The organism is Pseudomonas arabinosi, assembly GCF_047758675.1.
Classification (GTDB): Bacteria; Pseudomonadota; Gammaproteobacteria; order Pseudomonadales; family Pseudomonadaceae; genus Aquipseudomonas; species Aquipseudomonas arabinosi.
Map to the genome: position 1 here is coordinate 2620458 of NZ_CP180480.1, position 226200 is coordinate 2846657.

Genomic DNA, 226200 nt, shown 5'->3' on the forward strand with positions numbered 1-226200 from the left:
GAGGTACGTCGTGATCTTGCACTAATCGCCGAAAAAGACGTCTCAGCCAGTGCTGTACTGGACGTAATCCGTGAAAATGCAGGCGAATGGCTGACAGACCTAAGGCTATTTGACGTGTATCAGGGTAAAGGCATTGATCCTGATAGAAAAAGCCTTGCCGTCGGCTTGACCTGGCAGCATCCATCGCGCACTCTTAATGACGATGAGGTGAATACCACGACGCAAAACATCCTCACCTCGCTCGAACAAAGGTTGAACGCCACGTTAAGGAAGTGACGTATGGGGGCTCTGACGAAAGCTGAGATGGCGGAACGTCTGTATGAAGAGCTGGGCCTGAATAAACGGGAGGCCAAGGAATTGGTCGAACTGTTTTTTGAGGAAATCAGGCACGCTCTTGAAGACAACGAACAAGTCAAATTGTCCGGTTTCGGCAATTTCGACCTTCGGGACAAACGCCAGCGGCCTGGCCGCAATCCGAAAACGGGTGAAGAAATCCCGATCACGGCTCGCCGTGTGGTCACCTTTCGTCCAGGGCAGAAGTTGAAGGCCCGAGTTGAGGCTTATGCTGGAACCAAGTCATAACGACGAGCTACCCGTCATCCCTGGCAAACGCTACTTCACCATTGGTGAAGTCAGCGAGCTGTGTGCGGTAAAACCACACGTGCTGCGCTACTGGGAGCAGGAGTTTCCTCAACTCAACCCCGTCAAACGCCGCGGAAACCGCCGGTATTATCAGCGACAAGACGTGCTGATGATCCGGCAAATCCGCGCGCTTCTTTACGATCAGGGGTTCACCATCGGCGGCGCACGCCTGCGTTTGTCCGGCGATGAAGCCAAAGACGACACCACTCAATACAAGCAAATGATTCGGCAGATGATCGCTGAATTGGAAGATGTTCTGGTTGTGCTCAAGAAATAATTTCCTGCTTTTAAATACTTCCAGTTTTCAAAAGCTTGCGATATATTCTTGAACGTTCTTCGAGAAGAGGAACGGGTTTCACGCCTAGTCGGGGCGTAGCGCAGTCCGGTAGCGCACTAGCATGGGGTGCTAGGGGTCGAGTGTTCGAATCACTCCGTCCCGACCATATTTACTGAAGAAAATCAGGCACTTAAGCCGATCAGATAGATCGGCTTTTTTGTGTCTGCGCAAAACCCGCGCAAAACTAACCGGTGATTTCGCTGATATTCAGGTCCGGAACTGCCTCGGACCAGACGATTTCCTCGTGGTCCCGTTGGTAGTTTTTGGTCATGTCCTCGCTCGCATGGCCAGCAATTTTCTGCCCATCCTTTCCCGACAATGACGGAGACATCTTCGCCCGCACCTTACGGGGTGAGGCCCAATGCCACCTGTGGACGCCTCAAGCTCACAGGTTCATCCTTGCCACCTGTGAAAAGACCGGGACAGTTGAATGAATGGTTTGTGGGCGAAGGCTCTGTTTGCTGGAATGTTTCTTTCGTTAAGCGCGGCCAGCTTTGCTGGTCAGGAAAGCGATCTCTATTCAAACCTTGATGCTGGTAAGGCGCAGACCGTCGTAGCTTATGGTACGAGCTTGACGGCCTCTGGCGCGTGGGTGCAGCAGCTTGGGGATGATCTGAATCAGCGTTACCCAGGACGTGCCACGGTTATAAATAGTGGCAAGGGTTCGATGTGGTCGGGATGGGGTGTTGAAAATCTCGAAAGTCGAGTTATCTCCAAAAGCCCGGATACGGTGTTTATCGAATTCGCGATCAACGACGCTTTCCTTCCCCACAAAACCACCGTCGAACAAGCGCGGAAAAACCTCGAGTTAATGATTGACCGGATCAAGGCTGCCAAGTCATCGACGGAGATCATTTTAATGGTGACGAATCCAGTGATTGGAGGCTCTGCAGTGCAGAGACCGAAGTTAAGGGATTACTTCCAAATGTACCGGGATGTCGCAAAAGCCAGGGGGCTTCGTCTGATCGACAATTATCCAAGGTGGGAGGCGGTCTTGAAATCAAATCCCGACCTGTTTAATCAGTATGTTGCGGACGGATTGCACCCGAATGCTGATGGATATCGCGCAGTGGTAATCCCGTCATTGATTGAAAATTTGAGTGGTGCCTCACCAAATTGACCTGAACATAGATGAAAAACCCGATTCGACGGGTTTTTTTTTCGCCTGGAAACCTGTCGGCTTTTACAGAATGTTCAGCGGGTAACTGATGATCACTCTGTAATTGTCGATGTCCCGTTGCGTGGACACTTCGCTGCGCAGTGAGGCGTGCCGCAGAGCAATGCTCAGATCTTTCAGCGGTCCTTGCTGAACGTTTCGCGAGAGAGCCAGCAGCTTGAAGTTCGATCCTTTGCCTTAAACCCGATATACCCTCATTGCCGGGCGATGAGGGAAAAAGCCCTGAGAGCTCCAGCGTCGGGCTTTTTCACGGTTACCCCTACTTCCCCCACCCCACACAAAACCACTGGATCCGGGTGGAAACTGCACGATATCCATACGGCTTTACACCCCCGCATTTGATGGCTTTCTCGAGCCCAGTGCGCTGGCCGGCCGGAGGGCAGCTTCTTCCCGCTTGAGAACTGACTGGTCTCCATCGCTACTGGGTCATGGGCATTCACCACGGAAACCCTCTATTCAGTTTTTAGTGCTGATACAAATGTAGCCAGCGAAGGATCTTTTTCAGCATTTTGCTTGTGCCTGCCGATGAAAATCCACTCGTCCTCTGTCCAAAGAATTCGTGTTGTTTTAGGTGCTTTGCAGTCAAAAACAACCTGATAGATTTTTGTTTCTCGCTGCTGGACGACGACGCATTGCTCAAGGCAAACCAACAATCGCTGCCCGGGCTCCAGTGTTGGTGCATTGAGCGGGACACACATCTTAATTTCTGTTTTTCGCATGATGACTTTCGTCCTTAAAATTCAGAAACCGTACGCGGTAAATCAAAAGCAAAGGCGATCCGTTGCGGCGAGGACTCATCTCATGTCTTTGAACATGACGTCATATGTGCACTTCAAGGTGTCATCATCACGGAGAAGTAAGTCACTTTGAACCCGTACAGGCAATTACCTCCAAGGGGTGGAACTGATAGCTCATTGCTGATCGTGAGAGTTTTTTGGATTCGGTTTTGTTCTCGATCTGGCCGTCAGAGCCTTTTATCACTTGATGCTTACCCGCTTTCAAAGACAAAGCATTGGGGCGGGGGCGCTCGGGCCGGCGTACCTCAAGGGGTTCGGTGGTTCTGCTCATGACTAGCCTCCGAGGGTTCATATGTGCATAATATTATCATGCAGTGATAATAGGAAGGCAATCTGCTCGACCTTGCCTCAGGCAGGAGCGGCGTCTTTTGCTCAACTGCCGGGAGGCAACATCGCGCATGAGACCAGAAAGATGTGAGCGCTTGGAGAGCTGCATGAAACGTGAGGACGTAAAAATCAAACACGCTGAAGGCATTCAGTTTGACACCCATTTGATTGCCAATCCGGCCAACACTCAGGAGTGGATCGCCTTCTTTAAAAAGGAAGCAGGAAGAAGCTTTTTCCTGGTCAATGACAACGAAGAAATTGAACCCTTCCGACACCTTGATGATTTGATTCATGAGCTTCGTGAAATCGGCATCAAGGTAGCTGAAATTCATTTTTGAATTCTTTTTCCTTGGAGTGCTGCCATGTCTGTCAGGGTCGAACATCTGTCTAGTCAGAGTGAAGATCTATGGTCCGTGTATGTAGGTGCCCGGCGAATTCAGTTCCGCAATGAGCAGGGTGCAAAGGACTACGCGGCAAAGCTCAAAGAGCGTATAGAAGCTCCACATATATACCCGTATGCAGTGCCGGCAACCGGTGACAGAAACTGTAGTAAGTAATTAAATGTGTTGCCCTCGTTTTATTCTAAAGATTGAAACATAACAAAAATAACAAGATTCCCTGCTTGAGGGTGATGCATGAGTCGACGAGTTATAAGTAAAAATCTTTGAGCTTATGTCGAATCTATTCGACAAATGAATGCCCGTTCATTCGGTATCTGGAGTCGAAGGTCCTGGTGCCACGCTCGGTGATGTCGGGCATGGTTTACCACGATGAGCCGCAGGTCCTTCATTATGGAAACCCTGGTGAAGGTCTGAATTTGAAACCGGGAATGATTTTCACTATTGAGCCAATGCTCAATGCTGGAAAGCACGATGTACGAACGCATGGTGATGGCTGAACGGTGATCACCAAGGACCTTTCGCTCTCGGCCCAGTGGGTGTTGCCGCTGACCGAAAACTGACCCAGTAAAGGCTGTTCTGCCGACTGAAAACTGACCCAGGTGTTCAATTGCTTCTGCTCACTTTTCGAGCAGGAGAACACAGGGTGATCAGCATGGAAATGTTGGGAAAAATCCGGCGGATGTACTTCCGCGACAAGCTCTCGCTGCATCAGATAGCCAAGCGTACCGGGCTGTCGAGAAACACCATTCGAAAATGGGTCAGAGCACCCGAAGCCACTCAGCCGGCGTACCAACGGTGCGCAACCTTCAACAAACTCAGTCCATTTCACGAGACGCTTGAGCAGGCGCTCAAGGCCGATTCGTTTCGGGCAAAGCACAACCGCAGAAGTGCCAAAGCACTCTTCGAACAGATCAAGGCCGAGGGGTACGACGGCGGCTACAGCCAGCTCACCGCCTTCATACGCACGTGGCGCGGCCAGCAAGGCAAGTCTTTACGGGCCTTTGTGCCGCTGACCTTTGCACTCGGCGAGGCCTTTCAATTCGACTGGAGCGAAGAAGGTCTGCTGATCGGCGGCCTGTTCCGACGCATCCAGGTCTCCCATATGAAGCTGTGCGCCAGTCGCGCATTTTGGTTGGTTGCGTATCCCAGCCAAGGCCACGAGATGTTGTTCGATGCCCATACCCGCTCTTTTGGCGCGTTAGGTGGGGTGCCGCGTCGTGGCATCTACGACAACATGAAAACGGCTGTCGACAAGGTCAACAAGGGTAAAGGCCGCACGGTCAATGCCCGGTTTGCGGTCATGTGTGCGCACTACCTATTCGATCCGGACTTCTGCAACGTGGCCTCCGGCTGGGAAAAAGGCATCGTTGAAAAGAACGTCCAAGACAGCCGACGGCGCATCTGGCTCGATGCTCAAAACTGCATGTTCCACACCTTCGAGGAATTGAATGCCTGGCTCGGCCAACGCTGCCGTGCGCTCTGGGACGAACTGGTGCACCCGCAGTACAACGGGCTGACAGTGGCGGACGTCCTGGCGCTGGAACGCGCCGAATTGATGCCGATGCCGACTGCCTTTGATGGCTACGTCGAGCGCACCGTACGGGTCTCCAGCACATGCCTGATCAGCGTGGCGCGAAATCGCTACTCGGTGCCGTGTGAGCGGGTCGGTCAGTGGGTCAGCAGCCGTTTGTATCCCACGCGGGTGGTGGTCATCGCCGATGAAACGATGATTGCCAGTCACGAGCGCCTGTTTGATCGAGATCAGGTCAGTTTTGACTGGCAGCATTACATCCCGCTCATCGAACGCAAGCCCGGTGCGCTGCGCAATGGCGCTCCGTTTGCCGATCTGCCGAAGCCGTTGCAACTGCTAAAACGCGGTCTGAGGCGGCACACCAATGGTGATCGAGTCATGACGCAGGTACTGGCGGCTGTTCCCATCGCCGGGCTCGACGCCGTATTGGTGGCTGTGGAGTTGGTACTGGAATCAGGCAGCTTGAGTGCTGACCACATCCTGAATGTCCTGGCTCGACTGACATCGACAGCAGCCCCTCCGTCCGCCGAAACCAGCCTGCAACTCAAGATAGCGCCTGTCGCCAATACGGCACGCTACGACCGGCTCCGTACCACCGATGAGGAGACTCGCAATGCGTGATCTTAAGGCGGAACTCAAAGAACTGCGTCTGCATGGCATGGCCAGCGCCTGGGAAGAACTGGCCTCGCAAGGCGAAGCCTCAACGACCTCGTCGAAATGGCTGCTTGAGCATCTTCTCCAACAAGAACATGCGGATCGAGCGGTGCGCTCAGTGAACCACCAGATGAACATGGCCAAACTCCCCATGCATCGTGATTTGGCCGGTTTCGACTTCAGCGCTTCCAGCGCAGACGCCCGCCTGGTCAGGGATTTGTCCAGCCTGGAATTCACCGATACCGCGCAGAATGTCGTGTTCATCGGCGGGCCTGGTACAGGCAAAACACACCTCGCCACCGCCTTAGCCGTGTCCGGGATCACGACGCATCACAAACGCGTGCGCTTCTACTCCACGGTGGATCTGGTCAATCTGCTGGAGCGCGAAAAGTACGACGGCAAGACGGGCCGCATAGCTCAAGGGCTGTTACGAACAGACCTGGTGATACTCGATGAACTGGGGTATTTGCCCTTCAGTCAGAGCGGTGGTGCCCTGTTATTTCACTTGCTATCCAAGCTATACGAGCACACCAGCGTGGTGATCACCACCAACCTCAGCTTCTCGGAATGGTCGAGTGTATTTGGTGACGCCAAGATGACCACAGCGTTGCTGGATCGGCTGACACACCACTGCCACATCGTCGAAACGGGCAACGAGTCCTACCGCCTGCAACACAGCACTCTGGCCGCGCAGACAAAGATCAAATCACGTGAACGAAAGCGCAAGGACGAAGATGGTATCGAGGACGATGAGCTATTCTGATCAGCACCGAAAATACCCTGCCGCATGCCCACATGCGGTGGGGCTTAATGCCTCTTCCACCGGGACACGACTGCTAAGCTTATCCACAATTGCTGATGCAAAAATCAGCAATCCGCCCTGGGTCAATTTTCAATCGGCAGGGTGGGTCAGTTTTCAATCAGCGCCGACACTGATGGGTAAAGATCTATCCTCTTGGGTATTTTGATTTCGCTTCAATCAAGGAAGGTCGGTAGGCGTGGCGCACGATATAAAACGCCAGCTCTGACTGAGCTGGCGATTACGTCTATCTAGTCGCGCAAGTAGGCCACCAAGGCGTCAGCGAAGGACTCAGTCGTTCCGGTTCCCCCCATATCCGGTGTTACCTGATCGCAGGCGGTTTTCAAAACAACGCGGATAGCGGTACGAATGCGTGTCCCTTTGTCCACCATGCCCAGATAATCAAGCATGTCCGCGGCAGCCAACAACAATGCACAAGGGTTCGCGATGTTCTTGCCAGCGATGTCCGGTGCCGAACCGTGGACCGCTTCGAAGATGGCCGCATCGGCGCCGATGTTAGACCCGGGCGCCAAGCCCAATCCACCCACCAGGCCTGCGCACAAGTCTGAAAGGATGTCACCAAACAGGTTGGTGGTGACAATGACATCGAATTGATGGGGATTCATTACCAACTGCATGCAGGCGTTATCGACGATCATTTCGTGGAATTCGATTTCCGGATAGTCCGCAGCGACCTCGCGCGCAACCTCAAGAAACAAACCGGAGCAAGACTTGATGATATTGGCCTTGTGCACCGCGGTAACTTTCTTGCGGCCTTTGCTACGAGCCAGCTCGAACGCGTATCGCACGATGCGTTCGGAGGCTGTGCGTGTTACGCGAATGCTCGCCAAAGCGACTTCGCCGTCTTCTGAAATACTCTGTCCTTCGGGTAAGTAAGCCCCCTCGGTATTTTCGCGCACTGTGATGATGTCGATATCTTCGAAGCGCGAACGGGTCCCTGGGAAACTGATCGCTGGTCGGACATTGGCGTAGAGATCGAAATGGCGGCGAAGGTGAACGTTGATCGATGAGAACCCGCGGCCAATCGGTGTCGTCAGAGGGCCTTTAAGTGCGATGCCATGTTTGGCGATCGTATCGATAGAGGCGGGTGGCATCAGCTGTCCATGTTGCTGCAACGCCTCCAGGCCGGCCTCAACGAAGTCGTAGCGAAGATTGCAGTCAAGGGCGTCGAGTACGCGTAGCGTCGCTTGCATGATCTCGGGGCCGATGCCGTCGCCCTTGATGATTGCGATTGTTCTGCTCATGGTCTCTTCCTTAACAGAGCTTTGTCACCCTGCTGTATTGATTGGGTCATTGAGACTGGTGTCACGAGTCTGCTGATAGGCATTGACTGACTGACGGCTTTCACCGCGCCAGTGTGCTGTGTTTCATCCTCCGCGCCGTGACTGCGCAGGTTATCGCGGATCAAATGACGGGCGTCCTGAGACGGGTGTCAGATCTCTCGCCGCACAGAACTACTCAAGGATGCTGCTGTTACGGGGCGAGCTACCGGATCAAGCGTGCTGTCACTGCTCCACCGAATATGCGCATAACATTAACATACAATGTTAATGTTATGCGGTGGGCGCGCTCAGCAAAAGCCATCGGCTCACTTTCGCATGACGCGGCGGACAAAAAGCCTGACGTCATCAACGGCAGGCACGATTGCCAGCGTCACCAGTACCATCGCGAGCGGTACCGTTGAGATGTAACCAATGTGCTTGAACCCAAATGCCCCCATCACGCCGCCGAAGAAAAAATTCAGCGCCAGCAGTATCAGTATTTTGAGCCGGGTCCGATTGGCGAGAACTTTTGGGTGTGTCGATGTGCTGGCGGCATTCCAGTAAAAGAGTTTTCCCAACTCAATTCCGATGTCCGTGATGATGCCGGTGATGTGTGTCGTTCGGATTTCGGCTTTTGAAATTTTGGTGATCACCGCGTTTTGTAGCCCCATGATGAAGCACAGGAGCATCACGGTGACTGACACGAACAAACCATCCACTGTGGATAGTTGAGCACCCAGAAAGCCAAAGCAGATAAGCAGAAAGGCCTCGACCAAAAGTGGAACTGCAAACTCACTGTGCATCCGTCTGCGTCGGGAGTAATTGACCATGACCGCAGAGCACGCAGCCCCAACCAGAAAAGACAACAATGCGCCGGCGCCACTAAGCACCAGGTCGTAGGCTCCCAGCACACTGTTGTCTGCCATCGAAGAGACGATGCCCGTCATGTGTGAGGTGTACTGATGCACTGCCAGGAAACCGCCAGCGTTGATTGCTCCCGCGACGAAGGCCAAGGCAAACCCAAGATGTCGGTTTGCGGCGGTGGTACGCCTTCGCCCGGTGAGGCTCCTGACATATTTGATCGGCATTTATTCACCCTTGTCTCAAGGATATGAGGAGCAAAAAAGCCAACCGATTATGCATATCTGATATCACCAGGTTCTCGCGATTTAGACGGGTCTGCTCGTTGAGTGTTGAAGCCGTTGGCTGTTGTTTCTACTGGTCGGTGAACAGGATCGCCTGCTGGAGCAGCAGATGAGGCTTCAGTGATCAGCCAAAAGTGGATGATTTTGCAAATGGCGGACTGCCGATTTTTCAGACGGTGCAGCGGCCGGATAATCCCAAGTGCGACAGCTGCCAACCGTGTAATAGGTTGTGCAGCTGCGACACATCAGCATGATTGACGTCAGCTTAGAGCGGGTAGTGCGCCGGGTAATGCAGCTTCGCAACGCCGGTGTCGATAGCGGCCTTGGCCACTGCGCCGGCTATTGCACCGAGCAGACGAGCATCGAGCGCTTTGGGTAGGATGTAATCGCGCCCAAACTCAAGCTTATCGACGTTGAACGCTTGCAGCACTTCCACAGGCGTCGGCTCTTTGGCCAATTGGCGCAGCGCTTCCACCGCCGCAATTTTCATCGCTTCGTTGATCCGGGTTGCGCGAACATCCAGCGTCCCGCGGAAAATGAACGGAAAGCCCAGAACGTTATTGACCTGGTTTGGGTAATCAGAGCGACCGGTCGCCATGATCAGGTCATCACGTGTGGCCATGGCCAGCTCGTAGCTGATTTCAGGGTCCGGGTTCGAGCAGGCAAACACGATCGGGTTCGGTGCCATCGCTGCCAATGCTTCTGCCGGGAGGAGATTGGCTCCAGACAGGCCGACAAACACGTCTGCACCGGTCATGGCTTCCATCAGCGTACGAGGGCCACCGTCGTTAACGAACTGTGCTTTGTATTGATTGAGGCCTTCCCGAGCGGAGTGGATAACACCGACACGATCGACCATGTATAGGTTGCTTTTTTGAGCGCCGAGACTCAGCAGCAGGCGCATGCAGGCAGTGGCAGCTGCACCGGCGCCGAGGCAAACAATTCTGGCATTCCCCAGGGTTTTGCCCTGAATCTCAAGTGCATTGAGCATGCCGGCGGCAGTGACGATGGCCGTACCGTGTTGGTCGTCATGGAAGACTGGGATGCTGCACTGTTCGATCAGTGCCTCTTCGATTTCAAAGCACTCAGGCGCTTTGATGTCTTCCAGGTTGATGCCGCCAAAGGTGTCGGCAATGCGCACGACGGTCTCGATAAAGGCCTGGGAGCTCTCGGCATTGACTTCGATATCGATCGAATCAATTCCGGCGAAACGCTTGAACAGCAATGCTTTGCCTTCCATGACCGGCTTGCTGGCCAAGGGGCCTAGATTACCGAGGCCCAGAATGGCCGTGCCGTTGGTGATCACGGCCACCAGATTTCCTTTACCGGTGAAGCGGTAAGCATTCTCTGGATTCTTCGCAATTTCGCGTACGGGCTCCGCTACGCCTGGGCTGTAGGCCAGTGCGAGTTGGGCGGCTGTGTCGGCGGGCTTGGTCAGCGCGATGCTGATTTTTCCTGGGGTTGGGAATTCGTGGTAATCCAGTGCAGCCTTCTTGAAGTCGGTAGTCATACGATCACCTGATTAGACATTGATTACAACTGCATGTTAACACTATTATAATGCTAGACAACGAGGTCCTGACCCACAGACCAGGATCAAATTGCCGGCTGAACGCTGCTGATGAAGGGGTTTATCAGCCAGCGGATCTACCCTCTATTGGCCCTGAGACTTCAGGGCGGGCCTGTATCTGTTGGTCAATAGAGATCCTCCTATGCTTGAACCCGTCTTAGGCCACCTCGTGTGGCCATTTTTTTGTGCGCTCGAATATCCCCAGCGTCAAGACGCTGAAGTTATGGGCGTGGCTCAAATGAACGCGGTGATCAAAATAGCGGGGAGCGGAAGGGGAGCAGGCCATGACAAAGGCGCTGAGAGAGGTTCAGCCGGCCATCAAGCAACAGGCAACTGTTCAGGTGTTGTTCTGAGCTTTTTTTTGATGCGGTCCATCTTCAAGGTGTTTGGTGTTCTGTTCCTGTTAGCCAAACGTCGAGCCTGTCCAATGGAAGGAAATGACCTGGGTCTGCATTGATCAGTGGTCTTGACTGTGAGAGGCGTGGTGAGTTCGCGGGAAGGCATGGGGTGCGTCGATTCTTTCTTTGAGTGTGGCGGCATAGTCCTTTGCTCCCTGCTCAGTCCGAAATTGGATGCAGCGGCTACCGAAACAAACAGACCAAAGCGCTTCACTCTGACCGGACAGATACTCAACCTTTACTGACAGGGTCAAACTCTCTAAGTAGAACAATCAGAAATGAACTTCGGCGGACTTGATACCCAGCTCTCGAAGCTCGCGGATCAGTTCATCGAGGTGTCCAAATGACTCGATTTCCTCGTTGTCATTGACCAGGAAATAGCTTCTCCCTGCTTCCTTTTTGAAAAGAATGATCCACTCCTGTGTATTGGCCGGGTTGGCTATCACATGCGTGTCGAAGTGCATGCCTTCACCGTGTTTGGTTTTGACGTCTTCGCGTTTCATTCGGGATCTCCGGGCATATGTTTATGCGCTCTCGACACTGTATCTACAGTGTCGCTGGTGTCGTATGAGGCTAGGCCAATTGCCTTACTATTATCACTATGTGTGAATAGTATGCACATGCCACCAGCGCGAGGCTAGTCATGATTGTCATACGAGAAGCTTGGAAAGCGGGCTTGTAAGGGCGCGAGCATTGGCTTCGAAATATCGTCTCGGGGGGCATCGTCGGCGTCGTGGCGCTACCTTGGCCATGGCATTTGCCATCGCCTCGGGCGTCAAGCCGGAGCAAGGAATCTCCACGGCAATTGTTGGTGGCTTATTGGTTTCGCTTTTCGGCGGGATTCCTCAAGGACTGCCCAAAATTGGCCTTCCTGAAATAACGCTGCTGCAGATCATTTAATTGATTGGTCCTGCGTTCGCGATCGCAACGGTGGCAACAGCCCCATTGCGGGTTTGCGCACGCCGTCACGTTGATCTTCTTCCCGGCACCTCTGGCTTCGGATCCCGCCGTGCGCGTTGGCTGCGGTCTTATTCGTGGTCGCTTACAACATGAGCGAACTGAAGCATCCCAAACGCATGGTCAAACGAGCCCCAAAATCGGACGTTGCGATCCTGCAGTTTATGCGTCGGATGGCTGCACCTGTGGGGTGCAGTTAATGGTCGAAAAAGAGCTGGAGGCAGAGTTGCACATGAATGGGCGTGTACATCTTCCACCTGGTGTTTTGGTTTACACCGTTGAGGGGCCACTCTTCTTTGGCGCAGCAGAAACCTTTGAGCGCGTTTTGGCTCAGACGCACAGCGATCCCGGGACGTTGATTACTCGTCTGAAGCGGGTGCCGTTCATGGATATCACGGGCTTACGTAGAAGGAGCGATGAGCAGGCATTCGTCGTGCCCGCTCATGCGCAGATGAATCACTTACCATTGGCCGCAGTTTTGCTTTTGGTGGCGTAGGACACGCCATGCGTCTCCAGATAGTCCCGAATAAGCTGACGAACGACCTGAGAGGGCGTCAGATCCTGAGACGCGCACAGCTCTTCAAGCGCTTTTTTCTTGATGGGATCAATGAGCACAGTTAATCGTGCAGTCTTATTTTCCATGGAATTGCCAGTACCCTAAAACGGTCGATGTTAATCAAATTGTAATGGTCGGGGATTTATTTGTCACCGATTAGGTTCGTTACAGTTAACTAGATTGACCGTGATGCCATCCCGTGCGGTTCGCCTGAGAACACCGGGATTCCACCAAAGGTGTCGGCAATGTGAGCGACCGTATCGATGAATGCGGCTGATTCGCTGGTGTTGACCTGAATATCTCCCGCATTGATCTTGGCTAGGCGTCTAAACAGATCGCCAAGCAGGGCTGCGCGCGCCCTGGCTATACGCCATTGCCAGGTCACCTACCGTTTCGACCCCCACGCTTGATTCGACAGTAGTTTTTCCAAGTGGATAACCCTCAGACGCTACGCGGCTGTGTTTTTTTTTGCCCTGTATTCATCGCGCGCCTCTGTTGTGCTTTTATTATCATACTATGATAATGTTATTAGACCTTAATGTGTGTCTTTGAGGGCGCTTCATTTCAAGAACTTCTCCCATTTGCAGTACAGGCTGGTTCCGTAGATGAAGGCTTACCACGCTGGCTGGGTGATTTATTACTGTGAGTTGTCAGGCGTTGCAGCCTTCGCAGTGACCGGCACCTTGATGGCAGGGCGAAAATCGTTGGACTGGTTCGGTGTAATCACCATCAGTTTAGTCACCGCTTTAGGCGGCGGTGCCTTGCGTGACGTACTGATGGCACATTATCCGATCGAGTGGGTTTCCAATGAGAATGGCTTTTTGGTAGGGGTTAGTGCTTCGCTAGGAACCATGATTTGGGCGAGGACCTTGAAAACCTTCAACGAGAGGGTGTTGTTGGTAGCCGATGCATTTGGATTGGCTGTATTTACGGTCAGAGGAACAGATATGGCTCTTCAGCAAAACCTCCCTCCCAGCATCGCAGTGATCATGGGTGTAGCTACCGCAGTCGCTGGGGGTGTGATGCGTGATGTGTTGTGTAACGAAATACCGTTGGTGTTTAAACGTGAGGTTTATGCATCCATCAGTATTTTGGGTGCCGTCGCCTACATCACGCTGTTGGATTTGCAGATTTCTCTTGAAGTAGCGTCTGCAATCGCCATTGCGTTCGTTTTTGTCAGCCGTATTGCCGCCATTCGTTGGAAATGGATGCTACCCAAGTTCCATGTAGTCGATTGATCTTGTTGCCTGGCCGACAAAGCTACGCTCTATAAGAAAACATGAGTGATGCTCAGTCATCTCTGCCCCCCCATCCTTGAGGCTGCTCCTGCAGCCTTTTTTTTCCTTCGCCATTAGATGATTACGCGTCAAGGAAAGGGCTAAAAAGCTGCCTGCACGTTTACTCGACATTATCTGGCAGGCCCCCAGATCACCGGCTTCGAATTCGAGTGCGCACGCCGTCATATACAAGCGCCTCGTGCGGTAGGTAGCCTTGCTGACTAACCCCAACACCTGCCAATGGTTGTCTCGTTGACACCTTCCTTCTGGATGGAACCAACAAATGCACTGATGCTTATGGTGGGAGTCTGGAAAATCGCGTCCGTTTTTCTCTCGAAATACTGGAAGCGATGATCTCGGTGTGGGGCCCTGGCCGGGTAGGTATCCGCGTCTCGCCAAGCACCTTCGTGGTGCTGCTGGGAAACTCAAAAGTCCCGCAGAGGATTGGATCCAACCTGGATCAACAGTAAGTGACTGTTTTGAGGCGATTTTTTTTGTTTTTTATCTTCCCAGACGCAGTGAAAGTTGATAAATTTCCGCGCACCTTGGAGAGGCCCTTACAGGGCTTTTAGCGTAAGGACGCAGCATCTTGATGTTGCTCGCAAGCTGCAGAATCAGGAATAGAGTGCTGGGCACTCGTAGCAACAGATACAGGGGCGTCGCCAAGCGGTAAGGCAGCAGGTTTTGATCCTGCCATGCGTTGGTTCGAATCCAGCCGCCCCTGCCATTTTCCTTATACTCATTCGGGTATAACTCAGCCGGCATGCTCGAAAGCGTGCTCGGATGCACCACCGTCAACGTCTGGCCGTTGTCAGAATCCTTCCGTTTTCTTCTCACCTGATTGGTATGGCGCAGAGGTTCTGTGTCGAAGAGCCTGATCGTGAACCGCCCACTCTCGAGCGACCGCGACATCATTCGTCTCGCGAGCGTTTGCAACGCGGAACCCTGTAACTTTCGACTTTGCCATTTCGGGTGAAGCGCCAGTCGTTCGCAGGCCCGGCGACAGAGTTGAGGACAATGCAGTCGAAACGGCGATTCAATGATGATAAATTTTGCGTCGTTAGCAAGGATGTATGGGCGAGAAGGGCGCGCCTGGTCCTGGGCTCGGACGACGGCAACAGCTTCACCGAGCCTCAGCGATGTATTCACGCTAAAAATTGAAAGACAGAGCAATGCCCTGCAGAAGGGTTACCGAATGCCGAAGAAAAAGCCGGAAAGTAAAGTAGCAGCGACGGCTACTGCTAATGAAATTGAGCACGCGATCCAAGCCCTGAACAGAATGGCTGAACGCCTTTGGGGAGATGGTCGAGAGATCGAGGCGAAAGCCCTCCTTGACGCCCTGGATTCTCTAAACAGGGCGCTGGACCGGATCAGGATTGGCGAAAGCCGCAGGGTTGTGACTCTTCATTGAAGACCGCCATGGACTCATTGACAGGCCTGAAGTGGCCAGAATGAGTAAGAGGCATACCCTTTGACTTTATGTGTGCATGCACACCTTTTTGGATATGGACATTCAATGAAAAACACCAGGTTTTTTATCTCCCTTTCATGCGCCGTTGCCGTTTCTCTGCTGAGCGGCTGTGCGGCCTCCGTAAAAAGCGGCGGCACTGAAGCGCTGACGATTGAAGAGTCCGCCAAGACGAACTTGGTGGTGAATATTCAGGGTAACGGCAAGGTCCAGCAGAACGATGACTGGATTCGCCTGAGGCAAGAATGGAATGAAGCCCTGAAAAATGAAGCTGCCCTCGCTGGATACCGCCTCACTGAGTCGCATGTAGCGAACCCCGCAGAGAAAGAGGGTGTGGGCATCAAGATCAACGTTACGAATTTCCGATACCTGACACCCGGTGCGCGCTATGTTGCTGGCGTGATGGTCGGCAACGCTTGGATTAACTCAAGTGCAGATTACTCGGATCTGAAGTCTGGACGCTTGATCGGGACCCGGACATATGACACCTCTTCATCTGCTTGGGAGGGGGTTATGTCAGCTATGACTCAAGAGCAGGTAGAGGCTATTGCGCAGCAAATCATAAGCGACATCAAAAGCGCAAAGACTAAGTAACCAGGCGCGGCGGAGATCTGTGATGTTCCAGCTGTGCAACGGCCGCCGGTTCGCTTTGTTTCACCATGGCGCGCCATTCCTGGACGCTTGATCGCTCGTTCATTACCGAAGGGGTGAAAGTAGCGCGTCACGACTGGCTGTTTACACCCCAGGCCGTGTGAAAACGTTTTAGAAACAGTTCGGCAGTCAGAATCGGCGATCACCGCGTCTCGCGGATGTGGCATTAGCTCGCCGAAGACCGCGCAACGCCCTTCCGGCGGTTGGATTTTTCCTCGAGTTGGATGGCGAAATCCATGGCCTCGCGGTAGTTGAAACGGTAGGCCCAAGTCTTGCCTGTGTATCGCTCGACGACCTGGAAGATGCCGAGCTTCATGGTCACCACCTGGAAGCGAACACCGCGGCGCGACTTCTGTCGATTAGTGCGCCGGAAGAAATCGATGCGTGTTGCGTTGGAGTGGACGAGCAGGGCGCCGAGCTCCTCGATGCGCTGCAGAAAGGATGGATGCATGTCTGATCCTCGAAGTGGGGAGCATGTATTCGTAAGCACTCGTGCCGCTATCTGCTTGTCCATGGATGCTGAGGTAGTGCTGACGGATAACGGTAGTCGTAAAAAAGCCACATCGAAACCTGACTCTTCTTTATGCGACATACGGACTTCTTCGCGAACCCGAGGGGTTTCTCTCAAAACCCTTGCTGGGCCTAGGGCAAGCTATCGAGAAATGCGGCAATCTGCCGGCTACCGCGCAAGTGCACCGTAGAAATTTGCGGGCCTATGGCCAGGCGCACCGCCTCGATACCTGCGCGATAGCCACGATCGAAATTCCACACGAAGTTCAGAAAGGTCAGGAACGTCCGGTCGAGTTTCTCTGTGCAGCCTGCTGCAAGGTCAGGGCGAGGGCGGTTCATTACGCTGCGCATGATCACCCGGGTGAAACAGGTGAGCCGCGGCGTATCGAGCCAGATGATCAGGTCGGTACGGGGCAGGCGAAGGTCGAAGGTTCGCCGCGCATAGTTGCCTTCACAAATCCAGGCATCCGGTGCGACCGCTTCGCGGACCCGTGCGCGGAACTGCTCAGCACCGGGTTCGACCCAACCGGGCTCCCAGAACAGCGTGTCCAGGTGCACCACGGGCAGACTCAGTCGCTTGCCAAGGACGCGGGCGAGGGTGGACTTGCCGCTACCGGCATTGCCCAGAATTACAATCCGTTGCATGGGGACTTCCTGTCGCGAAAAAAGCCGCCGATTGTGCAGGTTTTGGAGGGCCAGTTAAAGGCTGAGGGATGGGTCGACCGCGCCACCCCAGAAGGTGTAAACCTTATTCAGGACGAGACAATTGCTCGCAACCAACCTTTGTGGAAGCGCCTTGGGGCGTGTTTCGGTGGATTTTCTTCACTGGCTGACAATCACGGGACTTGAAGGAAACGATGGCACCGGGAGTGCCTGGGTGGGCGTAGTTCATGTTCGGACTCTCTTGTTGTTTTGGGTTGTGACCGTCCGTGGGACGGCCACTGTCAGTGACACAAACCGTGCAGAATCAGGAACCCTGAGGGGTTTCACCGCGTGCAAGGCGCGCATTGATGTCTTCAATGACGGCCGGTAGATCGACGATGGTGTCGATCAGGTAGTGCGGGCGAGAGCCTTCGAACATCTTGACGATGCGCGCACGTTCCTCGGCCAATTCCTCCAGGGATAGGTCTTTGAACTCTTCATAGGTCAGGCCCAGTGCGTTGCCGGAGCAGGTCAATGCGACCGTCCACATGCCAGCGCTGCGTCCTTCGAGAATGCCGGGCCAGGTGTCGTCGACTTTCACGCAAGCGGCGACGTCACTGATCCCCAAAGCGATCACGTTGGCCAGCGCCTGAGCCGGGTGCGGGCGCCCATTGGGGACTTCATCGGTGGCCACCACGTGGTCGGCGACGTAGCCGTTTTTCCGCGCCAGCTCGACGACTTTCTCCATGACCACCGCCGGATAACCGGAGCAGGAGCCGATTTTCAGACCCTTGTCGCGCAAGGCATCGATCGTATCGAGGGCACCGGGAATCAACGCCGAATGCAGAGCGATCTTTTCGATCTGCAGCGGCATGAAGCGCTCATAAAGTGCCGTGACATCATCATCGGTCGGCAGGCGACCGAAGGCGGCCTGGTAGCGTGCGGCAATCTGTGGCTCGTTGCACAGCGTGCGGATGTGATCCCACTTGCCCATGCCCATCGGTCCACGAGCTTCTGCCAGGGAAACCGCTACGCCAAACTCGGCGAAGGCTTCGACGAAGATTTGAGTCGGTGCGAAAGAACCGAAGTCAACGACGGTGCCTGCCCAGTCCAGAACAACAGCTTGCAGATGAGTGGGTTGTTTGTAGTGCATGACGAATCTCCATTTTTGGGTAGGGGTCGGCCGTCCCTCTCGTCACCAGGAGGTAAGCCTATTGATTGTTGAAACGCGTTACGGAATCAGGTTGTTGGTATTGGACTGGAGTCGAACAACTCCGTGATCATTGGCCGGTTTCTTCGAATACCCAGGCAGCACAGGTGGTAATCGATCGAAAACGGATGATTGACGAAGGTGATCGGCTTGGTGCCCGGCGTTTCGGCGTACTCGACGGCCGAAACGAAACCGATGCCGATGCCCTTGGCGATGGCATGGACAATGGCTTCGCGACTGTTCAACTGCATGACGCAGTTCAGGGCGACGTCCAGGCGCTTGCAGCTCTCTTCCACCAGTTGGCGTGTGCGAGAGCTTTTTTCGCGAAGGACCCACTTCTCGCTGCTGATCTGCTCGACATGCACCTCTTTCTGACTGGCCCAGGGATGGTCGTCGCGGACGACGGCAATAATCGGATAGCGTCGATAAAGCTGAGTATCAAAGCGCTGGTCGAATTCGGAGAGCGCAAGAATCGCCACATCGATGTCGAAGTTGAAGAGACGATCCAGTGTTTCTTTTTCAGGAGAGAACGACGTTTCCAGCTCGATGTCCGGATGCCGCTGCATCAATTCGTAAGTCAGGTTCATCGCAATGGGAGGAGAGACCGCCCCCAAGCGCAGCATGCCTGTCTTGCGTTGCTTGAAACTTTGCAGAAGTTGCACGGCTTCATCCTCTTGGCCGAATAGCCCCTGGGTGATCGCATAGAGCTTGTGTCCCGCAGAACTCATTTCGATAAAACGGCCTCGACGATGAAAGAGTTCCACGGAGAACTTCTTCTCCAGCGCGTTGACCTGTTCACTTACAGTCGGCTGACCAACGCTCAGGTACTCGGCGGCGAGGGTGAAACTGCCGGTCTTCGCCACCGCATGAAAGGAACGTAACCACTTGTGGTACTGGTACATAGAAGATCCTGTTCCTGAGTCGTTGTCTGTCTGCAAGCATCCCTGCTGCGCAATCAGCGTCTGATGAACAACGCGACCGCCGCACTGCACAGGCATGCAGCGGTGACCACGATGAAGATCAATGACGTATTGCCGGTACTGTCGAGCATACTGCCGATCAGCGGTTCCGCCAGGCCGGCGAACAGATAGGACGAGAAGTTCATGACACCGGTTGCCGTGCCAGCTCGCTTTGCGCCGACCAGGTCTGGGCAGAGCGCCCAGAAACTCGACGCTGGGCCGTAAACGAAGAAACCACAGAGGAACAGCGCCACCAGGCCCATTGCGCTATGAGGCGGGAGGCTCCACATCCACAAGCTGGTCGCTGCGCCGAGGAACATGTAGAGCATGATCGCCAGGTAGCGTTTGGAGCCGAACAGCTTGTCCGAAACCCAGCCATTACTGAGGGCGCCGATGGCCATGCCCACCGGCAGGGCAACCGTAATCCATTTCGGATCGATCATGCTGTCGCCGCTTTTCCAGTTGGCACCCAGAAAGTGCACCGGCACCCAGACGATCAAGCCATAGCGAGCAGCGTTCTGGAATCCCAGGGAAACTGCGGCGATGATCAAGCGGAAGTTCTTTAGAACGGCTTTGTAGCGTTGCGCGGACGATTCGACTTCACCGTGTGCCGCTTCGTGGTCTTTGTCATCGGCATTGGCTACGCCGGTATCGGCGAGCGGTTCGAAACCCATGTCCTGCGGACGTTCACGGGCCACCAGATAGAAGATGATGCCGCCAGCCAGCATCAGCAGCACAGGCAACCGAAAGATCCAGCGCCACTCCAGATGCATCACCTCAAGCACAACGATTGAGGTCACGTAAGAAAGGACAGAGGCGCAACCGGCGGCAAACACGTAAAAGCCATACACCTTGCCGCGCTCGCCGGCACTCCACCAATTGGAGATGAGTCGACTCCCGGGCGCCCAGCCCAAGGCCTGGAAATAACCGTTGAGACCCCAAGGCAAGATCAGAGCGGTAAAACCACTGGCAAAGCTGGTTACCCAGTTGGCGGCGCAGGACAATACGGCACCGGCGGTCATGATGCGTCTGCCGCCAAATTTGTCGGCAAGGTTGCCGTTGATGGCCTGGCCGATGGCATAGGCCCAGAGCATGGCGGCCGAAGCCCACCCGAGGTGTTCCTTGGTAAAACCGAACTCGGCCTGGATACCCGGAATGGCGAAACCGAATGTCTGCCGACCGGTGTAGAAAAACAGATAGCAGAACATCGCCGCCAGCAGCATGCGCCACTGGGCTACTCGGAACGATGAGGTGCGCACTGCGAGTCCAGGCATGGTTTGGGCACGATTCATGATCTTTTCCTTATTATTGTTCGGTCCCCCCGAATGGCGTCGGAGGGTGCACTCTTTTATGGGTGCGGCAGGAAATCGTCGCGGCTCGTCACGCCGCTGACAGTGCTTGGTGGGTGTTGGCAGGCGCTAGGCCGCCTGTGAGCCGATGAAGTTTTTGCCTCTGGCGCCCTGCATGGCGAAATTGATCATTTCCTCGGCTTCCGATGGCGTTACACCGTAATCGGCAAACTCCGTCTTCACTCCCAGGCTATGCAGGAACTCGCGCAATTGGTCTTGAGCGCTCTGCAGGTCGTTGCCGAATATTCGCTGAAGGGTTCGGTCGCGCGCTTCGTCGTGGCCCCAGGCGAGGCCCAACACCAGCGGCAGAGTGAAGGAGCAGGCGATACCATGCGGCAGGCCGTAGCGCAGGGTCATTTCGTAAGAGATCGAATGGGCCAGTGCAGTTTTGGTATTGGAGAACGCCAACCCTGCCTTGAGTGCGGCCAATGCCATGCGCGAACGCAGTTCCCTGCTGGATAAGTCATGACGCAGCAGCGGCAGGCATTCCAGGATGTCCTCGATGGCGGAGATGGCGAAGGTGTCCGAGATCGGGTTGGCATTGATGTTCCAGATCGACTCCAGCGCATGAGACAGGGCATCCAGGCCTGTTGAAACAGTGACCCCCGCCGGAACCGTCAACATTAACTGCGGATCGACAATGGCCACTTTCGGCCAGGTGCTGTCCAGGTGCAGAGAGTATTTCTTGTGGCTGGCCGAGTCCCAGATGGTGGCCCAAGGGGTAACTTCACTGCCGGTACCCGCCGTGGTCGGGGCCGCAATCAGTAACTTGCTACGCGCCGGGACGAAGGGTTTACCCGTTGCCAGCAACGCGAGCAATTCATCAAAACGACCCGACTCGGTGCCCACGATCAACGCCTTGGCGGTGTCGATGGCGCTGCCTCCGCCCACAGCGATAACTGTGTGGCATTCGCCGGCCTCCTGCCAAAAACGCTCATACGTGTCGCGCAGTTGAGCCACGTCCGGATTGGGCTGGACATCCTCGATGACGTACACCAATCGATCGCCCAGCAGGTCCTCAATACGATCGACCAATCCCAGCCCGCGAGCTTCGGGAAAAGTGACAAGGGCGACCTTTTGGTTTTCGGTGATAGAGGCAAGCTCGAGAAGGCTGCCCCAGCCGAAACGTGTATCAACTGGATTGTGGAATCGGGCAGTCATGGCGGGTCCTTTGTTTTTGTTGTTGGAGGTGGCCCCATACTCGGGGGACGTCGACTTCAGCTCAAATCGATAATTCGCAGGCTTCTATCGGCTGAACCGATACCGAGGTCAGAGTGAAGGCTTGCTCGTAACCGGCTCGACATCGCCCATTCGGACTAGGCAGCCCTGACGTTTCTGTCGTGTGCCGCTGGCACCAAACTCGAAGGCCAGAGGGGTGTTGCTTCATGCGTGCCCCGCCTAACGAGCAGAAGGCGCCGCGATGGAGTTTGCATTCAGCGACGAACAGGAAATGATCCGCGCATCGGCCGAGGGCTTTCTCGCCGATGTCTCGGATTCTGCCGCCGTGCGAGCGGCGATGGTCAGCGAGCGAGGTTTTGACGAGGCGCTGTGGCAGCGCCTGTGCCGCGAAATGTACTGGCCGGCGATTCATATTCCCGAAGCGTACGGCGGCCTGGGACTGGGCTTTGTCGAACTGTCGATTTTGCTGGAACAGATGGGCCGGCGCTTGCTGTGTTCGCCGTTCTTCGCCACCGCCTGCATGGCCACGCCAGCGCTGTTGCTGGCCGCCAACGAACAACAAAAACAACGCTGGCTGCCGCTGATCGCCGACGGCAGCCTCACCGCGACGCTGGCCTTCAGCAGCGCCAACGGCTGGGCGGCCAAGGATGTTCAGGCCTCGGTGGTGCCCGAGGGCGAGGGATTTGTGCTTGATGGAATCCTCAATCATGTGTTGGACGGGCACAGCGCTGAGCTCTTGATCATCGCCGCACGGGTTCCCGGATCGAGCGGCGAGGCGGGTATCAGCCTGTTCGCCGTGGATGTGGATCGGGCAGGGATCGAGCGTCAAATGTTGCCGACCATGGACCAGACCCGTCGTCAGGCACGGGTTCAACTGAAGGGGTTGTACCTCAGCGCTGACTGCCTGCTCGGTGAGTTCGGCGCGGGCTGGCCGCATCTTGAGCGAGTGCTGCAATTGGCTTGCATCGGCCTGGCTGCCGAACAGACCGGTGGCGCGCAGCAGGTGCTCGACCTGAGCGTTGCCTATATGCAGGAACGCCAGCAGTTCGGTCGAGCTATCGCCAGTTTCCAAGCGCTCAAACACCGCGCCGCCGACATGATGCTGCAGGTCGAGTGCGCACGTTCGGCCAGTTATTACGCGGCTTGCGTGGCCCGGGAAGTCCTCGATCCTGAAGGCGATCCGCAGGTGGCCGCCGAGCTGCCGCTGGCGGCGGCGCTGGCCAAGGCGCAGTGCTCCGAAACCTATTTCCACTGCGCGTCCGAGTCGATCCAGTTGCACGGCGGCGTCGGTTTCACCTGGGAATACGACCCGCACCTCTACTTCAAACGTGCCCGCGCCAGCGAAAGCTTTCTCGGTGCACCTGCCTGGCATCGAGAGCGCATTGCCGTGGCGATTCTTGGGGAGCAGCCATGAAAATCAGTTTCAGTGAGCAGGATGAGCGCTTCCGTCAGGACGTCGCCGACTGGTTGAGCGCTAACCTGTGCGGTGAGTTCGAGCCCCTGCGTTTTCGCGGCGGCCCGGGTGACGAACATATGTTTCCCGAGGAGCGCAAAGCCTGGGAACGCAAACTCGCCGAGGGCGGCTGGACGTGTGTGGGCTGGGCGCCGGAGCACGGTGGGCGTGGTCTGTCGATCAGCCAGCAAGTGATTTTCCACGAAGAGTACGCCCGCGCTGGCGGCCCGGGACGCATGGGGCATATCGGCGAAGGGCTGGCCGGACCGACCATTGCCGCGTTTGGCACTGCCGAGCAGCAACAGCGCTTTCTGCCGGGCATCGTCAACGGCACGTCCTTCTGGTGCCAGGGCTATTCCGAGCCGGGGGCCGGGTCCGACCTGGCCAACGTCAAGACCCGCGCGGTGCTTGATGAAACCAGCGGCACTTGGGTGATCAACGGACAAAAAGTCTGGACCTCCCTGGCCCATGAGTCGGACTGGTGTTTTGTGATCGCACGCACGGAACCGGGCAGCGTTGGCCATCGTGGCTTGTCCTTCTTGCTGGTGCCCATGGCCCAGACGGAGATTACCGTGCGGCCGATCGAGCAGCTCACAGGCACCTCTGAGTTCAACGAAGTGTTCTTCGATGATGCCTGCACCGACGCCGCCAATATCATCGGCGCGCCGGGTGAGGGCTGGAAGATCGCGATGGCGTTGCTCGGTTTCGAGCGGGGGGTATCGACCCTCGGCCAGCAGATGCAATTTCACAATGAACTCAACGAAATCATCGCCATCGCCCGGGCCAATGGCGCGGCGCGTGACCCGATCCTGCGCCAGCGCCTGGCCGAGGCCTGGAGCGGGTTGCGGATCATGCGCTACAACTCGCTGCGCATGCTGTCCGGGGCGCAGGACGGTTCGCTGCGCAAGGAAGCGACCATCTACAAACTGTTCTGGTCCACCTGGCACGCCAGCCTCGGCAAGCTGGCGATGGACGTCCTAGGTGCTGAGGCGGAACTGCTGGAAGCCGGACCTTACCAACTCACCCGTTTGCAATCGCTGTACCTGTTCAGTCGCGCCGACACCCTCTACGGCGGCAGCAACGAGATCCAGCGCAACATCATCGCCGAGCGCGCCTTGGGAATGCCCAAAGAACCGCGCCTGCGCACCTGACCAAGGAGTTTTCCATGTCTGTTCCTCACTATGTTGCGGGTCACGGTTTGCTGCGTGACAAGTCAGTGCTGATCACGGCTGCGGCCGGGGCCGGTATCGGTTTTTCCGCCGCGGTGCGTGCCGCCGAGGAGGGTTGCCGCGCCTTGATGATCAGCGATATCCATGAAGGCCGGCTGGCGGAAGCGGTGTTGAAAATCCGCGAAACGACCGGTCTGCAACAGGTCTTCGGTCAGGTCTGCAATGTCGCTGACGAAGCTCAGGTTCAACAGCTGATTGCCTGCGCCGAGCGTGATCTGCAGGGTGTCGATGTGCTGATCAACAACGCCGGTCTTGGTGGTTCCCGGCTGCTGGTGGACATGACGGATGAGGAGTGGAACCGGGTCCTCGATGTGACGCTCACCGGCACCATGCGCATGACCCGTGCGATGTTGCCGAAGATGATCGAGCGGCGTGCCGGGGTTATCGTCAACAACGCTTCGGTGCTGGGCTGGCGGGCACAGAAAGAGCAGTCGCACTACGCCGCGGCCAAGGCCGGGGTCATGGCATTGACCCGTTGCGCGGCGGTCGAGGCTGCCGACTACGGAATCCGCATCAACGCGGTGAGCCCGAGCATTGCATTGCACGATTTCCTGCGTAAGTCCGCCCCTCAGGCAGTGCTTGATCAACTCGCTGCCAACGAGGCGTTTGGTCGTGCCGCCGAGGTTTGGGAAGTGGCCAACGTGATGATGTTTCTGGCCAGCGACTACAGTTCCTACATGACCGGCGAAGTGTTGTCGGTTTCCAGTCAGAGGGCGTGAACATGCCTCGTATTTTCGACACGCCCCTCGCCTTGCACGATGCCGTGGGAGAGGTGCTGGGCGTCAGCGACTGGCTGGTGCTTGCGCAGGACCGCATCGACCGGTTCGCCGAGGCGACCGGTGATCACCAGTGGATTCACGTCGATCCGCTCAAGGCAGCCAGTGGTCCCTTCGGCGCCTGCATCGCCCATGGCTATCTAAGCTTGGCGTTGGTCAATCTGTTTTTACCGCAAATCGTCGAGGTGCGTGGCATTGCCATGGGGGTCAATTATGGCTGTGAGCGGGTGCGCTTTCCGACGGTGGTGCGTGTTGGCTCGCGGGTGCGCGGCAGTGCGCAATTGATGGCGGTCGAGGAGGTCAAGGGCGGCGTTCAGGCGACCATTCGCGTCAGCGTCGACATCGACGGCGAGGAGCGTCCCGGCTGTGTGGTCGACACCATCAGCCGTTACTACCCCGCGTGAACCCTTTAACAGAACATTCGAGGAATCCAGCATGAAAGAAGCCGTCATCGTTTCGACCGCCCGTACCCCGATCGGCAAAGCCTTTCGCGGTGCATTCAATGACACCGACGCCCCGCAGCTCGGCGGCCATGTGGTGCGCGAAGCCGTGCGTCGCGCCGGCATCGAGCCGGGCGAAGTGGACGATGTGATCATCGGCGCAGCGGCGCAGCAGGGCACGCAGTCTTATAACCTCGGGCGCCTCTGCGCGATTGCCGGCGGCTTGCCGACCTCGGTCGCCGGGATGGCGGTCGAGCGCCAGTGTTCATCAGGGCTGATGAGCATTGCCATGGCCGCCAAAGGCATCATGTGCGACGAAATCGACATTGCCGTGGCCGGTGGCCTGGAGTCGATTTCGCTGGTGCAGAACAAGCACAAGAACCTGTACCGCAACCAGTCAGCCTCGGTGATCGAGCTGGATCCGCACGCTTATATCCCAATGATCGAAACCGGCGAGATCGTCTCCGCACGCTACGGGATTTCCCGCGAGGAACAGGACGAATACAGCTATCAGAGCCAGGTGCGAACCGCGCTGGCCCAGAGCAATGGATTGTTCGACCGTGAACTCGCGCCGCTGACCAGCCGCAAGGCGATCGTCGACAAGGCCAGTGGCGAAACCCGCTACGAAACCGTCACCTTGCTGCGCGACGAGTGCAACCGCATCGACACCACCCGCGAAAGCCTGAGTGCGCTGGAACCGGTGTGGCCGGGCGGTCAATGGAGTGAAAAGGGCCGCTTCATCACGGCCGGCAACGCCTCGCAACTGTCCGATGGGGCTTCGGCCTCGGTGTTGATGAGTGCCAAATTGGCCGAGAAGCGTGGCCTGGAGCCGCTGGGGATTTATCGCGGGATGGCGGTCGCTGGCTGCAACTCCGACGAGATGGGCATCGGCCCGGTCTATGCCATCCCGAAACTGCTCAAGCGCCATGGCCTGACCGTGGATCACATTGGCCTCTGGGAGTTGAACGAGGCGTTTGCCTGTCAGGTGCTGTATTGCCGCGACACCCTGGGCATTCCCGCTGAACACATGAACGTCAACGGCGGTGCGATTTCGGTGGGGCATCCTTTCGGCATGTCCGGTGCGCGGATGGTCGGTCACGCGTTGGTCGAGGGGCAGCGCCGCGGATTGCGTTACGTGGTGGTGAGTATGTGCATCGGCGGCGGCATGGGTGCCGCCGCACTGTTCGAGGTGGTCTGAATGATCAGTGCACAACAGATTCAAGCGACCATGGCGCGTTATGTGGAATTGGTGGACGCCGGTGACATCGACGCGATTGTTGCGCTGTATGGTCAGGGCGCAGTAGTCGAAGACCCCGTCGGCCAACCGCCGATTCGGGGCCTTGTCGCCATCGAACGCTTCTACCGTGAAGGGCTGGGCGCAAGCAAAGTCTCGGCGACCATGACCGGCCCGGTTCGGGCGACGTTGAACGGTTGTGGGGCGATGCCGTTTCGGGTCGACATGGAATGGGCCGGGCAACCGTGTTCGCTACATGTGATCGATGTGATGGAGTTCGATGCGGACGGCAAGATCCGCTCGATGAAAGCCTATTGGAGCGAGGCCAACCTGACCCCCCAAAGCCACGCATGAAATTATTGTAGGCGCCGCCGAGCCTGAAGTTGCGGGGTTGCCCTGCAACATAGAATCTCCCACATTGGTTAGAGGGGCAGCCCAGGTTTTTGCGTACGACCTCAATCCCCTGTGGGAGTTTTTACAGGGCGCGTTCTTGATGTGTGGCGGCGAGCAAGTCGCGGTTCTGCGTCTGCCCGCTTTCGTAGTACGCCTTGAGGTTCTCGGCAATCTCGCGCACGACGTTGTTGAACGCCTTCGCCAGCAACCATTCCACCAGTCGGCCACCGCGCAGGCTGTAGTTCATTTGCGTGGTAATGCGCGTCGCGTCACCCTCGGCCTGCAACGCATAACTGAAGCTGGCTTCGCGGAACGGGAAGGGCGCACCGCCGCTGGCCTTGTGCAAAATCAGCACAAAACCGACACCTTCCTGCCATTGCACCACGCTTTCATCCAGCCACTGACCTCCCTTGCGAAACACCCGGCGACTGGCGCCAACCCCTTCACGTGTGCCGGGATGAAACTGGCAACCGGTCAACCCCGGCACGTAATGCGGGGCGAGGCTCAGGTCGCGCAGTCTGGCCCACGCGGCTTGTGGGGTGAGGTCAATCAGGACGCTATGGCTGGCAATCGCAGGCATATTGGAATTCCTCTTGTTCAATTGGATTGCACAGCGTCGAGAAACGCCGGGCGCTCGCCACCGCCGTGCACGGTGATGTCCGCGCCGCTGACATAACGTGCCAGCGTTGATGCCAGGTACAGACAGGTATCGCCGATGTCTTCCGGCGCCGCCAGGCGTTGCAGCGGGATGGTCGCCGCCACCCGGGCAATGCCCGCCTGATCGCCATAGTGCAAGGCCGCCTGCTCGGTGAGAATCAACCCGGCCGTCACAGCGTTGACCCGCACCTTGGGCGCCCATTCCACGGCCAGCGAACCGGTCAGGCTCAGCAGCCCAGCCTTTGCCGCGCCATAAGCGGCAGTGCCGGGGGAAGGCCGGGTGGCGCTGACGCTGCAAATATTGATGATTGCGCCACCGTCGGCCTGCGCCTGCATCACCTGATTGGCCTGCTGACAGAGATTCAGCGGCGCCAACAGGTTGAGGCGGATGATCGCTTCGCTAAAACGCGGCGAGGCACTGGCTGCGTCGGCATTCGGTGAGCCGCCGGCATTGTTGACCAATACATCGAGGCGACCGAAACGCTCGACGATACTGTCGATCAACCGCCCGGACTGCTCGACATCCCGCAGGTCACAGGGCAGAAACAGCGCCTCGCGCCCAGCGCTGGCAGGCAGGGTGTCCGGTGTTTCGCGACCGCAGATCACCACGTAGGCACCACAGTCGAGAAAGCGCTGACTGATGCCGCGACCGACACCCTTGCCACCGCCGGTGACCAGTACCACTTTGCCGCGAAAGTCCATCGGATCAAGCATGAGGTGCCTCGTTCTGTCGCTCGGGAATGCTGCGATGCTAGGTCCACAGCCTGAGCCGGCCAACGTCCGAAAAGACTAGGGCGGCGTAGTCCTGTCGGACGATGTTGTTTGCCCGGGCGCTCGGAATAATCCGGCGACAACAACAGGCCGGGAGGACACCTTATGGACGCATCAGCGCAAGGGCACTTCGTTACGCTGCCGCAGGGTTTGCAGCTGCACTATTTGGATATCGGCGGGCAGGACATCGGCAGCGGCGAGCCGGTGATTTTCATTCACGGCAGCGGGCCGGGCGCCAGCGGGCACAGCAACTTCAAGCAGAACTACCCGGTGTTTGCCGCGGCAGGCTACCGGATCATCGTCCCGGACCTGCCCGGTTATGGCGCTTCAGATAAGCCAGACACCCTCTACACCCTGGACTTCTTTGTCGCCGCCTTGAGCGATCTGCTCGATGCCCTGGATATCCAGCGATGCGTGCTGGTCGGCAATTCTCTGGGCGGTGCGATTGCGATCAAACTGGCCCTCGACCAGCCGCAGCGAGTCAGCCGTTTGGTGCTGATGGCGCCCGGTGGCCTGATGGAAAAAGAACAGTATTACTTGCAGATGGAAGGCATCCAGAAAATGGGTGCGGCCTTCGCCAAGGGTGAACTGCACGATGCGGGCGGAATGCGTCGGCTGCTGGCGCTGCAACTGTTCGATGAGTCGTTGATCAGCGACGAAACGGTCAATGAGCGAGTCGATGTGGTGCGACAGCAACCGGTCTGCGTGTTGTCGACCATGCAAGTGCCGAACATGACCTCGCGCCTCGGCGAGTTGCAGTGTCCGATCCTCGGTTTCTGGGGCATGAACGACAAATTCTGCCCGGTGTCTGGTGCGCAAACGATGATGCAGCACTGCCAGAACATTCGCTTTGTCCTGCTCAGCGAATGCGGGCATTGGGTGATGGTCGAGCACCGTGAACTGTTCAACCGCGAGTGCCTGGCGTTCTTTGAGGAGGCTCGCTCATGAGTGAACAACTGCGCCATCAATACGGCGAAGAGCTCTATCAGGCGTTGCTGAGCGGCACCACCCTCGCGCCGCTGACCGAGCGCTGGCCATCGATCAGCATCGAAGACGCCTACCATATTTCCCTCTACAGCATCGAACGCCGGGTGGCCGCCGGTGACCGGATTGTCGGCAAGAAAATCGGCGTAACCTCCGCAGCGGTCCAGCAAATGCTCAACGTGCATCAACCGGATTTCGGCTTCATCACCCGGCAGATGTCATTCGCCAATGACGCGCAAATCTCCCTCGCCGCGAACAAGCTGATTCAGCCGCGCGCCGAGGGCGAGATTGCCTTCAAGCTCAAGCACGATCTGATCGGCCCCGGTGTGACCGAAGCCGACGTGCTGGAAGCGACCGAATACGTGATGCCGTGCTTCGAAATTGTCGACTCACGGATTCATGACTGGCGGATCCGCATACAAGACACCGTCGCCGACAACGCCTCCTGCGGTGTGTTTGTGCTGGGCGATGTTCAGGTCGATCCACGGACGCTGGATTTGCCCAACTTGCGCATGCGTGTGTTCAAGAATGGCGAGCCTCTCAGCGAAGGTTTGGGCTCGGCGGTGCAGGGTAATCCGCTGACGGCCGTGGCCTGGCTGGCCAACACTTTGGGTGCTTTCGGTATTCCGTTCAAGGCCGGGGAAATCATTCTTTCCGGCTCTTTGGTGCCGCTGGAACCAGCGCGTGTGGGTGACCGTTTTTCCTTGACCATCGATGGCCTGGGCAGTGCCCGGGTGTCCTTCTGCGCCTGACCTGTGGGGTTTAACCGGATGAGCAAGAAACTCAGAGCGGCCATTATCGGCCCGGGCAATATCGGCACTGACCTGCTGATGAAAATGTACCGATCGGAATGGATCGAGCCGGTGTGGATGGTCGGCGTCGACCCCCAATCCGAGGGTCTTAAACGCGCACGTGAATTGGGCGTGAAAACCACGGCCGAGGGTGTCGACGGGCTGCTGCCCCATGTGCTCGACGATGATATTCGCATCGCCTTCGATGCCACCTCGGCCTACGTACACGCGGAAAACAGCCGTAAGCTCAACGAACTGGGGGTGATCATGATTGATCTCACGCCAGCGGCCATCGGTCCGTTTTGCGTGCCGCCGGTCAATCTCAAGGAGCACGCGGCGACGTTGGCGATGAACGTCAACATGGTGACGTGCGGTGGCCAGGCGACCATTCCGATGGTCGCGGCAGTGTCGCGGGTCCAGCCGGTGAGTTACGGCGAGATCGTCGCCACCGTGTCCTCCGGTTCGGTCGGCCCGGGCACTCGCCAGAACATCGACGAATTCACCCGCACCACGGCCGGTGCGGTGGAGAAGATCGGCGGCGCCCGACGCGGCAAGGCAATCATCGTCATCAACCCGGCCGAGCCACCGTTGATGATGCGCGACACCATCCACTGCCTGACGGATGACGAACCGAATCAGGACGCCATTCGCACCTCGGTGTTGCAGATGGTCAAGGAAGTGCAGCGCTATGTTCCCGGCTACAAGCTGATCAATGGCCCGGTGTTCGATGGGCACAAGGTGTCGATTTTCATCGAGGTCGAAGGCCTCGGCGACTTCCTGCCAAAGTCTGCCGGCAACCTCGACATCATGACCGCTGCTGGGCTGCGTACCGCCGAGATGTTCGCCGAAGAAGCCCACAAGGGCACCCTGCAACTGCCCGTCCGTTGAGTGGAGAATTGCCATGAATTTGCAAGGTAAGAGCGTCCGTCTGCACGACATGAGCCTGCGCGACGGCATGCATGCCAAACAGCATCAAATCAGCCTGGAACAGATGATCTCGGTAGCGACCGGTCTCGATGCGGCCGGCGTGCCGCTGATCGAAATCACCCACGGCGATGGCCTGGGCGGTGCTTCGCTGAACTACGGTTTCCCCGCCCACAGCGACGAGGAATACTTCGCGGCGGTGATCCCGCGTATGAAACAGGCCAAGGTCTCGGCGCTGTTGTTGCCGGGTATCGGCACCCTCGATCATTTGCGAATGGCCCATGAACACGGGGTGTCGACCATTCGTGTGGCCACCCACTGCACCGAGGCGGACGTCTCCGGCCAGCACATCGGCATGTCAGCGAAGATGGGCCTGGATACCGTCGGCTTTCTAATGATGGCGCACATGGTCAGCGCAGAAAAACTGCTGGAGCAGGCGCGGTTGATGGAGAGTTACGGCGCCAACTGCATTTACTGCACTGACTCGGCTGGCTACATGCTGCCTGATGAAGTCACTGAGAAAATCGCTGCATTGCGAGCTGGGCTGAGTGCCGGGACCGAAGTCGGTTTTCACGGTCACCACAACATGGGCATGGCGATTGCCAATTCCCTTGCCGCGATCGAGGCGGGCGCTGCACGTATCGACGGTTCGGTGGCGGGGCTGGGCGCAGGGGCGGGCAATACGCCGCTCGAAGTGTTTGTCGCGGTGCTTGAGCGGATGGGCGTCAACAGTGGCATCGACCTGTACCGGATCATGGACGTTGCCGAAGACCTGGTGGTGCCGATGATGGACCAGCCGATCCGCCTCGACCGCGATGCGCTGACCCTGGGTTACGCCGGGGTCTACAGTTCGTTCCTGTTGTTCGCCAAACGTGCCGAGCAAAAGTACGGCATTGCCGCACGTGAGCTGCTGGTGGAATTGGGTCGGCGCGGCACCGTCGGCGGTCAGGAAGACATGATCGAAGACCTGGCGCTGACCCTTTCACGTTCGCGGGGTGTCTTGCCAACCTGATCTGGCGACAGCACAAAAAAACCACCGGCCTTGCTTGCAGGCCCGGTGGTTTTTTTATGGGAGCAGATTACGCACCAGCGGGGGATAGCAATTGATGGCGCTGGCCGAGCAACTGAAGAACGCGGTGGTCGGGCGGTAGGCTTCATTCTTGAACAGCTGACACAGACTGGCGGTGCTGCTGGCGCAGACGATGATGAACAGGGCACAGGTGGCTTTTCGCATAGCGAGCCTCGACACGGATTTTATTGTTGTAGAGGCAAGGTATTGCGGCTGGCGGAACGTGGCTTCGTCCAAATGGACTAGATGGAAAAAGATCAAAAAATCGTCCGAACGCGGCCCGAGCCTTCGGACGATCTTTTGATCTTGGCGATTTTAGATGCGCCGGGCGAGGGCGCCCATGGCCATGAACAGTGCAGCTATGGCTCGCGCTTCATTGAGTTCGCCGCGGGCCACCAGGTCGGGGATCTGCGCCAGTGGCACGCGCAGGCATTCCAGCGGTTCGGGCTCGTCGCCGACCAGTTGGCAGGGACTCAACTGTTCGGCCAGCACCACCCGGTAGCGATGGCACAGGTGACCCGGGGCCAGGGTCAGTTCGCCCAGTTCGCTGAGGCGTGCAGCGCGCATCCCGACCTCTTCGCAGAGTTCGCGTTGCGCCGCTTGCAGATAGTCTTCATCTGGCTCCGCGCCGCCCTTGGGCAGGCCGAGCACGGTTTTTTCGACACCGACCGCATATTCACGCACCAGTAACACATGCAGCGGATCGGGCATCGCCACCAGCATCACCGAGCGATAGCCGGTGCCGCGCAGACGCTCGTAAACCCGTTGCTGGCCGTTGCTGAATTGCAGGTGTAAAGCTTCGATCTGAAAATAGCCGCTTTCAGCCAGCAATTCAGTCTTGAGGATGGTCGGACAGTTGCGCATGGTCAGGCCCCTGGTTGGGATGAAGCCACTGTGCGCCGTGCCGGGATGGCCGCCATCGTCCGAGCGGACGAGGGCGGAGGTTGAACGCTAACCGAGGGTCGCCACGCTGCGCAGGATTAGCCGCACGAGCATGGTCTGGCGGGTCACGCCGGTCTTGGAGAAGGTTGACCGCAGGTGCGCCCGCGAGGTGTTGCGGCTGATGCCCAGCTCCTCGGAGGCTTCGTCGAGGGTTAAGCCGTTGGCCAACAACATGGCCAGTTGAGTTTCGGCCGGGGTGAAGTCGAACAGCGCGCGGACGATCTCCTGTGGTGCGGTGGATTGTTGTTCCGGGTCGCTGATGAAAATCACTACGGTGGGGCATTGCTTGCCTTCGCTCCAGTCCGACAACGGCACCGAGCGCACGATGATCCCCAGGTCCGCGCGCCCGGACGGTCGTTGCACGCGCAGGGCTTCGACCACCGACGGGTTGCTGCTTTTTTGCGAGAGCAGCGACTGCTTCACCAGGCGCCGAAACTCTTGAGTGTCTCGCGCGGTGCCGACTTGCAGGCCGTCGTTGACCAGTTTGATGCCGTCCTTTTCCTGGATCAGCCGATCGGCGACCTGGTTGGTTTGCAGCACTTTGCCAGCCTCGTCGAGGATGATCGTACCGACCGCCAACTGATTCACCGCGCCGGCATAGAGGTTGCGCTCGGCTTCGATGCGATTGAGCTGCATGTGGATCTTGATCGAGCGTTCCAGGTGCGGAATGAAGTGCGTCAGCAAGGCTTTCTCTTCGTTGCCGAAGGCCTTGTCATCGCGTCCGCGACTGATGCGGATACGGCACTGGGCGCCGTCGCAGGTGTTGATGTCGGCGCCGAGGATGTGGAACACATCTACCGGCTCGAGGAAACTCTTGTAGAACTCCGAGTGCTGCCAATCGTCGTTGGACACGAACTCGGCGAGGGTCACCACTTGGCGGTTGGGCAGGTCGACAAACGGGTCGAGGGTGAAAAAGTGTTTGTTATACGACGCGGTCGCTTCGGTCGACGTACCGGTGGTGTTGACCATCAAGCCATCCACATGCGCGCTGGGCGGACGCAGGATGAAGGTCACGTACTTGCTTTCCAGGTACACGTTGAGCTGGTTGAGAAAGGTCGCCCAGGGAATGGTTTCCAGCGGTCCCTGATAGAGGTTACCGATCAAATCACTGAACGTATCGAGGCTGAGGCTCTGCTGCATAGGGAAAACCGTTTTTATTATTAGCGTTGGCGGTGGCCGAGAATAAGCGCCGATATCGACTCCTTGCAACGCTCGGGCTCAAGGCCTGACGGGCGGCTGCCAGTCAGGCTCAGGAAGCGCAAAAGGCCGCTGTGTTCAGGCCCGCTCGGTGGCGCGCACGATGAACCGTTTCTGCTCCAGCACGTCGGCCGAGAGCGCCGCGACGTCGGTGTAGAACTGCTCGTACCAGCGGCGCAACTGATAGACCGGGCCATCGCCATCACACAGCAACGGGTTGTCGACGCGGGTCTTGCTGTGCCAGATCGTCACGTCTTCGTAGAAGGCTTCCTGGGCCTGTTGCACATAGGCCTTGGCCATCGCCTGATTCTGTTCTTCGCTCAGCCCCGGGATCTTTTTCACCAGCACGCCGTAGCGCAGGGTGAAGCTGTCGAGGTCGATCGGCACATGGCAGTTGAGCAGGATCGAGTGGATCGGCTGGCCGTTCATCGCGCCGGTCATTTCGGTGATCTGGTAGGCCGGGCCGAAGTAGGTGGCCACGGTGCTCAACGCGCTATCGCCGGACAAGCGCTCACTGCGGGCACTCATGATCTGGGTGGCCAGGTGGCCTTCGAAGACGTTGCTGAACGCCTCGACGGGGGCGCCATGCACCGTGCCGAAGTGCGCCATGTCGGCGATGTTGTCGATCAGTTCGCGGCAATTGGTGCCGATTTGTAGTTCGGCGACTTCCCACGCGGCCCACTCGTCACTGAAGCAAGCGTCAATGCGCGGGATGCGTTGCTCAGGGAGCGGCGGGTTGCCTTCCGGGTCATTCCAGACGAACAGCAACTGGTTTTCCTCCATGATCGGCCAGCTCTTGAGCCGGGCCCGGGGCGGAATGCGCTTGGCGTAAGGGATGTCGTCGCAGACACCATCGGCACCCCAGCGCCAGGCGTGGAACGGGCAGCGAATCGAGTTGCCTTCAACGCAACCGGTGCTGAGGTCGGCGCCCATGTGCGGGCAGTAGCCATCCAGAATATGCAGCTCGCCGTCTTCGCCCTGAAAGGCCACCAGCCGGGTGCCGAACACCTCCAGGCGATGGGCCTTGCCATCGCGGTATTGGGCGGCCAGACCCAGACAATGCCAGCCACGGGCGTAGCGGTCTTCCAGCAGTTTGGCTTCGATGCGGTGCAAGGTACTCATCTTATTATTCTCCCAGGGTTCACGGGCTTGGCGCCTGTCACGGATTCTGCCGCCCCTGTAGAAGCGGGCATCGTCTGAATGGACGATGGCCGGTTTACGCCCGCCCGCTCTACTGACGCCATTGGACCCAGTGCAGGAGTTGGCGATGAGCAATGAACAAGGGCCGGTCGCGGTGATTACCGGGGCCGCCAGTGGTATTGGCCGGGGTTTGGCCGAGCATGCGGCAAGGCTGGGGATGCGCCTGGTGCTGGCCGATCTCGATGGGCCGGGGTTGCAAGCACTGTGCGATGAACTACAGACGGGCGGTGCGCAGGCGATTGCTTGCGTCACGGATGTTGGCGATCTGGCGCAAGTCGAGCGCTTGCGCGACATCGCCCTCGATCACTTTGGCGGGGTTGATCTGCTGTTCAACAACGCCGGAGTGATGCAGACCGGCTACAGCTGGGAAATCACTCAGGCGCAATGGCAGCGGATGCTCAACGTCAACCTCAGCGGTGTGATCAATGGCATTCGCAGTTTCGTGCCGCTGTTTTTGCGCCAGGGACGTGCGGCCCATGTGATCAACACGGCGTCCCTCGCGGGCTTGCTCAGCAGCCCGTTGATGGCGCCTTACAACGTCACCAAGCAGGCCGTGGTCGCACTCTCGGAAACCCTGCATTACGAATTGAGCATGCTCGGTGCGCCGGTATCGGTTTCGGTGGTGTGCCCAGGGCCGGTGGCCAGTGAAATCATGGCGTCGAATCAAGTGGTGGACGCGGCCGGTTCGTCATTCAGTCAATTGCTCGATAGCAGCATCCGCCAAGGCATGACGCCGAGCGAACTGGCGGAGCAGGTGTTCGCCGCCATCGCCGAAAAGCGCTTCTGGGTCTTCCCTCACAAAGGTTTCAAACCGGCGCTGGAGCGACGTGTGCAAAGCATCCTGGAAGAAACCAATCCGCAGTTTCAAATGACCGATGTAGGGGGAGATGCCCATGCCGCTCGATAAGCAGATCGCCGCCGTGCTCCAGCAGTTTCGCGACCTGCCGGAACCCGACTTCAGCCAGCTCGATGCCGGGCAATATCGGCAGTTTTGCGACAACCTGCTGCCCGCCATCCCTGGCGACCCGATGATCGAAGTGCGTCACCTGCGGGTCGCCGGCGCGGCGGGCGAGCTGGATGCGCGGCTGTATCGGCCACTGGAGCAGGACAATCTGCCGCTGCTGGTGTTCTTCCACGGAGGCGGTTTTGTCATGGGCAACCTCGACACCCATGACAACCTCTGCCGTTCACTCGCCAGTTTGACGGAGGCAGTGGTGGTGTCGGTCGCCTACCGACTGGCGCCGGAAAACCATTTCCCGGCGGCACCGCTCGATTGTTATGCGGCCACCTGCTGGCTGGTCGAGCACGCGTCTGAACTGGGCGTCGATGGCAGCCGGCTGGGCTTGGCCGGGGACAGCGCCGGGGGCAACCTGGCGCTCGCCGTGAGTCGGCTGGCGGTGCAACGCCGGGGGCCGAAAATCAGTTATCAGTGCCTGTTTTACCCGGTCACCGATGCACGTTGCGACAGTCAGTCTTATGAGGATTTTGCCGAGGGCTATTTCCTCAGCGCTGGAATGATGTACTGGTTTTGGCAGCAGTACCTGCAGGATGCCGATCAGGGGGATGATCCCTTGGCCTCGCCGTTGCGCGCCGACCGGTTGGCGGACCTGCCACCGACCACCCTGATCAGCGCCGAATTTGATCCGCTGCGCGACGAAGGCGAGGCGCTTGCCTTACGCCTGCGAGAAGCCGGCGTGTCGGTGCGCGTGCAGCGCTGCGAGGGCATGATTCACGGGTTTATCAGCATGGCGCCGTTTGTCGAGCGCGCTGCGCAAGCCTTGTCCGATGCCGCGGCTGACCTGCGCAGGGCGCTATCTGGAGCGAACACATAACCTGTAGGAGTGAGCCTGCTCGCGAAAGCGGAGTTACCCGCGGCATAGATGTTGAATGTGCCGGTCTCTTCGCGAGCAGGCTCGCTCCCACAAGGGATTTAGGGTGTTTACAGGCTGTGTGTTTACCGACGATCAACTGTGGGAGCGGGCTTGCTCGCGAAAGCGGAGTTACCCGCGGCATAGATGTTGACTGTGCCGGCCTCTTCGCGAGCAAGCCCGCTCCCACAAGGGATTTAGGGTGTTCACAGGCTGTGTGTTTACCGACGATCAACTGTGGGAGCGGGCTTGCTCGCGAAAGCGGAGTTACCCGCGGCATAGATGTTGAATGTGCCGTCCTCTTCGCGAGCAAGCCCGCTCCCACAAGGGATTTGGGGTGTTCACAGGCTTGTGTTTACCGACGATCAACTGTGGGAGTGAGCCTGCTCGCGATAGCGGAGTTACCCGCGACATAGATGTTGAATGTGCCGTCCTCTTCGCGAGCAGGCTCGTGCCTTAAGGTTTTATTCCCCGCAACATTTCCTTCGCCTGATCCTGCACCGCACCCGGTGCGCTCATGTTGCCGTCGATCACGGTGATCACCGCGTGCCCCTGCCACAACTGATACGCATCGGCCTGTTGTTGGGCGGCTGTCGGTGTCGGCGGGGCGACGAGGTTGACGTGAACCACGCCGTCGGCGCCGCGCTGGGAGGTGAAGTTCACGCGATCCCAATTGCCGATCGGGGCAAAACTCACGCCTTTGACCTCACTGGCCGCCAGCGCCGGGTAATTGATATTCAACCCGCTGACACCCGGCAAACCGAGCACGTTCAATTCGCAGCCGAGGTTGTTTTTTTCGCAGGCCTGTTTGGCTTGAACACCTGCCAGGCTTGCCTGCTCGATAACCTTCACCGCAAACCGGGCGGTGTCGTCCATGGCGCCGAGGGTTTTTCGGTAGCCGGCCTGTTGGTCGCGGATGATCAGGTCCATGTCGATGGCCGTCGACACCGCCACCGCCGGAATGCCTTTGAACATTGCGCGGACCGCTGCGTTCAAGGTGCCGGACATTTGCGTCAGCGGGCCGACGTTTTCGCCAAAATTACTGCCCGACACCACCAGGTCTGGTGGATTGCCTTTGAGCAGCACGTCCAGGCCAACATTGACCGCATCCACCGGGGTGCCGATGGCGGAAGTCTTGCCCATGGGCGGGATGTAGCCCTCGGGTGGGCCGACGCAAAACTTGCCTGGCGTCAACTCGGTCACTGCCAAGGCCTGCCCGGGCACGACCACGCTGGCCGCGCTGATGCCACTGCTGTCGTTCAACGGACCCACGAGGGTCACCTGATGTCCGGCGGCGGTCAGCGCGCGGTACATCGCATCGATGCCGGGTGCCCGGCATCCATCGTCATTGGTCAGCAGGATGTTCAGGGCATTGGCCTGCATCGACAGACCGACGCTGGCCATGGCGATGACGCCAGTGAGCAATTTATTCATGGGGGTTTTCCGTGAAATGAGCGAGTTCAAAAAAGCACAACGCCCCGACCGAGTAAATCGGTCAGGGCGCAGAGGGCTTAGCGGGTGCCGAGTTTGCGCAGGTTGCCAGGGGTGAATTCGTCTTCAGTGAAGGCGGTGGCGTTGAGCTTGGCGGGCTTTTGATCGATCAACATCCGGTCAACCAGATACGAACCGGCGATCAGGTCATGGTAGATCCCGAGGCGAGCGTGGTAGCGCTGCAGCTCGTAGGCGTAGATCGAAGTTTGCATGTTGGTGCGCCAAAGCTCGCCGCGGCTGTCGTAGTTGTCAGCCAGGGTTGCGGCCCAGGAATCCTCGTCCAGGTACAACACACGCTTGGCGTAAACATGCCGGGCACCTTCTTTAAGTGTTGCCTGCAAGACCCAGACACGGTGCTTTTCATAGCGCATGTACTGCGGATCGATGTGGCCGGTGGTGGCGAGAATCTGGTCGGTGCTCACGCTCGGGTCGTCGATTTTGTAGTTGTGGTACGGGATGTAGATTTCTTTCTTGCCGACGATGGTCCAGTTGTAGCGATCCGGCGCACCGTTGAACAAACGGTCTTCGTCATACACCCGAAAACCGCCGGCGCCGCTCGGTGAGTCGTAGCCTACGGTTGGCGCGCGACGTACCCGACGTTGCCCCGGGCTGTACTGCCAGGCCTGGCGAGGGGAGGCGGTCGGGTTGATGAACTCGTGACCGACGACAATCTCGCCTTTCTTGCGCACCGGCTCCAGGGTGGTGATCAGGAAGTTGGTGAGGATGCCGTTGGCGCTCTCCAGGGTTTTATCCGGGCTGGACCAGATCGAGAAGATCTTGTAGTTGACCTCTTCCAGTACCCGTTCCTTGTTGGAATAGACCACCGCCTGCCCGTAGTTGGCCTCTTCGGTATTGGCGCGTCCGGCCAGGGTATGGTTGAACATCAACTCGCTACCGTTCTTTGGAATCGGGAACGGCGAGGCGCCCCAGGCGTTTTGCGTGTCGTTGTTGTCGTTGGCCAGTTCGGCACTGACCGCGTTTTTCTTGACCAGGTCTTCCAGGCGCTGATCGAAACGGAAGTCGCGATGGCTCGGGTACACCGGAATGTTGAAGGTCGTGGGGTAGCGTTTCAGCAGTGCCTTTTGGCCATCGGTGAGGTTGTCGGCGTATTTGTCCATGTTCTGCGCGTTGATCACGAACAACGGTTTTTCTGCCGCGTACGGGTCCGGGTACGGCGTGCCGGGGCCAGCGTATTTGAGCTGTGGCGGCAAGCCGCGCCATTTTCCGGTCCAGGCCGGGATGCTGCCGTCGGCGTTGCCCGCTTTCTCGGCACCCATCGGGGTCAGGTCCTGGCCCAGGCGTGCGGCTTCTTCATTGCTGATTTTGGCCTGAACCAGGCCACTGCCGAGCAGGCTGACGGCCAACGCCGTGCCCAACAATGTGTGGGTAAATCTAGACATGCTGTGCTCCTCCATCAGGGGATTCAGAACCGGTATTTGAAGTTGAGGGCGACGTTGTCGCGGTCGGCCAACGGGGCGTTGTTGGCGTTGCCCAGGTAGGCGTTGTAACGGGCTTCGACGGTGAAGTTGCCCAGATAGCGCCACGAGCTGCCGATGCTCGCGCGGTCGTCGCCCTGGCCTGAGTTGATCGAGCCCACCAGTGCGCTGTCATGCTGGGCGGCGGTGCTGTAGGTGACGGGCACCGACATGTCCCAGCCGCTGAACACGTTGTTGTAATCGAAGTTCGCCTGAACCGTGTAACCGAAGGCGTCGCGGTCATAGACCAGACTGTCGGTGCCCGGCTGCGAGAATCCAGGGGCGAATGTCACAGGTTCCGACTTGTCGTTGCTGAGCACGGTGTTGTAGACCAGCTCACCGGTCAGCGTGGTGTTGTCGGCCCATGATGTCGGGCCGAGCACATAGATCATCGACGTCTGCGCCTGCAGGGTTTTGCCGCGCACCGGGCTTGAGAAACCGTTGTCGACCATCACTGGCTGACCGTCGCGGTAGCTGACTTCACCGGCCCAGCTCACGCTGCCCAGCACCGTGGAGAAACTCGCGCCGTAAAGATCGATGTTGTCGAAGTAGCGCACCCGGTAGTGCCCCAGGTCGGTCTGGAAATCCAGCGACGGGGTCTTGTCGTGGTAGCGCGAGTAGTAGAGGCCGAACTCGGTGTTGTTCAGCGACTCTGCCGCATAGGTCAGGGCCACACCGTATTGGCCGCTGTCACTCGGCTTGTCGTCACCCAGGCGTGTCAGGAAACCGGTGGCGTCGTTGAAGCCACCCTCGTCGATGAAGTCGGTGGTGGAAAAGTAGCTACCCACGCCGAACAGCTCGGTCTTTTCCCATTTGTATTGGTAGTAGGCCTGCAGATCGAGGCTGTCGGTCAGGCTGAACTGTGTGAACAGTTGGCCGACGGGCAGCAGGATTTCCTTGACCTCAACCCCGGGGGTGGTCGACTTGGTCGCATCCACCGGGCTCTGGGCGGCGGAAATGCCGGGGTAGAACAGGCTTTCACCCCAGCTCACCACCTGATTGCCGAGCCGCGCGTTGAAGGTGTGGCCACCGATGTCCCAGGTGCCATACGCGTAGTAATCGAGCATGCGCAGTTCATTGCGATGCTGATCGATGGTGTCCTGGGAGAACCGGTCGGGGCGGTTGCAATGACCGCCGGCGAAGCAGTTCGAGGTGCCTGTGTCGTTGTCGTTGCCCTGATCGTAAACGTTGTCGTAGAAGCCCGTCCCACGCAGGAACACGCCGTAGTCCTCACGCCATTTGATGTTGGCCTCGGTGAGAAAACCGCTGCGGTTGTTGATCAGGCTGCCTTTGTCGAACGCGTTGTTGCCATCGTTGCCGTTGGCATTGGCCGTCAGCTTGTGATCGCGAGAATCGGTCCGCCAGGCCAGGCTGTACGTCAGTGTGGTATCCCAGTCGACGCTCAAATCCTCGTTCGGTTGGAAACTCATGGCGCTGGCTTGACTGCCCAGTCCACCAGCCAGCAAGAGCATGGCCAGCTGTACGCGAGGGTGCAGCGATTGTGGGGCGATTATTGTTTTTATCATGTCGTCCTCATGCCCAGGTCAGACCTGCCCGACCTGCATTTCAGGGGGGTGATTGGTGCTGTGGGCGACTATGGAGTCAGCTTTGGGGCGCAACATCGTCCAAGCGGACTAAGCGATTTGCACGGGGCCGGGGCGCCCATCGCCTTAGTCCCATCGGACGATGACCGTTCAGGGCACGCGGCGAACAATCCCGAGACCGACTGCACCGGGCGAAGATCTGGCGGCGGCGGTTTTTGCCTGATGGGCGCTGAGCAAGGGTGATCGCATGAAAGCTGCCGGGATCAAATGGGATGAGTGCTGCGATGTACTGGTGATTGGCTCCGGAGCGGGGGGAATGACTGCGGCGCTGCGTGCCCACGATCTGGGACTCAATGCGCTATTGATCGAGAAGAGCGCCGAATACGGCGGCACCTCGGCGGTGTCCGGCGGCGGCATCTGGATACCGGACAATCATCGGATCAAAGCCCTGGGCGGCAGTGATTCAGCAGCGGAAGCGATCGCCTATATCCGTGCGGTGACCCATGGCGAGATTGATGACGGGCGTATCGAAGCCTATGTCGAGCACGGCCGCGAGATGGTCGAATACCTCGAACAACAGACCCGCGTGCGCTTCGAGGCACAGCCTCGCTATGCCGATTACTACCCGGAAGTCGAAGGCGGAAAACCGGGCTACCGCTCCATGGACCCGCAACCGTTTGACGCCGCCGAACTGGGTGAGGAATTTCTGCGCATGCGTGCGCCATCCCCCGGAACACTGATGATGGGACGCATGGCGATGACCATGAAAGAGGCGCAGGTTCTGCTGTGCCGTGGCCCTGGCTGGTTGCGACTGACGCTGCGAGTGATGTGGCGTTACTGGCGTGACCGCGAGGGGCGGCGGTTGTCACGCCGCGACCGCTTCCTGACCCTTGGCAATGCCTTGATCGGCGCGTTGCGCTGTTCGTTGCAGGACCGCGGCAAGTCACTTTGGCTGAACTGTGCACTGGAAGAACTGCTGCTCGTTGGTGACCGGGTTGGCGGCGCTCGCGTCTGTCGCAACGGGCAGTTACTCAACGTCAAGGCACGCTACGGCGTGATCATCGCGGCCGGTGGTTTCGAGCGTAATCAGGCGATGCGTACGCAGTATCTGCCACAGCCGACCCAGGCCACCTGGAGTGCCACGCCGCCGCACAATACCGGTGACGGCATTCGTGCCGGTCAGGCAATCGGTGCTCGCACTGCGCTGATGGACCATAGCTGGTGGGCGCCGACCACTCATGTCCAGGGCGAAGAAAAACAACGTGCGCTGTTCGTCGAGCGGACCTTGCCGGGTTGCGTGCTGGTCAACTCTGCCGGCGAGCGTTTCGTCAACGAAGCCGCGCCCTATACCGATATCGTTTACGCGATGTACGCCAACAATCGCGAAGGCGCGGTGAGTGTGCCGTGCTGGATGGTGTTCGACGCCGAATTCCGTCGCAAGTACCCCTGCGGCGCGTTACTTCCAGGCTACGCGCAGCCCGATTGGCAGCTGCCCGAGCATCTTCGCGAGTACTTTTACAAGGCTACGAGTTTGCAGGCGCTGGCAGAAAAAATCGGCGTCGACGGTGCCGGTCTGGCCCGTACGGTGCAGCGTTTCAACGGCATGGCCGTGCAGGGTGTCGACGCAGATTTCCATAAAGGTGAGTCGCTGTTCGATCGCTACTACGGTGATCCGAATGTGCAGCCCAATCCTTGCCTGGCCCCGTTGCTCAAAGGTCCGTTCTACGCCGTGCGCATTGATGCCGGGGATATCGGCACCAAGGGTGGTTTGCTGACCGATGTTCACGCCCGCGTATTGCATGAGGACGGGCAACCCATCAACGGTTTGTATGCCATCGGCAACAGCGCCGCTTCGATGATGGGGCGCACGTACCCGGGCGCCGGTTCGACCATCGGCCCGGCAATGACCTTCGGTTACGTGGCGGCCAATCACATCAAGTGTCAGAGCGAGACCAGCTCGGCGAAAAGCCTGTTCAGGAGCGTCGAATGAATCAGCCATTTAAACAAGTCGCTGTGGTGACGGGCGCCAGTCGCGGGGTCGGTCAGGGCATCGCCCTGGCCCTTGGCGCAGCGGGCATGACGGTGTTTGTCACCGGACGTGCGCCGGAGCACGGTGGATCGAATGTGTATGGGCATGCATTGCGCGGCTCACTCAAGGACACGGCTGCCGCGATTACTGCGGCAGGTGGGCGGGGGATCGCGGTGGTCTGCGATCATGCCGATGATGCGCAGGTTCAGGCACTGTTCGCCCGGGTTGAAAAGGAATGCGGGCACCTGGATTTGCTGGTGAACAATGCCGCGTTCATTCATGACCAGTTGATCGAGCCGGGACCTTTCTGGGAGAAGCCGCTGGACCTGGTACGGATCCTCGACGTTGGTCTGCGTTCGGCTTACATCGCCAGTTACTACGCCGCGCCGTTGTTGCTGCGCAGCGGCCGAGGGCTGATCTGTTTCACCTCGTCATTCGGTGCCGGGTGTTACATGCATGGCCCTGCGTACGGCGCGCAAAAGGCGGGTTGCGACAAACTGGCGGCTGACATGGCTATCGATTTCGAAGGGCGAGGCGTGGTGGCGTTATCGTTATGGCTCGGCCCGCAACTGACCGAACGCACCCGGATAGCCGGCGAGCAACATGGCGAGCAATACAAGGCTTTTCTGGCGGATGCTGAAACCCCGCAATTCAACGGCCGGGTGATTCACGCTCTGCTCAATGACCCGCAGTTGATGACGTTCTCCGGGCAGACATTAATCACCGCCGAAATCGCCGCCGGTTACGGCATCAGCGAAGCCGGCGGCCGTCAGCCACCTTCCCACCGCGCCATGCTCGGCGACCCGCGCCAGCAGCATCCGGCACGGGTGATCTAGCCCACATCCGGCAGGTCAAACACAAAACCCTGTGGGAGCAAGCTCGCTCCCACAGGGGTTGCGTTTAATTGACTGGCTGCAATGCCCACTCACGCAACACATTCTTGGTCACTTTCCCCGCTGCATTCAGCGGCATGTTCTCAAGCACTCGCACCCGGCGCGGCACTTTGTAGTTGGCCATCTGCTCGCGGCACCAGGCGAGGAATCGGGCCTGCTCGATTTCTATTCCCGGAGCCGGCAGCAGGAAGGCCATTGCCACTTCACCAAGACGTTCATCGGGGATGCCGATCACCGCGACCTGGGCCACGCCGGGGTAGGTCAGCAAACAGTGCTCGATCTCCGCCGGGTACACGTTGAAACCTCCCGTGATGAACATGTCCTTGAGGCGGTCGGTGATGCGCAGGTAACCCTGTTCGTCGAGCACGCCGATGTCCCCGGTGTGCAGCCAGCCGTCGGCATCGAGGACTTCCAGGCTGGCCTGCGGATCATTGAAATAACCCTGCATCAGGTTGTAGCCGCGCACCTGAACCTCGCCGGGAACGTTGGCCGGCTGGCTGCGGCCAGTGTTGCCAACGCAGCGGATTTCCACGCCTGGCATGGCCCGGCCGCTGGTGTTGGCGACCAACTCCGGTGAATCACCAGGACGGCAGATCGTCGCAAAACCGCAGACTTCGGTAAGTCCATAAGCGGTGACGATGGTGGCAAACCCCAGTTCGTCACGCATGCGCCGGATCATCTCCACCGGAATCGCCGCGGCACCGGTCACCGCTACCCGCAATGACGTCAGGTCAAATTCGCTGCGTTGCGGATGGGCAAGCAAAGACTGATAGAGGGTCGGCGGGCCGGGCAGCACGGTGATCCGTTCGCGCTCGACGCATTCAAGCACCGCCTGCACATCGAACACCTGCTGCGGCACGATGGTGCAGCCGCGCATCAGCGCCGCCAGCCAACCGGCCTTGTAACCGAAAGAATGGAAGAACGGATTGACGATCAGGTAGCGATCGCCCTCACGCAAACCCACCACCTCGCTCCAGTCGCGTATCACCCGCAGGTTTTGTCTGTGGTTGGTCATCACGCCTTTGGGCTTGCCGGTGGTGCCCGAAGTGAACAGCAGGTCGGACAGCGCTTGCGGGCCAAAACTTTGTTCGCGGGTTCGCAGGGACAATTGCGAAACCTCTGCGCCCAGGTCGAGGAAGTCATCCCAGTTCAGGGTGCCCGACCCACCGCTGCGCAAGGTGACGATCTGGCGCAGCGCCGGCAGATCTTCAGACGCCAGCATGCGCGGGTAATCGGCACCCAGAAATTCACCGATGGCAAACAGCATGCAGGCACCGCTTTCGCGAAGGATGTAACCCGCCTCGCTGCCCTTCATGCGGGTGTTGAGTGGCACCAGTGCTGCGCCGACACTTTGTAGCGCACCGGCAGCCACGATCCATTCCCACATATTTGGCGCCCAGATCGCCACCCGATCGCCGGCTTGAACGTTTAGCGCCAGTAGCGCGCGGGCGGCTTGGCGGCGCAGTTGGTCGAGTTCTCGGTAGCTGATCGAACGCCCGTCATCCTCGATGGCCGGGCGGTCGCCGTAGGCCTGGGCAGCGTTGGCGAACAGTTGGGCGATGGTCAGTGCGTTTGCGACAGGCGGCATGGGGCCTCCTCGGCTAGAGGACAAGTGCGAAAAGGGGAGAGGCCGGGCAGGGTGCCCGGCCGGATAGACGTTACGCGGCGGGCGGCGCGAAGCGGCGACCGGCGGAGAAACCACCGTCCACGGCGATCATCTGACCGCTGACAAAAGACGCTTCGTCTGAAGCCAGGAACAGCGCGACGCTGGCCACTTCTTCCGGTTGCCCGGAGCGATTGAGCATGTGCTGCGAGGCGAAGAAGGCGTGGAAGGCTTCCTGCTCGCGGACCATGTTGGTCATCGGCGTTTCGATCAGGCCGGGGCACAAGCCGTTGACGCGGATATTGGCATAGCCGTAGTCGATGGCCATCGAGCGGGTCAGCTGGTTGATACCACCCTTGGAGACGTTGTAAGCAACGTTGCCGTCGCAGCCTTGCAGACCGAAAATCGAACCGATGTTGATGATCGAACCGCCGCGTTGCGACACCATCGATTCCAGCGCGTATTTGCTGGTGAGCATGCTGCCTGTCAGGTTGATGTCCATCACCCGTTGCCAGTTGGCGGTGGTGGTCTGGGTCACGCTGCCCTGGTCGGCGACGCCGGCCGCGTTGACCAGCACGTCGATGCGCCCGAAGTGGCCGATGACTTCTTGCATGACCTGCTGGACCTGCGCTTCATCTCGCACATCGAGGGTCATGAACAGGCCAGGGAAATCCGCCGGTGCGGTGCCGATGTCCAGCCCGACCACTTGCGCACCTTCAGCGGCGAAGCGGCGCACACAGGCCAGACCGATCCCTGAAGCGCCGCCGGTAACCACCGCGACCTTGTTCTGCAAACGAGCCATAACTGCACCTCTTTTATTGTTGTGGGCTAATGCTGTGGCCGAGTCTAACCGCAGACCCGGCCAAGATGATCGTCCGTTGAGACTATGGCGACAGAGCGTCTCAATTGGGGAATGCTGTGGCTCTCGAACCCCCCTGTAGGAGCTGTCGAGTGCAACGAGGCTGCGATCTTTTGATTTTTCAAAGGCAAGATCAAAAGATCGCAGCCTCGTTGCACTCGACAGCTCCTACAGGGGAACACGTACTCAATCCGGGAATTTCAACCGTACCCGGGCGCCGGTTGGACGGCTCTGGCAAGCCAGTGTCCAGCCTTCGGCCAATTCTTTGGGACTGAGCACATCGTTGCGTGCCAGCTGGATCTCACCTTCCTGAACGACGCACATGCAGGCCCCGCAAAAACCTTCTTCGCAAGAAGAGGGCGCGTCCAGGCCTGCCGCTTTGCAACTTTGCAGCAGGGTGTCGCCGGGGCGGCAGGCAATTTCGTGTTGCTGGCCATCGAGCTCGACAATCAGGGCCTCGCACAGTGATCCGAGGGCCGCCACCCGGGCCAGGGTTTCTTCGGCGAGCAGTACGTCGGGATCCGGAGGCGAGACAAAGCGCTCGACATGGATGCGTTCGGCGGCTTCGCCCAGTCCCAGCAGCGTGCGCTCCACGGTGTCCATGAACGGCCCCGGTCCGCAGATGAAGTAGTCACCGCCAGCCGAACCGCGCAGCAGATGACGCACCTGGGCCTCGGTCAGGAAACCCTGAACCGAGTCGAGGACGTGCACCACGTGCAGTTGATCAGGATGCGCCTTGATCAACTGACGCAGCTCATCCTTGAAAATCACCGAGGCTTCATCGCGGTTGGCGTAGATCAACTTGATCGGCCGCCGGCTGCTGTGCAGCACTGATTTCAGGATCGAAAACACCGGGGTAATGCCCGACCCTCCGCCGAACAGCACCAGCGGTCTATCAACCGATTGCTCCTCGTTCAGGCAGAAATGCCCGGCTGGCGGCAACACCTCCAGCCAGTCACCGACCTTTACCTCGTTCATCCAGTTCGACACCCGGCCGCCCTCGACCCGTTTGACTGTGACCTTGGGCAGCGCATCCGACAGCGGCGAGCTGGCCATGGAGTAACAGCGGGTCAACAGCTTGCCGGCGCAAGGCACGCGAAAACTCAGGAACTGGCCCGGTTTGTACCGAAAGCGCTCACGCAAGGTTGGCGGTATATCCAGCACCAGCGAGCGCGCATCAAAGGTCTCGTCGATCACCGCGCACACTTGCAATGAATAGCTTCCTGTCGCTGATTCGGCCGGTGTCAGGTTCTGCTGTTGCGTGCCCATGTTCACCTCGGCCTCAGAGCCCGCTGATCAATTGGGCGTTGTCGACGCGGATCTCGGCACCATTGACGAAACGTGACTCGTCAGTGGCGAGGAACAGCACCACATTGGCAATGTCCCGGGGCGCGCACATACGATTCATCGGGTCTTGGTCGAGGGCTTCCTGAGGGATCGGCTGGCCGCCGGTCAAGGCCTGGGTCATCGGCGTGTTGACGCCATCCGGGTGCACGCTGTTGCAGCGAATGCGGTAGCCCTGTTGCTTGCAGTGCAAGGCAATCGAGCGAGTCATTGCCGCCACCGCGCCCTTGGACGCCGAGTAGGCACAGAACATCGGCATCGCGCCCAGTGCTGCCACCGACGACATATTGATGATCGAGCCGCCGCCGGTTTCCTTCATGGCCTGGATCGCGTATTTGCAGCCGAGAAAGTACCCGTCGCCATTGATTTTCTGCACCTTCTGCCACAGTTCCAGCGTGGTGTCTTCGATGCTGCCCAAGGCCAGAATCGCAGCGTTGTTCACCAGCACGTCGAGGCGCCCGAAGTGTTCCAGGGTGGTTTTGATCACCTGTTGCCAATCGCTTTCGCTGGCAATGTCATGGCGAATGAACAGCGCATTGCTGCCGATTTCTGCGGCGACCTGACGTCCGGCTTCTTCATTAAGATCGGTCAGCACCACTTTGGCACCTTCGCGGGCCAGCAGCAGGGCGTCTTCGCGACCGATACCGCTGGCGGCGCCGGTGATGATGCAGACTTTGCCTTCTACACGTTGCATTGTTGTTCTCCTGAGCGTGTGGTTTGAAGTGCGACTTGATCGGCCAGATGGGCAGCGGCCCGGCGACCGGAATAGATGCAATCGGCCAGCGACAGGCCGGAGACATAGAGGTTGGAAGCGACACCGACTGCATTGCGGCCGGCGCTGTAAAGACCTCGGATCGGCTGACCGGCGTGGTCCAGCACCTGACCACTGTGCTCGCAGACTTTCAGCCCGCCAAGGGTGATGACCGGGCAGGGAAACAGGCGGCTGGCGAAGGACAGATCGAGGGCGTACCACGGCCCCTGATCCATGTCGGCGAGCATGGCTTGCGACTTGCCGAACGTATCAACGACTTCGCCCCGCGCGGCGCGGCTATAGGTTTCCACACTCTGTCGCAGGGCCTCGACGGGCAATCCGCAACGCTTGGCCAGCTTCGTCAAGCTGTTGCTGCGCCGGGCGTTGAACAGCAAGTTGAGCAGCACCGGCAGGCGCTGGAATTGCCAGACTTTGCCCGGTCCGACCTGACGCAATGCCTCGCGCACCAACGCCCGGTTGAGAATCAGAATGGCGCGGCCGTCCTGCTCTTCGACCATTGCGTGGCCGAGGGTCGCACCGTAGATTTCTTCGTTGGCATAACGCTGCCCCCGAGCATTGACGATCAGCCCTCGGGCCCAGGCCAGCGGTGGATTGATAAAACGCCAAGCGCTGACCTTGTCCATCCGCGCCACGCTGCCACCGGCGCTCTGGCCCAGGGCGATTCCGCTGCCGTTACAGCCAGTGGTCCCCAGCGGCAAACCGGCCAGATACTGCGGCGCATGCTGGCGGACCCAGCCGCGATTGAAGATAAAACCGCCGCTGCTCAGCAACACACCCTGTTCGGCGCGAATCAGCTGGCGTTCGGCACTGGTTTGTTCGATGCGTCGCAAGCGAGCGCGCAAACGGTCGGCCAATGCCGGGGCGTACATGTGGATGGCGCTGGCCCAACGTGAAAGCCGGGCATGTTGACGGGCTGCGTGGCTACCGGGCGGCAGTTGCCAGGCTTCGACCCCCAACACGTGATCGCTGGTGTCGAGCACCAGCCGCCGCACTTCGCACTGGCTGCGCAGGCGCGCACCGTGACGCAAGGCGCTGGCCTTGAGCGGGGCAAACAGGCTGGCGCCGGACATGCCGGGGCCTTTGGTGCGGTGACCGCGAGGTGCCGGTTGGGCAATGGCGGCATAGGCCGGCACGGCTTCGTTGCCGGAGTAATAAAGGTAGTACTGGTCACTTGGGTACGAGGTTTTGTGCGGCGGCACGCTGGATTCGAACGCGACACCCTGACGCTCAAGCCAGGCCAGTTGCTCGGCACTGCCTTCGCAGAAACTACGCAGCGTCTGGCTGCTGACAGCCTCGCCGACTTCCCGGCGCAGGTAGTTGAACATCGCTTCGCTGCTGTCTTCATAGCCCGCCTGGCGCTGATACGGCGTGCCGCCACCGGCATACACCACTCCGCCACTGAGCGCGGTGGCGCCGCCACCTTCAAAGCGGTCCAGCGCCAGCACCGCCAATCCGCGACTGGCCGCTTCGATGGCGGCACAGGCGCCGGCGCAGCCAAAACCGACTACCAGCAAGTCGCAGCGATCATCCCATTGCAGCTGGTCGGCGCTGCTGACTCGTAGCGCCGTCAACCCTTGTATGCCGTCCATATTCACGCCTCAGCCCGCGACAGCGAAGGCGGCTGAGGGTTTTGCGGTGGTGGTGTAGGTGCCGTCGAGGTAGACCAGCGGGGTGATCGCGTCGCTGGTGTGGATTTGCAGGATTCGCCCGATGAAGACGGTGTGGGTGCCGTAGCTGAAGTGGCCGTCTTGCCGGCAGAGGATGGCCGATTGGGCGTCTCCCAGGTAGGGAATGCCGCCGGCACTGGTCAGCCAGTTGCCTCGGTCGAATCGTGCTTCGCCTTTGATTGCGCCGCTGCACAGGTGGGCGAGGTCTTGTTGTTCGACGCCGAGGATGTTGACGCAGAAGTCTGCGCCGGTCGCCAGTGCGGCGTGGGGGGAGGCGGTTTTGTTGATGCAGATGAGTAGCGATGGGGGTTCGGTGCTGAGGGAGTCGACTGCCGTGGCGGCCATGGCGAAGCGCTCGGAGCCGTTACTGGTGCTGATTATGGTGACTGACTTGGCCAGGCGGCGCATGGCCTGGAGCATGTCGGCTTTCAAATTGATGTCGTTCATCGCACTTGCCCTTTCGTTGTGCATGGAGTGCGATGGATTCTTGCTCTGACGCCCCTCTGTAACATCGTCCGAGGGGACTAGGCCTTGGCGGCCTCTGGGCCGACCAGGCTCTTGTTGGTTGAGTACATATCCATTCCTTCGGTGATGGCGGCTGACGGTTTCGCCCTTACGGCGAGTCCCTTTTGTCAAACGCCACAAAAGGAACCAAAAAGTCTCGCCCCGAGCGTCCGGCCCCTCGCTTAGGCTCGGCGTTCCTTCGTTCCGGTATTCATCCGGGGGCATCGCCTCCGGTCGGCTTCGCTTCGACCTCCTCTCGATGTGTTCGACTTCGTCGAACGGCGCTGCGCGCCCCCCCCCCCCGGATGAACACCTCCACTCAGCCTCCCGAAGGGGCGGGTGGATCAAGATCAAAAGCTGCAGGCGAGCTAACGCTCGGCCTGTTGAGTGGTGAGGAGCGAAAGGCGAAAGGCGAACACCGATCCCCTGTGGGAGTGAGCCTGCTCGCGATGGCGGCCTATCTACCAGCCAATCTCTCGCAGCTGTACGCAGTCCCCCTGTAGGAGCTGCCGCAGGCTGCGATCTTTTGATCTTGGCTTTCATCCTTCGCTTTTCTTCAAACGCCGCATGGTCCGTTTGAGGGATGCCCACCGCCCCACGCATTGCTTGAATGCCGCTGTGGAGGCGAGCACCACCGGTGCTGCATCCGCCCCGCTGTACGCGCGCCCCGGCGGATGGGGTGAACAGAGGAGAACAATAAAAATGCTCAACCAAGACCTGATTCGCCAGCGTCTGAGCCAACGTGCCCGCGAGCTGGTGCCGATCCTGCGTGAGCGCGCCCAGAACGCCGCGCAAGCCGGCCAGTTGCCTGAAGAGACCCTGAAGGATTTCCACGACGCCGGGTTCTTTCGCATCCTTCAGCCATCGCGCTGGGAAGGTTATGAACTGGAGCCCAGGGACTTCTTCGAGGTGCAGATGACCCTCGCCGAAGGGTGCATGTCCTCGGCCTGGGTGCTGGGGGTGGTGGCGATCCATAACTGGCAACTGGCGCTGTTCGATGACCGTGCGGCACAGGATGTCTGGGGCGCCGATTCCAGTGTGCTGATCTCTTCTTCCTATATGCCGGTGGGCAAGGTCGAGCGGGTCGAGGGTGGTTTCAAGCTGAGCGGGCGCTGGGGGTTTTCTTCCGGCAGCAAGCATTGCGACTGGGTGTTCCTGGGGGCGTTGGTACCACCGGAGGAGGCGGGCGGGGCGCCGGATTACCGGACGTTCCTGGTGCCGCGCAGCGACTATCAGGTACTCGATAACTGGAATGTCATGGGCCTGGAAGCCACCGGCTCCCACGACATTCTGGTGGAGAACGCCTTTGTTCCGGAGTACCGCACTCATCGGGCGTTCGACGGTTTCATGCAGGACAGTCCGGGTAACGCAGTGAACACCGCGCCGCTGTTCCGCCTGCCATTCGGGCAGATTTTTGTGCGGGCGGTGTCGTCCTCGGCCATTGGTGCCCTGCAAGGCGCGGTGGATCAGTTTGTCGAGCACAACCGCGCGCGGGTCGGGGTCAACGATGGTCGCAAAATGGTCCAGGACCCGGCCGCGCAATCCGCGCTGGCCAACGCCATGGTCTGCGTCGACGAATGCAAAACCGTCCTGCTGCGCAACTTCGCTCTGATGATGCAACGGGCCCAAGGCGCAGAGCCGTTGAGCATGCCCGAGCGGGTGAAGATGCGTTATGACTCGGCGCTGGTGGCCGACAAGTGCGCCAAAGCGGTTGCCGACCTGATGTTCAACAGCGGCGCCTCGACCATCTTCCGCAGCCACACGATCAACCGGGCATTCCGCGACATTCACACTGGCCGCGCCCACGTCGCGAACAACCCGGCCAAGTACGCCTGGAATCTCGGCGGGGTCAGCATGGGCCAGGACAGCAACGACTTTTTTCTCTGACTTTTCGCTTTGAGTCAGCTAGTCCGTTTGCGTGATTCGAGCGCCTCGCCGATGCCCGAGCATGAGGGCAAGGCACAGGTCTCTGGCGCCGACTGCGCATCCAATAAACACAAGGATCAATCATGAAATTTTCACTGATTTACGAAGCCCAGACGGTGGACTCCAGCCGCGAAGGCGACCGCAAGATTTTCGAGGACACCGTCGAGCAGGCTGTGCTGGCCGACAAGCTCGGCTTCGACACCTTCTGGTGCGTGGAACACACGGCGCTGAGCAACTATTCGCACATGTCCGCACCGGAAACCATGCTGGCCTTCGTCGCTGGCAAAACCGAACGCATCGGCATCGGCCACGGCGTGGTCTGCCTGCCACCGGCGATGAACCACCCGGTGAAAGTCGCGGAACGCATCGCCACCCTCGACCTGTTGTCCAAAGGCCGGGTGCATTTTGGCGTCGGCAAGGGTGGCACCCAGCAGGAGGCCGGCACCTTCGGTTACGACCTGGCCACGTTGCAGCCTCAGATCGACGAAATGATGTACCTGATCCCGAAAATGTTCGTGCAGGACGAAATCGAACACAACGGCGATTTCGTGCAGATCCCGAAACGACCGATCCATCCCAAGCCTTATCAAGACCCGCATCCGCCGATGTACCTGGCTTGCACCAATACTGAGTCGCTGAAAAAGGCAGGTGGTCGCGCAATGGGTGCATTGGTGCTGGGCTTCGGTGGCCCGGAAGAAATCGCCAAGAAGGTCGAGGTCTATCACGAAGCCTTTGATAACCGCGATGAGAAGCAGCAGGTGGGCTTCCGCCCCAACCGCCACATCGCCGCGCTGTGCCCGGCCATCGTGCTTGAAGACAACGAAGAGGCGCGCCGCATCGGCATCCGCGGCCAGCGCTACTTCATGGAGTCGTTGGGCTACTGGTACGGCGGTGGCGAGCGCCCGGACCCGGAGAAGTGGAAGGACGACACCTTCGTCGATGGCAACGGCCAGAGCGTGATCAAGTCGCGCTTCGCCTCGGAAGAAGTCAGCGTCGATTTCTCCGACCCGACCATGGCGATGATGAACCCCAACCACGCCTACGGCACCGTCGAGGATTGCATCAGTTACGTGCAGCGCCTGATCGATGCCGGCGCCGACGAAATCCTGTTCATCTGCCAGATGGGCACTGTGCCGCAATGGGCGCAACTGGAGACCCTGCGCAACATTGGCGAGAAAGTGATCCCGCATTTCCGCAAACCCTGAATCCAGCTGCATTCCCCTGTGGGAGCGAGCCTGCTCGCGATAGCGGTCTTCCATTCAACATCAATGTTGACTGGTATGGCCCCATCGCGAGCAGGCTCGCTCCCACAGGTTTTTATGCCTCCGCCAATCATTTCCGCTAGTCCCATTGGACGATGTTCCCCCCACTCAAACCCGCTTGAATAGCCCTGCATAAAGTCTCCCCCGGCAGCCGCCGAGTGCGGCGGGGCCTTAGAAAAAGAACGAGGAGTGCATCCATGGATATCCGTGGTCTGGGTTACGTCACCCTGTTATCCAGCGACCTGGCGCAATGGCGTCAGTACGCAAGCCAGGTGCTGGGCATGATGGTGGTCGGCAGCGATGACGATGAGCGGCTGTACCTGAAAATGGACGAACGCCATTACCGCATTCTGGTGGAGAAAAGCACTGAGAACGGCTTCGGTGCGTGCGGCTGGGAAGTGCCTGGCAAAGCGGCGCTTGAACACGCTGTCAGCGTTCTGGAACAGGCCGATGTACAAGTCACCCGTGGCACTGTGGCCCAGGCCGAGGTTCGTAAGGTCCAGGAACTGGTGCACTTCAGCGACCCGGATGGCAATCGCCACGAACTGTTCTGGGGCCCGTTGCAGGACTTCGCACGCTTCGTCTCGCCGGTCGGCGTCAAGGGTTTCGTCACCAACGAATTGGGCATGGGCCACGTGGTACTGCCGGCACCGAGCTTCGAGCGCTGCCGGGATTTCTACGAGCAAGTGCTCGGTTTCGGTCTGTCCGACCTGATGAAAGTCCGCTTCACCCCGGACCCGGCCGAGCCGCAAAAGCGCATCCATTTCCTGCACTGCAATAACGGTCGGCACCACTCGCTGGCGATCTTCGAGTGCCCAATGCCCCACGGCTGCGTGCACATGATGGTCGAGGTCAACGCACTGGACGAAGTCGGTCGAGCGCTGGACCGGGTGCACGCCAACGGCGTGAAGCTGTCGGCCACCCTGGGCCAGCACACCAACGATCAGATGATCTCGTTCTACATCAAGACGCCGTCCGGGTTTGACCTGGAGTACGGCTGCGATGGCCTGGTGGTCGATTGGGATCGCCACACACCTTTTGAAAGCACCGTGGTCAGCCACTGGGGCCACGACTTCAGTGTCGGTCGCCAATGAGGACGATGACGATGGACAAGCGAATGACCACGGCCGAGATGGTCGGCCAACTGCGTGACGGCATGACCATCGGCATCGGTGGCTGGGGCCCGCGACGCAAACCCATGGCGTTGGTGCGGGAGATTCTGCGCTCCGACCTCAAGGACCTCACCGTCGTCGCTTACGGCGGTGCGGATGTCGGCATGCTCTGCGCGGCCGGCAAAATCAGGAAACTGGTGTTCGCCTTCGTATCCCTGGATTTCATTCCACTGGAACCGTACTTCCGCAAAGCACGGCAGGAGGCGGCGCTGGAGGTGATGGAAATCGACGAAGGCATGCTCCTGCTCGGTCTGCGGGCCGCAGCGATGAATGTGCCGTTTATTCCGACGGCGGTAGGCCTGGGCACCGATGTGCTGCGGCACAACCCGCAGATCAAACTGATCGCCTCGCCCTATGCCGACGGCAAGGACTGGGTCGCTATGCCGGCGCTCAAACTCGATGCGGCGCTGATTCACGTCGACCGTGCCGATGCGCGGGGTGTCTGCCAGATCAGCGGCCCCGATCACTACATGGACGACCTGTTCGTACGTGCCGCGACTCACAGCTACGTGACCTGCGACGAACTGGTGGACAGCGAGTATTTCCACGCCGATGCCGGGCAAGCACATCAAGTGTTCTGGGAACGCAACCTGACCACCGCCGTGGCCCACGTGCCGGGCGGTGCGCATCCGTCTTCCTGCGCGCCGCTGTACGGTTTCGATGTCGCGCATTTCAAGGCTTACAACGCTTCGGCCCAGGCCGTCGATGGCTGGCAGGGCTACGTCCGGGACTACGTCGACTGCACCCACGAACAGTACCTGGACAAGGTCGGCGGTCTGGCTGCAATCCGCCAACTGCCGTTGCCGATTTTTTAAGGGAGCCTTGCGATGAGCACTACCAATTACAGCCTCGCCGAATTGATGATCTGCGCTGCCTCCGAAGCCTGGCGTGAAGATGGTGAGGTTCTGGCCAGCGGCATCGGCGTGATCCCACGCCTCGCCGCGTCACTGGCCATGCTCAGCAGCAATCCGCAGCTGCTGATGACCGACTCCGAAGCCTACATGGTTGCCGAACCGGTGCCGCTGGGCGCGCGAAACGGCTATCAGCCCAAGCGTGACAGCTGGATGGGATTCTCGCGGATTTTCGATAACGTCTGGGGCGGCAAGCGCCATGCGCTGGTCGGCCCGACCCAGATTGACCGCTTCGGCCAGGCCAACATTTCGTGCATTGGTGATTACGCCAAACCCAAGGCGCAAATGCTCGGCGTGCGCGGTTTTCCCGGCAACTCCATCAGCCATGCCAACTCCTTTTGCGTGCCCAGCCACAACCGTCGGGTGTTCGTCGAAGGCGAGGTCGATATGGTCGCCTCGGTCGGCTACAACCCGGCTCGGCTGGCGCGTGGCTGGTCGCTGGACGAGATCGATATCCGCCTGATCATCACCGACCTCTGCGTGCTGGATTTCCAGGGTCCGAATCGGCAAATGCGCATCCGCTCGCTGCACCCCGGCGTGACGGTGGCCGAGGTTCAGGACAACACCGGATTTGCCCTGCATGTGCCGCAAGACTGCCCGGCCACGGCGGCCCCGACCGTCGAGCAATTGCAGCTGATCCAGCGCCTGGACCCGCACAATCTGCGAGCCAGCCAGCTCAAAGACAACCCGCCAGGCCAACGCTGAGCGCCCCCGTTTCGGAGAAAAGTGATGGCTGAACATAACGACAAGAACGAGGCCGACGTGGTGCTTTACGAGGTGCGCGGCGCGGTGGCCCTGGTCACCATGAACCGTCCCGAATACCACAACGCGCAGAACTCGCAGATGACCTACGCGCTGGACGCGGCGTTTCGCCGGGCTTGCGATGACGATGAGGTGAAAGTCATCGTGCTGCGCGGTGCTGGCAAGCATTTCTCCGCCGGACATGACATCGGTACACCAGGTCGTGACGTCGATCAGACCTTCGACCGTGCCAGCCTGTGGTACGACCATGTGAACAAGCCGGGCGGCGAGTTTCTCTACGCCCGGGAGCAGGAAGTCTATCTGGGCATGTGCCGCCGCTGGCGCGAAATGCCCAAGCCGACCATCGCCATGGTCCAGGGGGCGTGCATCGCGGGCGGGCTGATGCTGGCCTGGGTGTGCGACCTGATCGTCGCCAGTGAGGATTCGTACTTCGCGGATCCGGTGGTGCGGATGGGCATTCCCGGGGTCGAGTATTTCGCCCATGTGCATGAGCTCAACCCGCGCATTGCCAAGGAGTTTCTGTTCCTCGGCGAGCGCATGCCGGCGGCGCGCGCCTATCAGATGGGCATGCTCAATCGGGTGGTTGCCCGCGATCTGCTGGAACAGGAAACCCTCGACATTGCCGGACGCATCGCGCAGATGCCGCGCCTCGGTCTGCAACTGAGCAAGCAGGCGGTCAACAATGCCGAAGACCTGATGGGCAAGCGCGCGACCATGGACATGGTCTTCGGCCTGCACCACTTTGCCCATGCGCACAATGAGCTGGTGTCGGGTGACCGACTCGGCGGATATGACGCCAAGGCCATGGCCAGTTCGCAACGCACCTCGGGCGGGGCGTGAGCATGGCGATCTCTTTGAATACCCGTTTGACCGAATTACTTGGCTGTCGCTATCCGATCATCCAGACCGCGATGGGCTGGGTCGCCGACCCGAAACTGGTGGCGGCCACCGGCAATGCTGGCGGCTTCGGCTTTCTCGCCGGGGCGACCATCGAGCCTCCGCGGATGGAGGCAGCTATCCTCGAAACCCGGCGGCTGACCGATCAGCCTTTCGGCGTCAATTTTCATATGTACCAGGCCAACGCCGCAGAGATCGTCGAGCTGGTGCTGCGTCACAACGTCAGGGCGGTCAGCTACAGCCGCTCGCCCGGCAAGCAAATGATCAGCCGTCTGAAGGACGCCGGTGTGGTGTGCATCCCCACGGTTGGCGCCCTGAAGCACGCGCAAAAAGCCGTGGAAATGGGTGCCGATGCGGTCACCGTACAAGGCGGTGAGGGCGGTGGGCATACCGGGTCGGTGCCGACTTCGTTACTGCTCGATCAAGTCGTCAATGCGGTCTCGGTGCCCGTGGTCGCCGCCGGTGGTTTCAAGGATGGTAAAGGCCTGGTCTCGGCCCTGGCCTATGGCGCCGAAGGCATCGCCATGGGCACGCGCTTTCTGATGTGCGCCGACAGTCCGGTGCCGCAGGCGACCCTGTCGCGTTACCTCGCGGTCAAGGACCCGGCGGCGATCATCATCAGTCGCGCCATCGACGGTATGCCGCAACGGATGATTCGCAACGAATTGCTCAACCAGCTTGAAGCCAGTGGTGGTCTCAAACGCTTGTTGCTGGCGGTCCGCAGTGGCCTGGCTTACCGCCGCCACAGTGGCATGAGCCTGACGCAACTGCTCGGCAGTGTTTTGAAAATGCGCGGCAGCGGTGAGCTGACGGCCGCCCAAAGCATCATGGCCGCCAACGCGCCGATGGTGATCCAGAAAGCCATGGTCGACGGGCTACCCGCCGAAGGTGTACTGCCCGCCGGCCAGATCGCCGCGTCCATCGACAGCTTGCCCAGCTGCGCCCAATTGATTGAACAGATCGTCCGCGACGCCGAACTGCGTCTGGGCGAGCTGTGCCGCCGTGTGTCGTGAAGGGGAAAGGCATGAAACCATTTAGCGTCAGTATCGATAACGGCATTGCCGAACTGGTGTTCAACCAGCCACCGGTAAACGCCTTCAATTGCCAGGGCTGGGCCGATATCGCCAGCGAGATCGAAGGCCTCGGTCGCGACGCCAGCGTGCGGGTGATCGTGATTCGGGCCGAAGGGCGCGGCTTCTGTGCCGGGGTCGACATCAAGGAACTGGCCGCCGACGGCAACCTGATCGTGGCGGTGAACAAAGGCAACTACGACAGCTTCAAGGCGATCCACCGCAACCCGAAACCGGTCATCGTCGCCGTACACGGCTTCGTCCTTGGCGGCGGCATCGGCATCTGCGGCGCGGCCGACATTCTGGTGGCCTCCGAGTGCGCCAGTTTCGGCGTGCCCGAGGTCGATCGCGGTGCCATGGGTGGCGGCGCGCATTTGCAGCGGCTGTTCCCCGTGCAGAAGGTCCGTCACATGTACTTCACCGGCGAGATGATCGACGCCGCCGAGGCCTGGCGCCTGGGAGCGGTAGAGCGTGTGGTCAAGCGCGAGGACTTGCGTGAGGCCGCGCTGCAGATCGCCCGCACCATCGCCGCCAAGAGCCCGGCCATGATCAGCCTCGCCAAAGAAGCGCTGAGCGGTATCGAAGACGGCAATCTGGAAGACAAATATCGCTGGGAGCAGGGCTTCACGCTCGAGGCCTATCGCTCACTGGACTCACAGGAAGCACGCGACTCGTTCGTCGAGAAGCGCGATGCCCACTTCAACGGCTGAAGGCACTCTCATGGACCTGACATACACCCCGGCCCAGCAGGCCTTTCGCGCCGAGGCGCGGACCTGGCTGGCGGCCAATGTACCCCGTGAACCGCTGCAATCGTTCGACACCGAGCAAGGCTTTGCCGAGCACCGAGCCTGGGAAAACCGGCTTAACGACGGTCGCTGGGGCATGGTCACCTGGCCGATCGATCTCGGCGGGCGCGGTTGCGACTTGATCGAGTGGTTGATCTTCGAGGAGGAGTACTACCGCTCTGGCGCGCCTGCACGGGTTAACCAGAACGGCATCTTCCTGCTCGGCCCGACGCTGATGGAATATGGCAGCGAGGAACAGAAAGCGCGCTTTTTGCCGCGTATGGCCACTGGCGAAGACATCTGGGCCCAGGCCTGGTCCGAACCAGGCGCCGGCTCCGACATGGCGGCGATCCGCTCGAAGGCCGAACGGGTGGGCGACCATTACGTGATCAACGGCCAGAAAACCTGGTCGACTCGCGCCGTGTGGGCTGACTGGGTATTCGGTATTTTCCGCACCGACCCTCATTCGCAGCGCCATCAGGGCCTGACGTTTATTCTGCTGCCGCTCGACAGTCCGGGGATCACGGTACGGCCGATTCCTCAGCTCAATGGCTTGCCCGGGTTCGCCGAGATTTTCTTCGACGACGTCAAGGTTCCGGTGGAAAACGCGCTGGGTGGCGAGGGCATGGGTTGGCATGTGGCGATGTCCACCGCCGGGTTCGAGCGTGGTTTGTTGCTGCGTTCACCCGCGCGTTTTCAGGAAACCGCTCGGCGACTGGTGCAGCTGTACCAGGCCAATCGCGAGCAGGCTGACCGCGACCCGGCCATTGGCGAGTCGGTGATGCGCGCCTGGCTGGACGCCGAGGCTTACACCCTGAGCACCTACATGACCGCCTCGAAACTGGTGCAGGGCGGCAAGATCGGGCCGGAGTCTTCGACCAACAAAATCTTCTGGTCGGAACTCGATCAGCGCATGCACGACACCGCCATGAGCATTCTCGGCTTGCGTGGCGAGCTGCTGCCCGAAGCGCCTGCTGCGGGCGATGTCGGTCATTGGCTGGAAGGTTTTCTGTTTGCCCAGGCCGGACCGATCTATGCCGGCACCAACGAGATCCAACGCAACATCATTGCCGAACGCATGCTCGGCATGCCGCGTGCCTGAGGAATAGACCATGGACTTTAGTTTCAGCCGCGACCAGTTGCTGTTCCAGGACAACGTCAGAAGTTTTCTGATCAACGAGGTCACTCCAGAGCGCATTCGCGAGTTGTGGCTCAGCGACAGCGGGCGCAGCGATCAGCTCTGGGCGCAATTGGTGGAGTTGGGCCTGACTGCGCTGACCGTTCCCGAAGAGCAAGACGGGATGGGCATGAATGAGCTGGACTTCATTCTGCTCGCTCAGGAATGTGGTTATGCCGGTCTGCCCGAGCCGCTGGTGGACACGATGCTGATCGGCGTGCCGTTGCTCGCCGCCCTTGATGAAAGCCACGCGGTGCTCAAACAGCACTGGCTGGCGCGCGTCGCACAAGGCCGTGCGCGACTGGCGATTGCCGAACCGGGTAATCCGCTGGTCAGCGATGCTCATGTCGCCGATTTGCTGTTGCTGGCTCATGGCGATGAGGTGCATGCGGTCGAACCTGGCGCAGTGCGCCTGACCCGCAATGTGTCGGTCGATCCCAGTCGTCAGCTGTTTCAGGTCGACTGGGTGCCAACGTCCGCCACCTGCGTGGCCGCTGGCGAACAGGGCCGGCGCTTGTGGGCAGCCGCGTTTAATCGTGGCGCGCTGGGCTGTGCTGCGCAAATGCTGGGGCTGGCCAAGCGCATGGTCGACCTCGCGGTGGATTACACCTTTGAACGCAAACAGTTCGGCAAACCGGTGGGTTCGTTTCAGGCGGTCAAGCATTTGATGGCCAACGTCGCGGTGCAGATCGAGTTTGCCAAAGGGCCGCTGTATCGCGCGGCCTACGCAGTGGCCGAGCAGCAACCGGGGCAAGACGTGCTGGTGTCCCACGCCAAACTGGCGACGGCGGAAGCGGCAATGCTCGCCGCGAAAAACACCATTCAGGCTCATGGCGCCATGGGTTACACCTGGGAAGTCGATCTGCATTTGTTCATGAAGCGGGCCTGGGCGCTGGACAAGGTCTGGGGGGGGCGCGGCCATCATAAAGGGCGGATCCGCGCGGCCTTGTTCGACGGCAATCCAGCACTGGGTGCTGGAAAAACTTTCTGACGGCGACTGTGCCTGACGTCAACATTTACCCCGAGGTACACCATGCCTGAAGCCTATATTGTCGACGCCCTGCGTACACCCACCGGGCGGCGCAAAGGTGGTTTGAGCCAGATTCACGCCGCCGATCTGGGCGCCCACGTCTTGCGTGCGCTGGTCGAGCGCAACGACATCCCCGATGACGATTACGACGACGTGATCTTCGGCTGTGTCGACACCATCGGCCCGCAGGCCGGGGACATTGCCCGCACCAGTTGGCTGGCCGCCGGCCTGTCGGAGGCGGTACCCGGCACCACCATCGATCGCCAGTGCGGTTCATCCCAGCAAGCGGTGCACTTTGCTGCGCAAGCGGTGATGAGCGGCACCCAGGATGTGGTCGTCGCCGGCGGCGTGCAAACCATGACCCAGATTCCTATTTCCTCGGCGATGATTGCCGCTGAACCGCTGGGCTTCAGAGATCCGTTCAGCGGCTCCGAAGGTTGGGTCCGGCGCTATGGCGCACAACCGCCGACTCAATTTCGTTCGGCGCAGATGATTGCCGAGAAGTGGGGGTTATCCCGCGAACTACTGGAAGCCTATTCACTGGAGTCCCATCAGCGGGCATTGCGGGCCATCGAGCAAGGGCGGTTCAACCGGGAAATCGTGCCACTGGCCGGAATCGTGCACGACGAAACACCGCGCCAGACCAGCCTGGCGAAAATGGCCGAACTGGACGTGCTGTTTGGCTGCGACCGGGTGACCGCAGCAGTGTCCAGCCAGACCTGCGACGCGGCCAGCGCGATGCTGATCGTTTCTGAAGCGGCACTCAAACGCTATGGATTGACACCGCGCGCGCGTATCCACCACCTCAGCGTGCGCGCCGAAGACCCGATCTGGATGCTCACAGCTCCAATCCCCGCCACCGCTTACGCACTCAAGCGAGCCGGGATGAAGCTGGAAGACATCGATCGGGTGGAGATTAACGAAGCCTTCGCCGCGGTCGCGATGGCCTGGCTCAAAGAGACCGGTTATCCGCACGAGCAGACCAACGTCAACGGCGGGGCGATTGCCCTCGGCCATCCGTTGGGCGCCACCGGCACCCGGTTGATGTGCACGCTGTTGCATGAACTGGAGCGCAGCGGGGGACGCTTCGGCTTGCAGACCATGTGCGAAGGCGGCGGCCAGGCCAACGTGACGATTATCGAACGCTTGTAAGCGATGTATTTGAAGGGAGCAGGAACATGAAAATCTGTGAGAACCGCGTAGTGATCATCACCGGTGCCGGCGGTGGTCTGGGCCGGGCCTATGCGCTGGCCTTCGCCGCCGAGGGCGCTAAAGTGGTGGTCAACGATATCAACCGTGAAGCGGCGCTGGCCGTGGTCGGCGAAATTCTCGGGCAGGGTGGAAGCGCCGTGGCCAACAGCAACGACATCACCCGCTACGACGATGCGGCGTTGATCGTGCGCCAGGCGATCGAAACCTTCGGCGGCCTGGACGTGGTGGTCAACAACGCCGGCATCTGTCGCGACCGCATGTTCGCCAGCCTCACCGAAGCAGACTGGGATGCGGTGGTGGCCGTGCACCTCAAAGGCCACTTCTGTATCGCCAGCCACGCCGCGCGTTACTGGCGCGAGCAGGCCAAGGGTGGTTCGCAGCTGAGTGCGCGGATCATCAACACCAGTTCCGGGGCCGGTTTGCAGGGCTCTATCGGTCAGTCCAACTATGCCGCTGCCAAGGCCGGTATCGCTGCTTTGACTCTGGTGCAGGCGGCCGAACTGGGTCGCTATGGCATAACCGTCAACGCCCTGGCCCCGGCCGCGCGCACCGGAATGACCGAGCAGGTGTTCGCCGACACCATGAGAAAACCCGAAGAGGGCTTCGACTACTTCGCTCCGGAAAACGTTGCGCCGTTGGTGGTCTGGCTCGGCTCGCAAGCGTCCAGTGCGGTGAACGGGCAGATGTTCGAAGTCGAGGGCGGCAAGTTGTCGATTGCCGACGGCTGGCGTAGAGGTCCGGAACTGGACAGGCAAGGGCGTTGGGCGTTGGGCGAGGTGGGGCAGGCGGTAGAGCAATTGATGGCCCGGGCGGTGCCGGCGGCGAAAGTGTACGGCAGCTGATTGGGCCGCCCTCTATATAGAAGGATTCGTTTCGCTCTTCTATATAGAGGAGAAACGGCTGTTTTCCGGCGCTCTGAACGTGATTGATAGAAAAACTCAATTAGGGGTTGACGGCAGATTCTGGAAGTCTATAATTCGCCCCACTTCCGGCGCAGTCGAAACGGAAAACTCCTTGGTAAACAATGAGTTACGCAGTTTTCGGCAGTGAGTTGCTTCAGGTCATCGAAGCGCGAAAGGGGTTGAAAAAGAGGTGTTGACAGCAGCGACTAACGCTGTAGAATTCGCCTCCCGCTAACGAGAGATCGAAAGCGCAAGTGGTTGAAGTTGCAAAGGAAACTTTGAAAGCTTCGAAAATAACCGCTTGACAGTAACAGAGGCTGCTGTAGAATGCGCGCCTCGGTTGAGACGAAAGATCTTAACCAACCGCTCTTTAACAACTGAATCAAGCAATTCGTGTGGGTGCTTGTGGAGTCAGACTGATAGTCAGCAAGATTATCAGCATCACAAGTTACTCCGCGAGAAATCAAAGATGTAACCAACGATTGCTGAGCCAAGTTTAGGGTTTCTTAAAAACCCAAAGATGTTTGAACTGAAGAGTTTGATCATGGCTCAGATTGAACGCTGGCGGCAGGCCTAACACATGCAAGTCGAGCGGCAGCACGGGTACTTGTACCTGGTGGCGAGCGGCGGACGGGTGAGTAATGCCTAGGAATCTGCCTGGTAGTGGGGGATAACGCTCGGAAACGGACGCTAATACCGCATACGTCCTACGGGAGAAAGCAGGGGACCTTCGGGCCTTGCGCTATCAGATGAGCCTAGGTCGGATTAGCTAGTTGGTGAGGTAATGGCTCACCAAGGCGACGATCCGTAACTGGTCTGAGAGGATGATCAGTCACACTGGAACTGAGACACGGTCCAGACTCCTACGGGAGGCAGCAGTGGGGAATATTGGACAATGGGCGAAAGCCTGATCCAGCCATGCCGCGTGTGTGAAGAAGGTCTTCGGATTGTAAAGCACTTTAAGTTGGGAGGAAGGGCATTAACCTAATACGTTGGTGTCTTGACGTTACCGACAGAATAAGCACCGGCTAACTCTGTGCCAGCAGCCGCGGTAATACAGAGGGTGCAAGCGTTAATCGGAATTACTGGGCGTAAAGCGCGCGTAGGTGGTTTGTTAAGTTGGATGTGAAATCCCCGGGCTCAACCTGGGAACTGCATTCAAAACTGACAAGCTAGAGTATGGTAGAGGGTGGTGGAATTTCCTGTGTAGCGGTGAAATGCGTAGATATAGGAAGGAACACCAGTGGCGAAGGCGACCACCTGGACTGATACTGACACTGAGGTGCGAAAGCGTGGGGAGCAAACAGGATTAGATACCCTGGTAGTCCACGCCGTAAACGATGTCAACTAGCCGTTGGGAGCCTTGAGCTCTTAGTGGCGCAGCTAACGCATTAAGTTGACCGCCTGGGGAGTACGGCCGCAAGGTTAAAACTCAAATGAATTGACGGGGGCCCGCACAAGCGGTGGAGCATGTGGTTTAATTCGAAGCAACGCGAAGAACCTTACCAGGCCTTGACATCCAATGAACTTTCCAGAGATGGATTGGTGCCTTCGGGAACATTGAGACAGGTGCTGCATGGCTGTCGTCAGCTCGTGTCGTGAGATGTTGGGTTAAGTCCCGTAACGAGCGCAACCCTTGTCCTTAGTTACCAGCACGTCATGGTGGGCACTCTAAGGAGACTGCCGGTGACAAACCGGAGGAAGGTGGGGATGACGTCAAGTCATCATGGCCCTTACGGCCTGGGCTACACACGTGCTACAATGGTCGGTACAGAGGGTTGCCAAGCCGCGAGGTGGAGCTAATCCCAGAAAACCGATCGTAGTCCGGATCGCAGTCTGCAACTCGACTGCGTGAAGTCGGAATCGCTAGTAATCGCGAATCAGAATGTCGCGGTGAATACGTTCCCGGGCCTTGTACACACCGCCCGTCACACCATGGGAGTGGGTTGCACCAGAAGTAGCTAGTCTAACCTTCGGGAGGACGGTTACCACGGTGTGATTCATGACTGGGGTGAAGTCGTAACAAGGTAGCCGTAGGGGAACCTGCGGCTGGATCACCTCCTTAATCGACGACATCAGCTGCTCCATAAGCTCCCACACGAATTGCTTGATTCATTGAAGAAGACGATAAAGAAGCAGCCCGAAATTGGGTCTGTAGCTCAGTTGGTTAGAGCGCACCCCTGATAAGGGTGAGGTCGGCAGTTCGAATCTGCCCAGACCCACCAATTTTGTGTGGGAACCTGTAGAAATACGGGGCCATAGCTCAGCTGGGAGAGCGCCTGCCTTGCACGCAGGAGGTCAACGGTTCGATCCCGTTTGGCTCCACCACTACTGCTTCTGTTTGTTGAAAGCTTAGAAATGAGCATTCCATCGTGATGATGGTGAATGTTGATTTCTAGTCTTTGGATTAGATCGTTCTTTAAAAATTTGGGTATGTGATAGAAAGATAGACTGGACAACACTTTCACTGGTGTTGGATCAGGCTAAGGTAAAATTTGTGAGTTGCTCTTAATTGAGTATTATCGAATTTTCGGCGAATGTCGTCTTCACAGTATAACCAGATTGCTTGGGGTTATATGGTCAAGTGAAGAAGCGCATACGGTGGATGCCTTGGCAGTCAGAGGCGATGAAAGACGTGGTAGCCTGCGAAAAGCTTCGGGGAGTCGGCAAACAGACTTTGATCCGGAGATGTCTGAATGGGGGAACCCAGCCATCATAAGATGGTTATCTTAAGCTGAATACATAGGCTTAAGAGGCGAACCAGGGGAACTGAAACATCTAAGTACCCTGAGGAAAAGAAATCAACCGAGATTCCCTTAGTAGTGGCGAGCGAACGGGGACTAGCCCTTAAGTGGCTTTGAGATTAGCGGAACGCTCTGGAAAGTGCGGCCATAGTGGGTGATAGCCCTGTACGCGAAAATCTCTTAGTCATGAAATCGAGTAGGACGGAGCACGAGAAACTTTGTCTGAATATGGGGGGACCATCCTCCAAGGCTAAATACTACTGACTGACCGATAGTGAACTAGTACCGTGAGGGAAAGGCGAAAAGAACCCCGGAGAGGGGAGTGAAATAGATCCTGAAACCGTATGCGTACAAGCAGTGGGAGCCCACTTTGTTGGGTGACTGCGTACCTTTTGTATAATGGGTCAGCGACTTATTTTCAGTGGCGAGCTTAACCGAATAGGGGAGGCGTAGCGAAAGCGAGTCTTAATAGGGCGTCTAGTCGCTGGGAATAGACCCGAAACCGGGCGATCTATCCATGGGCAGGTTGAAGGTTGGGTAACACTAACTGGAGGACCGAACCGACTACCGTTGAAAAGTTAGCGGATGACCTGTGGATCGGAGTGAAAGGCTAATCAAGCTCGGAGATAGCTGGTTCTCCTCGAAAGCTATTTAGGTAGCGCCTCATGTATCACTGTAGGGGGTAGAGCACTGTTTCGGCTAGGGGGTCATCCCGACTTACCAAACCGATGCAAACTCCGAATACCTACAAGTGCCGAGCATGGGAGACACACGGCGGGTGCTAACGTCCGTCGTGAAAAGGGAAACAACCCAGACCGTCAGCTAAGGTCCCAAAGTTATGGTTAAGTGGGAAACGATGTGGGAAGGCTTAGACAGCTAGGAGGTTGGCTTAGAAGCAGCCACCCTTTAAAGAAAGCGTAATAGCTCACTAGTCGAGTCGGCCTGCGCGGAAGATGTAACGGGGCTCAAACCATACACCGAAGCTACGGGTATCACTTAGGTGATGCGGTAGAGGAGCGTTCTGTAAGCCTGTGAAGGTGAGTTGAGAAGCTTGCTGGAGGTATCAGAAGTGCGAATGCTGACATGAGTAACGACAATGGGTGTGAAAAACACCCACGCCGAAAGACCAAGGTTTCCTGCGCAACGTTAATCGACGCAGGGTTAGTCGGTCCCTAAGGCGAGGCTGAAAAGCGTAGTCGATGGAAAACAGGTTAATATTCCTGTACTTCTGGTTATTGCGATGGAGGGACGGAGAAGGCTAGGCCAGCTTGGCGTTGGTTGTCCAAGTTTAAGGTGGTAGGCTGGAATCTTAGGTAAATCCGGGATTCTAAGGCCGAGAGCTGATGACGAGTTACCCTTTGGGTGACGAAGTGGTTGATGCCATGCTTCCAAGAAAAGCTTCTAAGCTTCAGGTAACCAGGAACCGTACCCCAAACCGACACAGGTGGTTGGGTAGAGAATACCAAGGCGCTTGAGAGAACTCGGGTGAAGGAACTAGGCAAAATGGCACCGTAACTTCGGGAGAAGGTGCGCCGGTGAGGGTGAAGCATTTACTGCGTAAGCCCATGCCGGTCGAAGATACCAGGCCGCTGCGACTGTTTATTAAAAACACAGCACTCTGCAAACACGAAAGTGGACGTATAGGGTGTGACGCCTGCCCGGTGCCGGAAGGTTAATTGATGGGGTTAGCTAACGCGAAGCTCTTGATCGAAGCCCCGGTAAACGGCGGCCGTAACTATAACGGTCCTAAGGTAGCGAAATTCCTTGTCGGGTAAGTTCCGACCTGCACGAATGGCGTAACGATGGCGGCGCTGTCTCCACCCGAGACTCAGTGAAATTGAAATCGCTGTGAAGATGCAGTGTATCCGCGGCTAGACGGAAAGACCCCGTGAACCTTTACTATAGCTTTGCACTGGACTTTGAATTTGCTTGTGTAGGATAGGTGGGAGGCTTTGAAGCGTGGACGCCAGTTCGCGTGGAGCCAACCTTGAAATACCACCCTGGCAACTTTGAGGTTCTAACTCAGGTCCGTTATCCGGATCGAGGACAGTGTATGGTGGGTAGTTTGACTGGGGCGGTCTCCTCCTAAAGAGTAACGGAGGAGTACGAAGGTGCGCTCAGACCGGTCGGAAATCGGTCGTAGAGTATAAAGGCAAAAGCGCGCTTGACTGCGAGACAGACACGTCGAGCAGGTACGAAAGTAGGTCTTAGTGATCCGGTGGTTCTGTATGGAAGGGCCATCGCTCAACGGATAAAAGGTACTCCGGGGATAACAGGCTGATACCGCCCAAGAGTTCATATCGACGGCGGTGTTTGGCACCTCGATGTCGGCTCATCACATCCTGGGGCTGAAGCCGGTCCCAAGGGTATGGCTGTTCGCCATTTAAAGTGGTACGCGAGCTGGGTTTAGAACGTCGTGAGACAGTTCGGTCCCTATCTGCCGTGGACGTTTGAGATTTGAGAGGGGCTGCTCCTAGTACGAGAGGACCGGAGTGGACGAACCTCTGGTGTTCCGGTTGTCACGCCAGTGGCATTGCCGGGTAGCTATGTTCGGAATAGATAACCGCTGAAAGCATCTAAGCGGGAAACTAGCCTCAAGATGAGATCTCACTGGGACCTTGAGTCCCCTGAAGGGCCGTCGAAGACTACGACGTTGATAGGTTGGGTGTGTAAGCGCTGTGAGGCGTTGAGCTAACCAATACTAATTGCCCGTGAGGCTTGACCATATAACACCCAAGCAATTTGCGTCGAAAGGCCAGATTGCGGTGTGTGAAGACGAAACGAACCGAAAGTTCGAGATACTCACAAAACACCCAACTATCGCATACCCATTCGCTGGAGCGTGAACCGAAAGGTAAACGACCTGGCTACCGAATTTCTTGACGACCATAGAGCATTGGAACCACCTGATCCCATCCCGAACTCAGCAGTGAAACGATGCATCGCCGATGGTAGTGTGGGGTTTCCCCATGTGAGAGTAGGTCATCGTCAAGATTAAATTCCGAAACCCCTATCTGCGTATGCAGGTAGGGGTTTTGTTTTGCCCGCAGGAAAGTGCGAACGGACATTACCGGTACTTGATCACAATCCCTTTGAGTTTCCTACCTTCGATGGTTTTTACGTCGCGGGCCCACAGTGGACCGTTGACATAGGCGCCCACCGGTTGGATATGGTCGTAGACCACCACCACGGCATCGCCGCCGAGCTTGGCGGACTCTTCGCGTAGTTTTTCTTCTACCTGAGTGATGGGAGGAGCAGGCTCGACGCTCGCGTCGATGACCACCTCACCCAATCGGACGTGAGGGCGAAGAGGCTCGGTGCGCAGCACCACGACCTCGCTGGCGAGCGTCGGCGCGGGATGCTCCACGCCCACATAGGCAGTGGTCTGGGCGTCGACGGTGGCGCACCCACTCAGCGCGAGCAGAGTGGCGGTGAGACCTCCAGCCAGCAGTGACAGTTTGAAACGAGTGGACCAAGGCACGTCATGGGCAGGCATAGTGGGGTTCCTCCGAACAATCCGCTGCTGTATGAGGTAGCGTGTTGACGGTAGCAGACAGTCCGGCAGTTTCCAGAAGCCCAACCTTTTCAGGTTGGGCTTTTTCATGCCTTGAGAAAATGAGTTTCACTGATCCTTTTCGCAATTCACCATCCACGACACACCAAACCGATCAACCAACATGCCGAAGCGTGCTGCCCAGAACGTCGCTTCCAGTGGCATTTGAACACTGCCGTCTTCCGACAATGCAGCGAAGACCCGTTCAGCCTCCGCAATGCTGTCGACATTCAGCGAAACCGAACAGCCGCTCATTTCGTCAGTAGGGCGATCAGGTGTTGTGTCCGAGCCCATGATCGCCTGATCGCCCACCAGCAGACGGGTGTGGATGATCAGGTTGTGGTAGTCCGTCGGAAAGTGCTCGCGCGCGGGGCTTTCGCCGAAGGTCATCATGACTTCGATCTGACCTGGCAGGCTTTGGGCGTAGAAGGTGAAGGCGGCTTTGCAATCGCCGTTGAAGATCAGGTAGGGATTGATTTTCATGCTTTGCTCCCGGTAACGAAGAAGCGGAGGGAGGCTGAATTCACCTCCGGCTCCGCAGTGATTGGGCTCCCTTTAGCAAAGCGTTAGATGTCGTGATTGGCAGGAATTGTTTAGATGTTTTTTCTATTGAAGCGGCGTGGCTTATGGCTTCTAGCGCCTAGGTAATGATCCAAGGCCCTCAAGCTACTGCCCGTGGAGCCGCGGGGCGTAGCAAACGTTCGATGGCTCCACTCACCAGACTCTCCAACAGCTCAACGCGCTCTCGCTCATCCAGCGAATGTTGCGCCAACCAGCCGGGTGCGCTGTTGAGTAAGTTTGCGATTGCATGTCCGGCGGCCAGCAAACCCTGTACACTGAAGCGGGATCGGGCCCCGAGCATCAGCAGCAATTTGCGCTCGTATTGCTCGCGCAGCTGCCGAACCCGTTCCTGTTGTTCTTCATTCAGGCAGCCGCTGTCACGCTCTGCCAGACGAAAATGCCAGGGCATCTCCTGATGCAGGTTCAAATGCGCTCGGATAAGGGCATGGAGTTTGTCACGTTTTGCCGGCGCCTTTTGCTCGATCCGCCCCAAGGTTGCCAACAGCTCTTCGTAGAACTCTTCGATCAGGTCGAGCAGCAAGTGCTGTTTGCTGGGGTAATGGTGATACAACGAGCCGGGGGCGAGCCCCAGGCAGGTCGCGAGCTCACGCATGCCGACCTGTCCGAAACCTTTGCAGGCGAACAGCTCCAGCACCTTGTCCCGGTACTCGGCAAAGCGCGAGCAACGCTCAGGCATAGGCATGGAAGCCACGCCCCGTTTTGCGCCCCAGGTAACCGGCGGCGACCATTTCCTTGAGCAGTGGAGCAGGGCGGTACTTGCTGTCGTTGAAGCCGTCGTAGAAGGCTTCGAGGATCGCCAGCACGGTGTCCAGGCCGATCAGGTCCGCCAACGCCAACGGCCCGATCGGCTGATTGCAGCCCAGGCGCATGCCGGCGTCGATATCTTCGGCGCTGGCCAGGCCTTCCTGAAACACCAGGATCGCTTCGTTGATCATCGGCACCAGAATCCGGTTGACCACGAAACCCGGACGGTTGCCGGCGGTGATCGCGGTTTTGCCGAGAGTGGTCGCCATGTCCAGCGCCAGGGCGTGGGTGGCGTCGCTGGTTTGCAAACCGCGAATCACCTCGATCAGGCCCATCACCGGCACCGGGTTGAAGAAGTGCAGACCGATGAAGCGCTCAGGCTGGTTCACGCTGGCCGCGAGTTGGGTGATGGACAGCGAAGACGTGTTGGAGGCAATCACGCAATCGTCGCTGACCTGCGCGGCGATCTGTTGCAGCACGCGCAGTTTCAGCTCGAGGTTTTCGGTCGCGGCTTCGATCACCAGTTGCACGTTCTGCAGGTTGCTGTAGTCGGTGCTGGTGCGGATTTTGTCGAGGGCGGCGAGCTTTTGCTCGTGCGTCAGCGTTTCCTTGGCGATCTGTCGATCGAGGTTTTTACTGACGGTTGCGACGGCCTTTTGCAGGGCGCTCTCGGAGATGTCGAGCAAGGTCACGTTAAAACCGGCCAAGGCGCAGACTTGCGCAATGCCATTGCCCATGGTGCCTGCGCCGATCACGCCGATGTTTTGCAGATTCATGTTGTGTCCTTCCGATCAAATCCCGCGATACCTTGGCCGCCGAAGTGGCCGAAGGCGTACTATTGGCCGCGAGTCTAGAGCCGGCAGGGCGGTTGTCCTATGCCGAAACTGTTCAACGGCACTGGTGTTTTTTGCCATTCGGGTGATGGGGAGAGAAGCGTTCACATGCGGGAAAAGGACTCGGTTTCCGCCTACTTCGTGCAGGCGATGATCCATGGGCTGGGCAACAATCCGCAACGTCAGAGGGCTGCGCTTGAACAGGCTGGCATCGACCCGGCGTTGATGGAGCAGCCTACTGCGCGTGTGCCGGCGAGTGCGTTTGCCGCGTTGTGGCTGATCCAGATCCGCGAGCTCAACGATGAGTTCTTCGGGCTCGACTCCCATGGCATGCCGCCGGGCAGTTTCGCGCTGATCTGCCGGGCATTGATTCAGGAACCTGACCTGCACAAAGCCATGCGCCAGTGCCTGGCCAATTTCGCGCTATTCCTCCAGGACTTTCGCGGCACGCTGACGGTGCGCGGCAAACGTGCGGTGATCAGCCTGCAGAACCACTCGCCAAACAGCGACGTCAGCCGTTTGGGCGAGGAGACGTTTCTGGTGTTGATGATCAGTCTGCTCTGCTGGCTCGGCGGGCGGCGCATCCCTATCGATCGCGCAGATTTTCGCCATGAGCGTGTGTCGCTCAGTGATGACCGTTTGCTCTGGGGACCGAACCTGACCTTTGGCGCCGAGCGCACCGAAATCGAATTCGCCAGCCATTATCTGCGTCTGCCGGTGGTTCAGGATCTGGCCTCACTGAAAGTGTTTTTGCGCACTGCGCCGCAATGGCTGGTGATCCGTTTTCGTAATCAGCATGGCCTGGCATCGCAGGTCCATCAGCGCCTGCGCAACAGTCATTACAGTCAATGGCCGACCTTGCAAGCCTTCGCCCTGGAACAGCACCTGAGCCCCAGCACCTTCCGCCGAAAGCTGGAGCGTGAAGGGTGTTCGTATCAGGAGATCAAGGACGAGGTGCGGCGTGGCGTTGCCTTCGAACAGTTGCGCCAGAGCCGAGCGAGTATCAGCGATATTGCCGAGCAGCTGGGCTTTCAGGAGCCGAGTGCGTTCCATCGGGCGTTCAAGAAGTGGACGGGGGAAAGTCCGGGACGGTATCGGGCGAGGTATCAGGGGGAACTCACGGAGTGAACCCTGTTCTTGATCGTTTCACCTCGTTACTCGACCAGGCGAGACGCGCTTTGCTGCTGGTCTGGGCAACGTCTCGTGGACTGTTTCTGGGATTGGTGCTGGCGACGTTGATCGCCGGTGTGCTTCCAGCGCTGGCGGCCTGGTTAGGCCAGCGTATCGTCGATGCGGTCGTCACCGCCATGCAGTTGCACGCACAACAGGGCAGTGCGCCGTTGTGGCCGGTCGTGCGTTACGTGCTGTTTGAAGCGGGCGTGCTCGCGTTGCTGTCCGGGGCTCAGCGGGCGCTGTCGGTCCAGCAATCGCTGTTGCGGGTGCAGTTGGGGCAGAAGGTCAATACGATGATTCTGGAGAAGGCCCAGACGCTATCGCTGGTGCAATTCGAGAATTCCGAGTTTTACGACAAGCTGGTTCGGGTGCGCCGCGAGGCTTCGACCCGGCCGTTGGCGCTGGTGATGAAGTCGTTGGGGCTGATCCAGAACCTGATCGTGTTGATCAGCTTCGGCGTGTTGCTGGTGCATTTTTCGCCTTGGGCGCTGGTGCTGCTGGTGGTCGGTGCACTACCGGTATTCTTTGCCGAAGCGCATTTTTCCGGTGATGCTTTCAGACTGTTCACTCGCCGCGCGCCGGAGAGTCGACAACAGAATTACATCGAAACGCTCCTCTCTCACGAGGGCTACATCAAAGAGGTCAAACTGTTCGGTTTCGCGCCGCTGTTGTTGAAGCGTTATCGCGAGACGTTCGCGCGGCTCTATGCCGAAGACCGTCGCCTGACATTACGTCGGGATGGCTGGGGATTTGTCCTCGGTCTACTGGGCACCGGAGCGTTTTATCTGGCCTATGCGTGGGTGGTGGTGGATACCGTCCATGGCAATATCAGCCTCGGTCAGATGACCATGTACCTGGTGTTGTTCAAGCAGGGGCAGACGGCGGTGAGCAGTAGCTTGAGCGCCATCAGCGGTCTCTACGAAGATGGCCTTTACCTCTCCAGTCTTTATGAATACCTGGCGGAGCCTGTTGTCGTCGATATCGGCAGCCTTACCGTGGGTGCGGTCCCCGGCGATGGCCTGCGTTTCGAGAACGTCGGTTTCCGTTATCCAGGTGCCAGTCGCGCCGCGCTGGAAGGCATCGATCTTCACCTTGTGCCCGGCCACAGTGTGGCGCTGGTGGGGGAGAACGGTTCGGGCAAGACCACGCTGATCAAATTGCTGACGCGGCTGTACCGTCCTGATCAGGGCCGTATCCTGCTGGACGGAAGCGATCTGCAAGCGTGGGAAGAGGACACGTTGCGGCGGCGCATCGGGGTGATTTTTCAGGACTACATCCGCTACCAATTTACCGTCGGCGAGAACATCGGCGTCGGTGACACGCTGGCATTTAACGATGAACAGCGCTGGCAGGCCGCCGCCGCCGAGGGCATGGCCGCGCCCTTCATCGAGGGGCTGGATCGAGGGTATGCCACGCAATTGGGACGGTGGTTCGCCGGGGGCCAGGAACTGTCCGGCGGGCAATGGCAGAAGATCGCCTTGTCGCGTGCCTACATGCGGCGCGACGCCGATATCCTGATTCTGGATGAGCCGACTTCGGCACTCGACCCGGCTGCGGAAGCCGCGGTATTCGAGCATTTCAGTGAGCACACCGAGGGCCGGATGACGTTGCTGATCTCTCACCGGTTTTCCAGCGTGCGCAATGCCGACCACATCATCGTGCTGGACCAGGGTGCGATCCTTGAGCGGGGCGATCACGACAGTCTGGTGGCCGCGGGCGGGCGCTATGCGCAGTTGTTTGATTTGCAGGCCCGCGGTTACCGATAGCGCTCAAGACTCCCGAGAAACTCGCGTCACTGTCGGGCCGGCCATCTGGGATGGTTTTATTTTCATCAAGCCGTCGAGTGCCTGGCGATACTGGGTACCACCCCTGCTCATGCTGTTGTTGTGCGTACCACCGGGCACCAATAACAGCTGCTTGGGTTCGTTGGCGGCATTGAACAACTGCTGGCTGAATCGCGATGGCATGAGCGGATCGGCCAGGCCATGGACCACCAGCAACGGCATGTTGATGTCGACGATCTTGTTGATGGAATCGAATTTCTGCGACAGCAGCCAGCGCACTGGCAACCATCTCACTGGCAGGTTGCTGTCGGCCACTTGTGCCACGGCATCGCCCAGCGAGGTGAAGGTGGACTCGATCACAAGGCCGCGCACCGGCACCACGCCATGCTCCTTTTTCGCCTGTGCGGCCAAGTCTGCCGCCAGGTCGATTGCCACCGCGCCACCGAGGGAGTGGCCGTAGATCAGGCGCTTGCTGGCGTCCGGTTGCATCTTGGTGAAGCGCTCCCAAGCGGCTCGCGCGTCCTCGTAAACACTGGCTTCCGACGGTAGATCACCCTTGCTCTGGCCAAACCCGCGGTAGTCGATGGCCAGCACCGAATAGCCCATGGCGCGCAATTGCTCGATGCGGAACGCCTGGCCCGTCAGGTTCCAGCGCACGCCGTGCAGATAGAGGATCGACGGCGCATCGCGACGCGCGGCCGGCCACCACCAGGCATGCAGGCTTTGCCCGGCCTTGAAGCTGGCGGGCTTGATGTCGAATTCCTGAACGTCCTGCGGCAGACCACGATACCAACCAGCGTTGCCCGGCTCGATACGAAACAGCAGCTCGCGCTCTGTGTACTTGAGTACGCCGCAACTCACCGGCAAGCCGACGATCAACACGGCCATGCACAGCAGCGGCAGCCAGCGTCGGCCTAAGCGGCTCATCACATTCGAAAACATGCAGGGGTCCGGAGGATGAAAAGGAAAGTTCGGGTTTTAACAGAAGCGTGAGGAAAGGTGGGGGAAAATTCGACAGTCGTATGAATGGCTCAGGTTCGGCGGTGACTGTTCGGGCCTCATCGCGAGCAGGCTCACTCCCACATTGGAATGCGTTCCCCTGTGGGAGCGAGCCTGCTCGCGATGAGGCCATTCCTACCCATACATCTTCAAAGCCGTGCGCAAAGCCACTCGTCTTTGCTTCGGCGCCCACCCAACAAAAAGATTGAATAATCACACAAAATGTTATTTAAATAACAAAACAAGAACGCCTCAAGGTGAGATAGCAATGAGCAAGATCGCAGTCATCGGCAGTAACATGGTGGATTTGATCACCTACATCGATCGCATGCCGGCCCAGGGCGAGACGCTTGAAGCGCCGGGGTTTGCCCTCGGTTGTGGCGGCAAGGGCGCCAATCAGGCGGTTGCTGCCGCCAAACTTGGGGCGGATGTGTTGATGCTCACCAAGGTCGGCGATGACCTGTTTGCCGACAACACCCTGGCCAACTTCCAGCGCTTTGGCATCGACACCCGTTACGTGCAGCGTGTCCCCGGCGTGTCCAGCGGTGTGGCGCCGATCTTCGTTCAGGCCGATTCGCACAACAGCATCCTCATCGTCAAAGGCGCCAACGCACATCTCCTACCGGCGGATATCGACGCGGCCGCGCAGGCGTTGCGCGAGTGCTCGTTGATCGTTCTGCAGCTCGAAATCAACGTCGACACCGTTTACTACGCCATCGAGTTCGGCCGCGCACACAACATTCCAGTGCTGCTCAACCCGGCGCCGGCCTTGTCGGGTCTGAGCCGTGAACACCTGGCGCAACTGGATTTCCTGGTGCCCAACGAGTCCGAGCTGGCGTTGATTACGGGCCAGACCGTGGACTCGCCGGAGTCGGCCCACAAGGCCGCACAGACATTGGTCGCCAGCGGCATCCGCCACGTCATTGTGACCCTCGGCCAGCAAGGCGCGCTGTATGTCGGCGAGGAGGGCGAGTTTCAGATTCCCGGCTTGAGCGTTGCCGCGCGCGACACCACCGGGGCAGGGGATGCCTTCATCGGTTGCTTCATTCATCACTGGAGTCGTGACCGCGATATCCGCGCCGCGATGACCCAAGCCGTGGCGTATTCCGCCTGCTCGGTCACGGGCCTTGGCACCCAGACGTCCTACCCGGACGCCACTGCATTCGCTGAATTCCAGCGCCAACTCGACGCCTGACGTCGAGCTGATTCACCACTCAACACTCACCACGGAGAACAACAATGACAAAGCCTCCGCTCCAACAGACGCCCGATGGTTTCTACCTGAACCGCACGCCCTGGTTCGCCTTCATATTGCTGTGCAGCATCTTTGCGCTGTGGGCGGCGGCCGCGAGCATGAACGACGTGCTCATCGCGCATTTCAAGAAGGCCTTTCTGCTCAGCGATTTCCAGACCGCGTTCGTGCAGTCGGCGTTTTATCTGGGCTATTTCTTCGTGGCGATTCCGGCTGCGCTGGTGGTTCGCCGTTTCAGTTACAAGACCACCATCCTGATCGGCCTGATGCTGTACATGTTCGGTTGCCTGCTGTTCTTCCCGGCAGCGTCGACCGCCAAGTACGGCATGTTCCTGCTAGCGCTGTTCGTGATCGCGGCAGGTCTGTCGTTTCTCGAAACCGCGTGCAACACCTATTCGACGCTGATGGGCCCGCGTGAAACCGGCACCCGTCGCCTGAATATTTCCCAGACGTTCCACCCGTTCGGTGCGATGGCCGGGGTCTATGTCGGCAGCTTCGTGATGTTCAAGGACACCGACGCGACCCATGAGCAACTCACGCAAATGAGCGCCTCGGACGCGGCTGTCCAGCAGTTGCAAATGATCCAGTCCACGTTGCTGCCGTACAAATGGATGATCGCGGTGCTGGTGCTGATGTTCATCCTGATCGCGATCACCCGGTTTCCCGCGTGCAAAGGCAATCAACCGAGCAGCAAGAAAACCGCCAGCCTCGGCCAGAGCCTGTCGCGGCTGTGGCGCAACAAGCGCTTCACCTTTGGTGTGTTGGCGCAGTTTCTGTACGTGGGCGCCCAGGTCGGTGTCTGGAGTTTCACCATCCGTTTGGCGATGCAGTTGGGCGGCATGAACGAGCGCAGCGCGTCGTGGTTTCTGTTGACGACGTTTGCCGCGTACTTTGTCGGCAAGCTGATCGCCAACGTGCTGATGCGCAAACTGCACCCGGCCAAGGTATTGGCGGTGTACGGCGTGCTGTGCATCGCGCTGCTGGCCTACACCATTCTGGTGCCGAACATCACCGCGGTATATGCAGCCGTCGGCGTGAGCGTGTTCCTCGGTCCGTGCTGGCCAACCATCTACGGCCTGACGATTGACGGCTTGGGTGAAGACACCGGTGTCGGCGGTTCGCTGCTGGTGATGAGCATCGTTGGTGGCGGGGTTATTCCGATCTTCCAGGGGCTGCTGTCTGACTACAGCGGCGGCAACATGCAATTGGCCTATAGCGTGCCGCTGCTGTGCTTCATCGTGATCGTGATGTACGCGGTGCGTTGTCTGCGTCATTCCGACAGCGAACGGGCACCGGTGGGTGCGGTGGTCGCGTCATGAATACGCGGATCAATCTTCATCCGTCGCAGTTCGGCGAGGCGCGCAAAACCTTGCTGGAATCCGAGGCGTTCACGGTCAGCGCCTGGGTCTATCCCAGTGGTGTGCTGGCCGTGGAATTGGCCAACGGTCGCGGCAGCCTCGTGGTACTCCCGTATCTAGGCCAGATGATTTGGTCCGCTGTGTTCGATGGTTGCGACCTGACCATGCGCAACTTGTTCAGCCAACCCAAACCCAGCCCGACGGTGATCGGCACCTACGGCTGTTTCATGTTTCACAGTGGCCTGCTGCGCAACGGTTGCCCGAGTCCCGAGGATGATCATCCGTTACACGGCGAGATGCCTTGCGCGGCGATGGATCGCGCCTGGCTGGAGGTCGGTGAGGACAGCGTCGGTCAATACCTGCGATTGGGTGGCGAGTACGAATACGTGCAGGGTTTTGGCGACCGCTATCGGGCCAGCCCGAGCGTGACTTTGCGTGCTGATTCAGGGCTGTTCGACATCGCCATGCAGGTGACCAATCTTGCGGGTAAACCGATGGACCTGATGTACATGGCGCACATGAATTACGCCTATGTCGAAGGCGCTCGTTTCATCGAGCCTTTGGGTTTCGAACGTGTGCGCTTGCGCGCGAGCGTGCCGGCCCACGTGAAACCGACGCCGGTCTGGACTGAATACATGCAGGTGCTGGCGAAAGACCCGGAGCAGTTCACATGCCTGGATCAGCCGCGGCTCTACGATCCCGAGATCGTGTTTTTCTTCGATGGCGTGCGGGCGGATGACAGCGGCCACGCACATTTTCTGCTGAGCCATCCGGACGGTGCGGCGTTCTACACCCGCTACCGTCCCGACCAGTTCGAGCATGCCGCGCGCTGGATTTTGCACAACGCCGATCAACACGTGGCGGCGTTCGTGCTGCCGGCCACGTGCGAGCCGGAAGGCTATCGCGCCGAGTCCGCCAAGGGCCACGTGCGTTCACTGGCAGCGGGGGTGACGGCTGATTTCAGCGTCACCACCGGTTACCTCAGTGCAGCGGAACAACAGGCCCTGATCAGATGATCAACTGCGCGCCGCTGGCGGCAATGGCGTCGCGGTAGGCCTTGGGGATTTTCTTGTCGCTGACCACGAACTGAAAATCCTCAAGGTTGGCGAAGTGCGCGGTGCGCACTGTGTCGAACTTGCTGTGGTCGGCCAGCAGCAGCCGTTGTTGCGCCTGACGCAGGACCTTCTGCTTGACCTCCACTTCATTGAAGTTGAAGCAGGTCACGCCGAAGTCCTGGCTGATGCCGGCAGCGGAAACGAAAGCCCAGGTCAGGCGCACGCTATCGAGAATGCCGGTTTCGCTCTGATTCTCGAACACCTGGTTCTTGCGGTGGAACGTGCCGCCGCACATCACGATGTGGCAGTTGGGCTTTTGCGAGAGTTTGAGCAGCACGTTCAGAGAGTTGCACACCGCCGTGAATTCGAGCTCGTCGGGGATGAAATCGACCACGAAAGGCGTGGTGGTGCCGCAGTCGAAGAACACCGTGTCGCCCGGTTGAATAAACCCGGCGGCGAGTTTGCCGATGCGGCGTTTTTCTTCGACGTGCCGGGTGTCCTGTTCGGCCACGCGGTAATCGCCGGGCTCGCTGCCGTCGTGAATTTTCGTGATGTAGCCACCGAGCAGCCGCAGGTGGTCGGTGTACTTGCTCAGGTCGCGGCGCAGGGTCATCTCGGACACGTCCAGCAACGCCGCCATCTCGCGCAGATGAATGGCGCTCTGGTCTTGCAGGGCTTGTTGAATCAGCTTGAGACGCTCGGCTTTTTTACTGTCCACAGGCATTCCGGGGGTTGATTGTTGGTGTTATTTAAGTAACATTATTTGTTAGATTTGTAACGTTTTTGCGCGAATCACCCTCGATTGTGGCGCAGGGGCATTTGAATATACAAACAGGAGTTTTTGCGATGGCACACCTCGAACCCCAAGCGTTGGCGCAGTACATCGATCATACCTTGCTGGCACCCGATGCTTCCGGCGAGCAAATCGCAACGTTGTGCCGCGAAGCCATAGAACACGGCTTCTATTCGGTGTGCGTGAACTCGGGGCAGGTCCCTCATGCGGCTCAGTGCCTTGCCGGGCAACGCGTCAATATCTGCGCTGTGGTCGGCTTCCCGCTGGGTGCCGGTCTGAGCGAGACCAAAGCCTTCGAAGCCGAGCGGGCGATTGCCGCCGGTGCCGGGGAAGTCGACATGGTGTTGAACATCGGCGGGTTGAAAGACGGCTTGTTCGATCAGGTGCGGGACGACATCGCCCAGGTCAAACAGGCCTGCGGCAGTGTGCCGCTGAAAGTCATTCTGGAAAACTGCCTGCTCACCGACGCCGAAAAAGTGAAGGCCTGCCAGATTTGTCGTGAGCTGAAAGTCGCTTTCGTCAAGACATCGACCGGCTTCAGTCGCAGTGGCGCCACCGTGGAAGATGTCGCCCTGATGCGCCGCACCGTCGGCGCGGTCATGGGGGTCAAGGCTTCCGGTGGCGTGCGCGATTACCCGACCGCACTGGCGATGATCGAGGCCGGCGCCACCCGACTGGGCACCAGCTCGGGCATCGCGATCATCAGCGGCGCGCTGGCGGCGGGTGAGGGATACTGATCAGTCCACACGCAAGACGATTTTGCCAATGTGATCACCCGCTTCCATCCGTGCATGAGCCAGTGCCGCGTCGGTATAGGAATAGACCTTGTCGATCATCGGCAGGCAACGCCCGGCGGCGAGTACGGGCCAGACGTACTCGCGCAACTGTTCGGCGATCGAGGCTTTTTCTTCGCGGGTGCGCGAGCGCATCAGTGAGCCAGTGATCGTCGCGCGTTTGCCCATGATCGCCAGCAGGTCGAGATCTTTGGCGTGGGCGCCACCGAGAAAGCCCAGCATCACCAGCCGACCGTCCATGCCCAACGCCGCGATATTCGGATTCAGGTACGAGCCACCCATGATGTCGAGGATGACATTGACGCCTTTGCCGGCAGTTTTTTCCTGGATGACCTGGACAAAGTCCTGATCGCGATAGTTGATCGCCTCGGCCCCCAACGTGCGGATCGCCGCACACTTCTCCTCACTGCCCGCCGTGGCGAATGCCTTGACGCCAAACTCGCGACACAACATCAGCGCGGTGGTGCCGATGCCACTGGTGCCGCCGTGAATCAGTGCGCGCTGGCCTTTGCTGGCGCCGCCCATGTCGAACAGATTGGCCCACACCGTGAAAAAGGTTTCCGGGACCGCCGCCGCGTGCACCCAATCCATCCCGGCAGGAATCGGCAGCGTCTGGCCGGCCGGTGCCACGCAATACTGCGCGTAGCCGCCGCCGTTGGTCAGCGCACACACCTTATCGCCAACGATAAATTCGCTGACGCCTGCGCCGATGGCCACCACTTCACCGGCCACTTCCAGACCGGGAATCGGGCTCATGCCGGGTTTCATCGGGTACTTGCCGGCGCGTTGAATCACGTCGGGGCGGTTGACCCCGGCGGCGTGTACGCGAATCAGCACTTCGCCTGCACCGGCGGTCGGGATCGGTTCCTGGCGTGGCTTTAAAACCTCGGGGCCGCCGGGTTCGGTGATTTCAATCAGGGTCATGGTTTGGGGCAGAGTCATGTTGGTTTCCTGTTGAGAAAGTCATCTGTAAATGGGATCGCATGAGTGAACGAATGATTCAGTCCAATGCACCGCTCCCACAGTGGATCTGTTCAACAAACGCATCCCCAGTTCCAGTAACAGTGCGACCACTAGGGCGCCGGCTGCAATGACAAACAACAACGCGTGATCGCCGCCGCTGGCGTTGAACAACGCCGAATACCCAAACCCGGCGATGGCCTGAAACGTGGCGAACGAAACAGTCGCGCGGCTCCAGGCAATTTGCTGCTGATGATGCTGTGGGATCAGTTCGTGAACCCGTGCCAGTGCCAGTGGGACGATGCCCGGCGGGAATGAGCCGAGGATCACCGCCAGCAAGGCCAGTACTGCAAAAGAACTCGATATCGACAGCAGGCCGACGGCAATCGCTTGCACCACCAGCACCAGCCGAATGCTTTGTTTCGCGCCCAGTTGATCGGCCAGAAAGCCATAACTCACCGGCCCGATGATCGAGCCAACGCCATACATCACCCAGATCAATGCACCGATGTGCGAGCCGGCACCCAGCCCGCGGGCCACGTAATCCACCAGGAACACCATCGCTGGCACGAGTCCGGCGGCCATGAACGCGTATTGGGCAAACAACAGGTAGACACGCAGGTCGGTCGTTGTCGACGAAGTATTGTCCGGTACCGTGGCGGTCGCGTGGTGCGAGTCTGACGGCCAGCCGAACCAGCTCGCAGCGGTCAGCATCAGGGAAAGAACACCGAGGCCAAACCAGGTTTGCTGCAAGCCAAGACTCAGCAACGGCGGAACAATCGTTCCCGACCCGGCAATGCCCAGACCGATGCCCAGAAAAATCGCACCGCTGGCCAGACCTCTGCGGGATGCTGGCACATGGGGCAGCACCGTTGCAGCCACCAGCACCATGATTGCGCCACCGGCAATGCCCGACAGCAGGCGCCAACCAAAGAACCAGCTCACCGACAATGGAAAACCACAGGCGAAAAACGACAAGGTCACGGCGAACATCATCAAGCGCAGGGCCGTTGTGTTGGACGTGCGCTGGGCCAGAGGTCGGCCGATCAGTGCGCCGATCAGATAGCCGACCAGGTTGGCGGCACCGAGGTAGACCACGTCGCTGGCCGAAAACCAGTGCGCCTGGATCAATGATGGAATCAACGGCGTGTAAGCAAAGCGCGCCAGACCAATGCTGACCAGGCTGGCGCAGAGGCCGGCGAAAATCGGCAGCCAGATCGCGTTGCGCGGGGTGGGCGTGGTGCTGTGCATGATAACGGTCCTGTAAGTTTTGCTGGCCTCCAGCCTATCGTGGTTCATGAATGCAATAATGCAGCGATTTTGAGCTAGAGTGATGCATCTATGCATCAGCTGGAGAGCCTTATGAATTGGGATGACGCGCGGGTGTTTCTGGCGGTGTGCCGAGAGTCGACGCTAAGGGGCGCGGCGCGGGTACTGGGTGTCGATCAGGCCACGGTGGGCCGGCGGATCACGGCCCTGGAAAAGTCCTTGAGTGCCACGCTATTCCTGCGCACCTCCGAGGGTTATGCGTTGACGGCTGTCGGCGAAGCCGCGTTGCGGGCGGTGGAAAAAATGGAGCATTCAGCGCTCGAACTGGAGCGCCGGATTCAAGGCCTCGACGATCGACTGACCGGGCTCGTAAGGGTCAGCACCACGGACTCCCTGGCCATCGACTTCCTGATCCCGGCGATTGCTCGCCTGCATCAACAGCACCCCGACGTGCGCGTGCAACTGGACGCCTCGACGCAGATTCTCAGCCTGTCCAAACGCGAAGCCGATATCGCCGTGCGCAATACCCGGCCGGACAACCCGGACCTGATCGCCCGGCGCATCGCCCGCTGGCCGGTGGGTCTTTTCGCGTCTCAAGCGTATGTTGAAGCCCATGGCGTGCCGGAGCCGGGCTCGGCGTTCGAGGGGCATGATCTGGTGGTGTATCAGCCGTATCTGCAAGGCAACAAAGACATGACGCTGGTCTCGGAACCGCTGGGTCGCGGGCGCATCGTCTCGAGCCTGAGTTCCAGCCTGCTGGTGCGCCGATCCATTGCCGCGGGGATCGGGCTCGGGGAAATTCCGGTGTACATGGGGGAGAGGGACGGGCTGGTCAGGTTGTGGCCGGAGCGCACGCGACCGATGCCGTATGACGTGTGGCTGGTGACCCACGCAGACCTGCGGCATACCGCCAGAGTCCGTGTAGTGATTGATGAGATTGTTGCGGTGTTTTCTGGCACTCGGGACTAAAGCTAAAGATCGCAGCCTCGTTTCACTCGACAGCTCCTACAGGGATTTGCGTACCCCTGTAGGAGCTGTCGAGTGAAACGAGGCTGCGATCTCTTGATCTTTATGGCATTTCCGGCAGTTCTTGAGGCCGCAGGTCAAACACCAGCACTTCAGCATCGACGCCGTTGCTCAACGTCAGCACCTGTTCATCGCGAACCCGTACGCCATCACCTTCCTGCAATGGCACGCCGTTGAGCTCGACGCTGCCACGGGCCACATGTACATAGGCATAGCGGTTTGCGGCCAATTCCAGAGCGGCGCTTTCCTTACCGTCGATGAGTGCGGCATACACCCGTGCATCCTGACGCACCTTCAGCGAACCCTTCGCCCCGTCGGGGGAGATGATCAGTTGCAGACGGCCGCGTTTCTTCTGCGTGCTGAAGTGCTCTTGCTGATAACGCGGTTTGGCGCCGCTGACCTCCGGCACGATCCAGATTTGCAGGAAGTGCACGGGCCGTGTCGCCGAGTGGTTGTACTCACTGTGCGCCACGCCGCTGCCCGCGCTCATCAACTGCACGTCGCCAGGGCGGATGACAGAGCCTGTGCCCAAAGTGTCTTTGTGTTCCAGCGCACCTTCAAGCACGTAGGAGAAAATCTCCATGTCACGGTGAGGGTGCTGGCCAAAGCCTTTGCCGGCTGCCACGCGGTCATCATTGATCACCAGCAGGTCGGAAAAACCCTGCTCTTTGGGGTTGCGATAGTTGGCGAAGGAAAAGGTATGGAACGACTTCAACCAACCGTGATTGGCCGCGCCGCGATCCGAAGCTTTGCGAAGGGTCAGCATGATGAAATCTCCTGTGGGGACGTTGATTCGTCCGAGTGAGGAGAAGGTTAATGGTTAATGGCTGGTGCAATAAGTAGATGAAAATTGAAATACTGTCCTGTTCAGGTTGACAGTTGTGCGCACCCGTTCTCGTATTTTTCTCCGACGCTCACGCGACACTTGGCCATAATGCTTAGCGTTGCCTTACGTTCCTATTTCTTTGCGATCAGTGATTTAAAACCCATGAAAACTGTGGCTATGGTGTTGTTTCCGGACTTTCTGCTGCTCGATATGGCCGGGCCCATGGAAGTGTTTTCCATCGCCAATCGCTACCTGGCAGCGGATGAACATTATGTGTTGTCGACCATTGGCACCGAGTATGGCGCGCTACGTGCGTCCAACGGCGTCAGCGTCCAGGCCGATTTGCACATCGATCAGGCGACGCAACCATTTGACCTGTTGCTGGTGCCGGGTGGGCCGGGGGCCTACAACGAAAAACATCCACCACTGCTGGGCTGGCTCAAAGGTGCGGTCAACCGGGCCGAGCGTTATGGCTCGATCTGCACCGGTGCGTTTGTGCTGGGGCATGCCGGTTTACTGGATGGCTACCGCGTCACCACCCACTGGCACTACACCGAGCGGCTGATCAAGGGCTTTCCCAAGGCCACCGTCGAGACCGATCAGATTTACGTGCTGGATCGCAATCTCATTACATCCGGCGGTGTCACCGCGGGGATCGACCTGGCGTTGTCGGTGGTGGCCGAAGACCATGGCAAGAAAGTCGCCCAGGACGTGGCCAAAGTGCTGCTGGTGGTGATGAAGCGCCAGGGAGGCCAGGCGCAGTTCAGTCCGTTGATGGCCGCCGTCGCGCCCCAGGAAACGCCGATGACCCGAGTGCAAAACTATGTGCTTGAGCATCTTGATGAAGCCTTCGGCATCGAACGCATGGCCAGCCTCGCGAACATGAGTACGCGGCACTTCGCCCGGATGTTTGCCCGGGAAGTGAACATGACACCCATGGAGTTTCTGCAAAGCGCGCGCATTGATTGCGCCAGGAATTTACTGGAAACCAGCGATTTTCCGCTCAAGACCGTGGCCTTCAAAAGTGGGTTCGGCAGCGTGCGGCACATGCGCTTTCTGTTCAGCGAAAAGCTCGGTTTGACCCCGACCCAATACCGCGAACAGTTCAGCTAGAGCGTTCTTGTCCGTTACGCGCACCGTGATGGCCGGAACGCTCCCACTGAGGCAGTTGTACCGTCACTGATGCCTGCCAAGATACCCATGAACTCTTTGTAATGGAGGTGCGGGAACCTGGATGGACTCGCGCAATGGACTTGCAGCACCTTGAGCCGCCCCAGGTTTCAGCACGCGAATGTGCATGAACAGTCTCAGAGATTTAAACAGCGATGCGGTGCTGCGATTCGGCCCCTACGCATTCCACCTGCAACAACGGCTGATCCTTGAAGGTGATCGGCCGTTGCGCATGGGCGGTCGAGCTCTGGATATTCTGCAGGTGCTGGTCGAGCGCGCCGGCACGGTGGTCAGCAAGGACGAATTGATTGCCCGGGTCTGGCCGACTTCCGTGGTCGAGGAAATCAACCTGCGCGTGCACATTGCGGCCCTGCGCCGGGCCCTTGGCGACGGGCAGGACGGTCAGCGCTATATCGTCAATGTTCCCCTGCGCGGTTACAGCTTTATCGCCCCGGTGCAGCACGAACCGGAAGGCGTCCCGGTCTCTATCGAGACGGTTCAGAAAACCCAGCACAATTTGCCTGCGCGACTCACCCCGGTCACGGGGCGGGACTCGATCGTCGGCAGCCTCGTGCGCCAGTTGCCGGTTCGGCGATTCATGACCCTGGTGGGTCCCGCCGGCGTAGGAAAGACCACGGTGGCGTGGCGCGTGGCCGAACTGCTGTTGCAGCACTATGAGGATGGCGTTTGGCTGGTTGATTTTTCGTCGATCAATGACCCCGCGCAGGTGGTCGATCATCTGATTCATACCCTTGAACGGGATGTCGGGACGTCCCTCGACAGGTTGGCGCAACAGCACACGCTGTTGGTACTCGACAGCTACGAACACCTGCAGGAACACGGTCGAGCATGGGTCGAGCAATTGTTGAGGTCGGCGCCGCGGCTGTCGATCCTCGTGACCAGTCGCCAAGCGCTGCAAGCGGCGGGGGAGACGGTCCAGCGTTTACCGCCCCTGGCGGTGCCGCCTGCCTCGGCGTTGCACAGCGTGGCCGAAGCCATGGGCTACTCGGCCGTGCAGTTGTTCGTCAGCCGCGCCCGAGCCCGTCAGCAAGGGTTTGCCCTGCGTGAACAAGACCTCAAAGCCGTGCGCGAAATCTGTCGGCGCCTCGATGGTTTGCCGCTGGCGATTGAACTGGCGGCGGCACAAATTGATGCGCTGGCGCTGGTGGGCTTGCAGGCTCAGCTGGACAACTGTTTTCAGCTGCTGACCCAAGGCCGGCGCACCGCCGTGCCACGCCATCAGACGCTCAAAGCCGCGCTGGACTGGAGTTATGAACGGCTGAGCCCGATGGAGAAAACCGTGTTGCAGCGTCTGGCGGTGTTCAAAATATCCTTCACCCTCGACGCTGCGATTGGCGTGATCAGTTGCAAGGCGCTCGAGCCCGCTCAACTGCCGGCGCTGGTGGCGCGGTTAGTCGCCAAATCGTTGCTCTCGATGGATCAGGTCAACGGCTCAAGCCGTTATCGCTTTCTCAACACCACGCGCACGTATGCTTTGGAAAAGCTCGAACACAGCGGCCACTTGCCTGTATTCAAGAGGCGCTACTCGCATTACATCAGTCGTGCGCGTTGGGTCTCAGGCGTGCAGTTGCCCGTGGAGCTCGTCGAGTAGCCGACGGACTGTACTCAAGTCCGGGGTGGCGAAGCCTTCAGTGAAGCGGCTGTAAATCGGTGCCAGCAACTCATAGGCTTGTTGGTGGCGGCCCTGGCGTTGCCAAAGCTGTGCCAGCGACGTGGCGCTGCGCAATTCCCAGGCCAGGGCGCCCTGATGTTTTGCCACGTTTAACGCCCTCATCAGCACCGCTTCGGCCGCGTCGGTTTTCAGCGGGCAATCGTCTGCCAGCAGCGCATCGGCACCGGCTCGCAGGATTTCTGCCGTGCTCCAGCCGGCGGAGCCGGTGTCGGCCCGTTGCAGCAAGGCGTCATCGACGAATGCGGTGTCCAGCGTGACCATGATTTCCTTGATCAACCCTGCACCCGGTTGCGGTACTGGCGGGGTTTGGGCTCGGTCGATCACCTGTGCATAGTGTTGAGCCCATGTGTAGAACAGCAGCACTGAGTGTTTCTGCGCTTGTTCCAGCAGCAGACGCAACAGTTCGCGGGCGGTCCGGGTGTCGCCGTTGTAGTGGGCGATCGGGCAACCGGCCAGCGCCAGGGTGTAGCAGATGGAGGTGCCGTGGTTGATCTGGATCGCGATGTCCAACGCCTGCCGTGCGGTGCGCCAGGCTTTTTCGGGTTGACCCTGTATCCAGAGAATGCGCGCCAGAATCGTCAGGGCCGCCACGCTCTGGTCGTACTGCACGCCAAAGCCGTGGGTGAAGCGGTTGAGGTGGCCACTTTGGGCCATGCGCTGGATGACCTGTTCGGCGTTTAACAGGGCCAGTTTCTGATTCCCGGCAAAGTGCAGGGCCAGAACGCGTAAACGATGGGTGCTCAGCGACAGCACGGCATCGCCATCCAGCCCCAGCCGGTCGAATAGCTGGCTCTGCTCAAGGGCCATTTGGTAGTTGCCGCAACTGAGGTTGACCGCCATGTGCCCGGACACCGCGCGCAGCTGACCGGCCATGTCGTTGCAGTGTTTGGCCAGGAGTCTGGCGCTGACGAACGCTTCGATGGTTTCGGCGGTGCCGCCCTGGGTGTGGTAGCAGGAACTGCCGAGGGCCAGCTTGAGGGTCATTTTCAGATGAGGGCAGGGCTCCGGCGACGCATCGAGCAGCGCCAGAGCCTTGCGCACGTACACGCCGTGTTCCTTGAGCAGCGACAGTTCCTGCCAGAGCGGCGTGGATGTCGCGGCGAGCCGGATCGCTACCGCGTGTGGGCCTTGAGCGTTCAAGCCCCAGTCGAGGGCCGAGCGAATGTCCTCAAGGCTGCGGGCGTAACGCTCGATCCACCGCCCGGTCGGAATCAGTTCCCAATCGGTCTGGGCCTGATGCATCAAGGCCAGGCAGCGTTCGGCATGGCGCACTCGCGTGCCCGGCAGATCATTGGCCTGGTCGAGTTTTTCCAGGGCATAGCTGCGGGTGATGTCGAGCAAACGGTAGAACACTTCCTCATCGCCCACCTCTACGTTCAGCAGCGACTTGGCCACCAGTTGCGTGATCGAACCAAACACTTCGCAGGGCGAGATGTGCTCGCCGACGATCACCGCCGCCGCCGATTCCAGGGTGAAACCGCCCCTGAACACACTCAGTCGGCGCAGGCAGGTTTGTTCGCAAGGACTCAGCAGTTCGAAGCTCCAGTCCAGTGTGGCGCGCAGGGTCTGATGCCGACCCAGGGCCGACTGACAGCCCTGGGTGAGGAGGCGGAAGCTGCCTTGCAACTGTGCCAGCAACCCGCTCAGCCCCAGGCTGCCGACTTGCGCCGCCGCCAGTTCGATGGCCAGCGGAATACCGTCCAGGCGCCGGCAGATTTCAATCGCCAGCGGTAATTCGTCGTCGGTCAGTTCGAAGCTGTCGTGGCTGGCCATCGCCCGCTCGACAAACAATTGCAGCGCGGAAAAAGTCAGCGCTTGAACGCGATCCAGTACCGCGATGGGCGGGGGGCAGTCCAGCGATTCCAGGCGTTGGACGAACTCGCCCTCGGCCCGCAGGCTCTCGCGACTGGTGGTCAAAATGTGCACCTGCGGCGCGCCGCGCAGGATGCTCTCGCAGAGCACGGCAACGCTGTCGATCAGGTGCTCGCAGTTGTCGATCACCAGCAACATCTGCCGCTCGCGCAAAACCGCCGCGAGGCTGCTCATCGGTTCGGCGTCGTGCAAGGACACGTCGAGCAACGTCGCCAGGTGCGTGGCGATCATCAAAGGATCATTGATCGGCGCCAGGTCCAGGAGACGAATGCCGTCTCGGTAGCGGCCAATCATTTGTTCGGCGACGCGCAGGGCCACGGTGGTCTTGCCGATACCGCCGGGGCCGATGAGGGTGATGAAACGATAGCGCGCCAATTGCGTCACCAGACTGTCGACCAGTGTCTGGCGACCAATCATGCGTGTGCGACGAATGGGCAGGTTGTGGCCGCTCGGCTCCGGCCCTTCGGCCTCGGGATGTTGCTCGACCTGTTCCAGAGAATACGGCGCGACAAAACTGTACCCGCGCTGCGCCACGGTGATGATGTAGCGCTGGCCAGCCTGACCATCGCCGAGGGCTTTACGTAGCGCGGCCATGTGCACGCGCAAATTGATGTCTTCCACCACGCTGTTGGGCCAGACCTCGGCGATCAAGTACTGCTTGCTGACCAGGCTGCCGGCCTGAGCCAGCAGAATCAACAGAATGTCCATAGCGCGACGGCCCAGGCGCAGAGGCTGGTCGGCTTCCATCACCAGGCGTTGGCCGGGGTAGACCCGGTAGGGGCCGAAATGGATGGCGTGTTCGGGGGAAAGGGTCAACGGGACACTCCTGCTTGCATCCGTCTAATACGCAGTTTTCGAGCATATTCCTCAGGTTTTTCCGTCAAAGCAACGAGGGCTCGGGTGACTGTCGGGTGTTCGCTACGACTGCCGGTTTCCCTTGCCCGTTCGCCAGCTCCGTATCTGTTAGGCCCGACGGTGGCCCAGACAGCGTTGGGGCTTTTGGTGCACCCCTGAAAATTAACAACGTTTAACTCGTCCTGCACCTGCTCTCCGTCCAAAACTCTCATTCTTCACGCTTCACCAAAGGTACCGGTCTTAGCGCTACAAAAAGGATGAACACGTCTGGAGGACGCAGGAATGAGCAACGTCGTGGTGGTCTATCACAGTGGCTACGGGCACACGCGGGTCATGGCCGAAGCCGTGGAACGGCACCTGGGCAGTACCTGCCGGCTGATTCCTGTCGAGGACGTGGACCACTATTGGGACCTCTTGCACAGTGCCGATGCAATCATCTTTGGCGCCCCGACCTACATGGGCAGCGCTTCGGCACCCTTCAAGGGATTCATGGAAGCCACGGCGGCGTTCTATCTGGCGCAGCCCTGGCGCGACAAGCTCGCGGCAGGCTTCACCAATTCCGGCTGCCTGTGCGGCGACAAACTGAACACCTTGCTGCAAATGGCCGTGTTCGCCGCGCAGCATTCAATGATCTGGGTCGGCCTCGACCTGTTGCCGGCGCGTTCGAGCACGGGTGTGTTCGATGGGCAACTGAATCGCCTGGGCAGTTCGCTCGGCGCCATGGCCCAGTCAAATGTCGAACAGTCCCCCGAGCTGGCGCCACCCCCGGAAGATCGTTGCACCGCCGCGCACCTGGGCGAGCGAGTGGCGCGGCTGGCCGAACGAATGAGCCACTCACCGATTTGATACACCCCAACACTCGCTAAGGAGATATCACATGAGTACGTTCACGACCCGAGACGGCACCGAGATTTACTACAAGGATTGGGGCAACGGCCAGCCCATTGTTTTCAGCCACGGTTGGCCGCTGAATGCCGACAGTTGGGAATCGCAAATGATCTTCCTCGCCTCCGAAGGCTACCGGGTCATCGCCCACGACCGTCGTGGTCATGGCCGCTCCAGCCAGCCGTGGACTGGCAATGACATGGACACCTACGCGGATGATCTGGCCCAGTTGATCGAGTTACTGGACCTCAAGGATGCCGTGCTCTTTGGCTTCTCCACCGGCGGAGGCGAAGTGGCGCGCTACATCGGCCGCCATGGCACGGCTCGCGTAGCCAAGGCCGGGCTGATCTCCTCGGTGCCGCCGCTGATGCTCAAGACTGAAGCCAACCCCGGGGGGCTGCCGATCGAAGTCTTTGACGGCATTCGCGAGGCATCCCTGGCCGACCGTTCGCAGCTTTACATCGACCTCGCAAGCGGTCCGTTCTTCGGCTTCAACAAACCGGAGGCCAAGTCATCTCAGGGCATGATCGACTGGTTCTGGATGCAAGGCATGACCTCCGGCCACAAGAACGCTTATGACTGCATCAAGGCGTTCTCCGAAACCGACTTCACCGAAGACCTGAAGAAGTTCGACATACCGACGCTGGTGGTGCATGGCGATGCTGACCAGGTGGTGCCGATCGAAGCGGCGGGCATTGCGTCTGCAAAACTGGTGAAAGGGTCGACGTTGAAGATCTACCCCGGCGCTCCCCATGGCTTGACGGATACCCACAAGGATCAGCTCAACGCTGATCTGTTAGCGTTTTTGAAGGACTAAGCGTTAATCCCTGGCCCCCGATCCTATGCCATGGAAGCTCTGTAGCAGCTGTCGAGCCTGGGCGAGGCTGCGTTCGGCTGCGAAGCCGTCGAAAAATCCGAGAACGCAGCCTCGCCCAGGCTCGACAGCTGCTACAAGAAATGTGTTGGCGGGTCTACGGCGCGTTAAGTTGAGACGTGGAGGCAGCACGGTGATTCGCGGGAGGAAGGTGTAAGGCGCGCGCAATCTTGCAACGCCACGCAAACGGAGTGATGCCTTCATTGCGAGTGAAGATGTGGCAGAAATGCGCCTGATCGCAGAAGCCGCATTCGAGGCTGATTTGCGTCAGCGTCAGGTCGGTGTCCTGGATCAATAGTTTGGCGCGGGCGATGCGCTGGTTGCGAATCCAGTCTTGAGGCGAGAGCCCGGTGCTGCACTTGAATGCGCGTGAGAAATGACTGCGTGAGAGGGCGCAGGCCCGTGCCAGTTCAGTGACTTCTACGGTTTCACCGAGGCGCTCGAGGATCAGTTGTTTGGCCAGGCTTTCGCGCCAAGGGGTCAGGCCGCCGGTGTTTTTCTTTCGCGATTCAGTGACGGCTGCGCAGGCAGTGTTTTGCTGAGAATGGGCCATGACAAATGTCCGTGTCGGTGAGCTTCATTTTTGGCAGCAGGGCTCTGGCAGGCGAGTTAAACGTTGTTAATTCCGTTGGTGTGCGGTGGTAACCAACAGCGCTAACTCAGCACATTGCTGCAATTTCTGCGGGTGCGAGCCGTGCAAAATCGACGTCATCTGGCGGCGTTGTGCGTGGCCGCTCTTCTGACTCGACCAAGGTGGTGGCATGAAACATTCTCTGGTTTGCGCACTGGGGCTCGCCGTAGCGCTGGCGTCCGGCATTTCCTCGGCTCAGGCACCGGTGCAAGTTGGCACACAAGTGCCGGGTTACTACCGGTTGGCAGTGGGCGATTACGAGGTCACGGCGTTGTTCGACGGCTACAACGATCTGTCGCCCAAACTGCTCAAGGGCCTGACCCAAAGTCAGATCCGCGCGCTGCTGGCTCGCCGTTCGATTGAAACGCCGGGCGTCCAAACCGCGTTCAACGCCTTTCTGATCAACACTGGCAAGCAGTTGATCCTCGTCGATACCGGCGCCGGCCAGTGCATTGGTGCTACAGCCGGGATGCTGTCAGACAATATGAAAGCCGCCGGTTATGAGCCTGCGCAGGTCGATACGATTTTGTTGACCCACCTGCATCTGGACCATGTCTGCGGACTGGTCGACGGCCAACAGAAACCGATTTTCGCCAACGCCACGGTCTTTGCTGCGAAGGCAGAAGCCGACTACTGGCTTGATCCCCAAGCCCTCGCCAAGGCGCCCGAGGGTGCCAGGCCGTACTTCAAAATCGCCCAGGACTCGACCGCGGCGTATGTGGCCGAAGGGCGTTTCAAGACCTTCGCCGCCGGTCAGTCGCCAGTACCGGGCGTGGTCGACGCGGCGCTGGAACCCGGCCACACGCCGGGCAGCACCACATACCGCTTCACCTCGCAGGGGCAGAGCATTCTGTTCATGGGCGATCTGGTGCATAACCTCGCGGTGCAGTTTGAACATCCGCAGGTGTCGATCGGCTTCGACGTCAACAGCCAGCAGGCAATCAAGAGCCGCGCCAAAGTGTTCAGTGATGCGGCGGCAAGCAAAACCTGGGTAACGGCGGCGCATTTGCCATTCCCCGGCATCGGCCACATCGCGGCGCAGGGCAAGCATTTCCAGTGGGTGCCGGTGGAGTACGGGCCTTACAAACGTGCGGCCAACGTACCGCTGATCGAGTAAAGACCACCGCTTAGTGCCTGGCTGAACACACAAAGGAACCGTGCCTGTGAACCGTAACGATTTACGCCGCGTCGACATGAACCTGCTGGTGATTTTCGAAGCGTTGATGTTCGAAAAGAACCTCACCCGTGTTGCCGAAAAACTGTTCATGGGGCAGCCGGCGGTGAGTGCGGCGCTGGGGCGGTTACGGGATCTGTTCGACGATCCGCTGCTGTTGCGCAATGGCCGCGGGATGGAGCCTACAGCGCGTGCGCTGGCGATTCTCAAGGAACTGCAACCGGCGATGGATGTGATTTCCGGGGCGGTCAGTCGAGCCAAGGAATTCGATCCGACGACCAGTTGCGATGTGTTCCGCATTGGTTTGTCGGACGACGCGGAGTTCGGTTTGTTTCCGCCGTTGTTGCGGCAACTGCAGGAAGAGGCGCCGGGGATCGTCGTGGTGGTGCGTCGCGCCAACTATCTGCTGATGCCGGCATTGCTGGCCTCGGGAGAAATTTCCGTGGGGGTAAGCTACACCACGGATTTACCTGCGAATGCCAAGTGTAAGAAGTTGCGGGACATTCCCTGCAAAGTGCTGCGTGGGGACAAACGACCGGGGACGCTGACGCTGGACGAATACTGCGAACGACCGCATGCCATGGTGTCGTTCTCCGGCGACCTGAGCGGCAACATCGATCTGGATCTGGCCAAGGTCGGCCGCAGTCGTCGCGTGGTATTGGGCGTGCCGCAGTTCAGCGGGTTGCGCGCGTTGCTTGCCGGCACTGAAATGATCGCCACCGTGCCAGATTATGCGGCGTGCGCGCTGGTTGAAGGGTGTGCGTTGCGGGCTGAAGATCCACCGTTTCCCATCGATGCGGCGCAGCTTTCGATGGCCTGGAGCGGGGTGCATGACAACGATCCGGCAGAGCGGTGGTTGCGGTCGCGGATCAGTGAATTCATGTCAAAGCCTTTGCCTGTTTCTGCTTGAACATGGCGACCTGACAGCCAATTTGCAGTCCACTGTCGATCGGCGCACGGTCGCAAAAGAGCACGTACATCCAATTTTTCCACTCCCCACGCCGGCACTATCGAATGACGTTCCGGCGCATCGCTGCCGGTGGTTTTTCATTAGTGCAGGTAGCCCATGAACGCTTCGCGATGGGATGAACGAGCCCAGGATCTCGGACTGTTTTTTTTGCGGGTCAGCGGTGGATTGTTTCTGCTGTGGGTGCATGGTTTACCGAAACTGCTTAACTACAACGCTCAACTGCAAGTCATCGAAGACCCGTTTCACCTGGGCGCGAACGTCACGCTGATGCTGGCGATTTTTGCCGAGGTGCTGTGTCCGCTGCTGATCATCGCCGGGGTGCTGGTGCGTCTGGCGTGTCTGCCGATTTTGGCGGTGCTGCTGATCGCGCTGTTGATTGTGCATCCGCAATGGAGCCTCGATGAAGGGCAGTTCGGCTGGCTGCTGTTGATCCTGTTCACCAGCCTTCTTATCGCCGGGCCGGGCCGGCTGGCGCTCAATGTCCGTTTCTCTGGAGCTTTGCGTTATGCCTGAATCCAATCGTTTCGAGGAAGTCGTGACACTGGTCATCAAGCACAGGGTCAAGGCGGGGTTTGAAGTGCCCTACGAAGCCTGGTTGCGCAACATTGTCAGCATTGCCGGGCAGCAGGAAGGGCATTTGGGCGTCGATGTGATTCGCGGCAAGAGTGCCGGTCTTGACCTGTACACCTGCGTGCTGCGCTTCTGCTCGACCGAATCGATGCAGCGCTGGCTCGATTCGCCGCAACGGCTGGGACTGGTTAACGAAGCCACGCCGATGCTCGCTGACGGCGACCAGACCGAGGTCAATCCGGTCAACGAATTCTGGTTCGCGCCGCAAGCTGACGCCGCTTCGCCGCCACCGCCGCGCTGGAAGCAGGCCATGGTGACGTTGTTGGTGATTTTGCCGCACACCTTGCTGGTGCCGCTGATCTGGGGGCCGCTGCTGCAGCTCAACGCCTTGCTGTCCAATTACGTGGTCGCGACGTTCCTGATCACGCTAACCATCGTCGTGTCGGTGGTGTATCTGTTCATGCCGATGGCGACGCGCTTGTTCGCGCCCTGGCTGTCCTCTTCCACTCAGACCAAGGAAACGCGATGAACGCCGATCTGATTTTATTCAATGGTCAATTTCATACCGTTGACCGTGAAAACCCACGTGCCAGCGCTGTAGCGATCAGCGAGGGTCGCTTTGTCGCCGTCGGCACCGACGCCGACGCCATGGCCCTGCGCGGTTCAGGCACACAGGTCATCGATCTCAAGGGTCGCTGCGTCATTCCCGGTCTCAACGACTCGCACTTGCACCTGATCCGTGGTGGCCTCAACTACAACCTCGAATTGCGCTGGGAAGGCGTCCCTTCACTGGTCGACGCGCTGCGCATGCTCAAGGATCAGGCCGACCGTACGCCGACGCCGCAATGGGTGCGTGTGGTCGGTGGCTGGAACGAATTCCAGTTCGCTGAAAAGCGCATGCCGACCCTCGAAGAACTCAATCAGGCCGCGCCGGATACACCGGTATTTGTCCTGCATTTGTACGACCGCGCCTTGCTCAACCGTGCCGCGTTGCGCGTCGTCGGTTACACCCGCAACACGCCGAACCCGCCGGGTGGCGAGATTGTGCGTGATGCCAACGGTGAACCGACCGGCATGCTGGTCGCCCGGCCCAACGCGATGATTCTCTACTCGACCCTGGCGAAGGGGCCGAAGTTGCCGCTGGAGTATCAGGTCAACTCCACCCGCCAATTCATGCGCGAGCTCAACCGTCTCGGCCTGACCAGCGCCATCGACGCTGGCGGTGGTTTCCAGAATTATCCGGACGATTACCAGGTCATCGAGCAGTTGGCCAAGGACCAGCAACTGACCATTCGTATCGCCTACAACCTGTTCACCCAGAAGCCCAAGGAAGAGCTGACTGACTTCAAGAACTGGACCAGCAGCGTGACCTTGCATCAGGGCGACGACTATCTGCGTCACAACGGCGCCGGGGAAATGCTGGTGTTCTCGGCGGCGGATTTCGAGGACTTCCTCGAGCCGCGTCCGGACCTGCCGCAAACTATGGAAGACGAGCTGGAGCCGGTGGTGCGCCATTTGGTCGAGCAGCGCTGGCCGTTCCGTTTGCACGCCACATACAACGAATCCATCAGCCGCATGCTCGACGTGTTCGAGAAGGTCAATCGCGACATTCCGTTCAACGGTTTGCCGTGGTTTTTCGACCACGCCGAAACCATTACACCGCAGAACATTGAGCGGGTGAGGGTGCTGGGTGGCGGTATCGCGATTCAGGATCGCATGGCATTCCAGGGCGAATACTTCGTTGAGCGTTACGGCGCCAAAGCCGCCGAAGCGACCCCGCCGATCAAACGCATGCTGGCCGAAGGTGTACCGGTCGGCGCCGGCACCGATGCCACGCGCGTGTCCAGCTACAACCCCTGGACTTCGCTGTACTGGATGGTCAGCGGTCGCACGGTCGGTGGCCTCGAATTGCATGCCGAGGGCTTGTCTCGTCAAACCGCACTGGAACTGTTCACCCACGGTAGCGCCTGGTTCTCTTCCGAGCAGGGCAAGAAAGGCATGATCAAGGTCGGCCAATTGGCGGACGTCGCAGCCTTGAGCGCGGATTTTTTCAGCGTCGACGAAGAAGCGATCAAGTGGATCGAGTCGGTGTTGACCGTGGTCGGCGGCAAGGTGGTGTACGCCGCCGGTGACTTCGAAAAACTCGGGCCGGCCAGCGTACCGGTGCTGCCGGACTGGTCGCCGGTGGTGAAAGTGCCGGGGCACTGGCGTCCGACCTCACCGATGCAGGCGCAAGCGCAGGCTCACCATTGCAGCGGGCCGTGCGGCGTGCATTCCCATAGCCATGAAAAGGCGCGGTTGTCGAATGCGCCGGTCAGCGATTTCGCGGGTTTCTGGGGCGCGTTTGGCTGCTCGTGCTTCGCGTTCTGACGATCACAAAAAAAAGCGCCGACCCTGCGCGCCGGCGCCGTATGTAATACCCATCCACCGAGGAGTTTCACATGAGCAACGTTCCGTACAAACGCTTGAACAAAGATGACGCCGTTGTCCTGTTGGTCGACCACCAGACGGGCCTGATCTCGCTGGTTCAGGATTTCTCGCCGAACGAATTCAAGAACAACGTACTGGCCCTGGGCGATGTGGCCAAGTTCTTCAAGCTACCGACCATCCTGACCACCAGCTTCGAAAACGGCCCGAACGGCCCGATGGTTCCCGAGTTGAAAGAGCAATTCCCAGACGCGCCGTATATCCCGCGTCCTGGCCAGATCAACGCCTGGGATAACGAAGATTTCGTCAAAGCCGTTAAAGCCACTGGCCGTAAGCAACTGATCATCGCCGGTGTAGTCACCGACGTTTGCGTGACGTTCCCGACGCTGTCGGCGCTGGCTGAAGGGTTTGAAGTGTTCGTCGTGACCGACGCCTCGGGTACCTTCAACGAAACCGTGCAACAAGCGGCCTGGGCGCGCATGGCGGCGGCCGGTGCTCAACTGGTGAACTGGTTCTCGGTGGCCTGCGAGCTGCAGGGTGACTGGCGCAACGACATGGAAGGCCTGGCGAACCTGCTGTCGCCGCGCATTCCGAACTACCGCAACTTGATGAACAGCTACTCGGTGCTGACGTCGAAGTAAGTTTGCAATCACACAGAAAAATGCCCGCGAATGCGCGGGCATTTTTTTGTCTGGCGAATGAGCTTTTTTGTCGCCGCTGCCGAGCCCTAGCGAGGCTGCTGCTACAAGGGCAAGCCGCTTCGCCACACAACACGTCGAACTCGGCGGTTTGCGCCAGGGCCGCTGGCAAACCTTTGAGCTGTTCGGCGCTGGCTTGCAACGGAGACAGATCAATAAGGTATCTAAGAAGGAAAAAGCGGCTATAAAATGTTTGACTGTCAACCAAGGCGTGACAATGAACCCATTCGAAGATATGCGTATTTTTTGCCAGGTCATGGACTCCGGCAGCTTCACCGCGGCGGCCGATCAATTGGGCCTGTCCAAGCAGTTCGTCAGCCGGCGCTTGATGCAGCTCGAAGAACGTCTGGGTGTGCGTCTGCTCAATCGCTCCACGCGGCGACTGGACGTCACGCCACTGGGGCAGAGTTATTACGAGTCAGCCTTGCGCCTGCTGGGCGAAGTCGAGCAAGTGGAGCAGGGCATCGCCGGCCAGACCACCGAGCCCCGTGGCACTATTCGTATCAGCGCGCCATTGTCGTTTGCGGTGGCGCATTTGGGCTGTTTGCTGCCGGTGTTTTTGCAGCGTTATCGCGATGTCACGGTGGAGGTCGACCTCAGTGATCGGCCGGTGGATTTGCTCAGTGAGGGTTATGACCTGGCGCTGCGCATCGGCATTTTGGAGGACTCGACCCTGATCGCTCGACGCATCGCTTCCATCCAGCGGGTGTACTGTGCCAGCCCGGTTTACTTGGCCGAGCGCGGCACGCCGCTCAAACCCGAAGACTTGCACAGCCATGACTGCCTGCCTTACGGCCATTGGCGTCAAGTGCAATGGCGTTTCGAAGGGCAGGGCAAGCCGTTGATGGTCAATGTCACCGGGCGGATGCGGGTCAACAATGGTGAATTGCTCAGGGACGCGGCGATTGCCGGCATGGGGATTACTTACTTGCCGATCTTCATTGTCGGTTCGGCGTTGAAGGACGGCAGGCTGGTGCCGGTGCTGGATGAGTTTTGTCCGCGGCCGCTGACGTTATCGGCGGTGTATCCGCAACACCGCCAGAGTTCACGGCCGGTGCAGGCGCTGATCGAGTTTTTGCGGGAGCGGCTGCACCAGGCTGAGGGGGGGTTGTAAGGCTCACCACTTCCAATGTGGGAGCGAGCTTGCTCGCGATGGCGGAGTGTCAGACGACATCATGTTGAATGACAGATCGCTATCGCGAGCAGGCTCGCTCCCACAGGGGATTTGCGGAGTTTTGGGGGGTCAGTGGTTGTCAGGACTTTTTGTCATCGCCTGGCTCGCCGCCGACATGCACACCATGATCGTCACCTGGTTGACCGCCGACATGCACGCCGTGGTCATCGCCGATTTCACCGGCCTGATGAACCCCTCGATTGTGGCCGACTTCGCCCGCGTTATGAACGCCGTGATCATCCCCCGGTTCGGCATGAGTGCCGCTACGCCCGGAAGAGGATGAGGCTGAGTTGCCGGAATGGCCAGAGCCATGGTCGCTGCCACTGTGACCGCTGCCGCTATTGCCGCCACTGCCACTGTTGCCGCCACTGCCGCTGCCACCGTGACCGCCGCTACTGCCGCCGTGACCGCCGCCATTGCCGCCGCTACTGCCGCCATTGCCGCCGCTACTGCCGCCACTGCCGCCGTGACCGCCGCCATTGCCGCCGCCACCACTTCCACCACCGCCGCCGCTGCCGCCACCGTGACCACCGCCATTGCCGCCGCCACCACTTCCACCACCACCGCCGCCAGAGCCTCCACCGCCCCCGCCACCAGAACCGCCGCCACCTCCGCCACTCCCGCCATCCTTGGCCTGTGCGCTCGATACACCGGACAGGCTGTCCGGAATCAATACGGTAGACGCCGACAGAACTGCGCCAATCGCTACTGCCAGTAAAAGCTTGTTGATGTGCATGTCGTTCTCCGTCTTGTAATTCGGGTTGGAACGTTGATGAACAATGCAACGTGCTGCTCGATTCAATGGGTGAACACCGCAGCGAGCTGATTAATTCAGTTGCAACGTGGGTGAACGATGAACGGTACAACTCGACCCTGTTCCTGAGGGTCAGTGAATACTCGAGGCCAGCTCGAAAATCGGGATGTACATCAGGATCACGATCACCCCGATCAGCAGGCCGATGAAGGTCATGAGCAGGGGTTCGAACAGCCTCACGAACCATTCGATCCAGCGGCTGATTTCTTCGTCGTAGAAGTCGGCGCTGCGTTCCATCATTTGCCCGAGGTTGCCGGACTGCTCACCGGCACGTAGCAAGCGCAGCGACACGGGTGTCACCAGATGATTGAGTTCCAGGGCGGTCGACAGCGACTGACCCTCGCGCACCCGTTCGCAGGCCTGGTCCAGGCGCGCGCGGGAGGCGACGGTGAGCAGGCCGCGAACCATGCCCATGGCGGTGACGAGGGGAATGCCGCCTTGCAGCAGAATCCCCAGCGAGCGGTAGAAGCGCGCCAGTTCGTACATGAAGATGCGTTGATGGACCGCCGGGAGTTTTTCGATCACGCGGTCCAGGCCCCGACGAAAGGCCGGTTGGCGCTGGAGGAAGGTGAGGGCGACGATGATCGCCAGCAATGTGCCGAAGAATTCGCCCTGATGGGCGTGGAGGAACATCCCGCTGCTCATCAGGATCTGCGACAGCCACGGCAGGTTCGAGCCCAGCCCTTCGAACACCAGGCTGAAGCGCGGGACCACGTAGCCCATCAGAAACAACACCACGCCACCGCCCACCACCAGCAACAGCAGGGGGTAGATCGACGCGCTGACGATTTTTTGCCGGACCTCGTCCATGCGCTGGCGATAGCTGACATAGCGGCCCAGGGCATCGCCCACGGCGCCGGTCTTCTCGCTGGACTGAACCAGCGCAACGTAGAGCGGAGGGAAAACCGCTGACAACTGGGCCAGTGCCTGGGAGAACGATTTGCCTTCATAAAGCAGGCGCACCAGTTCGCTCAAGGTCTTGCGGGCCTGGGGCGCGTTCTCTTTTTCCGCCAGGCTTTCCAGCGCATCGATCAGCGGCAGGCCCGCATTGAGCAACGTGGTCAGTTCCTGGCTGAACAGCACCAGGTTGAAGGTCTCGCGCTGCCTGACGCGCAGCGCACGCCAGTGACGCTCGGCGTACAGGCTGACGACCCGATAGCCCTGGTCTTCGACGATGCGCCGGGCTTCGCTGTGGCCGAGCGCCTCGACGGTCATCGAGACGACGCCGGCCTTGCCAACGGCTTTGAGATGAAAACGCATGGTTGCTACTCCCGTCACTGCCAGCTGGTGACTTCGGCGTTTTCGCCTTCGCCGCCGGGTTGGCCGTCCTTGCCCATGGACAGCAAGTCGTATTCGCCGTTTTCGCCGGGGTAGCGATAGGTGTAGTTACGGCCCCACGGATCCTGCGGCAATTTTTTCTGCAAGTAAGGGCCGGTCCATTTGGTTTCATCGCTGGGTGCGGTGACCAGCGCCTGCAAACCCTGTTCGGTCGACGGGTAATGACCGACCTCCAGACGGTACAGGTCCAGTGCTTTGCCCAAACCTTCTATTTGCGCCTTGGCCACCTTCACTTCGGAGCGGCCCAGTTGGGCGAAATACTTCGGCGCGACGATGCCAGCCAACAGCCCCAGCACCACCAACACCACCAACAGTTCGAGCAGGGTGAACCCGCGTTGAGCACGCGGGGCGGAACGCAAACGCTGATTCATGATGACCTCACACAGTCGGCAGAAGGGTCGCCGTGAAGGCTTATGCAATTGCCATGCACATGCCCGGGCATTCTTCTGCAGCCCCTGAATTACGGGCCTTTGCGCATTCGGCACAGTGCTTGCGTATGACTGGATTACTACCGGCCATTGGGGCATTAGCCCCATTTTTAGGGGCTGGGCAGGAGAGGCATAAAAATGAAAACACTCACCACAGGACTGCTCGGCCTGCTCGTGCTGACCGGCGTCGTACAGGCCGATGTGTTCGTCTCCGTGGACGCCAAGGGCAGCTACGTTCTGTCCAATGTCCACCGTCCCGGTCGCACCTATGAACGGGTGATTCACGAGACTGAAGCCGCCCGGGTCAGCATGGATCAGCAACCGCAGATGATTGCCCGGCAGCCCTATGCCGAGCTGGTGTCGGCAGCGGCCACGGCCAATGAATTACCGGCAGCGCTGTTGCATGCGGTGATCCAGGCCGAGTCCGCGTATGACTCCCGTGCGCGGTCACCCAAGGGCGCGGGCGGGTTGATGCAATTGATGCCTGACACCGCCCGGGAGTTGGGGGTGAAGAATGTCTACGACCCGAAAGCCAACATTCAGGGTGGCGCCAAGTACCTGAAGCACCTGATGACCCTGTTCGATAACGACATCAGCCTCGCCGTGGCGGCCTACAACGCCGGGCCGCAAGCGGTGCTCAGCCGTGGCGGGGTGATCCCGCCGTTCGCCGAAACCCAGCGTTACGTGCCCAGTGTCTTGCGCCAATACCGACGCTTGCAGGGCCTGGCCGTGGATGCGCCGCTGTGATCGGCGACGGTGGGGCATGTTCCCCCAAAAGTGGGGAATGGTGGCCCCGGCCGAAAAGTGGGGAATGGGTGGGGAATATCCCCCGAGTTGTTAAGTCGTTTATCTAACCGATTGAAAAATAACTAAATTATTTATGGCATGCGGATTGCTCAAGGGGATTTGTCGAGACTTATTCCTAATGAGTACCACAGCGAGGCCCGTGATCATGACCGGCATACCCTACGCTCCGTCCCTGTTCAAATTGCTGCTGTTGGTGGCGTCGATGCTGGGCATCGAGCTGGCCGAAGCGGCCGTGCGCTGCGAGCGTAATCTGGTGGCCAACGTCGTCGCGCTGGATCAGCCGCTGATGTTCAACCGCCTCGGTGCGCAGAACGTCAACGGCATGATGTTCGCCCTGCGCCGCGATGTGGTCGATGACCACGAGATGTCCCTGGCCCGGGGCGGGGCGGCGGTGCCGGGCAAGGTTTCGCTGCGGCCCGACAAGCGCCCGCGCCCACTGGTCCTGCGCGTCGCTGCCGGTGACTGCCTGACCATCAACCTGCAGAACCTGCTCGCTTACCAGGCCAACCCCGGCAGCCACGAAGACGGGGAGGAAGGTGAGATTGAGGGCGAAGTCGCCATCGGCAACGTCGACCCATTCAAGGTTGATGAACAGGTCACTGACCGCCACGTCGGCTTCCAGGTCAATGGCATGCAAGCGGTCAACAGCATCGACGACATTGCGTCCTATACCGGGCGCAACGCCAACACCTTGATTGCCCCCGGTGCCACCCGCTCCTATACCTTGTACGCCGAGCGCGAAGGGGCGTTTGCCGCCAGCAGCCGCGGCGCGACCTTCGGCGGTGAAGGGGATGCGGGCAACGTGGCCAACGGACTGTTCGGCCAAGTGGTCGTGGTGCCCAAGGGCGGCCGCACCTATCGCAACACCGTGACCGAAGAAGAGATGCGCCTGGCCAGCGTCGGCCGCACCCCGGCCGGCCAACCGATTGTCGATTACCAGGCGCGCTATCCGCAGCGTGAGCCGTGGATCCGTGAAGGCAAGGCCGGCACGCCGATCATCAACATGGTCGACGGCAATGAAATCATTTCCAGCGAGAGCGACGCGATCGTGATGGGCAGCAACGCCGACGGCAGCTTTCCACCGTCGACTTATCCGCTGGAAGCCATCGGCAAACGCAACCCGGCGATCCCTAATCGTCTGGAACCGTTCCGCGATTTCGCCTCGCAATTCCAGGATGAAACCGCCGCGACCCAGGCGTTCCCCGCTTACTTCTCCGACCCGGTGATGGCCCATGTGCTGGAGCCGACCCGCGACTCGTTCATGATCAACTATGGCTCCGGTGGCATGGGCGCCGAAGTGGTCGCCAACCGTTTGGGCGTCGGGCCGATGCACGATTGCCTGTCCTGCGCCTATGAAGAATTCTTCCTCAGCTCGCACACCGTCGGCGACGTGGCGATGCTGGTGGACGTGCCGGCCAACGCCGGCCTGGAAAACATTCTTCCCGGTGAAACGCCGCGCGCCGATCAGGTCGGGGTCAAGGCGACCATGGCGCTGTACCCGTCCGAGCCGTCCAACGTCAACCACAGCTACATCGGTGACTTCATCAAATTCCGCAACACCCACAACGGCCACGAGCAGCACATTTTCCACCTGCACGGGCACCAGTGGTTGTTCAACCCCAATGACGACAACTCCGACTATGTAGACGCCCAAGGCATTGGTCCGGGCGCCGGTTACACCTACGAAATCGCCAACGGGGGTTCGGGCAACCGCAACCGGGTCGCGGGCGATGCGATCTATCACTGCCACTTCTATCCGCACTTTGCCCAAGGCATGTGGAGCATGTGGCGGGTGCATGACGTATTCGAAGAGGGCACCAAACTCGAGGTGTCCCAGCAGGGCGTCGACGGTTATCACAGCGAACCTTATGCACTGCGCAGCGGTAAACCGGCGGCAGGCGCCCGGGCCTTGCCCGATGGCGAGATCGTCGCCGGTACGCCGATTCCAGCCGTTGTGCCGCTGCCAGGCAAAGCCATGGCACCGATGCCGGGCAAAGTCGCGGTCGTGCCGAAAATCGGCGAAACCCTGGTGGCCGGTGATGATGACGACGATGACGAGGAGGATGACGACGACGAACAACTCAGCGGTAACGGCGGCGGTCAGGCCATCGGTTCCCTGGCCCTGGTGGATCGCAGTGAAGCCAACCGCAATGCCGACGGCAGCCTGAAAAACCCTGGCTATCCATTCTGGATCGGCGGCATGGAAAGTTCGGTCGGCCAACGCCCACCGACCCCACCGCTGGACATGCTCGACGCTGCCAAGGCGCAGGCCTTGAAAACCAGCGGCAAGGCCTTGTGGGCCAACCTTGACCCGGCTCAGTCCGGTGGCTGGGACGGCGGCCTGGGGCGCCATTCTCTGGACGGCTTCTCCGCCGGTGGCCAGGCGAACACCATTACCACGTCTCTGGATTTCTCCAAGGAAGTGACGCGCGCCAAGCCGATTTACATGCCAGAAGAGGGCACTGAAGTCGAACAGGCGGCCATGGCGTTCCACGCCAAAAAAGACCACCCAAGCTTCGCCGTGCTGCCCGGTAATCAAATCGTGGCGCGCAACTTCCGCACCAACGGTGCCTTGCCGATCGCGGGCGCACCGTATTACGAACCGTGCATGGATGATCGGCAAAAACGCCTGACCAGCAGTGCCGGCACTGGCGAGTTCAACAGCGGTGAACGGATTGACGGCATGTCCTTCAGCGGTTCCTCGACGTTCACCGCCGACCGTCCACGGGTTTATAAAGCCGCGAACATCCAGTTCGACGCGGTCTACAACAAGGTCGGTTACCACTTCCCGCAAGCGCGCATTCTCGCGCTGTGGGAAGACGCCTGGCCGGTGATCAACAAGCAGCGTCCGCCAGAGCCTTTGGTGATGCGCATGAACACCTTCGACTGCGTGCAGTACCAGCAAACCAACCTGGTGCCGGCCACCTATGAAATGGACGACTATCAGGTGCGCACGCCGACCGACGTGATCGGCCAGCACATTCACCTGCCCAAATGGGACCTGACGGCCGCCGACGGTTCGGCCAATGGCTGGAACTACGAAGACGGCGTCCTTTCCCCCGGTGCAGTGCAAGAGCGCATCCACGCCATTCGCGAGTTCAATCAGTGCGAAGGCACCGATCCTCGTGACGGCACGCCGGCTTGCCCGAAAGCCAAGGCTCACCCGTTCTTCGGCCAATACGGCCGAGCCGACTGGGTCGGGGCGCGGACGGCGATGCAGCGCTGGTTTGTCGATCCGGTGGTGAACGCCAAAGGCATCGACCGTGGCCTGGGGACCATTTTCACCCACGACCACCTCGGCCCATCGACTCACCAACAGATCGGTCTGTACGCCACCGTATTGGCAGAACCGGCCGGTTCGACCTGGTTCCACGCTGAAACCGGCGAGCCGTTGTACAGCGGCGCGCGGCAGGACGGCGGGCCAACTTCGTGGCAAGCGGTGGTGTCCACCGGTGACCTGGACGGTGACGGCAAGAACGACAGTTTCCGTGAGTTCTTCCTCGAATACAGCGACTTCCAGCACGCCTATGAAGCCGGTGTGTACGTTGGCGCTGGCCCCAATGGTGTGCCCAATCCGCAAGCCTTCCCGGCCACCGCTGACAGCTTCCGCTACGCGATCAACCCGCCGGTGCGCAAAGAAGCCGCGACCCTGCTTGAACAGGTGGTCGAAGCCCGCGGCGGCCTGATGCCCGGTTGTCCAAGCCGGCCATGCCCGCAAGCCATCTCTGTCGATGACCCTGGCATGTTCGTGGTCAATTACCGTAACGAACCGCTGGCCCTGCGGGTGTACGACCCGAACAAGGTCGGACCGGACGGCAAGCGTGGCATGCAGGCCGACGGCCTCGGCGGCGACCTGGCGTACGCCATGCAAAGCCGTACCGACCGCGCCATTCCGGCGATGAACCTGGCGCCTAACCTCGTCACGGCGGCCACCGGTCCAACCGGCGGCACCACGCTGTTCCCGCCACACATCAACCGTGGCGGCGCAGAGCCGGGTGACCCGTTCACCCCGATGCTGCGCACCTACACCGGGGACAACGTGCGGTTGCGGGTGCATGCCGGTGGTCACGAAGAAGAGCACAACGTGACTCTGCATGGCGTGAAGTGGCTGCAAAGCGGTTCCGGTTACGGCAACAGCTCCAACTCCGGCTGGCGCTCGTCGCAAATGATCGGGATCTCCGAGCAGATGGGCTTCAATGCACCGGTATCGATGATCTCCAGCGCGGCGGCAACCACCGGGGATTACCTGTACTCGATGGACGCGTCGATTGAAGGTTACTGGAGCGGGATCTGGGGCGTGATGCGTAACTACACGGCCCAACGCAGCGACCTGTTCGCGCTGCCGAACAACGCGAAACCGGCCGGTATGCGCAACACCGTGGCGTTCGATGGCATCTGCCCACGGATCGGCGCCAACCCCAATGGCATCGGCACCCGGCCGACACCACAACGCAACTATGAAGTGGTCGCGGCGCTGGCCAACGACATCCTGGGTAATCCGCTGAACCTGTCGATGGCCGATCCGGCCGGTATCGGGCAACACGTCGGCGGGGCGTTGAAGCCGTCGGGCGGTACCCTGGTGTACAACTCGCGGGCAGTGAGCATTCCTCAGGTCACGGTGACCGACCCTGTGGAGGGGACCTTCACCATCGGCGGGCAAAGTGGCCCGTTGCATGACCCGACGGCGATCCTTTATGTACGCAAGGGCGACCTCGATCCGATCACCGGCAAGCTCAAACCCGGTGTGCCAGTCGAACCGCTGGTGCTGCGTGCGGCGGCCGGTGATTGCATCAACATCACCCTGGAAAACCGTCTGCCCAGCGTGATGCCGGACCTGACCCAGACAGCCTCGGTAATGGGCATGGTCAAGCGTGACCGCAACCATGGCGAGGGCTCGACCACCTTCAGCAATAACCTGATGCGGCCATCCAGCACGGTGGGCTTGCACGCACAACTGCTGGCGTACGACATCACCAAATCCGACGGGACCAACGTCGGCAACAACCCGATCCAGACCGTGCCGCCGCGTGTCGGCAATGTCGGCGCGTACCCGACGCGGACCTATCAGTACTACGCCGGGCACCTGGAGCGTGAAGGCAAGCCGATCACGCAACTGGGCCGCAGTGTCGACAACATCAACGCCACGGCGGTGGAGTTCGGCGGGTTGAATTTCACCCCGGCGGACGTCATCAAACAGGGACAAAAAGGCCTTGGCGGTGCGATGAGCATCCTGCCGATTGGCGCCACCTGGGTTGACGATGCACGCAAAGTCTCGGCGACGGTCACCGCACCGGGGCAAACCACCTACCGTGATTTTGCGATGGTCTGGCAGAAGGCGTTGAACATGCGCTGGGCCAATGGTCGTCCGGTGGAAGGTATTGCCTCGGAGGCCGGTGTACCGACTGATCCGCAGGACAACTCGAGCATGGCCATCAACTACAAGACCGAGCCGATGTGGTTCCGCTTCGGTCTGCCACCGGATGCGCCGTTCGGCCACGCCGACGGTCATGGTTACGGCGACGTGCCTAATGCGCACATGGCCTTCAGCAATGCGCTGGTGGGGGGCGATCCGCAAACGCCGGTGCTGTATGTGAAACCGGGGCAACCGTTTCGCACACACATCCTGATGCCGACCGGTGGCAGCCGCGGCTCGACCTTCCAGTTGGACGGCCACGTCTGGTCGGTCAACCCGTTCCAGTCGGAGAAGAGCGATACCGGTGGTTATCCGATGAGTACGCCAGGGGTGGGCTCGGTGCGGTTCGGCTACAACCCGATGTCGATGTACATCGGCGCCCACGAAAGCATCTTGCCGGCGGCGCACTTCAGCTTCATGCACCCGAGCGCCGGGGGCAGTAATGCAATACCGGGCGACTACCTGTTCCGTGACTACGGCGCTTACGGCAACACCGCCGGGCTTTGGGGATTACTGCGGGTGACCAACGAACCAGAACCGGCTCCGGCACCGTAGGAACCGGGATGGGGTGGTGGATAGCACCACCCCTGTGGGAGCGAGCCTGCTCGCGATCAAGTCACCTCGGTTTTACGTGGTGAGGCGAATGACGCTATCGCGAGCAGGCTCGCTCCCACAGGGGCAACCTTGCTCCTGCAAGAGATTGGCAGACACAGATCTGAAGGGGAGAAACATTATGAACAGGACCATCAAAATCGTCGGGTGTGCACTGGTTGTGGGGTTGGCGCTGATCTGGCTGGAAGTGTGGCGCACAACGCCCCCGGCCACGCTGAGCGAGGTCGCGCTGCCGGACACCTGGAGCGGCCAGACGCTTGAGCGTGACGGGGTGTCGGTGGCGCTCGAGGTGCGGCCGCTGGCGCAGGACGGCGTGCTGCGCGAGGGCGAGTTCGCCGACGTGCGCTTTCGGGTCACTGACAGCGCGTCGGGCCAGCCACTGTCGGGTGTCGCACCCGGTGCCTGGCTCGATCCGGAAGCCGTCGCCGCCGACCAGGCCCAGGGTCGCGAACACAGCTGCAAATCCCGGGTCGGGGTGTTTCTGAAATCGAGCATCGGCGCGCGGCCGTTGCTCGATCTGAACAGCTACTTCCTGCTGGTGATGAACCGCGATGCCAGCGTCTCGGTGGTCGACCCGTCGGTGTCGGTGGGCGGGATCACCAGCACCATGGCGCGGATCGACATCAAGCAGCCGCCGATGGATTGGGTCACACCCCGTGACAACAAGCGGGTGTTCGTCTCGATGCCAACCGCCGATGAAATTGCGGTGATCGACAGCGAGCAATTCAAGTTGATCGACTCGGTCGCCGCCGGCAGCAATCCGGTTCGGCTGGCCTTGCAACCGGATGAGCGTCTGCTGTGGGTCGGCAACAACGCGAAGTCGGCCGAGGCGTCCGGGGTGACGGTGATCGACACGCACAGCCTCAAGCCCCTCAAGCACCTGGCCACCGGTGCCGGGCATCACGAAATCGCCTTCAGCAAGGACAGTCGTTTTGCCTTCGTCACCAACCGCGATGACGGGACGGTGAGCCTCATCGACATCGCCAGCCTGACCATCAGCAAGCAACTCAAGACCGGCTCGCACCCGTTGTCCGTGGCGTACTCGCCGTTGTCCCAGGCGGTGTATGTCGCCGATGGCAAGGACGGCACGGTGACCGTGGTCGACACCGCCAGCCTCGCGGTACGGCGGGTGATCAAAATGAAACAGGGCCTGGGCCCGATGGGTTTCAGCGCTGACGGTCGTTTCGGCATCGTGCTCAACACCCTGGAGAACCAGGCCTCGGTAATCGACGCGGCCACCGACTCGTTGATCCATGAGCTGGACGTGTCCGCCGAACCTTATCAAGTGGTGTTCACGAAGGCCTACGCCTACATTCGCGGGCTGGCGTCGGCCAAGGTCACGATGATCAATCTGTCGTCCTTGGGTGAAGGTCGCACGCCGATCAGCCAGGGCTTCGAAGCCGGGCCTCAGGCGCCACGGTTGGCCGGTGACCTGCCGCTGGCGTCGAGCCTGGCGGTGTCGCGGGATGACAATGCGGTGTTCGTGGTCAACCCGGTGGACAACACCACCTACTTCTACGCCGAAGGCATGAACGCGCCGATGTCCGGCTACCCCAATCGCGGGCAAGTGGCGCGGGCGGCGATGGTCATCGACCGCAGCCTGCGCGAAGTCGAGCCGGGGTTGTACAGCGCCCGGATCAAGCTGCCCGCCGCCGGACGTTTCGACGTGGCCTTCCTGTTGAACCAGCCGAACATCATCCATTGCTTCACGGCCTTGGTTGAGCCGGATAAAAACCTCGCCCGGCGGCCGGGTGTGCCGAAGGTTGAATTCATGCTCGACACGTCCACGGTCGCCCTCGGCAATCCGTACGTGGTGCGTTTTCGCATCGTTCAGGGCAAGCAGAAAGCGCAGCGCAGCGGGGTCGAGGACGTTCAGGTGCGCTACTTCCGGGCCCCGACGTCCCGGGCCCGGCAAGTCGCCGCGTTGGAAGTGGGCGATGGCGTTTATGAAGCCCCGGTGACCCTCGACCAGAACGGTGCCTGGTACCTGCACGTGCGCGCGGCGTCGCTGGGCGCGAATTTCGACGACAAGACTTTTGCCAGCGTTCGGGTCCTGCCCGGCGATGCCCACTAAAAAGGAGTTTCGACATGAACCGATTCGCTCACCGTGGACTGCTGACGTTCTGCCTGCTGGCCGCCGGTATCGGCCAGGCCCTGGCCCACTCGGCGGATGAACACGCCGGTCACGACATGCCGGCCCAAAGCGCCCGTTCGGAAAGCGCCCAGGTCAAGTTCGCCGACGTGGCGCTGGTGGACCAGAACGGCAAAGCGGTGCGCCTGGAAAAAGACCTGGTGACCGACAAGATTGTGGTCATGAGCTTCATCTATACCAGCTGCACCACGGTGTGCCCGGTGGTGTCGTCGATCATGGGCAAGGTGCAAAAACAGCTGGGTGCCCGGGTCGGCGGCGAAGTGCAGCTGGTGTCGATCAGCATCGACCCGCAGCGCGATGACGCCAAACGCCTGAACGACTACGCCCGCAACTTCCAGAAAGGCCCGGGCTGGAGCTGGCTGACCGGCAGCTCGCAGTCGATCAACGAAACCCTCAAGGGGCTGGGCACCTTCAGCGGGGACTTCAAAAGCCATCAGCCATTGATTCTGGTGGGGGATGGCAACAGCCGCCACTGGACCCGCTATTACGGCTTCACCGACCCGAAGGTGCTGGCCCGTGAAGTGGAGAAACTCAGCGGTCAGCGCAACGCCCACGCCAAGCACACGGCCATCGCGATGGAGCAGCAGCCATGAGAGCCCTCAACTGGATCTCCCTGACGGTTTGCTTTTGCCTGTTCAGTTCGCTGGTGTCCGCCCACGAAGGGCACGAAGAGCCGGCACCCGCGACACCCGCGGCAACGGCGGTTGCCGCCGTTGCCGCACCGCCAGCCAGCGGCACCCGCGATGCGAAAACCTGGTTCACCGACACCCCGTTGCAAGACCAGAACGGCGAGACCCTGCGGTTCTACAGCGACGCGCTGCAGAACCGCGTGGTGCTGCTCAATGTGATTTTCACCAGTTGCAACGATGCCTGCCCGCTGATCACCCGCAAGCTCAAGGAAGTGCGTGAGTTGCTGGGTGACAAGGCGGACGGCATCACGTTTATCTCCCTTACCAGTGATCCGCTGCGGGACACTCCGGCGGTACTCAAGGCTTACACCTTGAAGCAGGGCGTCGATGGCCCCCACTGGCTTTTTCTTACCGGCGACAAGGCACAGATGGACCTTGTATTGGGGCGCATCGGCCAGATCGTGCCGACCCCCGAACAGCATTCAACACAACTGATCGTGGGTGACGTGGCCAACAAACGCTGGAGCAAAATCCGTCCCGATGCCCCGGCCGCCGCCATTGCCCAGCGCTTGCAGTTGCTGACAATGCCCGTGGCCGATCGTTGAGCCCGCACCATGAGAACTTCACTCGCTCTCGGCCTGCTACTGCTCGGCGGCCTGCATTTCGCCGCTGATGCGTTGCCGCTGAGCCCCGGCGAAAGCGCCGGCAAACGGCTGTATCGCGAGGGTGTGTCCGCGAGTGGCGAGCCGATCATGGCGCGGGTCGGGGCGGCGGACATATTGTTGCCCGCCACCAGCCTGCCGTGCGCCAACTGCCATGGCGCCGATGGCCTCGGGCGGCCCGAAGGCGGGGTACGACCGCCGGATCTCAACTGGTCGCGACTGACCAGCACCTACGGCCAGCAGCACATCAATGGTCGTAATTACCCGGCGTATACCGAAGGCACGTTGGCGCGTGTCATTCAGGAAGGACGTGATCCGGGCAACAATCGGCTCGACCCGGCGATGCCGCGCTTCGTCCTGTCGATGAATGATCAGCGCAACCTCACGGCCTACCTCAAACGCGTGGCCGAGGACCGCGACCCCGGCCTGACTCCCGACAGTCTGCACCTGGGCACCTTGTTGCCAAGCCAGGGACCGTTGAGCGAGGAGAGCGCCACGGTGGCGGCGGTGCTCCAGGGCAGCGTGGCGCGAATCAACGAAGCGGGCGGGATTCATGGCCGGCAGTTGCGCCTGACCATCGTCGATCCGGGCCCGGACCGCGCCAGTGCCGAGCAGGCGCTGGACCAATTGATTGAGCAGGAACAGGTGTTCGCCCTGATCGCGCCGCTGGCGCCGGCACTGGACTCGGACCTGGCCGCGCGCCTGGAACGGGCCGACATTCCGCTGATCGGACCGCTGTCATTGCTGGGCACGGCGCAGGCCAGTCGGCAGATTTTCGAACCGCTGCCGGGATTGCGCGAGCAACTGATCGCCCTGGCCGATTACGCCACCGTTAATTTACGGGTGCTCCAGGGGCCGACGCTGATCACTTACCCGGACGAACCCAGTCAACGGTTGGCGGCGCAGAGCCTCGGCCAATACTTGCAGGATCACGCCTGGCAAAAGGTCAGTCTGAAAGCTTACGACTCGGCGCAGGACGAACTGCCACTGGGCTCGCGGTCGGTGTTTTACCTGGGCAGCGGCGGCGGTTTCAGTCGCCTCGCCGAGCGCTTGCAGGCGGCGGGGCAGGTGCCTTATCTGTTCGCTGCGTCGAACCAGGTGGCGGGTGACCTGTTGCAGGTGCCCAGTGATTTTTCCCGGCGGGTGTTTCTGGCTTATCCGTTCGTGCCCAGTGACTGGACGCTGGCCGGACGCCTGGCCCTGACCCAACTGCGCGAACGCCAGGGGCTCGGCGGTCAGCATGCGATGCTGCAAGTCGGCGCGTTCAGTTCGATGTTGCTGCTCAGCGAAGGCATGAAGCAGGCCGGGCGCGACGCCAGCCGCGAGAAACTCATCAGTGCGCTGGAAGGCCTGCATGACTTCGATACCGGGCTGACCCCGCTGATCAGCTTTGGTCCTGGCCGCCGCCTCGGCTTGCGTGGCGCGCATATCGTCACCGTGGACTTGCCCGACCAGCGCTTTTATCTGGTCGCACCCTATAAACCCATTGCCGCTACACCCTGACTGGAGGTCTCGATCATGGCGCTCAAGACTCTGTTGCTCCTGCTCACGCTGTGGGTTCCCGTGGCGTTCTGCAGCAATGGCCCGGCCGCCGCGCGGGTCAATGGCGAGGAGATTTCCGAATTTCGCCTGGAGCGCTATTTCGCCGAATACCTGGAGGATCAGGGGCGGGCGGTGGGCAGCATCCGCAACCCCAAGGCCTACAAACAATTGCGTCAGGCCGCACTGACAGCCTTGATTGACAAAGAATTGCTGTGGCAAGAAGCCGTCAAGCGCGGGGTGGTGGTCAGTGACGCGGTGGTGCAAAGCCAGGTCGATCAGACCCGGCAGGCCATGGGCGGTGCCGACGTGTTCGCCCGGCGCCTGGAAGACGCCGGTTTCGACGAGGCCGCGTATACCGAGTACACCCGCCGTGAGCTCGCGGCCCAGCAAGTGTTTGCCGACCTCACCCAGGTCGCCGGGCCTGACGAAAAACAGGTCCGTGCGTTCTATGAAGAGCATCGCGCCGAGATGAGCCGGCCGGAACACATCCAGGCACGGCACATCTTGATCAAAGTGCCTCAAGGCGCGGAAGCCGCCGCAGTTGAAGCTGCCCGGCTACGCTTAGAGGAGATGCGTGTGAAAATCAGTGCGGGTGAGGATTTTGCCAGCGCGGCCCGGGCCGGTTCCGAAGACGATTCCGCCAGCGAGGGCGGTGATCTGGGCTATTTTCCTCGTGGACGGATGATGCCTGAATTCGAAGCGGCGGCTTTTGCCCTGGCACCGGGGGCTGTCAGTACACCGGTGCGTACACCGCTGGGCTGGCATTTGATCTACCTGCAGAACCACTTGGAGGCGACCGATGTCTCAGAAGTGCAAGGGCTTGAAATGGTCAGGGCTTACCTTGCCCGACAGCAACAGGCTCAGGCTCGTCTACAGGTTCTCGCGCAACTGCGATCAAGCAATCGAATCGAACGGATTGACGATGATTGAGGTTCCCCCCAACAGTGGGGAAAAGCTTCAAGGTACATCCGGGCGCTTCCCCGTTTTTGGGGCATGGAGTTTCTGGACGATATGGTTTTTTCATGAAAATCAAAGACGTGCAACGGTAAAAAAACCGGCGCTCAGCCTGGCATGAAGTGTGCGTTAGCCTCAGTGAAGGCGCGCACTCCCAGGGCTGGAACATCGGACCTGCGGTTTCAAGGAGTCGACCTTGTTAAACAAAGTACTGGTTGTCGAAGACGAACAGCTGCTTGCCGAAAACCTCAAGGATTACCTTCAGGCGCAAGAGCTCGACGTCCGGATTGCACGTGACGGTGTGACGGGTATCGGTGAAGCCGAACAGTTTGCACCCGATGTGATGGTGTTCGATTACCGCTTGCCCGACATGGAAGGCTTTGAGGTGCTCGATGCTGTCCGCCAGAACAGGAAGTGTCATTTTGTGCTGATTACCGGGCACCCAACCGCTGAAGTCTGTGAGCGGGCCCGGCAACTGGGAGTCAGCCATATCCTGTTCAAACCGTTTCCATTGGCGGAATTGGCTCGAGCAGTCTGCGACCTTCTGGGGATGGAGCGCGAACCCAAAGCAGGCATGAGCCATTCGCAAGGTTTTGTCGAACGACGCCAGAGCAGGACCCAGAGTTTCCCGCTGCAGTTGTACGACGGCAGTTGGGTGCTGGCAGAACGTCGACAAAGTCTATCGACCTCCAAGGCACCAGACGACGAACAATTGCTCACCGGGGAGTAGTGGCGCGACAAGACGTTCCGGCTTCCGCCGCAATGGCCTGCCGCGTCGACAGGGCTCAAAGCCCCCGGCGTTGGAGAGCATGCCATGGACCGTCTATTCCTTGCCGTCGAACCGGCGCTGTTGGACTGTGTACCGTCTCGCTTTTCCAGTGAGCAACTGGCCCAGGCACGCTCGCTGGCCGCCAGTTCCGGCGAACGGGTACTGGAAGCCCTCGGGGGATTGTGCGAACTGGCCCCCATGCCCTTCATCCAGTGCCTCGGCGCGACCCTGCATTATCCGGTGCTCGACACCGACAGCCTGTTCAAAGCCACCCCGGTGTTCGACCGGGTCACCCTGGCCCAATGCCTCAAGCGCGAATTCATCCTGCTGCGTCACGACGATGCGGTTATCGGTGTGTTTGCCGACCCCTTCGATACTTCACGCCTGGCCTGGATCGACGACTGCCTGCACGGCGCGCCGCTGTACCTGGTGCATGCCGACGACCTGAAGGCCTACCTGGCACGCCACGAAGAGAGCTTCCACGCGGTGGAATCGCTCAACGCCCAGGCCGACGCCAATGTCGAAATCGATACCCTGCAAAGCCTGTCACTGACCAGCATCAGCGAAGACGCCAGCGTCGTCGTCAAACTGGTCAACTCGACCCTCTACGACGCGCTGAAAATGCACGCCAGCGATATCCATCTGGGCACTACCGGCAGCGGCCTGGTGATCAAGTACCGGATCGATGGCGTGCTGAACAACATCAGCAAAATCCAGGGCAGCGAATTCGCCGAGCAAGTGATTTCCCGGGTCAAGGTCATGGCCGAACTGGACATCGGCGAAAAACGCGTGCCCCAGGACGGCCGCTTCAAGATTGGCATCAGCGGCCGGCAGATCGACTTCCGGGTCTCGATCATGCCGAGCATTTTCGGCGAAGACGCGGTGTTGCGGGTCCTCGACAAACAGGACCTGGCGGACAAGGTCTGCGGCGTTCAGTTGCAAGCCCTGGGCTTCGAGGACGAAACCCTGCGTCATCTGCGTCGGCTGGCGGCCGAACCTTACGGCATGGTGCTGGTGACCGGCCCCACCGGTAGCGGCAAAACCACCACGCTGTACGCGATGATCACCGAGATCAACCACGGCGTTGAAAAGATCATCACCATTGAAGACCCGGTGGAGTACCAACTGCCGGGCGTGCTGCAAATCCCGGTCAACGAAAAGAAAGGCCTGACCTTCGCCCGTGGTTTGCGCTCGATCCTGCGCCATGACCCGGACAAGATCATGGTCGGTGAAATCCGCGACCCAGACACCGCGCAGATCGCCGTGCAATCGGCGCTCACCGGGCACCTGGTGTTCACCACCATTCACGCCAACAACGTGTTCGACGTGATCGGCCGCTTCACCCAGATGGAAATCGACCCTTACAGCCTCGTGTCGGCACTCAATGCGGTGCTGGCCCAGCGTTTGATCCGCCTGGTCTGCGCCAGTTGCAGCGCGCCGGCTTACCCGACCGATGAAGAATTGCGCCTCTCCGGCCTCGATCCGCAACAGGTCGATCACTACCACTTTGTCCACGGCAAGGGCTGCGGCCATTGCCGGGGCACCGGTTACCGCGGGCGGACGGCGATTGCCGAACTGCTGCACCTCGACGACGAGCTGCGGCAAATGATCGTTGAGCGCCAACCCATTTCGAAAATCAAGGCCCTGGCGTGCAGCCGTGGCTTGCGCCTGTTGCGCGAGTCGGCACTGGAGCTGGTTGCAGAGGGGCGGACCACGCTCGAGGAGATCAATCGTGTCACTTTTATCTCGTGATCGTTTTGTCGCCGTGCTCGGCGCCAGTGGTGTCGGTCTGGGCCAGCGCCGCGGCAGTGAAACCCTGTGGCTGGGCAGCGTCGGTTTTATCGACGAAGGCTTCCATGCCTGGGCCGTGGCGTTGGAAACCCTCGACCGCCTGCTGGGCGAACACGCCCGTCCCGGTGCCGAATTGAGTGTGGTGATCTCCGGGCACTTCAGCCGCTTCTGTCTGGTGCCCTGGAGCGAACAGATCAGCAGCCCTGCCGAATTGCTCGGGTTTGCCCAACTGTGTTTCGAAGACCTTTACGGCGTACCGACGCAACCCTGGAGCATGGTGCTGTCGGCTGAGCCAGCGGGTTATGACCGGGTCGCCACCGCGCTGCCGCAGGACTTGTTGACGCATCTGCGCACGCTGGTCACGGGTCGTGGCCTGCGCCTGCGTTCGGTGCAGCCGTACCTGATGGTGGCGTTCAATCACTTCGATAAAAGCTTCGACGCCGGCGACTTTCTGTTCGTCGTCGCCGAACCGGTGCGCAGTGTGTTGCTGCTGGCGCGGGAAGGGCGCTGGGCATCGGTGCGTTCGGTGGGCAGCAGCGACAGCGACGTCGCGCTGACCGCGTTGATCGGTCGTGAAAGCCAATTGCAGGCGTCTACCAGCGAGCGGCCGCTGAACGTTTACCTGCACGCGCCGGCACGCATTGACTCGCACCCTGCCGTACCCGGTGTGCACCTGCGCACCCTCGAAGAACACCGGACATCCGTACGCGATGGCTTGTACGTTATGTCCCGGGCGGTGGCCTGACATGCGCGCCCTGATGCTCGACTTCCAGCCACGCCGTCGCTCGGGCCCTTTGGGCTGGAGCCTGCTGGTCGGTGGCGTGGTGCTGACGCTGACCTGCTTCTTTGTTCAGCAGCATGTCAGTGAACAGGCCGCGCAACAGCAAGGCCACCTGCAAACCACTCAGCGCGTACTCACTGGCGACACCGGCGGCAAGGTCAGCCTGACCCCGGCGGAAACCCGCGAACAGGCGCACAACCTGGCCGAGATGCGCAAGGTGTCCCAGCAATTGCGCCGGCCATGGGAGCGTCTGTTCGCCATGCTCGAAGCCATGCCCCGGGACGACATTGCGTTATTGACCCTGACCCCGGATGCCCGCAAAGGCCAGGTGCGAATCAGCGCCGAAGCGCGGGATCTGGAAGCCATGCTCGACTTCCACCGCAGCCTCGAAGCCAGCGACGAGCTGTCCGATGTGTCGCTGCTCAGCCACGAAATCGTCGCGAACGTACCCGAACACCCGGTGCAATTCAACCTGTCGGCTAGCTGGGAGATTGGCGATGCAAATCCCTAGATTGATCGTCCACGAATACCTGCAAGGCTTGGGCATTCCCGGCCTGGCAGGGCTGGCGATGTTGCTGCTGGCGCTGGTGTACGGCCTGGTGGGCCTGATGCCGGACTGGCAGTCGCTGCAAACGCTCAGCCAGCAGACGCGCGAAGCCGGCGAGTACCTGGCCAAAGTCGAAGACGGCAGTGTTGCCGCGCCGGTGGTGCCGCAACGTCAGCTCGACGATTTCCGCAGCAAGTTGCCGTCCCAGCCGCAGGCCACCGTGGCCATCGACAAGATTTACGCGCTGGCGGCTCAGGAGCACATCACCCTGGCCCGTGGCGAATATTCCCTGGGCATCGACCCCAAGACGCACCTGGCCCGTTATCAGATTCTGCTGCCGGTGCGCGGCAGCTACCCGCAACTGCGGCGCTTCTTGCACGCCTTGCTCGGCCAGTTGCCGGCGGTGGTGGTGGAGGACGTGGAGTTCCAGCGTAAAAAAATCGCCGACACCGACCTGACCGGGCGGATCCGCATGACCCTTTACCTGTCGAGGTCATGATGAATACCAAACGCGCAGTGGGTTGGGTGGCGTTCTTCGGTGTGGCGGCGGCGCTGACCTGGTTGCCTGAATACTTCACGTCGTCGTCCGAGGAGGGCGATGCGTCGGTGGCTGCCGTGGCCACCCCGACCCAAAGCAAAATCCGCGGTGCGCTGCCTGCCGCGTCCGCCGGCAAAACATCGGCAGCGATCAAGGACCTGAGCCCGGCTGGCGACCTGTTCGCCGCCCGTAGCTGGAAGGCTGCGCCGCAGCTCGCCACCGTCAACGAACAACCCGTCAACCTGATCACGGAGGTGCAAGTCCCCACGGCACCACCGATGCCTTTCCAGTTCATTGGCAAGCTGAATGACCGTTCCGACCTGCAAGTGTTTTTGCAGAGCGGCGAAAAAATATACGTCGTGCGCAAGGGGGATGTGATCGACGACACCTGGCGGATCGAAGGGATTTCCGATGTGGAACTCAGCTTTGTCTACCTGCCTCTGCATTTGTCTCAGACTTTGTCTGTGGGGAGCACGCAATGAACAGATCCCGTTTGCTGATGAACCTTTTCCTTTGTGCAGGGCTGGCCGCGTGCAGTTCGGCGCAGGTTGCCAAGCAAGAGGCGACCGACCTGATGGAGTCGGGACAATACGAAGCTGGCCTGGCCCGCATCGAGGAAGGACTGAAGGAAAACCCTCGCGACACCGAGCTGCACCTGGCCCTGAACAGCGGCCGTGCTCGTGCAGTAACGGCGCTGTTGACCCAGGGCGACATGGATCGCGCCCAGCGTGACTTCGCTTCCGCCCGCCAGGCTTACAGCCGGGTGTTGACCATCGAACCGAACAACCGCCGTGCCCAGGACTCGCTGCGTCAGCTCGATCACATGCGCAGCCAGGATGAAAAACTCGAACTGGCCCGTGGGGACCTGCGTCGCGGTGACATCTACGGTGCCGACCGCCAGGTGAAACAGATCCTCGAACTGGACCCGAAGAATGAAGGGGCGCTGGAGCTGCAAAGCGACGTCCGCCTGGTGCAAAGCCGCAACGTGGTTCCGTATCCGCAACTGCGGACCCGTCTCGATCGGCCGGTGACCCTGGAGTTTCGCGAAGCCAACCTGAAAACCATCTTCGAAGTGCTGTCGCAGGTCGCCGGTTTGAATTTCATCTTCGACAAGGACCTGCGCCCGGACATGAAAGCCACCATCTTCGTGCGTGACGTGCGCATCGAAGACGCGGTGGAACTGCTGCTGCAACAGAATCAGCTGCACCAGAAAGTGGTGAACGAAAACACCTTGCTGATCTACCCGGACTCACCACAGAAACTCAAGGATTACCAAGAGCTGGTGATGCGCACCTTCTACCTGACCAGCATCGATGCCAACACCGCGCTGAACATGATCAAAACCATGCTCAAGACCCGCGATGTGTTCGTCGACGAACGCCTCAATACCCTGACCATGCGCGACTCTGAAGACGCTATCCGCATGGCTGAAAAACTCCTGCAATCCCAGGACCAGTCCAATCCTGAAGTGGTGCTGGAAGTGGAGGTGATGGAAGTCGCCACCCAGCGGATTCTCGACCTGGGCCTGCAATGGCCGAACACCTTCGGCGTGGTCAACAGCGACGGCTCGGCCGTGACCCTGCTCGATCAACTCAAAGGCATCAACTCCAGCCGGATCTCCATTTCGCCGTCGCCGCAGGCCAAGATCAACGCTCAGGACAACGACATCAACACCCTGGCCAGCCCGGTGATTCGCGTCAGCAACCGCGAACAGGCGCGCATCCACATTGGTCAGCGTGTACCGATCATCAGCGCCACTTCGGTGCCTTCGACTCAAGGGCCGGTGATCACCGAAAGCGTCACCTACCTCGATGTCGGTCTTAAACTTGAAGTACAGCCGACCGTGCACCTGAACAACGAAGTGGCGATCAAAATAGCCCTGGAAGTGAGTAACGCCACGCCGCTGGAACCGACCCGCCAGGGCACCATTCCGGTTCAGGTCGACACCCGCAACGCCCAGACCACCCTGCGTCTGCATGACGGCGAAACCCAGATCCTCGCCGGCCTGATGCGCAACGACCATGGCGCCACGGGCAACAAAATCCCCGGTCTTGGCGACATTCCAGGTCTTGGCCGCTTGTTCGGCAGCAACAAGGACACCGTCGGCAAGTCGGAGCTGGTGCTGTCGATCACGCCACGAATCGTGCGCAACCTGCCGTACCAGAGCCCGTCGGACATGGAGTTCACCACCGGTACCGAAACCAGCATGCACATCCAGGCTCCGGACCGCGGGATGGACTCGGCGATTCGTACAGAGGCCCTGAGCGCTCCGGTTGCTTCCACCCACGTTGTCGTCGAGAAGCCTTGATCATGAACGCCTCGCAACGCGGTTTTACCCTGATCGAAGTCGTGGTGACGCTGGCCCTGATCGGCCTGCTGGCCGGTATGGTTGCGCCGCTGACCGAGACCGTGGTACGCCGGGGCAAGGAGCAGGAACTGCGCACGGCGCTGTATCAGATTCGCGATGCCATCGACGCCTACAAACGTGCGTTCGACGCCGGCTACATCGAGAAATCCCTGAACAGCAGCGGCTACCCGCCGAACCTGCAAGTGCTGGTGGACGGTGTGCGCGATGTGCGCAGCGCCAAGGGTGCCAAGTTCTTCTTTTTACGGCGCGTGCCCCATGACCCGCTGGCGCCGGTCAAGCGTGATGACGAAGGTGGCTGGGGCGTGCGCTCCTACGACAGTACGGCTCAAAACCCGCGCGAAGGCGAAGACGTTTTTGACGTCTACTCCAAGGCTCGCGGCAAGGGTCTCAACGGAATCGCCTACCGGGAGTGGTGAGATTATGCGACGGGAAAAGGGTTTTACCCTGCTGGAACTGATGGTGGTCATGGCAATCATCGCCACCCTGATGACCATCGCCTTGCCACGCTATTTCACCAGCCTCGAGGTCTCAAAAGAGACCACGCTGCGCCAGAGCCTGTCGGCCATGCGCGAAGCACTGGACCACTATTACGGCGACACCGGGCGTTATCCCGACTCCATCGAACAGTTGGTCGAGCAGCGTTACTTGCGCAACCCGCCGATGGACCCGATTGCCGAACGCAAAGACCTCTGGGTGCTGGTGGCGCCGCCTGATGGCGTGCCGGGCGGGGTCGCCGATATCAAAAGCGGAGCCACAGGGAGGGCGCGTGATGGCAGCCTGTATTCCGAGTGGTAAGCCCTCGAACGAGGCCGGTTTCACTTACCTGGGTGTGCTGTTTCTGATCATGTTGATGGGCCTGGGCCTGGCCAGCGCCGGCGAGTTGTGGTCCACCGCGTCGCGTCGTGATCGTGAACGCCAGTTGCTCTGGGTCGGCACTCAATACGCCCAGGCATTGCGCAGTTACTACCGCAGTTCACCTGGTCTGGCCCAGTACCCGAAAGAACTGGCGGACCTGTTGCAGGACGAGCGTTTTCCGTCGCCCAAGCACCACTTGCGCAACCTCTACCCAGACCCGATTGGTGGCGGCGAATGGACGTTGATGCGCGGGTTCGACGGACGCATCACCGGCCTCAGCAGTCCCTCCACGGACACGCCGCTCAAGCAGGCGGATTTTCCCAGTCAATGGTCGGACTTCACCGGCATGGCGAGCTACAAGGACTGGCAGTTCGTGGCCGAGAAGGCCTTCCTTGATGGCGCGTCCGCACCCAAAGGCCAATCCAAAACGCCTCAGGCGCTGGGGCAGTGATGCCATGAACAGACACTGGCTACCGGCCCTGGTCCTGATGCTGATGACGTCCTTCGTATCGGCTGCCGAAGAAGACGAAATGCTGGGTTTTATCGTCGACGACACGATCTCGCACATCGGCCACGACTTTTACTACTCGTTCAGTGAACGCCTGCGCGCCACCAGTCCGATGGACTTCAACCTGGTGGTGCGTGAACGACCTTCGGCACGCTGGGGCAGCCTGGTGACCGTCGAATATCAGCAACGATTGGTTTATCGGCGCTTCCTGCCGCCGAACACCGTGGAGTTGAAGGACGAGGCCTATGAGGCTGCCGATCTGGTCCGCGTGCAGATCGTCCAGCGCAAGCTGGAAACCTTGTTGCAAGACACCACCGACCTTGAGAGGGACGAACTATGAACACTGGAACTTTCTCGAAACGCACGGGCATGTGGTTATTGGGGCTGGGCAGCTGTGGGCTGGTCCAGGCCACGGAGCTGGTCTATACGCCCGTCAACCCGTCGTTTGGCGGCAACCCGTTGAACGGGACCTGGCTGCTCAACAACGCCCAGGCGCAGAACGATTACGACGACCCTGACTTGAAGAACCGTACCAGCGCGGCCGGCACGTCGGCCCTGGAGCGCTTCACCAGTCAGCTGCAATCACGGTTGTTAGGGCAGTTGATGGACAACATCTCCGCGGGCAATGCCGGGAGCCTGACCACTGACGCTTTTGTTGTGAACGTCATCGACGACTCCGGTGCACTGACTATTGAAGTGACGGACCGAGCGACCGGTGAAGTTTCCGAAATCCAGGTGAACGGCCTGGCCCCTTGACGGGGATTTGGGTCGATGGGGAGTTAAGGACATGAAAAAAATAATAGCGCTGGGGCTGATGTTGGCGGCATTGCAAGGGTGCAGTTTGCGCGAGCCGATGGGGGCCGAGCAGGACACCGAATCACCGACCCTGACACCTCGGGCGTCGACCTATTACGACTTGCTGAACATGCCACGACCCAAGGGGCGGTTGATGGCGGTGGTGTATGGCTTCCGGGATCAGACCGGGCAGTACAAACCGACCCCGGCCAGTTCGTTTTCCACCAGCGTGACCCAGGGCGCGGCGAGCATGTTGATGGATGCATTGCAGGCCAGTGGCTGGTTTGTGGTGCTGGAGCGTGAGGGGCTGCAGAACCTGTTGACCGAGCGCAAGATCATTCGCGCCTCGCAGAAAAAGCCCAATACTCCGGTGAACATCCAGGGTGAGTTGCCACCGTTGCAAGCGGCCAATTTGATGCTTGAGGGCGGGATTATTGCCTATGACACCAACGTGCGTAGCGGTGGGGAAGGGGCGCGGTACTTGGGGATCGATATTTCCCGGGAGTATCGGGTGGATCAGGTGTCGGTGAACCTTCGTGCCGTCGATGTGCGCAGTGGGCAGGTGTTGGCCAATGTGATGACCAGCAAGACGATTTATTCGGTTGGGCGCAGTGCCGGGGTGTTCAAGTTTATCGAGTTCAAGAAGTTGCTGGAGGCTGAGGTCGGGTACACCACGAACGAGCCGGCGCAGTTGTGTGTGTTGTCGGCGATCGAGTCGGCTGTGGGGCACCTTTTGGCGCAGGGGATTGAGCGGCGGTTGTGGCAGGTGGCCGGGGATAATTCTTCGCCTGACAACAATGCGACGCTTGACCGCTATTTGACTCAGAACAAGGTTGTTCCTGAGGGGGAGGAAGAGTGAGCCGAGGCGGCCTGATAGCCGACCAGTTTCCCCCAGATGTACCCAGTCCAACTGTGGGAGCGAGCCTGCTCGCGATGGCGGCCTGATAGCCGACCTATTTCTTTCAGGCGTACATATCCATTCCTGCGGTAACGGCCGCTAATGGTTTCGCTCTTACAGCGAGTCACTTTTTCAAACGACAAAAAGTAACCAAAAGTCTTCGCCCCGAGCGTCCGGCCCCTCGCCTAGGCTCGGCGTTCCTTCGTTCCGGCATTCATCTGGGGGCATCGCCTCCGGTCGGCTTCGCTTCGACCTCCTCTCGATGTGTTCGACTTCGTCGAACGGCGCTGCGCGCCTGCCCCCCAGATGAACACCTCCACTCAGCCTCCCGAAGGGGCGGGTGGATCAAGATCAAGAGCGGCAGGCGAGCTAACGCTCGGCCTGTTGAGTGGTGGAGTCGTGAGTGCGGCTGGGTGCCGTACTCGATTGTAGGAGCAGAGCTAGCAAGCGAAGGCGGTGACTAAAACTACCGAATCACCGTAATTCAACATTGCCTCATTTACTTCACCAATCCGAGGTATTCAGTCCATCCCCAGAGAACAAATAGGCCGAAGACAGAACATGCATTGATTCGATACGGAATTTCTATCCAGCGCCGCAGGTGCAAAGGAAAACGCTGTATGTCTTCCAGTGCAAGGGGATTATCCAGTAAGAGCCTAGAGGGGCGTTTGCGGATTATGGCGGTGATCAAGTTGAGCCGATGCCTGCGACTGTACAAGCCATTCCCCCCCTTGTTGTTAGCCTGAATGAGGTAGCAGTGAGTGAGGTGAGACTCCATTTCGTTGAGTTTGAAAAAGCTTACATAAACCATCACCGCCAGGTTGAGAGCCATCAAAAAGAACAACGCAATCACGATCGCGGCGTAAAGCAATTTTATTTCAATCATGGACAGTAGCTTCATATAAGACTTCAGCCGCTGATTCGACGGCTTTTGAACCTGCGTTTCCACCTGCCGACGCTGCCGCACCGCTTATGACCAAGACGCAAATCACTCCACCGATACCGCGCGTTTTCAACGCCACACCTGCGCAATACTCCATCGTTATCGGTGCTGTGTAGGTCGTTACAATGGCAGCCCCACCAATGTTGCCCGCCAGTTTTGCTCCTTCGATATATTTCACCTTCCGACAGGACTCTTCAGCTCCTGCCCGACAGACTTCATTGATACGCATGCTGGCGGCTGCGGTCGCCAAGCCAATGCCGACATAACCACCGGCTTGCATATATTTGACCGCTCGGGCTACTCCATCAATATTTGTGGCATAGCCGGGAAGCTGCATCGGTGCCCCGGCCTTATCCCAGCGGTGAATTGTTCGTCGCGTGGACAACCCCAGCGCTCGTTTGAGCTTTGGATGATCAGCAATTCCGGTGCCTTTGCGCACCAGCGGTCCCAGCCCGGCATCCAGATTCGCCATGATGCGTTTACGCTTGGCAAAAAAATCCGTGGAGTTCAGGTGACCGTACTGTCGGTATTGCTGCTGATGCAGCTCTTCCAGATTTTTCAGATTGTTTTTAAGACTCTCCAGATGCTGCCCAATCATGAATGACGCCACCCCTAGCGACCCCGCAGACACCTCCAAAAACGGTTCGATGACCTCATGGTGCTCAACCATAAACGAAGCCTCCTCATCACTCAGATCCTTGAGCGCCTCGTTCACCTTCTCGGCAGCGATCATCATCTGCGCCTCTTCACGCCGGCACATGTAGTGCCGTGGATCGCTGAAGATCACCATTTGCCCCGGTTTCACCCTTTCGCCGAGATGGCGATTGAGTGAACGGAATTCTCGTAGTAATGCATCGCTTGGTGAGCCCTCGTGCAGTGAGCGTTCCAGCGACTCCAGGCTCATGGGCTTTTCAACAATGTGAAATCCAGACTCCGCTGGCTTGGGCAAAGTGTAGGCGTGATCTTCGACCAAATGTTGCGCCGGGGCTGGTTCGGGTTTGGTTTTGAAACCGTTCCATGATCCGCCTCCGTTATCCGTATTGACGCGCGGCGTGACTATCGCCCAATCGCCGTTGCTAACGGCGTTGATAAGCTTCTGCTGGTTGGCTGCCTGCATGTAATTTGAGCGGTTGGCACCCACGGCATTCAGCAGGTCGTCGAAGCCTTGCAAGTCGTACGGGTAGTTCAGGGCCTGACGCAGTGCGTCGGTGGCTTGATGGCTGTCGAGTACTTGGCCGCTCTGGCCGGCGAGTTGGTGTTGGGGGATGAGTGTGGTCACGCTTTGTGTCCGGTCCTTGGAAACCGGGCACTTTGGCGATAGGGCTCAATGGTGGATGCCGGGGGATTCGGTTTGGCTTGTAGGGGAAGTCCGAATTTTTCTCGGTGTTTGGGGGCGGGTGGTTTGTCAGTAGGTTATTGGCTGAATGACAGGGCCAATCGCGGGCAAGCCACACTCCCACAGTTGATCGGCGTCGTGTTCAAAACAGTGCGGGCGTACTCGAGAAGGCGGCCTGATAGCCGACCAATTTCCCTCAGATGTATACCGTCCAACTGTGGGAGCGAGCCTGCTCGCGATGGCGGTGTGTCATTCAGCATTGATTTCGGCTGACCCAATGCCATCGCGAGCAGGCTCGCTCCCACAGGGGATATGTGCTGAGTTGAGGGGGGGGTTAAGAGTGTTTAACGTTACTTCCTGAAAGCTACAGATCCTTACGCCGTTGCCTACGACTGCGCCAGAATCCACCGGCTTGTGCGCTTTGTACCTGGTCTTTATCGTTTCCGGGCCGCTGAATTCAGCGGCCGGGTTTAGCGACCCGGACTATTCAAAGTGCATCAGTGCTCCTGACTTTCTTGCAGACTTTTGACGTCTGCAATTACGTTACGGTGGCTGTATGCGGGAGATCTTTGGGTCTGCCGGGTGCCTTTGACCGGTTCGCTAACCTGCATACAGTCGCCACCCTTACTTGTTTAGCGACAGGTCCTGGTGGCGCTATTTTCCAAAGCAGCTTCACCATGTTCAAAGCCACACCCAATCCCCCCGAATCAGAAACCGAAAGCACTACCGCCGACCACCACCTCAAACCGGCCATTCTCAAAAAAACCGCCCCCCACAACCCCAGTAGAATGTTCGCTATCGTCGCGGACATGGACACCGAAAGCCTGTTGGCCCACGCCTGTGAATCGCTGGCTTCGGCGAGTGTCATGGCAACTGATTTCGCGGTGTTTGTGGAGGGGCCACAGCGCAGCATGTTGTTGGGCATCCAGCAGGTCATCATGCTGGCCGATCTGGCGGTAAATCGGGCGTTGGATAACATCGATCCGCAGGGCTAACCACTGAACCATTGTGGCGAGGGAGCTTGTCGGAACGCCGCACCGTCCCGCTCGGCGGCGAAGCCGTCGTAATACCGGCGAATGCGGTGTGTCAGCAGAAATGTGTTTGCCGAGTTTGGGGCCGCTTCGCAGCCCAGCGGGACGGTGCGGCGTTCCGACAAGCTCCCTCGCCACAGTTCGTCGTTCGTCAGATTGACCGTGTCATCGTTCTTCGCGGGCAAGCCATGCTCCTACAGGGATCGTGTTCACAAGCCCAAAAAAACCGCGCCCCTCCAAGGGCCGCGGTTTTTTATGCAGCGCGATTATTGCTGTAGCACGGTTGCCCGGTTGTCGCTGCCCAGCTGCTGCACCGTCGCAGTCTGGGTCATGCCACTCTGAGTGACAGTGGCAATGTTGCCGGTGCCGCCCTGAGTGACGTAGGCCACGTTCATGGTGCCGGACTGGTCGAAGTTGGTGGTGTTGCCGATGCCGGTGCTGCTGCCCTGGGCCAGGTTTGAGGTGCCGCGCTGGTCGGCGATGAGGATGTTGTCGCTGCCGTTCTGGTCGAAGTACAACTCGTTGTAGTTTTCAGCCTGTTTGACCGTGGTTTTGTTGCCGGTACCGGTCTGGCTGGTGGTCATGAGGTGGCCGATGCCGTTCTGGGTGAAGTTGGCGGTGTTGTTGGTGCCGTTCTGGTTGACGGTTGCACGTTGGTTGCTGCCGAACTGGCCACCCTTGTCCGGGCCTTTCCAGTCGCTGGCGTAGACCTTGTTACCGGTACCCACGGAGGTGGCGTTCAGCACATGGCTGTCGCCGTTCTGGTAGGTGAAGTGCACGTTGTTGGTGCCTTGCTGGTACAGCGCCAGGGTCGAGCCGACGGATTCGAACTGGTCGGCATAAATCGCGTTGAGGTCGCCGACTTGCAGCACCTGGGCGACGTTGTTTTCGCCAAAGCTCTGGTCGACCACCGTCTCGTTGGTTTGTCCGTACTGGTTGACGGTGGCCTCGCTGGCGGTTTGCCCGCCTTGCCAGACTTCGGCGCCGTTGAATTCGCCGAACTGGTTGATGGTCACGGTGCCGCCGATGCCATCGCGCTGGTCGCCATAGGCGTAGTTGCCTTCGCCCGTCTGGTTGAGATTGATCTGGCCACCCATGTGAGCGATCTGTTCGGCGGTGGCGTAGTTGGCGGTGCCGTACTGGATGATCACTGCGTTGTTGGCAGTGCCCAGTTGGATCTGTTCGATATTGGCCTCGTTGTTGTCACCAAACTGGAAGGTTTGCCCAGAGGTGCCTTCCTGAGTGTCCTGATAAATGAACGAGAAGTTGCCGCTGCCTTGCTGTTGTTGCAGCGCTTCGTTGCCGCCTACGCCGATCGACTGGCTGGCGTGGCTGGTGTTGGTGCTGCCGACCTGTTGCTGATTGATGGTGCTGCCGTTTTCGAACAGTTGCTCGGCGTAACCGGCGTTGAAGTCGCCGAGTTGATTCTGGGTAATGGTGCCGGTGGCGTTGTCTTGCACCGCTGCGGCGTCGTTGCCCTCGCCGAGTTGTTGTTGGGTGGCGGTACTGAACGGGGCCGCGGTCTGTTTCACGTCGGCGATGTTGGCGGTACCGACCTGGTCCTGGGTGGACACGCTGTCGTCGGCCATCGCCTGGGCACTGACAATGACCAGGATGGCGGCGGTGAGGGGCGTCAGTTTGAACATGATGAAACCTCCAAGTGGTGCAGTGCTTTAGCGGTATTGTTTGACCGAAACGCTCATGCCGTTTCCGGACTGGGTCACGGCGCTTGAAAGCCCCGCACCGGCCTGGTCGATGCTGGCGTCGTTGTTGTTGCCGTTCTGGGAAATCTGCGCGCGGTTGTGGCTGCCGGTCTGGGTGATCGAGGCGGCGTTGCCGGAACCTTGCTGAGTGATCATTGCCATCAAGTCGCTGCCCTGTTGCAGGATGTAGGCTTCCTGATTACTGCCCGACTGGACGATGCGACCGAGCAGCGACTGGCCGTTCTGTTGCAGCAGAGCAACGTTGGCCTGGCCGTTCTGATCGATCAGTGCTTGCTGGCCAATCGGTGGTGGTAACTCGCCGAGGTCGGCTCCGGGGGCCAGGTCGTCGTTCTCCATCAAATCATCGGCGCGCACGCCCGCACTGCTGCAAAGCAGAAGCAGGCAGAGCAGGGCGGCGGTCGAGGTTTTCATGGCTGCGTCCTTTGGGAAGAGGCCGGCCCCACCCACCGAATCGGCGGGTGGGGCGAGGGCTCAGTTGGAGATCACCGACACCGTGCGCACGGTGCCTTGGGACGAGGTGATGGTGGCTGTCGGGTTCGCCGATGGAATCACCGTCGTGGTGTTATTCACCGTCAGCCTCCAGCGACCGGTCGCCGGTACCGTGGTGGTGCCCAGGGTTGCCAGCCCGGTCGGGGTGGAGACCCTGATCGTGATGGTGTTACCGGTGATCACCGATGAAGTCCCTGCAAAGTCCCAGGTGAAGCGGTTGTTGGAGCGAGCCGACACCGTAGCCGTGGTCACCGTGAAGGTTTCCGCAGCAGGCCTTGGCGAGACTTGCACGGTGACCGTGGCCGGTGTCGACAGTGCGCCGAAGCTGTCCCGGGCGATGTAGGTGAAGGTCGTGGTGAAGGCTGTCGTGACCGTGGCTGGTGGGGTGTAAGTGATCACCGTGCCGTTGCTGCTGACCGTGCCACGGCCGGCCGCAGGTTGGGTCAGGCTGTTGACCGCCAAAGGCACGTTGCCTTCCGGATCGGTGTCGTTGGCCAACACGTTGATCGGAACCGCCACGCCCAGGGTTGCGATGCTGTCGGCAACTGCCACCGGTGGCCGGTTCGGCGCCACGGTGATGGTCACGGTCGCAGGGGTAGCCGAAGCCAGGCCTTTGATGTCTTGAGCCTTGTAGGTGAAGGTCGTGGTTAACGGCACAGTGACCACGGCGGGCGGGGTGTAGACCACTGCAGTCGTGCCGCTCAACGCCACGGTGCCTTGGCCGGCGGCCGGTTGGGTCAGCGCGGTGATGCTCAGCGGCGTGTTGCCGTCCGGGTCGCTGTCGTTGGCCAGCAGGTTGAGGGTGACCGGCACGCCGAAGCTGGTGTTGCCGGTGTCAGCCACGGACAGTGGCGCCTGGTTCTCACCGGCATCCGGTGCAGAACCAACCACGACGACAGGTTCGGTGTCACTGCCCCCGGCGGCAGATTTGACCGTCACAGTGGCGGGTGGCTGGGACAGATCGGCGACGGTTATTTTTTGCAAGGTGCCGGTTTTCGACAGGCGTCCGTAACCCTGCGCGACCATGTCGGGCACCGCCACTTCGTCCGTGGACGTGGCCTCGATCAGCAGGCTGTGATTGCTCCAGTTGTAGCGAGCGGTCTGGATTTTCACCAGGTCAACGAGTTTGCTCGAGACCGCCGTAGGGCGGGTGGTGCCGGCCGGGTTGGTGGCGGTGAGCACTACGACCGGAGGTAAGGGGCCGCTGAGCAGATGCTGACCGAAGTACAACCCTGTGCCGTCACCCACCATGTTGGTCAGGCATGGCGTAGGCGGTGGGCCTGGCACAAGGGCGAGGGTTTCGCGGAAGCACAATGTAGAGCTGTTGTCCGCTTTGCCAAAGACTTCGACCCGGGTGCTGGTACCGGTGCCCGAAGTGGTGCGGCGGTAGGTTGCACGGTTGAGGTCGACGTGGGTTTGCGCACGATTGTCGAGGACTTTGCCGGACAGTGTGAACAGGTTGCTTTCGATCGTGCCGGCCGGGCCCTGGATGCGTACAAAGTTGGTGTTGTTGGGGCTGCCGGTGACTTGTTCGGTGAGGTTCGGGTCGCCGACGAAGGTTTCGATTGCGCCGGTGTCCGGGTTCACTTCGGTGTAGGGGCCGTTGACGCTGCGCAGGAATGGCCCGATAGCACCGTTAAGTGCCCCGCTGAAATTTCCCGCCACACCTACGCCGATGTCTCTGGTGATGTTGATTGCGCGACGACCGGGTGTGGTGACAGTGACCGTTTCCACGCCATAAGGGTGAGTAATGGTGTAGGTCCCGGCGACGGGCACGTTTATCCGCATACGAATCCGCGCAAAGCTGATTTGATCGCCATCGAGCGGATTTCCGCCGGCAAAAGCTGCTTCTATCCCGGCCACGTAGGCGTCCATTCCATAGCCCGCGGCGTTGTTGGGAATGGTGGTCTCGGCGAGGAACCAGAAGGCTTCGTCTGGCCAGTTATCCGGGAATACCATCGGCAGGGTGTCGTCGAAAATACCCGGTGCCGGCAGCAGGGTACACATGTAGGCCGGTGGCACGCTGGCCGGCACCCGCGAGCTCGCGGCCCGGGACTGGCACAGTTCCATCGACAGCAGATTGTTGTCCTGATACCACATCGGGAATTTCCCGGTGGCGAAGGTGTATGGGCCGGGGTCGACGGCAGCGAGTTGCGCGAATGCACTGCCGGACAGCGATAGAGTCAGTCCCAGTGCGTTGAGCGCCAGGCGTGGCCAATTGTTCATGATGCCTCCTGATGAGGATCTGGGCATGTGAGCGTTCATTGCACGATGACCACTTCTTCGGTGTCGCTGCCGCCATTGGATGACGTCACTCGAACCTTGGCGGGTGGAATCGGCGAGATGCCGGTGGCCAGGGATTTCACTGCGCCATCGCCACTGAGGGCGCCGATGGCGACACCTGTGCCAGAGGTGGCAGTGAGCACCGGAGGCGAAGTTTCGTCGCTGGTCGAGGCCACGACCGTTATTTGCCCGGTGCTGAGGCTGTATTCGGCACGTGAAATCACCACCAGGTCCGTCAGGGGCATGGGTAAGGTGGTCGGTGTGCTGCTAGCGATGGCCAGGTGGTTGTCGGCGGTCACTTGCAAAGTGCTTGGCAAGCTCGGGTTGGTCGAAGACTGCGCATACCAGTTGCCGGTGGTGTTGGCCTCGGTAAGGTTCAACACCGGGTTGTTGCTGTCCAGAGTCACTTTGGCCGGTGGCGGCGGGGCCAGGACGAACACGTCTTGCTGAGCCACCGGAGCGCTGGCGCCGGGTTTGCGCGAGTAGGTGCTACGCTGGGTGATCATTGGCGTCGGCCGTGCAATTGTCGCCAACTTGCCGGAAATGGCCATTACCGTCGTGCGCAAATCCAGCCCGTTGGGTCCTTCAATACGGATGTAGTTGGTATTGAAAGGGCTGCCGGTGAAGGCTTCCGCCAGGTTCGGGTCGCCGACGAATTGCTCGGCTGAACCGGTGACCGGATTGGTCTCGGTATAGGGGCCATTGACGCTGCGCAGGAACGGCCCGACATCGCCCTTAAGAGCACCGTCGTAAGTTTTCGGCACGCCGATGCCGATGTCCCGGGTCATGTTGATTGCCCGCCGCCCGGGGGTGTCGACGTTGAAGACATCGACGCCGTAGGGGTGGGTAATGACATAGGTGCCCGCGGTCGGTACATCGACACGCATGCGGATGCGGGCGAAGCTGATCTGGTCACCTTCGATTGGGTCGCCACCGCTGAAGGCGGCTTCAACGGCGCTGACATAGGTCAGGTCGATACCTCGGGCTGCGTCGACGATGGTGCCGTCGCCGGTGAACCAGAACGCCTCATCGGGGAAGTTGGTCGGGAAGACGAGCGGTTGCGTGTCGTCGAAGATCCCGGGTGCCGGTAGCAAGTTGCACATGTACGTCGGTGCGCCCGGTGCGCTGGGCACTCGCGAGCTGACAGCCTTGGACAGACAAAGCTCCAGGGTTCGACCATGAGTGTCCTGATACCAGGCGGCGAACGAGCCGTTGGCTGGCACGTAGGGGCCGGGGTCGACGGCAAACAGCGCCGCCTGGGCGACGCCTTGGGCCAGTGCGCTAACGACCAGGGCGGCCGCGGTTTTGGACAGTAAAGGGTGCATGAGTTAAGCCCTCTATATCGAAATGCCTGCCCCATGGAGACGGGTCAGTTGGTAGGGGGTCGGCAACTTCCATACCAACCGGCGAAAACGGTCGGCAGAGGCCCGAGTCACGGGCGTGTCACTCACAAACGGCATCGGAGCGCGGTTTTTGGGCGCGGGCCACTGTCCCCAGGATTGGGGGTAGATGGGGATAAAGAGAAAGTGGGGGACGAGACCCAACGTCGGGCAAACAGCCGTTAGTGGGCTATAACCCTATAGGGGGAATCGTCGGGAACACGTCCATGGACATGCCTACTCAAACACTCCAGGCCGAGGGAGGTGATATTCGCCTGAGCTCGCGCAAGCAGCCGTTCAATCTACTGCGCTGGTTTTCGCTTATCAGCATGGCGGTGATTGGTACGGTGGCGGTGGCGTTGGGGGCTGTGTCCACCCGGTTCGTGATTACCGAAAGCGTGCAACGCGATGCGTTGTTGACGTCCCAGTTCATTCAGGCGATTGCCTTGGTCGAGGTGCGCCACGTATCGATTCCCAACGTGCGGACCATGGGCGAACTGCTCGATCCGCGTAATGACAAAAACTTTTCCGACGTCGACCCGCTGGCCCGCGCCATTGCCCGTGGCGAATTCCTCGACCATATCGAGCACTTGCCGGACGTGATTCTGGCCAACATCTATGCCCCCGACCGCATGGTGATCTGGTCGACCAACCCGGCGTTAATGGGCACCACGATCCACGCCGACGAAGATCTGGAGCAAGCCTTTGCTTCCAGAATTCCTGTGTCGGCCAGTTATCACGATGTGGACAAGAGCCGCTTGGAACAGAAGTTCGTGACGCCTCCGGAATACATCTTCATCGAGAACTACATTCCGTTGTTTGATGCCGACGGCGACAAAGTCACGGCGATGGTCGAGATCTACAAGGAACCCAAGGACCTGATCAGCCGCATGGAGCGCGGCCTGGTGTTGATCTGGCTGGCCACTGCACTGGGCGGCGGGCTGATTTACCTGGGGCTGTACTGGATCGTTCGCCGGGCGGCCATTTTGCTGGCGGCGCAACAAAAACAACTGATCACCAACGAAACTTTTGTGGTCTTGGGCGAGATGTCTTCGGCGGTCGCCCACAGTTTGCGTAATCCGCTGGCAACCATCCGTTCAAGCGCCGAACTGGCGCTGGAATTCGACAGCGGCCCGGCCCGCAAGAACATCAACGACATCATCGGCCAAGTGGATCGCATGTCGAAGTGGGTGCGGGAGCTGCTGCAATCCTTGCGTCCGCTCAACGATGACGCCGAGCCTGTCAATCTGGTGGCGGCGCTGCATGACAGCCTGATGGCCTTCGAGCATCAAATCGCCAACGCCTCTGTCCACGTGGTGTTCGACCCGAAGCTGACGCCGATGGTCCTGAGCCAGCAGGTGCAGTTGACGCAGATCCTCAACAGTTTGCTGGCCAACGCACTGGAGGCCATGGACAAGGGCGGCACGTTAACCATCACATTGGAGCCGACCGATTCCCATCGCCTCAGCATGGTGGTGAGCGACACCGGCAAAGGCATGAACGAAGAACAGCGCAGCATGGCCTTCCGGCCGTTTTTTACCACCAAACAAGGTGGGCTGGGTGTCGGGCTGGTGCTGGTCAAACGGATCATGGAGCGGTTTGGCGGTGCGGTGACCCTGGAAAGCCGTGAAGGCGAGGGCACGAGTGTCCGTCTGTCGTTCAAATTGGTCCCCTGAAAACGGGTGTGAACTTTCCCCGTTAGCGGGTGTCATTCCCCAGTCGCTTCCCCGGTAATGGCGTATTGATGTTGATAAGCCATTGTTTTGATAGGCATCAATGCTTTCGTAAAAAACAGTTACAACTCTGGCGAGGTCCTTGCACAACCCCCATTACCCCCTTCATGACTCATGACTTCGAGGCGGCTGGTGATGGACAGAAAAGCGCGGTATCCCTTCAAATGGTTCGGCCTCCTGACGCCTCTGAGCGTTCTTCTGACAATGACGCTGGGCACAGGGACTCTGCGCGCCAGCCCCATCGACGACGAGCGACAGCCAGAACCTACCGACCCCTCGGCTTACTACGATGAACCGGCTGACAAAGCGGCGGCGTTGAACGCCATTTTGACCATGCCCCCGGCTAACCTGGATTCCTTCGATTTGCCGGCTGGCGTCAAAGGCAGCAAAGCCACCACGCGGGTGGAAAACATCCTGCCGCCGACGATACAAACCAGTTTCAACTACCCCACCAATGGCAAGCCGAGTCCACTGTATAGCGCTCTGCCGTTTACTCAGCAGTTGGTGCTGTTCGAAGAGTTCGGCCCGGAAAAACTCGACCCCACCACACCGGCGGCGCCGTTGGGTTTTCCACCGGCAGCCATCGGCCCGTTGCCACAACAGGACCCCACCAGTGCGGCCCGCAGTGCGCCGCCCAGCGCTGCTCTTGATGCGTTCCTGCGTCAACCGGGGCTGACACCGTTCCCGAGTCTGTACTCCAACGTGGTCGACCGTAACCCGTGGCAGAAGCAGATCGAATTTTTCCTCAACCGCCGTATCGGCTCCTCGGCTGAAGGCCGCCCGCCAGGAAAAGGCTGGTCGCACCAGCGCTGGAACGAGTTTTACCCGCAAATGGCCTACAAGACCGTGCAAACCGGCGCACGGTTGAATTCCGGTTGGCGTGACAGTCGTCAGATGCACCGCTATGCCGTGGGCGAGTTTGGCCCAGGCGGCCTCTATCACAACGTGGCTGGCGTACCGGCGACCGATGGCACCGCCAAGGGCGTCGATGCGCGTTTCCACCCGAAAATGCCGGTGCAGAACCACAACTCGGTCTGGACCTTTGACGGCACCTTGCCGCCAAAATTGCTGATGGTGCGTTACGGGCAACCCACGTTGATGCGTCATTACAACGGCTTGCCGATCGACCCGTCGGCGAACATGGGTTTTGGTCTTCACACCATCACTACCCACGAGCACAACGGTCACGCACCGGCGGAAAGCGACGGTTACGCCAATGCGTTTTTCTTCCCGGGGCAATTTTACGACTATCGCTGGCCGATCCAGTTGGCCGGCTACGACAGCATCAACACCAAGGCAGAAGACCCGCGTGCAGCTTTTCCGTGCGCGCCGGGCGAAACCCTGTGGACCAACGACCTCATCCCCAGCCGCAAGACCTGCAACAACGGCACGATCAAGATCCGCGGCGACTGGCGTGAAACCATGAGCACCCACTGGTTCCACGACCACATGCTCGATTTCACCGCGCAGAACGTCTACAAGGGCAACGCGGCAATGATGAACTATTACAGCGCCCTGGACCGCGGCAATGAATCGGTGAATGACGGCGTCAACCTGCGCCTCCCCAGCGGCAGCGCCTTGCCCTGGGGTAACCGCGACTATGACGTCAACCTGCTGTTTGCCGACAAGGCGTGGGATAAGAACGGTCAACTGTGGTTCAACCCGTTCAATACCGACGGCTTCCTCGGTGATCAGGTGCTGGTCAACTGGCAGTGGAAACCGTCCCTGGATGTGCGCGCCCGCAGCTATCGCTTCCGCATGCTCAATGGCTCAGTGTCGCGCTACTTCAAAATGGCGCTGGTGCGCGAGATCAAGGGCACCAGCGGCGAGTTCCAAGGGCCTGCCGGGTCGGGCGTGTCGTATGCCCGGGTGCCGTTCCACATGATTGCCAACGACGGCAATATCATGGAACACAGCGTGCCGTTCGACGGCACCATGGACCTGGATGCCGACGGTGATAAACAGAACCACAACGCGATCCTGCCAACCCTGGGCATCGCCGAGCGTTTCGACATCATCGTCAACTTCTCGAAAAACGGGATCAAGCCGGGCGATAAGCTGTTCTTCGTCAACCTGCTGGTGCACGAAGACGGCAAGGGCCCGAAGGAACCCGTCTCCCTGGCTGACGTGCTGTCCGAGAAATACCGGGCGATCATCAAGCAAACCAGCAAGGGGCCGAAGTGGGAAGACGGTGATCCGGCGGTAGGCAAGGTATTGCAACTCAACGTCAAGGCGTACACCGGCCAGGACCTGGCCATGGACCCGGCCGCTTATGAACCGGCCAAACCGGGCAAGGCTGAAGGCCTGGTGATGATCCCGCTGAAGATTCACCGCGACAATGCTGCCGACCAGGCGCTGCTGGCCAAAGCCCGTCACCGCACCTACACCTTCGGCCGTTCCGACGGCACCGATGAAGCACCGTGGACGGTCAAGACCGATGGCGGGTTTGGCTTCAGCATGGACCCACGGCGTTTGAACACCGGGCTTCAACTGGCCAGTGGCCCCACCGATGCCGGTGTCGCCGGTTTCGGCACCCTGGAAGTCTGGAACATCAAGGCTGGCGGCACGGGCTGGAGTCACCCGGTACATGTGCACTTCGAGGAGGGGATCATCCTCAGTCGCGGCGGCAAGGCGCCACCGGAATGGGAAAAATGGGCACGCAAGGACGTGTACCGCATCGGCTCCGAAAAGGATGGCCTGGACAACGTCGAGATGGCGATCAACTTCCGCGAATTCGCCGGGACGTACATGGAGCACTGTCACAACACTCAGCATGAGGACAACTCGATGCTGCTGCGCTGGGACATTGAGAAACCCGGGCAATTCCAGCTGATGCCGACACCGCTGCCGAGTTGGGATGGTGTGCGCTACGTGAACTCCGCCGCGCTGCCAACCTTCCGCACTGGCGACGGCCTCGGCCCTAAAGTGGTGGTCAAACCATGAACCGCGAGGGAGCCGACATGAAAATGCATACGCCGCGCTCCCGCGCCCTGGGCATGCACCTGGTGTTGATGCTGGTCACCTGCCTGCTGGCCAGTCGGGTGCTGGTCGCACATGACGCTGCTCCGTCAGCATCACCGACGGAGTCGGCGACACCCTGGGGCGGTGATTACTTCCCCAACACCTTGCTGACCGATCAGGACGGTCGGCAGGTGCGTTTCTTCGATGATTTGATCAAGGACAAAGTGGTGGTGATCAATTTCATCTTCACTTCATGCAGCGACTCTTGCCCGCTGGAAACCGCGCGCCTGCGTCAGGTGCAGAAGTTGCTGGGGGACCGGGTCGGCCAGGACATTTTTTTCTACTCCATCAGCATTGACCCCTTAAGCGATACACCCGATGTGCTCAAGGCCTACGCACAACGCTTCAAGGTCGGGCCGGGCTGGAAGTTTCTCACCGGAGAGTTTGCCGACGTCACTGATCTGCGAAAAAAACTGGGCTTGTTTATCGAAGGCGTCGACAACGGCCGCAACAAGGACCACAACCTGAGCCTGATTGTCGGCAACCAGACCACGGGCCGCTGGATGAAAGCTTCACCTTTCGAAAATCCGTGGATTCTGGCCGATCAGTTGGCCAACACGCTGCACAACTGGAAACAGCCAAGCATTGAAGAAAACTACGCGGATGCGCCCGAGATTCGTCCGCCGAGCAACGGCGAAGAGTTGTTTCGCACCCGTTGCGCGTCGTGTCACAGCCTGGGTCCGATGGACGGGCAGGGCATCGGCATGCGCAGCATCGGCCCGGACCTGATCGGCGTCACTCGCCAGCGTGATCCGGCCTGGCTGAGTCGCTGGATTCGCGAGCCGGACCGCATGCTGGCGGAAAAAGACCCGATCGCGCTGGAGCTGTTTGAGCGTTTCGACAAAATTCCCATGCCCAACCTGCGTCTGGATGAGAACGCGGCGCAGTCCATCATGGGGTTTTTGCAAGAAGAAACCGATCGTCAGCAACCGCTACAGGCGGCGCAAACGCAATAGCGGCTAAATACTATCAGTGGGGCCGTCAGTCTCGATCAATGCCACCTACACTGATCCGAAACGTGGCTGAAAAGGCTTGATGCAAGGCAACCGGGAAGGTCCTATGCAGACACCAGAACAACAAAAAATACCTGCGTCGGCTATGTCGGCAGCAGAAAGCAAAGGCTGGCGAGGACAGTTCAATTTGCTGCGCTGGTTTTCCCTGGGCAGCTTTTTCATCATCGCCGCCGTGGCGCTGGGGTTGGGCTACGTGTCCACACGTTTTGTCGTCGATGAGAGCATCGAGCGTGATTCCATGCTGACTGCGCAGTTCATTCAGGCCATTGGTGATGCAGAAATTCGTCATGCCGGCATCAACCTGCAAAGAACCATGGGCGAAATGCTCGATCCGCGCGATGACAATGCCTATCCCGACGTAGATCCGGCGGCCCGTGCCGCTGCCCGCATCGAGTTTCTCGATCATGTCGAACACCTGCCGGACACACTGTTGGCGGTGGTGTACGCCCTGGATCGCACCGTGGTCTGGTCGACCAATGCGCAAATGATTGGCATGCGCGTCGAAGGTGATGAGGAACTGGACGAGTCTTTCGAAATGAAGGAACCCGTGTCCACCAGCTACCACGAAGTCGATGAGGAACGTCCCGAGCAGCAACTGCTGCGCGAGCCTGAATACCTGTTCATCGAGAACTACATCCCGATGTTCAATGCCGACAAAAGCAAAGTGATCGCCATGGTGGAGATCTACAAGGAACCCGCAGACCTGGTGGAACGCATCCAGCGTGGCTTCAAGTCGATCTGGCTGGCAACCCTGCTCGGCGGCCTGGCCATCTACCTCGGGCTGTTCTGGATTGTGCGGCATGCGGCCATGCTGTTGCAGAGCCAGCAGAAACAACTGATCAGCAACGAGACCTTCGTCGCGCTGGGGGAAATGTCCTCGGCGGTGGCCCACAGCTTGCGCAATCCGTTGGCCAACATTCGTTCCAGCGCCGAACTGGCTCAGGAAATCGCCAGCCAGAATGCGCAGAAGAACATCGGAGACATCATCAGTCAGGTCGACCGCATGTCGCGCTGGGTTCGGGAGTTGCTGGTGTCATTGCGCCCCGTGAACGACGACTACGAAACGGTAGACCTGATGCTGGTCATCGACGACACGTTGAGTGCGTTTGACGCGCTGATTAAACGCTCCGGCATCGACGTGCGTTTCACCCCTCAGAGTTGTCCGCCGGTCGTCAGCCAACAGGTGTTACTCACGCAAATTCTTAATAGCCTGTTTGCCAATGCCCTGGAAGCCATGCCCAAGGGCGGCGTGCTGAGTATCGATATCGAAACGCCGCAGCCCGGGCTTGTGCGTATGACCCTGAGCGATACCGGTAAGGGCATGACCACACAGCAACAGCAAATGGTCTTCAAGCCGTTTTTCACCACAAAACAAGGCGGGTTGGGCGTGGGCCTAGCCCTGGTTAAAAGAATAATGGAGCGTTTTGAAGGCTCGGTCGAACTGACCAGCCGAGAGCAGGAAGGAACCCGCGTTTGTCTCAATTTTAAAGTGGCAACGGGAGGGGTATATGGAGCACAGCATTCTGCTGGTCGAGGATGATGAACTCCTCGCCGAGAATATTCAGACCTACCTGGAGCGCAAGGACTTCGAGGTGACGGTCTGCCACTCGGCTGAGGACGCGCTGGACCAATTGAGCACTTTCGTCCCGGACGTGGTGCTGACCGATAACTCGCTGCCGGGCATGAGCGGTCACGACCTGATCCAGAAGCTGCGCATCAGCGCGCCGGATCTGAAAGTGATCATGATGACCGGCTATGGCAACGTCGAAGACGCCGTGGTGGCGATGAAAGAGGGTGCTTTCCATTACGTCACCAAACCGGTGGCTTTGCCGGAACTCAAGCTGCTGCTGGACAAGGCCCTGGCCACCGACCGAATGGAGCGCACACTGTCGTTCTATCAGGAACGCGAAGCGCAGAAGTCTGGGGTGCAGGCCCTGATCGGCGAATCGGCACCGATGCAGTACCTGAAAAGCACCATTGGCCAGTTACTCGACGCCGAGCGGCGCATGGCCAATGCCGATCTGCCACCGGTGTTGGTGGAAGGCGAGACCGGTACCGGCAAGGAACTGGTGGCCCGTGCGTTGCACTTCGACGGCCCGCGCAGCAAAGGTCCGTTCATTGAATTCAACTGCGCCTCGATTCCTTCCAACTTGGTGGAGTCGGAGCTGTTCGGTCACGAGAAGGGCGCCTTCACCGACGCCAAGGACCGCCGCGTCGGGCTGGTGGAAGCGGCCGATGGCGGGACGCTGTTTCTCGATGAAGTCGGCGAGATGGACTTGTTGCTGCAAGCCAAACTGCTGAAGCTGCTGGAGGACCGGACGATCCGCCGGGTCGGCTCGGTGAAGGAGCGCAAGGTCGATTTGCGGGTGATCAGTGCGACCAACTGCAACCTCGAACAAATGGTCCAGCAGGGCAAGTTCCGCCGCGATCTGTTCTTCCGTTTGCGGATCATCTCGATCAAGGTGCCGCGCCTGTACGCCCGTGGTGCAGACATCCTGCTGCTGGCCCGGCACTTCCTGGCGATCCACGGCAAACGCTATGGCAAACCGAACCTGCATTTCAGCGATCAGGCCGAGGAATTGCTGCTCAGCTACAGCTGGCCGGGCAACGTGCGCGAGTTGCGCAACATGCTTGAGCAAACCGTACTGCTGGCCCAGAGCGACACCATCGCCGCCCATCAATTGAACGTGTGCCTGAGCCTGGTGGATGAGCCGCTGGTGTTTCAGCAAGAGCCGCAACACTACGAACCGCGTCCGGCCTACAACGGCACCGAGTCCATGAACCTGCCGGAAGTGGAGCGCGACATGGTGCGCAAGATGCTCGACAAGACCGACTGGAACGTCACCAAGTCCGCACGGCTGCTTGGCCTGAGCCGCGACATGCTGCGCTACCGGATCGAAAAACTCGGCCTCGCGCGCCCGGAGAAACGTCAGTGGTAGGTCTTATTGCATCAATGGCCCCTGACGGCTGAGGCACGCGAGCAGGCACGTGGGGTCGAGGACTTCTTCGTTCACGTAGACACCGCGTTGCTGATCGTAGGAGCGGATGAACACTCGAACCGTGGCATCCGCTACCGTCGGCAATCTTGAGTCGTAGAACTCATGCTGGCTCGAAATGGGGATGAAGTCCTGAGGCGCTGTCGGGATGTACGAGCCGGGCGGCACCGTGCTCATTGACGGTGGCACGGGGTGAGCGAAGGGTTGGTCGGCCCCGTAATAGTTGAACTCACTGCTGTAATCGGTAGTGGGTGTCAGGCTGTCGTCCGCGTGAGCACCGGTTGTGGTGATCAGGCAGAGGGCGAGCAGTAGCCTCAGATCGGTTGTTTTCATGGCAGCACCTGCGAAATCGGTTTTTCCCGCATTTCCCCAAGGTCATTAACTATAGCTTGCCGTACGAGCGCGCGTTCGCGATGCACGGGTTACAAAATTTGAACAAAGACTCAATGGGGTTTTTCAAAACGCTGATCTAGACTCGTGCCCGGTCAATCAAGACCCCCGTCTGGAGCGCGCAATGGAAATGCCGACAAAAGAAAAAGCCATCGCCAGCAACCGCGATGCCTGGAATGACTCTGCCCGACACCACAAAGACACCCCCGAATGGCGGGAACGTTTGACGGCTGTGGGTGACAGGGATTTTTGCTGCCTGGACGACACCCTCCGAGGTTTGCTGGAACAAGTGGGTGTCGACGGCAAAGACGTGGTGCAACTGGGCTGCAACAACGGCCGCGAAAGTCTTTCGTTGTTTGCGCGGGGTGCCCGCAGCGTCGTAGGCGTCGACCAGTCCGAAGCCTTCCTCGATCAGGCGCGGGAACTGGCGTCACGCTCGCCCCATGCGCCTGAGTTCATCGAGGCAGACATCCATCACCTGCCGACTGAACTTCATGGCCGCTTCGACGTGGCCCTGATCACCATCGGCGTGTTGAACTGGATGCCGGACATCGGCGAATTCTTCCGCCATGTCGCACAAACCCTCAAGCCCGGCGGCAGCCTGGTGGTGTACGAAACCCACCCCTTCCTCGAAATGTTCGACCCCGAGTCCGCCGACCCGTATCGGCCAGACAGCTCGTACTTTCGCAGCGAACCCTTCGTGCAGGACCAGCCGATCGTCTACGAAGGCAAAGTCGACCAGCAGGCGGCTCCGTCCTACTGGTTCGTCCACACCCTGGGCGCCATCTTCACCGGCGCCATCGACGCCGGATTGCAGATCAGCCACTTCAAGGAGTACCCGCATTCCAACCGCGAGGAGCTCTATGATCGGTATGAGCAGCAAACGGCGCAGCTGCCGTTATGTTTTACGTGGGTGGCGGTGAAGACCTAAAGCCGCGTCGCCTGCATCGCGAACAGGCTCGCTCCCACAGGGAATCAGTTTGATCACACATCCAGCGTTCATCCGAGGTCCAATGTGTGCGAGCTTGCTCGCGATGAACGATAACGCGGTGCCGCTGCCGTCCGCTATCCTTGCTCCACGCACATCGAACGGTTTTTCCCATGCTTTCGGTCCAAGGCGTCTTCAAAAGCTACGCCACTCCCCAGGGCCCGCTGCCGGTTCTGCAAGGTGTCGACCTCACCTTGAAACCCGGCAGCAGCCTGGCGTTGATGGGGGAGTCGGGCAGTGGCAAAAGCACCTTGCTGCACCTGATTGCCGGGCTGGACAAGGTCGATCGCGGCAGCATCCGCAGCGGCGAACATCGGCTGGAGCAGATGAGTGAAGGGCAACTGGCGAACTGGCGGCGGACTGAAATCGGCCTGGTGTTTCAGCAATTCAACCTGATCGGCAGTTTGCGCGTCGAGGACAATCTGGCGTTCCAGGCGCGATTGGCGGGGCGCCATGATCCGCGCTGGCAGGCGCATCTGGTGCAACGTCTGGGGTTGGGTGATTTGCTGCGGCGTTATCCGGAACAGCTGTCCGGCGGCCAGCAGCAACGGGTCGCGTTGGGCCGTGCCCTGGCGTCGCAGCCGAAACTGCTGCTGGCCGACGAACCCACCGGCAGCCTCGATGAAGCCACCAGCGATGAGGTCTTGAAGTTGTTGTTGGAGTTGCTCGACGACAGTCCCACCACCTTGTTGATGGTCACCCACAGCCCACGGGTTGCCGCGCGGCTGGCCGAAAAAGTGGTGCTCCACCGTGGCCGTCTGGCTGGCGCGGACGAGCGCTGAAGTGCGGGTCTTTCGCGAGACGCTACGGGCGCTGCTCAGTCATTGGCGGCAGCATCCGGTGCAGTTTTTCAGTGTGCTGACCGGCCTCTGGCTCGCCACCAGCCTGCTGACCGGCGTGCAGGCGCTGAACAGCCAGGCGCGCGAAAGCTATGCCCGGGCCAGTCAGTTGATCGGCGGCGAACCCCAGGCCAGCCTCAGTTCGCCCAGCGGTGCAACCTTCTCCCAGCACGTGTTTGTCGACCTGCGCCGTGCGGGCTGGCCGGTGTCGCCGGTCCTGCAAGGTCGGGTGACGCTCAAGGGCCATGAAGACCAGCGCTTGCAACTGATGGGCATCGAGCCGGTGTCGCTGCCCGCCGGTTCCTCAGTGGCCGGGCAGGCGTTGGCGATTGAGCAGGTCGTCGAGTTCTTCAGCCCGCCGGGCAGTACCTGGATTGCGCCGCAGACGTTGCAGGCATTGGGTTTGCGTGAGGGCGAACGCCCGCTGACTTTGAGTGGTCAGGCATTGCCGCCGCTGCATGCCCAGCCCGATATGGCCCCTGGTGTGTTGTTGGTGGACATCGGCTTCGCCCAGCAGATTCTCGGCCTGCCGGATCAGCTGTCACGCCTGCTGCTGCCGAAGGATTTCACCGCGATCCTGCCTGATCAATTCAAGGGGCAGCTGCAGCTCAAAACCAGCGGCGAAGAGAACAATTTGTCGCGCCTGACCGAAAGCTTTCACCTGAACCTCGATGCGCTGGGTTTTCTGTCATTCGTGGTCGGTCTGTTCATCGTCCACGCCGCGATCGGTCTGGCGCTGGAACAACGCCGAGGCTTGCTCAGAACCCTGCGCGCCTGCGGTGTCAGTGCACGGATGTTGATTGCCTGTCTGGCGATTGAACTGGGCGGCCTGGCGTTGATCGGCGGACTGGTCGGCGTCGCCAGCGGCTACCTGCTGGCCAGCGTGCTGTTGCCGGACGTCGCCGCCAGCCTGCGCGGGTTGTACGGCGCCGAAGTGGCGGGGCAGTTGAGCCTCAGTCCGTGGTGGTGGCTCAGCGGCGTCGGCCTGAGCCTGCTCGGTGCGTTGTTGGCGGGGGGCAACAGTTTGTTGCGGGCCGCGCGCCTGCCTTTGCTGGCCCTGGCCGACCCGCAAGCCTGGCATCAGGCTCACGCGCGCTGGTTGCGGCGTCAGGGTTGGGTTGCCGTGATCGCCGGGGTGATCGCAGTGTTGGCGTTGATCTTTGGCGACAGCCTTAGCAGTGGCTTCGTGCTGATGGCGGCACTGTTGATCGGCGCTGCGCTGGCGTTGCCGGTGGTGCTCAACTGGGTGTTGAACCGGGTGCTGCATCGCAGTCGCTCGGTGCTCGGCCAATGGTTTCTCGCCGACTGCCGCCAGCAACTGCCGGCCCTGAGCCTGGCGTTGATGGCGCTGTTGTTGGCACTGGCGGCGAACATTGGAGCGGGGAGCATGACGGCCGGTTTTCGTCAGACCTTCAGCGATTGGCTCGAACAACGCCTGACCGCCGAACTGTACGTTAATCCGCGAAATCCGGCCCAGGCCAGAGAGCTGCAAACCTGGCTCAAGCAGCAACCCGGACTCACGGCGGTGCTGCCCAGCTGGCAAGTGTCGATCCAGTTGCAAGGCTGGCCGGCGGACGTCTTCGGCGTGATCGATCACCCGACGTATCGCCAGCATTGGCCGCTGCTGGAAGCCTTGGGCGACAACCCTTGGGAACGACTGGCCAAGGACGACGCACTGATGCTCAGCGAACAATTGGCCCGTCGGCTGAAAGTGCGCCTGGGCGATCACCTGACGATTCCCACACCGAACGGTGCCTGGTCACCACGGATCGTCGGCATCTACGCCGATTACGGTAATCCCAAGGGGCACATTCTGGTCAACGTCAACCATCTGCTGCGCGGCTGGCCGCAGCTGACACCCAGCCGTTTCAACCTGCGCATCGACCCGACGTTGATCCCTGATTTCCTGACCGCGCTGCAAACACGCTTCACGCTGGAGGACAGCCGCATCGTTGACCAGGCCCGGCTCAAGGGGTGGTCCACGCAAGTGTTCGAACGCACCTTTGCCGCGACCGCCGCGCTTAACAGCTTGACCCTCTGCGTGGCGGGCGTGGCGCTGTTCATCAGCCTGTTGACGCAAAGCCAGAGCCGCCTCGGGCAACTCGCACCGCTGTGGGCGCTCGGTGTGACTCGCCGGCAATTGATGCTGCTCAATCTCGGGCAAACCTGGTTGCTGGCGGTGATGACCCTGGTGCTGGCATTGCCGTTGGGGATCGCGCTGGCGTGGTGCCTGGACACGGTGATCAACGTCCAGGCCTTCGGCTGGCGCTTGCCGCTGCGGGTGTTTCCGATGCAGCTGTTGCAGTTGATGGGGTTGGCGCTGTTGGCGACTTTGTTGGCGTCGGCGTGGCCGCTGTACTCGCTGTACCGCACGCAACCGGCGGATCTGCTGAGGACGTTTGCTCATGAAGATTAAGGTCGGCATGTTGCTATTGGCGTTATTGAGCGGGTGCGATAACTCGGCGCCTGTTGAGAAAGGCTTCGCGGGGCTGGGTCATCAGGCCGCCGCGTTTACGCCGGTGGTGCCCGGTCGGGTGTTCAGCTTTCCGGCAGATCACGGTCTTCATGATGGTTTTCGCATCGAATGGTGGTACGTCACCGCCAACCTCAAGGACGATCAGGGGCGCGAGTTCGGCGCGCAATGGACGCTGTTTCGCAGCGCCTTGAAAGCGACGCCCGAAGTGGCCGGCTGGGGTAATCAAATCATCTGGCTTGGCCACGCGGCCGTGACATCGGCGACAGTGCATCACGCCGCCGAGCGTTACGCCCGTGGGGGCGTTGGTCAGGCTGGCGTGAGCCTGGCGCCGTTCGACGCGTGGATCGATGATTGGCATTTCAGCAGTCAGGGTTCCGACCCTATGGCGGAGCTTCAACTCAGCGCCCGGGACAAGGGTTTTGGCTATCAACTGCGGCTGACCTCCACACGGCCCTTGGTGCTTCAGGGCGACAAAGGCTTCAGTCAGAAATCCGAACAAGGGCAGGCGTCGTACTACTACAGCCAGCCGTTTTTTCAAGCCCGCGGCACGCTGGAAATCGACGGCAAAACGTTTCAAGTCAGTGGCCCGGCCTGGCTAGACCGGGAATGGAGCAGCCAACCCCTGACCGCCAACCAGACCGGCTGGGACTGGTTTTCCCTGCACCTGGACAGCGGCGAGCAGGTGATGCTCTACCGCATGCGACAGAAGGACGGCGCGCCTTACCTCACCGGCACCTGGATCGACGCTGAGGGCCAGACGCAGCTACTGCACGCCGCCGACATCAGCCTTACACCGCAAGACACCGCCAAGGTCGCCGGGCGTTCGATGCCGGTGCGCTGGTCGATCAAAATCCCCGACAAACACCTCGACATCTCGATCAGCGCCCTCAATCCCAATGCGTGGATGGCTTTGCGTATTCCCTATTGGGAAGGACCGGTGCAATTGAGCGGCAGCCATGGTGGGCAGGGTTATCTGGAAATGACCGGGTATTGAGTCGGAACTCTCGGCAGAGCGATGGCCTCCTAATTCTAGAAGCCCGTTCACAGGAGAACGCCATGAGTGAAGACCTGAAACCGCCTGACCTTGATTCGTGGCAGCGCCTGTTCGAAGACAAGGCCTACTGGCAACAATCCCCCGACGCCCATTACACCGAACTGCTGCGAGTGGCCGACGACTTGCTGGGGCAGGGCGCCATCGACCTGGAACAGTGGCAAGCCTTGAAGGCCAAGGCTGATCAATCCCATAAAGATTCGCCTGCCGTGAACGTCGCCCACGAGGTTGACGATCCCGAGGCTTGAGGCGTTCTCCAAGAAACTGCGAACACTCCCGGATCAGCGTCTATGCTCATCTGCACAGAGGGCGCTGGACGCTGGTTCAGCGCTCTTTGCTGCCTCCAATTCACAGGTTCACAGGGAATGTACCGCTTATGAAACTTCACGCACTGACTAAAGCCATCACTCTCGCTACCTTGCTGTCTGCTGCCAGTCTTAGCGCCATGGCCGCGGACATCCCGCTGTCTGCCGTTGTGGAGGCGGATCAGGTCACCACCAAAGTTGTCTCGGTCGATGCTGCCAACCATCAGGTCGTTCTTGAAGGGCCGGAAGGTCGTCAGGTCCATGTGCAATTGACCGACAAGGCCAAAAACCTCGGCAACTTGAAAGTCGGCGACCAAGTCGATGTCAAGGTTACCAGCGCTGTCGCCGCCTACCTCGACACCGATGTCGACAAAGGCCTGCCTGGCACCGTCGAACGCGCTGGCGAAGTCCGCGCAGCCCCCGGCAGCGACAACCCGGGTGGTGAAGCCTACCGTCAGGTGCGGGTCCAACTGAAAATCACCAACATCGACGTGAAGAAAAACCAGGTCACCTTCGAAAACCCCACCGGCCAGTCCAAGACTGTTGACGTCGTAAGACCCGAAGTTCAAGCGAAATTGAAAGATCTCAAAGTTGGGCAGAGTGTCTTTGTGACCTATACCGACATATTGACAGTGACCAGCAAACACTGAAGTTGAGTATTAGCTCTATATGTTGATTGTTCTTGTACATCTTTTCTGTATAAGAACAATCAGTTTTAATGGTCTAACTGGTGAGTTTTGGTGGGTCCTTAAATAGTATTTAGGCCGACATTTAATCAATGTTGTTTCGATAAATTTCATGTTCATATACGCGGACATATTCGAAACTTTCTATTAAAATACTTCCCGTTCGCCCAGTGTCAGGGCTCTTTACCGGTGCATGGATTGCCAGGCCATTACACTGGGCGAACACCTTATCGACGTGCGATACACACCTGAAGCAATACGTTAAGATTCGCGGCATTTTGCAGAGCAAGGAAGAAAACGGCTGCCGCCGTTCTGACACGGATGAAACCACTCTCCCTCTACCACCCGGCGCTCTACTGGCTTCGAGTGTGGCAAAAAAGACTGTTCCGGCAATTGGCCTGGCGCTTCTCCCGCAAGCAATACGCTGTTTCGCTGAACACCGTATCCCGACTGCCATTCCGCTACCTCAAGCACACCTCCAAACTGATCCGCAAACTCGGCAACTCCGATCTTGCCCTGCAACACAACAAAGTCATCAACCTGAAACTGGCCGTCGCTTCGATGAATGGCGTCGTCATCGGTCCTGGCGAGTATTTTTCATTCTGCCGCCTCGTAGGTCGACCAACCCGAAAACGCGGTTACGTCGAAGGCATGGAGCTGTCATTTGGTGAAGCGCGCAGCGGCATCGGCGGCGGGATCTGCCAACTGAGCAACCTGATTCACTGGATGGCGATTCACTCGCCGTTGGTCGTGGTTGAGCGGTCGAACCACAGCTTCGATCCCTTTCCTGACGAAGGGCGGGTACTGCCATTCGGCTCCGGGGCCGCGATCTTTTACAACTACATTGACCTGGTGCTGCATAACCCGACCGATCGCCATTTTCAGTTGAAGCTGAATGTCGCCGAGCAACAGTTGGAAGGGGAGTTGTTGTGCGATCAGGCGAGAGAGTTTCGGTACCACGTTTATCAACTTGGGCATCGGTTTGTGCGAGACGGTGGGCGAGTGTTTCGGGAGAACGAGATATGGCGGGAGGTGAGGAGCAAGGGGCAGGAGAGTCAGGTGTTGAAGAGTGAGCGGCTTTATAAGAATCGGGTGGTGGTTAAGTATGAGGTTGAGGAACGTTTGCTGACTTGAAATGCATAAAACGGGCGATCATTGGATCGCCCGTTTTTTATTTAGCGCAAAGCCGTGCAGAAGCGCGCCATTGTTATAGAGGCATCGGCTTGAGATCTGCGCAGATCATAAGTATTCGACATGGCTCAAACGATCCAGGCTGTCCCCTAAATAGAATGAAAACGGTCGCCCAAGCGCTTCGCCTTTCTTGGCACATAATGCCTCCATCCCGCTTTGGTCTGTGCGACCAAGTTGGCCCGGATGTATCGTCTGTTGTCCGATAGAGCCAAATTCAAGTGCTATCTGGTCGACCACCATCCACGTTCTGCGATTATCGCGAGTGGTAATAGACGTCGAGGGCAAAACGTTGACCAAGCCGCTACGAATCGCGTTCATCAGCGCTGGATCTTGAAAGCGCCAGTGAGCGCTCACTTTGGCGGGGCGTTCGGTGGTGGTCAGCAGCGTCAGAAGCGCGTTTTCACGGGTCTTCAAATTCGGTTCATAAGCCGTGATTCGTAAGGCAGGGTCGGGTAAAAGATTGGCGGAGAGCTGGCATTTAACCTCGTCCCCAATGCCATATTTGAAAGCGCTCGCCATCTTTTGAAAGCCATCACCCCAAATGCCTGCCAACCTGCTGGTGAGCTCGATGTTCGGTTGTATATCGATAATGAAATCAACGGTTCTGGCCTGCTCCCGCTCAGGTGCGTCACCTTTTTCTTCGGCGAGATCGAGACTTACTTTCCGCGAGCTGGCCTTGCGAGTCTGGATGACTTCATCAAATACCGCGCGTAGTGTGTTGCGTTGATCGTCGCTGAGCGAACTATCGGTCAAACGTAGCAGGATCAATTTGTCTTGATCTTTAACCCGCTCCAGCACCACCACGTTGGGATCAATGCCACGCGCTGAAACGGCGTCGAAAATCAGTTTTTTGTATTTTTCATGGACCAGGGTATCGGTGTATTGAGGCCCGGAAGAAGGGTCTGAGCGCACCGTGTCCGGGAAGTGCAGGGTGGCGAAGTCTTCTTTGCAGCCACTCAGCAACAAGGTCAGTGAGAGCAAGTAAAGTTTGAGGGGATTCATGACTGTTCCGCTAATGGGTGTTAGTTGACGGTGAAATACTCAATGCCCCCCCCCCAAGATCCATGGGAATGCCGCCGGTAGGCAGTGGCAGAGGCGCAAAAAAAAACAGGGCTTGTCCTGTCGGGAAACCACGGGACTTACCGGCGACAGGGCGCCGGAATTTCAAATCGAGTTCATCTGTTGAATGGCTCAAATCTTCATCTCGGATCGCGTTGAGTAATCCAACAGACTTTGGCGTTGGCAACAGCCAAAAAGGGCACGGATCAAGTGAGTCCGCCCCCTTGTTTTTTCAGCTAATTCTCGACATTCAGACTTCCTTTCTCCAACCGGAGAATGTGATTGCGGTCCCTTCTTCCTCGTCATCCTTGATCTCGATTTTGTAGGTGCCACCGCCAGCAACACCTTCAATCAGTGCCTTTTCATCGTTTGCACTTAACTCGGCGCCTTTTGCTTGTTGTTGGTAAAACTTCACGACATCGGAGAACGGCGTATAGGTTTTCAGCATGACCTCGAAATCATGCCGTGGCCGGCCTGCCATTTCGTCGAAGTCACCGTAAATCGGCGCGCCTTTCAGGCCGGGTGTGATGTAAGAGCCATCGACGCCAGCGCCCACCAGATAGGTATTCTTCGGAAGCAATGGCAGCATCGCTTCCGGGAAGTCGGAAGGCAATTGCGAGGCGGTCCAGGAATCTTTTTTTGGGGCCGTGGTGATGTATTCGACCGTGGCAATTTTTTGCGCCCGAGCACGTGTTTCGGGATCTTCACTTTCGGCCCAAATCGCTATCATTGGCGGCAACTGTTTGCTCCAGGCGATGATCGGATCAGCATCGCTCTTCTTCGCACCTTTGGCCTGGAAGACAGTCAGTACGGTTTCGGGGCCCGAGTTGCAGGACAATGTCTCTGTACGTGATTTGACGGTGCAGTGCCCATTGACCAACCCGACGGCGATCAACTGCCCTTTTTCGTCCAACAGCAGTGCGCCACGCTCGTCGCCGTTGTTACCGTCATCCATGGCAGTGAGCATTTTTCGCCCGGCGGGCACTCCTTCCTCAAACGTCGAGAACTCTGAATCCAGGGCATCCAATACTTGCGACACGATCATATAGTCATCATTGGTGTAGCTGCCGGTGGCGTAACCGATGAAGTCAATCAGGGCCGCGCGTATCGCCGGATCTTCATTGAGCTGAGGTGGTCGTGCAGGGGCGGGGTCATTGGTGAGCAGCAACACGGTTGTACCGTCTGCGCGCTTTTCTGATCGAAGTGACAGCGCGGCGGCGTCAAGGGAAAGGGTCAATGCCAAAAGCAGGGCGAATGGTCGTGCGATGGTAATCAAGGGTTCATTCCTTTGGAGGTGTGTATCCAGTTTCTTTAGTGCGGGTGGCAATGCCTGATGCCGGCGCAATTATGAACGCAGCGCCGTCAGCCGTTGAGGCAACTTCAATAGTTATTTTTCGTCCCTCACCACGTAACGGCCGGGAGCGGTCCAGGTGATCACTCTGAACCCACCGCTCAGCAGCCCGATATCTCTGAGGTGTTTAAAAACTTCAGCAGGGCACCACTCACGTCCATGAGCAAAGCAAATTTCCAAGGTTCGCAGTTGGGCAAAAATGTTGGCCTTGATGTCATCATCCGAACTTGAAATTTTGTACTCGTCAACGTTAGTTTCTTGGGAAAAACCAAGGTCGAGCAACGTATTTTTCAACTCCGTATCAAGTAGCTTTAACCGGACGTAACCGCCATCTGCTTGGGTGACATAGGCTTTGACGGAATGATTATTCACGTATAGTTCTCATTTAATATCGACGAACACTAAGCGAGCCAATTTTTGCGCTCAACGTCAGGACAAATACCTCTTCGGACGTGAATCGCGCCGTTTCTATAAAGTCCAGAAACCACTCCACGTCCAATGCCGTGAATATCTCTAGCCACTCAGATTTTTTCGCTTCGTCAGCCGGTACTGTTGTCCCAGCCAGACCATGACCCTTGCCTTCAAAAAGCAAGAAATAAGCATCGTCGTAGCAGTAGCCGATCAACTTTGGCCAATCAGAACTATGGGGCTGCTGCGGTACAAGATCCTTTTCGGCGATCACGTAGTAACTGCGGACTTTGTGGGGCTGCGGGGCAGGGCGGCTGTCAGAAAGCCAGATCAGGCATTGGGTTGCCTTGTCGGCGTCATCCATCCAGGCCGATTCTTTCTTGTCTAACTCAGTCATTGTCCCTGCCGCGTCTGCGCGATAAAACATCAGCCAACCGTCTCGACCTTCGTTGACGATCAAGTAGGTGTGCCCATGACCTTCGACGGTTAGCGACCAACAGCCGAAGTAGGCTCGTTGATCCGAGTAATCAGTGATGGTGAACCCTGCACGTTGAACAGCGTTTTGCAGATCGGGGTAAGGCATGCGGTGGACTCCTGTCCGAGGTGCAAGCGCTGGTTGAAGGACTAACAGAGGGCCGACTCATCAGGTTGTGGCCTCAGACTCTTGAGTCGGTTATGCAAAGTTCACCTTGAAGTAATCCAGCAGGTTTTTGCCTTTGGCAAAGGCCTTCCGGATCTCGGCGCTCTCCTTGAGCAACGCTTCGCTCGGCATAGCGTGTTGCTCGAGGGGGAGAGGTCTTGACCATTCCAGGACTTCTTTAGGGAAGGCGGCTTTGGGGCGGTTATTGATCCATGCTGCGATGTAACAAGGTATCGTCCAGCCACTGAAAAACTGAATTATCAAAAATCCCCAGACATGCCGAAGGAATGAATGATGAGAACGGTATCCTTGTCTACACATATGGAAATACGCGACTGAGCCTGCTTCGAACTCATCCGATTGCCCCATGGGTAACGCTTCAGGTCCTTCCTCCATATAGACACGTATGGCCTCCCACTCAGCTATGGCTTGGTTTAGATTTCCACTTGGAACACTGACCCAAAGCACATCGCCATTTTTGTCGCGAAGTCCGATCATTAGTTTAAACTCGGGGATTACAGCATATTGAGTGATCAGCTTGCTAACTGAAACGCTCGCGATAACCTCTTCCCACGGCACATAACGAGGGGACATTCCCTTCTTGGGAACATAAACAACTTCCCGGCGTTGGCGATTGAAGCGTATGGGGGGTTGATTGCTGGCTTGGCGAATTGCAAAGAAAAAAACGCAAAGGTGAAGAGTTGCAAGTGCTCCCACAAAACCCCAAACCGCAATGCTTGTAAAGAAATCAAGCCAACTACTCCAAAACGGCTCTACATCTCTTCTTATCCAAGACCCAAATCCTGTTGTAAAAAAAAGAAAAATCAATAGGAACATCACCGCCCCAATTCCTGCTCGGGCCATAAACTCAAAACTTCCTCGGGAAATGGCAAAGTCTAAGAAAACTTCATTGGCATAGCGGTGCAGTTGGCGCGCACTGAAAGGCAGCACTCCGGTCGGTACCGGTTTTGGTGATAAATAGACTATCTCAGTGCCCGGTTCTCTCTCGATATCGCCTGCCTTAGGCAACCGATCGTATTTATTCTTCAAGGGACAGGACTCGTCAGGTGGTGGACTCGGGCTTTTGAATTGGTTCTGCAAATTTCACCTTGAAGTAATCCAGCAGGTTTTGTCCTTTGGCAAAGGCCTTCCGGATTTCAGCGCTCTCCTCGAGCAACGCTTCGCTTGGCATAACGTGTTGCTCGACAGGGAGAGGTTTTGACCACTCCAGGACTTCTTTAGGGAAGGCGGCTTTGGGGCGGTTGTTGACCCAGCCAGAGATGTAGCACGGCAAAGTCCATCCGCTGAAAAATTGAATAACCAGAAAGCCCCCGACGTAGCGTAGAAATGAGTGATCCGTGCGGTAGCTACGTCGACACAGGTGGAAAAAGGGAACGCTGCCTTCTTCAAACTCTTCCGTTTCATCAGATGGCAGCGCGAAACTTCCCTCCTCCATGTACACGCGGATCGCCTCCCATTCGGATACGGCCAGACTCAGACTGCCGCTTGGCACCACGGACCACAAAACATCGCCATGGGCACTATCACACAAACCGACCATTAGCTTGTATTCGGGCATCACCGCATATTGAGTAATGAGCCGGCCAGCGGATACACATGCGATTGCCTCCTCCCAAGGAATATAGCGTGGTGCGGCACCTTTTTTAGGTACGAATACAACCTCACGGCGTTGTCGGTTAAAGCGGATAGGAGGGTGAATAGTGGTCTGTCGGACCGCATAACAAAATATACAAATGTAGACGGCGGTAAGAGACCAGATAAATCCTTGGACGAAGGCGTTTGTAAAAAAATCTACCCAGATACTCCAAAAGGGTTGAACGTCTTTTCGCAGCCATGAGCCAAAACCTGACACAAAGAGAAAAAAGAAAGTGATGAATACTACCGAGCCGATACCTGCACGAGCCATGAACTCGAAATTCCCCCGCCCGACAGCAAAATCTAGATAGACGTCGTTGGCTTCGCGGTGTAAATGGCGAGCACTGAAGGGCTGCATGCCTGTAGGGACAGGCTTAGGTGACAGGTAAACAGTCTCTGTCCCAGATTCCGCTTCAAAATCCCCGGCCTGAGGTAGTCGATCGTATTTATTTTCCAAAGACACGACTCATCAGTTGGAGGGCTCGGACTCTTGAGTCGGTTCGGCAAATTTCACCTTAAAGTAATCCAACAGGTTCTGACCTTTGGCGAAGGCCTTCCAGATCTCGGCGCTTTCCTTAAGCAGTTCTTCACTCGGCATAGCATGTTGGTCAGCGGGTAGAGGTTTTGACCAGTCGAGGACCTCTTTAGGGAACCCGGCTTTAGGCCGATTGTTTACCCAGCCAGAGATGCGGCAGGGCAACGTCCAACCGCTGAAAAACTGGATCGTCAAAAAGCCCCAGGCGTAACGTACGAAGGAGTGATCCGCACGGTAGGTGCGACGGCATAGATGGAAAAAATCGACAGTACCTTCCTCAAGCTCATCTGATTGATCTGGTGGTAAGGAAACCATTCCTTCCTCCATGTAGACACGAATTGCCTCCCACTCAGAAACGGCAAGGCTCAAGTTGCTACTGGGGATCACAGACCACAGCACATCACCTGTGTTGGCATCTCTTAAGCCAATCAGTAACTTAAATTCAGGCATTACTGAGTATTGAGTAATGAGCTTTCCAACGGATACGCAAACAATGACATCCTCCCAAGGTACAAAGCGCGGTTTGTCGCCTTTTTTTAGGATAAATACAACTTCGCGACGCTCTCGATTAAAGCGGATGGGTGGGTGAATAGATACTTGGCGAGCTGCCTGAAAGAAGAAATAAATGTATGTTAGAGAGATTGTCCCGATAATCGACCACAGCACGGGGTTGAAGAAAAATTTCAACCAAGCAGAAAGGAAAGGTTCTTCATATCGTCTAATCCAAGAGGCGAAACCTGAAAAAAAGAATAATAATGTCACGATTAGCATTGTCGAGCCGATGCCGGTTCGCGCCATAAACTCAAAATTACCTTGCCCTATAGCAAAATCCAGAAAAGTTTTATTAGCGTTATGATGCAGTTGGCGTGTGCTAATTGGAGGCATGCCCGTAGGTACTGGTTTTGGAGATAAGTACACTATCTCGGAGCCTGACTTTCTCTCAATGTCACCCGCGAGGGGTAACCGATCGTACTTGTTGTCAGGCATTTAGAGTCTCCGCCTTAATTCAGGTCCAATTTAAAGTGGTTCGATCAGTTCTGACACTAAGACGACGCAAAAAGGGGGGCAGATTTATTTTCGTGATTGCGTAGAAAATAAATCTGAGGATCATCTGGCCGGCCTCCCCACCTCATGGAGGTGTCTACGAAACCCGGGGGATTCAGTTTCACAAACTCACACCCGCTTCTTCCCTGTTTGTTCTGCCTGATAAACTTCTGCAAAAATTTCAGTGATTGAGCGCAGTGGTTTTTGCTTTTTTAGTTCTTTCACCCGTTTAGTCAGTCTGACCAAAACATCGCTTGGCTTTGCCCATTGCTCTTCAGGTAGTGGCTCGGACCAATCACGCATGGCTTGCGGCAATGCCTTGCGTCCGACTTTCGCAATGCGGCGAATTTCCCATTCGACGATTCGATTGGGTAACGTCCAGAATGTCATGAGGTGGTAGAGGTACCAGAAAAAGGCATAGACCCACCCAACTTCCTTTTCGCGAATCCGGCGGTGCAGGCGTGCCCGGGCATTGCGGAAAGTGTGCATCCCTTCATGGGGTGGATCATCTGGACCTTGCAGGTCCATGGGGTCCTGAATGCTTTTTAGGTCGTGGACTTCGTATTCCATGTAGGCACGCACGGCCTCCCAATGGGCTATGGCAAGTGGCAGACCGCCACAAACGAATTCAACGCTGACCAACTGTCCCTCGTGATGGAACCCCATGCCCATGCCGTACTGTCGCCGAACACCATACTGGGTTGCGCCTTGCGCCTGAACCACCCAGGCGGAGAGCGATTCCCAAGGCACGAAAACCGGAGTTTCTGCGCCCGTGGGCATGAAGCAGACTTCACGGCGCTGACGGTTGAAGCGGGTCGGGGTGACTTGTGTGTACTTTTTATGATTGTAGAGCCACACGGCGAGGCCGATGCCCAGGCCGCCCAAATACATCCAGATAGCTGGTTCGCGAGTAGCTAAAAAGACGCCTTGCATCGCACCCCGAATGTCAGCCCGACCGTAGCCGAAGCTTGCACCAAAGAGTGCGATGATAATCGGGCCACCTAAGACCATTAAGAGCGCAGCGGTAAAAGGACCACCCAGTGTCATCTGCCATGAAAACACTTGTGGTTTGCCGCCGCCGAAATCCAGATACGTATCGTTGAGATCGCTTACATAAGGGCTGTGTGGGGATGCGTCGGTGGGCAGCGGCAATGGTGCTAAATACGTCGTGTTGCCAGAGGGGAACCGCTCGATGTCTCCTGCGCGGTGCAATTGCCTTGCCGCTGGATCTATTGGGTCGATATCAAGGGTTTTAGACATGCGAAGCAAATTCCATCATCAGGGGTTCTACCTGGAGCAGAGGCGCTTGAGGGGGAGATGGGACTCGATCAACTGAAGGGAAGGCGCCAACTCCCCTTGGATCAAAACGAATATAGTGTGTTCTCTGTTGAGGCTGCCCACTGGAACTGGTGCTTTGAACAGCCACAACGAGCATCAATTCCTCACGAGATTTACCCACAATCCGTTCGTTGGTCTCTGGGTACCCGACGCAGAGAACCACTTGATTGTCTTCCACACGACGTAGTCTGGCCACAACAGGCTCGCTAAGAATCTCCCAACGTTCTGTGGTCTGCGCCCGATCTATGAGAATTGTATTAATTCGGTACGCCCCGATGTTCAACTGGTGACTGGCCTTGCCTGCCAGCGGCGCCAGGAATGCTGCTGTATCAAGCCCGGGTAACAGCAGATGGATATCGCCGATTTTGGCTCGCAGCAGCAGATTTTTCCACCAGGAGTCGTATTCGACACGACCTACCTGCACAGAAGGTGCCTGCATTATCGCTATCAGAGAGCGTTGGTATTTAGCAAGACTCAGAGATTTGCGTTTGCTCGCATCCTGTCCCCACGGCGTACTTTGTAGCCATTGATCATGCGAACTGGTGTTGTAGTAGTTGTAAACATAGTTTCCACCCAGCTCTAACGCCGTAAACAGAGCGCCGGCCAGATTCGCACGGAAAAATACACTTGATAGCCGGGCACCTGATACGGCCCACGCTGCGGTTCTGACAGCCCCTTGCTCGGCCGCAAGTACGGTATAGGTTGCATGGAGCGTACTGCCCAGCCCATATGTATTGCTTGCCAGCAACCCTCCTGAACCAGCCATCGACATAATCGCCCCGGCCTGTGCACCGTCGTTTCCGCTGCGAACGGCTTGTTCCCAGCTACTTTGATAACTTTTGAGGCTGGCACCGGCAGCGTATGCCCCGAATAGATAGGTCATCGATCCCAAACCAATATGCAACTTACCCATCTGAACTTGTAAATGGTCTATTGCATAATTCTGCAGTCCCTTGGCAAGCAGTGAGCTACGAGCTGTCAGTGCTGTATCGAATACACCTTGAGCAGCCGCAAACCCTGCCGCACCAGTAGCCACTAAAGCATTTATAAAAGGTAACCAGGTTTGTTGGTCTTTACTTTTGGCGAATGTCTCTTTCGCCACTTGCCTCAGGTTTAACGCCTGCACAACAAACAACAATAACGCCGCGCCATCCCCCATTAAATTCTGCTTGGGTGCTGCTTTGACACCGTCGCGGAAGTTTTTCATCAAGCCTGATATTTCTTGCTGATTCGCCGCAGGGAATACAACAGTAATGCCCGCGCGTACAGGTGTTGCCCCATACAGCCGGACACTGTTGTCCGGTAAGTCGCCAATAGGGCTGAGCCCACCCGCCAGTCGAGCCTCGGTGCCTGCCAGCTGTTTTCGAGCTATTTCTATGTCAGCCTGGAGTTGCACAGCCTTTGGCGACTTATGGCCCGTAGTACGTTTTATAATGTCGCGTTTGTGGTTTAGCGTCTTCAAATGTTCTTGTTCTTCGAACAAATCCTTGAGCGCGCTTCTAAGAGCTGCCTTCTCGGTGTCCGACGCCACGGTAAAGGTCACGCCCTCGCGCTTCGCCGCATCCAGAATTCGAGTCGGCAAAACCTTGGGCAAACGACGGAACAGTTGATCAAAATCAGGCATGGTCTGCCCCTTGAGCACCTGATCAAAGTCAGCCAGAACTTTGTCCATGCCGCGATTCAGAGCCGGGCTCATGGTCTGCTGGGCAGCGTCGGCTACCGCGCGAGTATCTTCCGGTAGCCGATCGAGGGCCGGCAAGCGGTGCTCCTCGATCTCCTGGAGGGTTTTTAGATACTCGGGCACGTTGTTGAACAACGTAATGCCTGCTGCCTGCGCGAAAGCATACTGAACCCAAACCGCTGTTTGCTCACTGTAAGGCAGCGCATAAAACATGGGACGGCTGAATTGCGGCTCTTTCTCCAGGTACTTGAGAATCACATCGCAGGCTTCATCGCTTCGGCAAATATCCTTCAGGCATGCGTATTCGGTAGCAAAGGACTGGCCAACCTGTTTGGCATTCTGGGGGTCGTAGTACCAGGCACTTTTATGAAAACGTCCGGCGCAAAGCATTGCTGTCCGATCAGCAGTAATTTGGTCGAGCAGTTTGTTCCAGCGCTTGATTGATGTCCGGTGCTCGAACAGAGCGCTGTCCATCGCCTCACGGTCGATCAAATCATTGACGCCGCGTTGGCCCATCTTGGCGCCATTCAGCACATCCCTGATCCGACGATCCTGCTCTTTACCGAGTTTGAGCAGCGCTTCGAAGTGTTTATTGACGAAGTCTTGCGGACACCCCCTGAAGTGTTCACGCGTGTAGTAGCTGCGGTCGGTGTCTTCAATACTTTGAGTCGCTACGATTTGGCCTGCGGCAGATCCACCATACATTGCTATTTGCGATGCGTTATCCAAGGCCTGCTGTTGCAAACTGGCAAGTTCCGATGGAACCGGGCTTCCATTCGGCGGGGTCATCAATCCCCCTTTGTTGAGGTATTCGAGCATGGCTTGACGCGTAGTGCCTTGTGCGGGCTCCTGCATCTTTTCCAGATCGCCGAGCATCAATTTGATGGCGGGATCATCGCTGGCATCCGACAGACCGCCCATATCCTGTTGGGTTAGCTGAGTCAGTGACTCGACATAGCATGCCAGCAGATAGTCACGCTCGTTGGCTCCTTCCTGCGTTCCGCCTTTGGCCCATACGTCGATCCAATCGACTACCTGATCCTGATAATTGGCAAGATCCCGGAGTACGCCGATATGATCTTCCACCACCAAATACAGCACGTCCTGGCGGTACTCCGTTTCTATACAGCCACTCAGCGAGTTCATCGACGATTCACGAAAACGCTCAGGCATTTCCCACAAATAGGGTTTGCGTTCATTCTCAGGGGTGGCATGAACAGTGACAGGGGGAAGCATGTTTCCCTGTATTTCTGTCTCATTTCGTTTGCGCCGTTCAGAGTTTTCCGCATCAACGACGGCCTTCAGCTCAGCATCATCCTTGGCCTTTTGCTCGCTGCGCACACGAGCAGTCGCTACCTCCGCGAGCCAACGTTCGGCCAGAGCAGGTGTTAGCAAGCTTGGCCCTCCCGTTTCACAGTTGGCCTTGCTCAGGTCGACGACCTGCATGAAGTACTTGCGTTCGGATTTGCTCTTGAGCACCTGACGGCATTTCTTTGCGGTCCACTGAACTTCTGAATACGTGACATAGAGGGTACTGCGTGTTGAAAACGTCAACACAGGTTTCTTGATAGGCTGATCCCGGGTGTCGCTTTGCACTTCAGTCCCTTGCCAGAGCATCGCACTGACTAGACCATCGATGATCCGATACTCAGATAGTTCGCCGTTCTGACTGTCGATTACATAGAGCCAGCCATCGCGTAAAAGGCGTATGCCAAGGGGGCGAGTGCCGAGTTTGTATGGGGCAGGAATTTCACTCGACGGATCAAGAGCGGTGCCATTCACCAATCCATAGCGCAAAGGCACCAGTTGGATTTTGCCCTTCATCAGCCAGCAGGTACCCGTTGAACACTTGGCGTCTTCGCGGCTCACGCTGACGTTGTTGGGGTTTTTACCTGAGGTTGTTGGGGTGGTCATCCTGGATTCCTTTGCAGGCTTTCAGCCCTTTCCTTGGCGATACTGGCGACGTATTCAAGTCGTTGTGTGGGTGTCCGCTCTGAGGTTGTTTCAAGCAGAGCGTCGAGATCGGGATGTTCTGCCAATGCCATTATCCCGAGAAAGCCATGAATATTGGCATAAAGCGTAATTTCAAGTTCGCTGCTAAAGCCCCGGTCATATGAGCGCGAAGCGAGCTCGTTCAGGTATTTCCAACGCTCCAGTGCCTTCAGATTCATCTGGAACGCTGGAAAATATTCATTCATATGCTGATCCAAACGCATGACAACTGACCTGAAATTGACTTCATCCAGCAACGTGACTTGTGGTTCCCTCAACCGGTAAGGTTTTGCGTGAGAAGCCATAGGAGCGCTTCCGGGGCGGTGGTGTTGATGCCAGCATCCCAGAGCGGCATCGGCGGTAAGTATCTGCACGCAAGGTCCGAACAATGTGGCGTCTTTCAATTGTTCAGCCTGACCAAGCAGGGTATGCGCTACCGCTGGGTCCGCTACACGAAGTAGCACTTCTAGATCTTGAGGGTGAGTAACGCTGGTCAACCAGCGAAAGTGATCCAGCATGTTTTGCCAAGGCTGATCACTGAACACCAAATAGCCCCATTCCTCATCAGCGTGCGCCAGAAACTGCTGAAAAACCGGATCGCTTGGCCCGTCAAGGCGTATCAGGCACGGAGCTATATCGTTCAAAGCAGACCAGCGCGTTCCCAGATAAAGAGGCTCGAAATCTGGAGCATTCGACCACGTATACAATTGTCGGGGTAACTTTTCGACACTGACTCCATCCAGCAGTAAAGCGACGTTTTTTTCCCACGGCAGGTTCTGGGGCAGTTGGTCGTTCAGAGATAAATCAGGCTTTAGCATTTAATGCCTCCAGCTTGGCCTTCTCGCAGATCGCACAGATTGGCTTCTTCTGCATCAACGCTTGCCGCTGAGCGGGCACCAACAATTGGCCGGCCTTATCCGCATCCGCCTGCTTCAACGGCCCCGGCAACAATGGCGCCGCCCCCGTCCCACTACCCGGCCCGCCGCCGGAGTTCATGTTGATTACCGGCCCGCTCATGGTTACGCCACCGGCGTCGATCTTGATGAAGCTGCCACCACCGATCAGCGTCAGTTCACTGCCGGCTTCGAGCACAACTTTCATGCCGCTGCTCAGGTGGATTTCCTGGCCCGCTTCGATGAATTGCCCGGTACCAACCTTGATGTGCTGGTTGACGCCCACGGTGAGGTGGTCGTTGGCGCGGGTTTCGACTTTGCGGTCGGCGTAGACGGTGTGGTGTTCTTCGGCTTTGAATTCGCTGTAGCTGTTCTTCTCGACGGTGTCGTGGCGTTCGTTGCCGACGCGGATTTTCTGGTCATGCTCGACGTTTTCGTCCCAGTCGCGTTGGGCGTGCAGGAAGATTTGTTCCTGTCCTTTTTTGTCTTCGATGCGCAGTTCGTTGTAACCGCCGCCACCGGGGGAACTCAGGGTTTTGAAGGTGCTGCGGGTTTTGTTCGCCGGCAGGTCGTACGGAACGACGTTTTCCTTGTGGTACAGGCAGCCGCTGATCAGCGGTTGGTCGGGGTCGCCTTCGAGGAAGGTGACGAGCACTTCCATGCCGATGCGCGGGATGGCGATGCCGCCGTAGTGGGCCCCGGCCCAGGCGGAGGAGACGCGCAGCCAGCAGCTGGTCTTGTCGTCGGCCTGGCCTTCGCGGTCCCAGTGGAATTGCACTTTGACGCGGCCGTATTGGTCGCAGTGGATTTCTTCACCTTTTGGCCCGGTGACTACGGCGCTTTGGCTGCCGAGGATGCGCGGCTTTTTCTGGGTTAGCGGCGGGCGGTTCGGCACGTCCCACGGGGTGGCCTGGAAACGGTTGCGGTAGCCCTGGTGGAAATCGTTTTTGAGTTTGGTGGTGTCGCTGGTGACCGACTCTTCCAGCACTTGCGGCTGTTTGCCTTCGTGGAGGATTTCGGTCAGCAGCCACAGATCGTTCCATTTGGCTTTAGGGTGTTGGGTCAGGGCCAGGAAGTGGCCGCTCACCAGTATTGGCTGATCGCTTTTGCCTTCAGCTAGCTGGAAGTCGCTGCGGTGACGTTCCAGAGCGCGTTTGGCCAGGTGCTTGCCGCGTTCGCGGTCGATGAAGCGACCGGGATAGTCGTAGTCTTCGAGGTCGGGCAGAGCGTCGCCGCGGTTTTCGCTTTCGAGGGTGATGCGCGGTTTTTCGAAGTCGTAGTCGCGGCGGGTGGTGCGGCTGGTGCGGGTTTCCAGGCGCAGGTCGAAGCGCTTGATCACCGGGTCGTTGGCGACCATGCCGGAGTCTTGCTGGTAGGCCACGGGCGCGAGTTTCGGGAACACCGTCTGGTCATCGCCGAACACCAGCTTGTGGGCGGTGGCGCTGTGCTGGAAGTGGTAGTGGATACCTTCTTCCTCGCACAGACGCTGGACGAACTGCAGGTCCGATTCATCGTACTGAACGCAGTAGATGCGCTCGGGATAAATCGCCCCGACTTTGAATTCGTAGGCATTGCTTTGGATGCCGTGCTCTTCGAGGACGCTGCCGATGATTTTCGGCACCGTGAGGTTCTGGAAGATGCGTTGGTTGATGCGGTGCGCCAGGTAAGACAGTTGCGGGCGCAGGGTCACCGCGTAGCGGGTCAGGCGTTTGCCGGAATCACCCTGGGCGGCGCGGTAGATCTGGCCATGAATGCCGCTGCCGTCAGGCGAGAGCTGCAAGAAGGCCGGTTTGTGCAGCAGGGTCTCGAGGTCCAGGGACGGCTGTTCACTGACCAGCTCCACCTCAAACACAAAAGGCTGGCTGATGGCTTCCCGACCTTGCAGGGAAAAAACCTGGAAGTCGCTGGAAAGACCTTCGATGGTCAGGGCAAAGTGAGTTTGATTGGCCGGCGCGAACATCCCTTGTTCCTCGTGCAGTGCAGCGGCGCTCGCCGGCACCCGTGCAGGGAGCTTGCGGACGCGAAAATTCTGGAAGGGCGAAAACAACATCGACCAGCAGAGCTGGCCGATGCTTGAGACGGTCGGCCTGAGTTAGGCGACCGGCTGACGCCAGTCATCGGAACCCGAAGTACCGGATACTTCGTGGGTCCAGGTGATTTTGCGGTAGGTGAATTGCACTTCTTCCAGGTGCGTGAAGTGCGAGTTCGACGGATCCTGGCAGTTGTGCATTTTGTTGTTGATGGCGACGATGATCGCGTCTTCCAGTTTGGTGGTGTAGTAGTGCTCTTGGGTACCTTGAGCCGAGGTGCGGTACCACTGGATAACGATTTCGCTCATGCGCTCGCCGGAGGTCAGAGCTGCTTGCAGCAGTGGCGAAGCCTTGTCGTACACCTTGGTGATCACGACTGGCTTGTGGACGCGCTGCCCGGTCGGTTGGCCGGACTGCGGGTCACGCGGGATGATCACGTCGTGGCTGAAAGCCTGAACCATGACCTGGTCTTCGTGACCTTCCTGGTAGGTGTTGCCAACCGAGTCGGCGGTGAATGCGCCGGCAGTGATCAGACCTTGTTTCTCGCCAGTGACGGACATGTACGCTGGTGTAGCCATGGATGTGCTCCTTGCTAAAAGTTAGGGTGCCCGGGAGGCGGTATCGCCCGGTGGGTGGCTGACTGTTATCAAGGTCCGTGCCAGAAACGGTTAAGGCTATATAAATCAGGTGGTTGAGAGGATTTTCAGAGCTCGCGGAGGATGTTCGGCAGAGCTCGCCTGTGAATGTGCGCAAGAAGTTGCGCAGTACTGCGCAACTTCTTGCGCACTTGGCTGGAGCGCCTGACGGGCCGGGCGATCAGCGCCCCGGGAAGGGCTTTCGCAGCGTCGAGTGCGCAACTTCTTGCGCATCAAGGCGGTTGGCCATCATTCGGTGACCCATCGTCTGATTTGCCGAAAACCGGTAGCAGAACCGCTAGGGTGACTGGTGCAACGAATGTTGCAGCCTGGAGGTCAAACTCAGCGCCGAGATGAATGAACATCTGCGAACTCAAGGAGAACGACATGAAAATCCTGATGGTTCTAACGTCACACGATCAATTGGGTGACACGGGCAAGAAAACCGGCTTCTGGCTGGAAGAATTCGCCGCACCGTACTTTGCCTTTAAAGACGCCGGCGCTCAGTTGACCCTGGCCTCACCCAAGGGTGGTCAACCGCCGCTGGACCCAAAAAGCGACGAGCCGGACGCGCAAACCGCGGCCACCGAGCGCTTTCGCAAAGACTCTGCCGCCCAGTCTGCATTGGCGTCTACCGCTCTGCTGAGCAGCGCGAGAGCTGAAGATTACGATGCGGTTTTCTATCCGGGCGGCCATGGCCCGCTGTGGGATCTGGCCGAAGACAAAATTTCGATCGCTCTGATCGAGGCGTTTTACCAGGCGGGCAAACCGGTCGCGGCCGTCTGCCACGCACCGGGTGTGTTGCGTCACGTCAAGGGTGCGGACGGCCAGCCGCTGGTCAAAGGCAAGCGCGTGACGGGGTTTACCAACACTGAGGAAGAGGCTGTGCAACTGACGAAGGTTGTGCCGTTTTTGGTGGAGGACATGCTTAAGGAGAAGGGTGGTGTCTATTCCAAAGGTGCTGACTGGGCGAGTTATGTGCTCACTGATGGTTTGCTGATCACCGGTCAGAATCCGGCATCGTCCGAGGCTGCCGCTGAGGCGTTGTTGGCGAAGCTGAAATAGGATCAAAAGATCGCAGCCTGCCGCAGGCTGCGATCTTTTCAACGTGTCATCGCGTAATAGCGGCGAAACATTCCTCGATCGAGCGCCGCTGCGTCTCGGCATACAACGCCAACTCATCAATCGTCGATCGCCCCAGCGCCTTCTCGAACACCTGCTGGTTCGAATGCACGCCATAGTGGGTTTGCGCCGCATCCCCCAGGTTCGACTGAAAAATCCCCGCAGCGCTAACCGGCAGAAAATCTTCGTACACCAACGGTTCAACCCGCAAATACCCGCCGCTGAGCAGGTTCTCCAGCGACCACGATTTCAGCTCATCGGCCCCCAACCCTTTTTCCGTGACGAAGTAGCGAAAGTACGCCAGTTCCTGTTGGCGCATGCCCTCAACGGTGTCAGGGAATTCTGCAAAGTGCTGCGTCATCAGCGCGTTGTAACGTGCGGCATTGGCCTCATTGGGGAAGTCTTTCAATTCATCACGGGCAGCGTTGAGCAAACGGTCGTAAAGCGCCCGGCCTTTGGGGGTGAGCGCCGCGCCGCGTTGCTCGATCTCGCCGAAACGGGCGCTGTGGCTGCCACGATTCTCGGCTTGATCGGTGAAGGAGACAGGCTCGTCCAGAGCCTTGAAACTGGTCTGGCGCAGGAGGATCGGGCACTGACGGCGGGGCGGGCCTTCGATCACCGCTTTGGGGGTGATGCCGTGCGCAGGCATTTGCGCCTGGACGATGTCGATGTCCAGGGTGCGCGGCGTCAGGTGGTTGATATGCGGACCGGTGAACGCCACCACGTCGGCGATCAGGCGATGCTGGGCACTGAGTTTGCGGTACTGCTCGGCGGTCACGGTGGCGGTGTGGTGCCAGCGGAACGTTTCCAGCGCCTGCTCGACGAAGTCCCGAGCCTCTTGTTCGGTGAGGCCGCCGTGGGTTTCGGCGCGATCGATGAGACTCAGCGCAGCGGGCGTGAAGATCGAACGCTTATCCAGCACCGATTGGGCGAACGCTCGCAGTTCCAGGTCTTCGATCAGTTCCAGGCGCAGCAGGGAGGTGAATACCCGGAACGGGCTGACCTGCAACGCCGCCTCATGCACCGCGCGAAAAGCCGTGGAGTGCACCGGCACACCGGCTGGGGTCAGGTCGTAATAACCCACCGGCTGCATGCCCATCACCGCAAACAGCCGGGCAAGGGTGGCCAGTTCATCGGCGGTGCCGACACGGATCGCGCCATGCCGCTCCAGGTCCAGACGCTGGATTTCACCGGTGCTGTTCAACTGTCGGGCGATCTGGGGATCGCTGTCCAGTACGTGACGGTTGGTCTGTTCCACCAGTTCCATCAGCGCGCCGTACAGCGGCACTTCTTCGCGGTACATGTCGGACATCGCTTTGGAGAAGCGTTGGCGGATCAGGTCAGGGCTGATGAAGTTCGGATGGCTCATGAAAACAATTCCTGATGCGGTGACGTAAAGGATGCGGGAAAAGATCGCAGCCTTGCGCGCCGCCGACAAACGAAGAATCTTACGAACTTCATTCTGCAAAGGACTGCATGTTCAGTGCAGTCGCTGATCCTGAGGGCTTTCCGAACGCAGCGATGCCAAAAATTCCCGATACAGCCGCGCCGTGTTTGTCGGTTGTTCGACCATGGGCATATGGCCGGTGTGGTCCCAGACCTCCACTCGCAGATCGGCGATGCCTTTGCTCCAGATCGCCACGCTGCTGACATCGATCAAGCGGTCCTTGTGTCCCCACAGCAACAGCGCCTGGCACTTGATGTCGGGCAGTTTCGGCTCCATCGGCGGGCTGGCGCGCAAGTCCCTGAAGATTTCTTCCAGCTCCTCGCATTGCTGTTCATAGCGTTGCGCGATGGCGTCCAGCACCACCTTGGGTACCCACGGCGGTTCGGCCATGGTCATGGCGTAGAAGCGCTGGAATTCTTCCCGTGAATGAATCAGGAACGGGTTGTGGCCCTTGGCCAAATGCCGCTCCAGGTCGCTGGCTTCGGGGGCGGTGACACCCGCGGGGTCGATCAGGGCCACCGAAACAATGCGATCCGGGTACGTGGCCGCCAGCCACGCTGCCATGTAGCCGCCCATCGAGTTGCCGATCACATGGACTTTCTCGACGCCGCAGACATCGAGCAACTGGATCATCCGCTTGGCCTGCAACGGAATGTCGTAGCCGCCGCCCGCCTTGAAGCCGGTTTCGCCATGGCCGGCGATGTCGGGGATGATCACCCGATAGTTGCCGACAAAGTGCCGGGCAAAACGCAGCCAGACGTTTTTGTCGGCGCTGTAACCGTGAAGCATCAGCACGCTGCTGGACGCTTCGTACGGCCCGCCTTGCCAGGTCGAAACAGTCATTTCGGCGATCGGCACGACAATTTTGTGCAGTCCATACAGCTTGGCCTCTATCGACATGTTCAAGTCATAGAGCCAATGACCGATGGCCGGGTAACTCAACCAGCTCCAGGCCACGAAAACTGCGATTGCGACAACCAACAAAAGCATCAGGCATCTTCCTTTTACGTGATCAGGACAGAATGTGATCGGCGGGTTTCAGCGCCCTGGTCAACCGGTGATAGGTGAAACTGAAACCCGGAAACATCGCAATCACATGACCGCTCTTGCTTTGATACCAACTGTGGCAACCCCCGGACTTCCATACCGTGCGCTCCATCTCCCGGTGGATCATTTCAGTGTAGGTACGTTCTGCTTCGGGGCGTACTTCGATGCTGCGCAAACCGTGTTCTTTTAACGTGCGGATGCAATCCAGAATGTAGTTCATCTGAGACTCGATGATGAACAGCGCCGAGGTGTGGCCGATGCCCGTGTTGGGGCCGGTGACGATAAACAGGTTGGGGAAGTCCGGCAGGCTGGTGCCGAGATAGGCCCGCGGGTATTGGGCCCAGAAATCTTTGAGTTGTGTGCCGTTTTTGCCGGTGACCGGGTAGGAAATCACCCCGTCGGTGGCGTCGTAACCGGTGGACCAGACGATCAGGTCCAGGTCGATGTGTTGGCCGTCCTGGGTGATGATGCCGGTTTCATCGATGGCGGCGATGCCTTGCTCGCGGCTGTGCAGGCTCACGTTACTGCGACCCAGCGCCGGGTACAGGGTGCTTGAGATGATCACCCGTTTGCAGCCGATGACGTAGTCAGGCGTCAGTTTCTTCCGCAATTGAGGGTCAGGCACTTGCCGTTTGAGGAGGCGCAGGGCGTGTTGCTGGACCAAGCGGATCGCTGGTTTCGAATACTTGAAGGCAATCACCCGGGTTTCAAACTGCCAGTAGATCATCCAGCGCAACAGTTTGTAGGCCGGTTTGAACCCAAGCAACCAACGCTGGAATGGCCCAAATGCACGGTCGGCACGAGGCAATACCCAGTGAGGCGTGCGCTGGAACACATGCAAATGCTCAACGTCCGGGGCAATCGCCGGAATCACCTGGGCGGCGCTGGCGCCGCTGCCAACGATGGCCACGCGTTTTTGCCGGTAATCGTAGGTGTGATCCCAGTTGTTGGTGTGAAAAGTCTTGCCCTGAAACCGCTCCTGGCCCTCGAAGTGCGGAACCACGGGTTGGCTCAGCGGCCCGGTGGCGTTGATCAGGAACTGCGCATGGAACGTACCTTTGCTGGCGGTGTGCACCACCCAGTGTTTGCCGTCGTCGTCCCATTCGATGCGCTCGACATTGGCCTGCAGCTCCACCTTGTCTCGCAGGCCGAAGTGCTCCACCACGTACTGGGTGTAGTGGTGCAGCTCGGCCTGCTCGGCGAACATTTGCGTCCAGCGGTAGGGCGCGAAGGACAGCGAATAGAGCGGCGAGGGCACGTCGACCGCGGCACCGGGGTAGGTGTTTTGGCACCAGGTGCCGCCGAAAAAGTCCCGCCGTTCCAACAGGCGGAAATCGCTGATGCCTGCCTTGAGCAAATTGATCGCGGCGCACTGGCCGCCAAAACCGCTGCCGATGATCAACACTTGAAAGGTCTGCATGGGCCTCCTTTTTTATCGTTATTGATCGAACCGTCCTTTCATGTATAGCCAAACATTGGGCGCCCGCGTCAGGGCTATGCCTTGGTATTCAGACCGCCAGCCGGTGATGGCTATTTGCCGTTGCCCTGATAGACTCTCACCACACTTGAAACCCTTGAGTTTTCAGGTTCCGTTCAGTGGCGCAGAGGCCTCTATGGAAAAAACGGGAGGAAAAGGACTTTCACTGGCCAGGAGGCTCTATACATCGCGAATCCTGGGTTTAGCCTTGGGGCTGTTGCTCGTGAGCGCGGCGATGTATCCACTCAACCCTGCACCGTGGGTCTGGGTGGTGATGCTGCTCAACGCCATCCTCTGGCCGCACCTGGCTTATCAATGGGCGCGCCGCGCGCCAGTGCCTTATCACGCCGAACACCGCAACTTGCTGGTGGACGCCTTTCTTGGCGGGTTTTGGGTCGCCGCCATGCACTTCAATCCGCTGCCTGGCGCGACGACCCTGGCCATGATGGCGATGAACAATGTGGCCATTGGCGGTTTGCGTTTCCTGTTGGCGGGAACCGTGGCGCAGGTTCTCGGGATGGGCGTCGGACTGCTGATTTTCTCCCCCGCGTTCATCCCGCAAACCAGCCAACTGCAGATGTATGCCTGTTTGCCCTTGATGTGTTTGTATCCGCTGGCATTGGGCTGGATCTGCTTCCGCCAAGCCCACACCCTCGGCCGACAGAAGCGTGAATTACTGGCCCTGAGCCGCACCGACAGCCTCACCGGCCTGCTGAACCACGGCGCCTGGAAGGATCAACTGGAAATCGAATTCCAGCGTTGCAAACGTCAGCAGCGGGGCGGGGCGATTGCGCTGATCGACATCGACCATTTCAAATCCATCAACGACACCTACGGCCACGTTGCCGGGGACATCGTGTTGCGCCAGTTGAGCAAAATGCTCAAGCAGAACCTGCGTGCGGCGGATGTTGCCGGGCGCTACGGTGGCGACGAGTTCTGCGTGATCCTCCCGGACCTTCCCCTCACGAGCGCTGCAGCCGCCATGGATGCCCTGCGTGATCGCTTCGCCACTTTGGGTTATGAGCAGAGCCCGGCGCTGACGGTCAGCCTGAGCATCGGCCTGGCCGCCTTCAACCCGGCACACACCGACGCGACCCAGTGGCTCAACGACGCCGACCTGGCGCTCTACGAAGCCAAAGCCACCGGTCGCAACCGCGTCATCTGTTGCGGCGATAGCAGATCGCATCACGAAGTACTTGATTCGGTGTGACCATCACCGCAAATCCACAGTAAATCTTTGGTCTATCAGGTTCGTCTGTGTCGCATCGGGTCTAGAGCCTTGCGCCGTAGTCAGGTAGGGTGTTTTTCACCCCCGACACGAAACAAGGATCGATTCATGACGTTCAATCTCCCTCGTTCCCTGCTGGCCACCAGCCTTGGCCTGACCCTCGCCCTCGGCGTTTTCGCTCCCGCAGTTTCCGCCGAACCGCACAAGCAAGTCCTCGCCGATTCCGAACAGTACAAGGGCGAAGCCTTGAAGTTACTCGAACGTTTGGTGAACATCGACTCCGGTTCCGGCTATGAACCGGGCCTGACGAAAGTCAGCGACATCGCCATCGACGAACTGAAAAAACTCGGCGCGACCATTGAGCTTGTGCCCAATACCCCGGACAAAAGCCGCCATGTGATCGCGACCCTGAAAGGTACCGGCAAGGCAAAAATCCTGCTGATGGCGCACATGGACACCGTGTTCAAGGAAGGCTCGGCCGCCGAGCGTCCGTTCCACATCAAGGACGGCCGCGCCTACGGGCCGGGCGTGATGGATGACAAGGGTGGCATCGTTGCCGGGATCTACGCGCTGAAAGTCCTGAAAAACCTCGACTTCAAGGACTACGCGCAAATCACTTTCCTGCTCGACGCCAGCGAAGAAACCGGCTCGGACATCGCCACCGACCTGATCAAGAAAACCGCCAAGGCCCACGACGTCACCCTCAACCTCGAACCCGGCCGCCCGGCGGATGGCCTGGTGGTGTGGCGCAAAGGCAGCGCCACCGCCGTGGTCGAGGTCAAGGGCAAGGCGGCTCATGCCGGTGTTGCGCCAGAGCTGGGACGCAACGCGGCCATGGAAGCGGCGCACCAGATTTTGCAGCTCGGCAAACTGGGCGACGCGGAGAAGAAAACCACCATCAACTTCACCGTGCTCAAGGCCGGCGACCGCACCAACGTGATTCCGGATCAAGCCACCGCCAAGGCAGACGTGCGGGCGGCGGTGCCGGAAGAGTTTGACCGGATCGAGAAGGACCTCGCGCGGGTTTCGAAAGACAAGCTGATTGCTGACACAGAAGTCACCACCACACTTCAGCGCGGCTTGCCGCCGATGCCGCAAACGCCGGAATCGGATCGGTTGATGGCGATGGCTCAGGGGATTTACGGGGAGATTGGCCGTAAGTTGACCGAAGAGGGAAGTGGTGGGGCGGCGGATGCCAGCCTGTCAGCGGGTGTGGGCACGCCGACGCTGGATGGGTTCGGGATCGTTGGCGGCAATATTCATACGCCAGAGGAGTACGCGGAGGTTGAGAGCGTGGCGCCGCGGATTTATCTGTTGTCGCGGATGATTATGGAGTTGGCCAAGCGCTGATCTCACCGCTGATCCTTCCCGCGCTCCCCAGACGCGCGTTACCCGGGCGGTTCATCTGTTGATGCGTGAAGTCTGCGCGATGCTGGATGTGGTGCGGGTGCGGGTGCGGGTGCGGGCGCGGGCGCGGGCGTTGCAGCGGGAGGTGGAGTTCAAGGCTGTAGTTTAGGGGTGTGGCATCTGACGCTATCGCGAGCAAGCTCGCTCCCACAGGGGATTTGGGTGAACACAAGATTCGTGAACACCGCCAATCCAATGTGGGAGCGAGCTTGCTCGCGATGGCCTCAGGTCGGTTCACACCGTCAAACGCACTGAACGGTTATTCCTTGACGCTCATAAACTCTTCCGCCCAACGGATGTATTCCTCAGGCTGCGTATAGGTGTGGGTCAGCTCGGTAGCGCTCAGGTCCGACGCCTGAGTAAAGATTTGCCGTTGTTCCCGCAGGCTGTCGTACGTGGCCTTGATCGCCGCAAAGTACGCACCATGACCATCGATGGTGACCCGCACGCCCAGTTCGGCCAGGCGTTTGTCGTCGCGCAGCAACGGGTTGCCGTAGGTGACCAGCATCAGCGGCACGCTCAGGTGCTCGGCGATTTGTTCGAGGTGGTCGAAGTCTCGCACGCCCACCATGCAAATCCCGTCCGCACCGGCCTGCTGGTAATGACAGGTACGGCTGATGACTTCCTGCACCGGCAGGATCCCCGCGTTGGTGCGGGCGATGATTGCCATTTCCGAATCGACCCGGGCTTCCAGCGCCGCACGAATCTTGCCGACGCCTTCCGCCACCCCGATCAGGTCGGTGGACTTGCGGCCGAACTGAGCGGGCAGCAGCGTGTCTTCGATGGTCAGGGCGGCGATGCCGGCGCGTTCGAGTTCGACGATGGTGCGCATCACGTTGAGCGCGTTGCCGTAGCCGTGGTCGGCGTCGGCGATCACCGGCAATTGGGCCACGCGGCCAATGCGAGTGGCCTGCTCGGCAAACTCGCTGAGGGTGATCAAGGCAAAGTCGGGGGCGCCCAGTACCTGCAACGATGCGACTGAACCGCCCAGGATCCCCACTTCAAACCCCAGGTCAGCGGCAATGCGGGCCGACATCGGGTCGAAGACCGACGCCGTGTGGTAGCAGGCGTTGGAGGCGAACAGCTCGCGAAAGTTACGGCGTAAATCTTGATGAGAAAGCCTGGACATATGAGTTCCACCACTGCAATGGGAATGGAAGGGCTTGAGCAAAAGTGTCAACGCCGAAGGAACAAAAGGCTATCACGCGAGCAGGGGAAGGATGATGACGAATTTTTGCACTGGGAAGATGGCGCCTTCCCTGTGGCGAGGGAGCTTGCTCCCGCTCGACTACGCAGTAGTCGTAAAATCAACGGACGCGAACTGTCTGAAGAAAAGTGGTATCGGCTTTGGGGGCCGCTACGCAGCCCAGCGGGACGGTGCGGCGTTCCGACAAGCTCCTTCGCCACAGGTGTGGGGAGGTTTCAGAATCCGATCAGGCCGCCACCGCCTGCTGCTGTTGATTGAGCAGCGGCACCGCGCGTACCGAGTTGCCGGGTTGCAGTTGCAAGCGTTTGGCGGTGAGGCGGTCGACGATCAGGCTGTTGCCTACCAGTCTGGCCTGGGCGGCGGTGATGCGGCAGTTTTCCAGGCGACGGTTGTGGATCAGCCACACCGGGGCCTGCTCGTCGGGTGTGCCGATGGCCAGCAGCAGCGGTTGGCTGTCGCGCACGGCTCGAATATTCGAGACCGGGGCTTCAATCACCGGGCCGGCGTCGAAGATGTCGATGTAACCCTTATGGGCAAAGCCTTCGGCGGTGAGGATTTTCAACGCCGGTTCGGTGTTCGGGTGCGCCTTGCCGATTACGGCCTGGGCCTGTTCGGTGAGCAGGCAAGTGTAGAGCGGTTGGCGTGGCATCAGTTCAGCGATGAAGGGCTTGCTGCCCAGGCCCGACAAGTGATCGGCGTGGCTGAAATCCATCTTGAAGAAGTGCCGGCCCAGGCTGTCCCAGAACGGCGAACAGCCCTGTTCGTCGACGCTGCCACGCAGTTCGGCGATGAGTTTGTCGCCGAACAGGTGCGGAAACTCGGCCACAAACAATAAACGTCCCAACGACAGCAATCGACCGTTACTGCCGTGGCGTTGATCGGGTCGCAGAAACAGCGAGCAAATTTCCGATTGGCCGGTCATTTCATTGTTCAGGAACAACGTCGGAATCTGCCGCCGGATACCCAGGTCCGGTGACGAACTGACCGTAAGCCCGACCCGGTAGTTGTACCAGGGCTCGCGCAGGCCCACGGCGCCCACCAGGGCGCTGACACCCACCAACTGCTGATCGTCGTCTTCGAGCACGAAGAGGTAATCGGCATCAGCGCGTTCGACCTGTTCGGCGAAGGTTCGTTGGGCCCAGCGCACCCGGTGGGTCAGGCGTTCCTCGTTGGCCGGCAGGGTGGTGAAGCCGGGGCCGGCCTGGTGCACCAGGTTCAGCAAGGCGGGCAGGTCGGTGACGTGAACCGGGCGGACAATCATGATGCAACTCCTTCTGCACGCCTGCTCGGGCGCTGTCGTTGGGCTCGGGGCCGGGTGATGCTCACAGGGCGATCAGCCGGATCGGGCTGCCTTCGGTCACGTTCAGGGCGGCGCACATCTCGGCGCTCAATCTCACAGGTTGCCCGGCCTGGTAATCCAGATCGGCGACGATGGCGCGATAGTCTTTCAGCGAATCGTTGCTCACCAGATAACTGCCAAGGGCATCGATGGATGCACCCGGTTTCGCCGTGCCGGTCTGGCTCTGGGCGATGGAACGGATGCCGGGAGTGCGCGCATACAACGTCGGACCGCCGTCGAACAGGTCGATGTAGCTGTTGGTTTCGAACCCTTCGCGCTCGAGGATATCGAAGGCCTCCTGCCCATCGGGATGGATGCGGCCGATGCAGTCCTGCGCCTCCTTGGGCAGCATCGGCACGTAGATCGGGTATTGCGGCATCAGTTCGGCGAGGAAGGTTCGACTTTCCAGGCCGCAAAGTCGCTCGGCCTCGGCGTAGGGCAGGTCGAAAAAGTGCTTGCCCAACGCATCCCAGAACGGCGAGTGCCCTTCATCGCTGCTGAAACCGACGATCTCGGTGATGACGGCTTCGGAAAAGCGCCGCGAATGGGCGGCGATGAACAATAGCCGCGCCCGGGACAGCAGTTCAGAGAACCGTGTTCGCACCAACGCTGCATCAATATGAAAACCCCGCAGCAAGGTATGGCCGCTGAGGTCGTGACACAACGACAGCGCGGGTACGCCGTGCTCGATGTTCAGCTCCCGCGAGGCACTGGTGAAGTGCCGGTTGCGCAGACTGTAGAACGGCTCGCTGAAACCGGCGGTGGCAAGGATCTCCGAGCACCCCACCAAACGCTCTCGGGTCAGGTCTTCCAGCACGAAGAAGTAGTTCTCCGGGCCATGACCCTCAACGTCTTTTTCGAATGAAGCGCAAGAGTCGAGAATCTTCTCGCGCAGGCATTCGGTGTCGTCCGGCAAGGACGTGACGCCTACCAGACTGTCGCGCGCCAGTTGCTGCAACTGGGGCAGGTCGGTTAACTCGACTGGGCGTAAGACCAGCATGGATGCACTCCTGTATCAAAGGGTCCGGTGGTTGGCACCGAACCTGACTATCACTGTCGGTTTCCACGCAATACATCGGCGGTCGCCTGAATGTTTGTCAGACGCCACTCTTTTTCTTGTCAGCCGTTGCTTGGGTCGGGCAGTACCGCACGGGTGCCCAGTTTGTTGAGTACAAACAGGTAGACCAGGCCCAGCGCAATCCAGATCAGGCCGAGTTTCTGTGCATCGACGCCCATGTTGTACATGATCGCCGCGACGATGATGAAGCCGATCACCGGGCAGATAAGGTGACGGATCACCTGTCCGGATTTCTGCCGACGCCAGTAGTAGTTGATGACCGTCAGGTGCAGCAACATGAAGCCGCTCAATGCGCCGAAGTTCACCAGTGAGGTGAGGGTGTCCACCGAGTTGATGAACAGGTAGCAGATCACCAGCGACAGCACGGCCACCAGGTAGATGCTCACGTACGGCGTGTTGTGTTTGGGATGAACCTTGGCCAGTACCTTTGGCAGCTTGCCGTCTCGGGCCATGCCGAACAGCAGGCGAGACACTGCCGCTTGGGAGGTGATTGCCACCGCCACACCCCAGGCCAGCGCCGTCGCCACGGCGGTCAGGGTTGCCAGCCAGCTGCCGGCCGCGAGTTCAGCGATTTCATAAAAAGCCGTGTCAGCCGATTTGAAACCCATGCCGGCCGCCAGATCCGTCGCAATCCAGGTCTGCACGACGAAGATCACCCCCATGACCACCAGCGTAATCAGCGCGGCTTTGCCGACGCTGCGGCCCGGGTCACCCTTGATCTCTTCGGCGAGGGTGGAAATCGCATCGAAACCGAGGAACGACAGCACCGCAATCGACACCGCTTGCATCAGCAGGGCGAAGTTGAACGTCTCGGGGTTGTACAACGGCGCTAGGGTCAGTTGACCGTTGCCACCGCCACTGTGCAGGGCGTTCCAGGCGTAAAACAGGAAGATCCCCAGCACCACCAGTTGCGCCAGCAGAAAGACGATGTTCATCCGCGCGGTGAAGGTGATGCCCCGCAAGTTGACGAAGGTCGCGCTGACCAGGAAGGCCAGGATGAAACCGACCTTCGGAATGTCCGGGTACAAATGATTCAGGGCCATGGCCGCGTACACATACAGCAGCGGCGGAATCAGCAGGTAATCGAGGAGCATCAGCCAACCGGCGATAAACCCTACGTGTTGGTTCAGGCCCCGTTGCGCGTAGGAATAAACCGAACCGGCAATCGGAAAGGCCCGAGCCATGCTGCCGTAACTCAGGGCAGTGAAAAGCATCGCCACCATGCCGATGATGTAGGCCAGCGGTACCAGCCCCGGGGCTTCGGCGTTGACGTAGCCATAAACACCAAACGGTGCGATGGGGATCATGAAGATCATCCCGTACACCACCAGGTCGGTCAGCGACAGGCTGCGTTTCAATTCTTGCTTGTAGCCGAATTCTTCTATTTCCATGAAGCCGTTCTCCTTGATTTAAACGCAGCTACACGCTGCAAGTTTGAAGCGATTGTTTTACAACAGAGGCGCCAGGTATCCGGTAAAGCGATTGACATCTTCAGGCGTACGCAGCAGGTCGTTGCGCACCTCGATCAACACCGATTCCAGGCCGCGTGCATCGCCGTGGACCGGCACGGTCATGTCGCCCAGCGGGTTGATTTTGTACGGCTCATTACCGGCAACTTTCAATGGGTGCAGGCTCAAGCCATCGATCAATCGCTGGGCATACTCCCTGGCCTCTCTATACAACACGCCAACTTCAAGCGCGCGGGGCTGGCCGTGATAGACCGGCGTGAAGCTGTGAATCCCCACCACCCGCACCGGCCGCCCTTGAGCGACACGTTGGTCAATCAAGGTGTGCAATCGAGCATGAAACGGCTCGAACAGGGATTGCCGACGGTACTCTCGGGTGGCTTCGTCCAGATCCCGGTTGCCCGGTACCTGATAAATCTCGCTCTGTGCCGGAATGCTGTCCGGGGCTTGGCGCGGTCGGTTGAGGTCGACCAACAGTCGCGAGTAATTGGCCGCCAACAGCGTTGCGCCCAATGCTCGGGACAAACTCTCGGCCAGTGCCAGGGCGCCGATGTCCCAGGCGATGTGCTCGCGGGCCGCCTCGTGACTCAGGCCCAGGTCATTCAACCCGGCCGGAATAAAACGACTGGCGTGTTCGCACACCAGAATCAACGGGTGATCGGAGTCTTCCCGGCTCAGGGTGTACGCGGGCCCGGTGTAAAGACCGAGCTCAGCAGATTCAGTACAGGCGCGCATAGTGTTCACAGCGTTCGGCGGACGACAGCTGTTCCGTCAGTGTCAGTTCCTCGGTTTTAAGGGCGAGGTAGGTGTCCAGCAACGCGCTCGGCAGGGCTTCGATCAGGGCCTCGCTGTTGCGCAGGCAGTCCAGGGCCTGGGCAAGGGACGCGGGCAGGGCGACGATGCCGCGGGTCTGGCGTTGTTCTTCGTTCAGGGAGTCGGGGACTTCATCGGTGATTGCGTTCAAGGCCAGGCGTTGCTCGATGCCCAGCCGACCGGCAATCAGCAGCGCGGCCATGGCCAGGTGCGGCGAGGACGTGGCGTCCATGGCGCGAAATTCCAGGTTGTATTGCGATGCCACCGTTTTGCCGCCCAGGCTTGTCGTCGGGCAGATTCGCAGCGCCGCTTCGCGGTTGCGTTGCCCGAGGCACGCGTAGGACGCGCTCCAGTGATGGGGCTGCAAACGCTCGTAGGACACCGGTGTCGGCGCGGTAATCGCACAGAGCGCCGGCAGGTGATGCAAGATGCCGGCGGCCCAGTGCTGGCCGAGGGTCGACAAACCATTGGTGGTGCCGGCGTCGTACATCACCGGTTGGCCAGCCAGGTCCAGCAGGCTGACGTGCAGGTGCACGCCGTTGCACACCGCATGCTCCGAGGTCTTGGGCGCGAAGCTCAACGCCAGGCCCATTTGCCGGGCGATCTCGCGGGTGATTTCACGAACGTTCACCGCGCGGTCGGCAGCGGCCACACCCAGGGTCGGGCGACAGGTGATTTCGTATTGATGCTTGCCGTACTCGGGCAGGAACATTTCCGGCTCGACGCCACCGGCACGCAGGGCGCTGAGCAGCCAACCGCCAAACTCGGCACCCTGACGCTGTGCTTGCAGCGAAAACGCCAGGTGTTCAGCCTCGCCGGTGTTCAAGTTGAATTCATGCTCGAACGCCGCATTGACCTGCAAGCCCAACTCGGCGCGATAACGCTCTACCTCGTTGCGCAACACCGTACGCGGGCAGGCACCCCACGGGCGGCCATCGGTTTCGCGGATGTCGCTGTGAATAAAATCCAGCGCCGGAGCGTTGGCATCCGGGCCGTTGTTGACCGTCACTCGGCTGGGCAGATCGGGCATCAACCGCAAATCGCCATAAGCGCCCCACGGGTTGGCATCGGCGATGATGTCTTGCGGGGTCAACGCGCTGTTGGCCGGCACCCAGCCACACCCCGTCCTTTGATAGTGCTCGAGTTCGTCCGTGGGAAAGGAGCGCCCGCGTGTCACGCCGATCAGGTCGGTGGTGACGAGGGTGGTCATGGGCAGTGGCAACAGGCGCTCGCTCATGGCTGCATTTCCTGCAAGCGGCCGAGCACAGTCTGGGTGTCGGTGATCCAGCAGTAACCCTTGATTGCATTCAGGCAAGCCTGATGACGCGCGGGCGTGTAAGTCGCGCAGGCATCTTCCACCAGTGTCACCAGATAACCGCGGTCGGCGGCATCACGCACGGCCATGTCCACGCACTGATCGGTGACGATGCCGGCGATGATCAGGTGCCGCGTCCCGAGGTTGCGCAGCACGTAGTCAATGTTGGTGGAGTTGAAGACCCCGGACGAGGTCTTGGGCAGCACGATTTCGTTTTCTGCCGGGGTCAGGTCGTCGATGATCCGCGCTTGCGGGCTGCCCTTGGGCAAGTGCATGTCCGAGAGTTTGTGGTCCAGCGAGCGATCGCGGCCATCGGCGGTGAGGCTTTCGATGATCGTGTGCAACACGTTTTGCCTGGCGCTGCGAAAGGCGCTGAGCAACCGGCGTTGATTGGGCACCACCTGCATGTGGGTGCGGGTCAGGAAGTACTCGGCGTCCGGCCCGTTGAGGTGCGGGTCAAACTGCGGTTCAAGCCAGGCGCGTTGCATGTCCACCAGCAACAGCGCGGTGTGATCGGTGACAAACGGCAAATCCCGAGGCGAGTGGTGGGGGAGCGTGAACATCCTTATTTTTCCTCCAGCAGGTGGGTGTCGAAGTCGGTCCGCAGGGCGTCGATGCCTTCCAGGCGATCGGCCAGATCCGGACTGCGCAGGGTCAGGCAGGCAATCAGCGCCTCGACCTGGGCCAGCGCCGGAACCAGGGAGTCGAAGGCCGACACCGATTCCACAGGCGCACTGATAATCAGGTCGGCCATTTCCCGCAACGGTGAAGCATAGATGTCAGTGAACAACACCACGCGTGCATATCGACTTTTCGCCGCATTGGCCACGCGCAGGGCCTGTGACTGGTAGCGGCGATAGTCGAACACCAGCACCACGTCCTGACGCTGCACGTCGAACAATCGGTCGGGCAGTTGCGCGTTGTCTTCCAGGGCGAAACATCCCGGACGCAGCAAGCGCAGGTGATTGAGTAAATAACTGGCGAGGAAGCTGCTGAAGCGCCCGCCGAAGCAATGCACCTGATGACGGGTGTCGAGCAGCCATTCCACCAGAATCCGCACATCTTCGGGCTGGGTCAGCGCATGGGTGTCCACCAGCGCTCGATGGCTGTGCGCCAGATATTGGCTCCAGGCGTCGCCTTTCTGAAGATGAGCACGAGGTTGCAACAGGGTGCTGGGAGAGCGGAGGCGGTGGTCCATGTCGCTGAGCAGGGCTTCCTGGAAATCGGCATAACCGCTGAAACCCAGTTTTTTGACCAGTCGCACGATGGTGGGATCGCTGACACCGGCATGTTCGGCCAAACGTGACATCGGGCCCAGTCCGTTACGCGGGTACTGGTCCAGCAAGGCACGGATGACTTTGCGTTCCGACGGCGTAAGGTCCAGGCCGGGATCGGTGATCAGGTCTCTGAGAGAAGGCATCCGGGCTCCTGCTGGATGGATATGTCGGTTTCATTTCATAAATTGCTAAAACAGTATTTATGTAGCGGACTCAACATGTCTAGTGAATTTTTCCATGGTTTTTTAAAGCCCCAAAACAGGGCGAAAAGCCCGTGGGCCTTGGGCTACATGGATGTCGACTGAGCTTGTAGGCCATTGCCCATAGTGGTGTCGGATATCGCCGATTTTTTCAGGTGTATCAAGTTTTAGAACCTGTATGGCCGGATCAAACGAAACGCCCTGGATCGCGCTTCTTGCGGCACAATTGGGCCATTATTTTCGGCGTGACGCCGTTTCAGTTTCCATCGACAGAGTGATCCTTCGTGCAGGCGACCCGTTTGACCCTGATGTGCCACGCTCGAACCGTCGCACAAAAATTGTCGTGTTTTCCTACGAATGAGCCCATAGAGATGGATTGGCAATCGGCAAAGGGATCGCGTCGTGCTCAGTTCAAGGGGACGCCACGATTGGTGTGTGGACCTGAACTGCGAACCCGGCAAACCGCCGAGCTGTTCGGCAGCGACGCGGAGATTGTCGAGGCATTGAGGGATTGCGATTTCGGCAACTGGAAAGGCGCGCGGATCGACGATCTGCAAAAATCCGCAGCTCAAGCGCTACAAATCTGGCTCGATGACCCAAGCTCGGCGCCCCACGGCGGCGAGTCGGTGGTGCAACTCGGTGAGCGAGTGGCCGCTTGGCTGAAAACGCTGGAGGCCACACCGGGACACATCGTTGCCATCACCCATCCGTTTGTCATTCGCGCCGCGCTGATGCAGGTGCTGCAAGGCGCCGCGTTCAACCTGATCGACGTTGAACCGCTGTCGGCCATCGAGTTGCGGTTCAACGGCCGCTGGCGCTTACGCTTGCTGGGCACTGACCCCGAGGGAGCACATTGATGAAAAAACTTCTGGTCATCGGCATCGGTGCCGGCAATCCCGACTACATCACGATGCAGGCCGTGAAGGCGCTGAACCTCGTCGACGTGTTTTTCCTCATGGACAAAGGCCAGAGCAAAGACAAACTGATCGACCTGCGCCGCGAGATCTGCGAGCGCTACATCACCGATCGCGACTACCGCTTCGTCGAAGCCCACAGCCCGGAGCGCGAGCGCGGTGAGGTGGACTACAAGGCCAGCGTGGAAGACCTGAACCTGGCCAAGCAGCAGACGTTCGAACGGTTGATCAGTGAGGAAATGACTGACGACCAGTGCGCCGGTTTTCTGGTGTGGGGCGACCCGGCGTTGTACGACAGCACTATTCGGATCTTGCAGGCGATTCTGGCCTCGGGCCGCTGCGTCTTCGAATTTGAAGTGATCCCCGGCATTACCAGTGTCCAGGCGCTGGCGGCGCAGCATAAGGTGCCGCTGAACCGCATTGGCCGCTCGATTGAAATCACCACTGGCCGGCGCTTGGCGGCGGGGCAGGTGAGCGATGCCGACAGCCTGGTGGTGATGCTCGATGCGGAGGATTCCTACCATCGGGTGGCAGATCAGGAGACGGAGATTTACTGGGGGGCCTACCTGGGGACGCCGGATGAAATCCTGATCAGCGGCAAGCTCAAGGATGTGGCGGATGAGATCGAACGGGTGCGCAAGGCGGCCCGGTTGGAGAATGGGTGGATTATGGATACCTATCTGTTGCGTAAGCCTTGAGAAAACGGGTGTCTGGGCTGGCCTCATCGCGAGCAGGCTCGCTCCCACAGTTGACCGAGTAGTTTGGACGGATGCGGTCTAATGTGGGAGCGAGCCTGCTCGCGATGAGGCCCTCAAACACACCTCAAATTACTGCTTTAACCTCCCGCCCAAACCGCTCCCGATACACCGACGGCGGCACCCCGACCACGCTGCGAAACGCCACCCGAAAACTCTCCACCGAGCGATAACCGCAGCGCTGGGCAATCTGGTCGGTGTTCTGGCTCGTACTCTCAAGCAGCTCGCGAGCCCGGCCCAGCCGTTCATGCTGTAACCACGCCTTGGGCGGCATGCCGGTGGCTTCAGTGAAGCGGCGCAGGAAAGTCCGTTCGCTCATGGCCGCCTCACTCGCCAGCTCGCGCACCTCCAGCGGTTCATGCAAACGCTCGCGCGCCCACTGCATGACGCGGGACAAATCGCTACGCGGCGTAGGACTGACCGGTGTCGGAATGAACTGCGCCTGGCCGCCGGTGCGTTGCGGCGACATCACCAGCCGCCGCGCCACCGAGTTGGCCACCTGCGTACCGAAGTCCCGCGCCACCAAGTGCAGACAGGCATCGATACCGGCAGCGCTGCCGGCCGAGGTGATCAGCTGACCTGAATCGACATAGAGCACGTCCGGGTCCACCAGAATGTTCGGAAAACGCTCGGCCAACTCAGCGGTGTAGCGCCAGTGCGTGGTGGCGCCGCGACCGTCGAGCAAACCGGTGGCCGCCAACACGAACACGCCCGAGCAGATCGACAGCAGCCGCGCACCCCGCGCATGGGCCTGGCGCAGGGCCGCGATCAATGCCTCCGGCACCGGGGCGCTGCGATCGCGCCAGCCGGGAATGATGATGGTCCGGGCTTCTTCGAGCAGTTCCATGCCGCCATCGGCCAGTATCTGAATGCCGCCCATGGCACGCATCGGGCCTTGATCCACGGCGGCAATCCGGTGCTCGTACCAAGGGAAGTCGAACTCCGGACGGGCCAGTCCGAAGATCTCCACGGCGATGCCGAATTCGAACGTACAGAGGCCGTCGTAGGCCAGAATCGCGACCAATCCAGGGGTGGGCTGCATTTGGCGGAAAATTCCCGGTGAGTGTCTTGTGCGCCACTGTAGCCGCAAGTGTCGAGCGGATAAAGTCTTCTCACACCCGCCGATACTTTGGAGTACAGCCCATGACCAGCCTGGTCCGCGAGATTCCCGCCGCCCCATCGGCCATCGCCCTGATGCATTTCAGCAACCGTCTGACCTTCGAAACCGACTGTTCCGACGTCCACGGCAGCCAACAGGCCGGCGAGGTGGATTTTGTCCTGGTGGACGTGCGCGGTCCGCTCGCGTTCGAGCGTGGCCATGTGCCGGGAGCGATCAATATTCCGGGGCGACTGCTGAGCGCTGAAGGTCTGGCGGCTTACCCGAAAAACAGCGTGTTCGTGGTGTATTGCGCCGGGCCCCACTGCAACGGCGCCAACAAGGCTGCTGTGAAACTGGCGGCGCTGGGTTACCCGGTCAAGGAAATGATCGGCGGGGTGACCGGGTGGCTGGATGAAGGGTTTGAGTTGAGTGTTGCGGTGCAACGGCCTGCCAGCACCGTGATCGGTTGCGAATGTTGATGTAGTCGAAAAGATCGCAGCCTCGTTTCACTCGACAGCTCCTACAGGCTTACGCGATCCCCTGTAGGAGCTGTCGAGTGAAACGAGGCTGCGATCTGTTGATCTTGCTTCTAAACGGATGCCCACCACCCATCCAGCGTCGCCTGCAACCACTCGAACACGGTTGCATAGGCGGCGCTGTCCTGTTGACCCCGGGGCAGCGGTGACTCGTCGGCAAAGTGTTCATTGAGCGTGGCCACCGATTCAGCCGTCCACTCCGGATGAAACTGCAAACCCACCCGCGTCGGCCCGACGCAATACATCTGCTGCTCGCACTGATCACTGCTGGCCAGCAACTGCGCGTCTGGCGGCAGGTCGATGGCGTCTTCGTGCCATTCCAGCACTTGTAACGTCTGGCCATCGACAAAGGTCAAGGGCGTCCAACCGGTTTCGGTTCGATCCATCCGCCGCACATTCCCGCCCAGACTCAGCGCCAGCAACTGCGCCCCCAGGCAAATCGCAAACACCGCCGCGCCTTGATCCAGACTGCCCGCCAACCACTGGCGTTCGGCTTCCAGCCAGGCGGGTCCGGCGTTGGACTCATAAGGCCCGCCCAATAGAATCACCGGTGCTGCACTGACGGGCGGCAACTGACCAAGGTCGGCGCGAAACACGTTGAGGGTCAGGCCTCGGGACGTAGCCCAGTCGGCAATGGCGCCGGGACCTTCGGCGGGGTGGTGCTGGATGAGGTTCAACGTGGGCATAAGGGCTCTCTTGTAGTTTTTGCTTGTAGGTTTTGTCTGAAAAAAGGGCTTGTCCTACAGTCTTTGCACCGGCTTGGCGCACGCTTCAAGGGACTTGAATCCGCCGGCTACTTTTCTATAACTATTTGTCGCTTAAACACAATTGACCCTCCTTGAGCCGCTCTAGACTGCCGGCCACTTCGGTCTTCACCAACCGAAAGCTGCCAATAAAAGCCTCCGCACACAGGAGTTGTAAATGAAGAAGCTAGTGATGTTCGGTGCCCTGGCACTGTCGATGTTGTCCCTGACGGCTGTGGCCGAAGACGCCAAGCCGATCCGCCTCGGTATCGAAGCCGGTTACCCGCCATTCTCGATGAAAACCCCTGATGGCAAACTCACCGGCTTCGACGTGGACATCGGCGACGCGCTGTGCGAGCAGATGAAAGTGAAGTGCACCTGGGTCGAGCAAGAGTTCGACGGCTTGATCCCGGCCCTGAAGGTCAAGAAAATCGACGCGATTCTGTCGTCCATGACCATCACTGACGATCGCAAAAAGAACGTCGATTTCACCATCAAGTACTACCACACCCCGGCGCGCTTCGTGATGAAGGCAGGCTCCGACATCAAAGACCCGCTGACCGAACTCAAAGGCAAGAAAGTCGGTGTGCTGCGCGCCAGTACCCACGACCGCTTCGCCACCGAAGTGCTGGTGCCGGCCGGTATCAATCTGGTTCGCTACGGCTCGCAGCAGGAAGCCAACCTGGACATCGTCGCCGGTCGTCTCGACGCGATGCTGGCCGACTCGGTCAACCTGGACGACGGTTTCCTGAAAACCGACGCCGGTAAAGGCTTCGCTTTCGTAGGCCCGACCTACGAAGACGCTAAGTACTTCGGCGGCGGCGCCGGTATCGCTGTGCGCAAGGGCGATACCGCCCTGGCAGAGAAATTCAACACCGCCATCACCGAAATCCGCGCCAACGGCAAGTACAAGCAAGTGCAAGACAAGTACTTCGACTTTGACGTTTACGGCCATTAATCACGCCGTTCAAAAAAGTGGCAACCGTTGACGCGGTTGCCACTTTTTTTATGCTCTCTCTATTGTATGGAGGCCTTTGTGGGAGCGAGCTTGCTCGCGATGGCGGCCGGAAGGTCAATAATGATGGCGACTGATCGGGCCCCATCGCGAGCAGGCTCACTCCCACAAAAGAAGACCTCATCGTCCAGTATTCAGGAGTTTCCATGCAACGCATCGACCATTCACTGCCCTGGAGCCACCTGGGCACCGAACGCACCCTCAGCGTGTTTCGTTATGGCGCGGGCACTCGCAAGGTTTACATCCAGGCCAGCCTGCACGCCGATGAACTGCCGGGCATGCGCACGGCGTGGGAACTGAAGAAGCGTCTGGCCGAACTTGAAACCCAGGGCCAGTTGCAGGGCGTGATCGAACTGGTCCCGGTGGCCAATCCCATCGGCCTCGATCAGCACCTGCAAGGCAGCCACATGGGCCGCTTCGAGCTGGGCAGCGGCAAGAACTTCAATCGCTCGTTCGTCGAACTCAGCGCACCGGTGGCCGAGTTGATCGGTGATCGCTTGGGCAGTGATGCGGCTGCCAACATTGCGTTGATTCGCCAGACCATGGGACAGGTACTCGACGGCCTGCCGGCACCGGCCTCGCAGCTTGAAGCCATGCACCGCTTGCTGCTGCGCCACGCTTGTGATGCCGACATCACCCTCGATCTGCATTGTGATTTCGACGCGGCGATTCATCTGTATGCCTTGCCGCAACACTGGCCGCAGTGGCAATCCCTGGCGGCGCGTTTGAAGGCAGGGGTGGCGTTGCTCTGTGAAGATTCCGGCGGCAGCTCATTCGATGAGTCGTGTTCAACGCCGTGGTTGCGTCTGGCCAGGGCTCTCCCTGAGGCCGCGATCCCGCCGGCCAACCTGGCGACGACGCTGGAGCTGGGCAGCATGGGGGATACGCGAGTCGATCAGGCTCAGGCCAATTGCGAGGCGATTCTCGGCTTCCTCGCCGAGCAGGGTTTCATCAAAGGCACCTGGCCCGCGGCACCGAGCGAATGCTGCGAAGGCATGCCGTTCGAAGGCACCCAATACCTGTTCGCGCCGCATCACGGGGTCGTCAGTTTTCTGCGCGATTCGGGTGAATGGGTGGAGAAGGGCGATGCGCTGTTTGAAGTGGTCGATCCGCTGAATGATCGGGTCACGACTGTTTGCGCCGGGACCAGTGGCGTGTTGTTTGCGATTGATCGCGGGCGCTATACGCAGCCGGGCACCTGGCAGGCGAAGGTCGCGGGGCGCGAGCCGATTCGGGTCGGAAAACTCATCAACGACTGAGGTTCTTAGTCGTTTTCGAGGCCGCTTTCGCGAGCAAGCCCGCTCCCACAGTTGACCGCGTACTCCTGTGGGAGCGGGCTTGCTCGCGAAGGCGGCATCAGCAGCACCGAATATGTCCGGGCAGCTTCACAGTGTTAGGCTCTGCCCCGAATCCTGCACTTGTGAAGGAAGGTTTATGTTGAAGTTTCTCGCTCTGCTGACACTCCTGGCGTCCACCGCCGTCCACGCTCAAATCCCGCTGCAAACCGATCTGCCGCTCAAGTACCTGGAGCAGGTCAACCCCGAATCGCGCAATCAGCCCCTGGTGATTTTCCTCCACGGTTACGGCAGTAACGAGGAGGACCTGTTCGACATCAAGGATGAACTGCCTGCGTCATATAACTATCTTTCGGTGCGGGCACCGATGGTGATCGAGGAGGGCCGTTATCAGTGGTTCCGCCAGAAAGGTGATGGCGCCTACGACGGTGAGACGGATGATCTGAAGACCAGCGGCGCGGTATTGCTGGATTTCGTCGCACAGGCTGCGAAGAAATATCACACCGAACCCAACAAGGTATTCCTGGTGGGTTTCAGCCAGGGCGCGATGATGTCCTACGAGGTGGCCCTGCGTCATCCCGAGGCGGTGGGCGGGATCGCGGCGTTGAGCGGGCGGATTCTGCCGGTGCTCAAGTCCGGACTGAAACCGGATGAAAAACGCCAGAAGCTGGCGATTTTCATTGGTCATGGCACCGCGGACACACTCATTCCCTACAATGACGGCACGGACGCCGACAGCCTGTTGCAGAGCCTGTCACTCAAGCCTGAGTTTCATGCCTATCCTGGCGTCGGTCACAGCATCAGTGCTGTCGAAATGCGGGACTTGAGCGCCTGGTTGCAACGTCTCAATCCCTGACGCTTACTTGCCGGAGATGATCTGTTTGACCAGCGTCTCGTGGCCAGCATTGTCGCTGAGGCGGGAAATCACCTGAACGATCGCCATGCGCGTGTTGGACGCGGCCATCACTGTGGTGTCGAGGGTTTTGCCGCCGCCCTGGGTGGCGGTGCTGTCGATCTGCCGCAACCCCAGTCCGGTGCCTTTCTGGGTCAGGCTTTTTTCACTGAGCTTGGTGAAGTCTGGCAGCGCCGTGGCTTGTTGGGTGGCGAAGTCAGACGCCACGGAGTCGAGGAACTGACCGTCGTTGTCTTTGACGTTGAGACCGCCGGGGATGGTGTTTTCAGCCGCGATCACCACGGTTTTAGTCGCCTGATTGGTGTACATGGTGCCCGTTGCCCCGGCGGTGCCGGTGGCCGCGTCGCCGGCAGGCAACGGGTTGGCGACGAAGCCTTTAGGCAGGTTGAACGTGAACTTGCCGCCGAGCATCGAGACTTTCTGTGCGGGCGCGGTATCGCTAGCAGTGGCTTTGGCGGCCTGCGCATTCAGCGCTCCCAGACTGGCAATCGCCGTCAACAACAGGACAACGGCTTTTTTACTCAACAATGACATTCAGAAACTCCAGGGGATGGTCGCGCGTTCGCCGCAATCATCCCATGGAATCCACTTTGTAGCAGCCCTCACCACCCTGTAGCAGCAGCCTCGCGAGCTCGGCAGCTGCTACAACAACGGTGTTACGCCTGATTCTGCGGGAACAGGTTGCGACGGGTTTCTTCGTCGAACTCCGCCTTCAGCACCAGTTTCTCTTTAAGACCATGGGCACGCTGGGCGGCCGGGCGGGCGCTGATTTCATCGAACAGGCGCTTGACGTTCGGGTACGCCGCCAGACCGTTCTCGCCGAGGATGTACGGCGCGTAATTGGCCCAACCCCAGAGCGCCATGTCGGCGATGCTGTAGGTGTCGCCGGCCAGGTACTGATGGTCGGCCAGACGCTGATCGAGCACGCGGTAGTGGCGTTCGACTTCCTTGAGGTAGCGGTTTTTCGCATACGCCAGGTCTTCCGGTGCGTGGTGCAGGAAATGCACCGCCTGGCCGGAAAATGGCGAGAGACCGGTCGCGATGAACATCAGCCAGGACAGTAGCTCGGCTTGCCCGGCCACGGAGGTTGGCAGGAAGCGCTGATGTTTCTGCGCCAGGTGCAGCAGGATCGCTTGGGAGTCGAAGACGATCGCGTCGCCATCGACCAAGGCTGGCACCTTGGCGTTCGGGTTGATCGCCAAAAAGGCTGGCAGGTGTTGCTCGCCCTTGAAGGTGTCGACGCCGATCAATTCGTAGGGCGTTTGCAGTTCTTCGAGCAGCAGGGCGACTTTCATTGGGTTGGGCGAAGGGTGGAAAAAGAACTTCATGGTGCAGGCCTCAGTCAGTTGGTTTGGAACTGAGGCTGATGTTGAAGTAAACCTGTTCGATTGACGTGCGAGCTTGTTGCTTTACTCGTTCGAAACTATCGAACGTGTTATCGGCACTTTGGCGGTTGATCGCGATGTGGCGATGACTGCCCCGGCGATAATCAGCAGCGCGGGGATGATCAGAATCGGGCTGGCATGGCTGCGCCCCACGGTGATCAGCAACAACGTGGAAATCAGCGGCGCCAGGTAGGAAAGCGCACCCAGCGTCGCCAGACTTCCGTGTTTGGTGGCGTGGTCCCAGGCAAAAAATGCCAGACCTACCGGTCCAAGCCCGAGGACGACAATCGCGGTCCATTGGCTGAAGTCAGGCTGTACCGTGGTTTCGAATGCCAGGTGGCAGACCAGTCCGGCCACGGCGACCAAACCGCAGATGCCACCAATGATGCTGCTCGGTACTTCGCTGAACCGGCGGTTGATCACCGAGTAAACCGACCAGATCAGCGCACAGCCAAACGCCGCGAGATAACCGGCGATGGGCAGCGCGGCATCCGCATTCGGGGCACGCTGCTGCATGATGAAGGCAGTGCCCGCCAAGCCCAGCAGCGCGCCGAGTAATTGCCGTTTGTGCAGCTTTTCGCCGGCCGAGAACGCCGACAGTAGCACCAGCAACAGCGGCCAGAGGTAGTTGATCAGGCTGGCTTCGGCCGCCGGGGCGGCTTTGAGTGCGAAAAAGTACAGCGCGTGATAAACGAAAATTCCGACGAACCCGGTCGCCCACACGGTCCAGGGCTGGCGCCAACTGGTGAACCCGGCGAGCCCGCGTCGACCCAGAATCACCAGGCTCGCCGCGAACGCCGCGCCGAAACCCAGCGTCAGCAGTTCAAACGGTGGAATGCCTTCGGTGAGGGTGGTCAGCAACGCCAAGGAGGACCAGAGCACAATCGCAATCACGCCGACGGCCGTCGCGCTGTGGCTGTTTCGGAGCTGAGTCATGTCTGTTCCTTCAGCGCGATGAGCGGGCGACCATCCTGGCCCGATGACATCAAGCAGCTTAGCGTTTGATCGCCGTACGTCCAGCGTCCGGTACCAGGCTCGCAGGCTTGGCCAACAAGCGCTTGGTCACCCCGAGCATACCCACAGACACCGCGACGCCGAGGGCAAACGCGGTCAGACCCATGCTTGGCAAGGTCAGCGCCAACACCAGGCAAAATGCGGCGAACGAATACATCCCGGTCGCGGTGGCCCGCAACAATGCGGCGGTAAAGGCCGGCCCGCGGGTTTGCTGGGAGAACACCGCCATCACGCTGCCCAACACTGGGAACACCGCGAGCAGGCCGCTCCAGCGCTCGCCAACGGTGCTGGCCAACAACGTGACCGCGAGGGTGAGCAGGGCGCCGGCCATCATGCGCAACAGCAATTTGTCGGACTTCGGCGCCGGGCCTGAAACGATTGGCTGAACCGAGGGGAACAGATACGGTGCCGCCAGCAGGGCGGTCGCGGCGGCGATCACCGAGAACACCAGGGACGGCGGAATCAACGACAGCACAACGGCCGCCGTGGCCCAGACCAACAGTGAAACCACCAGCACCCACGGCCACTTCGCGCGTTGTGCAACCTGCGCGTAGGTCACGCAAAAGGCAATCATCGCAAACATCGCCGACAGCGCTGCCGTCGCCGATTGAGCGGCGAACACCTGGCCTTGTTCGATGGCGAGAAAGAACAGAATCGGCCCGACCACCACCGGCAACCCCGACAGCCAACCGGCGACACTGGGTCCCCAGCGTTTACCGGCCAGGGAAATCAGCAAGAGAAATCCTGGGATGACCAGCAGTTTGAGTATCAGCACGCACGCACCTCCGACCTGAGTGAGGCGGCAACGTTAGCATTGCGGGTGAGTGATTGCTCTATAGATGTCGTGATTTTGTATACAAAGAAGAATATTCCAATGCTGACGCAGGTGATCCCACTGCGGTCCACGTAGGAGCTGCCGAAGGCTGCGATCTTTTGATCTTGCACTTCGGTGACGCTGACAATGCTGAAAATCAAAAGATCGCAGCCTGCGGCAGCTCCTACAGGGTTTTGCATGTACAGCCGAATGAGTGAACGTCTAAGCTGCCCACCTCCCATTTGTTTCTGGATGTTTGTGTGAAATTCAGTTTGCCCACAACCGCCACGGCGCCGTTCTGTCCGCCGGAAGTGGCCGGCAGCGTTGCCGTCGATCCCCGCGCCTCGTTCTTCAACCGGATGCTGCGTTTTGCCGGTCCTGGCTTGCTGGTGTCCATCGGCTACATGGACCCGGGCAACTGGGCGACCGCCATCGAAGCTGGCTCGCGGTTTGGTTACAGCTTGTTGTTCGTGGTGCTGCTGGCGAGTCTGGCGGGGATGGTGGTGCAGTGTTTGTGTTCGCGCCTGGGCATCGCCACCGGGCGTGATCTGGCGCAGTTGTCCCGGGAGCGCTACAGCACGCGGACCGCACGGACCCAGTGGGTGTTGGCGGAAATCTCGATCATCGCCACTGACCTGGCCGAAGTGCTCGGCTGCGCCCTGGCGTTCCATTTGCTGCTGGGCTGTTCACTGACCTTCGGCATCGCGCTCACGGCATTCGACACCTTGCTGGTGCTGGCCCTGCAAAACCGTGGCTTCCGTCGACTCGAAGCGATCATGCTGGTGCTGGTGGGCACCATCGGCGTGTGTTTCTTCGTTGAATTGCTGCTGATCAAACCCTACTGGCCGGACGTCGCCCGGGGGTTCACTCCGTCACTGTCCGCCATCGGTGATGCTGCGCCGCTGTACCTGGCCATCGGTATTCTCGGGGCCACGGTGATGCCGCATAACTTGTACCTGCACACCTCCATCGTGCAGACCCGGATGATTGGCAAGGACCTGGCCAGCAAGCAGGACGCGGTGAAACTGGCGCGCATCGACACCATCGGCTCTCTGGCCCTGGCGTTGCTGGTCAACGCGGCCATCCTGATCCTCGCCGCGGCGGCGTTCCACAAGACCGGGCATACCGACGTGGTCGATATCCAGGACGCTTATCACCTGCTCGACCCATTGGTGGGCGGGGCGCTGGCCAGTGTGTTGTTCGGCGTCGCGTTGCTGGCTTCGGGTCAGAGCTCGACCTTCACCGGGACCATCGCCGGGCAAGTGATCATGGAGGGCTTCCTGAACCTGCGGATTCCTTGCTGGCAACGGCGATTGCTCACGCGCGGGCTGGCGCTGATCCCGGCGTTCATTGGCGTCTGGCTGATGGGCGACAATGCGATCGGCAAGCTGCTGGTGTTGAGTCAGGTGGTGTTGAGTCTGCAATTGCCGTTTGCGTTGTATCCGCTGATTCGCATGACCAACGATCACAGGCTCATGGGGCCGTTGGTGAATCGGTGGCCGACGCGGGTGCTGGCGTGGGGGTTGTTTGTGCTGATCAGCGGGGCGAATAGCTGGTTGATCTTACAGTTTTTGGTTTGATGTCAGGGCCTCTTCGCGAGCAAGCCCGCTCCCACATTTGATCGGGGGAGTACACAGGTCTTGTATTCACTGGAGATCAAGTGTGGGAGCGGGCTTGCTCGCGAAGAACGATAACGCGGTCTACCTCTGAAACGCCTCAACGACAAAATCGATGAACACCCGGGTCTTGGCCGGCATCAACGTCCGGCTCGGGTAATACAACGAAATCGATCCCGCGTCGGCGTGCCAGTCGGGCAGCAGGCGCACCAGTTCGCCACGCTGGATATTCGCCAGCACATCCGGCAACACCAGCAGCGTCACGCCCAAGCCGAGTATCGCCGCTTCGCGCATGGCGGCCGGGTCATTGAGCACAATGTTTTCATTCAGATTGGCCGGTGCTTCGTTGCCCGCGCCATCGCGCATCAGCCATTGGCGAATCCGCCCGGTGCGGGTGCCGCGCATCACGATGCCGGTGTGTCCGGACAGGTCCGCCGGACTGTCGGGCAGGCTGCGTCCTGCGAGGTAGGCCGGTGAAGCGACCGCCACCACATCCGCCGCCGCCAACGTTCGCGACACCACTCCCGGCGTCAACTTGAAGCCGCCACCAATGGCCGCGTCATACCCTTCGGCAATCAAATCCACTGGGCGGTTTTCGAAGTGCCATTCCGGGCGAATCAGCGGGTAGCGCGCCAGGAACGCCGGCAGCAGCGGCAAGACATGACCGATGCCAAACGTCGGCGCCAGACTGACTTTGAGCACGCCCGCCGGCTCGCCTTGGTCGCTGCTTACCGTGCTGATCGCTGTCTGCAACGCTTCCAGATTGCCGCCGATACTCGTCAGAAAGCGTTCCCCGGCTTCGGTCAGGGACAGCTTGCGGGTCGAGCGCTGGAACAGCCGCACGCCGATGTTACGTTCGAGCATCGCCACGTTGCGGCTGACAGCCGCAGGGGTCAGCGCGAGCACCCGTGCGGCGGCGGAAAAACTGCCGGTTTCGGCACTGCGGACGAAGGATTCGAGGTTGGCGAGGGTTTCCATGGCAGGCACCTGCTAGTCATGCTTGAAGATCATTCAAGGCATTACCGGCTAATCAAGTGCTAATGGCAAGTGCAGTATTCACTCCAACGACAACCCTCGGAGTGAACAACCATGAGCACCATCGGAATCATCGGCGCCGGCGCAATCGGCGCAGCTTTTGCCAGAGCACTGTCGCGTCAAGGCATTGAAGTGGTTATCGCCAACAGCCGTGGCCCGCAAAGCCTGGCCTCGCTGGTGGAAGAACTCGGGCCGACGGCGCGTGCCGGAACCCGCGAGGAGGCCGCCGCACAAGCCATCGTTTTGGTCGCGGTCAACTGGTCGAAATTGCCGACCGCGCTCGCCGGCCTGCCGGATTTTGGCGGACGGATTGTCATCGACGCCAACAACTCAATCGAGGCGCCGTCGTTCAAGGCGGTGGATTTGCAGGGGCGAATGTCCAGCGAAGTGTTTGCCGAATGGGTGCCCGGTGCGCGGGTGGTGAAGGCGTTCAATCACCTTCAGGCGCGGTTTCTGGAAAGCGATCCGGCGGCGGAGGGCGGGCGGCGGGTGCTGTTTCTCTCGGGCGATGATGCCGATGCAAAAGCTCAAGTGGCGGCGCTGATCGAACAGCTGGGCTTCTTCGGGATTGATCTGGGGGAATTGAGCGTCGGTGCGCGGCTGGTGCAGTTTCCAGGTGGTCCGCTGCCGGTGCTGAATCTGGTGAAATTTGCCTGACGACCAGACAAAAAGAACCCAGTGCGACGTGAGTCGCACCGGGTGTTTTGCCAGGCGGCGAACGGATATTCGTGGGTCCCCGCGCCGCCTGTTGAACGCTGTTTGATCGTTCCCACGCTCTGCGTGGGAATGCAGCCCGTGACGCTCGGCGTCACTTCCAAAGCCGAACGCAGAGCGTCCGTTGAGGCATTCCCACGCAGAGCGTGGGAACGATCCTTGTGGCCGAAAAAGGTTTACGCCCGTTCGATCGCCAGTGCCACGCCTTGACCACCACCGATGCACAGGGTGGCGAGGCCTTTCTTGGCGTCACGCTTGATCATTTCATGCAGCAAGGTCACCAGCACCCGGCAACCCGACGCACCGATCGGGTGGCCCAGGGCGATAGCGCCGCCGTTGACGTTGACCTTGTTCAGGTCCCATTCCAGGTCCTTGGCCACCGCCAGGGATTGCGCAGCGAAGGCTTCGTTGGCTTCGATCAGGTCCAGTTGGTCGATGGACCAGCCGGCCTTGTCCAGGCAACGACGAGTCGCGCTGACCGGGCCGATGCCCATGATCGCCGGGTCGACGCCCGCATTGGCGTAAGCCGCGATTTTCGCCAGCACCGGCAGGCCGAGGGCCTTGGCCTTTTCCGCGCTCATCAGGATTACGGCGGCGGCACCATCGTTCAGGGACGAGGCGTTACCGGCGGTCACCGAACCGTCCTTCTTGAAGGCCGGTTTCAGTTTGCCCAGGGAGTCGGCGGTGGTGCCGGCCCGTGGCTGTTCGTCAACCTGGAAGGCGACCGGATCGCCCTTGCGCTGAGGAATCAGGATCGGCGTGATCTCGTCGGCAAAACGCCCGGCTTCGATGGCGGCCGTGGCTTTCTGTTGCGAGGCCGCGGCGAAGGCGTCTTGTTGCTCGCGAGTCAGGCTGTACTTGTCAGCCAGGTTCTCGGCGGTGATGCCCATGTGGTAATCGTTGAACGCATCCCACAGGCCGTCGCTGATCATGGTGTCGACGATTTGCGCGTTACCCATGCGCAGACCGGTGCGGGCACCGGGCATGACGTAATTGGACAGGCTCATGTTTTCCTGGCCGCCGGCAATGATTACGTCGGCATCGCCGCAGCGAATCGCCTGAGTGGCCAGATGCAGCGCTTTGAGGCCCGAGCCGCAGACCTTGTTCAGGGTCATCGCAGGCACGGTGAAGGGCAGGCCGGCCTTGATGGCGGACTGGCGCGCAGGGTTTTGCCCAGCGCCGGCGGTCAACACCTGGCCCATGATTACTTCATCGACTTCAGCAACGTCCAGTCCGGTTTGCGCCAGCAACTGACGGATCACCGCAGCACCGAGGTCTACCGCGGACACGTTGGCCAGGGCCCCCTGAAAACTGCCGATGGCGGTACGGGTGGCGGCGACAATGACGACTTCTTGCATGGAATGATTCCTCACTGGGCAGCGAACTGCATTTCCGGAACGTGATCCGGCACGATCAGTTTACCGGCGGTCTTGGCGACAATCTCCTCGACGCTGACGCCCGGTGCGCGTTCCTTGAGAATGAACGCCCCGTCCTTGATTTCCAGGTAGGCGAGGTCTGTCAGCACGCGCTTGATGCACCCGGCACCGGTCAGCGGCAGGCTGCATTTGGACAGCAGCTTGGACTCACCGTCCTTGGACGCGTGGGTCATGATGACGATGATGTTGTCTGCGCCGGCCACCAGGTCCATGGCGCCGCCCATGCCCTTGACCAGTTTGCCGGGAATCATCCACGAGGCGATGTTGCCTTGCACGTCCACTTCAAACGCACCGAGTACGGTCAGGTCGACATGACCACCGCGGATCATCGCGAAGGACTCGGCCGAGGAAAAGATCGACGCGCCGATACGTGCGGTCACGGTTTGTTTGCCGGCGTTGATCATGTCGGCATCGATGGTTTCTTCAGTAGGAAACGGACCCATGCCCAGCAGGCCATTTTCCGACTGCAGCATGACTTCCATGCCTTCAGGAATGTAGTTGGCGACCAGGGTCGGAATGCCGATGCCCAGGTTCACGTAGAAGCCGTCCTGCATTTCGCGGGCGACGCGTTGAGCCATTTGTTCGCGGGAAAGTGCCATTGTTGTTATTCCTTCATTCGGTCCGGGGGCAGGGGATCACTTACGCACGGTGTGCTGTTCGATGCGCTTCTCGAACGTGCCGCAAATGACCCGGTCGACGTAGATGCCAGGGGTGTGGATCTGCGCCGGGTCCAGCTCGCCGGGTTCGACGATTTCTTCGACTTCGACCACGGTGATCTTGCCGGCAGTGGCGGCCAGCGGGTTGAAGTTCTGGGCGGTGTGGCGATAGATGACGTTGCCGAAATGGTCGGCTTTCCAGCCTTTGACGATGGCGAAGTCACCGGTGATGGACTCTTCCATCAGGTACTGGCGGCCATGGAATTCGCGGACTTCCTTGCCGTCGGCTACCGGAGTGCCGACGCCGGTGGCGGTGAAGAAAGCGGGGATGCCGGCGCCGCCAGCGCGCATTTTTTCGGCGAGAGTGCCTTGAGGGGTCAGGACGACTTCGATTTCGCCTTTCAGCAGTTGGTCTTCGAACAGTTTGTTCTCGCCGACGTAGGACGCCACCACCTTGCGGATCTGCCGGTCTTCCAGCAGCACGCCGAGGCCGAAACCGTCGACGCCGCAGTTGTTGGACACCACGGTGAGGTCGCGTGTGCCTTTGCGCTTGATCTCGGCGATGAGGTTTTCCGGGATCCCGCACAGACCGAAGCCGCCGGCGATCACGGTCATGCCGTCTTCAAGACCTGCCAGAGCTTCCTCGTAGGAACTCACGCGCTTGTCGAAACCTGCCATATGCACCTCTTTTATTCTTTGTGGGCGGCTGGCTAGCCGTATGGGATAGGAGTGTCTCGCTGAAGAATTCATTTGTTAAGTTGATTTTTAAGGTTGATTGATAGATAAAACTCACCAATCGATCCTGTGGGAGCGAGCTTGCTCGCGATGGCGATTTCAAGGAATCCATCGCGGGCAAGCCGTGCTCCTAATTACTGGAGCAACTCGCACATGACAGTCAAGCAGATCCGCGCATTCCTGGCCGTGGCCCAGAGTTTGAGTTTTGCCGTGGCCTGCGAGCGGTTGCACCTGTCGCAATCGGCCTTGAGCCTGACCATCAAGGCGCTGGAGGAGGGGCTGGGCGGTCGGCTGTTCACCCGCAACACGCGCAATGTCGCGCTGACGGCGGAGGGAGAATCGCTGGTGCCACTGGCACGTCGCCTGATCGCCGACTGGGACAATGCCGAGGATGAGCTGCGCCAACGCTTCACCCTCCAGCGCGGTCGCGTGACGCTGGCGGCGATGCCATCGTTTGCCGGCAACCTGCTGCCGCCGATCCTGAAAACCTTCCGCGCGCGCTATCCCAAGGTCAACGTCACGGTGAATGACGTGATCAACGAACAGGTGCTGGAGATGGTGCGTGACCGGCAGGTTGAGCTGGGGGTGGCGTTTGAACCGACTCAGAGTTCGTCGCTGGCATTCACGCCGTTGTACATGGACCGGTTTGTGGCCGTTGTGCCGAAGGACTCTCCTTTTGCCGAACGAGAAGACATCGATTGGCAGACCTTGCTCAAGGAGCCGTTCATCACTTTGCAGCGTCCGTCGACGGTGCGGGTGATGCTGGAGGAACACTTGCAGGCGCGTGGGATGAAATTGCCGGTGGAGTTTGAAAGTCATCAGTTGGCGACGGTTGGGCGGATGGTGGCGAGCGGGTTGGGGGTGAGTGCAGTGCCGGCGTTGTGTGTCGGGCAGATGCTGGAACTGGGCGCGCGGTGCATTACCTTGCGCGATCCGGTGGTGGAGCGGGCGATCGGGGTGCTGACGAAGCCTGGGGTGGAATTGTCGGCGGCGGCGCAGGCGTTGTTCGATATTCTGAAAGCCGAAAACCTCGGCCAACGCTTATCTTCGCACTGAAACACAGGCCCAATGTGGGAGCGGGCTTGCTCGCGAAAGCGGTTTGTCAGTCAACATTAATGTTGAATGTGCAGGCCTCTTCGCGAGCAAGCCCGCTCCCACAAGGTTGTGGTTTTGTCAGTTTCTACGTCGTCAGGTGCTGGGCCAGTAAGGGCAAAAGCTGCTCGCATGAAGCCTCTATTTTCAAATCAAGGAGGTCATCCGCCCGAGTCTTCCCCAAATTAATCGCAATCAACGGCTTCCCCTGATCCGCTACCGCCCGGCATAACCGAAACGCCGAATACGCCATCAACGAAGACCCCACCACCAGCAACCCCGCAGCCTTTTCGACCGCCGCCATCGCTTTGGCCGCCGTCACCTGCGCCACGTTCTCGCCAAAAAACACCACATCCGGCTTCATCCGTTCACCTGCGCAATGCGGGCAATGCGGTACCTGAAACCGCGCCTCAAACGCTGCATCCAGCAGCGTGTCACCGTCCGGGGCTTGCACGGCATCCACGCCGGCCAGATACGGATTCTGCGCTTCCATCAATTGCTGGATCGAATCCCGTCCGCTGCGGTTTCCGCAGTCCAGGCACAACACCCGGTGCAGGCTGCCGTGAAGTTCGATGACGTCATGGCTGCCGGCCTGGTCGTGCAGGGTGTCGACGTTTTGAGTGATCAGCCCGCTGATCTGCTGCGAACTTTGCAAACTGGCCAAGGCCTCGTGAGCCACGTTCGGCTGAGCCTGGCGCACCCGCGGCCAACCGAGCATCGCCCGTGCCCAATAGCGGCGCCGGGATTCGGGGGCGGAGAGGAATTCCTGATACATCATCGGTTGTCGGCCACGCCGCACGCCCTGGTTATCGCGGTAGTCCGGAATGCCCGACGGGGTGCTGATGCCGGCGCCGGTCAGGACCACAAACGGCTGGTCCGTCATTAGCTGCTGAAGGCGGTCGAGTTGTTCGCGGATGAGGCTGTCGAGCATGTTCAACACTCCGGTGGACCTTTAGGAGCTGCCGCAGGCTGCGATCTTTTGATCTTGATTTGACGATACTCAAATCGCTGAAGATCAAAAGATCGCAGCCTGCGGCAGCTCCTACAGTAAGCAGTCACCCGTCAGCGGTCAGCAATATTTACTTACGCGCCTCCAGAATCAGGTTGAACGGTGTTTCCGTGGCCCGCCGGAACGTCTTGAATCCCGCCTCGGTGAAGACCTTGCGCAGCCGGGCCTCGCCAGCCTGGGCGCCGAGGCCGAGGCCGACTTCCTGGGACAGCGAGTTCGGGGTGCAGATGAAAGTCGAGGCGGCGTAGAACAAGCGGCCAACCGGGTTGACGTTGTCGTCGAGCGAGTCATTGGCGAACGGTTCTACCAGCAGCACCGTGCCGTCCGGTTTCAGTGCGTCATAAGCGTGCCGCGCCGCGCCCACCGGGTCGCCCATGTCGTGCAGGCAGTCGAAATAGCAAACCAGATCATAGTCATCGCCGGGGAAGCTTTTTGCCGTGCCCTGGAAGAACCGCGCACGCCCGGCCACGCCACCTTCTTCAGCGCGCTGGGTGGCGACGGTGACGGAGGGGGCGTGGTAGTCGAAACCGACGAACCGCGAATCCGGAAACGACTGGGCCATGATCACGGTGGATGCGCCGTGGCCGCAGCCGATATCCGCCACTTTGGCGCCAGCCTCCAGTTTGGCGACCACGCCTTCGAGCGCCGGCAGCCATTCAGCGACCAGATGCGCTTTATAACCTGGCCGGAAAAACCGCTCCGTGCCGCTGAACATGCACGGATGGTGATCGCCCCAGGCGAGGGCACCGTCGCCGCGCATGGCGCTGACCAGTTTGTCTTTGTCATGGAAAAACGATGCGACCACCCCGACGCCACCCGCGATATAGACCGGTGAGTCTTCGATCGCCAATGCCATGGCCTGCTCTTCGGGCAGCCGGAACTGGCCGTCGCGGTGTTCCATGTAACCGGAAGCGGCGTGGGCGCTGAGCCATTCGCGTAGCAGGCGGGGGTTGCAGCCGGTTTTGTCAGCGAGGGCTTCAGGGGTGACTGGCTGACTGTCGGCCATGGCCCGGTACAGTCCGAGCTCTTCGCCGAGGATGACGTTGGCGAGCATCGCCGCGCCGCCCATGTCGTTCACCAGTTTGCCCATGAAATCATTGAGTCTGGCCTCGTCCATCACGTGTGCTCCTTCAGCAGGATCACAGTCCAGAGGCCTTGTTTTTCGAGGCGTTCACCTCTGAACGGTGGTCGTGGGAATGGACAGGACGATAAGCACGCCCTGCGTGCACTAAGTTTAGTCCGGGGGCCGTGCACTGCGGCCTGGAGCGACGAAAGTTACATTTTACTGACTGACACCGGCCCCCTGTGGGAGCGAGCCTGCTCGCGATGGCGGTGGGCCAGGCAACATCCTTGTCGACTGAAAAACCGCTATCGCGAGCAGGCTCGCTCCCACAAGGGATTTGTGGCGTGTATTGCACTGTATCTAACCGGCCTCCCGATACAGTGCCCGCTAACTCAGGGGCACTGCCGAACACAGGCGAGATACAAACCTGCGATGAACTGCGTAGGCCATTTGGCACCCTATACACCGTGAAGGGGACAACAATGACTACGCTCCTGCCTGAAACCGACTTGAAACCCACACCCGTCAATCGCCTGCGCGTCGACCAATACACCAGCGGCATCCTCGGCCCAAGCCAGCCGATGCTCGGGCCACTGGCCGACGGCGGCACCCTGATCACCGGCACACCGCCGGGCTGTTGGGGGCCGATGATCACGCCGGCCTTCGAGGGTGGCCACGAAGTGACGCAACCGGTGGCCATCGCCGGTGCGGAAATCGGCGACGCGGTGGCGATCAAGATCAAAAGCATGCGCGTCACCTCGCTGGCCACTTCGTCCGGGGTGATGAAGTTCGTTGAAGGCCGCTACAACGGTGATCCGTTTGTTTCCAAATTCTGCGCCAAGTGCGGCACCGAACACCCGGCCAGCCATGTCGAAGGCATCGGCGAGGACGCGATTCGCTGTAACACCTGTGGCGCCGAGGTCAGCGCGTTTCGCTTCAGCCACGGCTACGTGATCGTGTTCGATGCGCAGAATCAGGTCAGCCTGACCGTCAATCAGGACATCGCCAATCAACTGGCCGGTAACGCAGCCGAGATGTCGGCGCTGCCGGAATTCGCCGCGCAGCATTCGATCCTTTCCCTGGCGCGCGCCGACATTCCCGGTGTGGCGGCGCACATGCGGCCGTTCCTCGGCAACATCGGCACCACGCCGTCCCGTGATTTGCCCGACTCCCACAACTGCGCCGATTTCGGCCAGTACCTGATCGGTGCGCCGCACCGTTTCGGCATGACCCGCGAAGAACTGCACGCGGCCAAGACTGACGGTCACATGGACACCAACTCGATCCGCGAGGGCTGCGTGTTGATCTGCCCGGTCAAGGTGTCAGGCGCCGGTGTGTACATGGGCGACATGCACGCCCAGCAGGGCAACGGCGAGATCGCCGGGCATGCCACCGACTGCTCCGGGGAAACCGAAGTGGTGGTGGAAGTGGTGAAGAACCTGACGCTGGAAGGGCCGATCCTGCTGCAAAACCTCGACGACTTGCCGCCCATGGCCCGGCCGATGAATGCCCAGCAGCGGCAGAAAGTCCGCGAGCTGGGCGAGCGCTGGGGCCAGCACGAGATCGAGCAGAGCGGGCCGATCACCTTTATCGGCAGCGGCGAGAACCTCAACGTCGCGGTGGAGAACGGCTTGAAACGCGCCGCCTCGGTCACCGGTTTGCCATACGACGAAGTGCTCAACCGCGCGACCATCACCGGCTCGATCGACATCAGCCGCTTGCCGGGCACCGTGCGCGTGACGTTCCTGTGCCCGATGACCGTGCTGGATCGCATCGGCATTGGCCATCTGGTGCGCGAGAAGTACGACCTGGCGTAACGCGCAACGGCGGGTCTGTACCGCAGTGTGTACAGACCCGCTGGCGATACAACCGCCGCGATTTTCTGCCGGGACGGAACACAGACCCGATACACCCTTTCGGTTAACTGTGGTTCCGTCCTGACAATCATTGAGATCGACATCATGCAAACTCCCACCCTCTCAGCGAAGGCGACCGTCGGGCTCGGTTTGCGTCGCGGTTTAATGAAAGACCTTCAGGCTGCCCGTGTGGGCGATTTCGATTTTCTGGAAGTCGCGCCGGAGAACTGGATCGGTATCGGCGGCGCTCATGGTCATGCATTACGAGCCCTGGCCGAGCGTTATCCGTTGTCCTGTCATGGCTTGTCCCTGTCATTGGGCGGTCCGGCCCCGCTGGACGTTGGGTTTCTGCAGGAAGTCCGGGTTTTCCTCGATCAATACAAGGTGCCGCTGTACAGCGAACACTTGAGCTACTGCAGCGATGACGGTCACCTTTACGACCTGCTGCCGTTGCCCTTTACCGAAGAAGCGGTGCATCACGTCGCCGCGCGGATTCGCCAGGCCCAGGACATTCTTGGTCGGCGCCTGGCGGTGGAAAACGTCTCCTACTACGCCGCGCCACAGCAAGACATGGACGAGGTGACCTTCACCAACGCAGTGCTGCGCGAAGCCGATTGCGACCTGTTGCTGGACGTCAACAATGTCTACGTCAACTCGATCAATCACGGTTTCGATCCGCAGACCTTTCTGGCTGGCATCGATTCGGGCCGGGTGGTGGCCATGCACGTAGCCGGGCATTTCGATGAGTCCGACATCTTGAAAATCGACACCCACGGCGCTTCGGTCAAACCGGTGGTCTGGTCGTTGCTGGCTGAGGCTTACGCCCGGTTCGGCGCGCAGCCGACGCTGCTGGAACGGGATTTCAACTTTCCGGCATTTTCCGAACTGCTGGCCGAATTGCAGACCATTCGCCGCCTGCAAGCCGAGGGGGTGAACCGTGGATAAACCGAGCCTGTTTCAGCAGCAAAACACCCTGGGCCTTTACCTGCGCGATCCTGATCATTGCGCGCCACCGGCCGGGATGGACGTGACACGGGCGCAGGTTTACCGCGACCTGATTTTCGCGAACCTGTCATCGTTGCTCAGCGGGACCTTTCCGGTGCTGATCAAGATTCTCGGCGATGAACACTGGCGTTCACTGGTACGGATTTTCCTGCGCGACTACCGCGCGCACACGCCGAAATTCGGCGAGATCGCCAAGGAGTTTGTCGAGTTCCTGGCTTCGGAACCGCAAGCGTTGAGCGAAGGGGCGTGGCCGCCGTTCATGGTGGAGCTGGCGCATTACGAGTGGGTCGAGATGGCGTTGCAGCAGTCCGAGGCCGAACCGTTGCCGCTGAGCGATGCCGGGTTGTTGCTGGACCGACCGTTGCAGGTGTCGCCGCTGGCCTGGCCGCTGGCGTATGCCTGGCCGGTGCAGTGGGTGGGGCCGGATTATCAACCGCAGACGACGCCGGCTCAGCCGACATTGTTGCTGGTGCGTCGGGCTGAGGACTGGTGTGTGAAGTTTTCCGAGCTGAGCCCGCTAGCGTGGCGGTTGTTGCAGCGGATTGAGGAATTTCCTCAACTGGATGGTCGTGAGCAGCTGGAAGGGTTGGCGGTGGAGGCGGGGATGGCTGGGTCGCCGGAGTTTATGGACAGTGGCGCGGTGTTGTTGCGGCAGATGCATGAAGAAGGGGTGGTGGGCTTCGCATGATCGTTCCCACGCGGAGCGTGGGAACGATCAACGCCTCGACGTGAGAACGATCAATCGGGGGGAATCAAACTCTGCCGGCAGTCGAGCACTAACCGTGCACCGCCGAGTTCACTCGTACCGACTTCAAGCGTAAACCCATGCAAGCTCACAATCGCCGCAACGATCGACAGCCCCAGCCCAAACCCGCTTTTCTGATTACCACCATCGGCACGATAAAACCGCTGGAACACTGCCTCCCGCTCTGCCTCCGGAATCCCGGACCCCGAGTCGAGCACTTCGATCCGCGTATGTCCCCCTTCATTGATCCCACGCAAAATCACCTCACCACCCGACGGCGTGAACTTGATCGAGTTGCTCAGCAGGTTCGCCACCGCTTCGAATAGCAACGCGCGGTCGCCATTCAGTGGCGGCAAGACGTCAGGCAATTGCAGCTTGAAAACCAGTTCGCCTTCTTCCGCCAGCGGCAGATAAAAGTCATGCAGTTCCTGCAACAACGGCACCGGATCCAGCTGCACAAAACCTGAACGCCGCTGACGATCTTCCAGCTCGGAAATCCGCAGCAGCCCTCGAAAACGCGCCATCAAGGTGTCCGCTTCACCGAGCACTGAGTCCAGTTGCACCGCCAGCGTCGAACCTTCATCAGCCTGTTGCTGAATCCGGTACAGCTGCGCCCGCAGGCGCGTCAGCGGTGTGCGCAGGTCGTGGGCGATGTTGTCGCAAACGCCTTTGACCTCGTTCATCAAGCGTTCGATACGCTCGAGCATGGCGTTGACGATGGCGGCGAGCATGTCCAGCTCATCGCGGCGATTGGACAATGGCAGGCGGCGGGTCAGGTCGCCGGCGACGATGGCCTCGGCGCTGGCCTGGATAGCACGAATCCGCCGCAAGGGGCGGCGGCGCAACAGGTGCCAACCAGCGATACCGGGCAAGATGGTCAGCGTCACCCCCCAGAGCAATGCGTGAAGAATGATCCGGGTCACGGCAAACAACGAGCCGTTATCCCGCACCAGCACGAGCCAGCGACCGTCCTTGGTCTGGGTCGCAACCGCGTCGCAGCTGTCGGCGGGCAGGCTTGGGTCGTCAGAATCGGCGCAGTCGCCGAGCATGTGAATCTTGCCATCGAGCGGCAGGCCTTTGGGCATATGACGCAGCGCACCGCTGAGGTAGCGGTGCTGAGCATCGAACAGGCCATAAGCGTCGATGCCGCGAATGTCGAAGGTCATGCTGACGGCGAGGGCGTCCGCCAATTGTTCGCCCTGAAAGTGCGAAAACAAATGCTGACGTTGCATCAGCGAGTGTTTGGCCAGGTTGTCCAGGTAAGCGGAAACCTCGTAGTACATGACCCCCATGAGAATCCCGCTCCAGAGCACGAACAGCGAACTGTAGAGCGCCAGCAGTCGGCTGCTGGAGGAACGCCAGCCTTTAGAGGGGTTCAGCAATGACATAACCCGAGCCTCGCACGGTCCGAATCAGTGGGACATTGCCAGGCGGGTCGATCTTCTTGCGCAGCCGGCCGATGTGCACGTCGATCAGGTTGGTGCCGGGGTCGAAGTGGTAACCCCAGACCTCTTCGAAAATCATCATCCGCGACAGAATCTGCCCGGTGTTGCGCATCAGGAATTCAAGCAACTTGTACTCGGTGGGCAACAGCGTCAGCAGCTGACCGTCGCGGCTGGCTTCATGGCTGATCAGGTTCAGTTCCAGATCCGCCACCCGCAACGTGGTGGCCTGGGCGCTCACGGTGTTCTGCCGGCGCAGCAGGACTTCAACCCTGGCGGCCATTTCATCGGTGGCGAACGGTTTGGTCAGGTAATCGTCACCGCCTGCGCGCAAGCCGCGCACACGCTCATCGACGTCGGAGAGGGCGCTGATCATCAGGATCGGCGTGGCCACGCCCATGGTCCGCAGCGTGGTGACAATCGCCAGACCATCGAGCTCGGGCAGCATGCGGTCGAGTGTGATCAAGTCGTAATTGCCGCTGACCGCGCGCGCCAGACCTTCGCGGCCGTTGTCGACCCAATCCACGTCGAGGCCGTGGCTGCTCAGTTCGGCGACGATTTCCCGGGCGGTCACGGCGTCGTCTTCGATGGTCAAGATGCGGGGCATAGGGCGGGCCTGATAGTCAGTTCATGGCGAAGGTGTGGGCATTTTGCCAAGAAACGTCGGCGACTTTTTAAATTAACTTTCATGTTGCTTCATGAGCCTGCCCGGAACATTGATATCATTCGGCCATAACTCTAATAGGAAGCTGGACTGTGCGCACTTTGATTCGTCGTGGCTGGATGCCGATTGTCCTGTTGCTGCTCTGCGTTACCGGCGGATCCGCCTGGGCGGGCAATACACCGTGCTCGGGAAAAAAAGGCGGTATCGATCGCTGCGATGGCGATCTGTTCCTGTGTAACGATGGCTCCATCAGTGGCTCGAAGAAAAGTTGCTCGGCGATGTATGGCGGCACCAGCCAGGCTCGCCCGCAAATGCTGTTGCAGAGCGCCGATGGTTGCGCATGCGGCACCGGTACGTTCTGCACGGGACCTAGAGGCGGGGTGTATTGCCTCACGCCCAGCGGTAACAAGAGTTACAAGCGCAAGTAGCTCGTATGCAATGCATAAAACCCGCCGCTACAGACAGTTCCTTGCAAATTGCATGGCCATAGGAAGTTCAAACTTTCTAAATCACTGAAATTCCTAGATTTATTTAAAGTTGGCGACTGGCACGGTGACTGCACTTCCTCCGTTGAAGAGTTGTAACACCATCTTTCCTGCCAGGAGCGATATAACAATGAATAGATCCTCTGATGGTTTCTATCCTGCCTTCGAAGAAACGAGCACGCTCTCTGGCGTGTCCTGGGGGGCGATCTTCGCGGGGGCCGCTGCAGCGGCGGCGTTGTCGTTGATTCTCGTGCTGCTCGGCTTTGGCCTGGGTTTTTCGGCGGTATCGCCGTGGGCCAATGAAGGGGTGAGCGCCAAGGGCCTGGGCATTTCAACGATTGTCTGGCTGGCGGCTACGCAAATCGTGGCGTCCGGGCTTGGCGGTTACATCGCCGGTCGGCTGCGGGTGAAATGGGCGTACATGCACGGTGATGAAGTTTACTTCCGTGACACCGCCCATGGCTTTCTGGCCTGGTGCGTGGCAACGCTGGTGACGGCGACGCTGGTGGTCGGCTCGGTCAGCAGCATTGTCAGCGGTGGCGTGCAGGCCGGGGCGAGCGTGGTTGGCGGCGCCGCGACTGCCGCGACTCAAGCAGCCGGTGCGGCTGCCGGCAACACTGACAGTGACCCGTACGGTTACTTCGTCGACAGTCTGTTCCGCGATGATCGTCCGGCGGCGGTCAGTGATGACGCCGTTCGTGGCACCGTGACGCGCATCTTTGTGCGCAGCCTGAGCAACGACGGTCAACTGGCTGCCGAAGATCGCACCTACCTGGCGCAACTGGTCGCCCAACGGACCAACCTCACTCAAGCGGACGCCGAACGTCGCGTTGATGAAGTGTATGCCCGCACGCAAAAAGCCGTGGCCGACGCCAAACTTGCCGCCCAACAAGCTGCCGACACCGCCGCCAAAGTCGCTGCCTGGACTTCGCTGTGGATGTTCATTGCGCTGCTGATCGGTGCGTTTTTCGCCAGCCTCGCGGCAACCTTTGGCGGCCGTCGTCGGGATGCCGTGGTGTATCTGGAATCCGACGCTTACGTGAACACCACTTCACTGCCTGTCCGTTAACCCAGGAGAACTACCATGCGCTCATTACTGCTGTTCTTTCTCGGCGTACCGATCCCGATCATCATCCTGATCGCCCTTTTCATGCACTGACTTACGCTGGGGCACTTGCCTCTGCCGCTTCTGCCTTTGGTGGAAGCGGCGTTTTTGTTTGAGCGGACTGATCTTTAGATTGATGGATTGATGGTGACTGTCAGTCCGCCTTCGCGAGCAGGCTCGCTCCCACAGTAGATCTTCAGTGAGCCCAAAGTTTGTGAGCGACACAGATCAAATGTGGGAGCGAGCCTGCTCGCGATGGGGCCAGATCAGACACAACAAATCTATCTACTCAATTGGTGTACTGAGAAAATCCTCAAGCCCCTCGGCATACGCCGTAAACGCACTGATCTGTGGAAACCGATTCACATCCACCTGATCCGGCACCACCAGGTTGGTGAAACTCCACGCCACCGCCAACGTAATCCCGTCTTGAGCAATCGCCCCGTCAGTCTTCAGCGGCTGCATTTCCAGCTCCCGCTCCAGCGCCGAATAGGCGGCTGCCAATTGTCCTTCGACCCGCTCCACCCACGGTTCAAATTGAATGTGCGCCGGCCGCAGGTTGCGTTCGTAGTAGAGCTGCACAGACTTTTCGCACGCCGCCAGCGCCAGGCCGATCAGGCGCAATGAGCGCAGGCGTTGAGCGAGATCGCTTGGCATCAGACTCTTGCCAGGACCGGCCAAGGCTTCGAGGTAGTCGAGGATCAGCGTCGAGTCGATCAACACCTCGCCGTCGTCGAGCACCAGGGTGGGGGCCTTGACCACCGGGTTGATCTGCTGGAATTGCTCGAAATGCCGAAACACCGAAACCGACTGGTGTTCCAGCGGGATGCCAAGGCGTTTGGCAGAGATGGCGACGCGCCGCACATAGGGTGAATCCAGCATGCCGATCAGCTTCATTGAACCGCTCCTTCAGATGTCCATTTCGGGATGGACAACCTTAGTTTAGCTTCAGCGAGCTGCAAACGGCGTGGGCGCTAATCTTCGAAGCCGACCTGTTCGTGAATCTCATCGACTTTCAATTCCAGCCGATACGCCACGGCGATAAACAGCGCCTGACACAGGCACAGCGTCGCACTCAACGAACGGAAGGCAAACGAACTGCCTTCGTTGACCAGCAACACAGTGTTGGCGCGCTTGGCCAGGGGCGAGAGGTTGCTGTCGGTGATGATCAGGGTTTTCGCCTGATGGTGTTGGGCGATGCGCAGACAGTGCTGGGTTTCCTTGCCATAGGGCGTGAAGCTGATGGCGATCACCAGGTCATTGGCGCGCACGCTGCGCATCTGCTCGCGGTAGCTGCCGCCGAGCCCCGAGACCAGATGGATACGCTTGTTGGTGTGTTGCAGGTTGTAGACCAAGTAGTCGGCTACCGCGAACGAACGGCGCACCCCGACCACGTAGATGTTGTCGGCATTCACCACCAGGTCGACGGCCTTGTCGAAGGCCTGATCATCGAGTTCCAGCCCCAGCCGTTCGATGCCCGACAGGGTCGCATTGATGCACTCGCGCGCCAGGTCGCCGCCGCTGGCCTTCTGCGACTTGTTGGCAATCATGCTGCGAATACGCTGCTGGTAGTTCTGCACCGGCGTGGTCTTGTGGGTGTAGGCCTCGCGGAACAGCGCCTGCATTTCGCTAAAGCCGCTGAAGCCGAAACGCTGGGAAAACCGCACGATTGCCGACGGGTGCACTTCGCACTCGCGGGCGATGTCGCTGATGCGGTCGACCATGATCCGGTCGCTTTGCTGGCTCATGTAACTGGCGATGCGCTTGAGCTGGCGCGGCAGGCTTTCGTATTCGTTGGTGATCAGCTGCAGCAGACGCTCGGCGTTGATCGGGGGGCTGGCGAGATCGCTGTCGGGCGTGCTCTCGGTCGTCGCCGGCTGATCGGTGCGGGTCATAAGGAATCCTTCTGGCTTGTTCTTATAGGGAGGACGGATGGCGTCATCCCCTGACAATAGGTTGGCTGTGCGCAGTCTACAGGGTAGGCCGGAATAAAATCTTGAGCTTGCGGTCAGTACGAGGTGTGCTGAAACGATGCACTGCCACTGAAACGCCTGTACCAACGCTTATTGGAAAAAATATTCTACATAAAAAATATTTAGAATAATTATTGATTGTTCGGTCCCGGACGTTTTAGTCTGCATCCACCAAGAGTGTTCGGCGCGGCCATCGCCCCGAACGCAGGCTGATAAAAATAACAGGAGCCAGCATGGGCCAGACTCGTTTTGCCAGTGGGCGTCAATTGGATCTGATTTGCCTGGGGCGCCTAGGCGTCGACCTCTATGCGCAGCAAGTCGGGGCGCGGTTGGAAGATGTTTCAAGCTTCGCCAAATACCTCGGCGGGTCGTCCGCCAACATCGCCTTCGGCACCGCCCGGCTGGGCCTGAAATCGGCGATGCTGAGCCGGGTAGGGGACGACCACATGGGCCGCTTCCTGGTGGAGTCCCTGACCCGCGAAGGTTGCGATGTCAGCGGCATCAAGGTCGATCCGGAGCGCCTGACCGCCATGGTCCTGCTGGGCCTCAAGGATCGCGAAACCTTTCCTTTGGTCTTCTACCGCGAAAACTGCGCTGACATGGCGCTGCGGGCCGAAGACATCAGCGAAGCCTTCATCGCTTCCAGCAAAGCCTTGCTGATCACCGGCACCCATTTCTCCACCGACGGCGTCTACAAGGCGAGCATCCAGGCGCTGGAGTACGCCGAGAAGCACAACGTCAAACGGGTGCTGGACATCGACTATCGCCCGGTACTCTGGGGGCTGGCCGGCAAGGCCGACGGCGAAACCCGTTTCGTCGCCGACCAGAACGTCAGCCAGCACGTGCAGAAAATCCTCCCGCGTTTCGACCTGATCGTCGGCACGGAAGAAGAATTCCTGATTGCCGGCGGTTCCGAGGATTTACTCACCGCATTGCGCAACGTCCGGCAACTGAGCACGGCGACATTGGTGGTCAAGCTCGGCCCACAGGGCTGCACGGTGATTCACGGAGTGATCCCGGAACGTCTCGAGGACGGCGCCATTTACCCCGGCGTTCGGGTGGAAGTGTTGAATGTGCTGGGCGCCGGCGATGCCTTCATGTCCGGTTTCCTCGCCGGTTGGCTGGAGGATGCGAGCGACGAGCGCTGCTGCCAGTTGGCCAATGCCTGCGGCGGTCTGGTGGTGTCGCGCCATGCCTGTGCGCCGGCCATGCCGACCCGCGCCGAACTCGACTATCTGTTTAACAGCCCGGTGCCGATTACCCGGCCGGATCAGGACGCGGTGTTGCAGCGTCTGCATCAGGTCAGCGTGCCGCGCAAACAGTGGAAGCAGCTGTTCATTTTTGCTTTCGACCATCGCGGGCAACTGGTGGAACTGGCGCACAAGGGCGGTCGCGACCTGAACGCCATCGGCGAACTCAAGCAACTGTTTATCAAGGCTGTGGAACGGGTCGAAGCCGATTTGCGCAAGCAAGGCATCGAGGCCGATGTCGGGCTGCTGGCCGATCAACGTTTCGGCCAAGACTCGCTGAACGCCGCCACCGGTCGCGGCTGGTGGGTGGCGCGTCCGGTGGAAGTGCAGGGTTCGCGGCCATTAGCCTTCGAACATGGGCGCTCCATTGGCAGCAACCTGATCGCCTGGCCGCAGGAACAAATCATCAAGTGCCTGGTGCAATTCCACCCCGACGACGAGCCGCTGCTGCGTCTGGAACAGGAAGCGCAAATCAAGGGTTTGTACCAGGCCTCCCTGGTCAGCGGTCATGAACTGCTGCTGGAAATCATCCCGCCCAAGGATCATCCGTCGCCCCATCCGGACGTGTTGTATCGCGCGCTGAAACGCCTCTACAACCTGGGCATTTACCCGGAGTGGTGGAAGATCGAAGCGCAGAGCGCCGAGGAGTGGAAACAACTCGACGAGCTGATTCAGGAGCGTGATCCGTACTGCCGAGGCGTGGTGTTGCTGGGATTGAATGCACCGGCAGCGGCACTGGCCGAAGGGTTTCAACAGGCCAGCCAGAGCCAGACTTGCCGCGGGTTTGCAGTCGGCCGGACGATTTTCCAGGAGCCGAGCCGCGCGTGGATGGCTGGTGAAATCGACGATGAGGCGCTGATCCGTCAGGTGCAGGGCACGTTCGTCGAACTGATCGATGCCTGGCGCACGGCCCGCGCATGACGCAACACCGCGGGACCCTGTGGGAGCGAGCCTGCTCGCGATAGCGGACTGACAGTCAATATTAAAGTCGCCTGACACACCGCTATCGCGAGCAGGCTCGCTCCCACAGGGGGCCTGCGTCGTTCTTACTGAATTGTGTAAAACAATAAAAGGTGCAGCCATGCCCGCTATTCGAATTGGCATCAACCCGATCTCCTGGAGCAACGACGACCTGCCGTCCCTCGGTGGCGAGACGCCGCTGAGCACCGCCCTGAGTGAAGGCAAGGAAATCGGTTACGAAGGTTTCGAACTCAACGGCAAATTCCCCAAAGACGCCAAGGGTGTCGGCGATGTACTGCGCCCCTATGACTTGGCGCTGGTGTCCGGCTGGTATTCCAGCCGTCTGGCCCGTCGCTCGGTGGCCGAAGAAATCGACGCCATCGGCAGCCATGTCGAGCTGTTGGCGAAAAACGGCGCCAAGGTGCTGGTGTACGGTGAAGTCGCCGACTCCATTCAAGGCCAGCGCATTCCGCTGGTTGAGCGCCCACGTTTCCACACCGAACACTCCTGGCAGGAATACGCCGACAAGCTCACCGAACTGGCACGCTTCACCTTGTCCCAAGGCGTGCGCCTGGCGTATCACCACCATATGGGCGCCTACGTCGAATCCCCGGCAGACATCGACAAGTTGATGGCATTGACCGGCAGCGAAGTCGGTCTGCTGTTCGATTCGGGCCATTGCTACATGGGCGGCGGCGAACCGTTGCAGGTGCTGCGCAAACACATCGAACGCATCTGCCACGTGCATTTCAAGGACGTGCGTAAACCGGTGGTGCAACTGGCCCGCAACAACCTGTGGAGCTTCCCGGACTGCATCATCAACGGCACGTTCACCGTGCCCGGCGATGGCGACATCGATTTCGGCGCCTTGCTCGACGTGCTGCTGGCGGCCGATTACCACGGCTGGCTGGTGGTCGAAGCCGAGCAGGACCCCGCGGTGGCACCGAGTTATGTCTACGCCAAAAAAGGCTACGACACCCTGCGTGCGCTGCTCGACGAGAGGATTGCATTATGAGCCTGCTGGTCAAAAGCAACGCCCGTGGCCGGACCATGGTCGAGCTGGGCAAAGGTGAGCTGGAATACGTCGGCTTCGCCGCTTACCGCTTGAGCCTGGGCGAAACCCTGCCGGTGTCGGCCGGTGATAAAGAACTGTGCCTGGTGCTGCTCAGCGGTCGAGTCAGCATCAAGGGCGAAGCGCCGGGGCAGGGCGCGTTTGACTGGGACAACATCGGTGATCGCCAGTCGGTGTTTGAAGACAAATCCCCCTTCGCCGCGTACTTGCCACCCGGCAGTCAGGCGCAAGTGGTCGCGCTCAGCGATGTGCAAATCGCCGTGTGCGCCGCGCCCGGCTCAACGAGCAACGGCCTCGGCCCACGGCTGATCAAACCCGACAGCATGAAGCGCAGCGTGCGCGGCAAAGGCGCCAACACCCGTTACGTCTGCGACATTCTGCCGGACACCGAGCCGGCCCATTCGCTGCTGGTGGTGGAAGTGCGTACGCCGTCGGGTCACTCCTCGAGCTACCCGCCGCACAAGCACGACACCGACGACCTGCCGCACCAGAGTTTTCTCGAAGAAACCTATTACCACCAGATCAACCCGCCCCAGGGCTTCGTGTTCCAGCGGGTGTACACCGACGATCGCAGCATCGATCAGGCCATGGCCGTGGAAAACAGCGACCTCGTGGTTGTGCCCAAAGGCTATCACCCGGTCAGCGTGCCGTACGGCTACGAGTCGTACTACCTGAACGTGATGGCCGGCCCGAAACGTGTCTGGCAGTTCCATAACGATCCGCAGCACAGCTGGCTGCTGGATCTCTGAACTTAAAAGCCTGAATTCCAACCTCTGCACGGAGAACACGATCAATGAGCAACGCCCCGATCATCGGCCATTACATCCACGGTCAAGTGCAATACAGCAGCAGCGAACGGTTCAGCAATGTCTTCAACCCGGCCACCGGCAGCGTTCAGGCGCGCGTCGGGCTGGCCAGCCAGAAGACTGTCGACGAAGCCGTCGCCTCGGCCCTGAAAGCGTTTCCGGCCTGGTCCGAACAATCGTCCCTGCGCCGTTCGCGGGTGATGTTCAAGTTCAAGGAGTTGCTCGACCAACATCACGATGAGCTGGCAGAAATCATCAGCCGCGAACACGGCAAGGTGTTTTCCGACGCCAAGGGCGAAGTCACCCGGGGCATCGAAATCGTCGAGTACGCCTGCGGTGCGCCGAACCTGCTGAAAACCGAGTTCAGCGACAACATCGGTGGCGGAATCGATAACTGGAACCTGCGTCAGCCGCTGGGTGTGTGTGCCGGCGTGACGCCGTTCAACTTCCCGGTGATGGTGCCGCTGTGGATGATCCCGCTGGCGCTGATCACCGGTAACTGCTTCATCCTCAAGCCGTCCGAGCGCGACCCGTCCGCCAGTTTGCTGATGGCCCGACTGTTGAGCGAAGCCGGTTTGCCGGATGGTGTGTTCAACGTGGTTCAGGGCGACAAGACCGCCGTCGACGCGTTGCTGCAACACCCGGACATCGAGGCGATTTCCTTTGTCGGCTCGACGCCGATTGCCGAGTACATCCACCAGCAAGCCACCTCCCGCGGCAAGCGTGTGCAGGCACTGGGCGGGGCGAAAAATCACATGATCGTCATGCCTGACGCGGATCTGGATCAAGCGGCGGACGCCCTGATCGGTGCCGCTTACGGCTCGGCCGGTGAGCGCTGCATGGCGATTTCGATTGCCGTGGCGGTGGGTGATGTCGGCGACCAGTTGATTGCCAAACTGCTGCCGCGTATCGATCAACTGAAAGTCGGCAACGGCCTGAAGGGCGACAGCGACATGGGGCCGCTGGTGACCGCCGAGCACAAGGCCAAAGTCGAAGGTTTCATCGACGAAGGCGTGGCACAGGGCGCGCAACTGATCGTTGATGGCCGCCACTTCAAGGTGCCGGGCGCCGAGAACGGTTTCTTCGTCGGCGCGACGCTGTTCGACAAGGTCACGACCGAGATGAGCATCTACCAACAGGAAATCTTCGGGCCGGTGCTGGGCATCGTGCGGGTGCCGGATTTCGCCAGCGCCGTCGCGTTGATCAACGCCCACGAGTTCGGCAACGGCGTGTCCTGTTTCACCCGCGACGGCGGCATCGCCCGAGCTTTCGCCCGCACCATCAAGGTGGGCATGGTCGGCATCAACGTGCCGATTCCGGTGCCGATGGCCTGGCACTCTTTCGGCGGCTGGAAGCGCTCACTGTTCGGTGATCACCACGCTTACGGCGAAGAAGGCATCCGCTTCTACAGCCGCTACAAAAGCGTGATGCAGCGCTGGCCTGACAGCATTGCCAAGGGCCCTGAATTCAGCATGCCGACGGCCAACTAATTCACCTGTGCGGAGAACAACAATAATGAGCAAATCCCTGCGTTTCGCCCTGAACCGTATGGTCGCCCCACGTTTGTCCCTGCCCGCGTTCATCGAGTTGGCGGTGACCCTCAAGGCCGACGCCATCGAAATTCGCAACGACCTTAAAGGCGTCGAGATCGAAGACGGCACCGCACCCGAGCGCGTCCGTGAGCTGTGTGCCGCCAAAGACATCACCGTGCTGTCGATCAACGCGCTGTATCCGTTTGATGTGTGGAATGACGAGCACCGTGCACAGTCCTTGAAGCTGGCCGCTTATGCTCGTGATTGCGGCGCTCAAGGGTTGGTCATGTGCCCGCTCAACGACCGTGCCGACCCGCGTAACGAGGCCGCACGCGCTTCAGGTCTGCGCACGGCGTTGACTGAACTGGCGCCGATCCTGCGCGAACACGGCATCCTCGGTTTCATCGAGCCGCTGGGTTTCGAAGAATGCTCGCTGCGCCGCAAGCGCACGGCGGTGGACGCGATCAAGGCCATCGGTGGGCTGGATGTGTTCCGTCTGGTTCACGACACCTTTCACCATCACTTGGCCAGCGAGCATGAGTTCTTCCCCGAGCTGACCGGGCTGGTGCACATCTCCGGTGTCGAGGATGCCGAGGCGCCGTTGGCGAGCATTCGTGACGGGCATCGGGTGCTGGTGGGCGAGGGCGACATCCTTGGCAACGCGGCGCAAATCGACACCTTGCTCAGCAGCGGTTACAGCGGCTACCTGTCGTTCGAACCGTTTGCCGACAGCGTCCATGGCCTGGCGAATATCCAGCAGGCGATCGGCGCGAGCATGGATCACTTGCAAAAATCCCTGGCCTGACACCACTTATGAACTGATGGAGATCAACTGTGGGAGCGGGCTTGCTCGCGAAGAGGGCGGCACATTCAACATTGAAGTCGCCAGACACTCAGCTTTCGCGAGCAAGTCGAATCGTCGCACCGCCACTCCCACAGTGATCGCATTCCACAGCAAGTACCGGATTAGCTTCAAAGGAAGGTGCAAGCATGACTACAACAAGACTGACCATGGCCCAGGCCCTGGTGAAATTCCTCGATAACCAGTACATCGAGGTCGATGGGGTTCAAAGCAAATTCGTCGCCGGGATCTTTACCATTTTCGGCCACGGCAACGTGCTGGGCCTGGGCCAGGCCCTGGAGCAGGACAGCGGCGACCTGATCGTCCATCAGGGTCGCAACGAACAAGGCATGGCCCACGCGGCCATCGGTTTCGCCAAGCAACACTTGCGGCGCAAGATCTACGCCTGCTCCTCATCGGTAGGCCCGGGCGCAGCGAACATGCTGACCGCTGCCGCGACGGCGACGGCCAACCGTATTCCCTTGCTGCTGTTGCCCGGCGACGTTTACGCCTGTCGCCAGCCGGACCCGGTGCTGCAACAGATCGAGCAGTTCCACGACTTGAGCATCAGCACCAACGACGCATTCAAGGCCGTGAGCAAATACTGGGACCGCATCAATCGTCCTGAGCAACTCATGACGGCTGCGATCCACGCCATGCGCGTGCTCACCGACCCTGCCGAAACCGGTGCGGTGACCCTGGCCTTGCCGCAAGACGTGCAAGCCGAGGCCTACGACTACCCCGATTACTTCCTGAAAAAACGCGTGCACCGCATCGAGCGTCGTCCGGCGACTGAAGCGATGCTCGGCGATGCGTTGGCGCTGTTCAAAGGCAAGCGCAAGCCGCTGATCATTTGCGGTGGCGGGGTCAGATACTCCGGTGCCAATGCCGCCTTGCAGGCGTTTGCCGAGCGCTTCGATATTCCCTTCGCCGAAACCCAGGCCGGTAAGAGTGCGGTGGTGTCCAGTCATCCGCTAAACGTTGGCGGGATCGGTGAAACCGGCTGCCTGGCGGCGAATCTGTTGGCCAGGGATGCGGATCTGATCATCGGTGTCGGCACCCGCTACAGCGATTTCACCACCGCGTCGAAATCCCTGTTCCAGCACCCGAACGTGCAATTTCTCAACCTGAACATCAGCCCCTGCGATGCCCTGAAGCTCGATGGCGTGCAACTGCTGGCGGACGCTAAAGTCGGCTTGCAAGCGTTGGCTGAAGCCTTGGGCGATTACCGTTCTGCGTGGGGCGATCAACCGCGACAGGCCAAGGCGCAACTGGACGAGGAAGTCGACCGTATCTATCAGGTCGAATACCAGACCCAGGACTTCATCCCGGAAATCAACGACCACATGGACCCGGCGGTGCTGCGCGAATTCATCGAGCTGACCGGTTCCTGCCTGACCCAGAGCCGCGTGCTCGGCGTGCTCAATGAAACCCTGGCCGATGACGCCGTGATCGTCGCCGCCGCCGGCAGCCTGCCCGGCGACTTGCAGCGCAGCTGGCGCAGCAAGGGGGTGAACACTTATCACGTCGAGTACGGCTATTCCTGCATGGGGTACGAGGTCAACGCCGCACTGGGCGTGAAACTCGCCGAGCCGGATCGTGAGGTCTACGCGCTGGTTGGCGACGGCTCTTACATGATGCTGCATTCCGAACTGGCGACCTCGATTCAGGAGCGCCGCAAGATCAACGTGGTGTTGCTCGACAACATGACCTTCGGTTGCATCAACAACCTGCAGATGGAACACGGCATGGACAGCTTCGGCACCGAGTTCCGGTTCCGCAACCCGGAAACCGGCAAGCTCGACGGTGGTTTCGTGCCGTTGGATTTCGCCATGAGCGCGGCGGCCTATGGCTGCAAAACCTACAAGGTGAACACGGTCGAAGAACTGAAAGCGGCATTGGCCGATGCGCGATTGCAGACCGTGTCGACGCTGATCGACATCAAGGTCTTGCCCAAAACCATGATTCACAAATACCTGTCGTGGTGGCGGGTCGGCGTGGCGCAAGTCTCCACCAGCGCACGCACCGATGCAGTGGCCAAGACCCTGAATGAACGACTGGCGAAGGCCCGTCAGTACTGATTGCCCCTGATACCAACAACAATTTTTCGCAGGAGAATCTTCATGACTTTAAAGATCGGCGTCATCGGTACCGGGGCCATCGGCCAGGATCACATTCGTCGTTGCAGCCAGACCTTGCTCAATAGCCAGGTAGTAGCTGTAACCGACATCAACTTGCAGCAAGCCGCGAAGGTCGTTTCGGACCTGAAGCTGACCGCCGAGGTTTATCCCGACGGCCACGCGCTGATCAAGGCGCCGGAAGTCGAGGCGATTCTCGTTACCTCCTGGGGGCCGAGCCACGAAGAGTTCGTGCTGGCGGCGATTGCGGCGGGTAAGCCGGTGTTCTGCGAGAAGCCGCTGGCGGTCACCGCTGAAGGCTGCCGCAAAATCGTCGAGGCCGAAGTGGCCCACGGCAAACGCTTGGTCCAGGTCGGTTTCATGCGCCCTTATGACGAAGGTTATCGGGCACTCAAAGCGGTGATCGACAGCGGCCAGATCGGCGAGCCGTTGATGTTGCACTGCGCGCACCGCAACCCGACCGTGGGTGAAAACTACAAGACCGACATGGCGATCACCGACACCCTGATCCATGAGCTGGATGTGTTGCGCTGGTTGCTCGATGACGATTACGTGTCGGTGCAAGTGGTGTTCCCGCGCAAGAGCAGCAAGGCCCTCGCCCATTTGAAAGACCCGCAGATCGTGCTGCTGGAAACCGCCAAAGGCACACGCATCGATGTGGAAGTGTTCGTTAACTGCCAATACGGCTACGACATCCAGTGCGAAGTGGTGGGGGAGACCGGCATCGCCAAACTGCCCGAACCGTCGCAGGTTCAGTTGCGCAGCGGGGCGAAGTTGTCCAATGCGATTTTGATGGACTGGAAGGATCGCTTCATCGCGGCATACGACGTCGAGTTGCAGGCGTTCATCGATGGCGTGCGGGCCGGGCAGGTCGGTGGGCCTTCGGCGTGGGATGGCTTCGCCGCTGCCGTCGCAGCAGACGCGTGTATCGAGGCGCAAAACAGCGGGGCAATCGTAAAAGTCGGCCTGCCAGACCGCCCACATTTCTACGGCTAACCCCGATCCAATGTGGGAGCGAGCTTGCTCGCGATAGCGGTGGATCAGTCAGTATCGATGTTGACTGTGCTGACGCCATCGCGAGCAAGCTCGCTCCCACAGGGGGAGTGTCGTGGCTGAGGCATTGGTGATGGAGAACAAGAACATGCGTATCGCACTAGACCCCTACATGTACCGCACCCTGTCCCTGGGCAAGATGGTCGATAAGGTCGCCGAGCTCGGGTACGAACACATCGAACTCTCGCCACGGGAAGATTTCCTGCCGTTCTACAAAGCTCCGCGGGTCGACAAGGCGCGGATCAAGGAGTTTCGCAAAGCCCTGAGCGACACCGGGGTCAAGCTCTCTTCCTTATTACCGATGTACCACTGGGCCGCTGCCGACGAGGGCCTGCGGGTTGCCGCCGTCCGCAACTGGAAGCGGGCGATCCAGATTGCCGTGGAGATGGACTGCGAGCTGGTCAACACCGAGTTCACCGGTCAGTCAGACAACCCGCTGGTGTGCGAGAACCAGTTCATGCGCTCCATGGACGAGCTGATCCCGGAGTTCGAGCGCGAAGGTATCAAGCTGGATATTCAGGCGCATCCTTACGACTTTTGTGAACGCAACAACGAATCGGTGGACATCATTCGCGGTCTGGATCGCGAATGGATCAACTACCTTTACGCGGCGCCGCACACCTTCTTCTATGACGACGGCAAAGGCGATATCGCCTCGATGCTCAAGTATGCCGGGTCGAAGCTCAGCCACCTGATCATCGCCGACACCTACAACCACAAGGCTTCTTCCGGGTTGCGCTACATCGTCAACCCGCCGGGCGTCGTCGCCACCGTGCATCAACATCTGGACATTGGTCAGGGTGAGGTCGATTGGGATGCGTTTTTCGGCACCTTGCGCGAGATTCAGTTCGACGGCATCGCCACGGTCTCGGTGTTTGCCTGGGAAGACCGGCCGGATGAGTCCAATCGCATGATGCTTGAACGCGTGACTCGCGAACTCTGCCGCTAAGACCTCCACAAAACCCTGTGGGAGCGAGCTTGCTCGCGATAGCGGTCTGACAGTCACATAGATGTTGAATGTGGAGCCGCCATCGCGAGCAAGCTCGCTCCCACAGGGGCCGTGTTCTATAAGGAGAATGTTTTCATGCGTATCGGACTTGTCGGTTATGGCCATGGCGGCCGGTTTTTCCATGCTCCGCTGATCAGCAGTTTGCCTGGGGCGAAGTTCGTGGGTGTGGTCACCCGTTCGCCGGAACGCCGACAGTTGCTGGCGGCCGAGCACCCTGGGGTGCCAGCGTTCGACAGCATCGGCCAACTGGTGGAGGCCGGGATCGATGTGTTGGTGGTGTCCACGCCGCTCAAGGGTCGTCCGGCGCTGGTGCTCGATGGCATCGAACACGGGGTGGCGGTGGTCAGCGACAAACCGTTCGCCGCTGATGCGCAGCAAGCCCAAACCCTGATCACCATGGCCGAGCGCCAGGGTGTGCAGCTCAGCGTCTACCAGAACCGGCGCTGGGATTCGGACTTCCTGACCGTTCGCAAACTCATCGAATCCGGTGCGTTGGGCCAGATCACCCGTTTCGAATCGCGGATCGAGCGTTACTCACCGCAGGCGGTGAACAACGGCAGTGGCGGAGGCTTCCTTCGCGACTTGGGCAGCCATCTGGTGGATCAGGCATTGCTGTTGTTCGGCCCGGTGACACGGGTCTACGCCGAACTGGATTACCTGGAAAAAGGCCAGGTCTTCGATAACGGCTTCTTTATGTCCCTGACCCACGCCAGTGGCGTGACCTCACACCTGGGTGGCAGCTGCCTGCAAAACACCCCCGGCCCGCGCTTTCGGGTGACCGGCACCCAAGGTTGCTACAGCGTCGATGGCCTGGACGGGCAAGAAGCATCGGCACTCGCCGGGCTCTCGCCGAAATCCGAAGGTGAACGCTGGGGTGTTGAAGAGCATCGCCGCTGGGGCTGGTTCGAACAGGGCGAAGTGCGCGAACGGGTTCCTTCCGAGCGCGGTTGCTGGAATCAGTTCTATTTACAGCTGCAAGCCGCGTTGCAGAGCGGTGGCCCACTGCCCGTGGATGCCCGTGATGCACTGGCGACCACTCGCGTGCTAGACGCTGCGCGACTGAGCGCCGAGCGGCATCAAGTGGTGGCATTGAGCCCGTTCGAGAGCCATGGAATAAAATCAGAATAAAATTCTAAAATGAGTTGATATAGAAATAATATTCCAATAAAGTCATTTCCAGCGAATTGCCTCTCGCTCGTTTTCAACCCTTTTCCCGCTTGCCTGCTTACTGAAATCGTCACGCCTCATCCATAAAACCAACAAGAATGTGGAGAAAGACTTTTCATGAAGACCAAGATCCGCTTCGCCTCACTTGCCTTGTCCCTGATGTTCGCCAGTGGCGCGGCGCTCGCCGATATGAAGATCGGCGTCAGCATGTCCCAATTCGATGACACCTGGCTGACCTACCTGCGCGAATCCATGGACAAGAAAGCCAAGTCCTATCCCGAGGGCGTGCAGCTGCAATTCGAAGACGCCCGCAGCGACGTGGTCAAGCAGTTGAGCCAGGTCGAAAGCTTCATCAGCCAGAAGGTCGATGCCATCGTGGTCAACCCGGTGGATACCGCCGCCACCCGCAAAATCACCGAAGCCGCCGTCAAGGCCGGCATACCGCTGGTGTACGTCAACCGCCGCCCCGATGACCTGAAGCTGCCCAAAGGCGTGGTCACTGTCGCCTCCAACGATCTGGAGGCCGGTGAAATGCAGATGCAGTACCTGGCCGACAAAATGGGCGGCAAGGGCGACATCGTGATTCTGCTGGGCGACCTCGCGAACAACTCCACCACCAACCGCACCAAGGGCGTCAAAGACGTTCTGGCCAAATACCCGAACATCAAGATCGAACAAGAGCAGACCGGCATCTGGTTGCGGGACAAGGGCATGACCCTGGTCAAC

Annotated in this window: 207 protein-coding genes, 4 tRNA genes, 3 rRNA genes and 4 pseudogenes (2 of these 218 running past the window's edge); 127 read left to right on the plus strand and 91 right to left on the minus strand. The window is 59.5% G+C overall.

What is annotated here, in order from left to right; translation table 11 throughout:
- The 4 genes from pheT to ACMXYJ_RS12180 all read left to right on the plus strand — a co-directional run.
- On the plus strand, positions 1 to 276 hold the 3' portion of the coding sequence (gene pheT / locus ACMXYJ_RS12165; RefSeq protein ID WP_415759997.1) for a phenylalanine--tRNA ligase subunit beta. 2106 nt of this gene lie to the left of the window's left edge; the window shows 276 of its 2382 coding nt (coding positions 2107-2382); its start codon lies off the left edge, out of view; it ends in the stop codon at positions 274 to 276.
- A 3-nt stretch (positions 277 to 279) separates the two neighbouring features.
- A complete protein-coding gene (gene ihfA / locus ACMXYJ_RS12170; protein ID WP_002553164.1) occupies positions 280 to 582 on the plus strand; it encodes an integration host factor subunit alpha in 303 nt (100 codons plus the stop codon).
- Positions 563 to 919 (plus strand): MerR family transcriptional regulator, encoded by a 357-nt coding sequence (locus ACMXYJ_RS12175; protein WP_003179985.1) that lies wholly within the window; start codon positions 563 to 565, stop codon positions 917 to 919. The genes ihfA and ACMXYJ_RS12175 overlap by 20 nt, the downstream gene beginning before the upstream one ends.
- A gap of 89 nt (positions 920 to 1008) precedes the next feature.
- Positions 1009 to 1085, plus strand: a tRNA-Pro gene (locus ACMXYJ_RS12180).
- A gap of 78 nt (positions 1086 to 1163) precedes the next feature.
- Here the strand turns inward: ACMXYJ_RS12180 and ACMXYJ_RS12185 are convergent.
- Positions 1164 to 1295: pseudogene (locus ACMXYJ_RS12185) on the minus strand (integrase); the annotation flags it as partial.
- 114 nt (positions 1296 to 1409) lie between these two features.
- Here ACMXYJ_RS12185 and ACMXYJ_RS12190 point away from each other — a divergent pair.
- Positions 1410 to 2099: an SGNH/GDSL hydrolase family protein gene (locus ACMXYJ_RS12190; RefSeq protein WP_415759998.1), complete on the plus strand. Its 690-nt coding sequence runs from the start codon at positions 1410 to 1412 to the stop codon at positions 2097 to 2099.
- 63 nt (positions 2100 to 2162) lie between these two features.
- Here the strand turns inward: ACMXYJ_RS12190 and ACMXYJ_RS12195 are convergent, their stop codons facing one another.
- The 3 genes from ACMXYJ_RS12195 to ACMXYJ_RS12205 form a co-directional block, all read right to left on the minus strand.
- The gene (locus tag ACMXYJ_RS12195; RefSeq protein WP_415760716.1) at positions 2163 to 2312 is read right to left on the minus strand and encodes an OprD family outer membrane porin; all 150 of its coding nucleotides are present in this window, start codon (positions 2310 to 2312) and stop codon (positions 2163 to 2165) included.
- Between the two features lie 296 nt (positions 2313 to 2608).
- On the minus strand, positions 2609 to 2875 hold the full coding sequence (locus ACMXYJ_RS12200; protein WP_415759999.1) for a hypothetical protein: 267 nt from the start codon (positions 2873 to 2875) through the stop codon (positions 2609 to 2611).
- Positions 2876 to 3017: 142 nt separating this feature from the next.
- Entirely contained in the window at positions 3018 to 3224 is a 207-nt protein-coding gene (locus tag ACMXYJ_RS12205; RefSeq protein ID WP_415760000.1) for a hypothetical protein, read from the minus strand.
- 163 nt (positions 3225 to 3387) lie between these two features.
- Between ACMXYJ_RS12205 and ACMXYJ_RS12210 the strand changes: the two genes are divergently transcribed.
- The 4 genes and pseudogenes from ACMXYJ_RS12210 to istB all read left to right on the plus strand — a co-directional run bounded on the left by ACMXYJ_RS12210 (position 3388) and on the right by istB (position 6629).
- On the plus strand, positions 3388 to 3618 hold the full coding sequence (locus ACMXYJ_RS12210; protein ID WP_045060682.1) for a hypothetical protein: 231 nt from the start codon (positions 3388 to 3390) through the stop codon (positions 3616 to 3618).
- 416 nt (positions 3619 to 4034) lie between these two features.
- Positions 4035 to 4175: pseudogene (locus ACMXYJ_RS12215) on the plus strand (M24 family metallopeptidase); the annotation flags it as partial.
- A 158-nt stretch (positions 4176 to 4333) separates the two neighbouring features.
- The gene (gene istA / locus ACMXYJ_RS12220) at positions 4334 to 5833 is read left to right on the plus strand and encodes an IS21 family transposase (RefSeq protein ID WP_415756578.1); all 1500 of its coding nucleotides are present in this window, start codon (positions 4334 to 4336) and stop codon (positions 5831 to 5833) included.
- Positions 5826 to 6629, plus strand: a complete 804-nt coding sequence (istB, locus tag ACMXYJ_RS12225; RefSeq protein ID WP_415756579.1) for an IS21-like element helper ATPase IstB — start codon at positions 5826 to 5828, stop codon at positions 6627 to 6629. Before istA ends, istB begins: the two co-directional genes overlap by 8 nt.
- A gap of 287 nt (positions 6630 to 6916) precedes the next feature.
- Here istB and ACMXYJ_RS12230 read toward each other — a convergent pair whose 3' ends face one another.
- From ACMXYJ_RS12230 to ACMXYJ_RS12240, 3 genes are all read right to left on the minus strand, one after another.
- On the minus strand, positions 6917 to 7930 hold the full coding sequence (locus tag ACMXYJ_RS12230) for an isocitrate dehydrogenase (RefSeq protein WP_046047633.1): 1014 nt from the start codon (positions 7928 to 7930) through the stop codon (positions 6917 to 6919).
- A gap of 344 nt (positions 7931 to 8274) precedes the next feature.
- A complete protein-coding gene (locus ACMXYJ_RS12235) occupies positions 8275 to 9036 on the minus strand; it encodes a YoaK family protein (RefSeq protein ID WP_415760002.1) in 762 nt (253 codons plus the stop codon).
- Positions 9037 to 9358: 322 nt separating this feature from the next.
- Positions 9359 to 10603 (minus strand): malic enzyme-like NAD(P)-binding protein, encoded by a 1245-nt coding sequence (locus ACMXYJ_RS12240; protein ID WP_134101589.1) that lies wholly within the window; start codon positions 10601 to 10603, stop codon positions 9359 to 9361.
- Between the two features lie 202 nt (positions 10604 to 10805).
- On the opposite strand from ACMXYJ_RS12240, the gene ACMXYJ_RS12245 reads away from it, so the two are divergent.
- The gene (locus tag ACMXYJ_RS12245; protein ID WP_415760003.1) at positions 10806 to 11120 is read left to right on the plus strand and encodes a hypothetical protein; all 315 of its coding nucleotides are present in this window, start codon (positions 10806 to 10808) and stop codon (positions 11118 to 11120) included.
- Between the two features lie 213 nt (positions 11121 to 11333).
- Here ACMXYJ_RS12245 and ACMXYJ_RS12250 read toward each other — a convergent pair whose 3' ends face one another.
- A complete protein-coding gene (locus tag ACMXYJ_RS12250; RefSeq protein ID WP_415760004.1) occupies positions 11334 to 11564 on the minus strand; it encodes a hypothetical protein in 231 nt (76 codons plus the stop codon).
- A gap of 247 nt (positions 11565 to 11811) precedes the next feature.
- Here ACMXYJ_RS12250 and ACMXYJ_RS12255 point away from each other — a divergent pair, with 247 nt between their 5' ends.
- Together ACMXYJ_RS12255 and ACMXYJ_RS12260 are read left to right on the plus strand one after the other, a co-directional pair.
- Positions 11812 to 11961, plus strand: coding sequence for a hypothetical protein (locus ACMXYJ_RS12255; RefSeq protein WP_415760005.1), 150 nt, complete (start codon positions 11812 to 11814; stop codon positions 11959 to 11961).
- 256 nt (positions 11962 to 12217) lie between these two features.
- The gene (locus tag ACMXYJ_RS12260) at positions 12218 to 12514 is read left to right on the plus strand and encodes an STAS domain-containing protein (RefSeq protein ID WP_415760007.1); all 297 of its coding nucleotides are present in this window, start codon (positions 12218 to 12220) and stop codon (positions 12512 to 12514) included.
- On the opposite strand, the gene ACMXYJ_RS12265 is transcribed toward ACMXYJ_RS12260, so the two are convergent.
- Positions 12475 to 12660, minus strand: a complete 186-nt coding sequence (locus ACMXYJ_RS12265) for a ribbon-helix-helix protein, CopG family (protein WP_123597261.1) — start codon at positions 12658 to 12660, stop codon at positions 12475 to 12477. The two genes, ACMXYJ_RS12260 and ACMXYJ_RS12265, sit on opposite strands and share 40 nt — an antisense overlap.
- 519 nt (positions 12661 to 13179) lie before the next feature.
- On the opposite strand from ACMXYJ_RS12265, the gene ACMXYJ_RS12270 reads away from it, so the two are divergent.
- The 6 genes and pseudogenes from ACMXYJ_RS12270 to ACMXYJ_RS12295 all read left to right on the plus strand — a co-directional run bounded on the left by ACMXYJ_RS12270 (position 13180) and on the right by ACMXYJ_RS12295 (position 15913).
- Complete coding sequence (locus ACMXYJ_RS12270) at positions 13180 to 13812, plus strand: trimeric intracellular cation channel family protein (RefSeq protein ID WP_415760009.1); 633 nt, start codon at positions 13180 to 13182, stop codon at positions 13810 to 13812.
- Positions 13813 to 14117: 305 nt separating this feature from the next.
- Positions 14118 to 14321 (plus strand): hypothetical protein, encoded by a 204-nt coding sequence (locus ACMXYJ_RS12275; protein WP_415760717.1) that lies wholly within the window; start codon positions 14118 to 14120, stop codon positions 14319 to 14321.
- 182 nt (positions 14322 to 14503) lie between these two features.
- Positions 14504 to 14578 (plus strand) — tRNA-Gln (locus ACMXYJ_RS12280).
- 36 nt (positions 14579 to 14614) lie between these two features.
- A pseudogene (locus ACMXYJ_RS12285) lies at positions 14615 to 14827 on the plus strand (hypothetical protein); the annotation flags it as partial.
- A gap of 219 nt (positions 14828 to 15046) precedes the next feature.
- Positions 15047 to 15262 (plus strand): hypothetical protein, encoded by a 216-nt coding sequence (locus tag ACMXYJ_RS12290; protein ID WP_033053546.1) that lies wholly within the window; start codon positions 15047 to 15049, stop codon positions 15260 to 15262.
- A 105-nt stretch (positions 15263 to 15367) separates the two neighbouring features.
- Positions 15368 to 15913 carry a hypothetical protein gene (locus ACMXYJ_RS12295; RefSeq protein ID WP_415760010.1) on the plus strand — a complete coding sequence of 182 codons (546 nt, stop codon included), beginning with the start codon at positions 15368 to 15370 and terminating at the stop codon, positions 15911 to 15913.
- 223 nt (positions 15914 to 16136) lie between these two features.
- Here the strand turns inward: ACMXYJ_RS12295 and ACMXYJ_RS12300 are convergent, their stop codons facing one another.
- The 6 genes from ACMXYJ_RS12300 to psrA form a co-directional block, all read right to left on the minus strand.
- Positions 16137 to 16421, minus strand: a complete 285-nt coding sequence (locus tag ACMXYJ_RS12300) for a hypothetical protein (protein WP_415760011.1) — start codon at positions 16419 to 16421, stop codon at positions 16137 to 16139.
- A 191-nt stretch (positions 16422 to 16612) separates the two neighbouring features.
- The gene (locus ACMXYJ_RS12305; protein WP_415760012.1) at positions 16613 to 17125 is read right to left on the minus strand and encodes an AAA family ATPase; all 513 of its coding nucleotides are present in this window, start codon (positions 17123 to 17125) and stop codon (positions 16613 to 16615) included.
- A 322-nt stretch (positions 17126 to 17447) separates the two neighbouring features.
- Positions 17448 to 18275: a phosphonoacetaldehyde hydrolase gene (phnX, locus tag ACMXYJ_RS12310; RefSeq protein WP_415760013.1), complete on the minus strand. Its 828-nt coding sequence runs from the start codon at positions 18273 to 18275 to the stop codon at positions 17448 to 17450.
- An 86-nt stretch (positions 18276 to 18361) separates the two neighbouring features.
- A complete protein-coding gene (locus tag ACMXYJ_RS12315; RefSeq protein ID WP_415760014.1) occupies positions 18362 to 19234 on the minus strand; it encodes a LysR substrate-binding domain-containing protein in 873 nt (290 codons plus the stop codon).
- Positions 19235 to 19287: 53 nt separating this feature from the next.
- Positions 19288 to 20583 (minus strand): MFS transporter, encoded by a 1296-nt coding sequence (locus ACMXYJ_RS12320; RefSeq protein WP_415760015.1) that lies wholly within the window; start codon positions 20581 to 20583, stop codon positions 19288 to 19290.
- A 126-nt stretch (positions 20584 to 20709) separates the two neighbouring features.
- Positions 20710 to 21801 (minus strand): iron-containing alcohol dehydrogenase PsrA, encoded by a 1092-nt coding sequence (psrA, locus tag ACMXYJ_RS12325; RefSeq protein ID WP_415760016.1) that lies wholly within the window; start codon positions 21799 to 21801, stop codon positions 20710 to 20712.
- A gap of 259 nt (positions 21802 to 22060) precedes the next feature.
- Between psrA and ACMXYJ_RS12330 the strand changes: the two genes are divergently transcribed.
- The 6 genes from ACMXYJ_RS12330 to ACMXYJ_RS12355 are packed head-to-tail and all read left to right on the plus strand — an operon-like array spanning position 22061 to position 27305.
- The gene (locus ACMXYJ_RS12330; RefSeq protein ID WP_415760017.1) at positions 22061 to 23233 is read left to right on the plus strand and encodes an acyl-CoA dehydrogenase family protein; all 1173 of its coding nucleotides are present in this window, start codon (positions 22061 to 22063) and stop codon (positions 23231 to 23233) included.
- Positions 23230 to 24423 carry an acyl-CoA dehydrogenase family protein gene (locus ACMXYJ_RS12335; protein WP_415760018.1) on the plus strand — a complete coding sequence of 398 codons (1194 nt, stop codon included), beginning with the start codon at positions 23230 to 23232 and terminating at the stop codon, positions 24421 to 24423. Before ACMXYJ_RS12330 ends, ACMXYJ_RS12335 begins: the two co-directional genes overlap by 4 nt.
- A gap of 14 nt (positions 24424 to 24437) precedes the next feature.
- On the plus strand, positions 24438 to 25220 hold the full coding sequence (locus tag ACMXYJ_RS12340) for an SDR family oxidoreductase (protein ID WP_129443123.1): 783 nt from the start codon (positions 24438 to 24440) through the stop codon (positions 25218 to 25220).
- Positions 25221 to 25222: 2 nt separating this feature from the next.
- Positions 25223 to 25681 carry a MaoC family dehydratase gene (locus ACMXYJ_RS12345; protein ID WP_150659061.1) on the plus strand — a complete coding sequence of 153 codons (459 nt, stop codon included), beginning with the start codon at positions 25223 to 25225 and terminating at the stop codon, positions 25679 to 25681.
- A gap of 31 nt (positions 25682 to 25712) precedes the next feature.
- Positions 25713 to 26915 carry an acetyl-CoA C-acyltransferase gene (locus ACMXYJ_RS12350; protein WP_415760019.1) on the plus strand — a complete coding sequence of 401 codons (1203 nt, stop codon included), beginning with the start codon at positions 25713 to 25715 and terminating at the stop codon, positions 26913 to 26915.
- Positions 26916 to 27305: a steroid Delta-isomerase gene (locus ACMXYJ_RS12355; protein ID WP_415760021.1), complete on the plus strand. Its 390-nt coding sequence runs from the start codon at positions 26916 to 26918 to the stop codon at positions 27303 to 27305.
- 121 nt (positions 27306 to 27426) lie between these two features.
- On the opposite strand, the gene ACMXYJ_RS12360 is transcribed toward ACMXYJ_RS12355, so the two are convergent.
- Positions 27427 to 27924 carry an SRPBCC family protein gene (locus ACMXYJ_RS12360; protein ID WP_415760022.1) on the minus strand — a complete coding sequence of 166 codons (498 nt, stop codon included), beginning with the start codon at positions 27922 to 27924 and terminating at the stop codon, positions 27427 to 27429.
- 17 nt (positions 27925 to 27941) lie between these two features.
- Complete coding sequence (locus tag ACMXYJ_RS12365; RefSeq protein ID WP_415760023.1) at positions 27942 to 28715, minus strand: SDR family oxidoreductase; 774 nt, start codon at positions 28713 to 28715, stop codon at positions 27942 to 27944.
- 162 nt (positions 28716 to 28877) lie between these two features.
- Between ACMXYJ_RS12365 and ACMXYJ_RS12370 the strand changes: the two genes are divergently transcribed.
- The 4 genes from ACMXYJ_RS12370 to dmpG are packed head-to-tail and all read left to right on the plus strand — an operon-like array spanning position 28878 to position 32483.
- Positions 28878 to 29720 (plus strand): alpha/beta fold hydrolase, encoded by an 843-nt coding sequence (locus tag ACMXYJ_RS12370; RefSeq protein WP_415760024.1) that lies wholly within the window; start codon positions 28878 to 28880, stop codon positions 29718 to 29720.
- Positions 29717 to 30508, plus strand: a complete 792-nt coding sequence (locus ACMXYJ_RS12375) for a fumarylacetoacetate hydrolase family protein (protein ID WP_415760025.1) — start codon at positions 29717 to 29719, stop codon at positions 30506 to 30508. Before ACMXYJ_RS12370 ends, ACMXYJ_RS12375 begins: the two co-directional genes overlap by 4 nt.
- A gap of 18 nt (positions 30509 to 30526) precedes the next feature.
- Positions 30527 to 31435: an acetaldehyde dehydrogenase (acetylating) gene (locus tag ACMXYJ_RS12380; protein ID WP_415760026.1), complete on the plus strand. Its 909-nt coding sequence runs from the start codon at positions 30527 to 30529 to the stop codon at positions 31433 to 31435.
- A 13-nt stretch (positions 31436 to 31448) separates the two neighbouring features.
- Complete coding sequence (gene dmpG, locus ACMXYJ_RS12385) at positions 31449 to 32483, plus strand: 4-hydroxy-2-oxovalerate aldolase (RefSeq protein ID WP_046054844.1); 1035 nt, start codon at positions 31449 to 31451, stop codon at positions 32481 to 32483.
- 54 nt (positions 32484 to 32537) lie between these two features.
- Here the strand turns inward: dmpG and ACMXYJ_RS12390 are convergent, their stop codons facing one another.
- From ACMXYJ_RS12390 to ACMXYJ_RS12405, 4 genes are all read right to left on the minus strand, one after another.
- Complete coding sequence (locus tag ACMXYJ_RS12390; RefSeq protein ID WP_415760027.1) at positions 32538 to 32705, minus strand: hypothetical protein; 168 nt, start codon at positions 32703 to 32705, stop codon at positions 32538 to 32540.
- 150 nt (positions 32706 to 32855) lie between these two features.
- A complete protein-coding gene (nudE, locus tag ACMXYJ_RS12395) occupies positions 32856 to 33404 on the minus strand; it encodes an ADP compounds hydrolase NudE (RefSeq protein ID WP_415760028.1) in 549 nt (182 codons plus the stop codon).
- An 87-nt stretch (positions 33405 to 33491) separates the two neighbouring features.
- Entirely contained in the window at positions 33492 to 34622 is a 1131-nt protein-coding gene (locus ACMXYJ_RS12400; protein ID WP_415760029.1) for a helix-turn-helix transcriptional regulator, read from the minus strand.
- Positions 34623 to 34757: 135 nt separating this feature from the next.
- Positions 34758 to 35801, minus strand: coding sequence for a Rieske 2Fe-2S domain-containing protein (locus ACMXYJ_RS12405; protein ID WP_415760030.1), 1044 nt, complete (start codon positions 35799 to 35801; stop codon positions 34758 to 34760).
- Between the two features lie 145 nt (positions 35802 to 35946).
- Here ACMXYJ_RS12405 and ACMXYJ_RS12410 point away from each other — a divergent pair, with 145 nt between their 5' ends.
- Positions 35947 to 36786 (plus strand): SDR family NAD(P)-dependent oxidoreductase, encoded by an 840-nt coding sequence (locus tag ACMXYJ_RS12410; RefSeq protein WP_415760031.1) that lies wholly within the window; start codon positions 35947 to 35949, stop codon positions 36784 to 36786.
- Positions 36773 to 37711 (plus strand): alpha/beta hydrolase, encoded by a 939-nt coding sequence (locus ACMXYJ_RS12415; RefSeq protein WP_415760032.1) that lies wholly within the window; start codon positions 36773 to 36775, stop codon positions 37709 to 37711. The genes ACMXYJ_RS12410 and ACMXYJ_RS12415 overlap by 14 nt, the downstream gene beginning before the upstream one ends.
- A gap of 492 nt (positions 37712 to 38203) precedes the next feature.
- On the opposite strand, the gene ACMXYJ_RS12420 is transcribed toward ACMXYJ_RS12415, so the two are convergent.
- From ACMXYJ_RS12420 to ACMXYJ_RS12430, 3 genes are all read right to left on the minus strand, one after another.
- Positions 38204 to 39181, minus strand: coding sequence for a 5'/3'-nucleotidase SurE (locus ACMXYJ_RS12420; RefSeq protein ID WP_415760033.1), 978 nt, complete (start codon positions 39179 to 39181; stop codon positions 38204 to 38206).
- A gap of 77 nt (positions 39182 to 39258) precedes the next feature.
- A complete protein-coding gene (locus ACMXYJ_RS12425) occupies positions 39259 to 40638 on the minus strand; it encodes a DUF1329 domain-containing protein (protein WP_415760034.1) in 1380 nt (459 codons plus the stop codon).
- Between the two features lie 23 nt (positions 40639 to 40661).
- Positions 40662 to 42239, minus strand: coding sequence for a DUF1302 domain-containing protein (locus ACMXYJ_RS12430; protein ID WP_415760035.1), 1578 nt, complete (start codon positions 42237 to 42239; stop codon positions 40662 to 40664).
- 265 nt (positions 42240 to 42504) lie between these two features.
- Here ACMXYJ_RS12430 and ACMXYJ_RS12435 point away from each other — a divergent pair, with 265 nt between their 5' ends.
- On the plus strand, positions 42505 to 44247 hold the full coding sequence (locus ACMXYJ_RS12435) for an FAD-dependent oxidoreductase (RefSeq protein WP_415760036.1): 1743 nt from the start codon (positions 42505 to 42507) through the stop codon (positions 44245 to 44247).
- On the plus strand, positions 44244 to 45122 hold the full coding sequence (locus ACMXYJ_RS12440; RefSeq protein ID WP_415760037.1) for an SDR family NAD(P)-dependent oxidoreductase: 879 nt from the start codon (positions 44244 to 44246) through the stop codon (positions 45120 to 45122). The genes ACMXYJ_RS12435 and ACMXYJ_RS12440 overlap by 4 nt, the downstream gene beginning before the upstream one ends.
- Before the next feature lie 64 nt (positions 45123 to 45186).
- Here ACMXYJ_RS12440 and ACMXYJ_RS12445 read toward each other — a convergent pair whose 3' ends face one another.
- From ACMXYJ_RS12445 to ACMXYJ_RS12470, 6 genes are all read right to left on the minus strand, one after another.
- Positions 45187 to 46767, minus strand: coding sequence for a FadD3 family acyl-CoA ligase (locus tag ACMXYJ_RS12445; protein ID WP_415760038.1), 1581 nt, complete (start codon positions 46765 to 46767; stop codon positions 45187 to 45189).
- A 70-nt stretch (positions 46768 to 46837) separates the two neighbouring features.
- A complete protein-coding gene (locus tag ACMXYJ_RS12450) occupies positions 46838 to 47584 on the minus strand; it encodes an SDR family NAD(P)-dependent oxidoreductase (RefSeq protein WP_415760039.1) in 747 nt (248 codons plus the stop codon).
- A 243-nt stretch (positions 47585 to 47827) separates the two neighbouring features.
- Positions 47828 to 48910: a 2Fe-2S iron-sulfur cluster-binding protein gene (locus ACMXYJ_RS12455; RefSeq protein WP_415760040.1), complete on the minus strand. Its 1083-nt coding sequence runs from the start codon at positions 48908 to 48910 to the stop codon at positions 47828 to 47830.
- A 13-nt stretch (positions 48911 to 48923) separates the two neighbouring features.
- Positions 48924 to 49679 (minus strand): glucose 1-dehydrogenase, encoded by a 756-nt coding sequence (locus tag ACMXYJ_RS12460; RefSeq protein ID WP_046049827.1) that lies wholly within the window; start codon positions 49677 to 49679, stop codon positions 48924 to 48926.
- The gene (locus ACMXYJ_RS12465; protein WP_415760041.1) at positions 49667 to 51346 is read right to left on the minus strand and encodes an FAD-binding protein; all 1680 of its coding nucleotides are present in this window, start codon (positions 51344 to 51346) and stop codon (positions 49667 to 49669) included. Before ACMXYJ_RS12465 ends, ACMXYJ_RS12460 begins: the two co-directional genes overlap by 13 nt.
- Before the next feature lie 9 nt (positions 51347 to 51355).
- Positions 51356 to 51871, minus strand: a complete 516-nt coding sequence (locus ACMXYJ_RS12470) for a flavin reductase family protein (RefSeq protein WP_309674106.1) — start codon at positions 51869 to 51871, stop codon at positions 51356 to 51358.
- Between the two features lie 759 nt (positions 51872 to 52630).
- Here ACMXYJ_RS12470 and ACMXYJ_RS12475 point away from each other — a divergent pair.
- The 17 genes from ACMXYJ_RS12475 to rrf all read left to right on the plus strand — a co-directional run bounded on the left by ACMXYJ_RS12475 (position 52631) and on the right by rrf (position 70772).
- A complete protein-coding gene (locus tag ACMXYJ_RS12475) occupies positions 52631 to 53815 on the plus strand; it encodes a flavin-dependent monooxygenase (RefSeq protein ID WP_415760042.1) in 1185 nt (394 codons plus the stop codon).
- A 122-nt stretch (positions 53816 to 53937) separates the two neighbouring features.
- Positions 53938 to 55059, plus strand: a complete 1122-nt coding sequence (locus ACMXYJ_RS12480; RefSeq protein ID WP_415760043.1) for an LLM class flavin-dependent oxidoreductase — start codon at positions 53938 to 53940, stop codon at positions 55057 to 55059.
- Between the two features lie 254 nt (positions 55060 to 55313).
- Entirely contained in the window at positions 55314 to 56210 is an 897-nt protein-coding gene (locus ACMXYJ_RS12485) for a VOC family protein (protein WP_415760044.1), read from the plus strand.
- Between the two features lie 11 nt (positions 56211 to 56221).
- Entirely contained in the window at positions 56222 to 57103 is an 882-nt protein-coding gene (locus ACMXYJ_RS12490; RefSeq protein ID WP_415760045.1) for a CoA transferase subunit A, read from the plus strand.
- A gap of 12 nt (positions 57104 to 57115) precedes the next feature.
- Positions 57116 to 57904: a CoA-transferase subunit beta gene (locus tag ACMXYJ_RS12495; protein ID WP_415760046.1), complete on the plus strand. Its 789-nt coding sequence runs from the start codon at positions 57116 to 57118 to the stop codon at positions 57902 to 57904.
- A gap of 24 nt (positions 57905 to 57928) precedes the next feature.
- Complete coding sequence (locus ACMXYJ_RS12500; protein WP_415760047.1) at positions 57929 to 58801, plus strand: enoyl-CoA hydratase; 873 nt, start codon at positions 57929 to 57931, stop codon at positions 58799 to 58801.
- Between the two features lie 2 nt (positions 58802 to 58803).
- Positions 58804 to 59871, plus strand: coding sequence for an NAD(P)H-dependent flavin oxidoreductase (locus ACMXYJ_RS12505; RefSeq protein WP_415760048.1), 1068 nt, complete (start codon positions 58804 to 58806; stop codon positions 59869 to 59871).
- Positions 59872 to 59882: 11 nt separating this feature from the next.
- A complete protein-coding gene (locus tag ACMXYJ_RS12510; RefSeq protein ID WP_046049769.1) occupies positions 59883 to 60638 on the plus strand; it encodes an enoyl-CoA hydratase family protein in 756 nt (251 codons plus the stop codon).
- 10 nt (positions 60639 to 60648) lie between these two features.
- Positions 60649 to 61815, plus strand: a complete 1167-nt coding sequence (locus ACMXYJ_RS12515; RefSeq protein WP_415760049.1) for an acyl-CoA dehydrogenase family protein — start codon at positions 60649 to 60651, stop codon at positions 61813 to 61815.
- 10 nt (positions 61816 to 61825) lie between these two features.
- Positions 61826 to 62881: an acyl-CoA dehydrogenase family protein gene (locus ACMXYJ_RS12520; protein WP_415760050.1), complete on the plus strand. Its 1056-nt coding sequence runs from the start codon at positions 61826 to 61828 to the stop codon at positions 62879 to 62881.
- Between the two features lie 42 nt (positions 62882 to 62923).
- Complete coding sequence (locus ACMXYJ_RS12525) at positions 62924 to 64072, plus strand: acetyl-CoA C-acetyltransferase (protein WP_415760051.1); 1149 nt, start codon at positions 62924 to 62926, stop codon at positions 64070 to 64072.
- A gap of 26 nt (positions 64073 to 64098) precedes the next feature.
- Positions 64099 to 64974: an SDR family oxidoreductase gene (locus ACMXYJ_RS12530; RefSeq protein ID WP_415760052.1), complete on the plus strand. Its 876-nt coding sequence runs from the start codon at positions 64099 to 64101 to the stop codon at positions 64972 to 64974.
- 586 nt (positions 64975 to 65560) lie between these two features.
- A 16S ribosomal RNA gene (locus tag ACMXYJ_RS12535) occupies positions 65561 to 67099 on the plus strand.
- An 83-nt stretch (positions 67100 to 67182) separates the two neighbouring features.
- Positions 67183 to 67259: transfer RNA gene (locus tag ACMXYJ_RS12540), tRNA-Ile, on the plus strand.
- A 27-nt stretch (positions 67260 to 67286) separates the two neighbouring features.
- Positions 67287 to 67362: transfer RNA gene (locus ACMXYJ_RS12545), tRNA-Ala, on the plus strand.
- Between the two features lie 250 nt (positions 67363 to 67612).
- Positions 67613 to 70504 (plus strand): 23S ribosomal RNA (locus tag ACMXYJ_RS12550).
- Between the two features lie 152 nt (positions 70505 to 70656).
- Positions 70657 to 70772, plus strand: a 5S ribosomal RNA gene (gene rrf / locus ACMXYJ_RS12555).
- Together the 16S, 23S and 5S rRNA genes with 2 tRNA genes alongside form the textbook arrangement of a ribosomal RNA operon.
- 73 nt (positions 70773 to 70845) lie before the next feature.
- Here the strand turns inward: rrf and ACMXYJ_RS12560 are convergent.
- The 4 genes from ACMXYJ_RS12560 to ACMXYJ_RS12575 all read right to left on the minus strand — a co-directional run bounded on the left by ACMXYJ_RS12560 (position 70846) and on the right by ACMXYJ_RS12575 (position 73433).
- Positions 70846 to 71274 carry a hypothetical protein gene (locus ACMXYJ_RS12560; protein ID WP_008147926.1) on the minus strand — a complete coding sequence of 143 codons (429 nt, stop codon included), beginning with the start codon at positions 71272 to 71274 and terminating at the stop codon, positions 70846 to 70848.
- A 126-nt stretch (positions 71275 to 71400) separates the two neighbouring features.
- Positions 71401 to 71814: a VOC family protein gene (locus tag ACMXYJ_RS12565; protein WP_046048345.1), complete on the minus strand. Its 414-nt coding sequence runs from the start codon at positions 71812 to 71814 to the stop codon at positions 71401 to 71403.
- 178 nt (positions 71815 to 71992) lie between these two features.
- The gene (locus ACMXYJ_RS12570) at positions 71993 to 72595 is read right to left on the minus strand and encodes a TetR/AcrR family transcriptional regulator (RefSeq protein ID WP_415760053.1); all 603 of its coding nucleotides are present in this window, start codon (positions 72593 to 72595) and stop codon (positions 71993 to 71995) included.
- The gene (locus tag ACMXYJ_RS12575; protein WP_415760054.1) at positions 72582 to 73433 is read right to left on the minus strand and encodes a 3-hydroxybutyryl-CoA dehydrogenase; all 852 of its coding nucleotides are present in this window, start codon (positions 73431 to 73433) and stop codon (positions 72582 to 72584) included. The genes ACMXYJ_RS12570 and ACMXYJ_RS12575 overlap by 14 nt, the downstream gene beginning before the upstream one ends.
- A 165-nt stretch (positions 73434 to 73598) precedes the next feature.
- Between ACMXYJ_RS12575 and ACMXYJ_RS12580 the strand changes: the two genes are divergently transcribed.
- Both ACMXYJ_RS12580 and ACMXYJ_RS12585 read left to right on the plus strand, forming a co-directional pair.
- Positions 73599 to 74618, plus strand: coding sequence for an AraC family transcriptional regulator (locus ACMXYJ_RS12580; protein WP_415760055.1), 1020 nt, complete (start codon positions 73599 to 73601; stop codon positions 74616 to 74618).
- A complete protein-coding gene (locus ACMXYJ_RS12585; RefSeq protein ID WP_415760056.1) occupies positions 74615 to 76429 on the plus strand; it encodes an ABC transporter ATP-binding protein in 1815 nt (604 codons plus the stop codon). The genes ACMXYJ_RS12580 and ACMXYJ_RS12585 overlap by 4 nt, the downstream gene beginning before the upstream one ends.
- 3 nt (positions 76430 to 76432) lie before the next feature.
- Here ACMXYJ_RS12585 and ACMXYJ_RS12590 read toward each other — a convergent pair whose 3' ends face one another.
- Entirely contained in the window at positions 76433 to 77389 is a 957-nt protein-coding gene (locus tag ACMXYJ_RS12590) for an alpha/beta hydrolase (protein ID WP_415760057.1), read from the minus strand.
- 325 nt (positions 77390 to 77714) lie between these two features.
- Here ACMXYJ_RS12590 and rbsK point away from each other — a divergent pair, with 325 nt between their 5' ends.
- Genes rbsK through ACMXYJ_RS12605 form a run of 3 tightly spaced genes read left to right on the plus strand, consistent with a single transcriptional unit; the run spans position 77715 to position 81072 of the window.
- Complete coding sequence (rbsK, locus tag ACMXYJ_RS12595) at positions 77715 to 78641, plus strand: ribokinase (RefSeq protein WP_415760058.1); 927 nt, start codon at positions 77715 to 77717, stop codon at positions 78639 to 78641.
- 44 nt (positions 78642 to 78685) lie between these two features.
- Complete coding sequence (gene fucP, locus ACMXYJ_RS12600; RefSeq protein WP_415760059.1) at positions 78686 to 80017, plus strand: L-fucose:H+ symporter permease; 1332 nt, start codon at positions 78686 to 78688, stop codon at positions 80015 to 80017.
- The gene (locus ACMXYJ_RS12605) at positions 80014 to 81072 is read left to right on the plus strand and encodes an aldose 1-epimerase family protein (RefSeq protein ID WP_415760060.1); all 1059 of its coding nucleotides are present in this window, start codon (positions 80014 to 80016) and stop codon (positions 81070 to 81072) included. Before fucP ends, ACMXYJ_RS12605 begins: the two co-directional genes overlap by 4 nt.
- On the opposite strand, the gene deoR is transcribed toward ACMXYJ_RS12605, so the two are convergent.
- On the minus strand, positions 81065 to 81835 hold the full coding sequence (deoR, locus tag ACMXYJ_RS12610) for a DNA-binding transcriptional repressor DeoR (protein WP_415760061.1): 771 nt from the start codon (positions 81833 to 81835) through the stop codon (positions 81065 to 81067). The two genes, ACMXYJ_RS12605 and deoR, sit on opposite strands and share 8 nt — an antisense overlap.
- A gap of 122 nt (positions 81836 to 81957) precedes the next feature.
- Here deoR and deoC point away from each other — a divergent pair, with 122 nt between their 5' ends.
- A complete protein-coding gene (gene deoC / locus ACMXYJ_RS12615; RefSeq protein ID WP_415760062.1) occupies positions 81958 to 82641 on the plus strand; it encodes a deoxyribose-phosphate aldolase in 684 nt (227 codons plus the stop codon).
- Here deoC and ACMXYJ_RS12620 read toward each other — a convergent pair whose 3' ends face one another.
- Positions 82642 to 83640 carry an NAD(P)H-quinone oxidoreductase gene (locus tag ACMXYJ_RS12620; RefSeq protein ID WP_415760063.1) on the minus strand — a complete coding sequence of 333 codons (999 nt, stop codon included), beginning with the start codon at positions 83638 to 83640 and terminating at the stop codon, positions 82642 to 82644.
- Positions 83641 to 83661: 21 nt separating this feature from the next.
- Positions 83662 to 84909 (minus strand): YbfB/YjiJ family MFS transporter, encoded by a 1248-nt coding sequence (locus tag ACMXYJ_RS12625; protein WP_415760064.1) that lies wholly within the window; start codon positions 84907 to 84909, stop codon positions 83662 to 83664.
- Between the two features lie 111 nt (positions 84910 to 85020).
- On the opposite strand from ACMXYJ_RS12625, the gene ACMXYJ_RS12630 reads away from it, so the two are divergent.
- The gene (locus tag ACMXYJ_RS12630) at positions 85021 to 85896 is read left to right on the plus strand and encodes a LysR family transcriptional regulator (RefSeq protein WP_415760065.1); all 876 of its coding nucleotides are present in this window, start codon (positions 85021 to 85023) and stop codon (positions 85894 to 85896) included.
- A gap of 100 nt (positions 85897 to 85996) precedes the next feature.
- Here the strand turns inward: ACMXYJ_RS12630 and ACMXYJ_RS12635 are convergent, their stop codons facing one another.
- The gene (locus tag ACMXYJ_RS12635; protein ID WP_415760066.1) at positions 85997 to 86719 is read right to left on the minus strand and encodes a pirin family protein; all 723 of its coding nucleotides are present in this window, start codon (positions 86717 to 86719) and stop codon (positions 85997 to 85999) included.
- Positions 86720 to 86941: 222 nt separating this feature from the next.
- On the opposite strand from ACMXYJ_RS12635, the gene ACMXYJ_RS12640 reads away from it, so the two are divergent.
- Both ACMXYJ_RS12640 and ACMXYJ_RS12645 read left to right on the plus strand, forming a co-directional pair.
- Entirely contained in the window at positions 86942 to 87892 is a 951-nt protein-coding gene (locus ACMXYJ_RS12640; protein WP_415760067.1) for a GlxA family transcriptional regulator, read from the plus strand.
- Between the two features lie 184 nt (positions 87893 to 88076).
- Positions 88077 to 89561, plus strand: coding sequence for an ATP-binding protein (locus tag ACMXYJ_RS12645; RefSeq protein WP_415760068.1), 1485 nt, complete (start codon positions 88077 to 88079; stop codon positions 89559 to 89561).
- Here ACMXYJ_RS12645 and ACMXYJ_RS12650 read toward each other — a convergent pair.
- On the minus strand, positions 89526 to 92330 hold the full coding sequence (locus ACMXYJ_RS12650; RefSeq protein ID WP_415760069.1) for an ATP-binding protein: 2805 nt from the start codon (positions 92328 to 92330) through the stop codon (positions 89526 to 89528). The two genes, ACMXYJ_RS12645 and ACMXYJ_RS12650, sit on opposite strands and share 36 nt — an antisense overlap.
- A 321-nt stretch (positions 92331 to 92651) precedes the next feature.
- On the opposite strand from ACMXYJ_RS12650, the gene ACMXYJ_RS12655 reads away from it, so the two are divergent.
- Together ACMXYJ_RS12655 and ACMXYJ_RS12660 are read left to right on the plus strand one after the other, a co-directional pair.
- Positions 92652 to 93215 carry a flavodoxin family protein gene (locus ACMXYJ_RS12655; RefSeq protein ID WP_415760070.1) on the plus strand — a complete coding sequence of 188 codons (564 nt, stop codon included), beginning with the start codon at positions 92652 to 92654 and terminating at the stop codon, positions 93213 to 93215.
- Between the two features lie 31 nt (positions 93216 to 93246).
- Positions 93247 to 94071, plus strand: a complete 825-nt coding sequence (locus ACMXYJ_RS12660; protein WP_415760071.1) for an alpha/beta fold hydrolase — start codon at positions 93247 to 93249, stop codon at positions 94069 to 94071.
- Between the two features lie 154 nt (positions 94072 to 94225).
- Here the strand turns inward: ACMXYJ_RS12660 and ACMXYJ_RS12665 are convergent, their stop codons facing one another.
- Positions 94226 to 94681, minus strand: a complete 456-nt coding sequence (locus ACMXYJ_RS12665) for a helix-turn-helix domain-containing protein (RefSeq protein WP_415760072.1) — start codon at positions 94679 to 94681, stop codon at positions 94226 to 94228.
- Positions 94682 to 94889: 208 nt separating this feature from the next.
- Here ACMXYJ_RS12665 and ACMXYJ_RS12670 point away from each other — a divergent pair, with 208 nt between their 5' ends.
- The 6 genes from ACMXYJ_RS12670 to ycaC all read left to right on the plus strand — a co-directional run bounded on the left by ACMXYJ_RS12670 (position 94890) and on the right by ycaC (position 100541).
- Positions 94890 to 95876 (plus strand): MBL fold metallo-hydrolase, encoded by a 987-nt coding sequence (locus ACMXYJ_RS12670; protein ID WP_415760073.1) that lies wholly within the window; start codon positions 94890 to 94892, stop codon positions 95874 to 95876.
- Positions 95877 to 95922: 46 nt separating this feature from the next.
- Positions 95923 to 96843, plus strand: coding sequence for a LysR family transcriptional regulator (locus ACMXYJ_RS12675; protein WP_415760074.1), 921 nt, complete (start codon positions 95923 to 95925; stop codon positions 96841 to 96843).
- Between the two features lie 156 nt (positions 96844 to 96999).
- The gene (locus tag ACMXYJ_RS12680) at positions 97000 to 97416 is read left to right on the plus strand and encodes a DoxX family protein (protein ID WP_415760075.1); all 417 of its coding nucleotides are present in this window, start codon (positions 97000 to 97002) and stop codon (positions 97414 to 97416) included.
- Positions 97409 to 98002 (plus strand): antibiotic biosynthesis monooxygenase, encoded by a 594-nt coding sequence (locus ACMXYJ_RS12685; RefSeq protein ID WP_415760076.1) that lies wholly within the window; start codon positions 97409 to 97411, stop codon positions 98000 to 98002. The genes ACMXYJ_RS12680 and ACMXYJ_RS12685 overlap by 8 nt, the downstream gene beginning before the upstream one ends.
- Positions 97999 to 99843 carry an amidohydrolase gene (locus tag ACMXYJ_RS12690; RefSeq protein WP_415760077.1) on the plus strand — a complete coding sequence of 615 codons (1845 nt, stop codon included), beginning with the start codon at positions 97999 to 98001 and terminating at the stop codon, positions 99841 to 99843. The genes ACMXYJ_RS12685 and ACMXYJ_RS12690 overlap by 4 nt, the downstream gene beginning before the upstream one ends.
- A gap of 71 nt (positions 99844 to 99914) precedes the next feature.
- Positions 99915 to 100541 carry an isochorismate family cysteine hydrolase YcaC gene (gene ycaC / locus ACMXYJ_RS12695; RefSeq protein ID WP_008032694.1) on the plus strand — a complete coding sequence of 209 codons (627 nt, stop codon included), beginning with the start codon at positions 99915 to 99917 and terminating at the stop codon, positions 100539 to 100541.
- Between the two features lie 118 nt (positions 100542 to 100659).
- On the opposite strand, the pseudogene ACMXYJ_RS12700 reads toward ycaC, so the two are convergent.
- Positions 100660 to 100764: pseudogene (locus tag ACMXYJ_RS12700) on the minus strand (alpha/beta hydrolase); the annotation flags it as partial.
- 51 nt (positions 100765 to 100815) lie between these two features.
- Between ACMXYJ_RS12700 and ACMXYJ_RS12705 the strand changes: the two are divergent.
- Positions 100816 to 101712 (plus strand): LysR family transcriptional regulator, encoded by an 897-nt coding sequence (locus tag ACMXYJ_RS12705; protein ID WP_415760078.1) that lies wholly within the window; start codon positions 100816 to 100818, stop codon positions 101710 to 101712.
- A 139-nt stretch (positions 101713 to 101851) separates the two neighbouring features.
- On the opposite strand, the gene ACMXYJ_RS12710 is transcribed toward ACMXYJ_RS12705, so the two are convergent.
- From ACMXYJ_RS12710 to gspG, 3 genes are all read right to left on the minus strand, one after another.
- A complete protein-coding gene (locus tag ACMXYJ_RS12710; protein WP_415760079.1) occupies positions 101852 to 102508 on the minus strand; it encodes a hypothetical protein in 657 nt (218 codons plus the stop codon).
- Positions 102509 to 102658: 150 nt separating this feature from the next.
- Entirely contained in the window at positions 102659 to 103846 is a 1188-nt protein-coding gene (locus ACMXYJ_RS12715) for a type II secretion system F family protein (RefSeq protein ID WP_415760080.1), read from the minus strand.
- A 14-nt stretch (positions 103847 to 103860) separates the two neighbouring features.
- A complete protein-coding gene (gene gspG / locus ACMXYJ_RS12720) occupies positions 103861 to 104295 on the minus strand; it encodes a type II secretion system major pseudopilin GspG (RefSeq protein WP_415760081.1) in 435 nt (144 codons plus the stop codon).
- A 195-nt stretch (positions 104296 to 104490) separates the two neighbouring features.
- Between gspG and ACMXYJ_RS12725 the strand changes: the two genes are divergently transcribed.
- The 20 genes from ACMXYJ_RS12725 (at position 104491) to ACMXYJ_RS12820 (ending at position 126934) form a co-directional block, all read left to right on the plus strand.
- The gene (locus ACMXYJ_RS12725) at positions 104491 to 105099 is read left to right on the plus strand and encodes a lytic transglycosylase domain-containing protein (protein WP_415760082.1); all 609 of its coding nucleotides are present in this window, start codon (positions 104491 to 104493) and stop codon (positions 105097 to 105099) included.
- A gap of 205 nt (positions 105100 to 105304) precedes the next feature.
- Positions 105305 to 111127: a manganese-oxidizing multicopper oxidase MnxG gene (gene mnxG / locus ACMXYJ_RS12730; protein ID WP_415760083.1), complete on the plus strand. Its 5823-nt coding sequence runs from the start codon at positions 105305 to 105307 to the stop codon at positions 111125 to 111127.
- Between the two features lie 178 nt (positions 111128 to 111305).
- Entirely contained in the window at positions 111306 to 113258 is a 1953-nt protein-coding gene (locus tag ACMXYJ_RS12735) for a YncE family protein (RefSeq protein WP_415760084.1), read from the plus strand.
- A 14-nt stretch (positions 113259 to 113272) separates the two neighbouring features.
- Entirely contained in the window at positions 113273 to 113929 is a 657-nt protein-coding gene (locus ACMXYJ_RS12740; protein ID WP_415760085.1) for an SCO family protein, read from the plus strand.
- Positions 113926 to 114570, plus strand: a complete 645-nt coding sequence (locus ACMXYJ_RS12745; RefSeq protein ID WP_415760086.1) for an SCO family protein — start codon at positions 113926 to 113928, stop codon at positions 114568 to 114570. The genes ACMXYJ_RS12740 and ACMXYJ_RS12745 overlap by 4 nt, the downstream gene beginning before the upstream one ends.
- Positions 114571 to 114579: 9 nt before the next feature.
- Entirely contained in the window at positions 114580 to 116130 is a 1551-nt protein-coding gene (locus tag ACMXYJ_RS12750; protein ID WP_415760087.1) for a cytochrome c/ABC transporter substrate-binding protein, read from the plus strand.
- A 15-nt stretch (positions 116131 to 116145) separates the two neighbouring features.
- Positions 116146 to 117099, plus strand: coding sequence for a peptidylprolyl isomerase (locus ACMXYJ_RS12755; RefSeq protein ID WP_415760088.1), 954 nt, complete (start codon positions 116146 to 116148; stop codon positions 117097 to 117099).
- A gap of 220 nt (positions 117100 to 117319) precedes the next feature.
- Positions 117320 to 117853, plus strand: a complete 534-nt coding sequence (locus ACMXYJ_RS12760) for a response regulator (RefSeq protein ID WP_415760089.1) — start codon at positions 117320 to 117322, stop codon at positions 117851 to 117853.
- An 84-nt stretch (positions 117854 to 117937) separates the two neighbouring features.
- A complete protein-coding gene (locus ACMXYJ_RS12765) occupies positions 117938 to 119644 on the plus strand; it encodes a GspE/PulE family protein (protein WP_415760090.1) in 1707 nt (568 codons plus the stop codon).
- Positions 119625 to 120428 carry a hypothetical protein gene (locus ACMXYJ_RS12770; protein WP_415760091.1) on the plus strand — a complete coding sequence of 268 codons (804 nt, stop codon included), beginning with the start codon at positions 119625 to 119627 and terminating at the stop codon, positions 120426 to 120428. The genes ACMXYJ_RS12765 and ACMXYJ_RS12770 overlap by 20 nt, the downstream gene beginning before the upstream one ends.
- 1 nt (position 120429) lies before the next feature.
- Positions 120430 to 120975, plus strand: coding sequence for a PilN domain-containing protein (locus tag ACMXYJ_RS12775; RefSeq protein ID WP_415760092.1), 546 nt, complete (start codon positions 120430 to 120432; stop codon positions 120973 to 120975).
- Positions 120962 to 121510, plus strand: coding sequence for a GspMb/PilO family protein (locus ACMXYJ_RS12780; protein ID WP_129443230.1), 549 nt, complete (start codon positions 120962 to 120964; stop codon positions 121508 to 121510). Before ACMXYJ_RS12775 ends, ACMXYJ_RS12780 begins: the two co-directional genes overlap by 14 nt.
- The gene (locus tag ACMXYJ_RS12785) at positions 121510 to 122031 is read left to right on the plus strand and encodes a hypothetical protein (RefSeq protein ID WP_415760093.1); all 522 of its coding nucleotides are present in this window, start codon (positions 121510 to 121512) and stop codon (positions 122029 to 122031) included. The genes ACMXYJ_RS12780 and ACMXYJ_RS12785 overlap by 1 nt, the downstream gene beginning before the upstream one ends.
- Positions 122028 to 123857: a secretin N-terminal domain-containing protein gene (locus ACMXYJ_RS12790; protein WP_415760094.1), complete on the plus strand. Its 1830-nt coding sequence runs from the start codon at positions 122028 to 122030 to the stop codon at positions 123855 to 123857. The genes ACMXYJ_RS12785 and ACMXYJ_RS12790 overlap by 4 nt, the downstream gene beginning before the upstream one ends.
- A gap of 2 nt (positions 123858 to 123859) precedes the next feature.
- Positions 123860 to 124333 (plus strand): type II secretion system protein, encoded by a 474-nt coding sequence (locus ACMXYJ_RS12795; RefSeq protein WP_415760095.1) that lies wholly within the window; start codon positions 123860 to 123862, stop codon positions 124331 to 124333.
- Between the two features lie 4 nt (positions 124334 to 124337).
- A complete protein-coding gene (locus ACMXYJ_RS12800) occupies positions 124338 to 124712 on the plus strand; it encodes a type II secretion system protein (RefSeq protein ID WP_415760096.1) in 375 nt (124 codons plus the stop codon).
- On the plus strand, positions 124687 to 125223 hold the full coding sequence (locus ACMXYJ_RS12805; protein WP_415760097.1) for a type II secretion system protein: 537 nt from the start codon (positions 124687 to 124689) through the stop codon (positions 125221 to 125223). Before ACMXYJ_RS12800 ends, ACMXYJ_RS12805 begins: the two co-directional genes overlap by 26 nt.
- A 4-nt stretch (positions 125224 to 125227) precedes the next feature.
- On the plus strand, positions 125228 to 125620 hold the full coding sequence (csgE, locus tag ACMXYJ_RS12810; protein WP_415760098.1) for a curli production assembly/transport protein CsgE: 393 nt from the start codon (positions 125228 to 125230) through the stop codon (positions 125618 to 125620).
- Positions 125617 to 126036 (plus strand): curli assembly protein CsgF, encoded by a 420-nt coding sequence (locus ACMXYJ_RS12815; RefSeq protein WP_415760099.1) that lies wholly within the window; start codon positions 125617 to 125619, stop codon positions 126034 to 126036. Before csgE ends, ACMXYJ_RS12815 begins: the two co-directional genes overlap by 4 nt.
- Before the next feature lie 31 nt (positions 126037 to 126067).
- Positions 126068 to 126934, plus strand: a complete 867-nt coding sequence (locus tag ACMXYJ_RS12820; protein ID WP_149629467.1) for a CsgG/HfaB family protein — start codon at positions 126068 to 126070, stop codon at positions 126932 to 126934.
- 538 nt (positions 126935 to 127472) lie between these two features.
- On the opposite strand, the gene ACMXYJ_RS12825 is transcribed toward ACMXYJ_RS12820, so the two are convergent.
- Complete coding sequence (locus ACMXYJ_RS12825) at positions 127473 to 127859, minus strand: hypothetical protein (RefSeq protein WP_415760100.1); 387 nt, start codon at positions 127857 to 127859, stop codon at positions 127473 to 127475.
- Positions 127852 to 129195, minus strand: a complete 1344-nt coding sequence (locus ACMXYJ_RS12830; protein ID WP_415760101.1) for a hypothetical protein — start codon at positions 129193 to 129195, stop codon at positions 127852 to 127854. The genes ACMXYJ_RS12825 and ACMXYJ_RS12830 overlap by 8 nt, the downstream gene beginning before the upstream one ends.
- A 734-nt stretch (positions 129196 to 129929) precedes the next feature.
- Here ACMXYJ_RS12830 and ACMXYJ_RS12835 point away from each other — a divergent pair.
- On the plus strand, positions 129930 to 130247 hold the full coding sequence (locus ACMXYJ_RS12835) for a DUF6124 family protein (RefSeq protein ID WP_415760102.1): 318 nt from the start codon (positions 129930 to 129932) through the stop codon (positions 130245 to 130247).
- 302 nt (positions 130248 to 130549) lie between these two features.
- Here the strand turns inward: ACMXYJ_RS12835 and ACMXYJ_RS12840 are convergent, their stop codons facing one another.
- Genes ACMXYJ_RS12840 through ACMXYJ_RS12855 form a run of 4 tightly spaced genes read right to left on the minus strand, consistent with a single transcriptional unit; the run spans position 130550 to position 136104 of the window.
- Positions 130550 to 131929, minus strand: coding sequence for a curlin (locus ACMXYJ_RS12840; protein WP_415760103.1), 1380 nt, complete (start codon positions 131927 to 131929; stop codon positions 130550 to 130552).
- Between the two features lie 27 nt (positions 131930 to 131956).
- Entirely contained in the window at positions 131957 to 132418 is a 462-nt protein-coding gene (locus tag ACMXYJ_RS12845) for a curlin (protein WP_415760104.1), read from the minus strand.
- 60 nt (positions 132419 to 132478) lie between these two features.
- Complete coding sequence (locus ACMXYJ_RS12850) at positions 132479 to 134722, minus strand: Ig-like domain-containing protein (RefSeq protein ID WP_415760105.1); 2244 nt, start codon at positions 134720 to 134722, stop codon at positions 132479 to 132481.
- 35 nt (positions 134723 to 134757) lie between these two features.
- Complete coding sequence (locus ACMXYJ_RS12855) at positions 134758 to 136104, minus strand: hypothetical protein (protein ID WP_415760106.1); 1347 nt, start codon at positions 136102 to 136104, stop codon at positions 134758 to 134760.
- 281 nt (positions 136105 to 136385) lie between these two features.
- Between ACMXYJ_RS12855 and ACMXYJ_RS12860 the strand changes: the two genes are divergently transcribed.
- From ACMXYJ_RS12860 to ACMXYJ_RS12880, 5 genes are all read left to right on the plus strand, one after another.
- On the plus strand, positions 136386 to 137834 hold the full coding sequence (locus ACMXYJ_RS12860; RefSeq protein ID WP_415760107.1) for a sensor histidine kinase: 1449 nt from the start codon (positions 136386 to 136388) through the stop codon (positions 137832 to 137834).
- Between the two features lie 192 nt (positions 137835 to 138026).
- Positions 138027 to 140834: a multicopper oxidase domain-containing protein gene (locus ACMXYJ_RS12865; protein WP_415760108.1), complete on the plus strand. Its 2808-nt coding sequence runs from the start codon at positions 138027 to 138029 to the stop codon at positions 140832 to 140834.
- A gap of 17 nt (positions 140835 to 140851) precedes the next feature.
- Positions 140852 to 141868 (plus strand): SCO family protein, encoded by a 1017-nt coding sequence (locus tag ACMXYJ_RS12870; RefSeq protein ID WP_415760109.1) that lies wholly within the window; start codon positions 140852 to 140854, stop codon positions 141866 to 141868.
- A 103-nt stretch (positions 141869 to 141971) separates the two neighbouring features.
- Positions 141972 to 143465 carry a sensor histidine kinase gene (locus ACMXYJ_RS12875; RefSeq protein ID WP_415760110.1) on the plus strand — a complete coding sequence of 498 codons (1494 nt, stop codon included), beginning with the start codon at positions 141972 to 141974 and terminating at the stop codon, positions 143463 to 143465.
- Entirely contained in the window at positions 143434 to 144864 is a 1431-nt protein-coding gene (locus ACMXYJ_RS12880) for a sigma-54-dependent transcriptional regulator (protein ID WP_415760111.1), read from the plus strand. Before ACMXYJ_RS12875 ends, ACMXYJ_RS12880 begins: the two co-directional genes overlap by 32 nt.
- Before the next feature lie 3 nt (positions 144865 to 144867).
- Here ACMXYJ_RS12880 and ACMXYJ_RS12885 read toward each other — a convergent pair whose 3' ends face one another.
- The gene (locus ACMXYJ_RS12885; RefSeq protein WP_415760112.1) at positions 144868 to 145254 is read right to left on the minus strand and encodes a hypothetical protein; all 387 of its coding nucleotides are present in this window, start codon (positions 145252 to 145254) and stop codon (positions 144868 to 144870) included.
- A 181-nt stretch (positions 145255 to 145435) separates the two neighbouring features.
- On the opposite strand from ACMXYJ_RS12885, the gene ACMXYJ_RS12890 reads away from it, so the two are divergent.
- From ACMXYJ_RS12890 to ACMXYJ_RS12920, 7 genes are all read left to right on the plus strand, one after another.
- Complete coding sequence (locus ACMXYJ_RS12890) at positions 145436 to 146242, plus strand: class I SAM-dependent methyltransferase (protein ID WP_415760113.1); 807 nt, start codon at positions 145436 to 145438, stop codon at positions 146240 to 146242.
- A gap of 170 nt (positions 146243 to 146412) precedes the next feature.
- The gene (locus ACMXYJ_RS12895; RefSeq protein ID WP_415760114.1) at positions 146413 to 147081 is read left to right on the plus strand and encodes an ABC transporter ATP-binding protein; all 669 of its coding nucleotides are present in this window, start codon (positions 146413 to 146415) and stop codon (positions 147079 to 147081) included.
- 1 nt (position 147082) lies between these two features.
- Entirely contained in the window at positions 147083 to 149554 is a 2472-nt protein-coding gene (locus tag ACMXYJ_RS12900; protein WP_415760718.1) for an ABC transporter permease, read from the plus strand.
- On the plus strand, positions 149544 to 150608 hold the full coding sequence (locus ACMXYJ_RS12905) for a lipocalin-like domain-containing protein (protein WP_415760115.1): 1065 nt from the start codon (positions 149544 to 149546) through the stop codon (positions 150606 to 150608). The genes ACMXYJ_RS12900 and ACMXYJ_RS12905 overlap by 11 nt, the downstream gene beginning before the upstream one ends.
- Before the next feature lie 62 nt (positions 150609 to 150670).
- Positions 150671 to 150913, plus strand: a complete 243-nt coding sequence (locus ACMXYJ_RS12910; RefSeq protein ID WP_415760116.1) for a hypothetical protein — start codon at positions 150671 to 150673, stop codon at positions 150911 to 150913.
- Positions 150914 to 151041: 128 nt separating this feature from the next.
- Complete coding sequence (locus tag ACMXYJ_RS12915; RefSeq protein WP_415760117.1) at positions 151042 to 151620, plus strand: hypothetical protein; 579 nt, start codon at positions 151042 to 151044, stop codon at positions 151618 to 151620.
- Positions 151621 to 151977: 357 nt separating this feature from the next.
- On the plus strand, positions 151978 to 152790 hold the full coding sequence (locus ACMXYJ_RS12920; protein ID WP_415760118.1) for a VanW family protein: 813 nt from the start codon (positions 151978 to 151980) through the stop codon (positions 152788 to 152790).
- A gap of 105 nt (positions 152791 to 152895) precedes the next feature.
- Here ACMXYJ_RS12920 and ACMXYJ_RS12925 read toward each other — a convergent pair whose 3' ends face one another.
- The 12 genes from ACMXYJ_RS12925 to ACMXYJ_RS12980 form a co-directional block, all read right to left on the minus strand.
- Positions 152896 to 153849 (minus strand): hypothetical protein, encoded by a 954-nt coding sequence (locus tag ACMXYJ_RS12925; RefSeq protein WP_415760119.1) that lies wholly within the window; start codon positions 153847 to 153849, stop codon positions 152896 to 152898.
- A gap of 307 nt (positions 153850 to 154156) precedes the next feature.
- Positions 154157 to 155182 (minus strand): hypothetical protein, encoded by a 1026-nt coding sequence (locus ACMXYJ_RS12930; RefSeq protein ID WP_415760120.1) that lies wholly within the window; start codon positions 155180 to 155182, stop codon positions 154157 to 154159.
- A 111-nt stretch (positions 155183 to 155293) separates the two neighbouring features.
- Positions 155294 to 155629 carry a hypothetical protein gene (locus ACMXYJ_RS12935; protein WP_415760121.1) on the minus strand — a complete coding sequence of 112 codons (336 nt, stop codon included), beginning with the start codon at positions 155627 to 155629 and terminating at the stop codon, positions 155294 to 155296.
- A gap of 13 nt (positions 155630 to 155642) precedes the next feature.
- On the minus strand, positions 155643 to 156248 hold the full coding sequence (locus tag ACMXYJ_RS12940) for a hypothetical protein (RefSeq protein ID WP_415760122.1): 606 nt from the start codon (positions 156246 to 156248) through the stop codon (positions 155643 to 155645).
- 90 nt (positions 156249 to 156338) lie between these two features.
- The gene (locus ACMXYJ_RS12945) at positions 156339 to 157355 is read right to left on the minus strand and encodes a DUF6708 domain-containing protein (RefSeq protein WP_415760123.1); all 1017 of its coding nucleotides are present in this window, start codon (positions 157353 to 157355) and stop codon (positions 156339 to 156341) included.
- Positions 157356 to 157368: 13 nt separating this feature from the next.
- Positions 157369 to 158418 carry a DUF6708 domain-containing protein gene (locus ACMXYJ_RS12950; protein ID WP_415760124.1) on the minus strand — a complete coding sequence of 350 codons (1050 nt, stop codon included), beginning with the start codon at positions 158416 to 158418 and terminating at the stop codon, positions 157369 to 157371.
- Between the two features lie 12 nt (positions 158419 to 158430).
- Positions 158431 to 159483: a hypothetical protein gene (locus ACMXYJ_RS12955; protein ID WP_415760125.1), complete on the minus strand. Its 1053-nt coding sequence runs from the start codon at positions 159481 to 159483 to the stop codon at positions 158431 to 158433.
- Between the two features lie 186 nt (positions 159484 to 159669).
- Complete coding sequence (locus tag ACMXYJ_RS12960; protein WP_415760126.1) at positions 159670 to 160800, minus strand: hypothetical protein; 1131 nt, start codon at positions 160798 to 160800, stop codon at positions 159670 to 159672.
- A complete protein-coding gene (locus ACMXYJ_RS12965) occupies positions 160793 to 164473 on the minus strand; it encodes a toxin VasX (RefSeq protein WP_415760127.1) in 3681 nt (1226 codons plus the stop codon). Before ACMXYJ_RS12965 ends, ACMXYJ_RS12960 begins: the two co-directional genes overlap by 8 nt.
- The gene (locus ACMXYJ_RS12970) at positions 164470 to 165369 is read right to left on the minus strand and encodes a DUF4123 domain-containing protein (RefSeq protein WP_415760128.1); all 900 of its coding nucleotides are present in this window, start codon (positions 165367 to 165369) and stop codon (positions 164470 to 164472) included. The genes ACMXYJ_RS12965 and ACMXYJ_RS12970 overlap by 4 nt, the downstream gene beginning before the upstream one ends.
- A complete protein-coding gene (gene tssI / locus ACMXYJ_RS12975) occupies positions 165356 to 167404 on the minus strand; it encodes a type VI secretion system tip protein VgrG (RefSeq protein WP_415760129.1) in 2049 nt (682 codons plus the stop codon). The genes ACMXYJ_RS12970 and tssI overlap by 14 nt, the downstream gene beginning before the upstream one ends.
- Before the next feature lie 132 nt (positions 167405 to 167536).
- Positions 167537 to 168052: an Hcp family type VI secretion system effector gene (locus ACMXYJ_RS12980; protein WP_054051032.1), complete on the minus strand. Its 516-nt coding sequence runs from the start codon at positions 168050 to 168052 to the stop codon at positions 167537 to 167539.
- 444 nt (positions 168053 to 168496) lie between these two features.
- Here ACMXYJ_RS12980 and ACMXYJ_RS12985 point away from each other — a divergent pair, with 444 nt between their 5' ends.
- A complete protein-coding gene (locus ACMXYJ_RS12985) occupies positions 168497 to 169174 on the plus strand; it encodes a type 1 glutamine amidotransferase domain-containing protein (protein ID WP_415760130.1) in 678 nt (225 codons plus the stop codon).
- Positions 169175 to 169220: 46 nt separating this feature from the next.
- Here the strand turns inward: ACMXYJ_RS12985 and hglS are convergent, their stop codons facing one another.
- From hglS to ACMXYJ_RS13000, 3 genes are all read right to left on the minus strand, one after another.
- Positions 169221 to 170600: a 2-oxoadipate dioxygenase/decarboxylase HglS gene (gene hglS, locus ACMXYJ_RS12990; RefSeq protein ID WP_415760131.1), complete on the minus strand. Its 1380-nt coding sequence runs from the start codon at positions 170598 to 170600 to the stop codon at positions 169221 to 169223.
- A 111-nt stretch (positions 170601 to 170711) separates the two neighbouring features.
- Positions 170712 to 171668 carry an alpha/beta fold hydrolase gene (locus ACMXYJ_RS12995; RefSeq protein WP_415760132.1) on the minus strand — a complete coding sequence of 319 codons (957 nt, stop codon included), beginning with the start codon at positions 171666 to 171668 and terminating at the stop codon, positions 170712 to 170714.
- Positions 171669 to 171690: 22 nt separating this feature from the next.
- Complete coding sequence (locus ACMXYJ_RS13000; RefSeq protein ID WP_415760133.1) at positions 171691 to 173145, minus strand: flavin-containing monooxygenase; 1455 nt, start codon at positions 173143 to 173145, stop codon at positions 171691 to 171693.
- A 193-nt stretch (positions 173146 to 173338) separates the two neighbouring features.
- Here ACMXYJ_RS13000 and ACMXYJ_RS13005 point away from each other — a divergent pair, with 193 nt between their 5' ends.
- Positions 173339 to 174412, plus strand: coding sequence for a diguanylate cyclase (locus ACMXYJ_RS13005; RefSeq protein WP_415760134.1), 1074 nt, complete (start codon positions 173339 to 173341; stop codon positions 174410 to 174412).
- Between the two features lie 126 nt (positions 174413 to 174538).
- Positions 174539 to 175780 carry a M20/M25/M40 family metallo-hydrolase gene (locus ACMXYJ_RS13010; protein ID WP_415760135.1) on the plus strand — a complete coding sequence of 414 codons (1242 nt, stop codon included), beginning with the start codon at positions 174539 to 174541 and terminating at the stop codon, positions 175778 to 175780.
- A gap of 316 nt (positions 175781 to 176096) precedes the next feature.
- Here the strand turns inward: ACMXYJ_RS13010 and ACMXYJ_RS13015 are convergent, their stop codons facing one another.
- From ACMXYJ_RS13015 to ACMXYJ_RS13050, 8 genes are all read right to left on the minus strand, one after another.
- A complete protein-coding gene (locus ACMXYJ_RS13015; protein ID WP_415760136.1) occupies positions 176097 to 176966 on the minus strand; it encodes an isocitrate lyase/PEP mutase family protein in 870 nt (289 codons plus the stop codon).
- Positions 176967 to 177270: 304 nt separating this feature from the next.
- On the minus strand, positions 177271 to 178305 hold the full coding sequence (gene astA / locus ACMXYJ_RS13020) for an arginine N-succinyltransferase (RefSeq protein ID WP_415760137.1): 1035 nt from the start codon (positions 178303 to 178305) through the stop codon (positions 177271 to 177273).
- Positions 178306 to 178366: 61 nt separating this feature from the next.
- Positions 178367 to 179383 carry an arginine N-succinyltransferase gene (locus ACMXYJ_RS13025; RefSeq protein WP_415760138.1) on the minus strand — a complete coding sequence of 339 codons (1017 nt, stop codon included), beginning with the start codon at positions 179381 to 179383 and terminating at the stop codon, positions 178367 to 178369.
- Positions 179384 to 179502: 119 nt separating this feature from the next.
- Positions 179503 to 180852 (minus strand): APC family permease, encoded by a 1350-nt coding sequence (locus ACMXYJ_RS13030; protein WP_415760139.1) that lies wholly within the window; start codon positions 180850 to 180852, stop codon positions 179503 to 179505.
- Positions 180853 to 180909: 57 nt separating this feature from the next.
- Positions 180910 to 181662, minus strand: coding sequence for an N-formylglutamate amidohydrolase (locus ACMXYJ_RS13035; protein ID WP_415760140.1), 753 nt, complete (start codon positions 181660 to 181662; stop codon positions 180910 to 180912).
- Positions 181646 to 182977 (minus strand): glutamine synthetase family protein, encoded by a 1332-nt coding sequence (locus tag ACMXYJ_RS13040; protein WP_415760141.1) that lies wholly within the window; start codon positions 182975 to 182977, stop codon positions 181646 to 181648. The genes ACMXYJ_RS13035 and ACMXYJ_RS13040 overlap by 17 nt, the downstream gene beginning before the upstream one ends.
- Positions 182974 to 183618, minus strand: a complete 645-nt coding sequence (locus ACMXYJ_RS13045; RefSeq protein ID WP_095131262.1) for an isochorismatase family cysteine hydrolase — start codon at positions 183616 to 183618, stop codon at positions 182974 to 182976. Before ACMXYJ_RS13045 ends, ACMXYJ_RS13040 begins: the two co-directional genes overlap by 4 nt.
- Before the next feature lie 2 nt (positions 183619 to 183620).
- Complete coding sequence (locus ACMXYJ_RS13050; RefSeq protein ID WP_415760142.1) at positions 183621 to 184475, minus strand: MurR/RpiR family transcriptional regulator; 855 nt, start codon at positions 184473 to 184475, stop codon at positions 183621 to 183623.
- A 341-nt stretch (positions 184476 to 184816) separates the two neighbouring features.
- Here ACMXYJ_RS13050 and ACMXYJ_RS13055 point away from each other — a divergent pair, with 341 nt between their 5' ends.
- The gene (locus ACMXYJ_RS13055) at positions 184817 to 185389 is read left to right on the plus strand and encodes a histidine phosphatase family protein (RefSeq protein ID WP_415760143.1); all 573 of its coding nucleotides are present in this window, start codon (positions 184817 to 184819) and stop codon (positions 185387 to 185389) included.
- Positions 185389 to 186144: a precorrin-6A synthase (deacetylating) gene (gene cobF, locus ACMXYJ_RS13060; protein ID WP_415760144.1), complete on the plus strand. Its 756-nt coding sequence runs from the start codon at positions 185389 to 185391 to the stop codon at positions 186142 to 186144. The genes ACMXYJ_RS13055 and cobF overlap by 1 nt, the downstream gene beginning before the upstream one ends.
- A gap of 124 nt (positions 186145 to 186268) precedes the next feature.
- Here the strand turns inward: cobF and ftrA are convergent, their stop codons facing one another.
- Positions 186269 to 187243 (minus strand): transcriptional regulator FtrA, encoded by a 975-nt coding sequence (ftrA, locus tag ACMXYJ_RS13065; RefSeq protein ID WP_415760145.1) that lies wholly within the window; start codon positions 187241 to 187243, stop codon positions 186269 to 186271.
- 101 nt (positions 187244 to 187344) lie between these two features.
- On the opposite strand from ftrA, the gene ACMXYJ_RS13070 reads away from it, so the two are divergent.
- Positions 187345 to 187779 (plus strand): rhodanese-like domain-containing protein, encoded by a 435-nt coding sequence (locus ACMXYJ_RS13070; RefSeq protein ID WP_415760146.1) that lies wholly within the window; start codon positions 187345 to 187347, stop codon positions 187777 to 187779.
- A 110-nt stretch (positions 187780 to 187889) separates the two neighbouring features.
- Here ACMXYJ_RS13070 and ACMXYJ_RS13075 read toward each other — a convergent pair whose 3' ends face one another.
- On the minus strand, positions 187890 to 188522 hold the full coding sequence (locus ACMXYJ_RS13075) for a type 1 glutamine amidotransferase (protein WP_415760147.1): 633 nt from the start codon (positions 188520 to 188522) through the stop codon (positions 187890 to 187892).
- A 235-nt stretch (positions 188523 to 188757) separates the two neighbouring features.
- On the opposite strand from ACMXYJ_RS13075, the gene ACMXYJ_RS13080 reads away from it, so the two are divergent.
- From ACMXYJ_RS13080 to ACMXYJ_RS13090, 3 genes are all read left to right on the plus strand, one after another.
- A complete protein-coding gene (locus ACMXYJ_RS13080; RefSeq protein ID WP_415760148.1) occupies positions 188758 to 189537 on the plus strand; it encodes an ABC transporter substrate-binding protein in 780 nt (259 codons plus the stop codon).
- Positions 189538 to 189740: 203 nt separating this feature from the next.
- The gene (locus ACMXYJ_RS13085; RefSeq protein WP_415760149.1) at positions 189741 to 190853 is read left to right on the plus strand and encodes a succinylglutamate desuccinylase/aspartoacylase family protein; all 1113 of its coding nucleotides are present in this window, start codon (positions 189741 to 189743) and stop codon (positions 190851 to 190853) included.
- 175 nt (positions 190854 to 191028) lie between these two features.
- Positions 191029 to 191745, plus strand: a complete 717-nt coding sequence (locus ACMXYJ_RS13090; protein ID WP_415760150.1) for an alpha/beta hydrolase — start codon at positions 191029 to 191031, stop codon at positions 191743 to 191745.
- A 3-nt stretch (positions 191746 to 191748) separates the two neighbouring features.
- On the opposite strand, the gene ACMXYJ_RS13095 is transcribed toward ACMXYJ_RS13090, so the two are convergent.
- The 4 genes from ACMXYJ_RS13095 to ACMXYJ_RS13110 all read right to left on the minus strand — a co-directional run bounded on the left by ACMXYJ_RS13095 (position 191749) and on the right by ACMXYJ_RS13110 (position 194976).
- A complete protein-coding gene (locus ACMXYJ_RS13095) occupies positions 191749 to 192336 on the minus strand; it encodes a hypothetical protein (protein ID WP_415760151.1) in 588 nt (195 codons plus the stop codon).
- A 122-nt stretch (positions 192337 to 192458) separates the two neighbouring features.
- On the minus strand, positions 192459 to 193130 hold the full coding sequence (locus ACMXYJ_RS13100) for a glutathione S-transferase family protein (RefSeq protein WP_415760152.1): 672 nt from the start codon (positions 193128 to 193130) through the stop codon (positions 192459 to 192461).
- Positions 193131 to 193211: 81 nt separating this feature from the next.
- Positions 193212 to 194123 (minus strand): aromatic amino acid exporter YddG, encoded by a 912-nt coding sequence (gene yddG, locus ACMXYJ_RS13105; RefSeq protein WP_415760153.1) that lies wholly within the window; start codon positions 194121 to 194123, stop codon positions 193212 to 193214.
- A gap of 58 nt (positions 194124 to 194181) precedes the next feature.
- A complete protein-coding gene (locus tag ACMXYJ_RS13110) occupies positions 194182 to 194976 on the minus strand; it encodes a hypothetical protein (protein ID WP_415760154.1) in 795 nt (264 codons plus the stop codon).
- Positions 194977 to 195275: 299 nt separating this feature from the next.
- Here ACMXYJ_RS13110 and ACMXYJ_RS13115 point away from each other — a divergent pair, with 299 nt between their 5' ends.
- Positions 195276 to 196595, plus strand: a complete 1320-nt coding sequence (locus ACMXYJ_RS13115) for an Nramp family divalent metal transporter (RefSeq protein WP_415760155.1) — start codon at positions 195276 to 195278, stop codon at positions 196593 to 196595.
- Positions 196596 to 196715: 120 nt separating this feature from the next.
- Here the strand turns inward: ACMXYJ_RS13115 and ACMXYJ_RS13120 are convergent, their stop codons facing one another.
- Positions 196716 to 197609 (minus strand): LysR family transcriptional regulator, encoded by an 894-nt coding sequence (locus ACMXYJ_RS13120; protein ID WP_415760156.1) that lies wholly within the window; start codon positions 197607 to 197609, stop codon positions 196716 to 196718.
- A 111-nt stretch (positions 197610 to 197720) separates the two neighbouring features.
- On the opposite strand from ACMXYJ_RS13120, the gene ACMXYJ_RS13125 reads away from it, so the two are divergent.
- Positions 197721 to 198323, plus strand: coding sequence for an NADPH-dependent F420 reductase (locus tag ACMXYJ_RS13125; protein ID WP_150655469.1), 603 nt, complete (start codon positions 197721 to 197723; stop codon positions 198321 to 198323).
- Between the two features lie 233 nt (positions 198324 to 198556).
- Here the strand turns inward: ACMXYJ_RS13125 and ACMXYJ_RS13130 are convergent, their stop codons facing one another.
- From ACMXYJ_RS13130 to ACMXYJ_RS13140, 3 genes are read right to left on the minus strand one after another with little or no spacing between them, the layout of a single operon-like run.
- Positions 198557 to 199738: an acetyl-CoA C-acetyltransferase gene (locus tag ACMXYJ_RS13130; protein ID WP_415760157.1), complete on the minus strand. Its 1182-nt coding sequence runs from the start codon at positions 199736 to 199738 to the stop codon at positions 198557 to 198559.
- An 11-nt stretch (positions 199739 to 199749) separates the two neighbouring features.
- Complete coding sequence (locus ACMXYJ_RS13135; RefSeq protein WP_348130982.1) at positions 199750 to 200415, minus strand: CoA transferase subunit B; 666 nt, start codon at positions 200413 to 200415, stop codon at positions 199750 to 199752.
- A gap of 36 nt (positions 200416 to 200451) precedes the next feature.
- Entirely contained in the window at positions 200452 to 201150 is a 699-nt protein-coding gene (locus ACMXYJ_RS13140; protein ID WP_415760158.1) for a CoA transferase subunit A, read from the minus strand.
- A 210-nt stretch (positions 201151 to 201360) separates the two neighbouring features.
- Between ACMXYJ_RS13140 and ACMXYJ_RS13145 the strand changes: the two genes are divergently transcribed.
- Positions 201361 to 202263, plus strand: coding sequence for a LysR family transcriptional regulator (locus ACMXYJ_RS13145; protein ID WP_415760159.1), 903 nt, complete (start codon positions 201361 to 201363; stop codon positions 202261 to 202263).
- Positions 202264 to 202387: 124 nt separating this feature from the next.
- Here ACMXYJ_RS13145 and ACMXYJ_RS13150 read toward each other — a convergent pair whose 3' ends face one another.
- Both ACMXYJ_RS13150 and ACMXYJ_RS13155 read right to left on the minus strand, forming a co-directional pair.
- The gene (locus ACMXYJ_RS13150) at positions 202388 to 203230 is read right to left on the minus strand and encodes an NAD-dependent protein deacetylase (RefSeq protein WP_415760160.1); all 843 of its coding nucleotides are present in this window, start codon (positions 203228 to 203230) and stop codon (positions 202388 to 202390) included.
- Positions 203231 to 203378: 148 nt separating this feature from the next.
- Positions 203379 to 204425 (minus strand): class I SAM-dependent methyltransferase, encoded by a 1047-nt coding sequence (locus tag ACMXYJ_RS13155; RefSeq protein ID WP_415760161.1) that lies wholly within the window; start codon positions 204423 to 204425, stop codon positions 203379 to 203381.
- 428 nt (positions 204426 to 204853) lie between these two features.
- Here ACMXYJ_RS13155 and ACMXYJ_RS13160 point away from each other — a divergent pair, with 428 nt between their 5' ends.
- The 3 genes from ACMXYJ_RS13160 to ACMXYJ_RS13170 all read left to right on the plus strand — a co-directional run bounded on the left by ACMXYJ_RS13160 (position 204854) and on the right by ACMXYJ_RS13170 (position 207920).
- On the plus strand, positions 204854 to 206188 hold the full coding sequence (locus ACMXYJ_RS13160; RefSeq protein WP_415760162.1) for an acetamidase/formamidase family protein: 1335 nt from the start codon (positions 204854 to 204856) through the stop codon (positions 206186 to 206188).
- Between the two features lie 144 nt (positions 206189 to 206332).
- Positions 206333 to 207172, plus strand: coding sequence for an HvfB family MNIO-type RiPP peptide maturase (locus tag ACMXYJ_RS13165; protein ID WP_415760163.1), 840 nt, complete (start codon positions 206333 to 206335; stop codon positions 207170 to 207172).
- Complete coding sequence (locus tag ACMXYJ_RS13170; protein WP_415760164.1) at positions 207165 to 207920, plus strand: HvfC family RiPP maturation protein; 756 nt, start codon at positions 207165 to 207167, stop codon at positions 207918 to 207920. Before ACMXYJ_RS13165 ends, ACMXYJ_RS13170 begins: the two co-directional genes overlap by 8 nt.
- Before the next feature lie 50 nt (positions 207921 to 207970).
- Here ACMXYJ_RS13170 and ACMXYJ_RS13175 read toward each other — a convergent pair whose 3' ends face one another.
- Entirely contained in the window at positions 207971 to 209365 is a 1395-nt protein-coding gene (locus ACMXYJ_RS13175) for a sensor histidine kinase (protein ID WP_415760165.1), read from the minus strand.
- Complete coding sequence (locus tag ACMXYJ_RS13180; protein ID WP_415760166.1) at positions 209343 to 210026, minus strand: response regulator transcription factor; 684 nt, start codon at positions 210024 to 210026, stop codon at positions 209343 to 209345. The genes ACMXYJ_RS13175 and ACMXYJ_RS13180 overlap by 23 nt, the downstream gene beginning before the upstream one ends.
- 176 nt (positions 210027 to 210202) lie before the next feature.
- Between ACMXYJ_RS13180 and ACMXYJ_RS13185 the strand changes: the two genes are divergently transcribed.
- Both ACMXYJ_RS13185 and ACMXYJ_RS13190 read left to right on the plus strand, forming a co-directional pair.
- Positions 210203 to 210511 carry a hypothetical protein gene (locus tag ACMXYJ_RS13185; protein WP_415760719.1) on the plus strand — a complete coding sequence of 103 codons (309 nt, stop codon included), beginning with the start codon at positions 210203 to 210205 and terminating at the stop codon, positions 210509 to 210511.
- Between the two features lie 187 nt (positions 210512 to 210698).
- The gene (locus ACMXYJ_RS13190; protein ID WP_415760167.1) at positions 210699 to 211637 is read left to right on the plus strand and encodes a hypothetical protein; all 939 of its coding nucleotides are present in this window, start codon (positions 210699 to 210701) and stop codon (positions 211635 to 211637) included.
- A gap of 321 nt (positions 211638 to 211958) precedes the next feature.
- Here the strand turns inward: ACMXYJ_RS13190 and ACMXYJ_RS13195 are convergent, their stop codons facing one another.
- Both ACMXYJ_RS13195 and ACMXYJ_RS13200 read right to left on the minus strand, forming a co-directional pair.
- Positions 211959 to 212570 carry a glutathione S-transferase gene (locus ACMXYJ_RS13195; protein ID WP_415760168.1) on the minus strand — a complete coding sequence of 204 codons (612 nt, stop codon included), beginning with the start codon at positions 212568 to 212570 and terminating at the stop codon, positions 211959 to 211961.
- A 77-nt stretch (positions 212571 to 212647) separates the two neighbouring features.
- Entirely contained in the window at positions 212648 to 213568 is a 921-nt protein-coding gene (locus tag ACMXYJ_RS13200; protein WP_033057626.1) for a MurR/RpiR family transcriptional regulator, read from the minus strand.
- A gap of 311 nt (positions 213569 to 213879) precedes the next feature.
- Here ACMXYJ_RS13200 and ACMXYJ_RS13205 point away from each other — a divergent pair, with 311 nt between their 5' ends.
- The 10 genes from ACMXYJ_RS13205 to ACMXYJ_RS13250 all read left to right on the plus strand — a co-directional run.
- Positions 213880 to 215817: a bifunctional 5-dehydro-2-deoxygluconokinase/5-dehydro-2-deoxyphosphogluconate aldolase gene (locus tag ACMXYJ_RS13205; protein WP_415760169.1), complete on the plus strand. Its 1938-nt coding sequence runs from the start codon at positions 213880 to 213882 to the stop codon at positions 215815 to 215817.
- 160 nt (positions 215818 to 215977) lie between these two features.
- Positions 215978 to 216871 carry a myo-inosose-2 dehydratase gene (gene iolE / locus ACMXYJ_RS13210; protein WP_415760170.1) on the plus strand — a complete coding sequence of 298 codons (894 nt, stop codon included), beginning with the start codon at positions 215978 to 215980 and terminating at the stop codon, positions 216869 to 216871.
- Positions 216868 to 217677 (plus strand): 5-deoxy-glucuronate isomerase, encoded by an 810-nt coding sequence (iolB, locus tag ACMXYJ_RS13215; protein WP_033057630.1) that lies wholly within the window; start codon positions 216868 to 216870, stop codon positions 217675 to 217677. Before iolE ends, iolB begins: the two co-directional genes overlap by 4 nt.
- Before the next feature lie 44 nt (positions 217678 to 217721).
- Entirely contained in the window at positions 217722 to 219224 is a 1503-nt protein-coding gene (locus ACMXYJ_RS13220; protein ID WP_415760171.1) for a CoA-acylating methylmalonate-semialdehyde dehydrogenase, read from the plus strand.
- 25 nt (positions 219225 to 219249) lie between these two features.
- Positions 219250 to 220071 carry a TIM barrel protein gene (locus tag ACMXYJ_RS13225; RefSeq protein ID WP_415760172.1) on the plus strand — a complete coding sequence of 274 codons (822 nt, stop codon included), beginning with the start codon at positions 219250 to 219252 and terminating at the stop codon, positions 220069 to 220071.
- Between the two features lie 185 nt (positions 220072 to 220256).
- Complete coding sequence (iolD, locus tag ACMXYJ_RS13230) at positions 220257 to 222188, plus strand: 3D-(3,5/4)-trihydroxycyclohexane-1,2-dione acylhydrolase (decyclizing) (RefSeq protein ID WP_415760173.1); 1932 nt, start codon at positions 220257 to 220259, stop codon at positions 222186 to 222188.
- Positions 222189 to 222230: 42 nt separating this feature from the next.
- Positions 222231 to 223241: a Gfo/Idh/MocA family protein gene (locus ACMXYJ_RS13235; RefSeq protein WP_415760174.1), complete on the plus strand. Its 1011-nt coding sequence runs from the start codon at positions 222231 to 222233 to the stop codon at positions 223239 to 223241.
- A 145-nt stretch (positions 223242 to 223386) separates the two neighbouring features.
- Positions 223387 to 224247, plus strand: coding sequence for a sugar phosphate isomerase/epimerase family protein (locus ACMXYJ_RS13240; protein WP_415760175.1), 861 nt, complete (start codon positions 223387 to 223389; stop codon positions 224245 to 224247).
- Positions 224248 to 224382: 135 nt separating this feature from the next.
- Complete coding sequence (locus ACMXYJ_RS13245) at positions 224383 to 225435, plus strand: Gfo/Idh/MocA family protein (RefSeq protein ID WP_415760176.1); 1053 nt, start codon at positions 224383 to 224385, stop codon at positions 225433 to 225435.
- Positions 225436 to 225591: 156 nt separating this feature from the next.
- On the plus strand, positions 225592 to 226200 hold the 5' portion of the coding sequence (locus ACMXYJ_RS13250; RefSeq protein ID WP_415760177.1) for a sugar ABC transporter substrate-binding protein. The gene runs 318 nt beyond the window's last position; 609 of the gene's 927 nt are visible here — the first part of the coding sequence; the start codon lies at positions 225592 to 225594; its stop codon lies off the right edge, out of view.

Bases quoted from the DNA above. Each gene is read 5' to 3' on its own strand.
- ACMXYJ_RS12690 (WP_415760077.1), top strand. From the start codon at position 97,999: ATGAACGCCGATCTGATTTTATTCAATGGTCAATTTCATACCGTTGAC.
- ACMXYJ_RS12800 (WP_415760096.1), top strand. From the start codon at position 124,338: ATGCGACGGGAAAAGGGTTTTACCCTGCTGGAACTGATGGTGGTCATG.
- ACMXYJ_RS12890 (WP_415760113.1), top strand. From the start codon at position 145,436: ATGGAAATGCCGACAAAAGAAAAAGCCATCGCCAGCAACCGCGATGCC.
- ACMXYJ_RS12255 (WP_415760005.1), top strand. From the start codon at position 11,812: ATGGCATTTGCCATCGCCTCGGGCGTCAAGCCGGAGCAAGGAATCTCC.
- ACMXYJ_RS13030 (WP_415760139.1), bottom strand. From the start codon at position 180,852: ATGGAAATAGAAGAATTCGGCTACAAGCAAGAATTGAAACGCAGCCTG.
- ACMXYJ_RS12425 (WP_415760034.1), bottom strand. From the start codon at position 40,638: ATGTCTAGATTTACCCACACATTGTTGGGCACGGCGTTGGCCGTCAGC.
- ACMXYJ_RS12920 (WP_415760118.1), top strand. From the start codon at position 151,978: ATGAAACCACTCTCCCTCTACCACCCGGCGCTCTACTGGCTTCGAGTG.
- ACMXYJ_RS12260 (WP_415760007.1), top strand. From the start codon at position 12,218: ATGGTCGAAAAAGAGCTGGAGGCAGAGTTGCACATGAATGGGCGTGTA.
- ACMXYJ_RS12775 (WP_415760092.1), top strand. From the start codon at position 120,430: ATGCGCGCCCTGATGCTCGACTTCCAGCCACGCCGTCGCTCGGGCCCT.
- ACMXYJ_RS12790 (WP_415760094.1), top strand. From the start codon at position 122,028: ATGAACAGATCCCGTTTGCTGATGAACCTTTTCCTTTGTGCAGGGCTG.
- ACMXYJ_RS12870 (WP_415760109.1), top strand. From the start codon at position 140,852: ATGAAAATGCATACGCCGCGCTCCCGCGCCCTGGGCATGCACCTGGTG.
- istB (WP_415756579.1), top strand. From the start codon at position 5,826: ATGCGTGATCTTAAGGCGGAACTCAAAGAACTGCGTCTGCATGGCATG.
- ACMXYJ_RS12970 (WP_415760128.1), bottom strand. From the start codon at position 165,369: ATGCTAAAGCCTGATTTATCTCTGAACGACCAACTGCCCCAGAACCTG.
- ACMXYJ_RS12885 (WP_415760112.1), bottom strand. From the start codon at position 145,254: ATGAAAACAACCGATCTGAGGCTACTGCTCGCCCTCTGCCTGATCACC.
- istA (WP_415756578.1), top strand. From the start codon at position 4,334: ATGGAAATGTTGGGAAAAATCCGGCGGATGTACTTCCGCGACAAGCTC.
- ACMXYJ_RS12685 (WP_415760076.1), top strand. From the start codon at position 97,409: ATGCCTGAATCCAATCGTTTCGAGGAAGTCGTGACACTGGTCATCAAG.
- ACMXYJ_RS13025 (WP_415760138.1), bottom strand. From the start codon at position 179,383: ATGCTGGTCTTACGCCCAGTCGAGTTAACCGACCTGCCCCAGTTGCAG.
- ACMXYJ_RS12390 (WP_415760027.1), bottom strand. From the start codon at position 32,705: ATGCGAAAAGCCACCTGTGCCCTGTTCATCATCGTCTGCGCCAGCAGC.
- ACMXYJ_RS12460 (WP_046049827.1), bottom strand. From the start codon at position 49,679: ATGCAACGTGTAGAAGGCAAAGTCTGCATCATCACCGGCGCCGCCAGC.
- ACMXYJ_RS12960 (WP_415760126.1), bottom strand. From the start codon at position 160,800: ATGTCTAAAACCCTTGATATCGACCCAATAGATCCAGCGGCAAGGCAA.
- ACMXYJ_RS13190 (WP_415760167.1), top strand. From the start codon at position 210,699: ATGAATAGATCCTCTGATGGTTTCTATCCTGCCTTCGAAGAAACGAGC.
- ACMXYJ_RS12735 (WP_415760084.1), top strand. From the start codon at position 111,306: ATGAACAGGACCATCAAAATCGTCGGGTGTGCACTGGTTGTGGGGTTG.
- ACMXYJ_RS12835 (WP_415760102.1), top strand. From the start codon at position 129,930: ATGTTCAAAGCCACACCCAATCCCCCCGAATCAGAAACCGAAAGCACT.
- ACMXYJ_RS12635 (WP_415760066.1), bottom strand. From the start codon at position 86,719: ATGCTGACCCTTCGCAAAGCTTCGGATCGCGGCGCGGCCAATCACGGT.
- ACMXYJ_RS12480 (WP_415760043.1), top strand. From the start codon at position 53,938: ATGAAATTTTCACTGATTTACGAAGCCCAGACGGTGGACTCCAGCCGC.
- ACMXYJ_RS12515 (WP_415760049.1), top strand. From the start codon at position 60,649: ATGGACCTGACATACACCCCGGCCCAGCAGGCCTTTCGCGCCGAGGCG.
- ACMXYJ_RS13130 (WP_415760157.1), bottom strand. From the start codon at position 199,738: ATGCAAGAAGTCGTCATTGTCGCCGCCACCCGTACCGCCATCGGCAGT.
- ACMXYJ_RS12980 (WP_054051032.1), bottom strand. From the start codon at position 168,052: ATGGCTACACCAGCGTACATGTCCGTCACTGGCGAGAAACAAGGTCTG.
- ACMXYJ_RS13195 (WP_415760168.1), bottom strand. From the start codon at position 212,570: ATGAAGCTGATCGGCATGCTGGATTCACCCTATGTGCGGCGCGTCGCC.
- ACMXYJ_RS12190 (WP_415759998.1), top strand. From the start codon at position 1,410: ATGAATGGTTTGTGGGCGAAGGCTCTGTTTGCTGGAATGTTTCTTTCG.
- ACMXYJ_RS13070 (WP_415760146.1), top strand. From the start codon at position 187,345: ATGACCAGCCTGGTCCGCGAGATTCCCGCCGCCCCATCGGCCATCGCC.
- ACMXYJ_RS12925 (WP_415760119.1), bottom strand. From the start codon at position 153,849: ATGAATCCCCTCAAACTTTACTTGCTCTCACTGACCTTGTTGCTGAGT.
- ACMXYJ_RS12320 (WP_415760015.1), bottom strand. From the start codon at position 20,583: ATGAATCGTGCCCAAACCATGCCTGGACTCGCAGTGCGCACCTCATCG.
- ACMXYJ_RS13180 (WP_415760166.1), bottom strand. From the start codon at position 210,026: ATGCCCCGCATCTTGACCATCGAAGACGACGCCGTGACCGCCCGGGAA.
- ACMXYJ_RS12845 (WP_415760104.1), bottom strand. From the start codon at position 132,418: ATGAAAACCTCGACCGCCGCCCTGCTCTGCCTGCTTCTGCTTTGCAGC.
- tssI (WP_415760129.1), bottom strand. From the start codon at position 167,404: ATGTTCGCGCCGGCCAATCAAACTCACTTTGCCCTGACCATCGAAGGT.
- ACMXYJ_RS12570 (WP_415760053.1), bottom strand. From the start codon at position 72,595: ATGCCTATGCCTGAGCGTTGCTCGCGCTTTGCCGAGTACCGGGACAAG.
- ACMXYJ_RS13125 (WP_150655469.1), top strand. From the start codon at position 197,721: ATGAGCACCATCGGAATCATCGGCGCCGGCGCAATCGGCGCAGCTTTT.
- ACMXYJ_RS12210 (WP_045060682.1), top strand. From the start codon at position 3,388: ATGAAACGTGAGGACGTAAAAATCAAACACGCTGAAGGCATTCAGTTT.
- ACMXYJ_RS12420 (WP_415760033.1), bottom strand. From the start codon at position 39,181: ATGAATAAATTGCTCACTGGCGTCATCGCCATGGCCAGCGTCGGTCTG.
- ACMXYJ_RS12305 (WP_415760012.1), bottom strand. From the start codon at position 17,125: ATGCAACGGATTGTAATTCTGGGCAATGCCGGTAGCGGCAAGTCCACC.
- ACMXYJ_RS13040 (WP_415760141.1), bottom strand. From the start codon at position 182,977: ATGAGCGAGCGCCTGTTGCCACTGCCCATGACCACCCTCGTCACCACC.
- ACMXYJ_RS12940 (WP_415760122.1), bottom strand. From the start codon at position 156,248: ATGCCTTACCCCGATCTGCAAAACGCTGTTCAACGTGCAGGGTTCACC.
- ACMXYJ_RS12745 (WP_415760086.1), top strand. From the start codon at position 113,926: ATGAGAGCCCTCAACTGGATCTCCCTGACGGTTTGCTTTTGCCTGTTC.
- ACMXYJ_RS12660 (WP_415760071.1), top strand. From the start codon at position 93,247: ATGAGTACGTTCACGACCCGAGACGGCACCGAGATTTACTACAAGGAT.
- ACMXYJ_RS12865 (WP_415760108.1), top strand. From the start codon at position 138,027: ATGGACAGAAAAGCGCGGTATCCCTTCAAATGGTTCGGCCTCCTGACG.
- csgE (WP_415760098.1), top strand. From the start codon at position 125,228: ATGAACAGACACTGGCTACCGGCCCTGGTCCTGATGCTGATGACGTCC.
- yddG (WP_415760153.1), bottom strand. From the start codon at position 194,123: ATGACTCAGCTCCGAAACAGCCACAGCGCGACGGCCGTCGGCGTGATT.
- ACMXYJ_RS12910 (WP_415760116.1), top strand. From the start codon at position 150,671: ATGAGTGAAGACCTGAAACCGCCTGACCTTGATTCGTGGCAGCGCCTG.
- ACMXYJ_RS13245 (WP_415760176.1), top strand. From the start codon at position 224,383: ATGCGTATCGGACTTGTCGGTTATGGCCATGGCGGCCGGTTTTTCCAT.
- ACMXYJ_RS13185 (WP_415760719.1), top strand. From the start codon at position 210,203: ATGCCGATTGTCCTGTTGCTGCTCTGCGTTACCGGCGGATCCGCCTGG.
- ACMXYJ_RS12495 (WP_415760046.1), top strand. From the start codon at position 57,116: ATGAGCACTACCAATTACAGCCTCGCCGAATTGATGATCTGCGCTGCC.
- ihfA (WP_002553164.1), top strand. From the start codon at position 280: ATGGGGGCTCTGACGAAAGCTGAGATGGCGGAACGTCTGTATGAAGAG.
- ACMXYJ_RS12590 (WP_415760057.1), bottom strand. From the start codon at position 77,389: ATGTTTTCGAATGTGATGAGCCGCTTAGGCCGACGCTGGCTGCCGCTG.
- ACMXYJ_RS12560 (WP_008147926.1), bottom strand. From the start codon at position 71,274: ATGCCTGCCCATGACGTGCCTTGGTCCACTCGTTTCAAACTGTCACTG.
- ACMXYJ_RS12295 (WP_415760010.1), top strand. From the start codon at position 15,368: ATGAAAAACACCAGGTTTTTTATCTCCCTTTCATGCGCCGTTGCCGTT.
- ACMXYJ_RS12355 (WP_415760021.1), top strand. From the start codon at position 26,916: ATGATCAGTGCACAACAGATTCAAGCGACCATGGCGCGTTATGTGGAA.
- ACMXYJ_RS13145 (WP_415760159.1), top strand. From the start codon at position 201,361: ATGACAGTCAAGCAGATCCGCGCATTCCTGGCCGTGGCCCAGAGTTTG.
- ACMXYJ_RS12290 (WP_033053546.1), top strand. From the start codon at position 15,047: ATGCCGAAGAAAAAGCCGGAAAGTAAAGTAGCAGCGACGGCTACTGCT.
- ACMXYJ_RS12680 (WP_415760075.1), top strand. From the start codon at position 97,000: ATGAACGCTTCGCGATGGGATGAACGAGCCCAGGATCTCGGACTGTTT.
- ACMXYJ_RS12360 (WP_415760022.1), bottom strand. From the start codon at position 27,924: ATGCCTGCGATTGCCAGCCATAGCGTCCTGATTGACCTCACCCCACAA.
- iolB (WP_033057630.1), top strand. From the start codon at position 216,868: ATGAGCCTGCTGGTCAAAAGCAACGCCCGTGGCCGGACCATGGTCGAG.
- ACMXYJ_RS12455 (WP_415760040.1), bottom strand. From the start codon at position 48,910: ATGGGCACGCAACAGCAGAACCTGACACCGGCCGAATCAGCGACAGGA.
- ACMXYJ_RS12445 (WP_415760038.1), bottom strand. From the start codon at position 46,767: ATGCCGCCTGTCGCAAACGCACTGACCATCGCCCAACTGTTCGCCAAC.
- ACMXYJ_RS12895 (WP_415760114.1), top strand. From the start codon at position 146,413: ATGCTTTCGGTCCAAGGCGTCTTCAAAAGCTACGCCACTCCCCAGGGC.
- ACMXYJ_RS12780 (WP_129443230.1), top strand. From the start codon at position 120,962: ATGCAAATCCCTAGATTGATCGTCCACGAATACCTGCAAGGCTTGGGC.
- ACMXYJ_RS12520 (WP_415760050.1), top strand. From the start codon at position 61,826: ATGGACTTTAGTTTCAGCCGCGACCAGTTGCTGTTCCAGGACAACGTC.
- ACMXYJ_RS12815 (WP_415760099.1), top strand. From the start codon at position 125,617: ATGAACACTGGAACTTTCTCGAAACGCACGGGCATGTGGTTATTGGGG.
- ACMXYJ_RS13000 (WP_415760133.1), bottom strand. From the start codon at position 173,145: ATGCAGACCTTTCAAGTGTTGATCATCGGCAGCGGTTTTGGCGGCCAG.
- ACMXYJ_RS12620 (WP_415760063.1), bottom strand. From the start codon at position 83,640: ATGACTCTGCCCCAAACCATGACCCTGATTGAAATCACCGAACCCGGC.
- ACMXYJ_RS12665 (WP_415760072.1), bottom strand. From the start codon at position 94,681: ATGGCCCATTCTCAGCAAAACACTGCCTGCGCAGCCGTCACTGAATCG.
- ACMXYJ_RS12765 (WP_415760090.1), top strand. From the start codon at position 117,938: ATGGACCGTCTATTCCTTGCCGTCGAACCGGCGCTGTTGGACTGTGTA.
- ACMXYJ_RS13015 (WP_415760136.1), bottom strand. From the start codon at position 176,966: ATGTCCAGGCTTTCTCATCAAGATTTACGCCGTAACTTTCGCGAGCTG.
- ACMXYJ_RS12805 (WP_415760097.1), top strand. From the start codon at position 124,687: ATGGCAGCCTGTATTCCGAGTGGTAAGCCCTCGAACGAGGCCGGTTTC.
- ACMXYJ_RS12410 (WP_415760031.1), top strand. From the start codon at position 35,947: ATGAGCAATGAACAAGGGCCGGTCGCGGTGATTACCGGGGCCGCCAGT.
- ACMXYJ_RS12500 (WP_415760047.1), top strand. From the start codon at position 57,929: ATGGCTGAACATAACGACAAGAACGAGGCCGACGTGGTGCTTTACGAG.
- ACMXYJ_RS12375 (WP_415760025.1), top strand. From the start codon at position 29,717: ATGAGTGAACAACTGCGCCATCAATACGGCGAAGAGCTCTATCAGGCG.
- iolE (WP_415760170.1), top strand. From the start codon at position 215,978: ATGCCCGCTATTCGAATTGGCATCAACCCGATCTCCTGGAGCAACGAC.
- ACMXYJ_RS13220 (WP_415760171.1), top strand. From the start codon at position 217,722: ATGAGCAACGCCCCGATCATCGGCCATTACATCCACGGTCAAGTGCAA.
- ACMXYJ_RS12315 (WP_415760014.1), bottom strand. From the start codon at position 19,234: ATGTACCAGTACCACAAGTGGTTACGTTCCTTTCATGCGGTGGCGAAG.
- ACMXYJ_RS12625 (WP_415760064.1), bottom strand. From the start codon at position 84,909: ATGCACAGCACCACGCCCACCCCGCGCAACGCGATCTGGCTGCCGATT.
- ACMXYJ_RS13075 (WP_415760147.1), bottom strand. From the start codon at position 188,522: ATGCCCACGTTGAACCTCATCCAGCACCACCCCGCCGAAGGTCCCGGC.
- ACMXYJ_RS13165 (WP_415760163.1), top strand. From the start codon at position 206,333: ATGCAAACTCCCACCCTCTCAGCGAAGGCGACCGTCGGGCTCGGTTTG.
- ACMXYJ_RS12345 (WP_150659061.1), top strand. From the start codon at position 25,223: ATGCCTCGTATTTTCGACACGCCCCTCGCCTTGCACGATGCCGTGGGA.
- ACMXYJ_RS13080 (WP_415760148.1), top strand. From the start codon at position 188,758: ATGAAGAAGCTAGTGATGTTCGGTGCCCTGGCACTGTCGATGTTGTCC.
- ACMXYJ_RS12655 (WP_415760070.1), top strand. From the start codon at position 92,652: ATGAGCAACGTCGTGGTGGTCTATCACAGTGGCTACGGGCACACGCGG.
- ACMXYJ_RS12265 (WP_123597261.1), bottom strand. From the start codon at position 12,660: ATGGAAAATAAGACTGCACGATTAACTGTGCTCATTGATCCCATCAAG.
- ycaC (WP_008032694.1), top strand. From the start codon at position 99,915: ATGAGCAACGTTCCGTACAAACGCTTGAACAAAGATGACGCCGTTGTC.
- ACMXYJ_RS13200 (WP_033057626.1), bottom strand. From the start codon at position 213,568: ATGACCCGCACCGATCAGCCGGCGACGACCGAGAGCACGCCCGACAGC.
- ACMXYJ_RS12175 (WP_003179985.1), top strand. From the start codon at position 563: ATGCTGGAACCAAGTCATAACGACGAGCTACCCGTCATCCCTGGCAAA.
- nudE (WP_415760028.1), bottom strand. From the start codon at position 33,404: ATGCGCAACTGTCCGACCATCCTCAAGACTGAATTGCTGGCTGAAAGC.
- ACMXYJ_RS13240 (WP_415760175.1), top strand. From the start codon at position 223,387: ATGCGTATCGCACTAGACCCCTACATGTACCGCACCCTGTCCCTGGGC.
- ACMXYJ_RS12365 (WP_415760023.1), bottom strand. From the start codon at position 28,715: ATGCTTGATCCGATGGACTTTCGCGGCAAAGTGGTACTGGTCACCGGC.
- ACMXYJ_RS12855 (WP_415760106.1), bottom strand. From the start codon at position 136,104: ATGCACCCTTTACTGTCCAAAACCGCGGCCGCCCTGGTCGTTAGCGCA.
- ACMXYJ_RS12905 (WP_415760115.1), top strand. From the start codon at position 149,544: ATGAAGATTAAGGTCGGCATGTTGCTATTGGCGTTATTGAGCGGGTGC.
- ACMXYJ_RS13205 (WP_415760169.1), top strand. From the start codon at position 213,880: ATGGGCCAGACTCGTTTTGCCAGTGGGCGTCAATTGGATCTGATTTGC.
- ACMXYJ_RS13225 (WP_415760172.1), top strand. From the start codon at position 219,250: ATGAGCAAATCCCTGCGTTTCGCCCTGAACCGTATGGTCGCCCCACGT.
- ACMXYJ_RS12465 (WP_415760041.1), bottom strand. From the start codon at position 51,346: ATGGACGGCATACAAGGGTTGACGGCGCTACGAGTCAGCAGCGCCGAC.
- ACMXYJ_RS12825 (WP_415760100.1), bottom strand. From the start codon at position 127,859: ATGATTGAAATAAAATTGCTTTACGCCGCGATCGTGATTGCGTTGTTC.
- ACMXYJ_RS12640 (WP_415760067.1), top strand. From the start codon at position 86,942: ATGAAAACTGTGGCTATGGTGTTGTTTCCGGACTTTCTGCTGCTCGAT.
- rbsK (WP_415760058.1), top strand. From the start codon at position 77,715: ATGAGCAAGATCGCAGTCATCGGCAGTAACATGGTGGATTTGATCACC.
- ACMXYJ_RS12985 (WP_415760130.1), top strand. From the start codon at position 168,497: ATGAAAATCCTGATGGTTCTAACGTCACACGATCAATTGGGTGACACG.
- ACMXYJ_RS12670 (WP_415760073.1), top strand. From the start codon at position 94,890: ATGAAACATTCTCTGGTTTGCGCACTGGGGCTCGCCGTAGCGCTGGCG.
- ACMXYJ_RS12490 (WP_415760045.1), top strand. From the start codon at position 56,222: ATGGACAAGCGAATGACCACGGCCGAGATGGTCGGCCAACTGCGTGAC.
- ACMXYJ_RS13085 (WP_415760149.1), top strand. From the start codon at position 189,741: ATGCAACGCATCGACCATTCACTGCCCTGGAGCCACCTGGGCACCGAA.
- ACMXYJ_RS13120 (WP_415760156.1), bottom strand. From the start codon at position 197,609: ATGGAAACCCTCGCCAACCTCGAATCCTTCGTCCGCAGTGCCGAAACC.
- ACMXYJ_RS12795 (WP_415760095.1), top strand. From the start codon at position 123,860: ATGAACGCCTCGCAACGCGGTTTTACCCTGATCGAAGTCGTGGTGACG.
- ACMXYJ_RS13050 (WP_415760142.1), bottom strand. From the start codon at position 184,475: ATGCCTTCTCTCAGAGACCTGATCACCGATCCCGGCCTGGACCTTACG.
- ACMXYJ_RS13175 (WP_415760165.1), bottom strand. From the start codon at position 209,365: ATGTCATTGCTGAACCCCTCTAAAGGCTGGCGTTCCTCCAGCAGCCGA.
- deoR (WP_415760061.1), bottom strand. From the start codon at position 81,835: ATGCCTGTGGACAGTAAAAAAGCCGAGCGTCTCAAGCTGATTCAACAA.
- iolD (WP_415760173.1), top strand. From the start codon at position 220,257: ATGACTACAACAAGACTGACCATGGCCCAGGCCCTGGTGAAATTCCTC.
- ACMXYJ_RS12880 (WP_415760111.1), top strand. From the start codon at position 143,434: ATGGAGCACAGCATTCTGCTGGTCGAGGATGATGAACTCCTCGCCGAG.
- ACMXYJ_RS12965 (WP_415760127.1), bottom strand. From the start codon at position 164,473: ATGACCACCCCAACAACCTCAGGTAAAAACCCCAACAACGTCAGCGTG.
- ACMXYJ_RS12340 (WP_129443123.1), top strand. From the start codon at position 24,438: ATGTCTGTTCCTCACTATGTTGCGGGTCACGGTTTGCTGCGTGACAAG.
- ACMXYJ_RS12430 (WP_415760035.1), bottom strand. From the start codon at position 42,239: ATGATAAAAACAATAATCGCCCCACAATCGCTGCACCCTCGCGTACAG.
- ACMXYJ_RS12400 (WP_415760029.1), bottom strand. From the start codon at position 34,622: ATGCAGCAGAGCCTCAGCCTCGATACGTTCAGTGATTTGATCGGTAAC.
- ACMXYJ_RS12715 (WP_415760080.1), bottom strand. From the start codon at position 103,846: ATGCGTTTTCATCTCAAAGCCGTTGGCAAGGCCGGCGTCGTCTCGATG.
- hglS (WP_415760131.1), bottom strand. From the start codon at position 170,600: ATGAGCCATCCGAACTTCATCAGCCCTGACCTGATCCGCCAACGCTTC.
- psrA (WP_415760016.1), bottom strand. From the start codon at position 21,801: ATGACTGCCCGATTCCACAATCCAGTTGATACACGTTTCGGCTGGGGC.
- ACMXYJ_RS12740 (WP_415760085.1), top strand. From the start codon at position 113,273: ATGAACCGATTCGCTCACCGTGGACTGCTGACGTTCTGCCTGCTGGCC.
- cobF (WP_415760144.1), top strand. From the start codon at position 185,389: ATGAAAAAACTTCTGGTCATCGGCATCGGTGCCGGCAATCCCGACTAC.
- ACMXYJ_RS13090 (WP_415760150.1), top strand. From the start codon at position 191,029: ATGTTGAAGTTTCTCGCTCTGCTGACACTCCTGGCGTCCACCGCCGTC.
- ACMXYJ_RS12510 (WP_046049769.1), top strand. From the start codon at position 59,883: ATGAAACCATTTAGCGTCAGTATCGATAACGGCATTGCCGAACTGGTG.
- ACMXYJ_RS12270 (WP_415760009.1), top strand. From the start codon at position 13,180: ATGAAGGCTTACCACGCTGGCTGGGTGATTTATTACTGTGAGTTGTCA.
- ACMXYJ_RS13160 (WP_415760162.1), top strand. From the start codon at position 204,854: ATGACTACGCTCCTGCCTGAAACCGACTTGAAACCCACACCCGTCAAT.
- ACMXYJ_RS12330 (WP_415760017.1), top strand. From the start codon at position 22,061: ATGGAGTTTGCATTCAGCGACGAACAGGAAATGATCCGCGCATCGGCC.
- fucP (WP_415760059.1), top strand. From the start codon at position 78,686: ATGACAAAGCCTCCGCTCCAACAGACGCCCGATGGTTTCTACCTGAAC.
- ACMXYJ_RS13045 (WP_095131262.1), bottom strand. From the start codon at position 183,618: ATGTTCACGCTCCCCCACCACTCGCCTCGGGATTTGCCGTTTGTCACC.
- ACMXYJ_RS12530 (WP_415760052.1), top strand. From the start codon at position 64,099: ATGAAAATCTGTGAGAACCGCGTAGTGATCATCACCGGTGCCGGCGGT.
- ACMXYJ_RS13005 (WP_415760134.1), top strand. From the start codon at position 173,339: ATGGAAAAAACGGGAGGAAAAGGACTTTCACTGGCCAGGAGGCTCTAT.
- ACMXYJ_RS12915 (WP_415760117.1), top strand. From the start codon at position 151,042: ATGAAACTTCACGCACTGACTAAAGCCATCACTCTCGCTACCTTGCTG.
- ACMXYJ_RS12955 (WP_415760125.1), bottom strand. From the start codon at position 159,483: ATGCCTGACAACAAGTACGATCGGTTACCCCTCGCGGGTGACATTGAG.
- ACMXYJ_RS12840 (WP_415760103.1), bottom strand. From the start codon at position 131,929: ATGTTCAAACTGACGCCCCTCACCGCCGCCATCCTGGTCATTGTCAGT.
- ACMXYJ_RS12245 (WP_415760003.1), top strand. From the start codon at position 10,806: ATGCTTGAACCCGTCTTAGGCCACCTCGTGTGGCCATTTTTTTGTGCG.
- ACMXYJ_RS12200 (WP_415759999.1), bottom strand. From the start codon at position 2,875: ATGCGAAAAACAGAAATTAAGATGTGTGTCCCGCTCAATGCACCAACA.
- ACMXYJ_RS13235 (WP_415760174.1), top strand. From the start codon at position 222,231: ATGACTTTAAAGATCGGCGTCATCGGTACCGGGGCCATCGGCCAGGAT.
- ftrA (WP_415760145.1), bottom strand. From the start codon at position 187,243: ATGCAGCCCACCCCTGGATTGGTCGCGATTCTGGCCTACGACGGCCTC.
- ACMXYJ_RS12235 (WP_415760002.1), bottom strand. From the start codon at position 9,036: ATGCCGATCAAATATGTCAGGAGCCTCACCGGGCGAAGGCGTACCACC.
- ACMXYJ_RS12875 (WP_415760110.1), top strand. From the start codon at position 141,972: ATGCAGACACCAGAACAACAAAAAATACCTGCGTCGGCTATGTCGGCA.
- ACMXYJ_RS13095 (WP_415760151.1), bottom strand. From the start codon at position 192,336: ATGTCATTGTTGAGTAAAAAAGCCGTTGTCCTGTTGTTGACGGCGATT.
- ACMXYJ_RS13140 (WP_415760158.1), bottom strand. From the start codon at position 201,150: ATGGCAGGTTTCGACAAGCGCGTGAGTTCCTACGAGGAAGCTCTGGCA.
- ACMXYJ_RS13155 (WP_415760161.1), bottom strand. From the start codon at position 204,425: ATGGACGAGGCCAGACTCAATGATTTCATGGGCAAACTGGTGAACGAC.
- ACMXYJ_RS12350 (WP_415760019.1), top strand. From the start codon at position 25,713: ATGAAAGAAGCCGTCATCGTTTCGACCGCCCGTACCCCGATCGGCAAA.
- ACMXYJ_RS12525 (WP_415760051.1), top strand. From the start codon at position 62,924: ATGCCTGAAGCCTATATTGTCGACGCCCTGCGTACACCCACCGGGCGG.
- ACMXYJ_RS12250 (WP_415760004.1), bottom strand. From the start codon at position 11,564: ATGAAACGCGAAGACGTCAAAACCAAACACGGTGAAGGCATGCACTTC.
- ACMXYJ_RS12415 (WP_415760032.1), top strand. From the start codon at position 36,773: ATGCCGCTCGATAAGCAGATCGCCGCCGTGCTCCAGCAGTTTCGCGAC.
- ACMXYJ_RS12710 (WP_415760079.1), bottom strand. From the start codon at position 102,508: ATGCACATCAACAAGCTTTTACTGGCAGTAGCGATTGGCGCAGTTCTG.
- ACMXYJ_RS12240 (WP_134101589.1), bottom strand. From the start codon at position 10,603: ATGACTACCGACTTCAAGAAGGCTGCACTGGATTACCACGAATTCCCA.
- ACMXYJ_RS12505 (WP_415760048.1), top strand. From the start codon at position 58,804: ATGGCGATCTCTTTGAATACCCGTTTGACCGAATTACTTGGCTGTCGC.
- ACMXYJ_RS13135 (WP_348130982.1), bottom strand. From the start codon at position 200,415: ATGGCACTTTCCCGCGAACAAATGGCTCAACGCGTCGCCCGCGAAATG.
- ACMXYJ_RS12230 (WP_046047633.1), bottom strand. From the start codon at position 7,930: ATGAGCAGAACAATCGCAATCATCAAGGGCGACGGCATCGGCCCCGAG.
- ACMXYJ_RS12725 (WP_415760082.1), top strand. From the start codon at position 104,491: ATGAAAACACTCACCACAGGACTGCTCGGCCTGCTCGTGCTGACCGGC.
- ACMXYJ_RS12370 (WP_415760024.1), top strand. From the start codon at position 28,878: ATGGACGCATCAGCGCAAGGGCACTTCGTTACGCTGCCGCAGGGTTTG.
- ACMXYJ_RS13010 (WP_415760135.1), top strand. From the start codon at position 174,539: ATGACGTTCAATCTCCCTCGTTCCCTGCTGGCCACCAGCCTTGGCCTG.
- ACMXYJ_RS12380 (WP_415760026.1), top strand. From the start codon at position 30,527: ATGAGCAAGAAACTCAGAGCGGCCATTATCGGCCCGGGCAATATCGGC.
- ACMXYJ_RS12820 (WP_149629467.1), top strand. From the start codon at position 126,068: ATGAAAAAAATAATAGCGCTGGGGCTGATGTTGGCGGCATTGCAAGGG.
- ACMXYJ_RS12705 (WP_415760078.1), top strand. From the start codon at position 100,816: ATGAACCCATTCGAAGATATGCGTATTTTTTGCCAGGTCATGGACTCC.
- ACMXYJ_RS12860 (WP_415760107.1), top strand. From the start codon at position 136,386: ATGGACATGCCTACTCAAACACTCCAGGCCGAGGGAGGTGATATTCGC.
- phnX (WP_415760013.1), bottom strand. From the start codon at position 18,275: ATGCACTACAAACAACCCACTCATCTGCAAGCTGTTGTTCTGGACTGG.
- ACMXYJ_RS12565 (WP_046048345.1), bottom strand. From the start codon at position 71,814: ATGAAAATCAATCCCTACCTGATCTTCAACGGCGATTGCAAAGCCGCC.
- ACMXYJ_RS12575 (WP_415760054.1), bottom strand. From the start codon at position 73,433: ATGAATCTGCAAAACATCGGCGTGATCGGCGCAGGCACCATGGGCAAT.
- ACMXYJ_RS12750 (WP_415760087.1), top strand. From the start codon at position 114,580: ATGAGAACTTCACTCGCTCTCGGCCTGCTACTGCTCGGCGGCCTGCAT.
- ACMXYJ_RS12335 (WP_415760018.1), top strand. From the start codon at position 23,230: ATGAAAATCAGTTTCAGTGAGCAGGATGAGCGCTTCCGTCAGGACGTC.
- ACMXYJ_RS12645 (WP_415760068.1), top strand. From the start codon at position 88,077: ATGAACAGTCTCAGAGATTTAAACAGCGATGCGGTGCTGCGATTCGGC.
- ACMXYJ_RS13150 (WP_415760160.1), bottom strand. From the start codon at position 203,230: ATGCTCGACAGCCTCATCCGCGAACAACTCGACCGCCTTCAGCAGCTA.
- ACMXYJ_RS12755 (WP_415760088.1), top strand. From the start codon at position 116,146: ATGGCGCTCAAGACTCTGTTGCTCCTGCTCACGCTGTGGGTTCCCGTG.
- ACMXYJ_RS12300 (WP_415760011.1), bottom strand. From the start codon at position 16,421: ATGCATCCATCCTTTCTGCAGCGCATCGAGGAGCTCGGCGCCCTGCTC.
- dmpG (WP_046054844.1), top strand. From the start codon at position 31,449: ATGAATTTGCAAGGTAAGAGCGTCCGTCTGCACGACATGAGCCTGCGC.
- ACMXYJ_RS13100 (WP_415760152.1), bottom strand. From the start codon at position 193,130: ATGAAGTTCTTTTTCCACCCTTCGCCCAACCCAATGAAAGTCGCCCTG.
- gspG (WP_415760081.1), bottom strand. From the start codon at position 104,295: ATGAATCAGCGTTTGCGTTCCGCCCCGCGTGCTCAACGCGGGTTCACC.
- ACMXYJ_RS12785 (WP_415760093.1), top strand. From the start codon at position 121,510: ATGAATACCAAACGCGCAGTGGGTTGGGTGGCGTTCTTCGGTGTGGCG.
- ACMXYJ_RS12405 (WP_415760030.1), bottom strand. From the start codon at position 35,801: ATGAGTACCTTGCACCGCATCGAAGCCAAACTGCTGGAAGACCGCTAC.
- ACMXYJ_RS12850 (WP_415760105.1), bottom strand. From the start codon at position 134,722: ATGAACAATTGGCCACGCCTGGCGCTCAACGCACTGGGACTGACTCTA.
- ACMXYJ_RS13035 (WP_415760140.1), bottom strand. From the start codon at position 181,662: ATGCGCGCCTGTACTGAATCTGCTGAGCTCGGTCTTTACACCGGGCCC.
- ACMXYJ_RS12205 (WP_415760000.1), bottom strand. From the start codon at position 3,224: ATGAGCAGAACCACCGAACCCCTTGAGGTACGCCGGCCCGAGCGCCCC.
- ACMXYJ_RS12475 (WP_415760042.1), top strand. From the start codon at position 52,631: ATGCTCAACCAAGACCTGATTCGCCAGCGTCTGAGCCAACGTGCCCGC.
- ACMXYJ_RS12440 (WP_415760037.1), top strand. From the start codon at position 44,244: ATGAATCAGCCATTTAAACAAGTCGCTGTGGTGACGGGCGCCAGTCGC.
- mnxG (WP_415760083.1), top strand. From the start codon at position 105,305: ATGACCGGCATACCCTACGCTCCGTCCCTGTTCAAATTGCTGCTGTTG.
- ACMXYJ_RS12995 (WP_415760132.1), bottom strand. From the start codon at position 171,668: ATGCTTTTGTTGGTTGTCGCAATCGCAGTTTTCGTGGCCTGGAGCTGG.
- ACMXYJ_RS12470 (WP_309674106.1), bottom strand. From the start codon at position 51,871: ATGAACGACATCAATTTGAAAGCCGACATGCTCCAGGCCATGCGCCGC.
- astA (WP_415760137.1), bottom strand. From the start codon at position 178,305: ATGATTGTCCGCCCGGTTCACGTCACCGACCTGCCCGCCTTGCTGAAC.
- ACMXYJ_RS12580 (WP_415760055.1), top strand. From the start codon at position 73,599: ATGCGGGAAAAGGACTCGGTTTCCGCCTACTTCGTGCAGGCGATGATC.
- ACMXYJ_RS12485 (WP_415760044.1), top strand. From the start codon at position 55,314: ATGGATATCCGTGGTCTGGGTTACGTCACCCTGTTATCCAGCGACCTG.
- ACMXYJ_RS12605 (WP_415760060.1), top strand. From the start codon at position 80,014: ATGAATACGCGGATCAATCTTCATCCGTCGCAGTTCGGCGAGGCGCGC.
- deoC (WP_415760062.1), top strand. From the start codon at position 81,958: ATGGCACACCTCGAACCCCAAGCGTTGGCGCAGTACATCGATCATACC.
- ACMXYJ_RS12630 (WP_415760065.1), top strand. From the start codon at position 85,021: ATGAATTGGGATGACGCGCGGGTGTTTCTGGCGGTGTGCCGAGAGTCG.
- ACMXYJ_RS12450 (WP_415760039.1), bottom strand. From the start codon at position 47,584: ATGGCTCGTTTGCAGAACAAGGTCGCGGTGGTTACCGGCGGCGCTTCA.
- ACMXYJ_RS12435 (WP_415760036.1), top strand. From the start codon at position 42,505: ATGAAAGCTGCCGGGATCAAATGGGATGAGTGCTGCGATGTACTGGTG.